At 32.0% G+C, this 230686-nt stretch carries 264 protein-coding genes, 6 tRNA genes and 1 other RNA gene (2 of these 271 only partly in view); 145 read left to right on the plus strand and 126 right to left on the minus strand.

Annotated elements, in window-relative coordinates; translation table 11 throughout:
* Window positions 1-565 carry the 5' portion of an ATP-dependent sacrificial sulfur transferase LarE gene (gene larE, locus JJ847_03165; protein ID MBO6959883.1) on the minus strand. 260 nt of this gene lie to the left of the window's left edge, so 565 of the gene's 825 nt are visible here — the first part of the coding sequence; it begins with the start codon at window positions 563-565; the stop codon falls past the left edge of the window.
* A 108-nt stretch (window positions 566-673) separates the two neighbouring features.
* Between larE and JJ847_03170 the strand changes: the two genes are divergently transcribed.
* Window positions 674-1834, plus strand: a complete 1161-nt coding sequence (locus tag JJ847_03170) for a cob(I)yrinic acid a,c-diamide adenosyltransferase (protein ID MBO6959884.1) — start codon at window positions 674-676, stop codon at window positions 1832-1834.
* Window positions 1835-1854: 20 nt separating this feature from the next.
* Here the strand turns inward: JJ847_03170 and JJ847_03175 are convergent, their stop codons facing one another.
* Window positions 1855-3000, minus strand: coding sequence for a ThiF family adenylyltransferase (locus JJ847_03175; GenBank protein ID MBO6959885.1), 1146 nt, complete (start codon window positions 2998-3000; stop codon window positions 1855-1857).
* Between the two features lie 287 nt (window positions 3001-3287).
* Between JJ847_03175 and JJ847_03180 the strand changes: the two genes are divergently transcribed.
* Complete coding sequence (locus JJ847_03180; protein MBO6959886.1) at window positions 3288-3653, plus strand: CAAD domain-containing protein; 366 nt, start codon at window positions 3288-3290, stop codon at window positions 3651-3653.
* A gap of 7 nt (window positions 3654-3660) precedes the next feature.
* Here the strand turns inward: JJ847_03180 and JJ847_03185 are convergent, their stop codons facing one another.
* Window positions 3661-4539 (minus strand): fructosamine kinase family protein, encoded by an 879-nt coding sequence (locus JJ847_03185; GenBank protein MBO6959887.1) that lies wholly within the window; start codon window positions 4537-4539, stop codon window positions 3661-3663.
* 5 nt (window positions 4540-4544) lie between these two features.
* Between JJ847_03185 and crtD the strand changes: the two genes are divergently transcribed.
* Entirely contained in the window at window positions 4545-6050 is a 1506-nt protein-coding gene (gene crtD, locus JJ847_03190; protein ID MBO6959888.1) for a C-3',4' desaturase CrtD, read from the plus strand.
* Here the strand turns inward: crtD and JJ847_03195 are convergent.
* The gene (locus tag JJ847_03195) at window positions 6040-6879 is read right to left on the minus strand and encodes a prephenate/arogenate dehydrogenase (GenBank protein MBO6959889.1); all 840 of its coding nucleotides are present in this window, start codon (window positions 6877-6879) and stop codon (window positions 6040-6042) included. The genes crtD and JJ847_03195 overlap by 11 nt on opposite strands.
* 95 nt (window positions 6880-6974) lie before the next feature.
* Between JJ847_03195 and JJ847_03200 the strand changes: the two genes are divergently transcribed.
* Together JJ847_03200 and JJ847_03205 are read left to right on the plus strand one after the other, a co-directional pair.
* The gene (locus JJ847_03200) at window positions 6975-8423 is read left to right on the plus strand and encodes a DNA helicase (GenBank protein MBO6959890.1); all 1449 of its coding nucleotides are present in this window, start codon (window positions 6975-6977) and stop codon (window positions 8421-8423) included.
* A gap of 29 nt (window positions 8424-8452) precedes the next feature.
* Window positions 8453-8698: a DUF2839 domain-containing protein gene (locus JJ847_03205; GenBank protein ID MBO6959891.1), complete on the plus strand. Its 246-nt coding sequence runs from the start codon at window positions 8453-8455 to the stop codon at window positions 8696-8698.
* A gap of 2 nt (window positions 8699-8700) precedes the next feature.
* Here the strand turns inward: JJ847_03205 and recA are convergent, their stop codons facing one another.
* From recA to JJ847_03230, 5 genes are all read right to left on the minus strand, one after another.
* Window positions 8701-9798 carry a recombinase RecA gene (recA, locus tag JJ847_03210; protein ID MBO6959892.1) on the minus strand — a complete coding sequence of 366 codons (1098 nt, stop codon included), beginning with the start codon at window positions 9796-9798 and terminating at the stop codon, window positions 8701-8703.
* Between the two features lie 112 nt (window positions 9799-9910).
* Entirely contained in the window at window positions 9911-10687 is a 777-nt protein-coding gene (locus JJ847_03215) for an HAD family hydrolase (protein ID MBO6959893.1), read from the minus strand.
* Between the two features lie 16 nt (window positions 10688-10703).
* Window positions 10704-10775, minus strand: a tRNA-Gln gene (locus JJ847_03220).
* Window positions 10776-10869: 94 nt separating this feature from the next.
* Window positions 10870-11877: a 4Fe-4S binding protein gene (locus tag JJ847_03225; protein ID MBO6959894.1), complete on the minus strand. Its 1008-nt coding sequence runs from the start codon at window positions 11875-11877 to the stop codon at window positions 10870-10872.
* A gap of 11 nt (window positions 11878-11888) precedes the next feature.
* The gene (locus JJ847_03230; protein ID MBO6959895.1) at window positions 11889-12359 is read right to left on the minus strand and encodes an NAD(P)H-quinone oxidoreductase subunit N; all 471 of its coding nucleotides are present in this window, start codon (window positions 12357-12359) and stop codon (window positions 11889-11891) included.
* 280 nt (window positions 12360-12639) lie between these two features.
* Between JJ847_03230 and JJ847_03235 the strand changes: the two genes are divergently transcribed.
* The 30 genes from JJ847_03235 to prfA all read left to right on the plus strand — a co-directional run bounded on the left by JJ847_03235 (window position 12640) and on the right by prfA (window position 28769).
* A complete protein-coding gene (locus tag JJ847_03235; GenBank protein ID MBO6959896.1) occupies window positions 12640-13293 on the plus strand; it encodes a 50S ribosomal protein L3 in 654 nt (217 codons plus the stop codon).
* Window positions 13290-13922 carry a 50S ribosomal protein L4 gene (rplD, locus tag JJ847_03240; GenBank protein MBO6959897.1) on the plus strand — a complete coding sequence of 211 codons (633 nt, stop codon included), beginning with the start codon at window positions 13290-13292 and terminating at the stop codon, window positions 13920-13922. The genes JJ847_03235 and rplD overlap by 4 nt, the downstream gene beginning before the upstream one ends.
* Window positions 13919-14221, plus strand: a complete 303-nt coding sequence (locus JJ847_03245) for a 50S ribosomal protein L23 (GenBank protein MBO6959898.1) — start codon at window positions 13919-13921, stop codon at window positions 14219-14221. Before rplD ends, JJ847_03245 begins: the two co-directional genes overlap by 4 nt.
* A 12-nt stretch (window positions 14222-14233) precedes the next feature.
* Window positions 14234-15097, plus strand: coding sequence for a 50S ribosomal protein L2 (gene rplB, locus JJ847_03250; protein ID MBO6959899.1), 864 nt, complete (start codon window positions 14234-14236; stop codon window positions 15095-15097).
* Window positions 15098-15134: 37 nt separating this feature from the next.
* Window positions 15135-15413, plus strand: a complete 279-nt coding sequence (gene rpsS / locus JJ847_03255) for a 30S ribosomal protein S19 (protein MBO6959900.1) — start codon at window positions 15135-15137, stop codon at window positions 15411-15413.
* Complete coding sequence (rplV, locus tag JJ847_03260) at window positions 15410-15796, plus strand: 50S ribosomal protein L22 (protein MBO6959901.1); 387 nt, start codon at window positions 15410-15412, stop codon at window positions 15794-15796. The genes rpsS and rplV overlap by 4 nt, the downstream gene beginning before the upstream one ends.
* Window positions 15796-16527, plus strand: coding sequence for a 30S ribosomal protein S3 (gene rpsC, locus JJ847_03265; protein ID MBO6959902.1), 732 nt, complete (start codon window positions 15796-15798; stop codon window positions 16525-16527). The genes rplV and rpsC overlap by 1 nt, the downstream gene beginning before the upstream one ends.
* A gap of 11 nt (window positions 16528-16538) precedes the next feature.
* Window positions 16539-17021: a 50S ribosomal protein L16 gene (rplP, locus tag JJ847_03270; GenBank protein ID MBO6959903.1), complete on the plus strand. Its 483-nt coding sequence runs from the start codon at window positions 16539-16541 to the stop codon at window positions 17019-17021.
* Window positions 17018-17236, plus strand: coding sequence for a 50S ribosomal protein L29 (locus JJ847_03275; protein MBO6959904.1), 219 nt, complete (start codon window positions 17018-17020; stop codon window positions 17234-17236). The genes rplP and JJ847_03275 overlap by 4 nt, the downstream gene beginning before the upstream one ends.
* Window positions 17237-17245: 9 nt before the next feature.
* The gene (gene rpsQ, locus JJ847_03280) at window positions 17246-17512 is read left to right on the plus strand and encodes a 30S ribosomal protein S17 (GenBank protein MBO6959905.1); all 267 of its coding nucleotides are present in this window, start codon (window positions 17246-17248) and stop codon (window positions 17510-17512) included.
* Window positions 17509-17874 carry a 50S ribosomal protein L14 gene (gene rplN / locus JJ847_03285; GenBank protein MBO6959906.1) on the plus strand — a complete coding sequence of 122 codons (366 nt, stop codon included), beginning with the start codon at window positions 17509-17511 and terminating at the stop codon, window positions 17872-17874. The genes rpsQ and rplN overlap by 4 nt, the downstream gene beginning before the upstream one ends.
* The gene (locus JJ847_03290; protein ID MBO6959907.1) at window positions 17875-18231 is read left to right on the plus strand and encodes a 50S ribosomal protein L24; all 357 of its coding nucleotides are present in this window, start codon (window positions 17875-17877) and stop codon (window positions 18229-18231) included. It begins immediately after the preceding gene.
* A 74-nt stretch (window positions 18232-18305) separates the two neighbouring features.
* Window positions 18306-18845 (plus strand): 50S ribosomal protein L5, encoded by a 540-nt coding sequence (gene rplE, locus JJ847_03295; GenBank protein ID MBO6959908.1) that lies wholly within the window; start codon window positions 18306-18308, stop codon window positions 18843-18845.
* Window positions 18846-18854: 9 nt separating this feature from the next.
* On the plus strand, window positions 18855-19256 hold the full coding sequence (rpsH, locus tag JJ847_03300; protein MBO6959909.1) for a 30S ribosomal protein S8: 402 nt from the start codon (window positions 18855-18857) through the stop codon (window positions 19254-19256).
* 12 nt (window positions 19257-19268) lie between these two features.
* Entirely contained in the window at window positions 19269-19808 is a 540-nt protein-coding gene (rplF, locus tag JJ847_03305) for a 50S ribosomal protein L6 (protein MBO6959910.1), read from the plus strand.
* Window positions 19809-19822: 14 nt separating this feature from the next.
* Window positions 19823-20191 (plus strand): 50S ribosomal protein L18, encoded by a 369-nt coding sequence (locus JJ847_03310; protein MBO6959911.1) that lies wholly within the window; start codon window positions 19823-19825, stop codon window positions 20189-20191.
* Window positions 20192-20206: 15 nt separating this feature from the next.
* Window positions 20207-20827, plus strand: a complete 621-nt coding sequence (gene rpsE / locus JJ847_03315; protein MBO6959912.1) for a 30S ribosomal protein S5 — start codon at window positions 20207-20209, stop codon at window positions 20825-20827.
* A 5-nt stretch (window positions 20828-20832) separates the two neighbouring features.
* Window positions 20833-21291: a 50S ribosomal protein L15 gene (locus JJ847_03320; GenBank protein MBO6959913.1), complete on the plus strand. Its 459-nt coding sequence runs from the start codon at window positions 20833-20835 to the stop codon at window positions 21289-21291.
* Between the two features lie 30 nt (window positions 21292-21321).
* The gene (gene secY, locus JJ847_03325; GenBank protein ID MBO6959914.1) at window positions 21322-22641 is read left to right on the plus strand and encodes a preprotein translocase subunit SecY; all 1320 of its coding nucleotides are present in this window, start codon (window positions 21322-21324) and stop codon (window positions 22639-22641) included.
* Window positions 22641-23189 (plus strand): adenylate kinase, encoded by a 549-nt coding sequence (locus JJ847_03330; GenBank protein ID MBO6959915.1) that lies wholly within the window; start codon window positions 22641-22643, stop codon window positions 23187-23189. Before secY ends, JJ847_03330 begins: the two co-directional genes overlap by 1 nt.
* Window positions 23190-23234: 45 nt before the next feature.
* A complete protein-coding gene (gene rpmJ, locus JJ847_03335) occupies window positions 23235-23351 on the plus strand; it encodes a 50S ribosomal protein L36 (GenBank protein MBO6959916.1) in 117 nt (38 codons plus the stop codon).
* A 41-nt stretch (window positions 23352-23392) separates the two neighbouring features.
* Window positions 23393-23758 (plus strand): 30S ribosomal protein S13, encoded by a 366-nt coding sequence (gene rpsM / locus JJ847_03340; protein ID MBO6959917.1) that lies wholly within the window; start codon window positions 23393-23395, stop codon window positions 23756-23758.
* Between the two features lie 44 nt (window positions 23759-23802).
* Window positions 23803-24195: a 30S ribosomal protein S11 gene (rpsK, locus tag JJ847_03345; protein MBO6959918.1), complete on the plus strand. Its 393-nt coding sequence runs from the start codon at window positions 23803-23805 to the stop codon at window positions 24193-24195.
* Between the two features lie 63 nt (window positions 24196-24258).
* Window positions 24259-25197, plus strand: a complete 939-nt coding sequence (locus JJ847_03350; protein ID MBO6959919.1) for a DNA-directed RNA polymerase subunit alpha — start codon at window positions 24259-24261, stop codon at window positions 25195-25197.
* 14 nt (window positions 25198-25211) lie between these two features.
* The gene (gene rplQ, locus JJ847_03355; GenBank protein ID MBO6959920.1) at window positions 25212-25562 is read left to right on the plus strand and encodes a 50S ribosomal protein L17; all 351 of its coding nucleotides are present in this window, start codon (window positions 25212-25214) and stop codon (window positions 25560-25562) included.
* Window positions 25563-25598: 36 nt separating this feature from the next.
* Window positions 25599-26405 (plus strand): tRNA pseudouridine(38-40) synthase TruA, encoded by an 807-nt coding sequence (gene truA, locus JJ847_03360; GenBank protein ID MBO6959921.1) that lies wholly within the window; start codon window positions 25599-25601, stop codon window positions 26403-26405.
* Window positions 26406-26520: 115 nt separating this feature from the next.
* A complete protein-coding gene (gene rplM, locus JJ847_03365) occupies window positions 26521-26952 on the plus strand; it encodes a 50S ribosomal protein L13 (GenBank protein ID MBO6959922.1) in 432 nt (143 codons plus the stop codon).
* A gap of 9 nt (window positions 26953-26961) precedes the next feature.
* Entirely contained in the window at window positions 26962-27372 is a 411-nt protein-coding gene (gene rpsI, locus JJ847_03370) for a 30S ribosomal protein S9 (GenBank protein ID MBO6959923.1), read from the plus strand.
* Window positions 27373-27385: 13 nt separating this feature from the next.
* Complete coding sequence (rpmE, locus tag JJ847_03375; protein ID MBO6959924.1) at window positions 27386-27646, plus strand: 50S ribosomal protein L31; 261 nt, start codon at window positions 27386-27388, stop codon at window positions 27644-27646.
* Between the two features lie 28 nt (window positions 27647-27674).
* Complete coding sequence (gene prfA / locus JJ847_03380; GenBank protein ID MBO6959925.1) at window positions 27675-28769, plus strand: peptide chain release factor 1; 1095 nt, start codon at window positions 27675-27677, stop codon at window positions 28767-28769.
* 10 nt (window positions 28770-28779) lie between these two features.
* Here prfA and JJ847_03385 read toward each other — a convergent pair whose 3' ends face one another.
* Complete coding sequence (locus JJ847_03385) at window positions 28780-29337, minus strand: HNH endonuclease (GenBank protein ID MBO6959926.1); 558 nt, start codon at window positions 29335-29337, stop codon at window positions 28780-28782.
* An 18-nt stretch (window positions 29338-29355) separates the two neighbouring features.
* On the opposite strand from JJ847_03385, the gene JJ847_03390 reads away from it, so the two are divergent.
* The gene (locus JJ847_03390; GenBank protein ID MBO6959927.1) at window positions 29356-30555 is read left to right on the plus strand and encodes an alanine racemase; all 1200 of its coding nucleotides are present in this window, start codon (window positions 29356-29358) and stop codon (window positions 30553-30555) included.
* A 61-nt stretch (window positions 30556-30616) separates the two neighbouring features.
* A tRNA-Ser gene (locus tag JJ847_03395) sits at window positions 30617-30705 on the plus strand.
* 32 nt (window positions 30706-30737) lie between these two features.
* Here the strand turns inward: JJ847_03395 and JJ847_03400 are convergent.
* Window positions 30738-31526 carry a TIGR01548 family HAD-type hydrolase gene (locus tag JJ847_03400; GenBank protein MBO6959928.1) on the minus strand — a complete coding sequence of 263 codons (789 nt, stop codon included), beginning with the start codon at window positions 31524-31526 and terminating at the stop codon, window positions 30738-30740.
* Window positions 31527-31613: 87 nt separating this feature from the next.
* The gene (cobJ, locus tag JJ847_03405; protein ID MBO6959929.1) at window positions 31614-33434 is read right to left on the minus strand and encodes a precorrin-3B C(17)-methyltransferase; all 1821 of its coding nucleotides are present in this window, start codon (window positions 33432-33434) and stop codon (window positions 31614-31616) included.
* Between the two features lie 333 nt (window positions 33435-33767).
* Between cobJ and psaA the strand changes: the two genes are divergently transcribed.
* The 3 genes from psaA (at window position 33768) to JJ847_03420 (ending at window position 39395) form a co-directional block, all read left to right on the plus strand.
* Window positions 33768-36071: a photosystem I core protein PsaA gene (gene psaA, locus JJ847_03410; GenBank protein MBO6959930.1), complete on the plus strand. Its 2304-nt coding sequence runs from the start codon at window positions 33768-33770 to the stop codon at window positions 36069-36071.
* A 27-nt stretch (window positions 36072-36098) separates the two neighbouring features.
* Complete coding sequence (gene psaB, locus JJ847_03415) at window positions 36099-38327, plus strand: photosystem I core protein PsaB (protein ID MBO6959931.1); 2229 nt, start codon at window positions 36099-36101, stop codon at window positions 38325-38327.
* Window positions 38328-38432: 105 nt separating this feature from the next.
* On the plus strand, window positions 38433-39395 hold the full coding sequence (locus tag JJ847_03420; protein MBO6959932.1) for a glycosyltransferase family 2 protein: 963 nt from the start codon (window positions 38433-38435) through the stop codon (window positions 39393-39395).
* Window positions 39396-39399: 4 nt separating this feature from the next.
* Here JJ847_03420 and JJ847_03425 read toward each other — a convergent pair whose 3' ends face one another.
* The gene (locus tag JJ847_03425; protein MBO6959933.1) at window positions 39400-39780 is read right to left on the minus strand and encodes an annexin; all 381 of its coding nucleotides are present in this window, start codon (window positions 39778-39780) and stop codon (window positions 39400-39402) included.
* Between the two features lie 92 nt (window positions 39781-39872).
* On the opposite strand from JJ847_03425, the gene JJ847_03430 reads away from it, so the two are divergent.
* Entirely contained in the window at window positions 39873-39986 is a 114-nt protein-coding gene (locus tag JJ847_03430; GenBank protein MBO6959934.1) for a photosystem I reaction center subunit VIII, read from the plus strand.
* A gap of 27 nt (window positions 39987-40013) precedes the next feature.
* Window positions 40014-40613 carry a photosystem I reaction center protein subunit XI gene (locus JJ847_03435; protein MBO6959935.1) on the plus strand — a complete coding sequence of 200 codons (600 nt, stop codon included), beginning with the start codon at window positions 40014-40016 and terminating at the stop codon, window positions 40611-40613.
* A 64-nt stretch (window positions 40614-40677) separates the two neighbouring features.
* Here the strand turns inward: JJ847_03435 and JJ847_03440 are convergent, their stop codons facing one another.
* Window positions 40678-41436, minus strand: a complete 759-nt coding sequence (locus JJ847_03440; GenBank protein MBO6959936.1) for a C40 family peptidase — start codon at window positions 41434-41436, stop codon at window positions 40678-40680.
* A 3-nt stretch (window positions 41437-41439) separates the two neighbouring features.
* On the opposite strand from JJ847_03440, the gene JJ847_03445 reads away from it, so the two are divergent.
* The gene (locus tag JJ847_03445; GenBank protein MBO6959937.1) at window positions 41440-42348 is read left to right on the plus strand and encodes a serine hydrolase; all 909 of its coding nucleotides are present in this window, start codon (window positions 41440-41442) and stop codon (window positions 42346-42348) included.
* Here JJ847_03445 and JJ847_03450 read toward each other — a convergent pair.
* Entirely contained in the window at window positions 42345-42557 is a 213-nt protein-coding gene (locus JJ847_03450) for a hypothetical protein (GenBank protein MBO6959938.1), read from the minus strand. The two genes, JJ847_03445 and JJ847_03450, sit on opposite strands and share 4 nt — an antisense overlap.
* 1 nt (window position 42558) lies before the next feature.
* A complete protein-coding gene (locus JJ847_03455; GenBank protein MBO6959939.1) occupies window positions 42559-43233 on the minus strand; it encodes a recombinase family protein in 675 nt (224 codons plus the stop codon).
* 294 nt (window positions 43234-43527) lie between these two features.
* Here JJ847_03455 and lipA point away from each other — a divergent pair, with 294 nt between their 5' ends.
* Window positions 43528-44421: a lipoyl synthase gene (gene lipA / locus JJ847_03460; protein ID MBO6959940.1), complete on the plus strand. Its 894-nt coding sequence runs from the start codon at window positions 43528-43530 to the stop codon at window positions 44419-44421.
* Here lipA and JJ847_03465 read toward each other — a convergent pair whose 3' ends face one another.
* Both JJ847_03465 and gltB read right to left on the minus strand, forming a co-directional pair.
* Window positions 44422-44721: a hypothetical protein gene (locus tag JJ847_03465; protein MBO6959941.1), complete on the minus strand. Its 300-nt coding sequence runs from the start codon at window positions 44719-44721 to the stop codon at window positions 44422-44424.
* Complete coding sequence (gltB, locus tag JJ847_03470) at window positions 44722-49296, minus strand: glutamate synthase large subunit (GenBank protein ID MBO6959942.1); 4575 nt, start codon at window positions 49294-49296, stop codon at window positions 44722-44724.
* A 194-nt stretch (window positions 49297-49490) separates the two neighbouring features.
* Here gltB and JJ847_03475 point away from each other — a divergent pair, with 194 nt between their 5' ends.
* The 7 genes from JJ847_03475 to JJ847_03505 all read left to right on the plus strand — a co-directional run bounded on the left by JJ847_03475 (window position 49491) and on the right by JJ847_03505 (window position 55851).
* Window positions 49491-49865, plus strand: coding sequence for a 30S ribosomal protein S12 (locus tag JJ847_03475; protein MBO6959943.1), 375 nt, complete (start codon window positions 49491-49493; stop codon window positions 49863-49865).
* Between the two features lie 25 nt (window positions 49866-49890).
* Window positions 49891-50361 carry a 30S ribosomal protein S7 gene (gene rpsG / locus JJ847_03480; protein MBO6959944.1) on the plus strand — a complete coding sequence of 157 codons (471 nt, stop codon included), beginning with the start codon at window positions 49891-49893 and terminating at the stop codon, window positions 50359-50361.
* 97 nt (window positions 50362-50458) lie between these two features.
* Window positions 50459-52534, plus strand: coding sequence for an elongation factor G (gene fusA / locus JJ847_03485; protein MBO6959945.1), 2076 nt, complete (start codon window positions 50459-50461; stop codon window positions 52532-52534).
* 45 nt (window positions 52535-52579) lie between these two features.
* Window positions 52580-53779, plus strand: a complete 1200-nt coding sequence (gene tuf, locus JJ847_03490; protein MBO6959946.1) for an elongation factor Tu — start codon at window positions 52580-52582, stop codon at window positions 53777-53779.
* Window positions 53780-53880: 101 nt separating this feature from the next.
* Window positions 53881-54201, plus strand: coding sequence for a 30S ribosomal protein S10 (gene rpsJ / locus JJ847_03495; GenBank protein MBO6959947.1), 321 nt, complete (start codon window positions 53881-53883; stop codon window positions 54199-54201).
* A 56-nt stretch (window positions 54202-54257) separates the two neighbouring features.
* Window positions 54258-54914 (plus strand): LON peptidase substrate-binding domain-containing protein, encoded by a 657-nt coding sequence (locus JJ847_03500; GenBank protein ID MBO6959948.1) that lies wholly within the window; start codon window positions 54258-54260, stop codon window positions 54912-54914.
* 1 nt (window position 54915) lies between these two features.
* Window positions 54916-55851, plus strand: coding sequence for a methyltransferase domain-containing protein (locus JJ847_03505; GenBank protein ID MBO6959949.1), 936 nt, complete (start codon window positions 54916-54918; stop codon window positions 55849-55851).
* A 1-nt stretch (window position 55852) separates the two neighbouring features.
* On the opposite strand, the gene pheA is transcribed toward JJ847_03505, so the two are convergent.
* Window positions 55853-56698, minus strand: a complete 846-nt coding sequence (gene pheA / locus JJ847_03510) for a prephenate dehydratase (protein ID MBO6959950.1) — start codon at window positions 56696-56698, stop codon at window positions 55853-55855.
* 52 nt (window positions 56699-56750) lie between these two features.
* Here pheA and JJ847_03515 point away from each other — a divergent pair, with 52 nt between their 5' ends.
* Window positions 56751-57269: a DUF1997 domain-containing protein gene (locus tag JJ847_03515; GenBank protein MBO6959951.1), complete on the plus strand. Its 519-nt coding sequence runs from the start codon at window positions 56751-56753 to the stop codon at window positions 57267-57269.
* Here JJ847_03515 and JJ847_03520 read toward each other — a convergent pair.
* Both JJ847_03520 and JJ847_03525 read right to left on the minus strand, forming a co-directional pair.
* The gene (locus JJ847_03520; GenBank protein ID MBO6959952.1) at window positions 57255-57872 is read right to left on the minus strand and encodes a ribonuclease HII; all 618 of its coding nucleotides are present in this window, start codon (window positions 57870-57872) and stop codon (window positions 57255-57257) included. The genes JJ847_03515 and JJ847_03520 overlap by 15 nt on opposite strands.
* Window positions 57829-59649 carry an Rne/Rng family ribonuclease gene (locus tag JJ847_03525; protein ID MBO6959953.1) on the minus strand — a complete coding sequence of 607 codons (1821 nt, stop codon included), beginning with the start codon at window positions 59647-59649 and terminating at the stop codon, window positions 57829-57831. The genes JJ847_03520 and JJ847_03525 overlap by 44 nt, the downstream gene beginning before the upstream one ends.
* A gap of 292 nt (window positions 59650-59941) precedes the next feature.
* On the opposite strand from JJ847_03525, the gene JJ847_03530 reads away from it, so the two are divergent.
* On the plus strand, window positions 59942-61168 hold the full coding sequence (locus tag JJ847_03530) for an LL-diaminopimelate aminotransferase (protein ID MBO6959954.1): 1227 nt from the start codon (window positions 59942-59944) through the stop codon (window positions 61166-61168).
* A 32-nt stretch (window positions 61169-61200) separates the two neighbouring features.
* Window positions 61201-61518: an ATP-dependent Clp protease adapter ClpS gene (gene clpS, locus JJ847_03535; GenBank protein ID MBO6959955.1), complete on the plus strand. Its 318-nt coding sequence runs from the start codon at window positions 61201-61203 to the stop codon at window positions 61516-61518.
* A gap of 15 nt (window positions 61519-61533) precedes the next feature.
* On the opposite strand, the gene JJ847_03540 is transcribed toward clpS, so the two are convergent.
* The 4 genes from JJ847_03540 to JJ847_03555 all read right to left on the minus strand — a co-directional run bounded on the left by JJ847_03540 (window position 61534) and on the right by JJ847_03555 (window position 66046).
* Entirely contained in the window at window positions 61534-63153 is a 1620-nt protein-coding gene (locus JJ847_03540) for a B12-binding domain-containing radical SAM protein (protein ID MBO6959956.1), read from the minus strand.
* Window positions 63154-63260: 107 nt separating this feature from the next.
* Window positions 63261-64352 carry a glycosyltransferase family 2 protein gene (locus JJ847_03545; protein MBO6959957.1) on the minus strand — a complete coding sequence of 364 codons (1092 nt, stop codon included), beginning with the start codon at window positions 64350-64352 and terminating at the stop codon, window positions 63261-63263.
* Window positions 64353-64397: 45 nt separating this feature from the next.
* On the minus strand, window positions 64398-65951 hold the full coding sequence (locus JJ847_03550) for a glycosyltransferase family 39 protein (protein MBO6959958.1): 1554 nt from the start codon (window positions 65949-65951) through the stop codon (window positions 64398-64400).
* Window positions 65952-65974: 23 nt separating this feature from the next.
* Window positions 65975-66046: transfer RNA gene (locus JJ847_03555), tRNA-Thr, on the minus strand.
* Between the two features lie 53 nt (window positions 66047-66099).
* Between JJ847_03555 and JJ847_03560 the strand changes: the two genes are divergently transcribed.
* Complete coding sequence (locus JJ847_03560) at window positions 66100-66336, plus strand: DUF3493 domain-containing protein (protein MBO6959959.1); 237 nt, start codon at window positions 66100-66102, stop codon at window positions 66334-66336.
* Between the two features lie 16 nt (window positions 66337-66352).
* Here JJ847_03560 and infB read toward each other — a convergent pair whose 3' ends face one another.
* The 4 genes from infB to rimP are packed head-to-tail and all read right to left on the minus strand — an operon-like array spanning window position 66353 to window position 71927.
* Complete coding sequence (infB, locus tag JJ847_03565) at window positions 66353-69694, minus strand: translation initiation factor IF-2 (GenBank protein ID MBO6959960.1); 3342 nt, start codon at window positions 69692-69694, stop codon at window positions 66353-66355.
* Window positions 69695-69750: 56 nt separating this feature from the next.
* Entirely contained in the window at window positions 69751-70023 is a 273-nt protein-coding gene (locus JJ847_03570) for a YlxR family protein (protein MBO6959961.1), read from the minus strand.
* Window positions 70020-71423 (minus strand): transcription termination factor NusA, encoded by a 1404-nt coding sequence (gene nusA, locus JJ847_03575; protein MBO6959962.1) that lies wholly within the window; start codon window positions 71421-71423, stop codon window positions 70020-70022. The genes JJ847_03570 and nusA overlap by 4 nt, the downstream gene beginning before the upstream one ends.
* 36 nt (window positions 71424-71459) lie before the next feature.
* Window positions 71460-71927, minus strand: a complete 468-nt coding sequence (gene rimP, locus JJ847_03580) for a ribosome maturation factor RimP (protein ID MBO6959963.1) — start codon at window positions 71925-71927, stop codon at window positions 71460-71462.
* A gap of 157 nt (window positions 71928-72084) precedes the next feature.
* On the opposite strand from rimP, the gene JJ847_03585 reads away from it, so the two are divergent.
* The gene (locus JJ847_03585) at window positions 72085-73215 is read left to right on the plus strand and encodes a trypsin-like peptidase domain-containing protein (protein MBO6959964.1); all 1131 of its coding nucleotides are present in this window, start codon (window positions 72085-72087) and stop codon (window positions 73213-73215) included.
* Window positions 73216-73280: 65 nt separating this feature from the next.
* On the plus strand, window positions 73281-73976 hold the full coding sequence (rpiA, locus tag JJ847_03590; GenBank protein ID MBO6959965.1) for a ribose-5-phosphate isomerase RpiA: 696 nt from the start codon (window positions 73281-73283) through the stop codon (window positions 73974-73976).
* Here the strand turns inward: rpiA and hisD are convergent.
* Window positions 73973-75259 (minus strand): histidinol dehydrogenase, encoded by a 1287-nt coding sequence (gene hisD / locus JJ847_03595; protein MBO6959966.1) that lies wholly within the window; start codon window positions 75257-75259, stop codon window positions 73973-73975. The genes rpiA and hisD overlap by 4 nt on opposite strands.
* 120 nt (window positions 75260-75379) lie before the next feature.
* Between hisD and JJ847_03600 the strand changes: the two genes are divergently transcribed.
* The 12 genes from JJ847_03600 (at window position 75380) to JJ847_03655 (ending at window position 90658) form a co-directional block, all read left to right on the plus strand.
* On the plus strand, window positions 75380-75673 hold the full coding sequence (locus tag JJ847_03600) for a 30S ribosomal protein S20 (GenBank protein MBO6959967.1): 294 nt from the start codon (window positions 75380-75382) through the stop codon (window positions 75671-75673).
* 17 nt (window positions 75674-75690) lie between these two features.
* Window positions 75691-76485: a TatD family hydrolase gene (locus tag JJ847_03605; protein ID MBO6959968.1), complete on the plus strand. Its 795-nt coding sequence runs from the start codon at window positions 75691-75693 to the stop codon at window positions 76483-76485.
* Between the two features lie 230 nt (window positions 76486-76715).
* The gene (rpoB, locus tag JJ847_03610) at window positions 76716-80009 is read left to right on the plus strand and encodes a DNA-directed RNA polymerase subunit beta (protein ID MBO6959969.1); all 3294 of its coding nucleotides are present in this window, start codon (window positions 76716-76718) and stop codon (window positions 80007-80009) included.
* Window positions 80010-80046: 37 nt separating this feature from the next.
* Window positions 80047-81951 carry a DNA-directed RNA polymerase subunit gamma gene (locus JJ847_03615; protein ID MBO6959970.1) on the plus strand — a complete coding sequence of 635 codons (1905 nt, stop codon included), beginning with the start codon at window positions 80047-80049 and terminating at the stop codon, window positions 81949-81951.
* A 34-nt stretch (window positions 81952-81985) separates the two neighbouring features.
* Complete coding sequence (locus tag JJ847_03620; protein MBO6959971.1) at window positions 81986-86086, plus strand: DNA-directed RNA polymerase subunit beta'; 4101 nt, start codon at window positions 81986-81988, stop codon at window positions 86084-86086.
* 54 nt (window positions 86087-86140) lie between these two features.
* Window positions 86141-86293: a high light inducible protein gene (locus tag JJ847_03625; GenBank protein ID MBO6959972.1), complete on the plus strand. Its 153-nt coding sequence runs from the start codon at window positions 86141-86143 to the stop codon at window positions 86291-86293.
* 28 nt (window positions 86294-86321) lie between these two features.
* Complete coding sequence (gene rlmN / locus JJ847_03630; GenBank protein ID MBO6959973.1) at window positions 86322-87368, plus strand: 23S rRNA (adenine(2503)-C(2))-methyltransferase RlmN; 1047 nt, start codon at window positions 86322-86324, stop codon at window positions 87366-87368.
* A gap of 210 nt (window positions 87369-87578) precedes the next feature.
* On the plus strand, window positions 87579-88346 hold the full coding sequence (locus tag JJ847_03635; protein ID MBO6959974.1) for a HEAT repeat domain-containing protein: 768 nt from the start codon (window positions 87579-87581) through the stop codon (window positions 88344-88346).
* 146 nt (window positions 88347-88492) lie between these two features.
* Entirely contained in the window at window positions 88493-88708 is a 216-nt protein-coding gene (locus JJ847_03640; protein MBO6959975.1) for a DUF2997 domain-containing protein, read from the plus strand.
* Window positions 88695-89087 (plus strand): DUF1257 domain-containing protein, encoded by a 393-nt coding sequence (locus JJ847_03645; GenBank protein MBO6959976.1) that lies wholly within the window; start codon window positions 88695-88697, stop codon window positions 89085-89087. The genes JJ847_03640 and JJ847_03645 overlap by 14 nt, the downstream gene beginning before the upstream one ends.
* Window positions 89088-89096: 9 nt before the next feature.
* Window positions 89097-89456 (plus strand): ferredoxin, encoded by a 360-nt coding sequence (locus JJ847_03650; protein ID MBO6959977.1) that lies wholly within the window; start codon window positions 89097-89099, stop codon window positions 89454-89456.
* Window positions 89457-89464: 8 nt separating this feature from the next.
* Complete coding sequence (locus JJ847_03655; protein MBO6959978.1) at window positions 89465-90658, plus strand: aldo/keto reductase; 1194 nt, start codon at window positions 89465-89467, stop codon at window positions 90656-90658.
* A 2-nt stretch (window positions 90659-90660) separates the two neighbouring features.
* Here JJ847_03655 and rsmG read toward each other — a convergent pair whose 3' ends face one another.
* A complete protein-coding gene (gene rsmG, locus JJ847_03660; protein MBO6959979.1) occupies window positions 90661-91374 on the minus strand; it encodes a 16S rRNA (guanine(527)-N(7))-methyltransferase RsmG in 714 nt (237 codons plus the stop codon).
* A 91-nt stretch (window positions 91375-91465) separates the two neighbouring features.
* Here rsmG and JJ847_03665 point away from each other — a divergent pair, with 91 nt between their 5' ends.
* Together JJ847_03665 and JJ847_03670 are read left to right on the plus strand one after the other, a co-directional pair.
* Complete coding sequence (locus JJ847_03665; GenBank protein ID MBO6959980.1) at window positions 91466-91906, plus strand: J domain-containing protein; 441 nt, start codon at window positions 91466-91468, stop codon at window positions 91904-91906.
* Between the two features lie 14 nt (window positions 91907-91920).
* Window positions 91921-92178, plus strand: coding sequence for a DUF3143 domain-containing protein (locus JJ847_03670; protein MBO6959981.1), 258 nt, complete (start codon window positions 91921-91923; stop codon window positions 92176-92178).
* Window positions 92179-92186: 8 nt separating this feature from the next.
* Here JJ847_03670 and bioA read toward each other — a convergent pair whose 3' ends face one another.
* From bioA to JJ847_03695, 5 genes are read right to left on the minus strand one after another with little or no spacing between them, the layout of a single operon-like run.
* Window positions 92187-93488: an adenosylmethionine--8-amino-7-oxononanoate transaminase gene (bioA, locus tag JJ847_03675; GenBank protein ID MBO6959982.1), complete on the minus strand. Its 1302-nt coding sequence runs from the start codon at window positions 93486-93488 to the stop codon at window positions 92187-92189.
* A complete protein-coding gene (bioD, locus tag JJ847_03680; GenBank protein ID MBO6959983.1) occupies window positions 93485-94153 on the minus strand; it encodes a dethiobiotin synthase in 669 nt (222 codons plus the stop codon). The genes bioA and bioD overlap by 4 nt, the downstream gene beginning before the upstream one ends.
* Window positions 94150-94920, minus strand: coding sequence for a methyltransferase domain-containing protein (locus JJ847_03685; protein ID MBO6959984.1), 771 nt, complete (start codon window positions 94918-94920; stop codon window positions 94150-94152). The genes bioD and JJ847_03685 overlap by 4 nt, the downstream gene beginning before the upstream one ends.
* Window positions 94913-95617 (minus strand): hypothetical protein, encoded by a 705-nt coding sequence (locus tag JJ847_03690; protein MBO6959985.1) that lies wholly within the window; start codon window positions 95615-95617, stop codon window positions 94913-94915. The genes JJ847_03685 and JJ847_03690 overlap by 8 nt, the downstream gene beginning before the upstream one ends.
* Complete coding sequence (locus JJ847_03695) at window positions 95614-96753, minus strand: 8-amino-7-oxononanoate synthase (GenBank protein MBO6959986.1); 1140 nt, start codon at window positions 96751-96753, stop codon at window positions 95614-95616. The genes JJ847_03690 and JJ847_03695 overlap by 4 nt, the downstream gene beginning before the upstream one ends.
* 140 nt (window positions 96754-96893) lie before the next feature.
* On the opposite strand from JJ847_03695, the gene JJ847_03700 reads away from it, so the two are divergent.
* The gene (locus JJ847_03700; protein MBO6959987.1) at window positions 96894-99620 is read left to right on the plus strand and encodes a DEAD/DEAH box helicase; all 2727 of its coding nucleotides are present in this window, start codon (window positions 96894-96896) and stop codon (window positions 99618-99620) included.
* A gap of 8 nt (window positions 99621-99628) precedes the next feature.
* Here JJ847_03700 and JJ847_03705 read toward each other — a convergent pair whose 3' ends face one another.
* Window positions 99629-101014 carry a class II fumarate hydratase gene (locus JJ847_03705; protein ID MBO6959988.1) on the minus strand — a complete coding sequence of 462 codons (1386 nt, stop codon included), beginning with the start codon at window positions 101012-101014 and terminating at the stop codon, window positions 99629-99631.
* A gap of 49 nt (window positions 101015-101063) precedes the next feature.
* Window positions 101064-102359, minus strand: a complete 1296-nt coding sequence (locus JJ847_03710) for an adenylosuccinate lyase (protein MBO6959989.1) — start codon at window positions 102357-102359, stop codon at window positions 101064-101066.
* A gap of 282 nt (window positions 102360-102641) precedes the next feature.
* On the opposite strand from JJ847_03710, the gene JJ847_03715 reads away from it, so the two are divergent.
* On the plus strand, window positions 102642-103454 hold the full coding sequence (locus tag JJ847_03715) for a TlyA family RNA methyltransferase (protein MBO6959990.1): 813 nt from the start codon (window positions 102642-102644) through the stop codon (window positions 103452-103454).
* Here the strand turns inward: JJ847_03715 and JJ847_03720 are convergent, their stop codons facing one another.
* Together JJ847_03720 and JJ847_03725 are read right to left on the minus strand one after the other, a co-directional pair.
* Window positions 103455-103793: a P-II family nitrogen regulator gene (locus JJ847_03720; protein ID MBO6959991.1), complete on the minus strand. Its 339-nt coding sequence runs from the start codon at window positions 103791-103793 to the stop codon at window positions 103455-103457.
* 24 nt (window positions 103794-103817) lie between these two features.
* Window positions 103818-104063 (minus strand): hypothetical protein, encoded by a 246-nt coding sequence (locus JJ847_03725; GenBank protein MBO6959992.1) that lies wholly within the window; start codon window positions 104061-104063, stop codon window positions 103818-103820.
* A gap of 178 nt (window positions 104064-104241) precedes the next feature.
* Between JJ847_03725 and queF the strand changes: the two genes are divergently transcribed.
* The gene (queF, locus tag JJ847_03730) at window positions 104242-104652 is read left to right on the plus strand and encodes an NADPH-dependent 7-cyano-7-deazaguanine reductase QueF (protein ID MBO6959993.1); all 411 of its coding nucleotides are present in this window, start codon (window positions 104242-104244) and stop codon (window positions 104650-104652) included.
* Here queF and JJ847_03735 read toward each other — a convergent pair.
* From JJ847_03735 to JJ847_03745, 3 genes are all read right to left on the minus strand, one after another.
* Window positions 104649-105935, minus strand: a complete 1287-nt coding sequence (locus tag JJ847_03735) for a cytochrome c biogenesis protein ResB (protein MBO6959994.1) — start codon at window positions 105933-105935, stop codon at window positions 104649-104651. The genes queF and JJ847_03735 overlap by 4 nt on opposite strands.
* The gene (locus JJ847_03740) at window positions 105936-106592 is read right to left on the minus strand and encodes a sulfite exporter TauE/SafE family protein (GenBank protein ID MBO6959995.1); all 657 of its coding nucleotides are present in this window, start codon (window positions 106590-106592) and stop codon (window positions 105936-105938) included.
* 81 nt (window positions 106593-106673) lie between these two features.
* Window positions 106674-107906 carry an FtsW/RodA/SpoVE family cell cycle protein gene (locus tag JJ847_03745; GenBank protein MBO6959996.1) on the minus strand — a complete coding sequence of 411 codons (1233 nt, stop codon included), beginning with the start codon at window positions 107904-107906 and terminating at the stop codon, window positions 106674-106676.
* 268 nt (window positions 107907-108174) lie between these two features.
* Between JJ847_03745 and JJ847_03750 the strand changes: the two genes are divergently transcribed.
* The 11 genes from JJ847_03750 (at window position 108175) to JJ847_03800 (ending at window position 115549) form a co-directional block, all read left to right on the plus strand.
* Window positions 108175-108651 carry a hypothetical protein gene (locus tag JJ847_03750; protein MBO6959997.1) on the plus strand — a complete coding sequence of 159 codons (477 nt, stop codon included), beginning with the start codon at window positions 108175-108177 and terminating at the stop codon, window positions 108649-108651.
* 44 nt (window positions 108652-108695) lie between these two features.
* Window positions 108696-109421, plus strand: coding sequence for a F0F1 ATP synthase subunit A (locus JJ847_03755; protein ID MBO6959998.1), 726 nt, complete (start codon window positions 108696-108698; stop codon window positions 109419-109421).
* Between the two features lie 166 nt (window positions 109422-109587).
* The gene (atpE, locus tag JJ847_03760) at window positions 109588-109833 is read left to right on the plus strand and encodes an ATP synthase F0 subunit C (protein ID MBO6959999.1); all 246 of its coding nucleotides are present in this window, start codon (window positions 109588-109590) and stop codon (window positions 109831-109833) included.
* Window positions 109834-109901: 68 nt separating this feature from the next.
* Window positions 109902-110363: a F0F1 ATP synthase subunit B' gene (locus tag JJ847_03765; protein MBO6960000.1), complete on the plus strand. Its 462-nt coding sequence runs from the start codon at window positions 109902-109904 to the stop codon at window positions 110361-110363.
* Window positions 110360-110872, plus strand: a complete 513-nt coding sequence (locus JJ847_03770; protein ID MBO6960001.1) for a F0F1 ATP synthase subunit B — start codon at window positions 110360-110362, stop codon at window positions 110870-110872. Before JJ847_03765 ends, JJ847_03770 begins: the two co-directional genes overlap by 4 nt.
* Window positions 110872-111414, plus strand: coding sequence for a F0F1 ATP synthase subunit delta (locus tag JJ847_03775; GenBank protein ID MBO6960002.1), 543 nt, complete (start codon window positions 110872-110874; stop codon window positions 111412-111414). The genes JJ847_03770 and JJ847_03775 overlap by 1 nt, the downstream gene beginning before the upstream one ends.
* 30 nt (window positions 111415-111444) lie before the next feature.
* Window positions 111445-112962 carry a F0F1 ATP synthase subunit alpha gene (gene atpA / locus JJ847_03780; GenBank protein MBO6960003.1) on the plus strand — a complete coding sequence of 506 codons (1518 nt, stop codon included), beginning with the start codon at window positions 111445-111447 and terminating at the stop codon, window positions 112960-112962.
* A 19-nt stretch (window positions 112963-112981) separates the two neighbouring features.
* Complete coding sequence (locus tag JJ847_03785) at window positions 112982-113932, plus strand: F0F1 ATP synthase subunit gamma (protein ID MBO6960004.1); 951 nt, start codon at window positions 112982-112984, stop codon at window positions 113930-113932.
* 16 nt (window positions 113933-113948) lie between these two features.
* Window positions 113949-114275, plus strand: a complete 327-nt coding sequence (locus JJ847_03790) for a 2Fe-2S iron-sulfur cluster binding domain-containing protein (GenBank protein MBO6960005.1) — start codon at window positions 113949-113951, stop codon at window positions 114273-114275.
* Window positions 114272-114463, plus strand: a complete 192-nt coding sequence (locus tag JJ847_03795) for a hypothetical protein (GenBank protein ID MBO6960006.1) — start codon at window positions 114272-114274, stop codon at window positions 114461-114463. The genes JJ847_03790 and JJ847_03795 overlap by 4 nt, the downstream gene beginning before the upstream one ends.
* Before the next feature lie 27 nt (window positions 114464-114490).
* A complete protein-coding gene (locus JJ847_03800) occupies window positions 114491-115549 on the plus strand; it encodes a DUF3326 domain-containing protein (GenBank protein ID MBO6960007.1) in 1059 nt (352 codons plus the stop codon).
* Here the strand turns inward: JJ847_03800 and JJ847_03805 are convergent.
* From JJ847_03805 to JJ847_03820, 4 genes are read right to left on the minus strand one after another with little or no spacing between them, the layout of a single operon-like run.
* On the minus strand, window positions 115546-117243 hold the full coding sequence (locus JJ847_03805) for an NAD+ synthase (protein ID MBO6960008.1): 1698 nt from the start codon (window positions 117241-117243) through the stop codon (window positions 115546-115548). The two genes, JJ847_03800 and JJ847_03805, sit on opposite strands and share 4 nt — an antisense overlap.
* Window positions 117240-117818, minus strand: coding sequence for a nicotinate-nucleotide adenylyltransferase (locus tag JJ847_03810; protein MBO6960009.1), 579 nt, complete (start codon window positions 117816-117818; stop codon window positions 117240-117242). Before JJ847_03810 ends, JJ847_03805 begins: the two co-directional genes overlap by 4 nt.
* Before the next feature lie 8 nt (window positions 117819-117826).
* Entirely contained in the window at window positions 117827-119068 is a 1242-nt protein-coding gene (locus tag JJ847_03815) for a GTP-binding protein (protein ID MBO6960010.1), read from the minus strand.
* 3 nt (window positions 119069-119071) lie between these two features.
* Entirely contained in the window at window positions 119072-120049 is a 978-nt protein-coding gene (locus JJ847_03820; GenBank protein ID MBO6960011.1) for a DUF21 domain-containing protein, read from the minus strand.
* Between the two features lie 74 nt (window positions 120050-120123).
* On the opposite strand from JJ847_03820, the gene JJ847_03825 reads away from it, so the two are divergent.
* The 3 genes from JJ847_03825 to JJ847_03835 all read left to right on the plus strand — a co-directional run bounded on the left by JJ847_03825 (window position 120124) and on the right by JJ847_03835 (window position 122247).
* The gene (locus JJ847_03825) at window positions 120124-121449 is read left to right on the plus strand and encodes an aminopeptidase P N-terminal domain-containing protein (GenBank protein MBO6960012.1); all 1326 of its coding nucleotides are present in this window, start codon (window positions 120124-120126) and stop codon (window positions 121447-121449) included.
* A gap of 55 nt (window positions 121450-121504) precedes the next feature.
* On the plus strand, window positions 121505-121663 hold the full coding sequence (locus tag JJ847_03830) for a hypothetical protein (protein ID MBO6960013.1): 159 nt from the start codon (window positions 121505-121507) through the stop codon (window positions 121661-121663).
* Between the two features lie 107 nt (window positions 121664-121770).
* Window positions 121771-122247 (plus strand): 30S ribosomal protein PSRP-3, encoded by a 477-nt coding sequence (locus JJ847_03835; GenBank protein MBO6960014.1) that lies wholly within the window; start codon window positions 121771-121773, stop codon window positions 122245-122247.
* A 2-nt stretch (window positions 122248-122249) separates the two neighbouring features.
* On the opposite strand, the gene JJ847_03840 is transcribed toward JJ847_03835, so the two are convergent.
* Together JJ847_03840 and atpD are read right to left on the minus strand one after the other, a co-directional pair.
* On the minus strand, window positions 122250-122654 hold the full coding sequence (locus tag JJ847_03840) for a F0F1 ATP synthase subunit epsilon (GenBank protein ID MBO6960015.1): 405 nt from the start codon (window positions 122652-122654) through the stop codon (window positions 122250-122252).
* A 43-nt stretch (window positions 122655-122697) separates the two neighbouring features.
* Window positions 122698-124158, minus strand: coding sequence for a F0F1 ATP synthase subunit beta (gene atpD / locus JJ847_03845; GenBank protein ID MBO6960016.1), 1461 nt, complete (start codon window positions 124156-124158; stop codon window positions 122698-122700).
* Between the two features lie 220 nt (window positions 124159-124378).
* Between atpD and groES the strand changes: the two genes are divergently transcribed.
* Both groES and groL read left to right on the plus strand, forming a co-directional pair.
* Entirely contained in the window at window positions 124379-124690 is a 312-nt protein-coding gene (groES, locus tag JJ847_03850) for a co-chaperone GroES (protein MBO6960017.1), read from the plus strand.
* Between the two features lie 51 nt (window positions 124691-124741).
* Complete coding sequence (gene groL / locus JJ847_03855; GenBank protein MBO6960018.1) at window positions 124742-126379, plus strand: chaperonin GroEL; 1638 nt, start codon at window positions 124742-124744, stop codon at window positions 126377-126379.
* Between the two features lie 75 nt (window positions 126380-126454).
* Here the strand turns inward: groL and secG are convergent, their stop codons facing one another.
* Complete coding sequence (secG, locus tag JJ847_03860; protein ID MBO6960019.1) at window positions 126455-126682, minus strand: preprotein translocase subunit SecG; 228 nt, start codon at window positions 126680-126682, stop codon at window positions 126455-126457.
* A gap of 23 nt (window positions 126683-126705) precedes the next feature.
* On the minus strand, window positions 126706-128328 hold the full coding sequence (locus JJ847_03865) for a 2,3-bisphosphoglycerate-independent phosphoglycerate mutase (protein ID MBO6960020.1): 1623 nt from the start codon (window positions 128326-128328) through the stop codon (window positions 126706-126708).
* A 136-nt stretch (window positions 128329-128464) separates the two neighbouring features.
* Here JJ847_03865 and pyrR point away from each other — a divergent pair, with 136 nt between their 5' ends.
* The gene (gene pyrR / locus JJ847_03870) at window positions 128465-129001 is read left to right on the plus strand and encodes a bifunctional pyr operon transcriptional regulator/uracil phosphoribosyltransferase PyrR (GenBank protein ID MBO6960021.1); all 537 of its coding nucleotides are present in this window, start codon (window positions 128465-128467) and stop codon (window positions 128999-129001) included.
* 7 nt (window positions 129002-129008) lie between these two features.
* On the opposite strand, the gene JJ847_03875 is transcribed toward pyrR, so the two are convergent.
* Window positions 129009-130577, minus strand: a complete 1569-nt coding sequence (locus JJ847_03875) for an Hsp70 family protein (protein ID MBO6960022.1) — start codon at window positions 130575-130577, stop codon at window positions 129009-129011.
* A 98-nt stretch (window positions 130578-130675) separates the two neighbouring features.
* Between JJ847_03875 and JJ847_03880 the strand changes: the two genes are divergently transcribed.
* The 3 genes from JJ847_03880 to JJ847_03890 all read left to right on the plus strand — a co-directional run bounded on the left by JJ847_03880 (window position 130676) and on the right by JJ847_03890 (window position 131851).
* Complete coding sequence (locus tag JJ847_03880) at window positions 130676-130912, plus strand: DNA-directed RNA polymerase subunit omega (protein ID MBO6960023.1); 237 nt, start codon at window positions 130676-130678, stop codon at window positions 130910-130912.
* Window positions 130913-130914: 2 nt separating this feature from the next.
* Complete coding sequence (locus JJ847_03885; GenBank protein MBO6960024.1) at window positions 130915-131286, plus strand: DUF1818 family protein; 372 nt, start codon at window positions 130915-130917, stop codon at window positions 131284-131286.
* Window positions 131287-131599: 313 nt separating this feature from the next.
* Window positions 131600-131851, plus strand: a complete 252-nt coding sequence (locus JJ847_03890) for a DUF2811 domain-containing protein (protein ID MBO6960025.1) — start codon at window positions 131600-131602, stop codon at window positions 131849-131851.
* Between the two features lie 5 nt (window positions 131852-131856).
* Here JJ847_03890 and JJ847_03895 read toward each other — a convergent pair whose 3' ends face one another.
* The 3 genes from JJ847_03895 to JJ847_03905 all read right to left on the minus strand — a co-directional run bounded on the left by JJ847_03895 (window position 131857) and on the right by JJ847_03905 (window position 133217).
* A complete protein-coding gene (locus tag JJ847_03895; GenBank protein ID MBO6960026.1) occupies window positions 131857-132321 on the minus strand; it encodes an EVE domain-containing protein in 465 nt (154 codons plus the stop codon).
* 334 nt (window positions 132322-132655) lie between these two features.
* A complete protein-coding gene (locus JJ847_03900) occupies window positions 132656-132793 on the minus strand; it encodes a hypothetical protein (GenBank protein MBO6960027.1) in 138 nt (45 codons plus the stop codon).
* 259 nt (window positions 132794-133052) lie between these two features.
* The gene (locus JJ847_03905) at window positions 133053-133217 is read right to left on the minus strand and encodes a hypothetical protein (GenBank protein MBO6960028.1); all 165 of its coding nucleotides are present in this window, start codon (window positions 133215-133217) and stop codon (window positions 133053-133055) included.
* Between the two features lie 26 nt (window positions 133218-133243).
* Here JJ847_03905 and JJ847_03910 point away from each other — a divergent pair, with 26 nt between their 5' ends.
* On the plus strand, window positions 133244-133426 hold the full coding sequence (locus tag JJ847_03910; GenBank protein ID MBO6960029.1) for a hypothetical protein: 183 nt from the start codon (window positions 133244-133246) through the stop codon (window positions 133424-133426).
* Window positions 133427-133466: 40 nt separating this feature from the next.
* On the opposite strand, the gene JJ847_03915 is transcribed toward JJ847_03910, so the two are convergent.
* The gene (locus tag JJ847_03915) at window positions 133467-133691 is read right to left on the minus strand and encodes a hypothetical protein (GenBank protein MBO6960030.1); all 225 of its coding nucleotides are present in this window, start codon (window positions 133689-133691) and stop codon (window positions 133467-133469) included.
* A gap of 125 nt (window positions 133692-133816) precedes the next feature.
* Between JJ847_03915 and JJ847_03920 the strand changes: the two genes are divergently transcribed.
* Together JJ847_03920 and JJ847_03925 are read left to right on the plus strand one after the other, a co-directional pair.
* A complete protein-coding gene (locus tag JJ847_03920) occupies window positions 133817-133954 on the plus strand; it encodes a hypothetical protein (GenBank protein ID MBO6960031.1) in 138 nt (45 codons plus the stop codon).
* Window positions 133955-134488: 534 nt separating this feature from the next.
* Window positions 134489-134941 carry a hypothetical protein gene (locus JJ847_03925; GenBank protein ID MBO6960032.1) on the plus strand — a complete coding sequence of 151 codons (453 nt, stop codon included), beginning with the start codon at window positions 134489-134491 and terminating at the stop codon, window positions 134939-134941.
* A gap of 602 nt (window positions 134942-135543) precedes the next feature.
* Here the strand turns inward: JJ847_03925 and JJ847_03930 are convergent.
* The 3 genes from JJ847_03930 to JJ847_03940 form a co-directional block, all read right to left on the minus strand.
* Window positions 135544-135693, minus strand: a complete 150-nt coding sequence (locus JJ847_03930; protein MBO6960033.1) for a hypothetical protein — start codon at window positions 135691-135693, stop codon at window positions 135544-135546.
* Window positions 135694-135879: a hypothetical protein gene (locus JJ847_03935; protein ID MBO6960034.1), complete on the minus strand. Its 186-nt coding sequence runs from the start codon at window positions 135877-135879 to the stop codon at window positions 135694-135696.
* An 80-nt stretch (window positions 135880-135959) separates the two neighbouring features.
* A complete protein-coding gene (locus tag JJ847_03940) occupies window positions 135960-136115 on the minus strand; it encodes a hypothetical protein (GenBank protein ID MBO6960035.1) in 156 nt (51 codons plus the stop codon).
* 525 nt (window positions 136116-136640) lie between these two features.
* Between JJ847_03940 and JJ847_03945 the strand changes: the two genes are divergently transcribed.
* A complete protein-coding gene (locus tag JJ847_03945; protein MBO6960036.1) occupies window positions 136641-136748 on the plus strand; it encodes a high light inducible protein in 108 nt (35 codons plus the stop codon).
* A 76-nt stretch (window positions 136749-136824) separates the two neighbouring features.
* Here the strand turns inward: JJ847_03945 and JJ847_03950 are convergent, their stop codons facing one another.
* The 8 genes from JJ847_03950 to JJ847_03985 form a co-directional block, all read right to left on the minus strand.
* Window positions 136825-137562: a type 1 glutamine amidotransferase gene (locus JJ847_03950; GenBank protein MBO6960037.1), complete on the minus strand. Its 738-nt coding sequence runs from the start codon at window positions 137560-137562 to the stop codon at window positions 136825-136827.
* The gene (locus JJ847_03955; protein MBO6960038.1) at window positions 137559-137855 is read right to left on the minus strand and encodes a heat-labile enterotoxin alpha chain; all 297 of its coding nucleotides are present in this window, start codon (window positions 137853-137855) and stop codon (window positions 137559-137561) included. Before JJ847_03955 ends, JJ847_03950 begins: the two co-directional genes overlap by 4 nt.
* Window positions 137856-137870: 15 nt before the next feature.
* Entirely contained in the window at window positions 137871-138161 is a 291-nt protein-coding gene (locus tag JJ847_03960; GenBank protein MBO6960039.1) for an inward rectifier potassium channel, read from the minus strand.
* A 150-nt stretch (window positions 138162-138311) separates the two neighbouring features.
* On the minus strand, window positions 138312-138467 hold the full coding sequence (locus JJ847_03965) for a hypothetical protein (GenBank protein ID MBO6960040.1): 156 nt from the start codon (window positions 138465-138467) through the stop codon (window positions 138312-138314).
* A 105-nt stretch (window positions 138468-138572) separates the two neighbouring features.
* Window positions 138573-139451, minus strand: coding sequence for an LOG family protein (locus JJ847_03970; protein MBO6960041.1), 879 nt, complete (start codon window positions 139449-139451; stop codon window positions 138573-138575).
* Between the two features lie 20 nt (window positions 139452-139471).
* On the minus strand, window positions 139472-139987 hold the full coding sequence (locus JJ847_03975) for a hemagglutinin (GenBank protein MBO6960042.1): 516 nt from the start codon (window positions 139985-139987) through the stop codon (window positions 139472-139474).
* 74 nt (window positions 139988-140061) lie between these two features.
* Window positions 140062-140208 carry a hypothetical protein gene (locus tag JJ847_03980; GenBank protein MBO6960043.1) on the minus strand — a complete coding sequence of 49 codons (147 nt, stop codon included), beginning with the start codon at window positions 140206-140208 and terminating at the stop codon, window positions 140062-140064.
* A 201-nt stretch (window positions 140209-140409) separates the two neighbouring features.
* Window positions 140410-140574, minus strand: coding sequence for a hypothetical protein (locus JJ847_03985; GenBank protein ID MBO6960044.1), 165 nt, complete (start codon window positions 140572-140574; stop codon window positions 140410-140412).
* 205 nt (window positions 140575-140779) lie between these two features.
* Between JJ847_03985 and JJ847_03990 the strand changes: the two genes are divergently transcribed.
* Window positions 140780-141886, plus strand: coding sequence for an AAA family ATPase (locus JJ847_03990; GenBank protein MBO6960045.1), 1107 nt, complete (start codon window positions 140780-140782; stop codon window positions 141884-141886).
* A gap of 108 nt (window positions 141887-141994) precedes the next feature.
* Window positions 141995-142387: a hypothetical protein gene (locus JJ847_03995; GenBank protein ID MBO6960046.1), complete on the plus strand. Its 393-nt coding sequence runs from the start codon at window positions 141995-141997 to the stop codon at window positions 142385-142387.
* Here the strand turns inward: JJ847_03995 and JJ847_04000 are convergent, their stop codons facing one another.
* From JJ847_04000 to JJ847_04015, 4 genes are read right to left on the minus strand one after another with little or no spacing between them, the layout of a single operon-like run.
* Window positions 142388-143146 (minus strand): neutral zinc metallopeptidase, encoded by a 759-nt coding sequence (locus JJ847_04000; protein ID MBO6960047.1) that lies wholly within the window; start codon window positions 143144-143146, stop codon window positions 142388-142390.
* 42 nt (window positions 143147-143188) lie between these two features.
* Window positions 143189-147016 carry a CHAT domain-containing protein gene (locus JJ847_04005; GenBank protein ID MBO6960048.1) on the minus strand — a complete coding sequence of 1276 codons (3828 nt, stop codon included), beginning with the start codon at window positions 147014-147016 and terminating at the stop codon, window positions 143189-143191.
* Window positions 147017-147074: 58 nt separating this feature from the next.
* Window positions 147075-147407, minus strand: a complete 333-nt coding sequence (locus tag JJ847_04010) for a hypothetical protein (protein ID MBO6960049.1) — start codon at window positions 147405-147407, stop codon at window positions 147075-147077.
* A 20-nt stretch (window positions 147408-147427) separates the two neighbouring features.
* Window positions 147428-147622 carry an immunity 17 family protein gene (locus JJ847_04015; protein MBO6960050.1) on the minus strand — a complete coding sequence of 65 codons (195 nt, stop codon included), beginning with the start codon at window positions 147620-147622 and terminating at the stop codon, window positions 147428-147430.
* A 3296-nt stretch (window positions 147623-150918) separates the two neighbouring features.
* Between JJ847_04015 and JJ847_04020 the strand changes: the two genes are divergently transcribed.
* On the plus strand, window positions 150919-151131 hold the full coding sequence (locus JJ847_04020) for a hypothetical protein (protein ID MBO6960051.1): 213 nt from the start codon (window positions 150919-150921) through the stop codon (window positions 151129-151131).
* Between the two features lie 19 nt (window positions 151132-151150).
* Here the strand turns inward: JJ847_04020 and JJ847_04025 are convergent, their stop codons facing one another.
* Window positions 151151-151531, minus strand: coding sequence for a DoxX family protein (locus tag JJ847_04025; protein MBO6960052.1), 381 nt, complete (start codon window positions 151529-151531; stop codon window positions 151151-151153).
* A 156-nt stretch (window positions 151532-151687) separates the two neighbouring features.
* Between JJ847_04025 and JJ847_04030 the strand changes: the two genes are divergently transcribed.
* From JJ847_04030 to JJ847_04040, 3 genes are all read left to right on the plus strand, one after another.
* Window positions 151688-152164: a carbon storage regulator CsrA gene (locus JJ847_04030; protein ID MBO6960053.1), complete on the plus strand. Its 477-nt coding sequence runs from the start codon at window positions 151688-151690 to the stop codon at window positions 152162-152164.
* Between the two features lie 625 nt (window positions 152165-152789).
* Window positions 152790-152930, plus strand: coding sequence for a hypothetical protein (locus tag JJ847_04035; protein ID MBO6960054.1), 141 nt, complete (start codon window positions 152790-152792; stop codon window positions 152928-152930).
* 379 nt (window positions 152931-153309) lie between these two features.
* Window positions 153310-153987, plus strand: coding sequence for a pectate lyase (locus JJ847_04040; protein MBO6960055.1), 678 nt, complete (start codon window positions 153310-153312; stop codon window positions 153985-153987).
* A 141-nt stretch (window positions 153988-154128) separates the two neighbouring features.
* Here JJ847_04040 and JJ847_04045 read toward each other — a convergent pair whose 3' ends face one another.
* Window positions 154129-155328 (minus strand): LptF/LptG family permease, encoded by a 1200-nt coding sequence (locus JJ847_04045; protein MBO6960056.1) that lies wholly within the window; start codon window positions 155326-155328, stop codon window positions 154129-154131.
* A gap of 958 nt (window positions 155329-156286) precedes the next feature.
* Between JJ847_04045 and JJ847_04050 the strand changes: the two genes are divergently transcribed.
* On the plus strand, window positions 156287-156493 hold the full coding sequence (locus tag JJ847_04050; GenBank protein ID MBO6960057.1) for a high light inducible protein: 207 nt from the start codon (window positions 156287-156289) through the stop codon (window positions 156491-156493).
* 576 nt (window positions 156494-157069) lie between these two features.
* On the opposite strand, the gene JJ847_04055 is transcribed toward JJ847_04050, so the two are convergent.
* Together JJ847_04055 and JJ847_04060 are read right to left on the minus strand one after the other, a co-directional pair.
* Window positions 157070-157210, minus strand: coding sequence for a high light inducible protein (locus JJ847_04055; protein MBO6960058.1), 141 nt, complete (start codon window positions 157208-157210; stop codon window positions 157070-157072).
* Window positions 157210-157317 carry a high light inducible protein gene (locus tag JJ847_04060; GenBank protein ID MBO6960059.1) on the minus strand — a complete coding sequence of 36 codons (108 nt, stop codon included), beginning with the start codon at window positions 157315-157317 and terminating at the stop codon, window positions 157210-157212. Before JJ847_04060 ends, JJ847_04055 begins: the two co-directional genes overlap by 1 nt.
* A 584-nt stretch (window positions 157318-157901) precedes the next feature.
* On the opposite strand from JJ847_04060, the gene JJ847_04065 reads away from it, so the two are divergent.
* Window positions 157902-158525, plus strand: a complete 624-nt coding sequence (locus JJ847_04065) for a DUF938 domain-containing protein (GenBank protein ID MBO6960060.1) — start codon at window positions 157902-157904, stop codon at window positions 158523-158525.
* A gap of 45 nt (window positions 158526-158570) precedes the next feature.
* Here JJ847_04065 and JJ847_04070 read toward each other — a convergent pair whose 3' ends face one another.
* A complete protein-coding gene (locus JJ847_04070) occupies window positions 158571-158732 on the minus strand; it encodes a hypothetical protein (protein ID MBO6960061.1) in 162 nt (53 codons plus the stop codon).
* 115 nt (window positions 158733-158847) lie between these two features.
* Entirely contained in the window at window positions 158848-160014 is a 1167-nt protein-coding gene (locus JJ847_04075; GenBank protein ID MBO6960062.1) for a fatty acid desaturase, read from the minus strand.
* A gap of 570 nt (window positions 160015-160584) precedes the next feature.
* Between JJ847_04075 and JJ847_04080 the strand changes: the two genes are divergently transcribed.
* The gene (locus tag JJ847_04080; GenBank protein MBO6960063.1) at window positions 160585-160725 is read left to right on the plus strand and encodes a hypothetical protein; all 141 of its coding nucleotides are present in this window, start codon (window positions 160585-160587) and stop codon (window positions 160723-160725) included.
* A 132-nt stretch (window positions 160726-160857) separates the two neighbouring features.
* Here the strand turns inward: JJ847_04080 and JJ847_04085 are convergent, their stop codons facing one another.
* Entirely contained in the window at window positions 160858-161010 is a 153-nt protein-coding gene (locus JJ847_04085; GenBank protein MBO6960064.1) for a hypothetical protein, read from the minus strand.
* The gene (locus tag JJ847_04090) at window positions 161003-161161 is read right to left on the minus strand and encodes a hypothetical protein (protein MBO6960065.1); all 159 of its coding nucleotides are present in this window, start codon (window positions 161159-161161) and stop codon (window positions 161003-161005) included. The genes JJ847_04085 and JJ847_04090 overlap by 8 nt, the downstream gene beginning before the upstream one ends.
* A 287-nt stretch (window positions 161162-161448) precedes the next feature.
* Here JJ847_04090 and JJ847_04095 point away from each other — a divergent pair, with 287 nt between their 5' ends.
* Window positions 161449-161601, plus strand: a complete 153-nt coding sequence (locus JJ847_04095) for a hypothetical protein (GenBank protein ID MBO6960066.1) — start codon at window positions 161449-161451, stop codon at window positions 161599-161601.
* Window positions 161602-161604: 3 nt separating this feature from the next.
* Here the strand turns inward: JJ847_04095 and JJ847_04100 are convergent, their stop codons facing one another.
* The 3 genes from JJ847_04100 to JJ847_04110 form a co-directional block, all read right to left on the minus strand.
* The gene (locus tag JJ847_04100; GenBank protein ID MBO6960067.1) at window positions 161605-162711 is read right to left on the minus strand and encodes a fatty acid desaturase; all 1107 of its coding nucleotides are present in this window, start codon (window positions 162709-162711) and stop codon (window positions 161605-161607) included.
* A gap of 83 nt (window positions 162712-162794) precedes the next feature.
* Complete coding sequence (locus tag JJ847_04105) at window positions 162795-162950, minus strand: hypothetical protein (GenBank protein ID MBO6960068.1); 156 nt, start codon at window positions 162948-162950, stop codon at window positions 162795-162797.
* Window positions 162951-163033: 83 nt separating this feature from the next.
* A complete protein-coding gene (locus tag JJ847_04110; protein MBO6960069.1) occupies window positions 163034-163252 on the minus strand; it encodes a M protein in 219 nt (72 codons plus the stop codon).
* Window positions 163253-163459: 207 nt separating this feature from the next.
* On the opposite strand from JJ847_04110, the gene JJ847_04115 reads away from it, so the two are divergent.
* Window positions 163460-163777, plus strand: coding sequence for a restriction endonuclease subunit S (locus tag JJ847_04115; GenBank protein ID MBO6960070.1), 318 nt, complete (start codon window positions 163460-163462; stop codon window positions 163775-163777).
* A 412-nt stretch (window positions 163778-164189) separates the two neighbouring features.
* Here JJ847_04115 and JJ847_04120 read toward each other — a convergent pair whose 3' ends face one another.
* From JJ847_04120 to JJ847_04130, 3 genes are all read right to left on the minus strand, one after another.
* Window positions 164190-164354: a hypothetical protein gene (locus JJ847_04120; protein ID MBO6960071.1), complete on the minus strand. Its 165-nt coding sequence runs from the start codon at window positions 164352-164354 to the stop codon at window positions 164190-164192.
* A 418-nt stretch (window positions 164355-164772) separates the two neighbouring features.
* Window positions 164773-164913: a hypothetical protein gene (locus JJ847_04125; protein MBO6960072.1), complete on the minus strand. Its 141-nt coding sequence runs from the start codon at window positions 164911-164913 to the stop codon at window positions 164773-164775.
* Between the two features lie 47 nt (window positions 164914-164960).
* A complete protein-coding gene (locus tag JJ847_04130) occupies window positions 164961-165143 on the minus strand; it encodes a hypothetical protein (protein ID MBO6960073.1) in 183 nt (60 codons plus the stop codon).
* Window positions 165144-165374: 231 nt separating this feature from the next.
* Here JJ847_04130 and JJ847_04135 point away from each other — a divergent pair, with 231 nt between their 5' ends.
* A complete protein-coding gene (locus tag JJ847_04135; protein ID MBO6960074.1) occupies window positions 165375-165557 on the plus strand; it encodes a hypothetical protein in 183 nt (60 codons plus the stop codon).
* A 66-nt stretch (window positions 165558-165623) separates the two neighbouring features.
* On the opposite strand, the gene JJ847_04140 is transcribed toward JJ847_04135, so the two are convergent.
* The 4 genes from JJ847_04140 to JJ847_04155 all read right to left on the minus strand — a co-directional run bounded on the left by JJ847_04140 (window position 165624) and on the right by JJ847_04155 (window position 167847).
* Window positions 165624-165794 carry a hypothetical protein gene (locus JJ847_04140; GenBank protein ID MBO6960075.1) on the minus strand — a complete coding sequence of 57 codons (171 nt, stop codon included), beginning with the start codon at window positions 165792-165794 and terminating at the stop codon, window positions 165624-165626.
* Between the two features lie 92 nt (window positions 165795-165886).
* Complete coding sequence (locus tag JJ847_04145; GenBank protein ID MBO6960076.1) at window positions 165887-166162, minus strand: cupin domain-containing protein; 276 nt, start codon at window positions 166160-166162, stop codon at window positions 165887-165889.
* Between the two features lie 448 nt (window positions 166163-166610).
* Entirely contained in the window at window positions 166611-167483 is an 873-nt protein-coding gene (locus JJ847_04150) for an EamA family transporter (protein MBO6960077.1), read from the minus strand.
* Between the two features lie 127 nt (window positions 167484-167610).
* Window positions 167611-167847, minus strand: coding sequence for a hypothetical protein (locus JJ847_04155; protein MBO6960078.1), 237 nt, complete (start codon window positions 167845-167847; stop codon window positions 167611-167613).
* Window positions 167848-168031: 184 nt separating this feature from the next.
* On the opposite strand from JJ847_04155, the gene JJ847_04160 reads away from it, so the two are divergent.
* The 5 genes from JJ847_04160 (at window position 168032) to JJ847_04180 (ending at window position 172278) form a co-directional block, all read left to right on the plus strand.
* On the plus strand, window positions 168032-169264 hold the full coding sequence (locus JJ847_04160) for an NAD(P)/FAD-dependent oxidoreductase (protein MBO6960079.1): 1233 nt from the start codon (window positions 168032-168034) through the stop codon (window positions 169262-169264).
* 127 nt (window positions 169265-169391) lie between these two features.
* The gene (locus JJ847_04165; GenBank protein MBO6960080.1) at window positions 169392-170141 is read left to right on the plus strand and encodes a GAF domain-containing protein; all 750 of its coding nucleotides are present in this window, start codon (window positions 169392-169394) and stop codon (window positions 170139-170141) included.
* An 88-nt stretch (window positions 170142-170229) separates the two neighbouring features.
* Window positions 170230-170715 carry a DUF2214 family protein gene (locus JJ847_04170; GenBank protein ID MBO6960081.1) on the plus strand — a complete coding sequence of 162 codons (486 nt, stop codon included), beginning with the start codon at window positions 170230-170232 and terminating at the stop codon, window positions 170713-170715.
* A complete protein-coding gene (locus JJ847_04175) occupies window positions 170712-171248 on the plus strand; it encodes a DUF1643 domain-containing protein (GenBank protein MBO6960082.1) in 537 nt (178 codons plus the stop codon). The genes JJ847_04170 and JJ847_04175 overlap by 4 nt, the downstream gene beginning before the upstream one ends.
* Window positions 171249-171546: 298 nt before the next feature.
* Entirely contained in the window at window positions 171547-172278 is a 732-nt protein-coding gene (locus JJ847_04180; protein MBO6960083.1) for a pirin family protein, read from the plus strand.
* Window positions 172279-172292: 14 nt separating this feature from the next.
* Here JJ847_04180 and JJ847_04185 read toward each other — a convergent pair whose 3' ends face one another.
* Both JJ847_04185 and JJ847_04190 read right to left on the minus strand, forming a co-directional pair.
* Window positions 172293-172607, minus strand: a complete 315-nt coding sequence (locus JJ847_04185) for an MATH domain-containing protein (protein MBO6960084.1) — start codon at window positions 172605-172607, stop codon at window positions 172293-172295.
* An 85-nt stretch (window positions 172608-172692) separates the two neighbouring features.
* Complete coding sequence (locus JJ847_04190) at window positions 172693-174123, minus strand: UDP-N-acetylmuramoyl-L-alanine--D-glutamate ligase (GenBank protein ID MBO6960085.1); 1431 nt, start codon at window positions 174121-174123, stop codon at window positions 172693-172695.
* Window positions 174124-174223: 100 nt separating this feature from the next.
* Between JJ847_04190 and JJ847_04195 the strand changes: the two genes are divergently transcribed.
* Complete coding sequence (locus JJ847_04195; protein MBO6960086.1) at window positions 174224-174490, plus strand: hypothetical protein; 267 nt, start codon at window positions 174224-174226, stop codon at window positions 174488-174490.
* Here JJ847_04195 and JJ847_04200 read toward each other — a convergent pair.
* Entirely contained in the window at window positions 174485-175414 is a 930-nt protein-coding gene (locus tag JJ847_04200; GenBank protein MBO6960087.1) for an SDR family NAD(P)-dependent oxidoreductase, read from the minus strand. The genes JJ847_04195 and JJ847_04200 overlap by 6 nt on opposite strands.
* 108 nt (window positions 175415-175522) lie before the next feature.
* Window positions 175523-176269, minus strand: a complete 747-nt coding sequence (locus JJ847_04205; GenBank protein ID MBO6960088.1) for an NAD-dependent DNA ligase — start codon at window positions 176267-176269, stop codon at window positions 175523-175525.
* Window positions 176270-176546: 277 nt separating this feature from the next.
* Here JJ847_04205 and JJ847_04210 point away from each other — a divergent pair, with 277 nt between their 5' ends.
* Entirely contained in the window at window positions 176547-177701 is a 1155-nt protein-coding gene (locus tag JJ847_04210; protein ID MBO6960089.1) for a DNA photolyase, read from the plus strand.
* 136 nt (window positions 177702-177837) lie between these two features.
* Complete coding sequence (locus JJ847_04215) at window positions 177838-178389, plus strand: DoxX family protein (protein MBO6960090.1); 552 nt, start codon at window positions 177838-177840, stop codon at window positions 178387-178389.
* 239 nt (window positions 178390-178628) lie between these two features.
* On the opposite strand, the gene JJ847_04220 is transcribed toward JJ847_04215, so the two are convergent.
* From JJ847_04220 to JJ847_04240, 5 genes are all read right to left on the minus strand, one after another.
* On the minus strand, window positions 178629-179180 hold the full coding sequence (locus tag JJ847_04220; protein ID MBO6960091.1) for a pyridoxamine 5'-phosphate oxidase family protein: 552 nt from the start codon (window positions 179178-179180) through the stop codon (window positions 178629-178631).
* Complete coding sequence (locus JJ847_04225; GenBank protein MBO6960092.1) at window positions 179173-179790, minus strand: DUF1295 domain-containing protein; 618 nt, start codon at window positions 179788-179790, stop codon at window positions 179173-179175. Before JJ847_04225 ends, JJ847_04220 begins: the two co-directional genes overlap by 8 nt.
* A 67-nt stretch (window positions 179791-179857) precedes the next feature.
* Window positions 179858-179929 (minus strand) — tRNA-Val (locus JJ847_04230).
* Between the two features lie 50 nt (window positions 179930-179979).
* A complete protein-coding gene (locus JJ847_04235; protein MBO6960093.1) occupies window positions 179980-180771 on the minus strand; it encodes a photosystem II S4 domain protein in 792 nt (263 codons plus the stop codon).
* Window positions 180772-181338, minus strand: a complete 567-nt coding sequence (locus tag JJ847_04240; protein MBO6960094.1) for a hypothetical protein — start codon at window positions 181336-181338, stop codon at window positions 180772-180774. It lies immediately after the preceding gene.
* A gap of 99 nt (window positions 181339-181437) precedes the next feature.
* Here JJ847_04240 and JJ847_04245 point away from each other — a divergent pair, with 99 nt between their 5' ends.
* The 4 genes from JJ847_04245 (at window position 181438) to JJ847_04260 (ending at window position 184835) form a co-directional block, all read left to right on the plus strand.
* Window positions 181438-183024: a phosphoglycerate dehydrogenase gene (locus tag JJ847_04245; GenBank protein MBO6960095.1), complete on the plus strand. Its 1587-nt coding sequence runs from the start codon at window positions 181438-181440 to the stop codon at window positions 183022-183024.
* Between the two features lie 17 nt (window positions 183025-183041).
* Window positions 183042-183953, plus strand: coding sequence for a 50S ribosomal protein L11 methyltransferase (locus JJ847_04250; protein MBO6960096.1), 912 nt, complete (start codon window positions 183042-183044; stop codon window positions 183951-183953).
* A gap of 135 nt (window positions 183954-184088) precedes the next feature.
* The gene (locus JJ847_04255; protein MBO6960097.1) at window positions 184089-184388 is read left to right on the plus strand and encodes a 2Fe-2S iron-sulfur cluster binding domain-containing protein; all 300 of its coding nucleotides are present in this window, start codon (window positions 184089-184091) and stop codon (window positions 184386-184388) included.
* Window positions 184389-184466: 78 nt separating this feature from the next.
* Window positions 184467-184835 (plus strand): hypothetical protein, encoded by a 369-nt coding sequence (locus tag JJ847_04260; GenBank protein ID MBO6960098.1) that lies wholly within the window; start codon window positions 184467-184469, stop codon window positions 184833-184835.
* 9 nt (window positions 184836-184844) lie between these two features.
* Here the strand turns inward: JJ847_04260 and JJ847_04265 are convergent, their stop codons facing one another.
* Both JJ847_04265 and rnz read right to left on the minus strand, forming a co-directional pair.
* Window positions 184845-185405, minus strand: a complete 561-nt coding sequence (locus JJ847_04265) for a pentapeptide repeat-containing protein (protein MBO6960099.1) — start codon at window positions 185403-185405, stop codon at window positions 184845-184847.
* A gap of 74 nt (window positions 185406-185479) precedes the next feature.
* On the minus strand, window positions 185480-186418 hold the full coding sequence (gene rnz, locus JJ847_04270; GenBank protein ID MBO6960100.1) for a ribonuclease Z: 939 nt from the start codon (window positions 186416-186418) through the stop codon (window positions 185480-185482).
* Between the two features lie 89 nt (window positions 186419-186507).
* Between rnz and JJ847_04275 the strand changes: the two genes are divergently transcribed.
* Window positions 186508-187893 carry a SpoIID/LytB domain-containing protein gene (locus JJ847_04275; GenBank protein ID MBO6960101.1) on the plus strand — a complete coding sequence of 462 codons (1386 nt, stop codon included), beginning with the start codon at window positions 186508-186510 and terminating at the stop codon, window positions 187891-187893.
* 3 nt (window positions 187894-187896) lie between these two features.
* On the opposite strand, the gene truB is transcribed toward JJ847_04275, so the two are convergent.
* Entirely contained in the window at window positions 187897-188814 is a 918-nt protein-coding gene (truB, locus tag JJ847_04280; GenBank protein ID MBO6960102.1) for a tRNA pseudouridine(55) synthase TruB, read from the minus strand.
* 141 nt (window positions 188815-188955) lie between these two features.
* On the opposite strand from truB, the gene JJ847_04285 reads away from it, so the two are divergent.
* A complete protein-coding gene (locus JJ847_04285; GenBank protein MBO6960103.1) occupies window positions 188956-189630 on the plus strand; it encodes a methyltransferase domain-containing protein in 675 nt (224 codons plus the stop codon).
* On the opposite strand, the gene rpmA is transcribed toward JJ847_04285, so the two are convergent.
* Together rpmA and rplU are read right to left on the minus strand one after the other, a co-directional pair.
* Window positions 189623-189883 carry a 50S ribosomal protein L27 gene (gene rpmA, locus JJ847_04290; GenBank protein ID MBO6960104.1) on the minus strand — a complete coding sequence of 87 codons (261 nt, stop codon included), beginning with the start codon at window positions 189881-189883 and terminating at the stop codon, window positions 189623-189625. The two genes, JJ847_04285 and rpmA, sit on opposite strands and share 8 nt — an antisense overlap.
* 9 nt (window positions 189884-189892) lie before the next feature.
* Complete coding sequence (rplU, locus tag JJ847_04295) at window positions 189893-190333, minus strand: 50S ribosomal protein L21 (GenBank protein MBO6960105.1); 441 nt, start codon at window positions 190331-190333, stop codon at window positions 189893-189895.
* A 145-nt stretch (window positions 190334-190478) separates the two neighbouring features.
* Here rplU and kaiB point away from each other — a divergent pair, with 145 nt between their 5' ends.
* A complete protein-coding gene (gene kaiB, locus JJ847_04300; protein MBO6960106.1) occupies window positions 190479-190796 on the plus strand; it encodes a circadian clock protein KaiB in 318 nt (105 codons plus the stop codon).
* A gap of 62 nt (window positions 190797-190858) precedes the next feature.
* The gene (kaiC, locus tag JJ847_04305; GenBank protein ID MBO6960107.1) at window positions 190859-192388 is read left to right on the plus strand and encodes a circadian clock protein KaiC; all 1530 of its coding nucleotides are present in this window, start codon (window positions 190859-190861) and stop codon (window positions 192386-192388) included.
* Between the two features lie 6 nt (window positions 192389-192394).
* Here the strand turns inward: kaiC and JJ847_04310 are convergent, their stop codons facing one another.
* On the minus strand, window positions 192395-194452 hold the full coding sequence (locus JJ847_04310; GenBank protein MBO6960108.1) for a HAMP domain-containing protein: 2058 nt from the start codon (window positions 194450-194452) through the stop codon (window positions 192395-192397).
* Window positions 194453-194456: 4 nt separating this feature from the next.
* A complete protein-coding gene (purD, locus tag JJ847_04315; protein MBO6960109.1) occupies window positions 194457-195788 on the minus strand; it encodes a phosphoribosylamine--glycine ligase in 1332 nt (443 codons plus the stop codon).
* A 136-nt stretch (window positions 195789-195924) separates the two neighbouring features.
* Here purD and JJ847_04320 point away from each other — a divergent pair, with 136 nt between their 5' ends.
* Genes JJ847_04320 through msrA form a run of 7 tightly spaced genes read left to right on the plus strand, consistent with a single transcriptional unit; the run spans window position 195925 to window position 202785 of the window.
* Window positions 195925-196653, plus strand: coding sequence for a phosphoribosylaminoimidazolesuccinocarboxamide synthase (locus tag JJ847_04320; protein MBO6960110.1), 729 nt, complete (start codon window positions 195925-195927; stop codon window positions 196651-196653).
* Window positions 196654-196689: 36 nt separating this feature from the next.
* Complete coding sequence (locus JJ847_04325; GenBank protein ID MBO6960111.1) at window positions 196690-198831, plus strand: BamA/TamA family outer membrane protein; 2142 nt, start codon at window positions 196690-196692, stop codon at window positions 198829-198831.
* The gene (locus JJ847_04330; protein MBO6960112.1) at window positions 198832-199668 is read left to right on the plus strand and encodes a UDP-3-O-acyl-N-acetylglucosamine deacetylase; all 837 of its coding nucleotides are present in this window, start codon (window positions 198832-198834) and stop codon (window positions 199666-199668) included.
* A gap of 17 nt (window positions 199669-199685) precedes the next feature.
* Complete coding sequence (gene fabZ, locus JJ847_04335) at window positions 199686-200144, plus strand: 3-hydroxyacyl-ACP dehydratase FabZ (protein MBO6960113.1); 459 nt, start codon at window positions 199686-199688, stop codon at window positions 200142-200144.
* 4 nt (window positions 200145-200148) lie between these two features.
* Entirely contained in the window at window positions 200149-200991 is an 843-nt protein-coding gene (gene lpxA, locus JJ847_04340; protein MBO6960114.1) for an acyl-ACP--UDP-N-acetylglucosamine O-acyltransferase, read from the plus strand.
* Complete coding sequence (gene lpxB, locus JJ847_04345; protein MBO6960115.1) at window positions 200988-202166, plus strand: lipid-A-disaccharide synthase; 1179 nt, start codon at window positions 200988-200990, stop codon at window positions 202164-202166. Before lpxA ends, lpxB begins: the two co-directional genes overlap by 4 nt.
* Before the next feature lie 16 nt (window positions 202167-202182).
* A complete protein-coding gene (msrA, locus tag JJ847_04350; GenBank protein MBO6960116.1) occupies window positions 202183-202785 on the plus strand; it encodes a peptide-methionine (S)-S-oxide reductase MsrA in 603 nt (200 codons plus the stop codon).
* Between the two features lie 12 nt (window positions 202786-202797).
* On the opposite strand, the gene JJ847_04355 is transcribed toward msrA, so the two are convergent.
* Together JJ847_04355 and JJ847_04360 are read right to left on the minus strand one after the other, a co-directional pair.
* Window positions 202798-204270, minus strand: coding sequence for a leucyl aminopeptidase (locus tag JJ847_04355; protein MBO6960117.1), 1473 nt, complete (start codon window positions 204268-204270; stop codon window positions 202798-202800).
* 24 nt (window positions 204271-204294) lie between these two features.
* The gene (locus JJ847_04360) at window positions 204295-204906 is read right to left on the minus strand and encodes a hypothetical protein (protein MBO6960118.1); all 612 of its coding nucleotides are present in this window, start codon (window positions 204904-204906) and stop codon (window positions 204295-204297) included.
* A gap of 151 nt (window positions 204907-205057) precedes the next feature.
* Here JJ847_04360 and JJ847_04365 point away from each other — a divergent pair, with 151 nt between their 5' ends.
* The 3 genes from JJ847_04365 to pyrF are packed head-to-tail and all read left to right on the plus strand — an operon-like array spanning window position 205058 to window position 207374.
* Window positions 205058-205381, plus strand: coding sequence for a DUF1825 family protein (locus JJ847_04365; protein MBO6960119.1), 324 nt, complete (start codon window positions 205058-205060; stop codon window positions 205379-205381).
* Window positions 205382-205400: 19 nt separating this feature from the next.
* Window positions 205401-206639: a tyrosine--tRNA ligase gene (locus tag JJ847_04370; GenBank protein ID MBO6960120.1), complete on the plus strand. Its 1239-nt coding sequence runs from the start codon at window positions 205401-205403 to the stop codon at window positions 206637-206639.
* A 6-nt stretch (window positions 206640-206645) separates the two neighbouring features.
* Window positions 206646-207374: an orotidine-5'-phosphate decarboxylase gene (gene pyrF / locus JJ847_04375; protein MBO6960121.1), complete on the plus strand. Its 729-nt coding sequence runs from the start codon at window positions 206646-206648 to the stop codon at window positions 207372-207374.
* On the opposite strand, the gene plsY is transcribed toward pyrF, so the two are convergent.
* The 5 genes from plsY to JJ847_04400 are packed head-to-tail and all read right to left on the minus strand — an operon-like array spanning window position 207358 to window position 211520.
* Entirely contained in the window at window positions 207358-207951 is a 594-nt protein-coding gene (gene plsY, locus JJ847_04380) for a glycerol-3-phosphate 1-O-acyltransferase PlsY (protein ID MBO6960122.1), read from the minus strand. The genes pyrF and plsY overlap by 17 nt on opposite strands.
* A 5-nt stretch (window positions 207952-207956) precedes the next feature.
* Complete coding sequence (locus JJ847_04385; GenBank protein ID MBO6960123.1) at window positions 207957-208964, minus strand: DUF3086 domain-containing protein; 1008 nt, start codon at window positions 208962-208964, stop codon at window positions 207957-207959.
* A 35-nt stretch (window positions 208965-208999) separates the two neighbouring features.
* A complete protein-coding gene (locus JJ847_04390) occupies window positions 209000-209404 on the minus strand; it encodes a DUF3119 family protein (GenBank protein ID MBO6960124.1) in 405 nt (134 codons plus the stop codon).
* Between the two features lie 4 nt (window positions 209405-209408).
* Window positions 209409-210164, minus strand: a complete 756-nt coding sequence (locus JJ847_04395; protein MBO6960125.1) for an ABC transporter permease — start codon at window positions 210162-210164, stop codon at window positions 209409-209411.
* Between the two features lie 9 nt (window positions 210165-210173).
* Window positions 210174-211520, minus strand: a complete 1347-nt coding sequence (locus tag JJ847_04400; GenBank protein MBO6960126.1) for an MFS transporter — start codon at window positions 211518-211520, stop codon at window positions 210174-210176.
* A 112-nt stretch (window positions 211521-211632) separates the two neighbouring features.
* Here JJ847_04400 and JJ847_04405 point away from each other — a divergent pair.
* A tRNA-Gly gene (locus JJ847_04405) sits at window positions 211633-211703 on the plus strand.
* Window position 211704: 1 nt separating this feature from the next.
* Here JJ847_04405 and JJ847_04410 read toward each other — a convergent pair.
* Window positions 211705-213738 carry a glycogen-debranching protein gene (locus JJ847_04410; protein MBO6960127.1) on the minus strand — a complete coding sequence of 678 codons (2034 nt, stop codon included), beginning with the start codon at window positions 213736-213738 and terminating at the stop codon, window positions 211705-211707.
* A 616-nt stretch (window positions 213739-214354) separates the two neighbouring features.
* Between JJ847_04410 and JJ847_04415 the strand changes: the two genes are divergently transcribed.
* The 4 genes from JJ847_04415 (at window position 214355) to JJ847_04430 (ending at window position 215687) form a co-directional block, all read left to right on the plus strand.
* The gene (locus tag JJ847_04415; GenBank protein MBO6960128.1) at window positions 214355-214630 is read left to right on the plus strand and encodes an HU family DNA-binding protein; all 276 of its coding nucleotides are present in this window, start codon (window positions 214355-214357) and stop codon (window positions 214628-214630) included.
* Between the two features lie 131 nt (window positions 214631-214761).
* Window positions 214762-215073, plus strand: a complete 312-nt coding sequence (locus tag JJ847_04420; protein MBO6960129.1) for a hypothetical protein — start codon at window positions 214762-214764, stop codon at window positions 215071-215073.
* A gap of 55 nt (window positions 215074-215128) precedes the next feature.
* Window positions 215129-215374: a hypothetical protein gene (locus JJ847_04425; GenBank protein MBO6960130.1), complete on the plus strand. Its 246-nt coding sequence runs from the start codon at window positions 215129-215131 to the stop codon at window positions 215372-215374.
* Between the two features lie 55 nt (window positions 215375-215429).
* Window positions 215430-215687, plus strand: a complete 258-nt coding sequence (locus JJ847_04430; GenBank protein MBO6960131.1) for a hypothetical protein — start codon at window positions 215430-215432, stop codon at window positions 215685-215687.
* Window positions 215688-215895: 208 nt separating this feature from the next.
* On the opposite strand, the gene JJ847_04435 is transcribed toward JJ847_04430, so the two are convergent.
* The 6 genes from JJ847_04435 to JJ847_04460 form a co-directional block, all read right to left on the minus strand.
* Window positions 215896-216141 (minus strand): high light inducible protein, encoded by a 246-nt coding sequence (locus JJ847_04435; protein ID MBO6960132.1) that lies wholly within the window; start codon window positions 216139-216141, stop codon window positions 215896-215898.
* Between the two features lie 45 nt (window positions 216142-216186).
* Window positions 216187-217212: a cobalamin biosynthesis protein CobD gene (gene cobD / locus JJ847_04440; protein ID MBO6960133.1), complete on the minus strand. Its 1026-nt coding sequence runs from the start codon at window positions 217210-217212 to the stop codon at window positions 216187-216189.
* A complete protein-coding gene (gene ilvC / locus JJ847_04445) occupies window positions 217200-218189 on the minus strand; it encodes a ketol-acid reductoisomerase (protein ID MBO6960134.1) in 990 nt (329 codons plus the stop codon). The genes cobD and ilvC overlap by 13 nt, the downstream gene beginning before the upstream one ends.
* A 116-nt stretch (window positions 218190-218305) precedes the next feature.
* Window positions 218306-218911, minus strand: a complete 606-nt coding sequence (locus JJ847_04450) for an ATP-dependent Clp protease proteolytic subunit (GenBank protein MBO6960135.1) — start codon at window positions 218909-218911, stop codon at window positions 218306-218308.
* Window positions 218912-218937: 26 nt separating this feature from the next.
* Window positions 218938-219600: an ATP-dependent Clp protease proteolytic subunit gene (locus JJ847_04455; GenBank protein MBO6960136.1), complete on the minus strand. Its 663-nt coding sequence runs from the start codon at window positions 219598-219600 to the stop codon at window positions 218938-218940.
* 40 nt (window positions 219601-219640) lie between these two features.
* The gene (locus JJ847_04460; protein ID MBO6960137.1) at window positions 219641-220750 is read right to left on the minus strand and encodes a TRAM domain-containing protein; all 1110 of its coding nucleotides are present in this window, start codon (window positions 220748-220750) and stop codon (window positions 219641-219643) included.
* A gap of 96 nt (window positions 220751-220846) precedes the next feature.
* Between JJ847_04460 and hemW the strand changes: the two genes are divergently transcribed.
* Entirely contained in the window at window positions 220847-222070 is a 1224-nt protein-coding gene (gene hemW / locus JJ847_04465; protein ID MBO6960138.1) for a radical SAM family heme chaperone HemW, read from the plus strand.
* On the opposite strand, the gene panB is transcribed toward hemW, so the two are convergent.
* Window positions 222063-222836: a 3-methyl-2-oxobutanoate hydroxymethyltransferase gene (gene panB / locus JJ847_04470; protein MBO6960139.1), complete on the minus strand. Its 774-nt coding sequence runs from the start codon at window positions 222834-222836 to the stop codon at window positions 222063-222065. The genes hemW and panB overlap by 8 nt on opposite strands.
* A gap of 46 nt (window positions 222837-222882) precedes the next feature.
* Here panB and ffs point away from each other — a divergent pair.
* Window positions 222883-222979, plus strand: an RNA gene (ffs, locus tag JJ847_04475) — signal recognition particle sRNA small type.
* A gap of 12 nt (window positions 222980-222991) precedes the next feature.
* On the opposite strand, the gene ftsZ is transcribed toward ffs, so the two are convergent.
* From ftsZ to JJ847_04505, 6 genes are all read right to left on the minus strand, one after another.
* Window positions 222992-224107, minus strand: a complete 1116-nt coding sequence (ftsZ, locus tag JJ847_04480; protein MBO6960140.1) for a cell division protein FtsZ — start codon at window positions 224105-224107, stop codon at window positions 222992-222994.
* Window positions 224108-224287: 180 nt separating this feature from the next.
* A complete protein-coding gene (locus tag JJ847_04485) occupies window positions 224288-225013 on the minus strand; it encodes an FtsQ-type POTRA domain-containing protein (GenBank protein ID MBO6960141.1) in 726 nt (241 codons plus the stop codon).
* Window positions 225010-225420: a hypothetical protein gene (locus JJ847_04490; GenBank protein MBO6960142.1), complete on the minus strand. Its 411-nt coding sequence runs from the start codon at window positions 225418-225420 to the stop codon at window positions 225010-225012. Before JJ847_04490 ends, JJ847_04485 begins: the two co-directional genes overlap by 4 nt.
* Window positions 225421-225429: 9 nt before the next feature.
* A complete protein-coding gene (locus JJ847_04495; protein ID MBO6960143.1) occupies window positions 225430-226497 on the minus strand; it encodes a D-alanine--D-alanine ligase in 1068 nt (355 codons plus the stop codon).
* Between the two features lie 13 nt (window positions 226498-226510).
* Window positions 226511-227902 (minus strand): tRNA (N6-isopentenyl adenosine(37)-C2)-methylthiotransferase MiaB, encoded by a 1392-nt coding sequence (miaB, locus tag JJ847_04500; GenBank protein MBO6960144.1) that lies wholly within the window; start codon window positions 227900-227902, stop codon window positions 226511-226513.
* 72 nt (window positions 227903-227974) lie between these two features.
* Window positions 227975-228047: transfer RNA gene (locus JJ847_04505), tRNA-His, on the minus strand.
* Between the two features lie 129 nt (window positions 228048-228176).
* Here JJ847_04505 and JJ847_04510 point away from each other — a divergent pair.
* On the plus strand, window positions 228177-229409 hold the full coding sequence (locus JJ847_04510; GenBank protein ID MBO6960145.1) for an amidohydrolase family protein: 1233 nt from the start codon (window positions 228177-228179) through the stop codon (window positions 229407-229409).
* 36 nt (window positions 229410-229445) lie between these two features.
* Window positions 229446-230686 carry the 5' portion of an FAD-binding oxidoreductase gene (locus tag JJ847_04515; GenBank protein ID MBO6960146.1) on the plus strand. The gene runs 115 nt beyond the window's last position, so only the first 1241 of its 1356 coding nucleotides appear in the window; the start codon lies at window positions 229446-229448; its stop codon lies beyond the right edge, outside the window.

Here is a 230686-nt window from a genome sequence, read left to right on the forward strand (position 1 = left end):
ATCTAGATGACAAGCAAGGCTGGGCAGGTTTATCCCACCAAGGAAAACCTAATGCTCTTGATATATCCCTGATATCTTTTTTTGAGAAATTAAATTTTGCAAGGGGTGACACAACACCAGCTTCTTTTGCTGCTTGTATACCTGGCCTGTAGTCTTTAAGATCATCCAGATTTACTCCATCTAAAACAAACTTGAAATTAAGATTATTGGATAAATAGGTTGTATGTTTGTGGAGCTCTTTTTTACATGCAAAGCATCTATCTTTTGGATTTTCACGGTAACTTGATTGTTCTAATTCTGATGTTTTAACTTCCAGATGCTTCACTCCAATCCATTTTGCTTGACTTCTTGCTTCTTCACGTAGCGTACTGGCTAATGCAGGAGAAATTCCAGTAATTGCTATAGCTTTCTCACCTAATTGCTCGAATGCTAATGATGCTACTAATGTACTGTCTACTCCACCTGAATAAGCAATACATACACTATCAAGACTCTTAATGTATCTTCTAATTGTATAAAGCTTTTCACTTTGTTCATCAGAGAGGGTTTCTAGTTGATTGAACATGCTAATTACTTTAAAATTTAAATTACATATGAATAGGTTGAATTTATTATTAAATTTTTAATAATATTCTTAACTATATCCTAGATTAAATTTGTTTACATTATTCAATTGACGAATACAAGTAGAAATAAAGGAATTGGAATTGTCACAGCAAGTGATAGTCAAGAACGATCAATAGGCCAACTACATATTTATGATGGAGAAGGTAAGGGCAAAAGTCAGGCTGCTTTGGGTGTTGTGCTCAGGACAATAGGATTAGGAATATGCGAAAAAAGACAGTCCAGAGTTTTACTTCTTAGATTTTTAAAAGGTCCTGAGAGGTCATATGATGAGGATTCAGCGATAGAAGCATTACAAAGAGGATTCCCTCACTTAATTGACCATGTACGGACAGGAAGATCTGAATTCTTTAATGCTGACCAAGTAACAAGGTTTGACATTGGTGAGGCTGAAAGAGGCTGGAATATTGCTAAAGGAGCAATTGCAAGTTCTCTTTATTCTGTTGTTGTACTAGACGAGTTGAATCCAGTCCTTGATTTGGGAATGCTTGATATTAAGGAGGTAGTTAATTCTCTTCAAAATCGTCCTGATGGACTGGAAATAATTATTACCGGAAGGGCAGCTCCCCCTTCTTTGGTCAGAATTTCGCAACTCCACTCAGAAATGAGACCGCGTTCAATAGGAGACCTATCAAAAATTACTAGACAAAGTAAATTTACAGGTGGAATTGAGATCTATACAGGTGAAGGAAAAGGAAAATCTACAAGTGCTCTTGGTAAAGCTCTTCAAGCTATTGGTAAAGGAATATCCCAAGATAAGAGTCATAGAGTTTTAATATTACAGTGGTTAAAAGGCGGAAATGGTTATACCGAAGATGCAGCAATAGAGGCTTTGAGAGAAAGTTACCCACATTTGGTAGATCATTTGCGCTCAGGGCGAGATGCGATCGTTTGGAGAGGTCAGCAACAACCAATTGATTATGTTGAGGCTGAAAGAGCATGGGAAATTGCTAAGGCCGCTATTTTGAGTGGTCTTTATAAGACGATTATTTTAGATGAATTGAATCCAACTGTTGATTTAGAACTGTTACCTGTCGAGTCAATACATCAAACGCTTTTAAGAAAACCAGCAGAAACAGAAGTTGTTATTACAGGGAGATGTAAGAATGAACCTTCATACTTTGAACTCGCGGATATTTACTCTGAAATGGTCTGTCATAAACATTACGCAAATGTTGGGGTTGACTTGAAAAAAGGCGTGGATTACTAAATACCTTAGAGATTATTAATTTAATAGTATTTTTTTACTTTTTCAATGCCACCTTCAATTGATCTAGATTGGATTTTGAATTTAGACAAAATTTCTGAAGCTTTTTCAGAACGTTTTCCCGATTTACATATTATGAAAATCTCTTTAGTTAAGCTTTCTTTTTGAATAAATTCTAAGTCAAATTTTTGGTCCAGATGACTTAGTGGAATTGATATCGAACCCTCTATTGCTGATGTAGAAAATTCTTCAGTTTCCCTTACATCAATTAAAAGAATTTTGTTGGGTTTTTCTTTATATAAGCTGTAAAAATCATTAGCATTGATTCTGTTGATTTCGTTATTCTTATCAGGACATTTATCTTCGCAATAAAAGTCCACAAACTCAGAAAGATTTTTTATTCGCTTATTTACTGGAGAACTTTTTAGTTGTAATTTTTTCATATTCATATTCAAGAGATCAAAAACCAAAATTTTTCCATCTAAAATATCACCTTTTTTTAAAATAATTTTGATAATCTCATTGACTTGAAGGATTCCTATTAAACCTGTTGAAACACCCACAACCCCATATTCTGCACAACTTGGGACAGCATTTTTTGAAGGTGATTCTGGAAGCAAGTCCCTTAAATTAGGACTTTTCTTATGTAAGTTAAAAACACTAACTTGACCTTCAAAGCCTTGTACACTCCCAAATACTATGGGTTTATTCAGTATTAGGCATGCATCATTTATTAAGTATCTAGTGCCAAAGTTATCCGAGCAATCACAAATAATATCAAATTCCTGAATTATTTCTAGAACATTATTAGGATTAATTCTCTCAGCAAATGTCAATAATTCAGAATTAGGATTAAATTTTTTTATTCTTTCTTGGGCAGAATGTACTTTAAGATTGCCAATAGTATTTGTTTCATGAATTATCTGTCTTTGAAGATTAGATTTTTCTACGTAATCGTTATCTACTATCCCAATCTTTCCAATTCCTGTTGCCGCTAGATAAAGCAAAACGGGAGAACCAAGCCCACCTGCTCCAATACATAATACTGAGCTGTTTTTTAGATTTAGTTGTCCCTCATAGCCAATTTCTTTGAGGGTTAAATGTTTTTGATATCTTTCTTGTTCATCTGTATTTAAAAAATTAAATTTGATATCTTTTGAGACAGTCATTTTTAATTTCGTTAAATAATCCTTTGAAGATATGATAATTAAAATAAAAAAAATTAACCTTTTTCAAGTTTGTTATCAGTGGGATTTATTAATATTTTTGTTATGACAAGATAATATTGGAAGTTAATTATAAATAAAATTTCTTCAATAATATCTTCAAAATTCATTTATACCAATAGAACAAAAAAATACAAAATGTGTCGGTTCGGAATTACACATGAAAAAAAACTAGCAAATATACGTTTTTTCCGTTATTGTCTGGACATTATATTGAGATTACCGATTTCATGAGTGATAATACACCAGAGTCAAATCAAGTCTCCGGCTCCGCTACAAGCTCAGAAACTAAAAGCTTTTCAGAAAAGTACTCCGATACTATGGGAAAAATCAATGAGACCCTTGGTAAAGTTGATTGGACTCAAATGGGGAAATATGGCAAAGCAGCAGGCATAATTGCTGTTGTCGTAATAGCTCAAATAATAATTAAAGTTATTATTGACACAATAAACTTTTTCCCAATTCTCCCAGGATTATTAGAACTTCTTGGAGTAATTGTTGTAGGACAATGGAGTTGGCAGAACCTACGCACCAGTGAAAATCGAGAAGCTGTTATAGATAAAGTTCAAAATCTTAAAAAGACATATTTAGGATAGTAGAAAATTAAAAATTGATTATAGTTTTTACGTAATCTTCAACTTGACAAAAATATGATCCTCCAAACATGTTGGCATGATTCAATATGTGATAAAAGTTGTATATAATAATTCTTTTTTCGAACCCCTCTCTGATAGGAAAAATTTTATGATATTCTTCGTAAAATTCTTTTCTAAACCCTCCAAATAATCTTGTCATCGCTATATCAACTTCATTATCTGCCCACCAAGATGCTGGGTCAAATATAACTCCCTTCCCACTTTTATCAACTCCTATATTCCCTGACCATAAATCACCATGTATAAGAGAATTTATTGGTTTATGCTTAATTAATTCTGTTCTAATTTTCTCTTTAACTTTATTTATTGTCTCTTTATCTATAGTATTTGATTTAAGATTTGATAATTGCGGTATAATCCGTAAGTTTAAAAAACAATCTGTCCAATTATTTCTCCAGCCTTTCTTTTGATCTGTTAATCCTATAAAACCCTCAACCGGATACCCAAAATTCTTTTGATTAGACTCAGTTGAATTTAGGTGCATTTCTCCCAAACCTTTTCCAAGCTTTTTCTGATCAAAATTGTTCATATCTATCCAATCCATTAAAAGAATTTCTGTATTTCTACATTTTTTAAATGCAATAACTTCAGGAACAATTAAGATTTCTTGATTAATATATTCCCTCAAATTTTGAAGACAATATTTTTCAAATTCAAGAAAGTTTCTCTTCCTATCGTTTCTTTTAAGAAATACTTTTTTACTAGTAAATTCAATTTTCCATGCACTATGGATATCCCCCCCATGAACTTGTTCTATACTTTTTGGATAAGGTTCACCTAATTCATCACAAATTTCGCTAATTTCAATAAGGGATAATTTTTGCATTTTTAATGAGCAATTCAGAAGTTATTGTTGTGGGCGCTGGTATAGCAGGACTAACTTCTGCAGCAATTTTATCAAAGCAAGGCTTATCAGTTACTTTAATAGAATCTCATACGCAATCAGGCGGATGTGCAGGCACTTTTAAAAGAAAGAATTATATTTTTGACGTTGGTGCAACCCAGGTTGCGGGTTTAGAGAAAGCAGGAATACATTCAAAAATTTTTGATTTTTTAGATATTCCACCTCCTGAAGCAACTATTTTAGACCCTGCTTGCATTGTTGATTTAAAGGATGGTTTGAAGCCAATATCTATTTGGTATGAAAAAAGTAAATGGATTGCTGAACAAGAAATGCAGTTTCCTGGAACTAGTAGATTTTGGAATCTTTGTGCCCTAATACATCAAAGTAATTGGATATTTGCTAATAATAATCCAGTATTGCCAATTAGTAATTTTTGGGATTTTTCTCAACTTCTTAAAGCAATTGTTCCTTCAAACCTTCTCACAGGAATCTTACTTAAATCTACTATTTATGATTTATTACGTATATGTGGATTATCCAAGAACGAGCGCTTGATTAAATTCTTAAATCTTCAACTTAAACTTTACTCTCAAGAGGATATCTACAATACTGCAGCATTGTATGGATCTACTGTTCTACAGATGTGTCAACAGCCTCATGGTCTTTGGCATCTTAAGAAATCTATGCAGTCTTTAAGTGAAGCATTAGAAATTTCATTAAAAAAAACTGGTGTTAATCTAATTTTTGGCCAAAAAGTGAACTCTATAAATTTTGATGATGTTAATCAGTGTTGGACATTATCTGCTAATTCGAAAAAAAATTCTTTTGTCTATCAAGCAAAAGATTTGGTTTATACCGCGCCACCTCAATCTTTGCTGCAGCAATTGAAGGGACCGTTAATTAGACAACAAACTTATAAAAATCGACTTACTAATTTGCCTGATCCAAGTGGAGCTGTAGTTTTTTATTCGGCTTTAAAAAAGGAACATATAAAAAAAATTTCCTCTAATCATTATCAATTTGTTTCTCATGAATTTGGTTCGTTATTTGTCTCAATTAGCGAAGATGGTGATGGGAGAGCACCAAAAGGTGAAGTTACTTTAATAGCCAGTATTTTTACTAAGACAAAAGATTGGTTTGAACTAGATAAACAAAATTACTTAAATAAAAAAAGGGATTTTATGGAAAAAATATCTCATGAATTGGAAAGCCAATTTAATATTATTCCTGAAAATTGGTTGCATAGGGAATTAGCAACTCCATTAGGGTTTGAAAAATGGACAAATAGACCTAATGGAATAGTTGGCGGGCTTGGTCAAAATCCAGATATTTTCGGTTTATTTGGATTATCAAGTAGGACTCCTTTTGAAGGTTTATGGCTTTGTGGAGATTCTATTTATCCAGGAGAGGGAACTGCAGGTGTTAGTCAATCTGCGTTAATGGTCTCCAGGCAAATTTTAGCTTCTAAAGGCAGAAAAAATTTTAATTTATAAAATCTTTTCTGATTTCTTTTGCCTCAGAAAGTTTTTTAGAAAGTAATTCCCGATTATTTTCTTTTATAAGCAACTCCAATGCATTCAGTTTATTTTTAAAATTATTAATGGCCTTTAAAACATTTATTTGATTATTCATAGCTAAATCTACGCCTAGTTCTTCATTACCTCCCCCAACTCTCGAAGTGTCAGCAAATCCAGTAGCCGCCAATTTTTGTGAGAGATCTAATAAAGATTGGTTATTTTGCGTATGTGCAGTTTCAATTAAGGCAGAAGCTAAAAATATAGGCAAATGAGAAATTAGAGATACTGCTTCATCATGCTCTTTTGGTGAAGCTTGGCAAATTTCACAATCCATCGATTTTATAAGTTCGGAAATAATTCTTAATGCACTTAAATTACTTTTTTGTGTGGGGGTGATAACCCACTTTGCATTTTTAAAAAGACCTTCAAAACCAGAATCAACTCCCTTCTTTTCTGTTCCAGCCATTGGATGTGATCCAATAAAAAGAGGATGTAAATTTTCCCACTTACTTACTATTGCTTCTTTAACAGAGCCTACATCAGTTATTATTGCTTCTCTTGGTATTGATGATATTAATTGTTGAGATGGACTAATCAAATCTTTGATAGGCAAAGCTAAAATTATAAGCTCACATTCTTTTAATAAGTTCAGATCGCGACTGACAAAATTTGCAAGTCCCTTTTCTTTAGCTTTTTTTTCATTAAGTTCATTATTTGCTATTCCATAAGTTGTATGGTTTAGACTTTGGAGTTTTAATCCTAATGATCCGCCAATTAAACCTAATCCTACTATTCCAATTTTCATGGATTTATTTATTAGAGACTTCCTTATATTGATACCAATTTTTTGTATATTAGGTGCATAAATTTTTTATATATTTGGAATTATATCAATTATAAATGCTTGAAATTTTAAGTCATCAATATTTGAAAAACTTTCTGAGAGAAAAAAGTATTAATTGGGAACACATATATTCTTTTGGGAGAATACTTTCTAAGTGTATTGAAAATAATTCTACATATCTAATTAATTCAGAAATTTTTTCAACTCATGATTGGTTACCCCCAGTTTTGATTTCTCTATTTTTAAAAGAAGAAAATTCTACTTTTATTTTATCTGAAAAAAAAATTCAATTTATCAGAGAGTGTCTGATTAATTCATTTAAAAATAAAGGTTTGAATTTTATTTTCAAAAATGATCAAATCATATTCGCTGGTCATAATGTTCGCATAATAACAATCCAAGATTTACTTAAAGATCTCAATTCTTTTAATCTTAGAAATCATCGAATAGTTTATTCTGGAGTTGAGAATATAAAACAAGATTTAGAAAATCATTTTAGGATTTCTTTAGAAAAAAAAGACTGGACAAAAAATCTTAAGGAATTTGAATCCATCAATCAAAAAAATGTTAATGTTTATGACTCTATGAAGAAAAAGTTCTCTATGAGAAGGGGATTAGGAAATTGTTATATCAATCTAGATGAGAAAGAAATAAGTTTTTTTTCAACTTTTTTTCAAGAAAATTCTTCTTTCTCTGATAAATTCTTAAGCATTAACAAAGCTTTATCTCAGGGTTGGGCATGCTGGGTAAAATTAAGTGATGAAAATTTAGATTGGAATTTGTATTTGCAGCCAATAGATGAACTTTCTCAAATAAAGGAATTTTTTTCAAACAATAAATTTGTTTTCTTATCAAGTTTAAGAAAAGACAATTTTTTCCAAATGTATCTCAAAAGGCATAGCTTATATATTGACTTGGTTGTTAATTTTAAAAGTAATTTTAAAGAGAAAAAGATTTTATTATATTTACCTTCTAAACAGGTGCTTCCTAATAACCCACTTTTTACAAATTCAATCTTAGATAAATGTAAAAGGCTAATACTTTTTAGAAAGGGTTTAACTTTAGTTTTGTCTGACGATATTGATTTGAAAACTAACCTGGCTACAGAGTTAGCTTCTAACTACGGTAAGAGGGTCTCTTTGGAAACAATTCCTTCTCGCAGTAATGAAATTCTTTGTTCTAGTTACGATTGGTGGATTACGAATTCTTATTTAACTCAAATTCCAGAACAAATTATTGTTCCTCTACTGCCTATTCCTAATATGTCAGAACCAATTAATGCGATTACAGTATCTCATAATAAAAAACTCTCTCAAGATTGGTTTCGAGACTTTCTTCTCCCTCAAGCAAGATTAAAACTAGAAAGATCAATTTCACCGTTAAGAAGAAATTCTGGTAAATTAATAATATTAGATGGAAGAGCAAATAAAAGAAATTGGGGAAGATTACTTTTGCAAAGCATCCAACCCTCAAAAAAAATTTATTATATGCTACCTTTTGATTAAGGTACGATTTTGTAAATTACCAAATAAATATGGGAGAAGCAAAAAGACGAAAAACACTTGGTTTACCTCCAAAACAAAATAATACTAAAACTAAATTTGATGATTCCCCAAGATTATTTCAATGGCTTCCTTTAACAATTAATCAGCGAGATAAACTTATTAAATTAAGTATCAAAGCTAGTTGGTTTGGAATAGGAGGGTTAGTGATTTTATGGATTATAGTCAGATTTATTGGTCCTTCAGTTGGGTGGTGGACTTTGGCTGATTCTCTATAAAACTAAGCAACTGTTTTTATATCATTAACACCGATCGTATTAGCAGCATTACTATTTAGGGCTTTCATTGAATTAGAGCTTACTTCTGTCCCTTCTGTTAATTTATCCTTAACCATAGATTCAACTTTATTTCTGATGTCTAAATTTTGATCAAGCCAAATAATTGTATTATCTCTTCCTTGACCAATATTTTCTCCTTCATAGCTATACCAAGCCCCTCTCCTTATTATTATATTAGTCTCCTCTGCTAAATCTAATAAGCATCCAGTTGTACTAATACCTTTTCCGAAGAGAATATCAAACTCTGCAATTCTAAATGGTGGCGCAACTTTGTTTTTTGCTACTTTCACTTTCGCTCTTATGCCGTATTCTTCTGTACCTCTTTTAAGTGTTTGAATTCTTCTGATATCAAGCCTCACTGAGGCATAAAATTTTAATGCATTACCTCCTGTGGTTGTTTCGGGATTTCCGTATGTAACGCCAATTTTTAATCGTAATTGATTCAGAAATATTACTGTACATCCTGATTTGCCGATATTTCCGGTTATTTTTCTCATAGCTTGACTCATTAGCCTTGCTTGGCTTCCAATGACGTGATCTCCCATTTCGCCTTCTATTTCCGCTCTAGGAGTTAGTGCTGCTACTGAGTCAACAACGACGAGGTCTACAGCACTTGATCTTATAAGCTGGTCAACGATCTCTAGAGCCATTTCTCCAGTGTCTGGTTGTGAAACTAATAAGTTTTCAACATCAACTCCTAAGGAGGCTGCATAAACTGGATCCAGTGCATGCTCAGCATCTACAAATGCAGCTACTCCTCCATTTTTTTGGACCTCTGCAATTGCGTGAAGCGTTAACGTAGTCTTTCCTGAGCTTTCTGGCCCGTAAACTTCTACTACCCTTCCTTTTGGATATCCTCCTCCTAATGCTAAATCTAAGGTGAGAGCTCCAGTAGATATTGTTTCTACTTTCATTCTTGAAGCGTCACCAAGTCTCATTATTGAACCACGTCCAAAATTTCTTTCTATTTGACCTAAGACGAGACTTAATGCCTTGTCTTTTTCTTTTGATTCAATTTTTTTCTTTTCTTCAAGACTCATTGTTTGACTTATCAATTAAAATTCTTGTAATTATTTTATATTTGGATAAATTTTTTTAAACCCAACTTCATAATTACAAGTTATAGTACATCCGTACTCTAACTGATGATCTTTAAATTGCAACTAATTTCTTTAGATTGCCTAATTTTAATAATTTTATCCCTTTATTAAGATCATATCTATCTGATTCTTTTAGATATCCCCAATCAGCTAGAAAACAAGGAATATAGGAAGTTTCTGAATTCTCCTTGATATCAATTAGAGTTTTTTTTCTATCTTCTATGAAGCCTATGATTTCATAATTTTGACTAAGATCTTCTGCTATTTTTATTTTTGTCCCGGATTCATAACCAAATATAAATTCTGGAAAAATATTTAATTCTTTAAGAATTTTTTCAGCAAATACTTTTCCTTTTGTGGTTATTATTCCGGTTTTTATTTCTTTTTTATTTAATTCTTCCATAAAATTTATAACTTCAAAAAATGGATTGTGTAAATTCACCCACTTCTTAAAATCTTTTTCAATTTGGTACTTCCGAGACTTATCTAAAATTTTCTGTAAATCTTCTGCGATCCAACAATTATCTTTTAATATTCTCTGACAATTTTGATGATATTTATTGACGTAATCAACTTTATTAAAATTGTTTAATGGATTTTCTTTTTTTATAATTTCGTGAACTATTACAACCATTTCCCAACCGTATTTAACCCAAGGTCTAACTTCTATGAAAGTATTTGGTATCTTTTTATAAAGTTTTTGATCAACTTGGATGTTTGGTGAATTTAAATATTTTTCACAGGCTAATAAAGAGCTATGCCAATATTCATTCATTCCATCAACTATGACTCCATCAAAATCAAATAAAAATACTTTTTGATCAGACACTAATTGAATGTTAGGACTGGGCCGCTAGGATTCGAACCTAGGAATGTCGAGACCAAAACCCGATGCCTTACCACTTGGCGACGGCCCATTGATCTTTTAGTTTAATACATGAAAAGATTTTTTTCTATCAAAAAAATACAAAGTTTTTATAAACAATGAGCAGGTATTAAAAAAGAAAAATATTATTTGAATTGGTTAGATTTCCATGGCTCTAGGAATTTATGAGCTTTTTTGATTGCAATAGCCATCCTTTCAGGATCCTCGTAGAGTTTTTTATTATTTTTGTGAGCAAATTCAATAAGGGGCTGCATAATTTTTCTTGCAGAACTTCCAAATGCTATTCCATCTGGAAGATGATTTGATTTCAAAAATTCATGAGTCTTTTCATTTGTTCCCCCTGCTAATTGAATTAATCCTGGTGGAAGATCTGAACCGATTCTTTCAAACAACTTAACTGCATCTCTACTAGTATTTCGAGAGAGATCGCCCGACATTGGCCTTCCATCTAGTTGCCAAATAAGGGGAATATTTAGATCATTAAGAACTTCATATCTTTCCCAAAGAGCTTTCAAAAGATCTTTGGGTCCATGCGATTTTGTTTCCGATTGATTTAATCCGCAGCTGATAGATATCTTTTTTAGTTTTGTTTTAGAATTTTTAAGGATATCTGCAACTTTTACAAAAGCATCTATGCGATTTATTTCTGTATGAATCTCTACTGCATCAGGCTTTATTTTTTTAAGTTTTGATGCTAAATCATGTTTTGACAAATTATATTCATATTCACTAATAAGATTTAACGGACAACTATTGATACATCTTCCACACCCATAACATTTACTCTCTTTGATCCCAAAATTATCTATTGCAAAGGTGGGGCAAACTTTTTCGCACGGTCTAGGACAATGGGGTGGGCAACTCGTTGGATCAAATTTTGCTTTACGAAAGTGGATATCATTACCATCACTAATGCTTATCATTAATCCGGGAGAGTTTTGAAATAATTCTTTTGCCCACTCGATTCCTTTTTTTGCAGCATGAACTATAGATTCTTCAGCTGCAACATCTATGTAATCGACTCCAGCTGCAGTATAAATTGCACATAAGTCTTCAATAGCAACAATATCTTCATTACTGGCGCCACAAATTAATTTAATCCATTTATTTTTTTTATTTTTAGTTTTAATCAAAAAATTTAACTTTAAAATTCATCCAAAATATAATTATTTAATGACTTCCATTCAAGTTTCCTTGCCCCCCCCATTTCAACAACAATTTTTAGTTTATTGTCTTTAGTACAAATTTCTATTAGGCTCTCTAATTCAGATTGAGACAATACTTGCCCCTCTAACAACCAAAGTAGTTTATGTTTATCATTTTCATTAAATAATTCTGAAGCCTGTGGGATAACTTGTTGAACTTCTCCGAGAGCTCCGTTTCTTCCTACACTTTGGTGCCCAAGGTGAGGTGGCCTAATTCCATGCAATTTTAGTAGAAAGACTTCAGGATCTCCAAGCCCTCTGGCGGAGGTTATAAACGTTTTAAAACCCTTAGCCCTCATTCTTCTCAAAAGACGAGTTTCATAACCACCCTCAAGAGGTGCAAAAATTGCGAGACATTTGTTCGTTTTTAAATCGCTATGAAATTTCTTTCCTGTGAGCAGTAATGGCATAAAAACTTTTTTTATTTGTATTGTATTTATTTTATGGTACTTGATGATGTACAATTGTGATTCAGTGAATTTTTTTAAGCTCTTAAGCTAGCCGAGCCTCTACAAAATTTCACATTTTTAGCGTTTCGTTAAAAAAATTCAGGTGGGTTTGACCCAAGGGAAACTATCTTAATTTTAGAAAAGTCTCAACCTAATTAATAGTTTTTTTGTTAACTTAACCTCTCAAACTAAAAAGGCCCAGTTAATTGAAAAATCATTACAAGCTAGCAAATTTAGTTTTATGTCTATTGGAATTTTAGGAAAGAAATTGGGCATGTCCCAACTTTTCGACGATAAAGGTAACGCAGTACCAGTTACTCTCATCGAGGCAGGACCATGCCGCGTCACTCAATTGAAAACAGTAGCTTTGGATGGTTATACTGCCGTCCAGATAGGTTATGGTTCGTCAAAAGATAAGCATATTAGTAAGCCTGAGAAAGGCCATTTATTAAAGTCAGGGGTAGAACTCCTTAAGCATCTAAAAGAATACAGAGTTGAAGAAAGTTCATCCTATGAAATTGGAAATCAAATAACCGTAAAAAACTTTGAAGTTGGCCAAAAAGTTGATATCAGTGGGAAATCAATGGGCAGAGGTTTTGCTGGTTACCAGAAAAGACATGGTTTTAGCAGAGGTCCTATGAGTCATGGTTCAAAAAATCATAGAGCACCTGGATCTACAGGGGCAGGTACAACTCCAGGCAGAATTTATCCTGGAAAAAGAATGGCAGGAAGATATGGAGGAAAACAGATTACTACTAAAGGTTTATTAGTTCTAAAAATTGATGATCAGAAAAACTTGCTTGTAGTAAAGGGTTCTGTCCCAGGTAAGCCTGGCTCAATTGTCAATATTAAGCCAAACAATGTTGTAGGCAAAAAAGGAGGTGAAAAATCATGACAACACTTGAAACTCTTAAGTGGGATGGTAAAAAATCCGGCAAAGTTACTATTGATTTAGCAGTTGCTAAAGAAACTTCTTCGGCAGATTTAATCCATAGAGCGGTTCTTAGGCAACTAGCTAATAAAAGACAGGGTACTGCATCAACTTTGACAAGATCTGAAGTGCGTGGGGGAGGTAGAAAGCCATACAAACAGAAAGGTACAGGAAGAGCTCGTCAAGGATCAATAAGGACACCTTTAAGACCTGGTGGCGGTATTATTTTTGGACCGAAGCCGCGTTCTTACAATCTTGATATGAATCGTAAGGAACGTAGATTAGCTCTAAGAACGGCACTTATGTCCAGAGTATCTGATATAAAGGCTGTTGAAGATTTTGGATCTACTCTAAAGAAGCCTAAAACAAGTGATATCATCAATGGCCTTGCTCGATTAGGTATACAAAAAACTGAAAAAGTTTTGGTTATTCTTGATAGTCCATCCGATGTTATAAAAAAATCCATTAATAATATTGAAAAAGTTAAATTAATCGCCGCCGATCAATTAAATGTATTTGATATTCTTAATGCTAATAAATTGGTAATAGGTCAATCAGCAATAGATAAAATTCAGGAGGTTTATGCATCATGAGTAAATTATTTGATTCTCGTTTAGCTGATGTAATACGGAAGCCAGTTATTACTGAGAAAGCTACAAATGCACTGGATCTTAATCAATATACTTTTGAAGTAGATCATAGAGCTGCAAAACCACAAATCAAGGCAGCTATTGAAGCCTTGTTCAGTGTTAAAGTCATAGGAGTTAACACTATGAATCCTCCTAGGAGAACAAGAAGAGTCGGGAAATTTTCCGGTAAACGTTCTCAGGTCAAGAAAGCAATTGTACGTCTTGCTGAAGGAGACAAAATCCAACTATTTCCAGAATCTTAAGGAGTTTTAATCATGGCAATTCGTAAATTTAAACCTTATACACCTGGCACTAGGCAGAGAGTAGTTACTGACTTTAGTGAAATAACAAGTGCAAAACCTGAAAGATCACTAATAGTTTCAAAACATAGAGTTAAAGGTAGGAATAATCGTGGAGTTATTACTTGTCGTCATCGTGGTGGTGGTCACAAAAGGCAATATAGATTAGTCGACTTTAGAAGAGATAAAAGAAACATTAACGCTAAAATTGCAGCTATACACTACGATCCTCACAGAAATGCAAGGTTGGCACTTTTATTCTATGAAGATGGGGAAAAAAGATATATTATCGCGCCAGCAGGAGTAAAAGTCGGACAAAATGTTATTTCCGGAGAAAATGTTCCAATTGAAGACGGAAATGCAATGCCACTTTCTGTTATGCCATTGGGATCTAGTGTTCATTGTGTAGAGTTATATGCAGGTAGGGGTGCTCAGATGGTTAGATCCGCAGGAGCTAGTGCTCAAGTTATGGCAAAAGAGGGAGATTATGTTGCTTTAAAACTCCCATCTACTGAGGTAAGACTTGTAAGAAAAGAATGCTATGCAACTCTTGGAGAAGTTGGTAATTCTGAAATAAGAAATACTAGCTTAGGTAAAGCAGGAAGAAGAAGATGGCTTGGAAGAAGGCCTCAAGTAAGAGGTAGTGTCATGAACCCATGTGATCATCCACATGGAGGAGGAGAGGGAAAAGCGCCAATTGGTAGAGCAGGTCCAGTTACTCCCTGGGGTAAACCCGCTCTTGGATTAAAGACACGTAAAAAGAACAAACCAAGTAATAAATTAGTAGTTCGAAGACGTCGTCGAGTTTCTAAGAGGAGTAGAGGAGGAAGAGACTCTTGATTACTTCATCTATTATTTCAATTTCTATTACATAATCATGGGACGTTCACTAAAAAAAGGACCTTTTATAGCAGATAGCTTGCTCAAGAAGGTAGAAAAACAAAATACTGATAATGACAAGTCTGTTATCAAAACTTGGTCGAGATCTTCTACGATTTTACCTTTAATGATCGGTCACACAATCGCTGTACATAATGGCAAGACTCACATTCCAGTATTTATTACTGAACAAATGATTGGTCATAAACTCGGTGAATTTGCTCCTACGCGCACTTACCGAGGTCATATAAGAGATAAGAAAGGAGCAAAATCATGACAAAAACACCTGAAACACAAAAAAAAGCCGTTGCACATGGGAATTATGTTCGCGGATCAGCCTCTAAAGTAAGAAGAGTTTTGGATCAGATAAGGGGTAGGTCTTATAGAGATGCATTGATTATGTTGGAATTTATGCCTTACAGATCTACAGACCCTATTACTAAAGTTCTAAGATCAGCGGTCGCCAATGCAGAACACAACCTTGGAATGGATCCATCTACTTTAGTGATTTCTTCTGCATGGGCTAATAATGGTCCTGTAATGAAAAGGTATAGGCCCAGAGCTCAAGGTCGAGCTTTTTCAATTAAAAAACAGACTTGCCACATAAGTATTTCTGTAGAATCTGCTCCTATTCAAACTAATGCGGAGGTACAAAACTAATGGGACACAAAATACATCCTTCTGGACTGAGATTAGGAATTACACAAGAGCATCGCTCTAAGTGGTTTGCTACTTCTAAAACATATCCAATTCTTCTCCAAGAGGATTTCAAAATTCGTACTTTCATACAAAAAAAATATGGAGCAGCGGGTATTAGCGATGTTTTAATAGCTAGAAAAGCTGACCAACTTGAACTTGAATTAAAAACAGCAAGACCAGGAGTTATAGTTGGTAGACAAGGGAGTGGTATTGAAGAGTTAAGATCTGGCATTCAAAAAACTATAGGGGATAGGACAAGACAAGTCAGAATAAACGTTGTTGAAGTTGAACGCGTAGATGCCGATGCTTTTTTACTAGCTGAATATATCGCGCAACAACTAGAAAAAAGGGTTGCCTTTAGAAGAACTATAAGGATGGCCTTACAAAGGGCTCAAAGGGCTGGGGTCTTAGGTCTTAAAATTCAAGTAGGGGGAAGGTTGAATGGTGCTGAAATAGCTAGAACTGAATGGACGAGAGAAGGTAGAGTACCATTACATACTTTGAGAGCTGAAATTGACTATGCAACACGTGAAGCTAATACAACTTACGGTGTCCTCGGCATTAAAGTTTGGGTTTTTAAGGGTGAAGTTCTCCCTAAAGAAGAACAAACTATCCCTGTGGGTGCGAGCCCTAAAAGGAAAGCTAGTAGAAGACCTCAGCAATTTGAGGATCGTTCAAATGAGAATTCATAGGAGGTATAAAAATGCTTAGTCCAAAACGTACTAAATTCCGCAAACAACATAGAGGCAGAATGAGAGGGGTAGCCTCAAAAGGTAATACTATCGCATTTGGTCAATTTGCTCTCCAAGCTCAAGACTGTGGATGGGTAACTGCACGTCAGATTGAAGCAAGTAGAAGAGCTATGACAAGATATATCAAACGTGGTGGTCAAATCTGGATAAGAATATTTCCTGATAAACCTGTAACCATGAGACCTGCTGAAACTCGAATGGGTTCAGGTAAAGGTAATCCAGAGTTCTGGGTCGCAGTTGTAAAACCTGGAAGAATACTATTTGAAATGGGTGGTGAGGATATCACTGAGGAAATTGCAAAGGAAGCTATGCGTCTTGCTCAGTACAAACTGCCAGTAAAAACTAAATTTATCTCCATTCAAAAAAATCTAGAAGATTCCTCCCAAGAAAATACAAAAAATAGTAAAAAATCTCAAGAGGAGGTTAAACAATGAAAAACTCAGAGTCTCTTAAAGAATTTAAAAAATTAAATTCTGATCAAATTACCGAAAAGATTGACCAATTACGAAAAGATCTTTTTGATTTGAGATTCAAGCAAGCTACTAGACAGCTCAATGAAACTCATAAATTTAAAATCATCAAGAAACAAGTTGCGCAATTACTAACTCTCAGTAAGAGTCAATCTGCTTCTAAAACTACTTCTGATTAATTATTAGTTATGGCACTTAAAGAAAGAATTGGTACTGTTGTCAGCGACAAAATGGATAAAACAGTTGTTGTTGCTGTTATTAACAGATTTCCACATCCCACTTATAAAAAAATTGTAAGTAGAACTACACGGTACAAGGCTCATGACCCTGAAAATACATGTGTCTTAGGTGATCGAGTTAAAATTAGAGAAACTAGACCGCTAAGCGCTCACAAAAGATGGGCAATAGAAGAGATTCTCAATAAAACAAGTCAGGCTAAGGAGGTTAAAAAATGATTCAACAAGAAACTTATTTAACAGTTGCTGATAATAGCGGAGCTAAAAGACTTCAATGTATAAGAGTTTTAGGCTCTAATAGAAGGTATGCACATGTTGGGGATGTAATCGTAGCAACTGTAAAAGATGCTCTTCCTAATATGGGAGTTAAGAAATCTGAAGTTGTTAAAGCTGTTATCGTCAGAACTAAAGCAACATTAAGAAGAAATACTGGTAATTCAATCAGATTTGATGACAATGCTGCAGTATTAATTAATGAAGATAAGAATCCAAAAGGTACTAGAGTCTTTGGTCCTGTAGCCAGAGAACTGCGGGATAAAAATTATACAAAGATTGTTTCTCTTGCTCCGGAGGTGATTTAAATGTTGGATTCATTAAAACAAAAGAAAAATTTTCATAGAATAAAAATGAGAATCAAAACTGGAGATTTAGTAAAAGTAATTAATGGCAAGGACAAAGGGAAAACTGGTGAGGTTTTAAAAACTATCCCTCTTGAAAATAGAGTAGTAGTTAAGGGAATTAATCTTAGGACTAAACACGTAAAACCAACTCAGGAAGGAGAAACTGGAAGAATACTTACTGAAGAAGCCTCTTTACATGCATCAAATGTAATGTTCTTTTCAAAAGATAAAAATCTTATAAGTAAGATTGAATACTTTATTGATAAAGAGGGGGTTAAGAAGAGAAGATTGAAGAAAACTGGTGAAGTAATTGATTAATTTTTCATCAGAAACTAGATTTCAACTTTTTCTAATTTATCAATTCTGACAAAGACCAGAATTAACAAAAAATTATGACTCTAAAAAATCGCTACAAAGAATCAATTAGACCAAAACTTTTAAAAGACCTTGGTCTTAAAAATATTCATCAAGTACCTAAAGTTGTCAAAGTCAACGTTAACAGAGGTCTTGGTGAGGCAGCTTCAAATTCGAAAGCTCTAGAAGCCTCTTTAAATGAAATGGCAACAATTACAGGACAAAAGGCCTTAGTAACTAGGGCCAAAAAAGCTATCGCGGGTTTTAAAATTCGTGAAGGCATGCCGATTGGTTGTACTGTAACTTTAAGAGGAGACAGGATGTATTCCTTTTTGGAGAGATTTATAAATCTAGCTTTACCAAGAATAAGAGACTTTAGAGGAGTGAATCCAAAAAGTTTTGATGGGAGAGGGAATTACACCGTTGGTGTGAAAGAGCAATTGATTTTTCCTGAAATCTCTTTTGACAAAATAGATTCAATAAGAGGTATGGATATAACTATTGTCACTAGTGCAAAATCAGATCAAGAAGGTAAAGCTCTTTTGCAGGAGTTAGGAATGCCTTTTAGTAAGAATTAAATTAAAACTATGTCAAATCACGATCCTATTTCAGATATGCTAACTCGAATTAGAAATGCGAGTCAGAAAAAGCATACAACCACAACAATTCCAGGTTCAAAAATGTCCTTAAGTATCGCTAAAGTGCTTCAAAAAGAGGGGTTCATTTCTGATATTAATGAGGAAGGTGAAGGTTATAAATCACAAATAATACTTGGCCTCAAATATAGTGGTAAAAACAAATTTCCTACTATCCGATCTATGCAAAGAGTAAGTAAACCTGGTTTGAGAATTTATAAAAATACTAGAGGTTTACCAAAAGTTCTTGGAGGTCTCGGAGTTGCCATAATTTCAACTTCTAAAGGCGTCATGAGTGATCGCGATGCTAGGAAGCAAGGTATTGGCGGTGAAGTCCTCTGCTATGTTTACTAAGGAGATTTAATCATGTCAAGAATTGGAAAAACACCAGTACTTATTCCAGATAAAGTTACAGTTGATTTTGATGGATTAACAGTGACTGTGAAAGGCCCTAAGGGTGAGTTAAAACGTCACATGCCTGAGGGAGTTAGTTTTGATAAGAAAGATAATACTATTATCGTAAGTCCTAGTACAACCAAACTATACTCAAGACAGAGACATGGTTTATGTAGAGCCTTAATTGCAAATATGGTTGAAGGGGTTACTCAAGGTTTTTCAAAGAAACTAGAAATTGTTGGCGTTGGATCAAGAGCACAAGTAAAAGGTAAAAATCTAGTTGTAAGTGCAGGATATAGTCATCCTGTAGAAATGATCCCCCCTGATGGTATAACATACAAAGTTGAGAGTAATACAAACGTTACCGTATCTGGAATTGATAAAGAAATTGTTGGCAATGAAGCGGCAAAAATCAGATCAATTAGACCCCCAGAACCATATAAAGGTAAAGGAATTAAATACCATGATGAGAGAATTCTCAGAAAAGCTGGTAAATCTGGCAAAAAATAATTCCAATTAAAAAAATGACCAAACTTTCCAGGAAATTACAAACCCAAAAAAGACATAGAAGATTAAGGAGATTCTTAATTGGAGATGCAACGCGTCCAAGATTGTCTGTTTTTCGATCTAATAACCATATTTATGCCCAGGTTATAGACGATAGCGCTCAAAAAACTATTTGCTCAGCTTCAACTGTTGATAAGGAACTAAGAGAAAAATCTGAAAAATTACCTTCTGATTGTAATTCTTCTTCAATTGTTGGCAAATTACTTGCAAAGAGAGCGATAAAAAAAGGTATTAAGCAAGTGATTTTTGACCGTGGAGGTAATTTATATCACGGTAGAGTAAAGGCACTTGCAGACGCTGCTCGTGAAGCCGGCCTAGAATTTTAACCCTTAATTTTTACTATGACTGACACTCCAACAAAACAAGAAATTGAGTCCAAGAACGATAATGTTCCTGCAGCTATGCCTGTAGAACAAAAAAAGAATAATCGTAATGATCGAAAAAAAAATAGAAGAGGTGATTCAAAAAATCTAGATAGAGATTCTGATTGGCAAGAAAGAGTTGTTCAAATAAGACGCGTATCTAAAACTGTTAAAGGTGGAAAAAAAATGAGTTTTAGAGCAATTGTTGTTGTTGGTAATGAGAAAGGACAAGTTGGAGTTGGAGTTGGTAAAGCTGGAGATGTCATTGGTGCTGTTAGAAAAGGAGTTTCAGATGGTAAAAAAAATCTTGTTAGGGTTCCGTTAACTCCAAACAATTCAATACCAACCTTATCTAAAGGTAGAGATGGTGCAGCTAATGTACTTATTAGACCAGCAGCTCCAGGTACAGGCGTAATAGCTGGCGGTTCAATTAGAACAGTTTTAGAATTAGCAGGAATTAAAAATGTTTTAGCAAAAAGATTAGGTAGTAAAACACCTTTAAATAATGCAAGAGCTGCCATGGTAGCTCTCTCTCAATTAAGAACACACAAATCTGCCTCAAGAGAGAGAGGAATCTCACTCGAACAACTCTATTCTTAAAAATTATGACCTCAACATTAAATACACTTAAACCAAACTCTGGCTCTAGGAAGAAAAAATTAAGAAAGGGTAGAGGTATTGCTGCTGGGCAGGGTGCTTCTTGCGGATTTGGAATGAGAGGCCAAAAGTCGCGTTCTGGTAGACCTACAAGACCAGGTTTTGAAGGTGGACAAATGCCCTTATATAGAAGAGTTCCAAAATTAAAGCACTTTGAAATAATTAATCAAAAAAACTTTTCAATCATTAATTTAGATAAATTAAATAATTTTAAAGATAACGATACTGTTAACCTTGATTCACTAGTGAAAAAAGGACTTATTTTTAAGCCAAAGTTTCCTTTGAAAATTCTTGGTAATGGTGAAGTTAATGCAAAGCTAACAGTCCAAGCTCATGCATTCACAAAAGTTGCAAAACAAAAAATTGAAGATGCAGGTGGAACTTGCGAGCTTTTAAATAAAAAATAAATTTATTCAAAAATTTAGTTAAGCTTTAAAATGTTTGTTAACAAAAGTCGAAATCCTAGCGCTTCTGAAATACTTTCTCAATTATTTTTAAATAAAGAGCTAAGGAGTAGAGTTTTAACAACTCTAGGTCTCCTTCTTTTAGTAAGACTTGGCATCTATATTCCTATGCCTGGTATTGATAGGGTTGCTTTTAAGAGTTTCATAGATCAAGGCGGTCAATTAATTGGCTTTTTAGACATTTTTACTGGTGGGGGAATTTCGACACTTGGAATTTTTGCTTTAGGTATCCTTCCTTTTATAAACGCATCAATTATTATTCAGCTTCTTACAGCTTCATTACCTGTTCTTGAAGATTTGCAAAAAAATGAGGGAGAAGCGGGTAGAAGGAAAATAGCGCAAATAACTAGATATGTTTCTTTAGGATGGGGGCTTCTACAGAGTATTATTTTTTCTTTAATCCTTCGTCAATATGCAATTCAAGGTATTAGCGAAACCACATTTGTTTTGCAAACTTCCATCGCCTTAGTTACTGGCTCAATGTTAGTGATGTGGTTTAGTGAAATTATTACAGAGAAAGGGATAGGACAAGGAGCCTCATTGGTTATTTTTTTGAATATTGTCTCAACTTTGCCAAAGGCTTTAAGTTCAACCATTGAAAAAGCTCAAACTGGGGATAGAGGAGATGTTTTGGGCATCGCAGTTTTGCTTGGAGTGTTTTTACTTACAATTGTCGGGATAATATTTGTCCAGGAGGGGGCTAGACGTATTCCTATTGTTAGTGCAAAAAGGCAAATAGGAAATGCAACATTACTTCCTACAAGGCAAAGTTATTTACCTTTAAAGTTAAATGCAGGTGGAGTCATGCCGATTATATTCGCTTCTGCCTTAATTTTCTTACCCATAACAATTGCAAATGTTACTGGTAATCCAGTCCTAATCAAGTTAGCTAGTAGTTTAAATCCAGGATCCTCAAATCCATGGCCATATGCTCTTACTTTCTTCTCATTGATTTTGGGATTCTCTTATTTTTATGCATCCCTTACGATTAATCCAGTCGATGTGGCTTCAAATTTAAAAAAAGGGGGAGTAGCAATTCCAGGAGTTAGACCAGGAACTAATACAGCTAACTACTTATCAGGGATACAAAATAGGTTGACTTTATTAGGTGGATTATTTCTTGGTTCAGTAGCTATTATTCCTGCTGCAGTAGAGAGAGCGACAAATGTCCAAACTTTCCAAGGTTTAGGAGCAACTTCATTACTTATTCTTGTGGGTGTTGCTATTGATACTGCAAAGCAAATTCAAACTTATGTTATTTCTCAAAGATATGAGGGATTAATTAACAATTAATGAAAAAACATTTACTATTTTTAGGCGCTCCTGGTGCTGGAAAAGGGACTCAGGCAGAATTACTTAGTAAAACCAACTCTTATTTGCATCTTTCCACAGGAGAATTATTAAGAAAAGAAATTGAAATGAATACTATTCTTGGTAGACAGGTAAAGGATGTAATTAATCGGGGCGAACTTGTCAGTGACGATCTCGTATTAAAAATAGTAAGGCAAAATTTAGATAAGGATAATAAAGGTTGGATTTTAGATGGCTACCCAAGAAATTTATCTCAAGCTAATTCATTGAATGAGGTTTTAATTGAAATAAATCAACCTTTAGAAGTAGTTTTTTACTTAGATATTCCAGAAGAAGTTCTTATTAAGCGTTTGCTTTTGAGAGGGAGAAAAGATGATACTGAAGAGACTATCAGAACAAGAGTTAACATTTATAAAAAAACAACAGAACCGTTGATTCAATATTTTAAGGATCTTGCTTTGCTGGAATATATTAATGCCGATAGAGATTTAAAAACCATTTCCTCTGATATCAAACAAAAAATGGCTTGACGATGATGTAGAATATAGTATCAATGTTTTATTTGTAAAACCCTTATGAAGGTCAGATCTTCAGTTAAAAAAATTAGCCCTGACGATCAGATCGTGAGGAGAAGAGGTAAAATCTATGTTATAAACAAGAAAAGACCTCGAAATAAACAGCGTCAGGGTTAAATTTCTACCCTTTAATTCAAACTTTTACTTACTCAAAACACGTGGCCAGGATTGCAGGAATTGACATACCTCGCGAAAAGCGAGTTGAAATTGCACTTACATACGTCTATGGAATTGGTTTGACAAGATCAAAGCAAATTCTTGCTAATACAGGTGTAAACCCAGATATTCGTGTCAAAGATCTTTCAGATTCTGATGTACAAAAACTTAGAGGTGCTTCAGAGGAATTTACATTAGAAGGAGATCTTAGAAGAAAAGAGGGAATGGCATTAAAACGTCTACAAGATATAGGTTGTGTGAGAGGAAGAAGACATAGAATGAGTCTTCCTGTAAGGGGCCAAAGAACTAGAACAAATGCAAGAACAAGAAGAGGTTCTAGAAAAACAGTTGCTGGTAGAAAAAAATAATTAACTAAATCTATTCACAAATTCTAGTATTTAATCAAAACAAAATGGCAGCTACAGTAAAAAAAACAGGTTCAAAGAAATCTAAACGAAATGTGCCTAATGGTGTGGTACATATTCAAAGCACATTTAATAACACTATTGTCTCAATTACTGATACTTCTGGTCATGTAATTTCTTGGTCTTCTGCAGGAGCCAGTGGATTTAAAGGTGCTCGTAAAGGTACACCATTTGCTGCTCAAACGGCTGCTGAAGCGGCGGCTAGGAGAGCGCTTGATCAAGGCATGAGACAAATAGAAGTCTTGGTTAGAGGACCAGGTTCAGGTAGGGAAACGGCCATAAGGGCTTTACAAGTGGCCGGTTTGGAAATAACTCTAATAAGAGATGTAACTCCATTACCTCATAATGGATGTAGAAGACCTAAACGGAGACGCGTTTAGGTTTTAAACTTCTCCATCAAAAAACCCCCCCCCCAAAAAAAACTTTTAACCTTATTTTTTTCCGTGTTGCAATACCAGATTGACAGAATCGACCATCAAATAGCAGATGATCGCTCCCAAACAGGAACTTTTTTAATTGGCCCTTTAGAAAGGGGACAAGCTACAACTTTGGGTAATTCGCTTCGAAGAGTCCTAATGGGAGGACTTGAAGGAAGTGCAGTGACTGCAGTTAGAATAGCAGGAATTAACCATGAATATGCAACTATTCCTGGTGTTAGAGAGGACGTTTTAGATATTCTTCTCAATTGTAAGCAACTATCAATTAATAGTTCTAATCCAGAGCTCGAAATTGGAAGGCTAGTTGCAAGTGGTCCAATGGAGGTGAAGGCTAATGATATTCAATTCTCATCTCAAGTTGAAATTGTTGATGGTGAAAAACCGATTGCAACTATTCAGGAGGGTCATAACTTAGAGTTAGAAATTCATGTTGAAAGAGGTGTGGGATATAGACCTGTCGACCGTAAAAATGAAGAGACAACTGCTATTGATTTACTTCAAATAGATGCTGTATTCATGCCAGTAAAGAGGGTTAATTTTACGATTGATGAAACTGCTGTAGCTGAGGGTGGAACTGGAAGAGAAAGATTAAAAATGGAAGTTGTAACAGATGGTTCAACAAGTCCTGATGATGCTATCGCTGAAGCAGCAAACCAGTTAATAGAACTCTTTCAACCACTTGCTACTGTAACAATGGTCGAGGAAATCCCTGAAGAACCTGAACCATCTCCTGAAGCTCAAATTCCTCTTGAGGAACTAAACTTGTCCGTTAGAGCATATAATTGTCTAAAAAGAGCACAAGTTAACTCAGTCTCAGATTTAATGGGTTTTAGCTATGAAGATCTGCTTGAGATTAAGAACTTTGGCTCTAAATCTGCAGATGAGGTTATTGAAGCCCTTGAGCGGATAGGAATTTCTATTCCACAAAGCCGAACTTCTGTTTAACATTTTTTAAGATTATGAGACACCAACTAAGAATTCCATTATTAAGTAAACCTGCTGACCAGAGGAAAGCACTTTTAAGAGGTTTAACTACACAACTAATTCGGGAAGGTCGAGTAACAACAACAAAAGCTAGAGCAAAAGCCTTAAGAAACGAAGCCGAAAGGATGATTTCTCTTGCAAAAGATGGTAGTTTGGCCTCTAGAAGAAGGGCTATCGGTTATATTTATGATAAGAAACTAGTTCATTCATTATTTGAAAAAGCAAAAGAAAGATACGGAGATAGAAAAGGAGGTTATACACGCATAGTCAGAACAGTCTCAAGAAAAGGTGATAACGCCCAGATGGCTATTATTGAACTTGTTTAAGTTAATTATAAGATTAGCCTTCATTATAAATAACTTTTGAAAAGAGTAGCTTTACTTGTCCAATATATTGGGTCTAATTATTCTGGTTGGCAAAGACAAAAAAATGCAATTACAGTTCAAGAAATCATAGAAAAAGCTCTATTTAAGATTACAAATCATCTTGTAAAGACTTTTGCCGCAGGTAGAACTGATGCTGGTGTTCATGCATCAGGACAAGTAGTACATTTTGATATTGATTGTGTCATTCCAGGTAGTCGTTTTTCAGTTTTACTAAATAGTCTTTTACCATCAACAATTAGAATCTTGGAGTCTGTCGAAGTGAAAGATTGTTGGCATGCGTGCTATTCAGCAAAATATAGACATTATCGATATGTTATTAATAACAGTAAATTTACGAATGTTTTTATAAATAATTGGTCATGGCATAGGTACCAAAAAGTACTAGATGTGACTCTAATGTCAAATGCATCAAAGAGTATGGAAGGAGAACATGATTTTTTTGCTTTTCAGAAAAGTGGAAGCAATAGAGCAACTTCCATCACAAAAATAAAAAAAATAGATATTAAAAGATTAGAGGACTTGATCTTTATTGATATCAAAGCCACTGGTTTTCTCTATGGAATGGTTCGTTTAATTGTTGGTCAACTAGTGTTAGTTGGAGAAAAAAAAATATCGCCTGAAATTTTTAAAGATAGATGGGTAAAGAAAAAGAAAAATGATGTTAAAGAATCAGCTCCAGCAAAGGGTTTATGTTTTGTAAATGCTATTTATGAAGAAAATGTATTTAACAAGATTAATAAAAACGATTTTTTCCCATTATTTCTAATTAAGGGTTTTTCTTAACTAGACATAATTGCATTGAGTTATTTGTGAAATTTATCAAAATTATTGTTTAATACTCCTCCAATAAGGTAGAATTTAATACTAAATTTAAATTTATTTTAGATAAATTTGGTAAATGAATAGAACTATCACTCCGTCAGAAGAAACTATTGTAAGAAATTGGTTTTTAGTTGACGCAAAAGATAAGACACTTGGGAGACTTGCTACAGAAATTGCAACTGTTTTAAGAGGAAAAAATAAGCCAACATTTACACCTCATTTAGATACAGGCGATTTTGTAATTGTTGTGAATGCTGAAAAAGTTGAGGTAACGGGTAAAAAAGCTTCACAAAAGTTATATAGGAGACATTCTGGAAGACCAGGAGGTATGAAAGTTGAAAAATTTGAATCTCTCAAAGAGAGAATTCCTGAAAGAATCATTGAGCAAGCTGTTAAGGGGATGTTGCCACATAACTCTCTAGGAAGACAGCAATTTAAAAAGCTAAAAGTTTATAAGGGTGCTGATCATCCTCATGCTGCTCAAAATCCTGTATTATTAAATTGTTAATTTATTAAAATGAATAGTCAAATAAAAAACAAAGCTGTCTATTGGGGAACTGGAAGGAGAAAAACTTCAGTAGCAAGAGTTCGCTTAATTCCTGGAAATGGGCAAATTACAATTAATGGTCGATCAGGAGATAATTACTTAAACTTCAATCCTCTCCACTTAAATTCAATAAAAGCTCCTTTGCAAACACTAGGCTTAGAAAATTCTTATGACGTTTTAGTAAATGTTCATGGAGGTGGTTTGACGGGGCAGGCTGATGCTATTAAGCAAGGGGCAGCAAGGGCACTATGCGAATTATCTCCTGATAACAGGAAACCGCTTAAAACAGAAGGTCATCTAAGTAGAGACCCTAGAGCTAAGGAAAGAAGAAAATATGGTCTTAAAAAAGCCAGAAAAGCTCCACAATTCTCTAAACGTTAAAGAAATTATTATCATGCCAAAATCAGAAATTCACCCAAAATGGTATCCAGATGCAAAAGTTATTTGTAATGGAGAAGTTGTAATGACAACAGGTTCAACTCAGCCCGAGCTACACGTTGATGTATGGAGCGGTAATCATCCTTTCTTCACTGGAACGCAAAAAATTCTTGATACGGAGGGTAGAGTTGATAGATTTATGAAAAAGTATGGCATGGGTTCAACCAATCCAGCTTCATCAAAAGAGCAAAAAGAAGAAAAAGTCTCTAAAAAATAGAATTTTCAAAAATTAAGCACAATTTCAATTGGAATACTCAACACTAATTGCAAGGTTGAAAACTGCTTCAGATAGTTTTGAAAATTTGGAAGTGCAGCTTGCAGATCCCGACATAGCTAATGATCCTAAAAAATTAGAATCAATTGCAAAAGAAAGGTCAAAATTGGAACCTTTGGTGATTGATTTTAATAAATTGCTTGATACTGTTAGGGAAATTGAAGAATCGAAAAATTTACTAAAAGAAAATAGAAATGATAAAGAGATGGAATCATTAATTCATGAAGAGTTAACCAACTTGGAGGAATGTAAAAATAAACTTATTCAAAAAACTACTTTTGCTTTATTACCTAAAGATCCAAGAGATGAAAGAAGTGTAATGTTAGAAATCAGAGCCGGTGCTGGAGGCAATGAGGCTTGTATATGGGCAGGGGATCTAGCACGAATGTATGAAAGATATGGACAAAAAATTGGATGGTCTGTAAAACCTGTGAGTTCATCTGAGTCAGATATGGGCGGTTTCAAGGAGTTAGTTATCTCTGTTAAGGGAGATTCTGTATATAGTCAACTTAAATTCGAGGCCGGTGTCCATAGAGTTCAAAGAGTTCCAGCTACTGAATCTCAAGGTAGAGTTCATACTTCTACTGCTACAGTAGCTGTAATGCCTGAGGCTGATCCAGTTGAGGTTAAGATTGATCCCACCGATTTAGAGGTCGGTACAGCAAGATCAGGAGGTGCAGGAGGACAAAATGTAAATAAGGTTGAAACTGCTATTGATCTTCTCCACAAACCCACAGGAATAAGAGTTTTTTGTACTCAAGAGAGATCACAATTGCAAAACCGTGAACGAGCAATGGAAATTTTAAGGGCTAAATTATATGAGATTCAATTAAAAGAAGCTAATGCTAAAGAGAGATCTCAAAGGCTTTTACAGGTTGGAACAGGGGATCGCAGTGAAAAAATTAGAACTTATAATTTTAAAGATAATAGAACAACTGATCATAGATTAGGTTCTAATTTCTCACTCGAACCAATTCTTGCGGGACAATTAGACGAAGTGATTGATGCATGCATAGCTCAAGAACAAAAGAGAATGATGGAAGATTTTAATAACGAAGTGAATTAAAATTTTTTTATTAGATTGCAACTCCTATTACATATTTACTCCATTCTTTATGTTTGCCAGAATCAATTTGTCTTGTGGCTTCAAAATTAAGATTACTTAGTGGTCGGTAAGGTTTACGTTTTAAAGGCATATTTGCCTCTTCTGGCGTGCGATTACCTTTTTGTACATTACATCTAAGACACGCTGTTGTAACATTCTCCCAGTTATCAGTTCCACCTCTGCTTCTTGGTAAAACATGATCGATTGATAAGTTACTTCCCCTGTAGTTGCAGTATTGACACGCATTATTATCTCTGAGCAGAATATTTTTTCTCGTTAAAGAAACTTCTCTAAAAGGAACCTTGACATAGTAACGCAGTCTGATAACAGTGGGCAATTTTTTACCGCAATGAATTGAGAGAGATTTATCCTCCTCTAAGCTTTCTGCTTTACCTTTAATCATTAAGATAACAGCTCTTCTCCAAGAAGTGATGTTTAAAGGTTCATATGATGCATTTAAAACTAGAGTCTGGCTCATGCCAAAATACAATTTACATGTCATGCTAACTGTATATTTCAATAAGCGCATAAAAATTGTGCAAGGTTAATGCAAATTAGACGAACTAATCAAGGATTTAATTTTGATAAGCATCCAGCTTTAGAGAAAGATATAGATCCAAAACAAAGAGCATGGATTGAAGTGAGTGGTAAAGCAATTGAGAAAAATGTAAGGCAGTTAAGATCAAAATTAAGTAAGAGTTGTCAATTTATGGCAGTTGTTAAAGCCGATGGATATGGACATGATGCAAAATTAGTATCCGAATATGCTATCAAAGGTGGAGCTTCTCAATTTGGAGTTGCCACCTTAAAAGAGGGTATTAAGCTTCGTTCTTCTGGAGTAAAAAAACCAATTCTCATACTTGGAAATCTTTATACAAAAAAGGATTTAATCATCGCTTTTAAAAATGATCTTATGCCAACTATTAGTAGTATAAGAGAATGTTTAATTTGCAATAATATTGGAAAGCATTATGGGTTGAAATTTTCCTTACACATCAAAGTTGATACTGGAATGTCAAGATTAGGATTTGAATGTAATAAATTTTTGCAGCAATTTGAAAAAATAAAATCTTTTGAAAATATTACTATTGAGGGAATATATAGTCATTTATCATCTGCTGATGAAGACAACTCATTAGATTCAAAAAGTATTACACAATTGCAAAGACTCAAGTTTGAGGAATTATTAAACCAAATTAATATTGATAGAAATCAAGATATCAAGGTTCATTTAGCTAATTCTGCGGGAATGCTCATTAATAAGGATTTTCATTTTCATATGGTACGTGTTGGACTTGCTATGTATGGGTGTAGCCCTTTTGCAAAAATAGATAAAAATATATCGCTTAAACCAGCATTATTTTTGAAGGTCAAAGTTGCTTTTATAAGAAGTATTGATAAAGGTGTAAGTGTAAGTTATGGAGGAAAATTTGTAAGTAGAAGAAAAACTAAATTGGCAATATTAAGTATTGGTTACGCAGATGGAGTATCGAGGAATCTTTCAGGCAAAATAAAAGTTATCCATAATAATAAACTTTTTAACCAAGTTGGAGCTATAACTATGGATCAGATGATGGTTGACATAACAGGTTCTAATGACATTAAAATTGGAAGTACTATGTTATTACTTGGATCTGATGGAGATAAAACAATTTCTCCATGTGAATGGGCCAAAGAATCTAATACTATACCTTGGGAAATTATTTGTTCTTTTAAAAATAGGTTACCAAGAGTTCAAGTTGATTAGACGTTTCGATTAAATAAAAAATTTTGAATGTTTGCAAGAAAATTGATAATGTATAAGAATTGGAGAGGTGGCTGAGTGGTTGAAAGCGGCTCCCTGCTAAGGAGTTACAGGAGGTAACTTTTGTCGAGGGTTCGAATCCCTCCCTCTCCGTAATTAATTTAGAGATTTTTTATTTTTGAATCTTAAAATTTGGCAAGATTAATGGAAATTAGGTCATAAATAGAATTTAGAATTACTTCAGCGCCTGCATTTTTTAAATTTGTTTCGTATAAATTACGTTCTTTTAATCTAGACTTTAAATGTAAATGAGGAGGGGCTATTCCGATACTTATGAATTTCTGAGACGGTATTTCTTTTCTAGCGTTGATAACTGTATTTATATCTGCAATAGTATCACCTACATATGCAATAGGAATATTAGATGGGCCAAGTTTATCTCCAACAAGTTTTCTTGATAACTTTATAAATCCATTTGGATCAGGCTTGTCAGGAGCATCCCCCATAGCTATTAATGGAGGTGATTTGAGTCCAAGTCTTTTTTCTAAAACAAATCTAGCAGAGGCAGGCTCTGCACCACTCACAAAACCCCAAATTATTCCATTGCTTCTTAATAAATCAAAAAACTCTTTATCAACTAATAAATCCTCATAGGTTATGAATCCAGACCAATTTTTACTATCTTTATTTGGATCGCCTCCAAAGTAAAATTCTTTAAAACACTTAACTATTAACTCTCTTGAAGGTATTTCAAGAGACAAATTTTCCTTTTTTATATATCTTTTAATAAGCTCTAGACTTAAATCCCAGTCATTATTCCATATCCCTTCATTTTTTGCATTATCAATATCTATAAAACTAGGCTCCCATCCTGAAAATTTGTAAACTGTTTTTTTTAATGCAAGCCTATAACTATTTTCTACGCTACGTATTACACCATCGATGTCAAATAAAACTAGACCAGTATTTTTCAATGAGTTTTCCTAATTCTTGCCTATAAAAGATTAGTATTCTTATTAAAAAAAAGCAAAGAAAAACATCCCATGATTTATTAATTAAACTTAATTTTGTAAATATCCTCTAGGTGTAAGAAATATCTCATCTATTAACGTGGTTTGAGAATTCCCGATTATTATTATTGATAACATATCTATTTCTTTAAAAGGAATGGTATTTAAAGTGCAAAATCTTTTGGATTGATTTTCTCTTCCTACTTGCCTAGCTATTAGAACGGGAGTATCCCCTTGCCTAGATTTTAAACACAGATCAATTGCACATTTTAGCTGCCAATTTCTTTCAACTGATTGAGGATTAAAAAAAGCTATTACAAAGTCACCTATTAGAGCTCCTTCAATTCTTTTTTCTATGAGAGACCAAGGCGTTAATTTATCACTTAAACTTATTGAACAAAAGTCATTCATTAGTGGGGCTCCACTTAACGCCGCCGCTAATTGAATACTACTTATACCAGGATGAACTTCAAAGTAAGGTCTAAATTCTTTTTTGATTTTTTGGACCAATTCTAAAAGTAAACCAGCCATGCCATAAAATCCAGATTCACCTGAAGAAATTAAGGCCACCTTTATTCCTTCCTCGGCTAGCTTGATTGCTTGACTGCATCTTTTTTTTTCTTCAGTAAGTTTACTTTCAATTAAAACCTGGTCACTTCTTTGTAAAGGTTTAATTAAATCTAAATACATTTTGTATCCAATCCAAACAGTAGATCTTGCAAGTGCCTTTCTTGAATCATTGGTTATAAAAGAGGTATCGCCAGGACCACTTCCGATAATGTGAATTTCGCCATTGGTTGGGTAATATTGATTTTTTGATTCGGCTATGGCAAAAGTTACTGCGCCAGATTTATTTGTTGGAAAATCTCTATTTTTAAAAATTATTTTTTCTTTTAATAATTTTGATTCTTTACCTGCTGCGAGTAAGCATGAAGCTTCTGCTACAGAAGGTGTACCAATTTCTTCTTGCACTATATTTGATGGATTAGGAACAATTATTTTTGAAAGATCATCTTTAGTAAAAAACTTGATAGGCAAGTTTTTTTCTTCAGCAAGTTTTAAAATTCCTTTCTCATTTTTTTTTATATCAATAGTTGCAAATCCTGCAATTGAATGATGTGATAGATTTCCCGACTCCAAAAAATTATTTAAAGAATTGGCTATCAATTCTTTGCTTGTATTTCTTTCACAACCAATGCCAATCCATAATACTGGAGGATGCCAAGTTGTTTTGTGATTCGCGAATATACTCACATGAAATGTTGATCCTGTTGTTTCAGATTCCTTTTCATTAATTTCAATAATATTCTCAGCTGATTCTGATGTTTTCCATAAATTACTACCAGATAGTTGTTTGCAAAATATCTTTTCGTTCTTCGATTGTTTTATCACCAGTTTTGACCAGTTTTTTATTGCACCAGATCTTTTCCACCCCCATTGATTACCGAATGAATCTAGATTTAGGTAGCTTTGATCATTTGAATTATTAGTTTCTATTATTTGACCTCCAAATAAATTAGAAATTTGAATTGCGATATTATGAGTTTCTGACTGATGTAGGCCAATTAAAGGCACTATTTTGGAACACTTTTTATCTATTACAATAACCCCTGGATCTTGATCTTTATGCGTTAAAAAAGGACTAATTAGTCTTACTGACGCACCAATTGATCCGATAAAAATTATTAAATCCAGTTCGGCCCATTTTTGAAGTAAAATTTCTCTAGGCTTTCTTATTTCCACCATCTGATTTTCTCTTACGTCATTTTTTGAGGAACTTGAAATATAAATCTCTTTAACAAATTCGGCTTTTTTAAGCCTTTTTAAAAGTTCACTTGAATTACTAGATAGACCTATTGCGATTCCTTTCAAATCAGATAATACTATTCTTTATGATGAAATTATATACCGTCATAGCATTTAAAAATTTTCTGTGAAATATAAAAAAAAATTTAAGATATTTGTTTAAAATTTAAGCAAAAATACTCATAACTTAGTTATGGGCAAGAATTTAACAAAATATTCATATAGTAACAATCATTAGAACATTTGTTACGTTAATGCATAACGAAAGAATCTTTGCCTTATTATTTTTGAAACGAATATCTAAAGTTACGGTAGATTCGTTTTCTTGAACATTATTATCAAAGATAAGTCCAAGATTCGATCAATCGGCTTTAATGTCAATTATTTTCGAGGTGCTAGATGACCATCAGCCCACCAGAAAGTGGAGAAAAAAACAAGAAAGTTTTGGAAGATCCTGTCAAGGCAGATCCAAGACCTATTGATTTTGCCAAATTAGATAAACCAGGTTTCTGGTCAAGTAAATTATCTAAGGGTCCAAAAACTACAACTTGGATCTGGAATTTGCATGCCGATGCACACGATTTTGATGTGCATACTGGCGATGCCGAAGAAGCAACAAGAAAAATCTTTTCAGCTCACTTTGGACATCTGGCAGTCATTTTCATATGGATGAGTGCTGCATTTTTCCATGGAGCTAGATTTTCTAATTACTCAGGTTGGTTAGCTGATCCAACCCATGTTAAACCCGGAGCTCAGCAAGTTTGGGCAATCGTAGGCCAAGAAATGCTCAATGCTGATCTAGGTGCTAACTATAACGGCATACAAATCAGTTCAGGAATATTCCACATGTGGCGAGCATGGGGAATAACTAATGAAAGTGAACTTATGGCTTTGGCAATAGGTGCTGTAGTAATGGCTGCACTGATGCTTCATGCTGGAATTTTTCATTATCACAAAGCAGCTCCAAAAATGGAATGGTTCCAAGATATTGAGTCAATGCTTAACCACCACATAGCAGGTTTAGTTGGACTAGGATCATTAGCATGGGCTGGCCATTGTATTCATATCGGAGCTCCTACAGCGGCACTCTTAGATGCAATCGATGCAGGGACTCCGTTAGTAATTAATGGTAAAGAAATAGCAACTATTGCGGATATGCCTATGCCGCATCAATTATGTGATCCACAAATTATCGGACAAATTTTTCCAGGATTAGCAAGTGGTACAGGTAACTTCTTTAGTTTAAACTGGTTAGCTTTCTCAGACTTCCTTACTTTTAAAGGTGGACTTAACCCTGTGACAGGAAGCTTATGGATGACTGATGTATCACATCATCATTTAGCTTTTGGTGTAATTGCAATTATTGGTGGTCATATGTATAGAACCAATTATGGTATTGGTCATAGTATGAAAGAAATATTAGATTCACAACAAGGAGACCCAATATTATTCCCTGCTCCAAAAGGTCATCAAGGTCTTTTTGAGTTCATGGCAGAAAGTAGACATGCCCAGCTTGCTGTAAACCTAGCAATGCTTGGATCAATAAGCATACTTGTATCTCATCACATGTATGCAATGCCTCCATACCCATATATAGCTACGGACTATATGACAGTACTTGGATTATTTACACATCACATGTGGATAGGTGGATTATTCATAGTAGGTGCAGGTGCTCATGCAGGTATTGCAATGGTTAGAGATTACGATCCAGCAAAGCATATCGATAACGTATTAGACAGAATTCTTAAAGCAAGAGATGCCTTAATCAGTCACTTGAACTGGGTATGTATGTGGTTAGGATTCCATAGTTTTGGACTCTATATTCACAACGATACTATGAGGGCTTTGGGTAGACCTCAAGACATGTTTAGTGATTCTGCAATCCAACTTCAGCCAATTTTTGCTCAATGGGTACAGAGTATTCAAGCATCTGCTGTTGGAACTTCTCTATTAGCAGGTACTGCTGAAGCTTTACCTCACAAAGCTTTAAGTGAAGTTTTTAATGGAAGTCTAGTAGAGGTTGGTGGAAAGGTTGCTATAGCTCCAATTCAATTAGGTACAGCTGATTTAATGATTCATCATATTCATGCTTTCCAAATTCACGTAACTGTTTTGATACTTCTAAAAGGAGTACTTTACGCAAGAAGTTCAAGGTTGATTCCTGATAAAGCTTCTTTAGGATTTAGATTCCCTTGTGATGGTCCAGGAAGAGGTGGTACATGTCAAGTTTCATCATGGGATCACGTGTTCTTGGCTCTTTTCTGGATGTATAACTGTTTATCAATAGTTATTTTCCACTTCTCTTGGAAAATGCAGAGTGATGTTTGGGGACTTACTGGTGGTAATTTCGCACAAAGCTCCATTACTATTAATGGTTGGTTAAGAGATTTTCTTTGGGCGCAAGCTTCTCAAGTATTAACAAGTTATGGCCAATCTATAAGCATGTACGGTTTGATGTTCTTAGGAGCTCACTTCATATGGGCATTTAGCTTAATGTTCCTCTTTAGTGGACGCGGGTATTGGCAAGAATTGTTCGAATCAATTGTTTGGGCACATAACAAACTTAAAGTTGCTCCAACCATTCAACCAAGAGCTTTATCTATTACTCAGGGTAGAGCAGTAGGTGTAACACACTTCCTTGTCGGTGGTATTGCTACCACATGGGCTTTCTTCCATGCTCGCCTTTTCGGCTTGGGCTAATTACCTGAACTTCACCTTTTTAATTCAATGGCAACAAAATTTCCATCATTTAACCAGGGTCTAGCTCAGGACCCTACAACTCGACGAATATGGTACGGAATAGCTACCGCTCACGACTTTGAAAGTCATGATGGTATGACCGAAGAAAAGCTTTATCAGAAGCTTTTCTCCACACATTTTGGTCATCTAGCAATAATCGCCCTTTGGGTAGCCGGTAACCTATTTCATATTGCTTGGCAAGGTAACTTCGAGCAATTTGTACTTGATCCAACTCACGTTCGTCCTATTGCTCATGCTATTTGGGATCCTCATTTTGGATCTGGTATCACAGAAGCAATGACACAAGCTGGAGCAAATGGACCAGTAAACATAGCTTACTCAGGTCTCTACCATTGGTGGTACACAATTGGAATGAGAACTAATGAGCAACTCTTCCAAGCTTCAATATTCATGAGTATTTTGGCTTGTTGGACTCTATTTGCTGGTTGGTTACACTTACAGCCAAAATTCAGACCTTCTCTAGCTTGGTTCAAAAATGCAGAGTCAAGATTGAATCATCATTTAGCTGTTTTATTTGGTTTTAGTAGTATCGCTTGGACAGGTCATTTGGTTCATGTTGCTATACCTGAATCAAGAGGACAACATGTAGGTTGGGATAACTGGTTAACTGTTCTTCCACACCCTGCAGGATTAGCTCCTTTCTTTACTTTAAACTGGGGAGCTTATGCCCAAAATCCTGATTCTTTAGATCAAGTATTCGGAACAGCTGAGGGAGCTGGAACAGCGATATTTACTTTCTTGGGTGGTCTTCATCCTCAAAGTGAAGCATTATGGCTTACCGATATTGCACACCATCATATTGCGATTGGAACAGTTTTTGTAATTGCTGGTCATATGTATAGAAATACTTTTGGTATTGGTCATAGCCTCAAAGAAATTACAGAAGCTCATAATACAAGACATCCTAATGATCCTCATAAAGGTAGTTTTGGAATTAACCATGACGGAATATATGAAACTGTAAATAATTCATTACATTTCCAACTTGGACTAGCATTAGCATCACTTGGTGTAGCAACTTCTCTTGTAGCGCAACATATGGGTGCACTTCCCTCGTACGCTTTTATTGCCAGGGATTACACTACACAATCTGCTTTATATAGTCATCATCAGTACATAGCAATGTTCTTGATGGTTGGTGCCTTTGCACACGGAGCCATTTTCTTTGTAAGAGATTATGATCCAGAATTAAATAAAGATAATGTATTGGCAAGAGTTCTTGGGACAAAGGAAGCTTTGATCAGTCACCTAAGTTGGGTAACAATGTTGCTAGGATTCCACACCTTGGGAATTTATGTTCATAACGATGTTGTTGTAGCTTTTGGTAATCCTGAAAAGCAAATTCTAATTGAGCCAGTATTTGCTCAATTTGTACAGGCTGCTCAAGGTAAGATGATGTACGGCTTTAATGCTTTATTATCTGATCCTACAAGTTCAGCAAGCCTCGCTGCTAATTCATTACCAGGTAATCATTACTGGATGGATCTGATCAATAGACAAGATGCATTAAGTGCTTTCTTACCTATCGGTCCTGCAGATTTCTTAGTTCACCATGCTATCGCTTTAGGTCTTCATACAACAGCTTTAATTCTTATTAAAGGTGCACTTGATGCTAGAGGAACAAAATTAATTCCTGATAAGAAAGATTTAGGTTATGCATTCCCTTGCGATGGACCTGGACGTGGAGGTACGTGTGATAGTTCATCTTGGGATGCTATGTATTTAGCTATGTTCTGGGCATTAAATTTACTAGCATGGGTAACTTTCTACTGGCATTGGAAGCACCTGGCAATATGGCAGGGTAATGTAGCACAATTTAATGAATCAGGAACTTATCTAATGGGTTGGTTCAGAGATTATCTCTGGTTGAACTCTGCTCAACTTATTAACGGATATAATCCATTCGGAGTAAATTCTTTATCTCCTTGGGCTTGGATGTTCCTATTCGGTCATTTAGTTTGGGCTACTGGTTTCATGTTCCTAATATCATGGAGAGGTTACTGGCAAGAATTAATTGAAACATTAGTTTGGGCACATCAGCGTACTCCAATAGCTAATCTTGTTGGTTGGAGAGATAAGCCAGTTGCACTTTCAATTGTTCAGGCTAGATTAGTTGGACTCGCACATTTCACGATTGGAAACATTCTTACATTCGGTGCATTTGTTATTGCATCAACTTCAGGTAAGTTTGGTTAAATTTTTTCTTAAATAACTTTAATCACCACATTTGTGGTGATTTTTTTTTGTTTAATTTTAATGTTCTAAATTAAGTTAAAATTATATAAATATTATCAAATATAAATGTCAGATATAAAACAATTAGTTTCTATTATTATCCCTGTTTTCAATGAAAGTGAGAGTATTGGTTTTTTATTAGATGAAGTTATAAATGTAATGTCATTTCATGAATTTAATTTTGAATTGATTGTTGTCAATGATGGTTCTAAGGATAAAACTTATCAAGTATTGAAAGAACTAACTCCCAAAATTAAAGAATTGTCAGTAATTTCCCTTCGCAAAAATTACGGGCAAACTGCAGCCATGTCAGCTGGCTTTGATAATTCTAAAGGTGATATTATCATTACTTTGGACGGTGATTTACAGAATGATCCAAATGATATTCCTACATTAATTTCTGAAATTAATGATGGGTATGATTTAATTTGTGGGTGGAGGTTTGATAGAAAAGATAAACTAATTAATAGAAAGATTCCATCAAAAATAGCAAACAAATTAATAGCTCATGTTACAGGTTTAAAGTTGCATGACTATGGATGCTCATTAAAAGCTTTTAAGAAAGAAATAATAGATGATATTAAGTTGTATGGTGAACTTCACAGGTTTTTGCCCGTTTTAGCAAATATTGAAGGTGCAAGAATCAAAGAAATTAAAGTAAATCATAGAAGCAGGCAATATGGATCTAGTAAATATGGAATTGATAGAACTTTTAGAGTTTTAATGGATTTACTAACTGTTTGGTTTATGACTAAATTTTTAACAAGACCTATGTATGGATTTGGTTTTGTTGGAATTATAAGTATTTTCATTAGCCTTGCGATGAGTTCTTATTTGATGGTCTTAAAAATAATGGGTGAGGATATTGGAAATCGTCCTTTGCTAATTTTTGCATTAATATTAGGTGTTGCTGGTGTTCAATTATTTAGCTTTGGATTATTGAGCGAACTTTTAATTAGGACATATCATGAAAGTCAAGGTCGTCCAATTTATAGAATTAGATCAATAAGTAGTACTAATCAAAATTGATTGTTTACTTGAACTTTCTTATTAATAGAGCCGAAATTTCAACGACTTCAGGAGAAATATCTCTTAGCCCTTTTCGTAAAATTGGTAATGTTGATTTATCAGCCAATTCTTCCGCAATTTTTAGTGCCTTTAATTTATTTTCTGTATTACCATTAAAAAGACTAAACATTTTATTTCTTTTAGAATTTTTATAAAATACTGAGTACTTTTTTTCTTCGTGATAATATAAAAAACTATTTTTATTAGATGAAAATTCATTATTTTTGTTTGATTTAACAGAATAAAAATTTCTTTTATTTATTAATTTTTTAAAGCTTCTTTTTTTAAAAACTATAAGTAATATTCCTATTAAAATAATAAGTACAATTGCGAAAAAATTTATCATGTAAAAAGTTAATAATTTTTATATCATCCAGTAATAAAATTAACACTATTTCGCAGTTAAATACTAAAGTGTTTAAAGATGTTTAAAGAACTATGCCATCTGATTTACCAAGTCTTTTACCTTCCATTTTTGTTCCATTAATTGGTATAGCAATGCCTGCTGTTTTTATCGTATTGATTGGAAGATTAATTACAGCAACTGAATAAATTATCAACTACTAAATTATTAAAAAAATGAGCGACTTTCAAAAATCATTCTCAGAATCAACAAGTTCCATTAAGTTTGATGAGAAATATATAGATACTTCTGTACAACCAAATGATATTGGCGTAGCAGAACAATGGGCAGTAAAAACAGTTGCTGATCCCTGTGTTGGTAATTTAGCTACTCCAGTTAATAGTGGTTATTTTACAAAAGCCTTTATAAATAATTTACCTTTTTATAGAGAAGGTATTTCCCCTAATTTTAGAGGTTTAGAAACTGGAGCAGCTTTTGGATATCTTCTATACGGACCTTTCACTATGACTGGCCCATTAAGAAATTCTGAATTTGCTTTAACTGCTGGACTTCTAGCTACTATTGGAGCTGTTCATATCTTGACAGCTCTTTTTGTTCTATACAATGCACCTGGTAAAGCACCTAATGTTCAACCTCCAGATGCGACTGTTAATAATCCGCCAAAGGACTTATTTACAAGAGCTGGTTGGGCTGATTTTACAAGTGGATTTTGGTTAGGGGGCTGTGGAGGAGCTGTTTTTGCTTGGTTACTTGTTGGGACATTACACTTAGATACCATAATGCCAATCATTAAAAATATTTGGACTGCTGGTTAATTCCTAAATAAAAGAATAAGTAATATTTAAATTTAATTTAAAATTAAAAGGTGCGCATTATTAATTAACGTATGGTTCTGTCCCATCTATAATTTCTAACTACTCTTCCTGCCGAAATTAGTTTAGATTTATAATGAAGTGAGATTTTGTCATTTGACTTTTTTAGGGTATCTAATCCTATTCCATTTCTGCCAAAATCCTTTCCAGAGCTATGGTAATACAATCCGTCTCCATTGTAGATTCCAATATGATCACATTTTTTTTCATTTCCAAAAAATAAAAGATCGCCAGGTTGTAGAGCTGCATAGGATTTTTTGTAATAAAAAAGGTGTTTACAAAAACTTTTTATTTGAAAAGAGTCTCGAGGTATATGAATTTTATGCTTTAAAAAAGCAGTCTGAATTAATCCAGAACAATCAAAATTGGGTCCTAATGTACCTCCCCAAAGGTATTCATTATTTAACTCAGATTGATCCTTGATCCATTTTAAAATTGAGTTAACTTTATCTTTTATAAAGAAGTATTCTTTTTTTGAATTCTCAGTTTTTCCTAATTCGTATTTTTCAATAATTAATCCATCTAAGTTTATCCAACAGACGTAACCATCTTCATATAGTTGAACTAGTATTCTTGAAAATTTGTGGTTTTTTAGATAAATATTGGGATAAATAAGCCTAAAAATTCTATTTTTAAAAATTTCTGTAACTAATTTATCTTCTGTTTCATTTTGATATCCAGAAATATTAACTTTTAATTTCCACCAAATAGTTTTTGAAAAATTAGTTTGTTTAAATAGTGAGATAGGATTTCTATAACTTTCCATACAATGTCCTTTTACTACTTAAGCGAAGAGATGGATCTAGCCTTAAATGATATTTTAAGCAGAGCATGCTCTTATAATAAAGATTTTTCAAGAGAAGATATTTCGATAACTTGGATTAATTATAAAAGCAAAAATCAAAGTGTATTAAAAGGTTTTGGAACTGGTATTAATAATAAAAAAATGGTTTATCCTGCCAGCATAGTCAAGTTGGTGTATGCCCTTGCTGCATTTTATTGGATTAAAAAAGGAAGTTTATTATTATCAGATGAAATTATTGATGCTGTGAAGAAAATGTTGTCTTTATCCAGTAATAATGCAACAAGCTTTTTAATTGATTTACTTAGTGGAACAACAAGTGGACCTTGTATAGAAGGCGAACTATGGGAAAATTGGAAATACCAAAGAAGTATAATAAATGATTGGATACATGATTTAAATTGGGAAGAATTGGTTGGTATAAATTGCTGTCAGAAGACCTGGGATGATGGACCATTTGGTCGTGAGAAAGAATTTTATGGACATGATAATAAAAATAGAAACGCTATGAATTCTGATTCGGCTGCAAGGGTTTTGGAGGAAATTATGATACATATTGATTATCAAAAAAATGATTTAAATTTACGAAGTTTTTTGAAAAGAAATTTGAATAAACTTGTTCTTAAAAACGATTCCCTTAATCAAATAGATGGTTTTTTGGGAGCAGGATTACCAGAAAGCATGAATCTTTGGAGTAAAGCAGGCTTAATGTCTGAAGTTAGACATGATTCTGCTTGGTGGACTAATAGTCAATCTCTACATACTTTATTAGTTGTTTTTTGTGACGGAGAAAAATATTCCAAAGATACTTCCTTTTTACCATCAATAGCAAAAGAAGTGTATGAATTTAATAAGACACTTATTATTAACGACTAAAGTGTATCGTCTATGAAATTAGAGTCTAATTTGTTGGTATAGGCTTCATAAGGTAACATCATTACCTCTACACAATCTAAATCATTCATAATCCATTCTCTATATTCTGCTAACAAACTTTTTCTATCTTCATCATCTAATTCATAAATACGCAATGCAGTGTCTTTTATATTTTCTTTAATTAAATTTTCAATTTCTGTCTTCCTCATTTTATGTTAATTCTCCTTCCAAAATAACCCTTCTTATTGTTGATAATGCAATGCCTGTTTGTGATCTGATTGATCTATATGAATATCCCTCATTACGCAATCTGATTACTAAAGATTCTTTTAAAGGACTGATTTTGGGCCTTCCTCCCAGATTATTTCCAGATAATTTTCTGCGTAAAAGTTGTTCTCTTTTTCTTTCACATAAACTTTTGTCTTCTAGATTTTCTAATTCATATAAAATCCTAAAAATTGAGGAATTATCTTTGATAGATTCATTAGCCACAAAAAAACCAGTCAAAGTTCGCAATTTAATATCCTTATTAATAAGTTTATTTATTGTCATCAAACATTCTTTTTTATTTTTAAATGCTCGATCAAGCTGAGTTATTATTAATTGATCACCCTTAGTTAAGTAATTTATAGCTTTATTGAGTTGGGGTTTGACCTCAGCATCTAAACTAATAAATTCAGAGAAAACTATACTGCAACCTTTTTCCTTTAAATTTTTTATTTGCTCTCCTAAATTTTCAAATTCATTATGAGTAGCTCTAGCATAACCTATTGATTTAGAGCTTTTATTTTTTTCAGATAGTAAAATACGCTTTCTTTTAAATTTAAAAGTCAATGTTTTATTACATATATTTTTTACTGTATCAATAAATAGAATAAAAAACACTTTTTAGTACATAATATTAAAATTATTAAACTAGATAATTATAAGCTAGTGTGTAATTTAAGCGTACTAATTACTGTATTAAAAATTACATTCTATATACTGTTCTAGTTTTAGTTGTTGTAACATAAATATAGTGTAACTATTAATTTGAATTAGGATCTTTCAATTTGTCGATGGATTTATGAAATGATTTATTTCTTGATCTCTATTGAGTAGTCTTCATTTTTCGAATTATTAATAGTTAATTCAAAATGTTTTTAGTAAAATAAGAATTATGGGTTAGAAAAAATTAATTTGACTAATAATTCCAATAGTTTAATTTCCAAACCTGATTGGTTAAGAGTAAAAGCTCCGCAAGTTGAGAGAATTGGAAATACTGCAAATTTGTTAAATGATTTAAATCTCAATACTGTATGTCAAGAGGCAAGTTGTCCAAATATTGGTGAATGTTTTGCAAGTGGAACTGCAACTTTCCTCATAATGGGTCCTGGCTGTACTAGGGCATGTCCATACTGCGATATTGATTTTGATAGATCTAAAAGAGAATTAGATCCAACAGAACCATATCGTCTAGCCGAAGCTGTTTATAGAATGCAACTCAGACATGTTGTAATTACATCAGTTAACAGAGACGATCTTGAGGATGGTGGCGCATCTCAATTTTTTGAATGTGTTTATCAAGTAAGAAAAAAATCTCCTGAAACTACCATTGAGCTTTTAATCCCTGATCTTTGTGGTAACTGGAAAGCGCTTGAAAAAGTTCTTGATTCAAATCCAAATGTTTTAAACCATAATATCGAGACTGTGTCTTCGTTATATAAAAAAGTAAGACCTCAAGGTAAATATGAGAGAACTCTTGAGTTGCTTAAAAGGACTAGAGAATATTCCCCCAAAGTTTATACAAAGTCAGGCTTTATGCTTGGTTTAGGGGAAGAAGATGAGGAGGTCTTAAGTCTTCTTAAGGATTTAAAAAGTAATTTTGTTGATATTGTTACTATTGGCCAATACTTATCTCCTGGCCCTAATCATTTACCTGTTCAAAGATTTGTTAGTCCCTCAAAATTTAATTATTTTAAAGTTTTTGGGGAAAAAGATTTGGACTTTATGCAAGTAGTTAGTTCTCCTTTAACTCGTAGCAGTTACCATGCTGAAGAAATTCAAAAACTTATGAAAAAGTATCCAAGATAATCATCTACATTTATTTGAATCTACCCACTCATTTAATTTCCATTCAACTAGATCATTTTTAATCATTGGATCATTCTTAATGATTTTTAGTGCATTTTTATAATTATTCATCTCAAGAATTAGTAATCCCCCCGCACCTGGCGTATTTAACTCATCTACCAGAAAACCGCTTTTTATATTAATTCCTTCTTTTTTTAATTTTTTTATCCAATCAATATGTTCACTAATTATTTTTCGTTTTAAATCATTCTTGATTAAGTATTCTTTTTTTATAATTTCGGTTTTAACAAAGAAAGGCATTTACATTTTCGTTATGCCAAGCATCTCCTCTTCGCTTGGGGGAACAATTAATTTAAACTTACTCTTGAAATGAGACCAATTTTCAATTATTTTGGCAGCTTTTAAGCTATTTGTTTTTGCTCGATATTCTCTAATAATTTCTAATAAAGTATCTTCCTGCTTTGATGAAGTTATTTGATGAATGCTAACTATTTCTTTGTTAACTTTATTACTTAAATCATTATTCTCATCGATTATAAAAGCTATACCACCGGTCATGCCCGCACCAATATTCCTTCCTATGGAACCTAGAATTACTACTTTTCCACCAGTCATATATTCACAGCAATGATCACCTGCTCCCTCTGTTACTGCTGTAGCACCACTATTTCTTACTGCAAATCTTTCTCCCGATTTTCCTAATGCAAATAATTTCCCACCTGTTGCTCCATAAAGGCACGTATTTCCTAGTATGACTTGTTCAGAGGAGTTTTTATCTATTTTTGGTGGAATTATTGTAAGTATTCCTCCATTCATTCCTTTACAAACATAATCATTAGCTTCTCCGATTAATTGAACATTCATTCCCTTCAATAAAAAGGCACCAAAGCTTTGTCCTGCATAGCCTTTGAAATTTAAGTTGAGTTCGCCGTTGAAGCCAGTGTTGCCATAAAGTTCTGCGATTTCGCCGGATATTTTTGCACAAACACTTCTATCTGTATTTTTTATCTCGATTTCTTTGGTTAATTTTTTGTGGTTTTTAATTGAATCTATAAATTCAGTATCAGACAAAAACTCGTCTTCTAATACACAACCATTACTATGAGCATTTTTTGAATGTTCTAACCATGATCTATCAGTGGTTGAATGCTCATTATTTACTAAAGAAGAAAGATCGATATTAGAAGTTTTTGGAAGATGGATATTTCTTGCAGAAAGAAATTCCTGATTACCAATCAGTTCTCGCATATTAGAAACACCGATACTACTCATTATCTGTCTAACTTCTTCAGCAATATACAAGAAAAAATTGACAACATTTTCTGGAATACCTTTAAATCTTTTTCTTAATTCTTCTTTTTGAGTGGCAACTCCAACAGGACACTTGTTTGTATGACAAACCCGAGCCATTATGCATCCTTCAGCTATCATCGCCACAGAACCAAAACCGTATTCTTCAGCACCAAGTAAAGCTGCAATCACTACATCCCAGCCTGTTTTAAGACCTCCATCAGTTCTCAAAATTACTCTTTCACGCAAGTTATTCTCTAAGAGCGATTTATGAACCTCAGCAACACCTAGTTCCCATGGTAAACCTGCATGTTTAATAGAACTTAGGGGTGAAGCACCTGTGCCTCCGTCATGGCCTGAAATTTGAATTACATCTGCATTAGCTTTGCTTACTCCAGCAGCAATAGTACCTATACCAATTTCAGAAACGAGTTTAACGCTCACCTTCGCTTTTGGATGAACTTGATGTAAGTCATGGATAAGTTGAGCTAAATCTTCAATTGAATAAATATCATGATGCGGGGGAGGAGATATTAGAGCTACTCCAGGTTTACTATTTCTTAGTTTTGCGATGTAAGAATCAACTTTTGGACCAGGCAATTGCCCCCCTTCTCCAGGTTTTGCACCTTGAGCCATTTTAATCTCGAGTTGTTTGCCACTTCTTAGATATTCAGGCGTAACTCCAAATCTACCTGATGCTATTTGTTTAATAGCTGAGCATGCAGTGTCTCCATTTTCGAGACCTCTAATAAATGGCAACGTCGCTGATTGAGTGTTTTCATCGATATCATTTAAAACATTAAAACGAGCTGGATCTTCTCCCCCTTCTCCACTATTACTTTTTCCACCAATTCTATTCATCGCAACTGCTAACACTTCATGCGCTTCTCTTGATAAGGCACCTAAACTCATTCCTCCAGTGCAGAACCTTTTGCAAATTGATTCAACACTTTCAACTTCTTCTAATGGAATACTTTTTCTGTTTGAATTAATTGTTAGTAAATCTCTTAGAGATGTTGTGGGTCTATTACTAATGAGTTTTTTGTAAGTTTCAAAATGATCATATCCTGGACCTTGTTTGACAGCTGAATGTAATACTTTGGACATCTCAGGGTTATTGGAATGATATTCTCCATTATTTCTAAATTGTACAAATCCTAAAAATTCTAATTTCTTTAAATCGATCTCTGGATAGGCTTTAGTGTGTATTGAAAGTGTTTCATTAGTCAATTCTTTCAATGTTATGCCAGCTATACGGCTTGTTGTACCATCAAAAGCAATTTTTATTAAGTCAGATCCAAGGCCTACAGCTTCAAAAATTTGTGCTCCATGGTAACTAGATAAAAGTGAGATGCCTATTTTCGAAAGAATTTTTCTTAGACCGTCTTCTAAAGCTTTTTTAATATTTTCTTGAACATCAATTATTGATAATGAATTAATTTTATTGCTATCAATAAGTTTCTGTGTTTTTGGATGTTTTAACCAGTGTCTTCCTGCTTCGAAAGTTAACCAAGGGCAAACCGCGCTTGCACCATAGCCAATTAAACAAGCTAGGTGATGTGTGCTCCAACATTGACCTGTTTCAATAATTAGAGAAGCTTTTAGCCTAATTTCTTTTTTTAGAAGATAATGATGAATTGCCCCAACAGCAAGTAAAGGAGGGATAAAAGTCTTTTTAGGACTAATTCCCTTATCAGAAATAATAATTAAAGAGCAACCTTCTTTTATAGAGAGCTCACTCTGTTTACAAATTGCTTTTAATTGGTTCTCTAACCCTTGAACACCTTCCTCAATATCAAACAAACTTGAAATTGTTTGAGATTTAATTTTTGAATTTTTAATAGAAATGAGTTCTTCCTCATTGAGAATTGGACTTTTTAAATGAACAAAAGGTTTAGGGTCTTTAATCTCAAATGTTGTACATCTTTCTCCAAGATGCATTTCTAAACTCATTACCAGTTTTTCTCTCAGAGGGTCAATGGGAGGATTTGTAACTTGCGCAAATCTTTGCTTGAAATAGTCGTATAAAATATGTGGTTTTGAAGAAAGCACTGCTAAAGGAATATCGTCGCCCATACAATAAGTAGGCTCTTTGGCTAATGAAGCCATTGAATCCAAAATAAGATCATTATCTTCTGCTGAAAAACCGTACGCAGTTTGTTGTTGTAACAACTCAAGATCTTTTAGTTTGCAGTCTTTAAACCATTCACTATTTTCAATTTTTATAGTTCTATTACTTAGGAGGTTTTTATAATCATGCCTTTGAGCTGCTTCAGATTTAACCTCCCAATTTCTTAGGATTTCATTCTTATGAAAATCAACTGCCAACATTTGTCCTGGTCCTAAGCGACCTTTTTCTACTACTCTTTCCTCTTCAATATCTACTACTCCTGTTTCAGAACCCATGATTACAAAGCCATCTTTTGTTATTGAATATCTTGCTGGTCTTAAACCATTTCTATCAAGCGTTGCTCCTACAAAATTTCCATCTGCAAAGACAAGAAGAGCAGGCCCATCCCAAGCTTCTTGTAGGCTCGCTGAATACTCATAAAATGCTTTAATGTCTTCCCTGTGTTTAAGTTCTGGTTGATCTCTAAATGCTTCAGGAACAAGTTTTAATAATGAATCAGTTATGGGTTGGCCTGAGCGAATATTAATTTCTAGGGTTGCATCTAGATTTGATGAATCACTTTTATTTACATCTACAATAGGCTTGATGTCATTAGATAACTCTCCCCAAAAATCATCTATATGTGTTTCTGAAGCTTTAGCCCAATTGATATTGCCTAAGAGTGTATTAATTTCGCCATTATGACCTAAAAATCTCATGGGCTGAGCTAGCGGCCATTTTGGAAGAGTATTGGTACTAAACCTACGATGATAAACAGAAAATGAGACCTTAAAACTCTCTTCTTTTAGATCCTGATAAAATTCAGATAATACTTCAGAACGTACCATACCTTTATAAACAATTGTTTGAGAACTTAGTGAAGCAAAATAAAATTCACAATCCCCAACATTGTTTTTAAAAGTTTCTCTTATTTTTTTTTCAATTCTTTTTCTTAATTGGAATAAAAGTCTCTCAATATCCTGATGATCTTTTTTATCAAGATCTAAAATCCACTGACATATAAATGGAGCATTTGCCTTGGCTAAAGGGCCTAAAATTTCATTATTAACTGGTACTGTTCTCCAAAATGTATTGTTTACTCTTAATTTATCTGCTTCTTGATCACAAATTGCTTTACATTCTTCAATTTTCTCTTTTCTGTTAGGCATAAAAACCATGCCTAAACCTCTATCTATATCTGGATTATTTTTCAGATCCATTTTTTCTGCTAGATACTCCCATGGAATTGAACATAAAATTCCTGCTCCATCTCCTGAGTCACTATCTCCTCCACAACCTCCTCTATGCTCCATGCAATTAAGGCCTTTTAGGGATTGTTTAAGAATCCAGTTGCTTTCTATGCCTTTTACATTTGCTATAAACCCAACTCCGCACGCATCTTTCTCACCAATTATTCCATTTGGGGAATAACTATCTTGATATGGCTCAACGATTCTTTTGATACTCTCTGCCATAGATTATTTAATTCTATTTTGTTATTTGTGTATTTCTATTATAAAAATAAATATCAAAATAAATCTAAAAATAATTAATATTTACTAAACAATTTTAATTTCACTAATTTTTAAAAAAATTTGATCAAAAACTTTAGTTGGTGCTCGTAAAAGGTTATGATGGTTAAATGTTTATTTTTATTTAAAAATAATAGATGCCCACCATTTCACAATTAATAGGTTCAGAAAGAAAACGTCTGACTAGGAAAACAAAATCTCCTGCGCTTAAAGCTTGTCCTGAGAGAAGAGGAGTATGTACAAGGGTTTATACATCTACACCAAAAAAACCTAATTCAGCCTTGAGAAAAGTTGCAAGAGTAAGATTAACTTCAGGTTTCGAAGTCACGGCTTATATTCCTGGAATTGGACATAATTTGCAAGAACACTCAGTAGTATTACTTAGGGGTGGAAGAGTTAAGGATTTACCAGGAGTCAGATATCATATAATAAGAGGAACTTTAGATACGGCTGGAGTCAAAGATAGACGTCAATCCAGATCTAAATATGGAGCAAAAGCTCCAAAAGATTAATTTGTAAACAGTACTTTTTTTAAAAATGTCACGTCGTAATGCAGCAGTAAAAAGACCAGTTCTCCCTGATCCTCAATTTAATAGTCGTCTAGCTTCAATGATGATATCTAGATTGATGAAACATGGCAAAAAATCTACAGCTCAAAGAATATTGTCTGATGCTTTTTCTCTAATTAGTGAAAGAACTGGAGGTAATGCAGTCGAGTTGTTTGAAACAGCTGTAAAAAATGCAACTCCTTTAGTCGAAGTAAGAGCTAGGAGAGTTGGTGGTGCTACTTATCAAGTCCCAATGGAAGTGCGCCAAGAAAGGGGTACCGCTATGGCATTGAGATGGCTTGTAACATTCTCTCGAGCTAGAAATGGCAAAAGCATGTCCCAAAAACTTGCGGGTGAGTTGATGGATGCAGCAAATGAAACTGGTAGCTCAGTTAAAAAAAGAGAAGATACTCATAAAATGGCTGAAGCAAATAAAGCTTTTGCACATTACAGATATTAATTTCATCAAAAAGGTACTTAAGTAGTTTATCATTATAAAAGTTTGCTTATCAGGTGAACTATAATTATTTTCAATTATTTTATTTGGAGTTTTAAAATTGGCACGCGACTTTCCCCTAGAACGAGTAAGGAACATAGGTATAGCCGCTCATATTGACGCAGGGAAGACAACAACTACTGAAAGAATCTTGTTCTACTCAGGTGTAGTTCACAAGATAGGTGAGGTACATGATGGTGCTGCTGTAACAGATTGGATGGATCAAGAAAGAGAAAGAGGGATAACTATCACTGCTGCTGCAATTTCTACTAGTTGGCAAGATCACAGAATTAATATTATTGATACACCTGGACACGTTGACTTTACTATTGAAGTGGAAAGATCAATGAGAGTTTTGGATGGTGTAATAGCTGTATTTTGCGCAGTTGGTGGAGTTCAGCCTCAATCTGAAACAGTTTGGCGTCAAGCAGATAGATATTCCGTCCCTAGGATGGTTTTTGTTAACAAAATGGATAGAACTGGAGCAGATTTCTTGAAGGTTAATAAGCAAATTAAAGATCGACTTAAAGCAAATGCTCTCCCAATTCAGTTACCTATTGGAGCTGAAGGAGATCTCACAGGAATTATTGATTTAGTTGCCAACAAAGCATATCTCTATAAAAATGACTTAGGTACAGACATTGAAGAAGCATCAATCCCTCCTGAAATGAAGGAACAAGCAGATGAATGGAGACTCAAGTTAATGGAGAGTGTTGCAGAAAATGATGAAGAGTTGATAGAAATATTCTTAGAAACAGGCGAATTATCCGAAGAACAACTTAAAAAAGGAATCAGAGAAGGAGTTTTAAAACATGGAATGGTTCCAGTATTGTGTGGCTCAGCTTTCAAGAATAAAGGAGTACAACTTGTTTTAGACGCAGTAGTTGACTACTTGCCAGCTCCAGTTGATGTAAAACCAATACAAGGTGTTTTGCCAAGCGGAAAAGAAGATGTCAGGCCTTCGGATGATAATGCTCCTTTCAGTGCATTAGCTTTCAAAGTAATGTCTGATCCTTATGGAAAATTAACTTTTGTAAGAATGTATTCAGGTGTCCTCTCAAAGGGTAGCTACGTTATGAATTCTACTAAAGATGCAAAAGAGAGAATTTCGAGATTAGTAATTTTAAAAGCTGATGAAAGAGAGGAAGTTGATGAATTGAGGGCTGGAGATTTAGGTGCTGTATTAGGTCTTAAAAATACTACTACTGGTGATACTTTATGTAATACAGAAGATCCCATAGTATTAGAGACTTTATTTATTCCAGAACCAGTTATTTCTGTAGCAGTTGAGCCCAAAACTAAGGGGGATATGGAAAAATTGTCAAAAGCTTTAACGGCTTTGTCTGAGGAAGATCCAACTTTCAGGGTAAGTACTGATCCGGAAACTAATCAAACTGTAATTGCGGGTATGGGTGAGTTGCATCTAGAGATTCTTGTTGACAGAATGTTAAGAGAATTTAAAGTTGAAGCCAATATTGGCGCTCCTCAGGTTTCTTATAGAGAGACCATCAGGTCTAGTTCTACTGGTGAAGGTAAATATGCAAGACAAACTGGAGGAAAAGGTCAATATGGGCATGTAATAATTGAAATGGAACCTGCTGAAGTTGGTAAAGGTTTTGAATTTGTCAACAAAATTGTTGGCGGTGCTGTACCTAAAGAGTATATAGGTCCTGCGTCAAATGGTATGAAAGAAACCTGTGAATCTGGTGTTCTTGCCGGTTATCCCCTCATTGATGTAAAAGTAACACTAGTCGATGGTTCATTCCACGATGTAGACTCATCTGAAATGGCCTTTAAAATTGCAGGTTCCATGGCTTTTAAAGATGGGGTTAAAAAATGCAATCCTGTCCTGTTAGAGCCTATGATGAAAGTTGAGGTCGAAAGTCCTGACGATTTTCTTGGATCTGTAATTGGTGATCTCTCCTCTAGAAGAGGTCAAGTTGAAGGGCAATCTGTTGACGATGGATTGTCTAAGGTACAGGCCAAAGTGCCCTTAGCCGAAATGTTCGGTTATGCAACACAACTCCGATCAATGACACAAGGTCGGGGTATATTTTCAATGGAGTTCGCAAATTATGAGGAAGTTCCACGTAATGTTGCTGAAGCTATCATTTCCAAGAATCAGGGCAACTCCTGATCTCTAAACCAAAACACTCTTAAACCCTCGATTCTTTAATTCAAAATGGCTCGCGAGAAGTTCGAAAGGAACAAACCACATGTCAACATTGGTACTATTGGCCACGTTGATCATGGAAAAACAACACTAACTGCTGCTATTACAAATGTATTAGCAAAAAAAGGTCAAGCTCAAGCTCAAGACTATGGAGACATTGATGGTGCTCCTGAAGAAAGAGAGCGTGGCATCACTATTAATACTGCTCACGTCGAATATGAAACTGAAGGCAGACATTACGCTCATGTCGATTGCCCTGGTCATGCTGATTATGTAAAAAACATGATTACAGGAGCTGCCCAAATGGACGGAGCTATTTTAGTTTGTGCCGCGACAGATGGTCCGATGGCGCAAACTAAAGAGCATATTCTTCTGGCTAAACAGGTTGGAGTTCCTGCTCTAGTAGTTGCTCTCAACAAGTGCGATATGGTCGACGATGAAGAAATTATTGAACTCGTCGAAATGGAAATAAGAGAACTTTTAGATAGTTACGACTTCCCTGGAGACGATATACCTATTGTTCAAGTTTCAGGTTTAAAAGCTCTTGAAGGTGATTCTACTTGGGAATCAAAAATCGAAGAATTAATGAAAGCAGTTGATGCTAGCATTCCTGAACCAGAGAGAGAAGTTGACAAACCATTCTTGATGGCTGTTGAAGACGTTTTCTCAATCACTGGTAGAGGAACAGTAGCTACAGGAAGAATTGAGAGAGGTAAAGTTAAGGTTGGAGAAGAAGTTGAAATTGTTGGAATAAGAGATACCAGATTAACTACTGTTACTGGAGTTGAAATGTTCCGCAAACTTCTTGATGAAGGAATGGCTGGTGATAATGTTGGACTACTGTTACGTGGTGTTCAGAAAGAAGATATCGAGAGAGGAATGGTGCTTGTTAAGAAAGGGTCTATTACACCTCATACTCAGTTTGAAGGAGAAGTTTATGTCCTCAAAAAAGAAGAGGGAGGTAGACATACGCCTTTCTTCGCTGGTTATAGACCTCAATTTTATATCAGAACAACTGATGTGACTGGTCAAATTACAGCTTTCACCTCGGATGATGGCTCTAATGTTGAAATGGTTATGCCTGGCGACAGAATCAAAATGACTGGAGAATTAATTTGTCCAGTAGCTATCGAACAAGGTATGCGATTCGCAATCCGCGAAGGTGGACGAACTATTGGTGCTGGAGTTGTATCTAAGATTCTCAAATAATATTTTGAATTTTAAGAATTTAACCCCAGTCGCTTAATATAAATATATTGATCAGGGTCATTGCTGTTCAATGACCCTCCATCAGTAATTAATTTGAAATTATGACTGCATCAATCGCACAACAAAAAATAAGAATAAGACTAAAAGCTTTCGATAGAAGAATGCTGGATTTGTCTTGTGATAAAATAATCCAGACTGCTGATACCACAGCTGCCTCTGCAATTGGACCAATACCTTTACCCACAAAAAGGAAAATTTATTGTGTTCTAAGATCACCACATGTTGATAAAGATTCCAGAGAACATTTTGAAACAAGAACTCACAGGAGAATTATAGATATCTATAGCCCCTCTGCAAAGACTATTGATGCATTAATGAAGTTGGATCTTCCTAGTGGTGTAGATATAGAAGTTAAACTTTAAGAAATCCCGAAAATAACTTAAATTGATTAATATAAATAGATATAGATGAGGTTTAAATGGGAGAGCTCTCAGTAAGGGAATTGCCTTTATTTCCTTTGCCAGAGGTAGTTCTTTTTCCTCAAGAAGTATTGCCTTTACATATTTTTGAATCAAGATATAGAATCATGCTTCAATCTGTTTTGGAAACTGATTCTATGTTTGGAGTTATAAAGTGGGATCCAACTTCTAAAACTATGGCTAACGTAGGATGCTGTGCCCAAATAATAAAACATCAAACTGCTGAAGACGGAAGAAGTAATATTATCACTCTCGGACAACAAAGATTTCAAGTTTTAGAAATCATTCGTTCAACTCCATTTTGTTCAGCTATGGTAAGTTGGATTAATGATGAAAATATTGAAAATCTTCAAAAATTAGATTCTCTAAAAGATTTAGTTACAGAGGCACTCAACGATGTAATTAATCTAACAAGTAAATTAACAAATACCAAGAAAAGTCTTCCAGATAAATTACCTGACAACCCTATGGAATTATCTTTTTGGATAGGAGCTCATTTGGGAGGCCCCGTTGCTGAGGAACAACAAAGACTTCTAGAAGAAAGAAATACTCATACTCGTTTGCAAAGAGAGTATGAAATGCTTGATCACACAAGGAAACAACTTGCGGCAAGAACAGCCTTGAAAGAAAGTTTTCCTGATACAAAAGAAAATTAAAATGATTGAGTTCGTATTACCTCTTTTTATAATTTTTTCTTTTTTATTATCTTTATTTACTATTTGGAGGCTTAATGCCAGAAAATATATTTCTTCTGGCACTGTAGCATCAGCATATGATTCTTGGACACAGGATAAATTACTTGAGAGATTGTGGGGAGAGCATATACATTTAGGCTTTTATACCTCAGGAAAAAAAAATATTGATTTTAGAGAGGCTAAAGTTCAATTTGTTCATAAATTAGTTGAGTGGAGTGGTTTAGATAAATTACCTAAAGGGTCAAGAATACTTGATGTTGGTTGTGGAATTGGGGGGAGTTCTAGGATTCTTGCTAAATATTATGGGTTTAATGTAACTGGGGTTACAATTAGTCCTGCTCAAGTAAAAAGAGCCAGAGAGCTTACTCCATCTGGACTAAATTGCAATTTTCAAGTAATGGATGCATTGGATTTAAAATTTGAGGATGGTTCATTTGATGGAGTGTGGAGTGTTGAGGCTGGTGCACATATGAATGATAAGAACAAGTTTGCGGATGAACTGTTGAGAACTTTGAGGCCAGGAGGATATTTGGCATTGGCTGATTGGAACTCAAGAGATCTCAGGAAACACCCGCCATCTTTTTTTGAAAAATTGGTTCTTAAACAATTACTTGAACAATGGGTACATCCTCAATTTATTAGTATTAATGAATTCAGTTATATTCTTAGAACTAATAAAAATAGTGCAGGAAAAGTTATTGATGGCAATTGGAATATTTATACAAATCCCTCTTGGTACGACTCTATTATTGAAGGTTTTCGAAGACCTTTTGTGATTTTGTCTCTTGGCCCTTTAGCGATAGTAAAGTCAATTAGAGAGATCCCAACAATACTTCTAATGAATTGGGCATTTAGAAAAGGCTTAATGGAATTTGGAGTTTACAAATGCAGGGGATAAATTAATCTAACGCAATATTTTCAGATGAATAATGTCCAAAATCTACAAAGTTGTTACATAAGGGTTTAAGTTGATTTTTTAGTTCAATAAAATTTTCAATATTGTTTTGATTATTTATTTCTAAATCAATATAAATGATATATTCTCCTAATTCTCTTTTTGAAGGTCTAGACTCAATTTTACTCATATTAAATCCATAATCTGCAATAGATTTTATGGCTTTAAGTAAAGCACCTGGTTTATTTGAAATTAATGAGAAAGCAAAACTGACAATATTAGCTGAATTATAATTAGACTCTTTGCTCAATAACACAAATCTAGTACAATTGCCTGGAACATCATTAATAGGAAATGCTAATTCTTTAAGTCCTTCAATTTGAATTAATGATTTTGAACCAATAGCCGCCCTAAACTTACTCCCCTTTACCATATTGACTGCTTCTGATGTTGAATTCGTTGGAAGAGGGATTGCAGCTGGAAGATTTACAGATAGCCATTCTGAACATTGAGCTAATGCTTGAGGATGAGATAATACTTCAGATATGCTTGAAAGTTCTCCTTCACTAATTAATGCATGTTTTATGGGTAAAACAATTGCTTTATTGATAAATATTTCAGGAAATTTCCAAAGAGCATCTAAAGTGGATGTCACTCCGCCCTCTACAGAATTTTCAATGGGGACGACAGCAGCATCACAATTTTTGTAGGCTATCGATTTAATGACCGAATGTAACCCATTACATGGTACAAATATAGGTGTCTGAAAATTGGCAAGCTTTGATAATATATGAGCTGCTTTTTCTGCGTATGTCCCTTTAGGACCTAAATATGCAACTTGTTTGCGCATGATTAATCGTAAGAAAAAAAGAGATCAAATAAGCATTGGAGAGGTATAGAAAATGTTATTGTCTTTTGATGCTAAACAGAAATTAAAGCTTTCTGTAACGCGAAATAAAGAATATCTTTCTAAATATCTTTTGGAAGAAGAAAGAGTAGTTGGAGCAATGCTGGACTCCAAAAAATTAGTGCCCGAAGGAAAAGGTAGATATAAGTATACAGTAACAAGTTTTAAGGTCTTTCAACTAGATATTAATCCAGTTGTCTCAATTGCGGTAGAGAATAATGATGGAATTTTAAGAATGAGTGCTCTTGAAAGTACATTGGATGGTTTGGGGATAGTAGATGATTTTAATCTTGTTTTGAAAGCAAATTTGGAAGCAACTGATATTGGATTAGAAGGAGAGGCGCTTCTAGGGGTATCTGTAAGTCAACCCCCTTTATTGAAACTGATACCCAAGAAAATTTTGGAATCTACCGGCCATTCTGTATTAAATGGGATTTTGTTAGGTATAAAGTCAAGAGTACAACAACAATTAGTTAAAGATTTTTTAGAATGGTGCGAATCAAATAAGATTTGATTTTTCTAGAAAACTTTTTCTATGTAGATTAGTTATTCCATTTTTTTTGATAAGTGAAAGATGCTGGAGAGTACCATAACCTTTATTTTTAAATATCAAGTAACCTGGGTATTTTTTTTCTAACCTTTCCATTAGATTGTCTCTAAATACTTTCGCAACTATGCTTGCTGAGGCGATTGATGTAAATTTGGAGTCTCCCGAAACTATATTTTTCTGAATGCCATTCCAGGGTCTTAACAATAAAGGACCATCAATTATCAGTTCAGATGGTTTTTCTTTTAATTTCTTTAAAGCTCTTATCATTGAAATTTCCGTTGCCATTCTAATCCCAAGCTTTTCAATCTCTCTGACTGATGATTGCCCAATTCCATAATCTGAAGCAAGCAATAAAATCTTTGGCAAAAGTAAGTGTCTTTTTTTTGGAGTTAATTTTTTACTATCTATTACTCCAAATTCTTTTAAGGTGACTTTATTTACTTGATTTAATACTACAACTGCTGAAAATACTGGACCAAAAACTGCTCCTTTTCCAACTTCATCTACTCCAGCTTCGTATGCTCTATTCAATATTTGCGGAAGATCTTCTTCTTTTTTTTCTGGCATTGTTTATCTCATCTGCAAATTCAATTTCGCCCTCTTTTTCTAAAAACTCAACTTGTTTGTTTTCATCGGAATTTTTTGTTGATTTATCCTGGTAATTAGCATCTACTTCAATATTAACCTTCAACACTTCTGCGTCTTTAGATCCTGTAATTTTTTTAGTTTTTTTAGTGGTTTTTTTATTACTTAAAGTTTTTTCTTTTTCAATATCGCTATTCTTTAAAGTTACAAAATTATTGCTAGTAAGATATTCCTTACCTAATTTTATTAATGGATTAATACCTAATTGACTGAAAACAATTTTTTCGTCATTAGTAAGATCAACAGTTATTATATTTTTTTCATTAGATTTTAATGTATTCGAATCATCATTATTAATTTCTTTTTTGTAAGAGGAATCTTCCCTATTGAGGTTCTTGGGGTTTACTAATTCCTTTTCAGTTATTTTTTCTTCTTTTTCAGTTGATTGAGTAGTATCTATATCTGCAGTTTTTTTAATGTTTGATTTATTTGTTTTATCTTCAACATTTTTAATTTGTGGATTAGAAATTTCAAAGTTCAATTTATTTTCTACATGCCCTGTACCATTGCATGAAGAACATTTTTTACCAAATAATTCATATATATTTTGCCCTTGTCTTTTTCTGGTTAACTCAACTAAACCTAGTTCAGTGAGCTGAGCTATCTGAGGTCTAGCAGAGTCATCTTTTATTGCTGAGGTAAAATGTTCAAGTAACTGGAATTGATCTCTTCTAGATTCCATATCAATAAAATCTACTACTATTACCCCACCAATATTTCTTAATTTTATTTGTCTTGAGATTTCAACCGCTGCTTCGCAATTCGTCCACAAAACTGTTTGTCGTGAGTTGGCTGATCTGGTAAATGATCCAGAGTTAACATCAATTACTGTTAGAGCTTCAGTTGGTTCAATAATTATATAACCTCCTGAAGGAAGATCTACTCTCGGTTGAAGAGCTTTCTGAATTGTTTTCTTTATGTCGTATTTTTCTAAAATATGTTGGCTTAAATCGTTATCGTGAAATTCAATATTTAAATTAGATTCATAATCAATTAGGAAATCTTTTGCTTTTTCTACTGAAATTCTACTATCAATAATTACGTTTTTAGTTGATGATTTAATATGATCTCTCAAAATTTTGAGAGAGAAATCATCATCTCTTTTTATTAAATAAGGTGGATTATGAGTCTCAGAAACTTTTAAAATATCCTCCCATTGTTGAATTAAATTTTCTAAATCTTCAATAAGTAGTTCTTCTTTTATTTGTTCTGCCTCAGTTCTAAATAGTAAACCCGTACAAGGTGGTTTTATTAAAACCCCAAGCGCTTTTAAACGGTTTCTTTCCGTTTCGGTATTTATTTTTCTGGAAATATTTACTCCTTGACCATATGGCTGAAGTATCATGTATTTCCCAGGTATTGATATACTCCCTGTGAGTCTAGGTCCTTTAGATCCTGTGGGCTCCTTTATTACCTGTACTAAAACTTTTTGTTTTGGATCGAGTAATTCAGTTATTCCTAATATTCCTTTTTTGAGTCTTAATGGACCAAGATCTGATACATGAATAAATCCATTTTTATCACTTTCACCAATATCAATAAAAGCCGCATCAATCCCAGGTAGAACATTTTCTACTGTTCCTAAAAATATATCACCAATTTGGTACTGACCTTGTGCGACAATTAATTCATCAACTCGATCATCTGTGAGTAGTGCTGCAATTCGAGCCTGCTCAGCTATGATAATTTGCTGAGACATATGTTTGTTTATGAATGGTTTGAATTTTGAAAAATCATCTAAAGAAAAAAGTTAAATTCTTATATTTTAAGAAAGCAATTGTTTAAAATTGATATTATTCACTTTTAGAATTAAAGTTAATAGCAATTAGATTCTGCTATATATAAAGCTTTAGACGACTCTTAAACTATTTGAAATTGAATTCATAGCCATGATTATCTCTTGGAAATCATAACTACAATAATATTAACATCTAATCACCACTAAAGCACGTTGATACATTATCCTAATAATGGTGAAATTCTTTTCTAAAGTGGTTCAAGTAAACGAAAATTATTTAAAACTCAAAGCTGGTTATTTATTTCCTGAGATTGCCAAAAGGGTAAAGTTATATTCTCAATCAAATAAGAGTTCTAACATAATCAAGCTTGGTATAGGAGACGTCACAGAGCCTTTACCTAAAGCATGTAGAGATGCAATGGCTAAAGCTTTAAATGAAATGGGAACTACTGAAGGTTTCAAAGGCTATGGACCAGAACAAGGTTATTCCTGGCTGAGAGAAAAAATATCTGAGCATGATTTTATTTCTCGAGGCTGTCAAATTTCACCTGAAGAAATCTTTGTTTCAGATGGTTCTAAATGCGATAGTAGTAATATTTTAGATATTCTTGGCAAAGATAATTCAATTGCTGTAACAGATCCTGTTTATCCTGTTTATGTAGATAGTAACGTCATGACAGGTAGAACTGGAGAAGCTCTCGAAAATGGTACTTATCAAGGGTTAACATATTTAGCAATAAACGAGGGAAACAACTTTTTGCCAAAACTACCTGAAAAAAAAGTTGATATTTTATATCTTTGTTTTCCAAATAATCCGACTGGAGCAACTATCACAAAAAAAGAATTGAAAAAGTGGGTTGACTATGCGCTCCAAAACAAATCTCTGATACTTTTTGATGCAGCTTATGAAGCATTTATCCAAGATAATGATATTCCACATTCAATATATGAGATTGAGGGGGCAAAGGATTGTGCTATTGAATTTAGATCTTTTTCAAAGAATGCAGGATTCACTGGAGTTAGATGTGCTTTTACAGTAATACCTAAAGGGCTCAAAGGTTTGAGTTCAACAAATAAGGAAATAGAGTTATGGCCTCTTTGGAATAGGCGACAATCTACAAAGTTCAATGGAGTAAGTTACGTGGTTCAGAAAGGTGCAGAGGCTGTTTATTCTCCTGAAGGGAAAAAACAAGTGAGAGGTTTAATTGATTTTTATATGGAAAATGCAAAAATTATGAAAAATAAACTTCAGAATTCAGGGTATAAAGTTTACGGTGGGGACAATGCTCCTTATATTTGGATTAAAGTTCCAGATCAAATGACATCTTGGGACTTTTTTGATTTCCTTCTCCAAAAAGTTAGTGTAGTGGGAACACCTGGGAGCGGATTTGGATTAGCAGGAGAGGGTTATTTTCGCTTGTCAGCATTTAACTCACGATCAAACGTCCTTGATGCAATGGAAAGAATAATTAATATATAATTATTAGTACAACTTAAACTCTAATAAATGTAATGCTATCTATAAAATTAGAACAAAGTGCAAATAATAATTCAGCAGTGATTGAAAAGAAACCTGCAGAATTAAAAAATAAATCTCCAAAATATAAGGTTTTACTTCATAATGACCCAGTTAATTCTATGGAGTATGTCACTATTACACTGCGAGAAGTTGTTCCGCAATTAAGTGAACAAGATGCTGTTGCAATAATGCTTGAAGCACACAATACGGGTGTGGGTTTAGTAATTGTTTGTGATTTAGAGCCAGCAGAATTCTACTCAGAATCATTAAAGTCTAAAGGAATTTCTAGTTCAATTGAGAAAGAGGATTAATAAAAGTTGAATTTATTATTTAGAGTGAGCTAATTTCCTTTCTGATAAAGGACGGACTTTTAGAGATTCTTTTAAGGAAGACTTTCCATATTCCCTCTCAAGAATGTCAATTACTGTTTTACCAAATTCGTCTTCTGGATTATCAAAAGCTTCTAAGCAAACCTGACCTAGTTTCTTTCCTAGTGACCCTGGATTCCATAGAAGTTTTCTCGCTGTCCATGGCATCATGCTCATTGGATTGTAATTTGGCTTCAAAATTTTATGCTCCAAAGCGTACTTCTCAAGAAGAGTATGAGGTTGCAAACCTATAAAGAATATAGCTGGATCAACTAAGCCTTTACCAAAAATATTTTCTAATTCTCTATGGTAAGCAATTGTTTGTCTTATGGTGCTGGGCGTTTCATCAAAAACATTAAATGAATAATTGACTGAAACATGATTCTTGAAACCTGATTTGACTAGCATTCTGCAATTATTTAATACAGTTTCCAGGTCATATGCTAATCTCATTTTTCTAACAAGTTCTTGAGATCCAGAGGTGATACCTATTTCAAAATAGCTCATACCTGTATCAACCATAAGCTGAGCTAGCTCAGAATCAATATTATCTGCTCTAATGTATGCAGCCCAATTAATATCGTCCCAACCTTGGTCCTTAATTGCTTGCAAAAGTGTTTTTGCATCTTCAATATGTTTTTTGGCTGGAATAAACTGTGCATCTGTAAACCAAAATCCCCTTACTCCAAGATCATATAATTGTTTCATTTCTTTGATTACTTCGTTAACAGGATTAACGCGAACCTGCTTCCCTTCCACAACTGTGTAAACACAGAAACAACAATTATGAGGACAACCTCTTTTTGTTTGTACCCCTACGTAATAATCGCCACCTTCTATATACCAATCGAATTCAGGCCATATTGATTTAATATATTTATAGTTGCAAGCAGTTTTAACAGTGCCTGAAGGTTGTTCATGTATTAATTTGTTCCGAGGTTTTTGTCCAGCAACGTAACATCTTTCTTCTTCTATTGAATCTCCCTTAATGATTTTTTCTATGAGATTTTCTCCCTCTCCAACTGAAATAACAGTTCCTTTTGGGAGTAGATTTCCTAATTGTTCATAGAAGACACTAACAGCCCCACCTCCTAAAATTACTTTTACATTTTTATTGTATTTTTTTGCTCTTTTTAGTCCCATCTTGACTAAAGAAGTATTTCTATATATTTCTCCATAATGAGATGCAATCAATTTTAATCCTCCCCAGGAACCTCTAATTTTTTTAAGGATATTTTTTGAGTAGAAAACTTCAAAAGAGTTTTGTAGGGGATTTCCACTTCTACCATCAACAGGTGCATAAATTTGTATATCTCTCCATGAAAAAATGATTATATGGGGTCTAAATTGATCAATTTTTCTTATTAAATATTTGGAAACTTTATTAGAGGGAATTATTGCTAGATCGATAAATTGCTGCTCGATACTTGGGAAACATTTATGAATATGGTCTGCTATGTAAATCGGACCTATTGGAAATATTGGGTTACATGGAAGTCTTACAGTAAGAATTTTTCCATAGTTCTTTCTGTGAATATCTTTTTTATTTAATTTTTTGAACTCGAAATTAAAATTCATGACATAAAATTCTAATGAATTTATCTTCATTTAGAATCTAACTACTTTATTACTAATTTGGCGAAATTAAAAATCTGTAGAAAATGTAACTGAAAATTTTCTTAAATTCAAAGATCAGAAATCATATAAATCCAGCAAACTCTAAGAAGTTTTAATCCATCGATCCATCTAGATATATTTGGTGCACCACTTTTCCTTGCATAATATCTAACTGGATAATTAAGTATTTTGATATTATTGTTTGCAGCTTCAAATATTATTGTGAAGTCTCCAAATGGATCAGACTTTGAATCCCAACTTCCATTTTGTTTCATGAGTTTAAAGAATTTTCTCGAAAAAACTTTTGTTCCACAAAGTGAATCCGATACTGGCTTATTTATGAGAATTGATAAAAATATTGCGAAAAGTCTGTTTCCTATATAGTTAGCCCACCTCATTGCATCTTTTTCCATCGGGAAGGTTGTACGGGAACAATTAATTAAGATATTCTCATTTTTGGTTGATTCCATAATAGCTGCAATACTGTCATCAATATCTACAGTAAAATCACTATCAATTATGGCGAGAGTTTCACCTGAAGAAATATTAAATCCTTCAACTACAGCATTTTTCTTGCCTTTGGAAGTTTGTTTTAAAAGAGATATTTTGAAGAAATTTGAGAAATTTTCTTTTAATTCTTGAAGTATTTGATAAGTATTATCCTTACTATTTCCCTCTACAAATATAATTTCTAATTTGTTGGGTATACTTTTAAACTTGTTTAATGCATTTATTAAAAGTTCTTTATTTCCTGCTTCGTTTCTTGCAGGAATTACTATAGAAATTAAGTGGTTGGAATTATTTTCATTATATTTATAAAATACTATTTCAAGTTCATAAGCAAGTTGTTTAACAATTGGAAGTTTGCGAAAAATATTTTTTAACGATTGTGGAATTATTTTGGTTGGCAAAGGTGTTAATTTTTTTGCTTTCCATCTAATGGATCTGTAGTTATAAATTTCTGCAAGAGATTCAATATCGCATAATGTTATTCTTGCTTTACTAGTAGTTTCTTTGAAGATTCTTGAATCTAATTTTAGCCATCTAGTAATTGGCTCCCAAGTATTACCCCTAACTTTAATCGCAATAAATTCTTTATTATTTTTGAATAATTGATGAAGTTTATTATTCGTTAAATTCCATGAATTTACTGATTCCATTACTGCATAAAGTTTATAAAAGACAATTTAATTGATCTAGATTATTTACTTTTTTAATATTAATTTCCAGGGTTTTAAAATATCATTTTCATATATGACTTCGTAAGAATTATTATTGTTTTTTATTCTTTTAGATTCAGTTGACCAAGCTAATTCAGATTCTTTTAAAAGATCTATGCTTTCTAAACCTTTACCTAGTTTAGGGGTTAATAACGAAATTTGTATAATTTTTGATTGAGATAGAGAGTCGTCTATGCCTGTTTTATCAACCTCTATAAGTTGATCTTTTACTATATCAATAGTGGATACATATTCCATTGTTTCTCTAAGCTCTCTTGATCTATCAGTAAATAATCCCGATTGCAATAGAAATGAAGTGAACAAGTAAGGTCCTATTAAAAGAGTTATTAATATTTCTTTAAATGAGAATTTATGTTTTATGAATGACCAAGAGAATCCGAAAAATAATAATCCAAGAATCAGAAATGTATTTTCCTTTAAGTTTAAGTTACTTATATTTTTAAAGAAAAAATAATATATGAAAGTTATTGAGAGTATAAGTAATGGAATTATTTTTGAAGTAATAAATATAAAAATTGGTTTGTATCTTTTAGAGTTAAATAAATATTTTATCCCTATGTAAGAATTGAGTGTCAAAATAGATGAGATTTGTAGATTATAGTAAGGCGTCTTCGTAGAAAAAAAACTTTGAATAGTTATTAATATTAAGGGAAAAAAGGTTAGTAAATATTTATTCTCTTTACCTTTATAAAGGTTGCATACCGTACCAATAATTGCAAAAAAACTCCATGGAAGGAATGTTACTGGAATATTCCAAAAATAATAATAGAAAGGATTTGTAAAAGTATTGTTATTAGAGAGAATGTAAAACTTTTCAGTTAAGTAAAAAAGAATATTTTTATCTAAGTAAGGGTTAATAGAGAATGACCATAATAAAAATGGAATAAATCCAATGAATAATCCAAACCAAAAAAATTTACTGAATATAAGATTTCTTTTAATATATAAAAAAGGCAAGAGTGATAATAAAGGGACAAATACAAGAAAAGTTTTCATCATAAAAGATAAGCCAATCCAAATACCAAAAAGCAAAATATAGAATTTGTTATCTTTTCTTTTTATTTTGACTAAAGAAAATACCCCAATAGTTACTAAACATGAATAAATGATATCTTGAGTGGCTAAGTGTGAGTAGTCAAACCATAAATATGTTGTAGATAGAATTAGTGGAGATATAATTGCATATTGTTTATTAAAAAATTCTTCATGTAGTTTGTAAGTTATGAAAAGCATTAATATTGCAGCAGCTGTTGTAGGCAGGTATGCAGAAAACATATTTCTTCCAAAGATTTCTTGAGATTTTGCAATTAAAAACTGTATACCTATAGTTCTGTCTAAGACATATTCATCCCACCAAAGAGGAATTGACCAGTTACCTTTATCTAATATCCATCTAGCTTGTAATGCATAAAATCCTTCATCAAAAGCGATATAACTTCTTTTGCCAAAATAAAATACAAGAGGGATAAAAATAAATAGTTTATAAAGAGATTTTAATTTCAAAATTCTGCTAATCATACTTCTTTAAATTTGCTTTTAAATGCCGATAATTGGAATTGAACCAATGACCTACTGTTTACGAAACAGTTGCTCTACCGCTAAGCTATACCGGCAATATAAAAATTAATATTTTTGTATAGACTTAATTTTATAATTGAAAGAATTTATGTCAAAAATAGATCCTGAATTAAAAAAGAAATTATTAAAGGAATCCCAGTCCCCTTTCAAGGGATTAAGGAGAATACTTTGGATTGCTTTTAGTGGCTCTGCATTTTTGGGACTTCTAATAATGCTTTCTAAAATTGCGAGTGGGAGTGAATTTCAGCTAAATAACCTTCTCATACAAATTTGTGCTTGTATACTATTTCCTACTTTATTATTTTTTGATAGGAATAAAGATTAACAGGCTCAATATTTATTTATTGCGTTAATGTTCTTTTCTTAGTAACAAATTTAAATGCTTCGATTATGTCTCCTTCTTTCCACGAAGAGAATTTATCACAGCCAACTCCACATTCAAATCCAGTATTTACCTCTTTTACATCATCTTTAGATCTTTTAAGAGAATTTAAATCCCCTTCAAAAATTACTTTCTCTGATCTTAAAACTCTTAGAGAGCAATTCCTTTGTAATTTACCAGTTTGTATATAACAGCCAGCTATGGCTCCCTTACCAACTGCGAAAATTGCTCTAACTTCGGCTTTGCCTAACGACTCTTCTACGAGATCAGGTTCCAGCAGGCCTTCCATAGCTAATTGAATATCCTCTAGGAGTTTATAGATTACTTCATATTCTCTTATGTCAACATCATTTGCATCAGCTGCTTTCTTGGCTCCAGATGCCAATGAGGTGTTAAATCCAATAATTACTGACCCTGATGCAGCGGCGAGATCTATATCTGTTTCTGTTATTTCTCCAGGAGCAGAGAGTAAAACTCTAACTTGAACTTCATTTTTAGGTAATTGTTCCAGTGATCCCAATATGGCTTCAACGCTACCTTGAACATCAGCTTTGAGAATTAAGTTTAACTCTTTTAGTTCCCCATCATTTGCTTGAGTCGATACAGATGATAAACTGACTCTCCTCGAGGCCATTTGCTGAGCTAATTTTGTTGCACGAGCATCCGTAGCTCTATCTCCGACAATAGTTCTAGCAATTTTTTCATCAGGGTAGACTTCAAATTCATCACCTGCCGTTGGCACTTCACTGAATCCTAGAGCTTCTACTGGGTATGACGGCCCTGCTTCTTTGATTCTATTTCCATGTTCATCAACCATTGCTCTAATTTTTCCGAGAACTGACCCTGCAGCCAAAACATCTCCTGATTTTAAGGTACCGTTTTGCACTAATAAAGTAGCTACAGGACCTTTTGCTTTATCTAGGTGGGCTTCAATTACAGTTCCTTTAGCAGCTCTATTGGGGTTAGCTTGCAAATCTTCAACTTCTGAAACTAATAAAATCATTTCGAGCAGTTTATCAATATTTTGTTTTTTAATTGCACTTACAGGAACCATTACAGTATCACCTCCCCAATCTTCAGCAATCAAATCTTTTTCCGATAGTTCCTGCTTGACTTTGTCCGGAGATGCACCTTCTTTATCAATTTTATTTATTGCAACCACAATTGGTACTTTTGCAGCTCTTGCATGACTAATTGCTTCAAGTGTTTGGGGTCTGCAACCATCATCTGCAGCTACGACTAAAACAGCCACGTCTGTGACTTTTGTACCCCTTGCTCTCATAGCTGTAAAGGCTTCATGCCCAGGGGTATCTAGAAAAGTCAATTTTTTATTTTTAGATTCATGTTCAAATTCAACTTGATAAGCCCCAATATGTTGTGTAATACCTCCTGCCTCCCCGGAAGCTACTCTTGATTGTCTTATAGCATCTAAAAGACTTGTTTTGCCATGATCTACATGACCCATTACTGTAATAACAGGTGGCCTTTTTATTAAATTATCAATATCCTCAGATTCAATCATATTAACTGTTTTCTCAGCAGCCTCTTGGATATCATCTTGCAAAACAGGTACTCCAAATTCTTCAGCTACTGTTTCGATAGTTGCCAAGTCAAGTGATTGAGTTACTGTTGCCGTTATTCCTTTAAAGAAGAGAGATTTGATTATTTCAGAACTTTCAAGACTTAATTTATCAGCTAATTCTTGAACTGTTAAATTATCTTCAGGAACGATTATCATTTCCGGCCTCACTTGTTTAGCTTCTTTAGCAGCCTTTAATTCCATCGCCCTTCTTTTTTGCCTTTGTCTTGTAGTTTCTTTTTTCTTCTTCTTAAATTGTTTTATGGATTTTTGAGATTTAGTATCTTCAGAATTTTCTCTCTTAGGGCGAGCTAGACTAGCCGAAAGTATTGAAATTTTTTCTCCTGAGTATCCACTAGTCTCAGATGTTAATGAATCATCGTTCTCACCAATAATATGAACTTTTTGTCTTTGTTTTTGGGGATTTTTATTTCTTAAAGCATCTAATTTTGCGCTATCATCCCAATCTCGATTTCCTGGTTTTTTTGAATTATTTGAAAATGTCCTATGTTGTGGTTTTTTGGAACCCAAGCCAGTATTTGGTCTAGTATTCGGAGCTTTGACCTTCTGCTTAGGTGACTCAACATTTTGTTTTTCGTTGTTATTTAAACTTGGTTTATCCTTCTCAAATTTATTAGTTTTTTGAAGTTGTAAAAGCTCATTAGGTGATACTGGTTTCCTTATCATGTTGGGCTTTTGGCCATTGAATTTAGTATTTGGTCTGTTAGGAGTACCAGCTCTATTTGTATTGGCTTGTCTATTAAATGTGCCAGGTCTACCTTGATCAGATGGTTTGTTTCTTAATCCAGGTCTATTAAAACCTTGCCTGTTAGGAGTACCAGCTCTATTTGTATTGGCTTGTCTATTAAATGTGCCAGGTCTACCTTGATCAGATGATTTGTTTTTTAATCCAGGTCTATTAGGTAAACCTGGTCTATTGGGAGATCCAGGTTTATTAGTGAGGGTTTGTTTAAAAGAATTGTTTGGTTTATTATTATTTTGCTTATTAAGAACTTCTCTCCTTATCGGAGCTCCTACGAGCTCAGGGGTATTTTTTTTATTAATAAAGTTTGTTTTATTTGGTTTAGTGGGATTTTGATTAGGTTCATCAGATAATTGTCTTTTCCCTCCTGAATTTTGAATGTTCCTAGGAGATTCATTAGATTTAAGATTATTATTTATATTTTTAGGCCTTGCAATTAGTTGAATAGGCGGTTTTGCTGGGCTTTTGATAGGTGGTGGAGTTATATTATCTTTGGACTGTTTTTTATCTTGGTTAAAGTTTTGTGAGGATTTTCCCTTAGTATTTTGATTTGTAAGATTTATTTGAGATTGTGAGCTGTTTATAATATTTGGTTTATTCGGGTTTTTAGCTTGATTTGAGTTTGTTTTAAGACTATCAGTCTGATTAAGAGGTTTTATTAATAATGGCTTTTTGTTTGAATTATCTTTTAGGGGTTTGACTTCGAAAGGAGATTCTTCCTTTTTGCTTGGTTTGTAGTTATTTTTTTCAAATGATGGTTTATTAATAGAAAGAATTTTTTTATCGGAATTTTTTTTATTAATTAGATTTCTTATTTTTTTTGCATCCTCTGCACTAATAGAACTGCTATGACTTTTTACTGAAATTGAAAGTTTTTGAGCGGCATTCAATATATCCTTATTTTCCAGATTTAAGTCTCTGGAAAGTTCGTAAATTCTGATTTTATCGCTGATAGTCATTTAATCTGATTTGTACTCTTTTGAAATTAAAGAGGATGTAGTTTAATTATATTCCCTTATTGGGATAGTCCATTGAAGCTTATAATTTCTTCTTCAAGAATATCAATAAATTCAGGTTCTAAAGATGTTTTTAAAGCTTTTTGAAGCTTTTTTTTTATCTTGGAATCTAAGTAACATTTTTTTGACTTACAAATGTAAGCTGATCGTCCCATTCCCTTTTGAAACATGATGCCTTGCTTATGATCTTTTGTAATCTTTAAAAGATGATTCCTATCATACGTTTTCCTACATGAAATGCATATCCGCATAACAGGTGATTGTCTTGTCACCGTTTTCTCTCCTCAGTTGTCGATATTTCACTTTCTTGGGCAGTCTCTAATTGATCATTCTTTAAATATTCTTCTCTTTGGTATTGCTCTTCTTCAAACTCTTGTTCATCTTCAGGCAATGGGTAAAGCTCTCTTAATCTTGCATCCTCAGCAGCACGCTCAGCTTGTTCTGCTTCTAATCTTAGCTCAGCTTCTCGCTGGAGTTTCTCTTCATCTTCCCTCTGAATGATTAATTCAGAGACTGCGGCATCTTCTGTTTCCTGATCATATTCATGTGAGTTTTTAACGTCAATCTTCCAACCAGTTAACCTCGCGGCAAGTCTTACATTTTGACCTTCTCTGCCAATCGCAAGACTTAATTGATCAGGAGGAACTAGTACATGAGCATGTTGCCCTTCTGGGTCAACTAACCTTACAAGATCTACTTTCGCAGGACTTAAAGAATTTAAAATATACTGTATGGGATCTGATGACCATTTGATAACATCAATTTTTTCCCCTCTTAATTCATTAACGACTTGTTGAATTCTTGCTCCTCTAGCTCCAATACAGGCACCCACGGGGTCAACTTCTTGTTCCACACTATCAACGGCTACTTTTGTTCTTGGCCCAACTGCTCTTGAAGGAGGGTTAGCCTCTCTTGAAACTGCAACAATTTTAACTGTCCCTTCTTGGATTTCTGGCACTTCATTTTCAAATAGATAAACAACCAAACCAGCATTGGCTCTACTTACAAAAAGTTGGGGACCTTTTCTGGCTACTTCGCTAACTTCTTTCAAAAAAACTTTGAAGGTTGCATTTGCTCTGTAATTATCATTTGGTAATTGATCTCTCTTGGGAAGTTCGGCTTCTACTTCAGGCCTACCAATGCCTGAACTAACTCCCATAATCACTGATTGTCTTTCAAATCTTATAACTCTTGCAGTTAAAACAGGATCTTCTAAATCTGCAAATTCTTCCTGGATCATTTTTCGTTGTTGATCTCTTAATTTTTGAGCTAACACTTGCTTTGTTGTTGAAGCAGCCATTCGCCCAAAATCCTCTTTTTCAGGAGTAACGTCTAAAACTACTGTGTCACCTATTTGTGCATCATCTGCGACTTGTTTGACCTCAACTAGAGATATTTGATGATCTTCACTCTCGACTTCTTCAACAATGATTTTACTTGATAAGATCCTATACCCCTCTTCATCTAAATCTAGTCCAACATCAAAATTACTAAAATATTCTTCATCGAATGGATCTTCGCTAACTCCAATGTAAAAAGTCCTTCTATATTTTTCGTATCCTTTTAATAAAGCTTCGCGTAAGGCTGCTTCCACGATATTAGGAGGTAACTTTTTTTCCTCACTAATATCTTCAATGAGATTGTTTAAACCTGGGAGAATAACTAATGCCATCTATGATGGGAAATTTGAATAATGGTTGAAAAATAATTAATCTTTTAATGTACAAAGACTAATCTTTAGTACTTCATCAAAAGGGATTTTTTTTATTTTACCTTTTATGTTAATGGCTAAATAATCTTTAGACTTTTCATAAAGTAAACCATGCAGAAATTTTATTTTTGATTTCTTCTGGTTTAACTCAACATTAACTGGAAAACCCTTAAAAGTTTTGAAGTCTCTTTCTGAGGTTAATTCATCACTGACCCCTTGACTACTAATTTCTAGAACATATGAACAATTTAAAAGATTTGAATTTTCTATTTCTTTAGATGCAGGGGTATTAAATGTTGCACAATCATTAAGTGAAATATCATCACCATTAAGTTTTTTAATAATGATTTTGATAACAATTGGACTTTGATTTGTTTGTATTTTGATACTGCAGATTTCCAAACCACTTAAATTGGCAACTTTTCGTAATAAATTTTCCAGTTTACTTGCGTTTTCTTTATCCAAATTTATTTACATAAATTAATTTAAGGTAATTTTCACATATAGAAAAAGTTTTTTCTACGGGAATGAAAAAATTTGTATTTTATGGATGTAAACAAATAAACAACGAATACATATTTCTTCAATTAGATTTACCGAATATATAAAAAATATTAAATAAATGAAGTTTCTTAAGATTAAATTCATTAATTTAATCCAAATTTTCATTACTATTTGTTTTTGTTTAATTAATCTTTCTTATAAAGCTGAAGTCCTAGCTTTGACTCCTAATGAAAGCCACAATTTTGTATCTTCAGCTGCGAAAAACGTTGGACCCGCAGTAGTAAAAATTGATACTGAACGATTGCTAGAGAGACAACAATTTGATCCCACTCTATTAGATCCTTTATTGAGAGATTTACTTGGTGAGCAAGGAATTACTCCTGAGAGGGAAAGAGGCCAAGGTTCTGGGGTAATTATTAATGAAGATGGTTTGATTCTTACAAATGCTCATGTTGTAGAGAGAGTGGACGATGTTTCAGTAACTTTGGCAGATGGGACCATTTGCGATGGTCGAGTTCTGGGAACAGATTCAGTTACTGACCTAGCTCTAGTGAAAATTGAGGAGCCTACGTACTCTAGTTTCGCCCCACTTGGAAATTCTGAAGATCTTGAGGTTGGAGACTGGGCAATTGCTCTTGGTACACCATATGGTTTAGAAAAAACGGTTACTCTTGGTATAGTAAGTAGCCTGCATAGGGATATTAATAGTTTAGGTTTTTCAGACAAAAGGCTTGATCTTATACAGACTGATGCGGCAATAAATCCAGGAAATTCGGGAGGACCACTTATAAACTCAAATGGTGAGGTAATAGGAATTAATACATTGGTTAGAAGTGGCCCTGGTGCAGGTTTAGGTTTCGCAATACCTATTAATTTAGCTAAAAATGTTTCAGATCAACTTCTTAAAAATGGAGAAGTTATCCATCCATATTTAGGGGTCCAATTGATTTCGTTGAACCCTAGAATAGCTAAAGAACATAATCTAGACCCTAACTCTTTAGTGCAATTACCTGAAAGAAATGGAGCTTTAATTCAATCAGTCATACCAAATAGTCCGGCCGAAAAAGCTGGTTTAAGACGAGGTGATTTAGTAATAGCCGCGGAAAATATTTCTATAGAGGAACCTAAAGCACTGTTAGACGAAGTTGAAAAAGCTCAGATTGGGAAAGTATTTCTATTAATTGTCTTAAGAGATAATAAAGAGATACAGATAAATATCAAACCAGAACCTTTGCCTGGTTTGACATAAATCACCCATTGAAATTTAATAATCTATTAAGTTAGGAAAAAAAGATTTTGGATTCACAAACTCAGATGAAACAAATAGTTGCTGATGCAGCAATTAAAGAAGTAGAAAGTGACATGATTCTTGGCTTAGGATCTGGATCTACAGCCGCTCTTATGATAAAGAGTCTCGGTGATGAAATTCGTTCTGGAAAACTGCAAAATATAAGAGGTGTTGCCACTTCCTTTCAGTCGGAAGTTTTAGCGCTAGAACTCGATATCCCGCTTATTGACTTAGCATCTGTTTCTGAAATAGATTTAGCTATAGATGGAGCAGATGAAGTTGATCCTGGATTTCAATTAATAAAGGGAGGGGGAGCATGCCATGTAAGAGAAAAGTTAGTTGCATCTAAAGCTAATAAATTGCTGATAGTTGTTGACGAAACTAAACTTGTACAAAATTTAAATAAATCATTTCCTTTACCTGTAGAGGTGCTTCCAAATGCTTGGAAGCAGGTTCAAGACGTAATTACAGAAATGAATGGTACTTCTACTTTAAGAATGGCTAGTAAAAAAGCTGGCCCAGTTGTTACGGACCAAGGCAATTTAATAATAGATGTATTGTTTAATGACGGTATTAAGAATCCAAAAGATATTGAAAAGAATATAAATAATATTCCGGGTGTATTAGAAAACGGATTATTCGTTGATCTTACTGATAAAGTATTGGTTGGTAAAATTGAAAACAATATTCCAATTGTTTACTCTCTCTCAAAAATTGATTAATCTTCAAATCTTATTTGTACTGAGTTAGCGTGACTATATAAACCCTCACTCTCTGCAAGATTTATAATATCAGTACTGTTAGCTTTTAAACTTTCTTCGTTAAATTCAATTACAGAGGTGTTTTTCATGAAAGTTTCAACTCCAAGAGAACCGCTAAATCTAGAATTACCTGATGTGGGTAAAGTATGATTTGGCCCAGCCAGATAATCTCCTACAGCTTCTGGGGTCCATTTCCCTAAAAATATAGCTCCTGCATTCTCTATGTTTTTGAGAATCTTTCTTGAATCAAAAGTTAAAATTTCCAAGTGTTCTGGTGCAAAGTTATTGCTAAGTTCTATGCATGATTCGTAATTCTCGCATATAACAATTAATCCCCAATTAGTTATTGATTGCAAGCAAATTTCTTTTCTTGGATGATTATCTATTTTTTTGTAAATTTCTTCTAAAACTTCTTTTGCCTGGTTCTTAGACGTAGTTAGAAGTATTGAAGAAGCCAAAGGATCATGTTCTGCCTGTGCTAGTAGATCAGACGCTATGTGTGAACTTTGAGCTGTTTCATCAGCAATAATTAATATTTCGCTTGGTCCAGCTAAAGAGTCAATTCCTGTTGAGCCATAAATGAGTTTCTTAGCAGTAGTTACAAAGATATTCCCTGGGCCAGTAATAACATCGACTTTATTGATTTGATTCGTGCCAAATGCTAAAGCACCAATTGCTTGGGCTCCTCCAATTCTAAAAACTTTATGTATCCCTGATAAGTAGGCTGCAGCTAAAACAGTTTTGTTTATGTTCCCCTCTTTATTTCCAGGGGATACCATTATTATTTCTTCTACTCCTGCTACTTTGGCGGGTATTGCATTCATTAATACAGTGCTTGGATAAGCGGCTCTGCCTCCTGGAATATAAATTCCTGCATTTTTTACTGGTCTCCATTTCCTTTGGACTGTATCACCATACTCACCTTTTATAGTGAAAGATACAGGAATTTCTTTTTCGTGGAATTTTTTAATTCTTTTGTGGGCCACTTCAAGTGAGTGCTTTAAGTTGCTATCAATTTCATCCCATGCATCTTTTAAGTCTTTCGCAGAAACTTGCATAGGATCTGGGTTGAAACCATCAAATTTCTTTGTATATTTTTTTACAGCTATGTCTCCAAAAATTTTCACCTCTTGAAGAATTTCTTCTACAATTGAATTTATTTTATTATTGTTTTCTGAATTAGTTCGTGTAGAAATCCTTTTTAATTCTGCAATAGCATCCTTTTTATTATTTATAATCTTCATATTTTTAATTTTATAAATTGAAAGGTTTGAGACTCAATTTAATACTTTTTTAAATTATATATGATTGATTAGTAGTCGATCTATTTGTTATGATGATTAACTTCTATATATATATCCTCTGTGGCCAATAACAAATCAGCAAAAAAGAGAATACAAATTGCCGAAAGAAATCGATTAATTAATAAGTCCTATAAATCTACAGTAAGAACTTTGATTAAAAAGACTTTAGAGAATTGTGAAAAATACAAAAAGGAACCTAATGATGAAAATAAGAATTTAGTGACAACAAGCCTTAATAATGCTTTTAGTCTAATTGATAAAGCAGTTAAGAAAAATGTTCTCCACAAGAATAATGGGGCTAATAGAAAATCAAAAATTAATAAATTTGTAAAAGATACCATCACCACAAAGTAAAAAGGCAGATCATCATTATGAGCGATATTGAACTCATAGACTCTCACTGTCATTTGATATTTGAAAATTTTGAAAAAGATCTTGCAGATGTTGTTTTAAGATTGCGTTCGAGAGGTGTAAAAAAGTTAGTCCATGCTTGTTGTGAGTTATCAGAAATTCCTAAGTTAAAAAAAATATCCCATGAATTTGATGAAATTTATTATTCAGTTGGTTTGCATCCGCTAGAAGCAAAAAAATGGGAATTAAGTTCCAAATATCTTTTAAAAAAATCAGCTAAAGAAGATAGAAAAGTCGTAGCTATTGGGGAATTAGGTTTGGATTTTTTCAAAAATGAAAATAAAAATCAGCAAATCGATGCTCTTATTCCTCAAATGGAGCTAGCGCACGAACTTGAATTGCCTGTAATTATTCATTGCAGAGATGCCGCGAATGAAATGATAGAGATATGTAATGATCTTTCTAAAAAAGGGAAATGCCCTAAAGGGGTACTTCACTGTTGGACAGGAACCCCAAGAGAAATGAAAAAATTCTTGGATTTTGGTTTTTATATTAGTTTTAGTGGAATAGTAACTTTTCCAAAAGCGCATGAAATTCATGAGTGTGCCAAAATAGTTCCTAATGATAAATACCTTATTGAAACTGACGCACCTTTCTTAGCCCCTGTCCCTCACAGAGGAAAAAGAAATGAGCCGGCTTTTGTTGAAAATGTAGCAAAATTTTTGGCAGATTTAAGATCTACTGATTTATTTACAATTGCTAAAGAGTCGTCCAATAATGCTGAAGATTTGTTTAAATTTGACTTGATAAGTTGACACTACAGCTGTTATTATTAGGAATTACTTGAAATTTTTTCTTAATTTTTTAGTTTTAGCTTTTAATTAATGGTTTTATGGCTGTTAAACTAAATTTTAGTTTTTGTTAAATCAATTTTTTTGAAATTCAGATTTAATGTTTGAATTTAACTAAAAAGAGGAGTTAAACAACTAATTATTAAGTAGATTATAAGTAAATAGTAATCTCACATAATCGCAGGTTTTCTTGCATGAGCAGTAGCGCTTTACAGGTAGCAAAAACAGCTACTTATCTACCAGATTTAGTTGAAGTACAAAGAGCAAGCTTTAAATGGTTTTTGGAAAAAGGTCTAATAGAGGAACTGCAAAACTTTTCTCCCATTTCTGATTACACAGGTAAATTAGAATTGCATTTTATAGGTGAAGAGTACAGATTAAAAAGACCTAGGCATGATGTTGAAGAGGCAAAAAGGAGAGATGCAACATTTGCTTCTCAAATGTATGTGACTTGCAGGTTAATAAATAAGGAAACAGGAGAAATTAAAGAACAAGAAGTATTTATTGGAGAATTACCACTAATGACTGAAAGAGGAACTTTCATCATTAATGGAGCTGAAAGAGTAATTGTTAATCAAATTGTTCGAAGCCCTGGTGTATATTTCAAAGATGAACAGGATAAAAACGGCCGAAGAACTTACAATGCTAGTGTTATACCAAATAGAGGCGCATGGCTAAAATTTGAGACTGATAAAAATAACTTACTCTATGTAAGAGTCGATAAAACAAGAAAAATTAATGCTCATGTTCTCATGAGAGCAATGGGCCTCAGCGATAATGACGTCGTGGATAAGCTTAGGCATCCCGAATTTTATCAAAGTTCAATCGATTCAGCCAATGAAGAGGGTATAAATTCAGAAGATCAAGCTTTACTAGAGCTTTACAAGAAGCTACGTCCTGGTGAACCCCCTTCTGTTTCTGGGGGGCAACAACTATTACATAGTAGATTTTTTGATCCCAAAAGATATGATTTAGGCCGAGTTGGTAGATATAAAATAAACAATAAATTGAGGCTTACTGTACCAGATGAAATTAGAACACTTACCCATGAAGATGTTCTTTCCACTATTGATTATTTAATCAACCTTGAATTGGATGTTGGCGGTGCTAGTTTAGATGACATTGACCACCTTGGTAACAGAAGAGTTAGATCTGTGGGGGAACTTCTTCAAAATCAAGTAAGGGTTGGCCTTAACCGTTTAGAGAGAATTATTAAAGAGAGAATGACTGTTGGAGAAACAGATTCTCTTACTCCTGCTCAACTAGTTAATCCTAAACCTTTGGTGGCGGCAATAAAAGAGTTTTTTGGCTCCAGTCAATTAAGTCAATTTATGGATCAAACTAATCCTTTGGCTGAATTGACACATAAGAGAAGGATTTCGGCCCTTGGTCCTGGTGGTCTAACACGAGAAAGAGCAGGCTTTGCAGTAAGAGACATTCATCCATCACATTACGGTAGATTATGTCCTATTGAGACTCCTGAAGGTCCTAATGCAGGACTTATAAATTCTTTAGCTACCCATGCAAGAGTCAATGAATATGGTTTCATTGAAACTCCTTTTTGGGAAGTTAAAAATGGTAGAGTTAATAAAGAAGGAGATCCTGTCTACCTTTCTGCCGATTTAGAAGATGAGTGCAGGGTAGCTCCAGGAGATGTGGCCACCGATAAAGATGGAAATATACTCGCAAATCTAATACCGGTACGATATAGACAAGATTTTGAAAAAGTACCTCCTTATCAAGTTGATTATGTTCAGCTGTCACCCGTACAAGTAATTTCAGTTGCCACTTCACTAATTCCTTTTTTAGAACATGATGATGCGAATAGAGCCCTGATGGGATCTAATATGCAGCGACAGGCAGTTCCATTGCTTAGGCCAGAACGCCCTTTGGTTGGGACAGGTTTAGAGTCTCAAGTAGCCAGAGATTCTGGGATGGTACCCATAACAAAAGTTAGTGGCACTGTCTCTTATGTAGACGCTAATGAGATTGTAGTTAAAGATGATGATGGTAATGAACATTTTCATTATCTTCAAAAATACCAAAGATCAAATCAAGATACTTGTCTAAACCAAAGACCTATAGTAAAGATCGGCGATCATGTTATATCTGGGCAAGTTTTAGCAGATGGTTCGGCATGTGAAGGAGGAGAAATCGCCTTAGGTCAGAATGTCTTAATTGCTTATATGCCATGGGAAGGCTACAACTACGAGGATGCAATTCTTGTAAGCGAGAGGATGGTTACTGATGATTTATACACATCAGTACATATTGAAAAATATGAAATTGAGGCAAGACAAACAAAATTAGGGCCTGAAGAAATCACAAGAGAAATACCTAATATTTCTGAAGAAAGTTTAAATAATCTCGATGAAATGGGCATAATTAGAATTGGTGCTTTTGTCGAGAGTGGGGATATTCTTGTAGGTAAAGTTACTCCAAAAGGGGAATCTGACCAGCCACCTGAAGAGAAACTTTTGAGGGCCATATTTGGCGAAAAAGCTAGAGATGTTAGAGACAACTCTCTCAGGGTTCCAAAGACTGAAAAGGGAAGAGTTTTGGATGTTCGTATTTACACAAGAGAACAAGGTGATGAACTACCTCCCGGGGCTAACATGGTTGTTAGGGTTTATGTGGCTCAAAGAAGAAAGATTCAAGTAGGGGATAAAATGGCTGGAAGGCATGGTAACAAAGGTATTATTAGTAGAATCTTGCCCAGAGAAGATATGCCATATCTACCTGATGGAACCCCTGTAGATATAGTTCTTAACCCGCTAGGTGTTCCAAGTAGGATGAATGTTGGCCAAGTTTTTGAATTATTAATGGGCTGGGCAGCATCTAACTTAAATTGCAGGGTTAAAGTTGTTCCATTTGATGAAATGTATGGTGCTGAAAAATCACATCAGACTGTTCAAGCATTTTTAGAGGAAGCCTCAAAACAGCCAGGGAAAGCATGGGTTTACAATCCTGATGATCCTGGAAAATTATTGCTTAAAGATGGCAGAACAGGCGAACCCTTTGACCAGCCAGTTGCAGTTGGCTACTCCCACTTCCTTAAGTTAGTACATTTGGTGGATGATAAAATTCATGCCAGATCTACAGGCCCTTACTCTTTGGTTACACAGCAACCATTGGGTGGTAAAGCTCAACAAGGTGGCCAAAGACTTGGGGAAATGGAAGTATGGGCTCTTGAGGCATATGGAGCGGCTTATACTCTTCAAGAACTATTAACCGTTAAATCTGATGATATGCAAGGAAGGAACGAAGCCTTAAATGCAATCGTTAAAGGTAAACCTATTCCAAGGCCAGGCACTCCTGAGTCATTCAAAGTTCTTATGAGAGAATTACAATCTCTCGGATTAGATATTGGAGTTTACACAGATGAAGGTAAGGAGGTAGATCTCATGCAAGATGTAAATCCAAGAAGGAATACTCCGTCAAGACCGACTTACGAATCACTAGGAACCTCTGAATATGAGGAAGATTAAATACCCAACTAAAAAACTTCTAATTTAATTTCCCAAAATGACAAATAGCAACTTAAGAACTGAAAACCACTTTGATTACGTCAAAATTTCAATAGCTTCTCCACAAAGAATAATGGATTGGGGACAGAGGACGTTGCCGAATGGACAAGTGGTAGGTGAAGTTACTAAACCTGAAACTATTAATTACAGGACACTTAAACCAGAAATGGATGGATTGTTTTGTGAGAAGATTTTTGGTCCCTCAAAAGATTGGGAATGCCATTGTGGTAAGTATAAAAGGGTTAGACATCGAGGCATTGTTTGTGAGAGGTGTGGGGTTGAAGTAACTGAAAGCAGAGTTAGAAGACATAGGATGGGGTACATCAAACTTGCTGCTCCAGTTTCTCATGTTTGGTATTTAAAAGGAATTCCTAGTTATGTCGCGATTCTTTTGGATATACCACTTCGAGATGTAGAACAGATTGTTTACTTTAATTGTTATGTTGTTTTAGATCCTGGTGATCATAAAGAACTCAAATATAAGCAATTACTTACTGAAGATGAATGGTTGGAAATTGAAGATGAAATTTACGCTGAAGATTCAACAATTGAAAATGAACCTTTTGTTGGTATTGGCGCTGAGGCCCTTAAGCAGTTACTTGAGGACCTTGATTTGAATCAGGTTGCTGAGGAACTTAGGGAAGAAATTACACAAAGTAAAGGGCAAAAAAGGGCAAAACTTATAAAAAGAATAAGAGTTATTGATAATTTTATTGCGACTAACGCCAAGCCAGAGTGGATGGTATTAGACGCTATTCCAGTAATACCTCCAGATCTTAGACCTATGGTTCAGCTTGATGGAGGAAGATTTGCTACTTCTGATTTAAATGATCTTTATAGAAGAGTAATTAATAGAAATAATCGACTAGCGAGGCTGCAAGAAATTTTAGCTCCTGAAATTATCGTAAGAAATGAAAAAAGGATGCTTCAAGAAGCAGTTGATGCCCTTATAGATAATGGTAGGAGAGGTAGAACTGTTGTTGGTGCGAACAATAGAGCACTTAAGTCCCTTAGTGACATTATTGAAGGAAAACAAGGAAGATTTAGACAGAATCTTTTAGGTAAGCGTGTTGACTATTCAGGAAGATCTGTAATAGTTGTGGGACCTAAATTAAAAATGCATGAGTGTGGATTACCAAAGGAAATGGCGATTGAGCTCTTTCAACCTTTTGTAATACATAGGTTAATACGTCAAAATATTGTTAACAATATTAAAGCTGCTAAGAAATTAATACAAAAAGCTGACGATGAAGTTATGCAGGTACTTCAAGAAGTGATTGAAGGCCATCCAATTCTTTTAAATAGAGCACCTACACTTCATAGATTAGGAATTCAAGCTTTTGAACCAAAATTAGTTGGAGGTAGAGCGATACAACTTCATCCTTTAGTTTGTCCTGCATTTAATGCTGATTTTGATGGAGATCAAATGGCAGTTCATGTTCCGCTAGCTTTGGAAGCACAAACTGAAGCACGCATGCTTATGCTAGCCAGTAATAATATTCTTTCTCCTGCTACTGGGGAACCGATTGTTACTCCATCTCAAGATATGGTTTTAGGATCTTATTATCTGACAGCTTTGCAACCAAATTATCAAAAACCTGATTTTGGAGATAATAATTCTACTTTTGCTTCATTAGAAGATGTCATTTCTGCCTTTGAAGATAAAAGACTTAGCTTACACGAATGGGTATGGGTTAGATTTAATGGAGAGGTTGAAGATGATGACGAAATGAGTACACCTAAAAAGACTCAAGAGCTTGAAGATGGCTCAAAGTTAGAATTGTGGAATTTAAGAAGAGATAGATTTGATTCTCAGAATAACTTAATTAGCAGATTTGTTTTGACAACTGTCGGAAGAGTAGTGATGAACTATACCATCATTGATTCTGTATCTAAAACGTAATCTTTAAAAACTTTTTTTCATTCATTTAAAAATCATGACATCATCTAAACCTAAAAAAACTTCTAGAGTTCGTAAAACTACTAAAACCTCAAAAAAGAATAATCCAGTTGTAATGCCTGCTTTAGCTAAAACTCCGCCTTCATTCAAAAATAAAGTAGTTGATAAGAGAGCTTTAAAAAATTTAGTCTCTTGGGCATACAAAACTCATGGTACCGCTATAACTGCTGCCATGGCTGATAATTTAAAGGACTTAGGTTTTAAATATGCTACCCAGGCTGCTGTCTCTATTTCCGTAGATGACTTAAAAGTTCCTGAAGCTAAACAAGATTTAATAGGACAAGCTGAAGAGCAAATATCTGCCACAGAGGAATGTTATAGACTTGGCGAAATTACTGAAGTTGAAAGACATACAAAAGTTATTGATACCTGGACTGAAACTAATGAGAGATTAGTAGACGCTGTAAAAAATAATTTTAACCAAAATGATCCTCTAAATTCAGTTTGGATGATGGCTAATTCAGGGGCAAGGGGTAATATGTCTCAGGTGAGACAACTTGTTGGTATGAGGGGTTTAATGGCTAATCCTCAAGGAGAAATTATTGACCTGCCAATAAGAACAAACTTTAGAGAGGGACTTACTGTTACTGAATATGTCATATCTTCTTATGGAGCAAGGAAAGGGTTGGTAGACACTGCTTTAAGAACTGCTGATTCTGGTTATTTAACCCGGAGATTGGTTGATGTAGCCCAAGATGTAATTGTTAGAGAAGAAGATTGTGGAACAGAAAGATCAATAGTTGTTGAAGCTGAAGATGGTAAGTTCCAAACAAGACTCCTTGGAAGACTTACAGCTGAGGATATTTTAGATTCTGAGGGCAACTTAATTATTCCTCAAAATACTGCAATAGACCCTTCATTTTCACAAAAAATTGAGACAGCATCTATTTCAAAAGTAAAAATAAGATCACCATTAACATGTGAAGCTAATAGGTCTGTTTGTAGGAGATGTTATGGATGGGCTTTAGCTCATAATCATCTTGTTGACTTGGGCGAAGCGGTAGGAATCATCGCTGCTCAGTCTATTGGAGAGCCAGGAACTCAGTTGACAATGAGAACTTTCCATACTGGGGGGGTATCAACTGCTGAAAGTGGAGTAGTAAGATCAAAGATTTCCGGTAAAGTTGAATTCAGCTCGAAAGCAAAAGTAAGAGGTTATAGAACACCACATGGGGTGGAAGCTAAACAAGCAGAAGTTGACTTTATTTTAAAAATAGTTCCTCAAGGAAATAATTCTAACAAAGTTCAAAAAATTGAAGTTTCGAGTGGATCGCTTTTATTCGTTGAAGATGGTGAAGAAATTAATTCTGATATAACTGTTGCTCAGATTACTGTTGGAGCTGTAAAGAAAAGCGTTGAAAAAGCAACGAAGGATGTTATCTGTGATTTAGCTGGTCAAGTCAAGTTTGATAAGGTTATTCAGCCAAAAGAGTCTACAGATAGACAGGGAAATATCACTTTAAAAGCCCAAAGATTAGGCAGATTGTGGGTACTAGCGGGTGATGTATATAATTTACCTCCTAATGCAGTACCAGTCATCTCATCAGGAAAGTCTGTAGATGAAGGAACTGTATTGGCAGAAGCAAGTCAATCAAGTGAGTTTGGTGGACAAGTTCGATTAAGAGATTCTATAGGAGATGCAAGAGAAGTTCAGATTGTTACTACTTCTATGTCTTTAAGCAATTTTAAATTACATGAAGAATCTACACATTCAGGTCAAATATATAACTTGGAATCTAAAGATGGAATAACTTATCGTTTGAACATTTCACCCGGTAGTAAAATTAGTAATGGTGAGGTAATAGCAGATTTAACGGATGAAAGGTTCCGTACAAAAACGGGCGGGTTAGTGAAATATTCCCCTGGATTAAGTGTCAAAAAAGCCAGATCATCTAAAAATGGTTTTGAAGTTAGTCAAGGAGGAACATTGCTTTGGATTCCTCAAGAGACACATGAAATTAATAAGGATATATCTCTTTTAATGATTGAAGATATGAAATGGATTGAAGCAGGAACAGAAGTAGTAAAAGATATATTTAGTCAAACATCAGGTATTGTTACGGTTACTCAGAAAAATGATATTCTCCGTGAAATAACAGTTAGAAATGGAACTTTTCATGAGTGCGACGATGAAGATGTTTTGAATAGATTTACTGAAGAAGGTAGTCTAGTAAATCCAGGTGAAAAGATTTTAGATGGTATTGAAAATAAAGAAATTCTTTTTGTTCAGAAAATAGAAACTTCAAAATCTAGAGGCTTATTGCTAAGAACTGTTGAGGAATTTACCATACCTGATCAAGCAGAATTACCTGAATTATCCCATGTTAAACAGGAAAAAGGACCGCATTTAGGCTTAAAAGCCATCCAAAGGCTTACTTATAAAGATGGTGAATTAATAAAATCAGTTGAAGGAGTTGAATTACTTAAAACCCATTTGAAAGTTGAAAGTTTTGATGCTACTCCTCAAATGACCATTGATGTTGAGTCGGTTGAAGATAAAAATGATGCTTCAATAAATAGGCTGAATTTGGTGATATTGGAATCTATTCTTGTAAGAAGAGATACGATATCTGATTCCAGTCATGGCTCAACTCATACTGAATTGCAAGTCAAAAATAATCAAATAGTTAAAGCAGGAGATGTAATTGCTACAACTCAAATTCTTTGCAAAGAACCTGGAATTGTTCAGTTGCCAAATGCTGTTGATGACGAGCCTATAAGAAGATTAATTGTTGAGAGAGAAGAAGATAAAATTAAAATTAAGATAAGTGGTAAAGCAGTCGTTAAAGTCGGTGATCGGGTAGTTGATGGTGATCCTGTTAGTGAGTCTGAGGAATCTAGTTCTTGTGGAGAAATTGAAGAGGTTTCTAGTAGTGCAGTAACCTTAAGACTTGGGAGGCCTTATATGGTTTCTCCTGATTCAGTCTTACATGTTAGGGACGGAGACTTAGTCCTAAGGGGTGATGGTTTAGCGTTACTTGTTTTTGAGAGGCAGAAAACTGGAGATATTGTTCAAGGATTGCCTCGAATCGAAGAGTTGTTAGAAGCTAGGAGACCTAGAGATTCTGCAATTTTATGTAAAAAATCAGGTATTGTTCAGATTAAAAAAGGTAATGATGAAGAATCAGTTTCTTTATCGGTTATTGAAAAAGATGATTTAGTCAATGAATATCAACTATTAATTGGGAAAAATATCATGGTTAGTGATGGACAACAAGTATCAGGTGGAGAAGCTTTAACTGACGGTCCAGTTAATCCTCATGAATTATTAGATTGTTACTTCAACGATTTAAAAAATGATAAACCTTTAATAGATGCAGCCAGAGAATCCATTTCAAAATTACAAAGAAGTATGGTAAATGAAGTCCAAAACGTATATAAGTCCCAAGGTGTTGCAATTGATGATAAACATATTGAAGTTATTGTTAGACAAATGACGAGTAAAGTCCGAGTAGAAGACGCTGGTGATACTACCCTCTTACCTGGTGAACTTATAGAGTTGAGGCAAGTTGAGGATACTAATCAAGCAATGGCAATTACCGGAGGAGCTCCAGCAGAGTTTACGCCTGTATTGTTAGGTATAACTAAAGCTTCCCTAAATACAGATAGCTTTATATCCGCAGCTTCATTCCAGGAAACAACGAGGGTCCTAACAGAAGCTGCAATTGAAGGTAAATCTGATTGGCTGAGAGGTCTAAAAGAAAATGTTATCATCGGTAGACTAATACCTGCAGGGACTGGTTTTAGCGGATTTGTAGAGGAGTTAGCATCAGAAGCTGGTCCTCATCCTGATATCCTCGCGGAAGAATCTGGTGGATATAGAAGAGCACAGAACCTAAGACCAGACTATACAGTTGATATGCCACAATCACCTGCAGTAAGCTCTAGTGCAATACTAGATGATCCCAGCGATGAAGATTTGGAGACTACTCGCAACCGACATGGAATAGATCCTTCCTCCAGTAATTTTGCTGCGTTTGCAAGGCCAAGTGCTGAAAATCAATTTTCTGAAGATCAATTACCAGATCCTGCTGCCTTAGAGGGGTTACAAGAGGAGGGACTTCTTTCTGATGAATAGATATTTTCTATTTTCATTTTTAGTGACTAGAATGAAATCTTTAATTTATAGTTGATGATTAAACCAGAGATTATCCCCAAAAGAAAATTACCTCGTTATGGTTTCCATTTTTATAATGAAAGATTGAATGGGAGGATGGCCATGATTGGATTTATTGCATTAATTCTCACAGAATTCTTCTTAAAACATGGTTTGCTGTTATGGTGAGTATAGTTTGAAATAAAGAATCGATAATTTGAAAAATCTTGTTGGAAGTAGTATTAAAGATTTAGAAAATGTAGCTTTAAATTATGGTCAAGCTGCATTCAGAGGCAGGCAGATATATAACTGGATTTATAATTATAGAAATAAGAATAAAAATATTGATCAAATAGATGTTTTACCCTCGGATTTTAGAAAAAAGTTAAAGGATGATGGTTTTAGAGTAAGCGAACTTAGTTTTCATGAAAAGTACTTAGCTAGTGATGGCACTCTAAAGTTGTTACTGTCAACAGTGGACAAAGAAAGTATTGAGTGCGTTGGAATACCAACTGAAAAAAGACTAACTGCATGTCTCTCTAGTCAAGTTGGATGTCCTATGGACTGCAAATTTTGCGCCACAGGTAAGGAGGGCTTAAAGAGATCTTTAAAAGCGAGTGAAATATTAGATCAGATTCTATTTATTGAAAATGAAATGAATAGAAAAGTAACTAATGTTGTTTTCATGGGTATGGGTGAGCCATTATTGAATATTGATGACTTGCTTTTGTCAATAAGGTCTATTAATGAGGATTTTCGAATCAGTCAGAGAAAGATAACTGTAAGCACTGTTGCAATACCAAAAATGATAGAAAAATTATCAGAAAAGTCTTTTCAAATTTTAGGTAAGTGTCAATTTACATTAGCGATAAGTCTACATGCTTCAAATCAAAAAATAAGAGAAATGATAATACCAAGTGCTAAAACCTATCATATTAAAAACATAATTAAAGACTGTAGGCAATTTGTAAGAGATACTGGTCGCAGGGTAAGTTTTGAATATTTAATGCTAAGCGGTGTTAATGATAAATTAGAACATGCTGAAGAATTGGGTAATTTGCTAAGAGGATTTCAATGCCATGTAAATTTAATACAGTACAACCAAATTGATGAGGTTGAATTTAAACGTGCCTCTTTAAAAAATCTTCAATTATTTCAATCTAGGCTTTTCGATAATGGTATCGCTGTCAGCTTTCGAAAAAGTAGAGGTCTAGATAAAAATGCTGCATGTGGTCAGTTAAGACAAAATTCAATAAATAAATAATATTATCCAAAAATAATTTTTTAAAAATCTCTTAAACAGGTTATTATTGTCTTAATTCATATTGTATCTTTGAGTTTTATTAAGACAAAAATTTTACCTTTTGCTATAGTTACGCTTTTTGGAATTGCTTTTCTTGCAGTTAGCGCAAGAATTTGGTTGCCAGGGGATATGATGTCCCCTGCTCCCTTAAATTAAATTTTAATTTGTGAAATGACAAATAATAAGGATCCTAAGAAAGATAGCCTAGCCGAAATAGCTGTTGACCCTGATGTTTTGGCAAAAGAATTAGCTTTAGAGCTTGAAATAGATCCTTTAGAACAAATTGATGAGGATGCTTTTTCAAAAGGTTTAAATATAACTCAAGAATGCAATCAAGCTTTGAAAATGCTTAAAGGTAACAGAGAAGAAAGAATACAGGGATTAAGAATATTTTGTGAATATAGAGATCAAAGATCATTCCCTTTTTTATTGCCATTACTTGATCAATCTTGTCCTGTTGAAAGAATGAGTGCGGTATATGCTCTAGGCCGTAATCCATGTCCTAGTGCAGTAAAAAAACTTGTTAGTCTTTTGGAGACTGATGATAATGCCTATGTAAGGAGAGCGACTGCATGGAGTCTAGCTAACTATGATGATCAGATTGTTTTAAAGCCATTAATAAATGCTTTGAAGAATGATGTTGCTGCAGTAAGGTTATGGTCATCAAGTTCGTTAGCCGAAATTGGTAATGTTTCTTTGGAAAACGCTCAATTAGCAGCAGAACAACTTTTAGTAAGCTTAAAGATAGATAACGAATCGGGCGTGAGGAGTAATTGTATTTGGTCATTATGTAGATTGTATGAAAAATTGGACAACTCATTTCAAGAAAATTTTATTGATGAATGTACAAAGATAGCCCTTTTTGATAAAGAACCCTCTGTTATGGAAGAAGCAAAAACTGCTTTAGATTCCATGGGAATGCAAGGTTTTTATAATTAAGTACATAATTTTTAACTTCAATTCAATAGAACAAAATGAATTTATTTGATATTCCAAATAAAATTAAAATTAATTAACCTGTACCAACTGAAACAAAAAATTTTCGTTATCCTATATAAAGTTAAAGTACTCAATACCTGAATTTAATGCCTCAAAAAACTTTGAGATTCAAAATTCATCAAGACGGAAGAGTTGAAGAGACTGTTGAGGGGTTTAATGGAGATTCATGTAATGAAGCTACAAAAAATCTCGAAGAAGCACTTGGTAAAGTAACAGTTAAAAATAAAACATCTGATGCTTTCATCTCTATTCAAAACGAAAATTTAAAACAATTAAACAACGAATCTAATGTCACATTTTAGTACCATTAAAACCCATCTTAAAGAAGCTGAGCCTTTAATTAAAGCTTTAAGCTCGCTTGGCTATAACGTTAACCAAGAAGAAAAGTTTATCAGAGGTTATAGAGGCATACTTACCGATGTTGATATAAGTATGAATTTGCCTGGGGATACTAAAGTAGGATTTAAATGGAACAATAATTCTAGCTCATATGAATTAGTAGCTGATCTAGATCTATGGAAATTTGAACTACCGGTAGAAAGATTTATTTCTAAAGTTACTCAAATGTATGCTTATCAAACTATTATTTCCACAACAAAAAATGATGGTTATCAACTCGTAGAACAAAAAAATAAAAATGATGGCTCTATAGAGTTGGTTTTAACTAAGTGGGATAATTAATGAAAGAATATGGATTTCACCGATCCATTTAATAATGCTGAAGAAAATATAGAAATTACAGGTTGGGAACCAGTTCTTGGTGGTCAGTTAGCCGACAAAGCTGTATGGGTTGATGAAGCTAAATGTATTGGGTGTAAATACTGTGTACACGTTGCTTCGAATACTTTCATAGTTGATGAATTTCATGGCAGAAGTCGAGCAATTAGACAAGATGGAGATAGTGTTGATGTTATACAAGAAGCAATAGATACCTGCCCTGTTGATTGCATTCACTGGGTCAAGTTTGAAGAATTGGATAATTTAGAAAATAGCCTCAATAGGGATATGTTTCAAACATTTGGAAAACCGCCAAGAATGAATAAATATTGATTTCAAATATGCAATATCGTAGATTTGGCCGAACCAATATAAAGATTCCTATTTTATCTTTGGGTGGAATGAGATTTCAAAAAAGTTGGGATCAACTAGATTTTTCTGAGATTTCATATCAAGAACAAAATAAGGTAGAAACTATATTAAATCTGGCAAGTAAATATGGCTTAAGTCATATAGAAACTGCTAAATACTATGGAACCTCAGAAGTGCAATTAGGAGTGGCCTTCAAAAATAATAATAAAATCCCAAATATTATTCAAACTAAGATTCCTCCAAGTAGTGATCCAAAAATCTTTGAGAGAGATGTTATGACGAGCATTGAAAAATTGAATGTTAAAAAAATTGATTTACTAGCAATACATGGTATTAATACAGCTGAACATTTACATCAGGCTATTAGAAGTGGAGGTTGCATTGACATTCTGAGAAATTTACAAAAAAAAAATTTAATTGGATCTATTGGATTCTCTACTCATGGAAAATCTTCCCTCATTAGGAAGGCCATATCAACAAACTTTTTTGATTATGTAAATTTGCACTGGTATTTTATCAATCAAGAAAATACAAAGGTTATTAATTTAGCCAAAAAGTATGACCTTGGAGTTTTCATTATAAGTCCAACCGATAAAGGGGGACATCTTCATACTCCCTCAACAAAAATGATTGAACTTTGTAGTCCATTGCATCCAATAGTTTTTAATGATCTTTTTTGCTTAAGTAATAAAAACGTTCATACTCTTAGTGTGGGCATTGCAAAAGAGACGGATTTTGATTTACATTTAAAAGCTGTCTCTTTATTATCAGAATCTGAGCAATATCTTCCAAAGATAATAAACAGATTAATGCAGGAATCTATTAATACTTTAGGTTTAGAGTGGTATCAAAATTGGAATAGAAATCTACCGAGCTGGGAACATACACCAGGAAATATTAATATTCCAATTCTGCTTTGGCTTTCAAATTTAATAGATTGGTTGGACATGGAAGGGTTTGCAAAAGCTAGATATCAATTACTTGGTAATGGAAGTCACTGGTTTCCTGGATGTAACGCTAATTTATTAGATGTAGAAGTTTCTGAAAGGCAATTAATGAAAGTTTTAGAAGGTCACATAAATCCAAATAAAGTTATAAATAAATTGAGAACTTTAAAAGAAAAGTTTGGAGATAATGTTGTTACAAGATTATCAAATAAATAATTTTATAATGGATTTTTCTCTGCCTTGCCAACTTTTCTTGGATAAATTGTTGGGCAAACATTTTTTGGTTGAATAAGAATAATATTTCGGGTACCTTTACTTCTCGGTAACAGAATCTTCTTTTTTTCTTTAAATTTTCCTCCTAATATTTCTAAAGTTTTTTCTAGATTTTTACTTTCTTCATCAGTCCATTTGCCACAGTATAAAACTCCTAAACCTTCTTTCTTTAGCATTGGTAATATATATTCTGAAACTGTTGATGGATTACTCACTGCTCTTGTGGTAGCTATATTGAAGCTATTTCTCATTGATGATTGATGTGCCACGTTTTCAATGCGATCATTAATTACATGAATATTGTTTTGGAAATTGATCTCTTTAATAAGACTTCTTAACGCATCTGTTTTCTTTTTGGAAGAATCAATCAGATATATTTCTGAATTAGGATGAATTATGGCATAAGCTATACCAGGGAAGCCACAGCCAGATCCAATATCTAAAAATTTCTGATTATCAAAATTAATATTCGGAAAAGCTTTAAATGGCCAAATACTGTCAAAAACTTGAGATACCCAATAATCATCTCCATTAATTAATCTCGTTAAATTGGTTTTTTTATTTAATTCTTCAATTTTCATTTGCAATTCTTGAAACATAATTATTTCTTCTTTAGTTAGTAAGGTTGAAATCTCTTTGGGAATGTTTTGTTTTTTCATTTCGTTATAAATATAAAATTCTTTACTAATTATTAAATACATTCTATTTAGTAAAAATTTATTAGAATTGCATTATTAATAAAAGATTATTTTGAAACGGAAAATTTCTTATTACAAAATTTTAGGTGTAAATGAAAATGCATCAAATCATGAATTAAGAAAGGCATTTTGTAAACTCTCTATTGAGTTGCATCCTGATACAACTTCACTAGATATTGAAGACGCGAAGGGTAAATTCCAAGAAGTTTTAGAAGCTTATGAAAATCTAAATAATAGTAATTTGAGGAAGAAATATGATAATAAAATGAAGGAAAAGTCCAGAAGTAAAAATAATTCTAATTTTTTGAATAATTTAATAATCGATTCTAATAATCAAAATATTGTGGGTAATAGAAGACCTTTTTCAAATGGAGAATTGTTTTCATTATTTCTTTTAATTATTATCATATCTATATGTTTGATCTGTTCAATTTTAATCGCATCATTTACAGGTAAAGAATTAGATACAATTCCAATCTGGCTAATCAAATGATTACTTAAAAATCTGTGAGTCTATCAAAAAAACCTATCAATCAAAATTCACTTCAATCTCTGGAATTATGGCTAACAGATTTGGGTGCTGTGAAGGATATTAATGATCCATCAAAATGGTATCTACTATTGTCTAATTGGAATGCCACTATTCTTTTTGAACAAGAAGATTTAAGTGTTATCTGGGAAAGCGAGGGAAAAGAAACCAAAAGACTATTTTCATATTGCATTAACAGAGAAGATGTAGAAAATGCAATTCTCCAGGGACCTTAAATATGAATTTAAATATTATCTAAGATTTGCCTTATTACCCAGTAACTTTTTTCTAATTGATCATCGGTTATACAAAGAGGCGGCAAAAGATAAATAACATTTCCAAGGGGCCTAATAAATAAACCTTTTTCCATTGCAAGATTCTTTATTTCTTTTCCAATCTTATTAAGATAACCTTTATTATTACCAATTTCTATATCGAAGGCAGCAATGGTACCTGTGACTCTAATCTTTTTTATGTAGGGTGATTTTCTAAATTTTATTAAATGAGATAAATGTTTTTCTTCGAGTGAAAGGTATTTTTGAGGTTCTTTTTCTAATAAATCAAGGCTAGCGTTAGCCGCGGCACAACCTAAAGGATTGGCCGTAAAACTATGTCCATGCCAAAAAGTTTTTCTTGGGGAATCATCAATAAAAGATTGAAAAATATTTTCTTGACATAAGGTAATTCCCATCGGCAAAAACCCACCAGTTAAGCCTTTTGAAATACTTATTAAATCAGGAATGATTTCTGCTTTTTGAAACGCAAAAAGTGTTCCACATCTCCCAAAACCAGTTAATACTTCATCGACAATTAATAAAGAATTATTATTTTTTATAGTTTCAGAAACTTTTTTAATAAACTGGGGTCTAACCATATTCATCCCGCCTGCGCCTTGAACAAGAGGCTCAAGGATAACTGCAACTGTAGGAGTTTTAAGTAGATTTTCTAACTTTTGAATTGCCTCTTTTTCTTTGTTTTCTACTTTTTCATCATTCATCCAAGTAGATGGCCATGAGACTCTCCTAACTGGGAACATAAGATCATCGAAATTCTCATTAAAAATGTTTCTCTCACCTAAAGCCATTGCTCCGAACGTATCACCATGATATGCACCATCAAAGGCCACGATTTGAGATCTTGTTTCACCTCTATTTTGCCATGATTGGAAGGCAATTTTTAACGCCACTTCGACTGCAGTAGAACCGTTGTCAGAAAAGAATAATCTTTCTAGTTTAGTTAATTTACTAAGCCTTTCTGCCAATTTTTTTGCCTGCGGATGTAAGAAATCGGCAAAGATAACTTGTTCAAGATTTTTTGCTTGATTGAAAATGGCATCCGCAATATATTCGTTACTATGACCATGAAGAGTTACCCACCAACTACTTATTCCGTCTATAAGTTCTTTTTTAGGATCTTTAGTGAATAAAAGGGCATCTTTACCATGAGTTACTTCTATTTGCGGTTTGCTGGTATTGATTTGTGTAAAAGGTGGCCAAATATTTGGGTGCCAATCTTGATTTGGAGCTTTTGAATCCAAAGATTTCATTTAACTATTTTTGAATTTATGAGTGAGATCAACTTATTTTTAATGTCAAGTTCTTTCCATAATATATCTAAATTATTTGAGTCCATTTTTTTGATGTAAGGAAATTCAGTAATTAACGGAATACCACTAAATTCAACTAGAGTTTTTGGATTATCCAAGTGTTTTTCGCCGTTGACTACTAAACCTAAAATCTCAATATTTCTTCGTTTTAAGGCCTCAATACTAAGAAGGGTATGATTAAGAGTACCAAGTGAGCTCTTACATACAAGTATTACCGGAAGATTCCATTGTTTTATTTGATCTATTTGCAAAAAATTGCGTGTTATTGGAACCATTAATCCACCTGCAGTTTCTACAATTAATGAGCCTTTTACTTTTGGCAATCGCAACTTGTCAAAGTTAATAGTTTTTTGATCTATTTCAGCAGCCCAATGAGGAGATAGAGGTTTTGTAAAAACATAAGCTTCTTTAACTATTTTCTCTTTGCTCACTTGTGTAAGTTTTTGAACAGTTTGACTATCGGTTTGCGATTCAATACCACTTTGAATAGGCTTCCAATAAAAGGAATTTAACCCTTTAACGAAAAAAGAGCTTATTAAAGTTTTCCCAATATCAGTATCTGTTCCACAAATTATAAATTTGAAAATACTATCCTGAATACTCATAATTTCTTCATAATTTGAATCTCAATTTGCCATGAAAGGTTCACTGTATTATTGTAATTCTTTGGCCAAGACTTTTGAATTGCTTTTAACTCTCTCACTGTTTTTCGTTTACAGTTTGTTGATTGTGCCCCTACATTTTTAATGCTTCTAAAAAGCTTATATACATCTTCAAAATTTTCAAGATAATTAAACTTTTCTGAATAATGTATTTCAGTTGATTTGAAATCTTTTAATAATTCTTTAGAGCAAAGGAAATTAAGACCACTATATTCAATATCAATTTTTCTGCAAGTATCTTTCCATTCAGGAAAACAATCTTTTGTTGGATATGAAATGATTAAAAAACCTCCAGGTGTTAATTTACTAAACCAATTTTTTATTATCTTTTCTGGGTTGTTTAACCAATGTACGCAAAAGTTGGATGTTAATAGAGAACAGTTATTGATTTCAGGAGGTAAATCATTATTCAAATCCCATAGAATCTTTTTACTAGATAATTTATTCTCCAGAAGCATTTTTTTGCTGAAATCAATTCTGCATACTTTTTGGGAAGAAAATTTTTTTTCTATTTCATCAGCTAATAGTCCAGGACCTGATCCTAGATCTATCCATTCACCTTTTTTGGGAAGATTTAATTCATTTATAAATTGAACAATCTTTTCTGCAAAACACTTCTGAATATTTGAATACTCTAAATACCGATATGCAGCATCATTGAAATTATTTTTTATTTTCTCATTCCACTTTTTTTTATCCATTTCAATCATTAAATTTATTAAGTAAAATCTCGTATAAATTTATATTATTCAAGCAATGACCTTGCTGAGCTAATTTAATTAAAATTGGTTTCTTATCAAATGTTTTATTTAAATAATCTAAAAAGTTATTATTTGATTCGTTGTCAAGAATCAAATCATTTTCTGATTTTATAAAAATAAATTTGCAATCTTTTTTTAAAAATACTGGAAAATCTCTATTGATGTAAAGTTGTTTTAAATCACTTAAAAGAATAGTTTTATTTATACTATCTAAACTTTTATAAAACATATTTTTAAAACTATTATTTATATCATTTGGCAAAAATGATCTACATATAAATTCTCTCAACATATCCTTAGGTTCATCTTTTATGATTTTTTTTTCCATTCTTTTTAGAGATCTCAAAATAAATTTTCTCTTATTACTTTTAGGAAGAAAATTATTAAAAGAATTGATAAGAACAATATGAGTCGCTTCTTTTAAAATTTTTTTTGGCATTAAATGAAAACCATAAGAATGGCATAAAGTCATTCTGATTTGTTTTATAGAGTCGCTTTTAATCCATTTTGCTTGATAATTATTTGCCGAAAAATAGCCTCTTTCATTATCTTGCCAATGCCAATTATTTTTTAAAAAATCAACTTTATAATCATCCCAGAAATGTTTATTTAGTCCCCATCCATGTTGAGTAATAATTTGTTTCATTTAAACTCTTTTAATACTGCAATGAAATTTTTTAGCAGATTAAAATCTAAATTTCTTCTTATTGTTATTCTGATTCTAGATTGTCCCACTGGCACAGTTGGAGGTCTTATAGCAATTGCTAAAAACCCATTTTCTTCAAGATATTTTTGTAGATAAATCGCCTTCTCTTCTTGGCCAACAATAATTGATAAAATGTGAGAATCTCCTTGAACTGGAAAACTAAAATTTTTAATAATTTCATCTTTCCATACCTTCGTAGAAGATAACAATTCACTGCCCCATTCTTTATTTTCTAAAATTTTTTTCAAACCTTCTAGAGCCCCAGCAGCTAAAGATGGAGCAAGCGCGGTTGTGTACCTAAATGCCCCACTTGTTTGGATAATATATTCACCAACTTCTGAATTTGAAGCAATGAAAGCTCCCCCGCTGCCAAATGCTTTTCCAAAAGTTCCAGTAATCATAGTTATATCCGAACGGCAATTAAAACTTAAACCCCTGCCTTCAGGCCCTAAGATTCCAATAGCATGAGCTTCGTCAACTAATAATTGAACACTATATTTTTTGCAAATTTCTGATATCTCTTTGAGCGGAGCAATCGAGCCCTCCATGCTATAAAGAGATTCAACAACAACTAAAATGGAATTTTTTGTAGTGTGAGATTTAATAATTTTATCTTCTAAATCTTTTAAATTATTGTGTGAAAATCGGACCAGTTTTGCTTGAGCAGCTTTGACTCCAACTAATAAAGAGTTATGGATCAATTTATCTGCTATTACGATACTATTTCTGTTCGCTAAAGCCTGGATAGCGGCTATGTTTGCTTGAAATCCGCTTGGGAAAAGTAGTACTTTTTGTTGATCAAGCCATTTTGCAAGTTCATTCTCTAACAATTTATGTATTGGTCTTGAACCGGTAATAAACCTAGAACTTCCTGAACCAATACCTTCTAAAAGGCTTATTTCGTAAGCAGCTTTTATTAAATCCTTGTCTCTACTTAATCCAAAATAGTCATTGCTGCATAAGTCTATAAGTTTTTTATTATGTGAATTTGAACTTAGAAGTTCGAATGGTTTTTTACCTAAAGAAAATGTTTTTAATTTACGGATTCTATTTTTTGGAATTTTTATTTTTTTCATTTTGGCAAAATAAAATATAATGGATTTAATTAAAAAGATTTAGATTTACTATTAAAGTTTGCAAGGTATTTTTTGTTTATTTAATATCTATATAGATCATATATTAAGAAGTTAACTCATCCTCTCTTCAATCACAATTATTGCTTAATTTAGAGGAATATTTCCCCTTTCCGCTAGATGATTTCCAATTAGAGGCAATACGAGCTATTAATAGCGGAAATTCTGTTGTTTTAACGGCACCAACTGGTTCGGGTAAAACATTGATAGGTGAATTTGCTATATATAGAGGTTTAGCTCATGAAAGCAGAGTTTTTTATACAACACCTTTAAAGGCCTTATCAAATCAAAAGTTTAGAGATTTTGCTAATCAATATGGTGAGAATAAAGTTGGTCTTTTAACTGGAGATATAAGTATTAATAGAGAAGCACCAATCTTAGTCATGACGACTGAGATTTTTAGGAACATGCTTTATGGCGAATTTGATGAATTTGATGATCCCTTAGGAAATCTAGAATCTGTAATTCTTGATGAATGTCATTACATGAATGACCCCCAAAGAGGCACAGTTTGGGAGGAAACTATAATCCATTGCCCTACTAGAACTCAAATAATAGCTTTATCAGCAACAATATCTAATGCAGATCAACTACAAAATTGGATAGAAAAAGTTCATGGACCCACAATATTAATTAATAGTGATAAGAGACCAGTCCCACTTGATTTTATTTTTTGTAGTGTTAAAGGCCTCCATCCACTTTTAAATAATAAGGGTAATGGAATTCATCCAAACTGTAAGATTTGGAGAGCTCCTAAAGGGCAGAAAAGGAGAGGAAAAGTAGGTAGGATAATGCAACCAAAGTCCCCCTCAATTGGCTTTGTGATCTCGAAACTAGCTGAACGAAATATGTTGCCTGCTATTTATTTTATTTTTAGTAGAAGAGGATGTGACAAGGCTATTGAAAATATAAAAGATTTAACTTTAGTAAGTTATGTAGAAGCTAATATGATATCCCAAAAATTAGATGTTTATCTTAAAAATAATCAAGAGGCAATTAAAGATAAATCACAATGCGAGGCATTAAAGCGCGGTATTGCATCTCATCATGCTGGATTATTGCCTGCATGGAAAGAATTGGTTGAGGAATTATTTCAGCAAGGTTTGATAAAAGTTGTTTTTGCAACTGAAACTCTAGCTGCAGGAATTAATATGCCCGCAAGAACAACCGTTATTTCCTCTTTATCAAAAAGGACAGAAGATGGGCATAGATTATTATTTAGTAGTGAATTTTTGCAAATGTCAGGAAGAGCTGGAAGAAGAGGAAAAGATACCCAAGGATATGTTGTTACATTACAAACAAGATTTGAAGGCGCTAAAGAAGCAAGTGCACTAGCTATTAGTAAACCAAATTCTTTAGAGAGTCAATTTACTCCAAGCTATGGAATGGTACTTAATCTTTTACAAAGTTATACTTTAGAAAAGTCTAAAGAATTAATTAAAAGGAGTTTTGGTAGTTTTTTGTATTTAGGTCAATCCTCAGGCGAGAATATAATTCTTGAAAATTTAGATAAAGATTTAACTAAATTAAAAAAAATTACATCTGACGTCTCATGGAAAGATTTTGATGACTACGAAAAATTAAAAAATCGTCTTAAAGAAGAGAGAAGGCTCTTGAAAATTTTAGAAAAACAAGCAGCAGAAAAATTATCAGAAGAGATCACTCATGCGCTCCCATATATTAAAGATGGAAGCCTAATTTTAATCAAAGCTCCTCAAATTAAAAGAAAAATTGTTCCAGGTTTAATTTGTAGGAAAATATATGAATCCCGAAAAATTAAGAGTATATTGTGTTTGACAATGGATAATTTATTTATTCTTATAAAACCATCATGCATAGTAAGTATTTTTAATGATTTGGATGTAATTGATGTCTTAGGACTTGAAGCACCAAATATGTATTTTTCTGGAGAGGTTGTTAGGGGAGATGAGATGTCGCAGTGTTTCGCGGATCAAATTTTAGAAGTTTCTAGAAAAAATGATTTACAAACTCCACAATATGATCTGACAACGGAAGTTTTGGCACAACAGCAACAAATTAATAATCTAGAAGAAGAAGTCACTGATCATCGCGCACATAGATTCGGAGACTCCAGGAAATTAAAGAAATATAGAAAAAGAATTGTTGATGTTGAACAAGAAATAAATATGAGAAAAAAACTTCTTGAAGATAAAGAAAATCATAACTGGAGAACTTTTACCGATTTGATTAAAATTTTGATTCATTTTGGTTGTTTAAATGATTTGGAATTGACAGAAGTTGGACAAACAGTAGGTGCAATCAGAAGTGAAAATGAATTATGGATTGGTCTTGTTTTAGTTAGTGGTTATTTGGACGATTTAGATCCTCCTGAGTTGGCTGCAATTGTTCAAGCTATATGCGTTGATGTAAGGAGGCCTAATCTTTGGTGTAATTTCAAGCCTTCTTTAAAGGTAATAGATGTTTTTAATGAATTAGATGGTTTAAGAAAATTAGTCGCTTCTCAACAAAATAAGTTTCATATTGAAATTCCTATCTATTTAGAAACAGATTTGACTGGAATTATTTCTGAATGGGCAAGGGGAAAAAAATGGAAAGATTTGGTTTTTAATACTTCATTAGACGAAGGTGATGTAGTAAGGATTATTAGAAGAACTATTGATGTCCTTTCACAAGTGCAATATTGTATTGGTGTTAGTAATAAATTAAAAAGCAAAGCAAAGCTAGCATTAAAAGCTATTAATCGTTTTCCTGTTTCTGAATCTAATGATCTTATAAAAGTCTCTGAAGATATTAATCCTGCAACTAAAAGAATTGACAATAATTCTTAAATTTTTATTCAAATCATTGAATTAATATTCATTGCTTTATCAAATTCATCTTCGTTTAAATAACCTAACTTAAGTGTGGCCTCTTTTAAATTTAATGACTCTTTGAAGGCAAGGTTTGCAATTTCAGCTGCTTTTTCATAACCAACTTTTGGCACTATGGCTGTAACTAACATTAGTGAATTTTCTAAATTTAACTTCATTTTCTTTTGATTAGGTTCCATCCCATCAACTAATTTTATTCTGAAGTTTTCTATTGCATTTTTAAGTAATTTTAAACTTGTAAGAATATTAAATCCAATAAGAGGCTTATATTCATTCATCTGTAAAGTGCCGCTAGAATTTGCTATTGAAACTGCATATTCAAGACCCATTATCTGAGTGCAAACCATTGATAAGGCTTCGCATTGAGTCGGATTCACTTTGCCCGGCATGATAGAACTTCCAGGTTCATTTTGAGGGATTATTAATTCATATATTCCTGATCTTGGACCAGATGATAAAATTTTTATATCATTTGAAATTTTAAATAATGCGCCTGCTAATATTTTTATCTGACTCATTACTTGAGCTAGACGATCATGCGATGCCATTATAGAAAAATTATTTTTTGATTTATAGAACATTAGATTAGTATCATCGGAAATTGATTTTATAGACTCTTCACAAAATCCTTTTGGACAATTTATCCCTGTACCAACTGCAGTTCCTCCCAGAGGTAAGAAATATAATTCATTAAGACTCATAATAATTGCATTCTCAGCGTCTTTAAGTTGAGCAGACCATCCTGATATTTCTTGCCCAAAAGTAAGGGGTACTGCATCTTGAAAATGGGTTCTTCCTATCTTTATAAGGTCTTTCCATTCTTCACTTTTTTTATCAAGGATCTTCGTGATTTCTCTTATAGTTGGAACCAAATTTTTGATTATTTCATTAACAACAGATATTTGAATGGCAGCAGGAAAAGTATCATTAGTTGACTGAGATTTATTTACATCATCATTCGGATGAATTGGTTGATGACTACCAAGCACTGAATTTGTTTTTAATGCTGCAATATTTGAAATTACCTCATTAACATTCATATTTGTTTGAGTACCACTACCTGTTTGCCAAACCTTTAAGGGGAACTGTGAATCATGAAGCCCATCAAGAATCTCTGTACATGCCTCTACAATCAAATCTTTTTTTCTTTTATCTATTAAACCCAAATTGAAATTCGCAATTGAAGCAGCTTTTTTTATAAGGGTGAGTGAATAAATTAACTCAATTGGAATTAATTCCTCTCCAATAGAAAAATTTATTATCGATCTTTGTGTTTGAGCACCCCACAAAGCTTCAATGGGAACCTCTATTGTTCCCATACTATCTTTTTCGATCCTAAAGTTTTTTGTCATTATTCCTCTGAAAACACTGGTTTAACTTAGATAAGGTTTTCAGTAAATCCTAGATACCTAACTTCTCCCATATTACACTTAAATTATTGAGATGAATTGAAGGATTAAAACATTCTTCTAATTCACTTTGATCAATAAAATTCATTATTTCATTATCTCTCTCTATGTTTTGTTTGAAATTCCCATTCTGAGTATTCCAGGCCTGATGCGCATTTTTTTGTACTAGGCTATAAGCCTTTTCTCTAGACAAGCCCTTCTCTACAAGCAAAAGTAAAACTTTCTGACTAAAGATTACACCACCATATATATTTAAATTTTTAAGCATATTTTTTGGATAAACTTCCAAATTGCTAACTATATCTTTCATCTCCCTGAGCATAAAATGCAAACAGATTGATACATCAGGCAACATGATTCGTTCATTTGAACTATGGCTTATATCTCTTTCGTGCCAAAGTGGAACATTTTCCAGTGCTGTTAAGACGTAACTCCTCAAAATTCTTGCTAAACCGCTTACTCTTTCACTTCGAATAGGATTTCTTTTATGAGGCATGGCAGAACTTCCTTTTTGCCCTTTTGTAAAGCCCTCCTCAACTTCTAAAACATCAGTTCTTTGTAAATTCCTTATTTCAGTAGCGAATCGATCTAGAGAAGCTCCAACTAGTGCAATAGTTTGCACATATTCTGCATGTCTGTCTCTTGATATAACCTGCGTACTTGCTGTATCTGGTTTTAAGCCGAGTAAATCACAAGTGATTTGTTCTACTTTGGGATTCGTATTAGCGTAAGTTCCCATTGCACCACTTATTTGTCCAATAGCTACAGATTCTTTAAGTGCTAACAATCTTTTTTTGTTCCTTATAATTTCTGCTAACCATCCAGCAAGTTTAAAACCGAAGGAAATTGGCTCACCATGAATTGCATGAGATCTGCCAATCATTAATGTATTTTTATGCTTCCTTGCTAATAATCTGACTTCATTTTCTAGGCTCTCAATTTCCCCTAATAATAATTCGCAAGAATCTTTTAACTGAAGAGATAAGCCAGTATCAAGAACATCACTACTGGTCATACCAACATGTATGTATCTTCCAGAATCTCCTACAAATTCATTAACGTTTGTAAGAAATGCTATTACATCATGTTTAACTTCTTTCTCAATTTCTGTAATTCTAGATTCTTCAAATTTTGCATTTGAACGTATCTCTTTCATAGCACTCTCAGGAATTTTCCCAAGGGAAAAATTTGCTTCACATGCAGCTATTTCAACCTTAAGCCAACTCTGGAATTTTGCGCTTTCAGTCCAGATTTTCCCCATTTCGGGTAATGTGTAACGCTCGATCACAATTTTTATTAATTATCAATTTAAACTTTATAACCAAAATCACATTATTGCCTTATACCCTAAAGATGTACTTGCCATTGAACATATTTGCCTGATTATTATTTTCTTATGTAACATTTTTATGGCTAAAAAAGAAAGCTTTAATACAAAAATGTTTGCATTTATTCCTTTCATTAAAAATGGGTAATTTTTTAGTTCTAATTTAAAATTGGAATGTATTAAGGAATTTGGATCTTAATCTTGTAGGAGTTCATTATTAAGTCTTTTTTTATTGATTTATAGATGATTAAAAAAATTAGATTAGACCTTTATCTTCTAAATAAAGGCTTATGTGAAACACGTCAAAAAGCCCAAGCTTTAATTCTTGCCGGCAAGGTTAGAGATGTCAATGGAAAAGTATTTGATAAACCCGGTCAGCAAATATTAATTGAATCTGAATTTTTTATAGATTCCGAACCTATTTTCGTATCAAGGGGCGGCGAAAAATTATTGGAGGCATTTAAAAAACTTGAAATTAAAGTAAAAGATAAAATATGTATTGACGCAGGAATCTCAACTGGAGGATTTACTGATTGCTTATTACAACAAGGAGCAAAGTTAGTTTATGGGATAGATGTTGGTTATGGACAGACTGCATGGAAGATTAGAAATAACCCAAAAGTCATACTTTTTGAAAGAACAAATATTCGAAATTTGAAACTAAATGATCTTTTATCTAGAAATGGTGAATTACCAAATTTTGTGGTCGCGGATTTGTCTTTTATTTCATTAAGGTTAGTTTTCGAATCTATTAGTAATTTACTAGTAGGTGATTATATAGAGGGTATATTTTTAATTAAACCTCAATTTGAGGTCGGTAAAGATAAAGTCAGTAAAGGTGGCGTGGTGCGTAATCCTAAATTCCACACCGAGGCGATAGAGTCTGTTATTTGTACTGCCAAAAATTTTCAATGGAATATAAAGGATTTAATAGCTTCTCCCTTAGTAGGACCTGCAGGTAATCATGAATATCTTGCATGGATGTGTCTAAATGGGGAATCAAATCCAATTATTGATGGTAAATATATACAAAATTTAGTAAGTGAAACTCTTTAATTAGAGAGCGTCTTCATCTTTATCTCCAGTCCTAATTCTCACAACAGAATCGATTGATGTAATAAATATTTTCCCATCACCTATCTCTCCAGTTTTTGCTGCTTCAGCTATTGCATCTATAACTGAATTAACTTTTTCATCTTCTACAACAACTTCTACTTTGAGTTTCTGAAGGAATTCAACTGTAAATTCGGATCCTCTATATCTTTCCACTTGTCCTTTTTGTCTTCCAAAACCTCTTACTTCACTAACTGTCATTCCAACAATACCAGAGTTGACTAATGCAATTTTCACATCCTCTAGTTTAAATGGGCGTATGATTGCCTCAATTTTCTTCATGATTAAAGATTTAATATTATTATTTTAATTGTTTTTTGGGAAAACATCCAACATTGAAATATCAGAAAAACATTTAATATTGAGGCCTGCATCCGTCGCGTCTTCAATTAATAATTCGGAATTTTCCTTAGAAATAATTACTGAACTATTTGATAATGCTTCCCACTGATGATTTTCAAAGTGTGTCTGAAGCCATAACATTCCAATTGCACTTTTTGGTTGAAGGGATTTATTTAAGTTGTTATCGATAGTTATCAAACAAATGTCCATTAATTTTCCTTTGAACTAAACACATATAAACCTTTAGAATGACATTATGAATGTTACTGTTGATACATTAATAGGATTTTATTGTCTTTGACTTAGTCAATTGTAATACTTAGGCTTGTTTAGATTTTTGCGAATTTTTATCATTTTATATACGTTTAGTAAATAAGTTCTACTAAAAATGAATACAGCTAGATTAGATGATTCAACTCAAAGACCACTATATGGAGAGAGAATTATTGAAGAATCAAAAATAATTTGTTTCGAGAATCCAAATAAGAAAAGAATTTATGAAATTTCTATCCAATTGCCTGAATTCACATGTAAATGCCCCTTTTCTGGTTATCCAGATTTTGCAAAGCTAAATATTATATATCAACCTAATTTGAGAGTCTATGAATTGAAGTCTTTAAAGCTCTATATCAATAATTTTAGAGATATGAAAATATCACATGAGGAAGTTGTGAATAGGATTATGGATGATTTGGTGCATGCAGGCTTACCCCATTGGATACATTTAAATGCTGCATTCAACCCCAGAGGGAATGTTTCTATGCAGTTAGATATTTTTAATGGAGAGAAAAAAAATTAAAAATTTTTAATTTCTTCTGATAATTTTAAAAATTCTTTTTTAAAACCAACCAAATTTTTATTGCTTAAACCTCCAATGGATAATTTTTTTGATTCTTGATTTACGAGAATCCATAATTGCTTTGTTGGTATAAGACTTATTATTGTTCCAAAAATTATTAAAATGAAAGAGAAGTAAATAAACGGTATAGAGGGATCATTTTTAATTATTAATCCACTACTGGGTATTATTTTTTTCAAAGATAATTTTGAAGAGTTAATTTCTTGGGGGTCTCCATTGGTATAGAGAATGTTTTCGGAGAAATTTTCTACATCAGTAATCTTGAGTGGACCATTTTCGTTATTTATGGTTAAAAGGAAATTTTTTTTTGTCTCTGAACCTAATTCAACTAAAACCCCCCAAGTTTGATTAGCGATCTCTGGAATCTCCTTTAATTTTAATTGATAAAGGATATCATCTATTTCTAAAACTATATTTGATATTGCCCAATCAGCTTGATATATAGTTAATCCTTTAAACCTTATTGGGTGATTAACTTTGGCAGTTTTTAATGTATTTGATTTTAAATCTTTTGAAGAAAAATCTAATTTTGAAATGAACTGTTTTGGTATTCCATCACTTTCTCTTTCTATAGAAAAATCGACTAATCTTACTTGAGCTTTTGAGTTTGTGACCTCATTTATAAGATCTAGACTTTCTCCAGTCAGCAAATATTGTTCTTTTGATTGACTTGTAAAGCTCCCATATGCTGAACCTATAAGTAAGGTTATTAATCCAATATGTACAACTAAAGGACCGACTTTTCCAATTAAACCCCTTCTTGCGGAAATATGACTTCTAAATTTGAACGTTTTCCATCCTCTTTTCTCAAGTAACAAATTAACTTTTGATATAAGGTCTTTATCTTTATTAATTGTGTGACTTGAGGTTAATTGCAGTTTTTTAAATTTTTTTTCGTTCTTATATTCAATCCATTTTAATGAAGCGTTTAAGGAGGGAATTTGCCTTCTTAAACTACAAGCTGCGAGAGAAATGCAAAGAAGAATTAATGTAAATAAAAACCAAAAGCTTGTGTATATATGATCTAATTGAAGTTTTAAAACTTTTTCTCCATTTAAAAATCCTAAAATTGGAGCATCATCAAATATATCAATATAGAATTTTTTACTATTACCTTGAGGTATGAATGTTCCAATGCCACTTGAAACGGCTATGAAAATTATGAGTGATATAGCGAATCTTAAACTTGATATTTTTAAAATTAAATTCCTAAAAATAATCATTTAAATCCAATTTGAAAATAAATTTAATAACCCCAGGGAAATTAAAAAAATCCCACTTAATGTAGGAATGAGTTGACTAAATTTTCTAAGCTCCAAAAATTTTTTTAAGTTTTCTGCAGTAGCTCCTGCAACAATTAATGGAATTACTTGACCTATTCCAAAGAAAAATAAAAAAATAATAGAGATTGCGGGGTTTTTAGCTTGTGATACCCAAGCCAGAAGAGTTGCCAAAACTGGAGTAATGCAAGGTGAAGAGGCTAGTCCAAAAGTAGTTCCTATTGCAAAAGGTCCCAGAAATGATGGTATTTTATCTTCAATTATTCTTAAATCAGGTCCATTTGGGAACTGAAACTTAAGAATTCCTAGTAAATTTAAACCCATTATTATTGCTATCAAGGCAACAAACGAGGAGTAATAAGATGGAATTTGTCCGTATATTTTACCTAATAATCCACTGACAGCACCAAGTGTAACTAGTGAAAAAACGATACCTCCTGAAAAACTAATGAGTTTAAATTTATTGTTCTCGGTTCCTCCTATATAAGCAATTGTGACTGGAAGTAATGACAATGAACATGGTCCAAGACTGGTTAAAAGTCCTGCGCTAAAAACCAAAAATATAGTAAATGGACCTGGATTAATAAGACCATTTTGCATAATCAAATTACCTCTTTGAGATAATTCTGAAATAACTAAATTTAATGATTCGATAGCTTGATTTAATTTTTTAAATTCTAACTAATTAAGAGTCTTTCGTGTACTAATCATCCCTATGAATCCCGTAGACTCAAGTGAACATCTTAGCAACATACCTGCAATAAAAAAGGAAGCGATCAATGAATTTCCACCATAACTAATAAAAGGTAATGGTAAGCCTGTGGTAGGCATTGAACCTGTTGCTACAGCAATATGCATTATTGATTGGCCTATTAACAATACACCACATCCGATAGCAACTAATTTTGTATAGTTATTTCTGCATTTAAGAGCAATTCTTAAGGTGATATAAGAGAAAACCACTAAAAATCCTAAATACAAAGTACATCCTAATAAGCCAAATTCCTCTGCAAAAATAGCGAAAATAAAATCTGTATACATGAATGGAAGGTATTGTAATTTCTGTATAGAGAGCCCAAATCCTTGTCCGAATAAACCACCTGAACCTATAGCTAATAAACTCTGAACTAATTGAAAACCATTGCCTTGCTGATCTTTCCAGGGATCAATAAAGGAGGTAACTCTTAGTTTTTGATATTCGTTTGTTAATATACTCATACACCCAGTCATGAAGCCCAATGAGGCAAATGTAAATAGAGAACTAAGTCTTACGCCCCCACATAAACCCATTATCCAAAAGAGAACCCCTGTTAATGATGCGGTACTTAAATTAGGTTGCTTAAGTATTAGTAAAATTAAAAAACAATAGGAAAATAATGAAATTAATTTTTTATCATTTTTAATTAAATTCCAATGAGCAAAAAGGTTTGAAGCCTCAAGAATCAGAAAAGGCTTTATTAATTCAGATGGTTGGAGACGAAGATTTCCTATTAGTAGCCATCTTGAAGATCCATTTACTGTGATGCCTATAATATTCGTGAGGAAAATCAAAAGGAATAAAAAATAAAAAATAATCCTTGAAAATTTTAAAAGATTTCTAATTTTGGTATTTATAACAAAATAAAATAGACCAATTCCTGGAATTGTCCAAATAATTTGTTTTTTTAAAAAGTAAGCCCAATTTCCCATTTCCCTACTAGCGACCCACCAGCTTGATGATCCTAAGATGAATATTCCTAAAATTGACCAAATCCCAACTAACATAATCAGTATTTTCGCCTCATAAGGCCATATAGCCCAAGGTAAAGGAAATATAGATTCTTTTAAAAAGTTTTGATTATCTAAATTAGAACTAAGATTTTTTTTTCTTTTATGATTTTTTTTAAATTTAATTTTTTCTTGACTTATCTCCACTTTTTTTACTGTACATATACTATTGAGACGTTAAATCGAGACTTTGCAAGTTTTTATGAAAGATTTAAGGTATAAACCAATAAAAAAAGATGTCTAATCATAAATTCTCAACGTGAAGAATAAAGTAAATAATGGTCTTTAGATTTATCACAAATCTTAAGAATTAATTTTTTATAGAAAAAAACTAGCTAAAAGTCACCTCTCCGTGATAGATTCCGTGAGTTTATATACTTACTTCAAACCATTATTTTAGAGGGGGTTTTAAACCATGTTCACATCAGTGGACTCAAATACAAAAAAAGTTGAGCATCCTTCTTCCAAGAATGTTCAATTTTCTGAATCCCTCGACAATTCGATCATCAAAGAGAGTAAATCAGTCATTGCCACTAAATTAGATACTTTTCTCTCTAAAAACGATGAATACACAAAATTGCAATTAACAATTTTTGGAATTACTTTTATTGTTTCTATTTTCGTAGCATCAATAACTGGAATTTTTCTCGGATTTACTTTTGGTTTTAGTATTTTAATAGGTGCAATTTCCGGCATTTTTTACTTACGTTTGCTCGCTAAAAGTGTAGGGAAACTAGGTAAAGAATCAACAGGTGTATCAAAATTGCAACTATTAGTTCCAGTTTGCCTCTTTATTTTTTCTAGCAAGCTAGGATCTCTGGATATTTTTCCTGCAATGATAGGGTTTTTCATTTACAAGCCTTCACTCATTTTTTATTTTTCACGTTCTTAAGTAAATTTTGTTTTCAAAATTTATTAATCCTTTATTCAAATCAAATGTTCTTTAATTCCTTGCTAACAAATTTTGCAGCATTAGAAGTTGGTCAACATCTTTATTGGCAAATTGGAAATATCAGACTTCACGGGCAGGTATTTTTGACATCTTGGATTTTATTGGGTGCGTTATTAATTTTCATTTCTTTAGGAACTAAAAAAATGGAAAATGATCCCAAAGGCCTTCAAAACTTGCTTGAGTTTCTCTGGGATTATATAAGAGATCTAGCTAGGACTCAAATAGGTGAAAAAGTTTATAGAGATTGGATGCCATTTATAGGTACTTTATTTTTATTTGTATTTGTTAGTAATTGGGGAGGAGCTTTAATTCCTTGGAGATTGATTAAGTTACCTAGTGGCGAATTGGGTGCACCTACTGCAGATATAAACACAACAATAGCCTTGGCTTTATTGGTTTCACTTTCTTATTTCTATGCTGGTTTAAGCAATAAGGGTTGGAGATACTTTGAATATTATGTTCACCCAACTCCGATTATGCTTCCTTTTAAAATTTTAGAGGACTTTACTAAACCTCTATCCCTCTCTTTTAGGCTATTTGGAAATATATTGGCTGATGAACTTGTTGTTGGTGTTTTAGTATTCTTAGTTCCACTAATTCTGCCAATACCAGTTATGTTTCTGGGATTATTTACTAGTGCAATTCAGGCATTGATTTTCGCAACTTTGGCTGCCTATTACATAGGAGAAGCTGTTGAAGAACATCATTAGCTTTCTTCTAATATGTTCAGACGCTTTTACAAAGTGTCTGTAATCTGGCAAAATATCTAATCGCGTAGGTCTGAAACTATCAGACCCATTCTTAAATTTAAAGGATGTCCAAGCGTGAATGACAAAAAAGATTTATCACAAGCATTAAGCTCTTTATTTCAAAATTATGGATTCGATTACTTCCGCTGCATCAGTTGTAGCTGCTGGTTTAGCAGTTGGTCTTGGTGCTATTGGCCCAGGTCTTGGACAAGGTAACGCAGCTCAAGGTGCTGTTGAGGGTATAGCCCGTCAACCAGAAGCTGAAGGTAAAATCAGAGGAACTCTTCTTTTATCATTCGCTTTCATGGAGTCATTAACAATTTACGGATTAGTTGTGGCTTTGGTACTACTTTTTGCGAATCCTTTTTCCTAAAAGTTAATATTGCTTCTATTCCTTATTAGCAATATTTCAATTTAATTTTTTAACTTCAACTGAATCATATGTTGGCCTTTAATTTTTTTGGTGCTGCAGAAGGTGGATTATTTGATATAAATGCCACTTTGCCACTAATGGCAATACAAGTAGTTGCTCTTACTTACATATTAAATTCTCTTTTTTTTAAGCCTGTAGGCAATATTGTTGAAAAAAGAGAAAAGTTTGTAAGTAATAATATTATTGAGGCTAAAAATAAACTTTCAGAGGTCAAAAAGTTAGAAGCTGATTTATTAACTCAGCTTCAAAGTGCTCGTACAGAAGCTCAAAGGATTGTGAGCGAAGCTGAGAATGAGTCTGATAAGCTTTATAAAGAAGCATTAGAACTTGCTAACAATGAGGCAAATGCTTCTAAAGAAAAAGCAAGGCTAGAAATTGAAAGTCAGACATCTGTTGCTCGTGATCAACTTTCTAAACAGGCTGATGACTTGAGCGAACTTATTGTTAATAGATTGATTCTAGAAAAATGAATTTAACTCTTTTAGCTACAGAAGGTTTTGGATTGAATTTCAATTTATTTGAAACTAATATCCTTAATTGGGCTGTAGTGGTTTTCGGCCTTTATAAATTTTTGCCTGGTTTTCTAGGCAAGATGCTTCAAAAAAGGAGAGAAGGAATCCTTCTTGAATTAAAAGATGCTGAAGATCGACTACTCAAAGCTACACAAGCTTTAGAGAAGGCAAAGAAAGACTTATCTTCAGCAGAAGAAAAAGCTTCTCAAATAAAAGCAGATTCTCTTAAAAGATCTGAATCAATCAGAATGGAAAGTGAGAAAAAAGCTATAGAAGAGATGGCACGAATTAAACAAAGTGCAATCTCCGATGAGAGCTCTGAAGCATCCAGAGCAATTTCTCAACTTCGAAAAGAAGCTGTTGAACTAGCTATTAAAAAAGCTTTAGATTCTCTCCCAAATAGACTTGATAAGACAACACAAGAAAATTTGGTAACTCAATCAATTAACAATATTGAGGTGAACTAATGCCACTTTTAAATTCAATTACTACTCCATACGCAGAGGCATTACTTCAAGTTGTGAATGAAAATTCACAAACTGAAGAGATAGTTTCTGAGGTTAAACAACTCTTGGAATTAATGAATGATTCCCCTGAATTGGAGAAGGCACTATCCTCTCCAATTTTAGAGACAGATGCTAAAAAGAAAATCATTATTGAAATTTTCTCAAACAAGGTTAATTCCTCTTTACTGAATTTCTTAAAATTATTGGCCGATAGGCAAAGAATTGGAATTCTTTCTTCAATTCTTGGTAGGTTTTTAGAGATTTATCGAGAAAATAGTAATATTGCTTTGGCAACCGTTACTTCTGCCGTCGAGCTTACTGATGAACAGAAAGGTTTAATAACCAAAAAGATCATCAACATTGCTGGAACAGAAAAATTAGAACTTGTAACTAAAATCGATCCATCTCTTATTGGTGGTTTCGTCGCCAGTGTAGGATCAAAAGTAATTGATGCTTCCCTTGCTTCACAAATAAGAAAACTTGGCTTATCCCTCTCCAAGTAACTTTTAAATCAACCTTAATTTCTTAAATCCATGGTATCTATACGCCCTGATGAAATCAGTTCAATCTTAAAACAACAAATAACTGATTATGACCAATCTGTAAGTGTTAGCAATGTAGGAACTGTTCTGCAAATCGGTGATGGCATTGCAAGAATATATGGCTTAGATCAGGTCATGGCGGGTGAGTTATTGGAATTTGAGGATGGTACCGAAGGTATAGCGTTAAATCTTGAAGATGATAATGTTGGAGCCGTTCTAATGGGCGAGGCACTTGGTGTCCAAGAAGGTAGTAATGTTAAGTCTACAGGCAAAATCGCATCTGTTCCAGTTGGTGAAGCAATGCAGGGGAGAGTTGTTAACCCTCTCGGACAACCAATAGATGGGAAGGGGGAAATTCCAACTAGTGATACTAGATTGATTGAAGAAATGGCTCCTGGAATAATTAAGAGGAGATCAGTGCATGAACCAATGCAAACAGGAATTACATCTATTGATGCAATGATTCCTGTTGGAAGAGGTCAAAGAGAATTAATTATTGGTGATAGACAAACTGGAAAATCTGCAATTGCCATCGATACAATAATTAACCAAAAAGGTCAAGATGTTGTTTGTGTTTACGTAGCTATTGGTCAGAAGTCAGCATCAGTAGCAAATATCGTAGAGGTCTTAAGAGAGAGAGGAGCTTTAGATTATACAGTCGTAGTTAGTGCAGGTGCTTCAGAACCAGCTGCTTTACAATACTTAGCGCCTTATACCGGTGCAGCAATTGCTGAACATTTTATGTATCAGGGTAAAGCAACACTTGTTATTTACGATGATTTAACAAAACAAGCTCAGGCTTATAGGCAAATGTCTCTTCTTTTAAAAAGACCACCAGGAAGAGAGGCTTATCCTGGAGACGTGTTCTATTTACACAGTAGATTACTAGAGAGAGCAGCAAAACTATCTGATGCAATGGGAGGGGGCTCTATGACAGCTCTTCCAATTATTGAAACTCAGGCAGGGGATGTCTCGGCTTACATCCCAACTAATGTTATTTCAATTACCGATGGACAAATATTCTTGAGTGCGGATTTATTTAACTCGGGATTAAGACCGGCTATTAACGTTGGTATTTCTGTTAGCCGTGTTGGAGGAGCAGCTCAGACAAAAGCAATTAAAAAAATTGCAGGAACTTTAAAGTTAGAACTCGCACAGTTTGATGAACTAGCAGCGTTTTCTCAATTTGCATCTGATCTTGATGAAGCAACTCAGCAACAACTTGAAAGAGGCAAAAGACTCAGAGAGTTATTAAAGCAACCTCAATTCTCTCCGCTGAACCTTGCAGAACAAGTTGCTGTTGTTTATGCAGGAGTTAAAGGTCTTATTGACGAGGTTCCTGTTGAAGATGTTACTAAATTTGCAATTGAACTTAGGGAATACCTAAAGTTAAATAAAGCAGATTTTATAGAAGAAATTCTTAAAGAAAAGAAATTAAATGATGGATTAGAAGCAACACTGAAAGAGGTGATAAACGAAGTAAAATCATCAATGCTTGCCACAGTTTAAATTTATTTAAGGAGATACCATGGCAAATCTTAAAGAGATCAGAGATCGAATCGTTTCCGTTAAAAATACAAGAAAAATAACGGAGGCAATGAGACTCGTTGCAGCTGCAAAAGTAAGGAGAGCTCAAGATCAAGTTCTTAAGAGTAGACCTTTTGCAGATAAACTTGCACGTGTTTTAGAAAATATTCAATCAAAAGTACAATTTGAGGCTGTCGACTCTCCTCTATTATCCAAGAGAGAAGTAAAAAGCATCACCTTGGTTTGCATAACTGCAGATAGAGGTTTATGCGGTGGTTACAACACAAATATAATAAAAAAGGTAGAAATAAGATATGCAGAATTAGTCAAACAAGGGTATCAACCAAATTTGATTTTAGTAGGTAAAAAAGCTATTGGATATTTTCAAAATAGAAAGGATAGATATGTAATTAAAAGTACTTTCAAAGAACTAGAACAGGTACCCACAGTTCAGGACTCTGAAGGAGTTACCAATGAGATTTTAGCTGAATTTCTTTCAGAAAATTCTGATAGGGTAGAAATTATTTACACTAAATTTATAACTCTTGTTAGCTGCGCCCCTGTCGTTCAAACACTATTGCCACTTGATCCTCAAGGAATTGCTGAGGAAAATGATGAAATTTTTAGGTTGACTACAAAAGATAGTAAGTTACTTGTTGAAAAATCAAACATTGAAAAAAGTGATTCAGAGAAGTTGCCATCAGATATCGTTTTTGAACAAAGCCCTGATCAACTATTAGATTCGTTATTACCCTTATATTTACAGAATCAGGTGCTAAGAGCTCTTCAAGAGTCGGCAGCTTCAGAACTAGCTTGCAGAATGACTGCTATGAATAATGCGAGTGATAATGCTAAAGAATTAGCAAGTACTTTGAATCTAACCTATAACAAAGCCAGACAAGCAGCTATTACTCAAGAAATATTAGAAGTTGTAGGAGGTTCAGCAGTTTAGGAATGAGATTTAGAATATGCCTGATTACAATATAAAAGTTCAATTTGAGCAAAAGACATTCAGTTTTTTATGTTCTGAAGATCAAGATATTATTTCAGCGGCAAAAATGAATGGAATAGATTTACCAAGTAGTTGTTGTTCAGGAGTTTGTACAGACTGTGCATCCATGATATTGGAAGGATCTTTAGATCAAGAAGATGCTATGGGATTAAATGATGATTTAAGGGGAAAAGGCTTTGCACTTTTGTGTGTGGCATATCCTAAGTCGGATTTGAATATTGTTATTGGTAAAGAAGTCGAAGATGATTTATATAATGATCAATTTGGTAAATATCAAAAATGAAATTAACATCAGTTGATTTTTATTTAGACTGGCCAGTTTCAATAAAATTAAAAAATTTAAGGAAATTTATCATTTCAAATTTAGAAAAAAAAGGTGATGTAATTAGATGGTCAATTGTTGATATTCAAAATTCTATTGACCCTTTTGGAACAAAAAAACTTAAAATTAAAGTTGTGTTAGCTAACTAAAGAATATAACTTTAATTAATTTTACTAATGGAAATTTCACCAACAATATTCATTGTTCCAACCGGTATTGGTTGTGAAGTAGGTGGTTTTGCTGGGGATGCGCTTCCTACCGCTAAATTATTAGCATCGGCAAGTGGATGTTTAATTACGCATCCAAATGTTATGAATGGTGGTAATCTTTCTGAAAAAGATAAAAATATTCTTTATGTTGAGGGTTATAGTTTAGACCGACTAGCTAAAGGAGAAATCGCTTTAAAAAAGGTAAAGCAACAGAAAATTGGGATAATTTTTGATTCAGCTATTGCAAGTGAAATATTAGTAAGACATTTACAAGTCGCTGATGCATGTGTTTCCACTTTAGGGATTAATGTAAATTCTTATGTGGTTACAAAAAAACCATTAAACATAGTTATTGATTCTGATCCGTCAAAAATGAGTGGTGGCACAATTGAAAATCCTGATACTCTAATTGATGCAGGAAAATGTTTAATAGAAAAAGGAGTTACGGCAATAGCAATTGTGGCAAAATTTCCAGATGATTCTGATTCGCAAGAAACAAATAGCTATAGAGAGGGGAAAGGGGTTGATCCTATTTCTGGAGTCGAAGCAGTTATAAGTCATGTAATAAGCAAATTCTTAAAAGTTCCCTGTGCTCATGCCCCAGCTTTAAATCCAATTGAGTTGAATGAAAATTTAGATCCTCGTGCAGCCGCAGAAGAAATAGGATACACCTTTTTACCATCAGTGTTGGTTGGTTTAAGCAATGCACCCGACATTGTTGAATTGCCTACTAAACATGAATTAATCACACTACACCCTGATCAGATTGAATCTATTGTTGTTCCTGATGGTGCACTAGGAGGAGAAGCAGTACTAGCATCTATTGAAAAAGGTTTGAATATAATCTCTGTAAGAAATCAAAATATATTAAAAGTGACCAATGAGTATTTTGATTATCCTAATCTTTTTGAAGTAAACAATTATTTTGAAGCTGCAGGAATAATTCTTGCTATCAGAAAAGGTATCAACCTTAAGTCAATTAAACGACCTTTGAAAAACATTCAAAAAATTCCTAATAATTATTAATAAGATATTGCTATGGGAACTCTCCAGTCACTTCCTAATGATTGACTGCTTAATTTTAGAATTGGAGGAGCCTGTTTCCTTTTGAATTCCGCTTTTTTTATGAGTGAGATTACTTTGAAAATTAACTCTTTTTTATAACCATCTGCTTCAAGTTGCTTAAAATCTTTTTTTTCTTCAATAATTCCTTTAAGAATTTTATCTAGAATGGAATAAGGTGGGAGAGAATCAGTATCTAATTGATTGGGACCCAATTCGGCACTTGGTGGTTTTTTACGTATATTTTCTCCAATTATATCTGCATTCATATCTAACATATATAATTTTCTATGGTTAATTGAATCTTTACTATCAAGCCAATTGCATAATTTAAAAACATTACTCTTATATAAATCCCCTATTACAGATAATCCTCCATTCATATCACCATAAAGTGTGCAATATCCTACGGCTAGCTCCGATTTATTACCTGTTGAAAGTAATAAATGCTTTTCTTGATTTGCTAAAGCCATGAGAAGCGTTCCTCTTATTCTTGACTGAATATTTTGATTTGTTATTTCAGCCATTTCGAAATTTATTGTTTTTATAAAAGATTCTTCAAAAGAGGTCATCAAGTTTTCAATTGGAATACTTTTGAAATTTATATTTAACCTTCTAGCTAAATCTTCTGCATCACTCTTTGAATGAGATGTGCTCCATTTAGACGGCATTGAGACGCAATAAATATTATCGCTTCCAAGAGCAGCCGTCGCAATTGCTGAAACTAGTGCTGAATCAATACCACCGCTTAATCCAATTAGAGCTGTTTTAAATCCGCATTTTTTTGCATAATCTTTAACCCCAAGGACTAATGCATCAAAAATTGATGACATCTCAGAGCTTTTGAATTTATTTTTTACAGGCTTTGTTTGGTCAATTTCCCAACTGTAGAGTTCTTCTGAAAAAGATTTTAATTGCTTAATTGTAGATCCATTTTTATCAAGAATAAAACTATTTCCATCAAAAATTAAATTATCATTTGCTCCAATCTGGTTTACATAAATCAGTGGCACTTGAAGATATTGAGCAGCAAAACTAGAAACTTTGGATCTTAATTCTAACTTTTTGAAAGTATATGGGGAGGCTGATAAATTTACTAAAATATCAACGTTTTTTTTCTTTAAATCAAAAATAGGATTTTTTCTATGAATTCCTCTACCGTCTATATCTTTGTTGACCCATAAATCTTCACATATAGTAAGGCCAAGTCGCCAAGTTTTGTTTTTAATTTTTTTTACCAATACGGAAACTTTTTTTTCTGATCTAAAGTATCTTTTCTCATCAAATACTTCATAAGTGGGAAGAATAATTTTACGAGCAATTATCTTCCATTCTCCGCCCTCAAGCAAAGCAATAGAATTATAAAGGTTTGGGAAAAAAGAATCATTTATTATCTCAGCTATCCCTACTGCGATTCTTAAGTTTCCATATTTTTTATTTATATCTAAGGCTAATTGATCAAGAATTTTATATTGATTTCTGATTAAATTACTATTTAAAAGTAAGTCATTTGGAGGATATCCCCATAATGACAATTCTGGAGTAAGAACGAAATCAGCAGAAATTGAGCTTGCTTTTGAAGCTATATCATGTATTTTTTTTGCATTGCCCTCTAAATCTCCAACGACTGGATTTATTTGAGCAAGTAAAAACTTCATTCAACTAATTTGGAGGATTCATACAAATTATTCTCCTTAACTATATCTATTAATGACGTTGGTAAATTAGAATAATTAAAATTTAATCTAAAATTAGAACTTGAAGTGTCTGGGATTTTGATGGTTGAAATTTTAAATTTGACTCTGTAAGTTTCTAACATTTTAAGAGTATTTGATTCGACAGGATATCCCTCTCGTAAAATTATAAAAAAACTTACATCCAAAATAATTTTGTCAAAATTTTTCCAGTAGAAAATATCTTTAATTAAATCACTACCAATAACAAAATCTAAATTATTAAATTCATAAATTTCTTTACATTTTTCAATTGAATCTACTGCCCATTGGCTACTAACACTTTGATTAAATAAAATTTTAGGATTATCTAAATCTTCAATAAGAGTTTTTAATAAATGGCTACGCATTGATATATCTTCTATATGCTTTTTTTTGGGGTTATTGCTCACATAGCTAATAGTAAAGCCATAAATTCTTGATAATTCCTCAAGAATTTTTTCATGACCGATAGTGGGTGGATCTGCACTAGTACCAAATAAAGCAATATTTTTTTCCATTTTTATATTTAAGGCAGAAAACTCAATAAATTATTATTTAAATTCCTGTCTGATAAATAAATATTAATGTGGCTAAAAATCTCTGGCTCTTTAAATTTTATATTTTGAATAATCATAAAAGGTTCTATATTAGAAACTTTGCTTCTTATGAATATTTCTTTGGCTGCTAATTTACCAAGTATTTTTGTAGACTGAACAGCGATTGCCGCTTGCATTATTGCTACAGGTCCATATGGTAAGAGTGATAGTCCATTAGTAAAAGGTGCGGTTATTAAAATTACTTTTTTAATAAGATTGAAAGATGTATTAATACCAACTTGAGTTACTCCCAAAAATAAATTATTTATTGATATATTTTTGAATATTTTTCTTGTAGATTCTTTTTTCAAATTTAACCCATAAATCTTACTTAATTCGCCAATTAAAGCAGTATCTAGCGCAAAACTTCCAGCAACATCAAAAAAAATAAAAGGATTAAGAGCTACTGCCGATGCCTTAATAGTTGAAAATTTACCAATAGTTGTCTGTGCTAGTTTCTGCCTCCTTTTTAATCTTTGCTCTTTTATTTTTATGAATAATTTGTCAGCTAATTGAAGAGTATTTAGCGTCAATAATATCTCCCCATATTGATTTATTGTTTTTATTATGAGTTCTTCAAGGTTGTTTTCATTATTAATAATTATTGGAATATTAAGATCTTTTGGAATCTTAAACCTTATATTTTCAATAATTTCTGTTAATTCGTTTTTTTTAAAAAGATCGATTTTATTCAAAATTATAAATATTTTTTTCCCATTTTTTATGAAGGAATTGATTTCGCTTGCTTCATTTCGATTTATATCTCCTGCAACTACAAATAAAATAAGATCTGAATTATTTATGTGAGAGTATGTTTTATTTGGAGAGTCAATATTGCAGAAATCAAATCCTGGCGAATCTAATAATTTTACACTTTTAATTGTTTGGACTTTAAGATTCCATTCTTCAGCTTGTAATTCTCTTGTAGAACCGTTAATAATATCCGTTTTAAATATGTTTTTTCTTAATAAGGAATTTAAAACAGAGGATTTACCAACTCCTGATTTACCATATACGCCAATTCTGATTTCTTTTTCTTTGAGCCTAAAAAGTTGTTGATTAAAAGAAACTATTTCTTTATTAAAGAAACTTTTTTCATAGTTGGTAAGGACCATAGTCTCCCACCAATTTTTTAAAAGTAAATAATTTTTATTTAGTTTCAGTTTTTTCATAATTTATTTTTTCCACCAACCAGCTAATACAGATAACACAGCTTCTGCACCAATGATTCCCACGAAGCCACCAAATTCATCTACTACTACTTTCACTCCTTTATGATCCTTGTCAAATCTTGTTAATAGTTGATCTGCCTTAATCATTTCAGGAATATAGTCCACAGGCTCGCAAATTTCAGATAATAATTTTTTATTTTCCCCGTTAATTAATTTAGCTAACATATTTTCACGTTTAACTACCCCTTGTATTTTGTCAACTTTATCTCCCAAAATTACCCACCATGGTGAGTTATTTGTCATTATTAGCTTTGAAATCGCACCAAGATTCGAAGACCCATCGAGACATGGTGCTGCTACCCTAGGGATCATCAAATCTTTAGCTTTTAAATCATTTAATTGAAAAACTTTAAATATCATTGCTGCTTCATCAGCTTCAATCAAACCTTTCTGACTTCCAATTTTCGCCATTTGTCTTATTTCTTCTTCATCAGTTGAAATTTCGTTTTCTGCAGTAATAACTGGAAATATTTGCTCTATTAGTATTAAGAATGGTCTCATTAAGGTATTTAATATTCTCAGGATTGGAACGGATAATAATGCTATTTGTAATGAAAATCTTGTACCAAGAGCTTTGGGTAATACTTCTCCAACTAAAACTACCAGTACATAAAAAACAATTGAAAAGATGGTTAAGCCATAATTACTATTAATAACCAAAGTGACGTATACCCCTAAAATAAGACTTCCAATTATATTAAATCCATTATTAGTAATAGTAATTACAGTTAACGTTCTTCCAAGATGTTTCCTAAGCTTTAGGAGTTGATTCGCAGAACTTTTAGGCCTTTGTTTTGAGGCTAATTCTATTATCCTAATCGAATTGACAGCTAAAAAAGCCGCTTCTACTCCCGAACAACAAGCCGATCCAACTAATATTATGAGAATAAGTAAAATTAATCCGTAAACACTTGGTTCCATTAAAATAAACAAAACACGTAATCTGTTTTAATTTATTCTTCCATTTTTTTTAAAAACACGCCAATAAACAATTTATGTCCAAATCAAACAATAAAATTTTTGAAGAAAGAAGAGAAATTTTCTTAGAAAAATTGGGAGGTAAAGCCGCTATTATTCCTGGGGCTAAGCTTGTAAAACATCATGCCGATTGCGAATATCCCTTCAGGCAAGATAGTAACTTTTGGTATTTAACCGGTTTTGATGAGCCTGATGCGATCGCTCTTTTTTTATCTCATAAGCCAAAGGGGGAGAGATTTATTTTATTTGTTGCTCCTAAAAATGTTATTAGTGAAGTCTGGCATGGTTTTAGATGGGGTATAGAAGGGGCTGAAAAAGAGTTTAAAGCTGATAAGGCTCACTCAATAAATGAACTAAAAGATTTACTTCCAGGTTATATAAGTGGTTCAGATGAACTTGTTTTTTCAATTGGAAAGGATCCATCAATCGAAAAAATTATATTAGAGATATTTTCACAGCAACTTGAAAATCGCTCAAGATTGGGTGTTGGCGCAAATTCTATAAAATCTCCAGAAATTTATTTAAATGAGATGAGATTAATAAAAAGTGAGTTTGAAATCCAGAGAATGAGAGAGGCTATAAAAATTTCAGCTGAAGCTCATGAACTAGTTAGACAATCTGTTTCATTAAAGAAAAATGAAAGACAAATTCAAGGCCTTTTAGAAGGATTTTTTTTAGAAAAAGGGGCAAGAGGGCCAGCATATAATTCAATTGTTGCATCAGGAGATAATGCTTGTATTTTACATTACACTTGTAATGACTCTCCACTGAAAAAGGGGGATTTATTATTGGTGGATGCTGGCTGTTCATTAACTGATTATTATAATGGTGACATAACAAGAACTTTCCCAATAGGAGGGAAATTTTCTAAAGAGCAAAAAATTATTTACGAAATAGTACTTAATGCACAGAAAGCAGCAATTAAAAGCGCCGTAACTGGTTCCAATTCTAGTACTGTTCATCATGTTGCTTTAATAAATCTTATAGAAGGATTAAAAGAAATTTCTTTATTGAAAGGTAGTACTGAAGAAATAATTCAGAATCAATCATATAAACATCTTTACATGCATCGAACTGGACATTGGCTAGGTTTAGATGTTCATGATGTTGGAGCTTACAGAATGGGAGATTATGAAGTTTCTCTCCGACATGGAATGATTCTTACTGTAGAACCAGGTATATACATAAGTGATAGGATTCCCGTCCCAGATGGCCAGCCTAGCATTGATGAGAAATGGAAAGGCATTGGTATAAGGATTGAAGATGATATTCTTGTAAAAGATACAAACCCAGAAGTTTTAAGTATTGCTGCACTTAAAGAAATTTCTGATTTAGAATTTTAAATTTGACTTATTCGGTTAATAGATTTATTTTTTATAAAAAGTTAAAAGATCACAAATGAATGAGCCAGATCTATATGATTCAAAACTATCTCAGGCAAGAGGCTTAGCTAGTCAGCTTGGAATGTTTGCAGAAGAAAACGATATTCCCAAAGATCTTTGGGATTCATTGGAAGCTACAATTTATGATTTTTATAAAGTTTCTCATGATAGATAAAAAGTATTTTTAGAAAGCATCAATAACTAAAATCAAGAAATTTTGAATAAATCAATCAAAATGTGACCATTAACTGATAAATTATTTATTAAATATTTATTAAGTGAATGACTTCATCGGATAAGTTAAATCAAAATTCAACAGAAAAAAAAGAAAAGAATAGCGACCAACCGAAAGCTAAAAATTCTTCTCCTAATTCGGGGATGATGGGTGCTTCAGCAGTATTAGCAGCAGCGACAATCGATGAAGATGGAGTACCCAGCGGATATACTCCCAAACCTGACGAGGGCAGGTTCATTATTAAAGTTTTATGGTTGCCTGATAATGTTGCTTTAGCTGTTGACCAAATAGTAGGAGGAGGCCCAAGCCCACTGACTGCTTATTATTTTTGGCCAAGAGATGATGCTTGGGAAAAATTAAAAAGTGAACTAGAAAATAAAGGTTGGATTACAGATAACGAAAGAGTCGAAATATTGAATAAAGCTACTGAAGTTATAAATTATTGGCAAGAAGAAGGTAAAACAAAAAAATTAGAAGAAGCTAAGTTAAAGTTCCCTGAAGTGACTTTTTGTGGAACTGCTTAAAATTAATTTTTTGCAGCTTGAATTCTAGCTTCGGCTTTTGAAATCTCTTTCAAGGCTTTGATTTTTTCTGGATTTTTTTCATTTTCAGAGAATTTACTCATTGTCAATTTTGCTTCTTGAAGATCTTTCTCAGCATTTTGAACATTAATTTCAGATCCAACTTCTGCATTGTTAACTAAAACTATTACTTCATCTGATTCAATTTCAGCGAAGCCACCCATTAAAGCTATAGATTTCCACTTAGAATTTGTTCTAAGCCTTAAAACACCAATATCAATAGCCGTAACTAAAGAAATATGTCCGGGAAGTACTCCAAGTTGACCAGTGGTACTGGGGAGGATCACTTCTTCAGCTTCGCCTTGATAAACATTTTTGTTAGGAGCTAAAACCTTAAGAGAAATTGCCATTAATTTAAAATTATTTTGGGTTAATTTAAATAAATTTAGATATTTATTTTTCTGCTTTTATTTTTTCGGCCTTTGCTTTTACTTCGTCAATATTACCAACCAAGTAAAATGCCTGTTCAGGTAAATCATCTAATTCTCCTGATAAAATCATGTTGAAACCAGCTATGGTATCTTCTAATTTTACATATTTACCAGACATTCCTGTAAATATTTCTGCAACGAAGAAGGGTTGAGAAAGGAATTTTTCAATTTTTCTAGCCCTGTCTACTGTTAATCGATCTTCTTCGGAAAGCTCATCCAATCCAAGAATAGCAATAATATCTTGTAATTCTTTGTATCTTTGCAAAGTTGATTGAACAGCTCTAGCTGTTTTGTAATGCTCATCTCCAACAACTGATGGTTGAAGCATAGTACTTGTCGAGTCTAATGGGTCAACTGCTGGATAGATCCCCTTGGCTGCAAGAGCTCTCGCTAGTACCGTTGTAGCATCTAGATGAGCGAATGTTGTTGCTGGGGCGGGGTCTGTTAGGTCATCAGCAGGAACATAAACAGCCTGGATAGATGTTATTGATCCTTCAAGTGTTGATGTAATTCTCTCTTGCAATTCACCCACATCTGTTCCAAGAGTTGGTTGATATCCAACTGCTGATGGCATTCTTCCAAGTAAAGCTGATACTTCAGAGCCGGCTTGAACAAATCTAAAAATATTATCAACAAAAAGTAGAACGTCTTGTTTGTTGACATCTCTAAAATGTTCAGCCATTGTAAGCGCCGATAAGCCTACTCTCATTCTTGCACCAGGTGGCTCATTCATCTGTCCAAAACATAAGGCGACTTTTGATTGAGTTAAATCATCTGCATTTATAACGCCTGATTCTTTAAATTCTTCATATAAATCGTTTCCTTCTCTGGTTCTTTCTCCAACTCCTCCAAAGACAGATACTCCACCATGTTCCTTCGCAATATTATTAATTAACTCTTGTATAAGAACAGTTTTCCCAACACCGGCGCCTCCAAATAATCCGACTTTTCCTCCTTGTCTGTAAGGAGCCAAAAGGTCAATAACTTTAATTCCTGTTTCAAAAACTTTTGGCTTAGTTTCTAGGTCAGTTAATTTTGGAGCAGCTCTATGAATTGGTGCAGTATCATCAGTTTTAACTGGACCTTGTTCATCTACTGGTTCTCCTAAAACATTAAAGATTCTTCCTAAAGTTGCTTCTCCCACTGGTACGGATATTGGTGCACCTGTATCGATTGCCTCCATGCCTCTTACAAGCCCATCTGTGCCACTCATTGCCACTGCTCTTACTCTGTGGTCCCCAAGAAGCTGTTGAACCTCTGCAGTGAGCGCTATTTCCTGTCCAGCGGGATTTTTTGCTTCAATTCTTAAAGCATTTAATATTTTAGGCAATTTACCGGCAGGGAATTCTACATCTAGAACGGGTCCAATTACCTGACGAACTACGCCTTTTGTTTGTGAAGAAGTTGATGGAGTTGCTACCATTTTTTATTGATTGGTGATGAATAGCTGATTTAATTCAGCTCATAATCCGAAAATACTACCACCTCATGGGTAGATTCGTTAAATGGGTTCGGCCACCCGCACAGTTAAAGTATGGTTTAATTGCTGCTTCGCGGATTATGTTGTTGAAGATACGGATAAAGAATTTATCTTTTCCTTTTTTACGACGCAAAGCGTCTCAATCATGATCCTCCATTAATCTATGGCAGCTGTTTCACTTACAGTCTCTACAGTAAAACCACTGGGAGATAGAATATTTATTAAAGTTTCCGCATCTGAGGAAAAAACTGCTGGGGGCATTCTTTTGCCTGATACAGCCAAAGAAAAACCACAGGTGGGAGAAGTTGCTCAGGTAGGTCCTGGGAAACTTAATGACGATGGTTCTCGACAAACTCCAGAAGTGAGTATTGGCGATAAAGTCTTATACAGCAAATATGCTGGAACAGACATTAAATTGGGAGGAGATGAATATGTCTTGCTCTCAGAAAAAGATATTTTAGCTGTAGTTGGCTAAAATATTTGTTTCAAAAATTATTAAAACTTATTACTAAATTACCGCCTAAACATGGCTAAAAGAATTATTTACAATGAGCAAGCTCGTAGAGCGCTCGAGAGAGGAATCGATATCCTTGCTGAGTCTGTAGCTGTTACGCTTGGACCAAAAGGAAGAAATGTTGTACTAGAGAAAAAATTTGGTGCTCCACAAATCATTAATGATGGTGTAACAATCGCTAAAGAGATTGAATTAGAAGACCACATTGAAAACACAGGTGTTGCATTAATTAGACAAGCCGCCTCAAAAACAAATGATGCAGCTGGTGATGGCACCACAACCGCTACTGTTTTAGCTCATGCAATGGTTAAAGCAGGGTTAAGAAACGTAGCCGCAGGAGCTAATGCAATTACCCTGAAAAAAGGAATTGATAAAGCTACTGAATTTCTTGTCGGAAAAATTCAGGATAATTCCAAACCTATTAGCGATAGTAATGCTATCGCTCAATGCGGAACTATTGCTGCTGGTAATGACGAGGAGGTAGGCCAAATGATTGCAAATGCAATGGATAAAGTTGGTAAAGAAGGTGTAATTTCCTTAGAAGAGGGTAAATCAATGACCACTGAATTGGAAGTTACTGAGGGGATGCGGTTTGATAAAGGTTACATTTCCCCTTATTTCGCTACAGATACAGAGAGAATGGAGGCTGTTTTAGATGAACCATATATTCTTCTGACTGATAAGAAAATTGCTTTAGTACAAGATTTAGTCCCTGTTTTGGAACAAATAGCCAAGACTGGTAAGCCGCTAGTTATTATCGCAGAAGATATAGAAAAGGAGGCTTTAGCAACTCTTGTTGTAAATAGACTTAGAGGGGTCTTAAATGTTGCTGCAGTCAAGGCTCCTGGATTTGGCGATAGAAGAAAGGCCATGCTAGAAGATATGGCTGTTCTGACTAATGGTCAACTCATTACTGAGGATGCAGGCTTGAAATTAGAGAATGCTACCTTGGATATGCTTGGAACTGGTAGAAGAATAACTATCAATAAAGAGACTACAACCATAGTTGCGGAAGGTAATGAGAAAGCAGTTAATGCTAGATGTGATCAAATCAAGAAGCAAATGGATGAAACAGATTCCTCATACGATAAAGAAAAGCTTCAAGAACGTTTGGCAAAATTAGCTGGGGGAGTAGCGGTAATTAAGGTAGGAGCCGCAACTGAAACTGAGATGAAGGATAAAAAACTTCGTCTTGAAGATGCAATAAATGCTACTAAAGCTGCTGTTGAAGAGGGAATTGTACCTGGAGGAGGAACTACTCTTGCTCATTTATCACCAATCCTAAAAAATTGGGCTGATAAAAATTTAGAGGGAGAAGAATTAATTGGGGCAAATATTGTTGAAGCCTCACTAACTGCGCCTCTTATGAGAATTGCAGAAAATGCAGGCTCTAATGGTGCTGTGATTGCTGAAAATGTAAAATCTAAGCCATTTAATGATGGATTTAATGCTGCTACTGGAGAATATGTTGATATGTCCTCTGCTGGTATAGTAGATCCTGCCAAGGTAACTCGTTCAGGATTACAAAATGCGGCTTCAATAGCAGGAATGGTTCTTACTACTGAATGTATAGTTGCAGATTTACCTGACAAAAAAGATTCATCTGCTCCAGCAGGTGCTCCTGGTATGGGCGGTGACTTTGACTATTAACTAAGCAAAAGTCATAAGCTCACTTTCATAGGTTAAGGGATCATTTAAAAATGATCCCTTTTTCTTGTTCAAATTTTATGAAATCCATCCAGCACTAAGAATAATTGCAAGAGACAAAAATATAACTAGAAAAGTCCAAGTTATTTTGTTGAGAGACGCCTCTGCGCTACTAGCACTGTTGAACATTGAGCTCCCACTAGCGGCTATACCTCCCATTCCATCACCTTTGGGACTATGAAGTAACACTAAAAGTATGAGAAGAATTCCAGAAAATACCCATATCCAACTAAAAATTTGAATCATTTTTTGTAAAGGTTTTAAAAACTTTAGACATGTTGTACTACCTTATTATAACCTTTTAACTCAATCTCTTTAATTAGCGATTTTCCTGTCATTTCTTTAGGGATTGGTAGGTTTAATAATTGCAATAATGTAGGTGCAATATCTGCTAAGCCAGCATTATCTCTTAAGTAAATCTCATTTCCCATATTTGGAATTTTTCTTTTTTCACCCTCAATAAAAATTAAAGGAACCTTATTAATGGTATGTGCCGTCCATGGTTCTCCAGATGGCCCTTTCATTACCTCTGCGTTACCATGATCTGCAGTTATTAGTATGCTTCCTCCCATTTCTCCGGTAGCATTAACAATTTGACCTATACATTTATCTACTGTTTCTATAGCTTTAATTGTTGCGTTCATATTACCTGTATGACCGACCATATCAGGATTAGCAAAATTGATCACAACAAAAGCATATCTTCCACTTTTAATCGCTTTAGAGCAACTAATAGTTAATTGTTCTGCAGACATCTCAGGTTGCATATCATAAGTTGCGACTCTAGGTGATGGTATTAAATGTCTTTCTTCTCCAGGTAAAGGAATTTCTACTCCTCCATTAAAAAAATATGTTACGTGAGGATATTTTTCTGTTTCTGCGGTTCTGTATTGTTTGAGGCCGTTTTCTGAAACTATTTGGCCGATAAAATTATTAAGAGATTCAGGAGGAAAAGCAACTTTAACTGGTAAATTTACGTCATATTGGGTAAAAGTAACTATATCTAAATTTGGAAAATTTTTTCTTTCAAATTCTGAGAATTTTTTCTCTGAAAGAGATCTAGTTATTTGCCGAGCTCGGTCTGGACGGAAATTAAAGCAAATTAAACTATCACCATCCTTAAAATAGTTTTCAGACATTCGAATAGGCTCTATAAATTCATCAGTTATATTTTTTTCATAACTTTTTTTAATGTAATCTTCAGGAGAAATTTTTGTCACTTTAATATCTGGATCAGTCAAATTAACATATGCTTTTTCTGTTCTTTCCCATAGAAGATTTCTATCCATTATCCAGTATCTGCCACATATAGAGGCTATCTCACCAGTATTATATTTTTTGATGCATGACTCTATTTGGTTGATATATTTAGATGCACTTTTTGAAGGAGTATCTCTTCCATCAGTAATAATATGAATTGCTACCTTTTTGATTTCATTATCTGACGCCCACTTTATTAATCCTAATAAATGATCAATATGACTATGTACCCCTCCATCAGAACATAATCCTGTGATATGCAGAGTAGAATTACTATTCTTTAATGAATTAGCCATCTTCTTTAACTCATCAACTATGGCTAATTGATTATTTTTTACAACATTTGAAATTCTCACAAGTTCTTGTTGAATTATTCTTCCAGAACCAATAGTAAGGTGACCTACCTCTGAATTACCCATTTGACCATTTGGGAGCCCCACATCAGATCCACTAGCGCTTATAAGAGTATGAGGATATGCATGCCAAAGTGAATCCATGATTGGTGTACTAGCATTTTTAATAGCATTATCTGATAAATCTTCTCGATAACCCCATCCGTCTAGTATCGCAAGAACTACAGGACTCTGAGGTACGCTTAACCTATTTATATTTTTACTGCTAATCTTTGACATATTTAGATCAAATTTATTGTTATGTGATCCAATATTAAATTTAGCTTTAAAAGTAACTCTTTAACAATTTATATTTAACATAGTTAGCTTTTGCAGATTTATTAAAATATTGTATAGAGTGGTTTATCGATGAATCATGGCCAATAAAACAAAAAGGGTCATAATACTAAATGCAATTGAGCTTAGAAAAACAATTTCACGTTTAAGTTCTGAAATTATTGAAAGAGTAAAAAATCTCGATAACCTTGTTTTGGTAGGCATACCCACCAGGGGAATTGATTTGGCCGAAGTTCTTGAAAAAGAATTATTAAATAAGTCAGGTGTAAAAATAAGAAAAGGAATAATTGATCCAACTTTTTATAGAGATGATCAAAATAGGGTAGGAACACGCCTAATAAAAGCAACTAATATTCCAACTCCTATCGAGGAACAAGAAATTCTTTTAATAGATGATGTTATCTATACGGGGAGAACAATTAGGGCTGCAATGGATGCTTTATATTCATGGGGCAGACCACAAAAAGTGATGTTACTAGTAATGGTAGATAGAGGACATAGAGAATTACCTATTCAACCAGATTTTTGTGGTAAAAAAGTTGCAACTAGTAAAAATGAGAGTATTAGCTTACGACTACATAATGTTGACGATGAAGAGGGAGTGTTTCTTGAATAACTTTGGATCAGAATATATTTCCTAAATTATAATCTCCAAGAAATTCATCCTTAATATCAAAACACTCAACTAATAGATCAGCTTTCTTAGTGATTTTGAAAAAAAGTGTTAATTTGTCTTCCCCAATTTTTGATGTATTTTTCAGTTCGATTCTCAGTGGATTCTTATCCCAAATTATAATTTCTTCTTCTCTTTGAACTTCTGATAGTTGCGGTAATCCATTTTCAAAAATCACATCATATGTTCTTTCTTTTTTCGTTTCTCCAATAATTATTTCAAATATTTTCTGGTTATTTTTACTGGGTTGAAGAATTAGTTTTAAAGGGTTTTCGGTTGGCCATGTTTGACCTTTGCAAAAAATAGGGTGCCAGAAGTGTTTTTGTTCTCTTTTATTGAATAATCTTATAGATAGCCCTTTGGTTAAGATGTCTTTAATTTTAACCCCTGGGGTCATTGCCAAAGCTCCCAAAGCTACAGATTCGATAGGAGCTGGAGTCTTTATTTGAATATCTGGAATCTTTTTTGTTATCCATTCTTTAATTAAGGGAATCTGAGATCCCCCTCCAACTAAAATTATTGCGCTTAAATCCTCAGTAGTACAAAATTTTCCTCTTGCTTCGTTTAATAAATCTTTGAGTAAAGAGTTAAGGTGGTTTAGAAGATTATTCTCAATAATAATTTTTTCAAATAATTCTTTACTCATGAAAAATTCTTCTTCTTTATTATCTTCAATCAAAAAATTTATTGGGTATTGATTTTCATATTTTATTTCTGATGCGCTGAGCTTACATTTTATCTCTTCTGCCTTTAAAAGATTAGTAGCATATTTATTATCTGAAAGAAAATAATCAACAATCCATCTGTCAAAATCTTTTCCCCCAATTTTTGAGCCTGTTTTACTAATTATTTCAGCACACCTAGTTTTTTGTTTTGAAATTGAGCTTACATCATTTCCTCTGAATTTTAATAATTCAGCTATCGGACCAGATTTTCCTTCTCCGCCTTCTATTTTGACTATATTCATATCTATTGTGCTCCCTCCAATATCGAGTGTCATTATTTTGGAGCCAAATGCTACATCAATACCTAAACTTGCGGCAGTAGGTTCATCAACTAGCGCAATTTCATCTACTGATATTTCTCTGCACAGATTAACCAACCATTCTCTGTAGCCTTTGTATGTGTCAATTGGAGCAGTTAAAACGAGTCTCTTTACCTCATAATTTTTAGGAATGTTTTCCCACAAAAATTTAAAAAATTTTTCACCACATTCTGTAGGCTTTAAAATATTTTTTTGATTATTTTTTTCAATAGGATTTCCAATTAATCTTTTAAAATTCGAATGAAAAAACAAATCTGTTTTTGAACTTTCCCTCATCTCTAGAGCACTAATGCCAATTTTCAAAATTTTTGAAGGTTCCTCAAACCAAAGTGCTGTAGGGATGACCCCTGGAGATGATGTAATATTAGGTATTTCAACTAGAACAGAATTTATATGATTTTGATCTTGAAAAGCTATTACAGTATTTGTATTCCCCAAATCAATAGCAAGCGTTCCAGATAAATTTATATCCATATGAAGTTTTTTTTGAATTAATTAAGTTCTTTTTGTAATTTATGCTTTGAATCTGTCCGATAAACTGTAAAATACATTTTATAATAAAAAATTTTTTTATGAATATATCAAATAGCATGGGAATCGATTCTAATGATCTTGCAAAAAGAGGAGAGAGCTTAGTAAGAAAATCAACGAATAGATACTTAACTACAGTTAAAATTGCTTTCAGAGCTAAACAAAGACGCTTTGATGACTTTGATGGACTACTAGAGGAGTCGACTATTAAGCCTGTTCAAAGGTCAATTATTGAATTAAGCGATGAACAAGATCAACCTGATTTACTGCCAGGCTAATTTTGGCAAAAGACCAAAAAAGATGGAGATTACTTAGAGATCTCAACAAAGGAAAATATTGTTTTTTGATAGGAGTTGATAATTGGTCAATTGAATTACAAAAAAGTGAATTTCATTCACTTTATCTTTTACTTTTAAAAATTAATGAACAAATATTAGTTATTAAAAATGAATTAATGGATGAGGAGTCTATTTCTTTAGAGTTAGAACAACTGCCTTGGTATATCGAGTTAGAAGGGAAAAAAAATGAGTGGAGTTTAAGGTTAGTTTTTGAAAGTCAAGACAACACTAGATCTTTCGAAATGTATTGGCCGATACCAATAGCACAAAATTTATTTTATGAAATAAAAAAAATGTGGGAATCAATGGATTAAAAAATAAATTAAATTGGAAATTTTGAAAAAAAATTCCCCGTGTTAAAAATAATTTTTCACAACTTTTCCACAACTTATTTTTACAAAATAAATAGTGAACTAAAGTATGTGGAAAACTTTTAATTTAATATAATTCTTCATATTTCAGCTGGATTTATATCATTGAAATTTATTTTCATGATCCCCCTTATAATGACTGAATTCTCATTATTCTATTAACTGAGACTGATTCTTTTTAATACTTGTTGACGATTAATTAATTTTGAAGAAAACTGGAACTTGTAAATTAAATCTTAGAAAAATCTTTTTTAATATGAATGAATTAAATTACGATCCTAATCAAAAAGTCTTAAATAACCAAGATGAAATAATTAGTTTCAAATGTGAACTTCAAGAAAATCTTCTAAAGGCTATGAAAGAATTTGTTGACAAACATCCTAACTGGGATCAATACAGGATAATTCAAGCTGCTATCGCAGGATTTCTGATGCAAAAAGGATTTCAAAATAGAGACTTAACGAGACTTTATGTTGGCAATATGTTTTCAATGAATTTTAAGGATTAAAGTTTTTATATTTTTTCTAGTAGTATTCTCGCGACATCATTTCGTACAGGCACTATTGACAACCTATTTCCTTTTTTGACGACTAATAACTCATCCTCATTAAATAAAATCTTTAATTCTGGTAAACTAAGAATCTTTTGAGACTTTGATAAAAATTTTACTTTTACACAATCCCATCTAGGATTATTTGGTTTTGATTTTGGATCAAAATACTTTGATTCTTTATCAAATTGAGTGGGATCAACTATATTTAGATCAATAACTTCCATAAGACCAACTATCCCTGGGGGCTTACAGTTTGAATGATAGAAAAAGACTTTATCTCCTTTATTCATATTTCTCATGAAATTCCTAGCTTGATAATTTCTTATCCCATCCCATAGTGTAACTTCATCATTTTTTAAAGTATCAATACTATACGCATCAGGCTCACTTTTCATTAGCCAGTAGCTAGGTTCCTGTTGTACCATAGGATCTCGGCGAATATATAGGGTTTGAGTAAAGTTTGGGTAACTTCTTTGAATATGAATTTATTATCCATCAAAGTTTCTATTTAGGAAAGTGTACCCCTTTCCTCTATATATCATGACGGTACCCCTTTATAAATTACGCTTATCTGTTGGAAATATTGAAGGAAAAATCTTTAATCGAGAATTTATTAAATAATGACTTACCTATTTGTGAACCCACGCCGTTGTTCTTGAGTTCCTTTTGATATGCCTCTTTGCTTGAGAGAATGATATCTTTAATCGAGAATTTATTAAATAATGACATTCTTATTTGGGAAAATTGCTTTGTAGATGATCACATCATCTCGTAATTATCAAATTTAGTTTTTAACTTTGCTGCTTTATGTATTAGTCCAACTGCTTCTTTTCTTCCAGTAGCTTGTTGCGCCTGATGCATTAATTCAGCATATTTTTTTACGATTTTCTTTTGCATGGTTTAGATTAAATAAAGACCGTTTTTTAATCTAAAGCTGCAAGGAACAACTTTCAGAAGATAAGGAATCAACGGTAAAACCTCAGAGTCAACAAATTGGAACGGGTTAACTCGTGTGTTAAATATATAATCAATTAGCTAATTACCTGTTGGTATCTATGATTACATTGTTTTCAAATCCTGATTTATTTTAGTTTTATCTAAAGTGGAGAAGATTTCTTTTTAAATAATGAGTGTGTTTTAAATCTTGAATTGATCTCTAATAATTTATGGTTGGCTTCAGTTGTATCCCTGCAACTGCCTCATGACAACCATGTATTAATTTTAGGACTGCTTTAGTATTTTTTGATTCAAAATATATACCTCTTCCCGTACCTAATAGTTCCTCAAACCGACCTATAAATTTAAGGCTATAGGAGGACAATATAAGTATAGATCTAGGAGGTCTAAATGAAACTATTCAATCAATTCACAATCCTTCCAAGATACCTAAAAGCATTTAATTATGCTGGAAACAGAATGGAAGAAATAACAAGAAATCTTGATAGAGATAACCATTTATTTGAAGACTATTGGAAGAGGGAATGTAGAGAACATCCAACTAATCAGCATTGTTTAGTCTATTGCGACTGAGAATTTTAATCTTAAGGGTTGACAACTGAGTATAAATACTCTATAAATAAAGTGTAGTAAATGCTACCAAATCGTCCGATCTACTATTAGATAGACCGCAGTACGAATCAAGCCATAGGACGGGGACTTGATCAAGACCAGGAGCTGCATAATGGTAAACATGTATTTTAACGGCAAATCTTTCGTATATTGCAAGAGCCAAGAAGAGAAAACAATAAAGCTTACTTATAGAGGATCTAGTTACTTGAGATAAATAAAATCTCATATCTATTAAATATTCAATAAACTATTTTTTTTAGAGGTGTTATGCCATGAAATTTACTAATTCTCCTTTTGCCATACTCGATAAGAACATGAACGCATTAGATTATCAAAAAAGAAATTTAAAATATGAGGACTATTGGAGAAGGGAAGGAATTAGCAAAAGTAAAGGTCTATCTTAATACTGGAATAATTGCTGGATTAGTTGGTGTTGGATTTGTTGCCTCTACTTTAATTTTTAGAGTATTAATTCTAGTTTTAAAATAAAAAAGGTAGTTTAACTAAGCTTTTGATTAAAGTATTTAATACCTGCCATTAGAAATTAAGAAAAAGGTTTGGTTGAATTAGATGGAACTTCTACTGGAACCAATGACTCACCATAATGTGATATAGCTGATTTTATTAGTAACCAGTAAAAGAAGTTAACTAAAGCTTTCTCCACGAGGATTTAGTAACTAATCTAGATAACCTTATTAGTTTTGTAATAGCAATATACAAAAAATATTTATCAAGTAATCAATATATTTATCAAAACTAGAAGAAAGTTACTTTAATTAGGATAGATTCACCTTTCGGCAGCGGACTAAATCCTCGTGGAGCATTGGACTTTAGCCCGCTCTATCTTTTTAGCAAATCAAAAATTGAACTGCAATTCAGCTCTTAGATGTGACATCCAAGATAATTTCAAAAATATTTTTTTCTAAAAAAAGAATTAAGTATTTTTTCGGAATGCTTTGAAAAGAAATATGTGTTTAATTTTGTTTAAGTTTTATCTCGTAAAACTAATAGGGAATTTTATTTATGAAAAACATTCTGTATAAAATTTTTGAATTCCTAAAGGATCTTTTCCAAAAAATTTCTGAATTTTTAAAAAGAAGATTTTCTGAAGAAGAAGAGAAGCCAGTTGAAGAAGAGAAGCCAGTTGAAGGAGAGAAGCCAGTTGAAGAAGAGAAGCCAGTTGAAGAAGAGAAACCAGTTGAAGAAGAGATGCCAGTTGAAGAAGAGAAGCCAGTTGAAGAAGAGAAACCAGTTGAAGAAGAGATGCCAGTTGAAGAAGAGAAGCCAGTTGAAGAAGAGAAGCTAGTTGAAGGAGAGAAGCTAGTTGAAGAAGAGAAGCCAGTTGAAGAAGAGAAGCCAGTTGAAGGAGAGAAGCCAGTTGAAGAAGAGAAGCCAGTTGAAGGAGAGAAGCTAGTTGAAGGAGAGAAGCTAGTTGAAGAAGAGAAGCCAGTTGAAGGAGAGAAGCCAGAATTATAAGCAGAAATTTATTAAATAATTTACCTTCCTTTTCATTAGTTTTTGGCTAGTGAATCAAGTTACCTAAACTTGTTATGAATATATTTTATCGGTATAAGTGGTCTAAGGACTTGAGCCTAGCAGTTTCAAGGTTAACCCCGCACTCCTACACACGAGTACAAAAACCTTTTTAATTAATGCAGATTACTTCCAAGACACTTAGCTTGCTACTTAATGTAGTTTTTGTGCTTTGTGTCTTTGTCATTTGAAGACTATTCATCAAAAGAGATTAATAGTTTCAGGGTTTTCTTACTTCGAACCGAACTCAATATCGGTTAGTTTTTTAGTCTTTAAAAGTTTGAGTAAAGTTTGAGTAAAAAATTACGATTCCCTGAAATCCCAGTAATAGCTAGACGCGCTCACTTTTCATTAGCCAAAACTTTTTTTCAGTCATATCAAGGGATCTCAGCGAATTTTAAAGCTTGAAATAAGGCTTACTCAAACTTTTTTGGGTATAAATTCATTATCCATCAAAGTCTCTAATTAGGAAAGTGATGGGTGGTACGGGGTCAATGTGACCGTGCTACATCGTATATATGATCTGATAAATTTCTGTTAAAAGTTTATGGGTACAACCTTTCAATAGCTTCTTTCTGTTCTTGCTTTTTTATGTCTTCAGCATCTAAAACAGGGCACGAGTTTTGATTTAGTGATGAGAGGAAAGTGCTTTTGTTGAATAGTTTGAAAAGTGGTGCAAGTAATAAGTTTTTCATTTATTCCCAAGTTTTCATATCAGAGAAGTCGCTTGCTATTGCATGAAGCATCCCTCCTACAAATGATCTAGGACAACCAAGTTTGTTAACTAATACTTCTGATTGTTTTTTGATATCTTCCCATGTAGGTCTGATATCCTCATTTATTTGTTTAAGGCTAGGTTTAAATTCTTCTGAATCATTCATAATAAAAAAGGTATTAACTTAGTAAAATTCAAATGATCGTAAAGATAATCTCATTTATTTAAATCAATATTCAATTAAAATTACAAAATAAATTCTTTAGAAATTATTCTAAGCTGATTTAAATTCAGATTATTTAAATAATTATTTGCAATAAATTTTTTCTCATTAATTTCGAGATCTTTAATCTCAGAAATAATGCTATTAGATATTAAATCAATTAAATGTTCTTTATCCATTACTTATATATAAACCTAAAACAAACATTAATTATTTAAAGTCTTCAACTCAACATATAAGTAAAAATACTTAGATAAATAAAAAACTTTTTTAAATTACTTTTTATAAATAAATTTATGTATGTCTTCGAATAGGTTAGATTTTGATTTGAAAAATCCATTATTTCTTAAATAAGATTTTCCTTTCTCTATATTTTTAATTCTTTTTTGATAAGAATTTTCATCTAAATCTTTTTGCATAAAAAAATAGTTGGAACCTTATTCTGATTAGTGCTCACAAAAAAGTGGTTACCTTAAATACAAAATTTAAGTTCTTTCTTGAACTACTTCTCATTCAAACTAAAGATCTTTAGAAATAGTTTCTTTCTTAAATTTCGTGAATTAATAATGAAAAATAAATTAAAAATAAAATTCTTAGAAAAAATGTGATTTAGGTATGGAACACTACATCAATTACCTATTAGGAATAATTAATTTATAAATATAAATCTACTTCGAATAATTATGGAATTCGCAAAAAAATTCATGACTGAAAAAGCTGAAAAGCTTAACGGTAAAGCTGCAATGCTTGGAATGTTTGCTCTAGTAGGGGCTTACTATTTTACAGGTCAAATAGTTCCAGGTATTTTCTAAACAAAATAATTTTTAGAATTTTTAAGAGGGCTTTATTAAGCCCTTTTTTATTTGATTAGAAATTTTCTTTTTTTTTTTAATTTTCTAATAATCCAAACAATTTGTTTATGAGAAGCTTTCTTTTTAAAAAAGTCCTATCACTATATTTTTTGTTTTCTTCTCTTAAAATTTCCTCACCATTTGATCCCAATCCTTTAAAGACAAATTCTTTATCTTCTTTAATCCAGTTATTTACCATTGCCCCCGTTGTCTCTATATGAAATTGTAATCCGTAAGCAAAATCACCAATCCTAAAAAACTGTTCCTTACAAACTGCACTGCTAGCAATGAGTACTGCTTTATTAGGTAATAAAATCCTATCTCCATGCCAATGCAGTACATAAAAAGGGTCTTCAAATAGTGATTTAAAGTCACTATTTGATTTATCAATAAAAATTTGAGACCATCCAATTTCTGGTAATTCTTTTGGAGGGTATCCATATTTTAAAATTTCAACATCTCCTCCAGCAGCACTCGCAAGCAACTGAGCACCTAAGCAAACACCGATTATAGGTCTCTTATTCTCTAATTCTCTTCTTATAAAATCTCTCTCCAACTTAAGCCATGAGTATTTGTCGCTCCCAATATCTTTGACTCCCATCGGTCCACCCATAATTAAAATTAGATCACCTTCTTTTGTTTTAGGAAGATTATCTTTTTTATCCAAACGAATAATTTCAATTTTTAAATTTCTTTCTTCAGCAAATTGTTTAAAAAGACCAGGTCCTTCTATTTCTAAATGCTGCAAAACTAATAGTCGTTTTATTCCCTTCATTCACTTTCCATTATTTCAGCAGAATCAGAACAGACATTAACGCTAAACCACTCCATTGAGGACCAATTACTTTCTTGGTATGTACCAGCAGCAACACTTACAAAACAATCATTCTCAAACCAACTTCGATAATTGGGATTTAATTCAGTTCCTTTTAATCTGTTTTCTAAGCCTTTTCCATATTTTTTAATAACAAGATTTATAGCTTCGTACTCAATTTGTCTTTGCCTTTCATCAGCAAAAGCTCCTAAAGGGATAAAAAAAAGGATTGATGCAATAAGCAAATGTTTCATCGATTCTTCTATTTTTTATATGAAGTTAATTTCATATTGTTTAATTAATTTTTTAAAATCTTCAACTCTTTTTTGTCCGTTCTTTAAAGGTCTTGAGGAGTCAAGTACAGCTGCACAACATAATTGCCAACAAGATTTTTCATCTAGGTCTAATTGCTCGCATATTTTTTTTGGGGCTTTAAAAAATGTATTTATTTCAGCAATATGTTGAGTAGTTTCCCATAACTCTCCTTCAAGAAAATCAAGTTCAATACTTGATAATAATTCTGTGGCTACGTAATCTTTGATTAGCTCAGTTAATTCCACAATATTTTATTAAAGCAGGAAAAGTTAAATCATCTCTTAGTATTTATATAGCAAGATAAAAAAAAAGGAGCTAATTGCCCCTTAAGTTTAGATATAATTTAAATCCGTAATATTCATGATTCTATTCATCTCTTGTTAAAAAGTATTTTTTTAGCCAGAACAAGAGAAAGCACCTGCAAGAAAATTTTTAAAAATTGGTGCTTGACCTAATGTGTATAAGAAGAAAGTTGATGATGCAAGAGTAATGGCTATTTTAGAAAACCTATTAACTTTCAAATTTGAGACTTTTGTAAATGCAGAATTCATTTTTTTATTAATGTACTGAAGTCATATTAGCTGCATAAATAAAATATTCAGCATCAAAATTTACCAAAGATTAATATTATCTCTGCTGTTGTTACTCCTGCATTTTTATATGTTGGAATTCTTTATTAAGTCCCAAGCCTCATTTGCTGTATCAGCATATTGAAAAATAGATAAATCATTCTCTCCAATTAAACCCATTTCAGAAAGAAATTGAAAATTAATTACCTTATTCCAGTAGCTTCTACCAAATAAAATTATCGGAATATTCTTTTTCATCCCGGTCTGTCTTAATGTTAATAATTCAAATAATTCATCTAAAGTTCCAAATCCTCCAGGGAAAAAAACTGCGGCAGCAGATCTCATAACAAAATGAAATTTCCTCATGGCAAAATAATTAAATTTAAAACATAATCCTGGAGTAATAAAAGAATTAGGGTGTTGTTCATTAGGCAGACTTATATTTAATCCAATCGATTTACATCCAGCATCAAATGCTCCTCTATTAGCTGCTTCCATTATTCCGGGACCGCCGCCAGTAACTATTACATGTGAATGGGGATTTTTTGTTTTGCTATCTAGCGAGATTATTTTAGATAATTCTCTTGCGGCAGAATAATAATGCGAAAGTGAGTACAAATTTTTTAATCTCTCGAAATTTATCTTTGAAGATTTAGATTTAGGATTAGTTGAAAGAATTTTTTCTGCATTATCTAACCTTTTTTTGGATGTAATTTCTTCTGTTATATGGACTCCTCCAAACACAATAACAGTTGAAATAATATTTTCCTTTTCAATAACCTGTTCAGGCTTTGTAATTTCAAGAAGCATCCTAACTCCTCTCATCTCATCAGTATTCAATAAGTCAATATCTTCGTGAGCTAGTGAATAAGTACTAGATTTTAAAATTGCTTCTAAATTACTAGCAACTAGTTCCAAATCATTACTCCTTTCTTGAGCTAAATTGAATTTAAAATTTTCATCCATATGCATATCTTTTTTATTAATTAATTTATTGCAGTTTTTTGAATTAAAGGATCAAACATTAATCTTTTGATTTGATCATTTTCCCAAATCCAATAAACGGGTGGACTTTTTCTGGCATTAATTAGGCTTAATTTGTTTAGTTTTTGAGGAACAAATTCTTTTTTTGGATCAAAAAATTTATCTCTTATAGGTTGATTTAAAACTATGCTCCCGTCTTTCCCAGAAATTGATCTGTGATAAGTTCCAATAGGAATTTCAATTGCTCCCATAGGTCTTTTTAGATAAATCACATGATGTGGCTCGTCCCAAGTTGGATTTATCAAAATAAATTTCCGCTCACCAGTAATAACTAAATTGTGATCAATTTGGTGATTGTGCACGTAGTACTGTTCATACTCAAATTCATCTGGCGGGGATATAGCCTCTCCAGAATGCATAACCACATCACAACCATTAGTTGACTCTATGCCTGCATCAAAAAAAGTTACTTTGGGAGTTTCTCTAAAAATAGTAATGGGGCAGAATTTTAATTTCATAATTCAACCTCCCTGCTAGTGGATTAACAAATACGATTAGAAGTTATTTGAAAAAAATAATTATTTATTGATACTTAGTTGCAACAAACTAAACAATCTTCCTCAGATGGATAATCTATACAACTTTGTTTTAGAGTTTTTTCTAAAGTTTGCATTTTCTTTACGTAATCAAGATCTCTCAAATCTTTTTTAGGAACAGTGAATTGCGTTTGTAGTCTCATTTTGTCCTCCTATTAATATTGTTGTTTGTAGCCATTCCAAGTTTGATTCAACCTTAATCCAAGATATGTAATTAAGATTGTCCAAAAAAGAATCTCTAAACTTAAATTAGTCATCTACTTTTCCTCCTTTTTTAATAACTAAGCTTTACTACGGATTAAATATAAAAATCAAGGGTAAGAATACTTAAGATAGATCGGATATTAATCACAATAAATTTTACAATGACTATTAGTAGGATGCGCTATGCATTCTTGATCCCAATATTTTTTTAATTCTTTTTTGGGTAATTGATAATTGAAATCATGCATTTTCCACATATCTGAAGTTGCATTTCTGAGAGCTATGTACGGAGTAGTGAGTTTCATAAAACCTCCTTTATCTCTTCTACTTCTTAATTATCCTTCTTTTAAATTGAAATTGATAGAGTATTATTACCCGAGTATTAGTGTTTTAAATAAATTTCTTTTTACTCTGTATGTGTCAACTTGTCCGGATTTAAGATATTTTTTCATTGTTGCTATTGTTTTTTTTTATTAGTCATTTATAAAAGTAAAACAGATTTTAATAATAATGGACAAAAAAGATTTTGCTAGTTGGTTTGAAAATTTATCTAAAAAAGAAAAAGAAGTAGTGAAATTGAGGTTTGGAATTGATGGGGAAGAACCTGTTACTCTTAACGAGATATCATTAAAACTAGGAATTGAAATTAGTAAGGCGAAATTAATTGAAGAAAAATATATTCAAAAGCTAAGAGTCTTATCTGATAAACCCCAATCGAAACAAACTGAGGAATTTATTGAAAATTCAAAAGAGATTTGTGATTTTACTAGTTTAAAATATCTTCTCAAAAGAAACTTTACTGAAATTGAGAATATTTCATTAGGAAATGCTTCAGCAGGTATACCTACCTCTTTCTACGATTTGGATGCGATGACTCAAGGCTTAAGAAGAGGAGATTTGATTGCTTTTGCAGGACGCCCATCAATGGGTAAAACTTCCTTAGCTTTGCAGTTGGCTAGAAATATTGCAGGTCAAAATCTTCCAGTATGTTTCTTCGGATTTGATTTGAGTAAAGAAGAATTGGCTTTCAGGTTATTAGGTATGGAGGTTGGTATAGAAATTGGTCGAATAAGAACAGGAAGATTTACTTCAGAGGAGTGGGAACTAGTTAATGAAAAGAATAAAAAACTTGAATCTCTCCCAATATTTTTAGAAGATAAAAAAGCTATCTCAATTGATGAAATAAAAAATAGATGTAGAAATATATCTAAGACCAATGATGAAAAAAGTTTAGGGCTAATAGTAATCGATTCTTATCACATGATGGAGCATTCAACCTTAAATGATTTTCAAGCCCAATTAGAGAGAAATACCAAAGAGTTGAAGAGTTTAGCAAAAGAGCTCAATGTACCTGTTTTAATTACCGCACCTATATCGCGAGGAGTTGAAGAAAGAGAAAATTGCAGACCGATGTTATCTGATCTAAGAGATTCTGATGCACTTGAAGATTACGGAGATATTATCGTAATGCTCTATAGAGATGAATATTATGACCCAGATACAGAAGATAGAGGTATAGCTGAGTTAATAGTTACTACTCACAGAAATGGTCCAGTTGGAACTGTTAAAATGTTATTTGAACCACAATTTGGGCGTTTCAGAAATTTAGTTGCATAAATTTATTAAGTTAGCCATTACTAAAAATTTTATTTTTAGTAAAGTGTAAATTTTAATTGAAAATGAAAAAAAATAATTTATTATATTTTTAAATTAATTTTATATGTGATGAAAAAATATTTGAAATTATCCTTTACAGCTATTGGTATATTTACCAGCCTATTAATCCAAAAAGTTGATGCTTATACCAGTCCTTACAATAGTGCAAAGGTAGCATATGCGATAAATTTTTGTGCCAATGAATATGGAATTTTCAATGACGCAGAATCTTTTAATAATATAAATCGCTATATGAAAAACAATCACAATATGGAACCTTGGCAGGTTTATAACCTTACTCAAAGGAAGGGATTTTGGAAAGAGACTTATGCCATAGTTACTAAAATGGGTGGTTGCAAAAAAATTGCTCAGGATTTACAAGATAGGATTAATGCGCAAGCAAGAGGTTTTTCTGGATTAAAAGATTCTCTAAATAATGATTATTTATATAAATTAGACTAATTATTTAAATGATCCTGTAATTGTTTTTGGGTAGGGAGTAATCTTCAGATTTAATTTTGAGTCAATAGATCTTTTCGCATCAACAATTGAAACATCTATTTTACCATCGCCTAAATCTTGCATTTCTTTGTTTGTACAACCATAGTTAATAATTCCCATTCCTGCTGAAAGAGCATATTTTCTTTGAGCACCAGTACCGTGAGTAGGATCTCCGATTGCATATGCTAAATTCGCCATATCAAGGGTATCTTGCCTTGTTATTCCTATTTCTGAGCTTCCTTCTTTTATAAATGCTCCTGCTATGCAGTCTGCTTGGAGTTCTAATGCTGGATCTTTTAAGTTTCCTAAAATACCAAAAGCTAATTGAACTGCATGAGCATATTCATGAGCTACAACAAAAGCAACTGCAGAGGGACCGAATTCATCTGCAAAATATTGAAGCTGCTCTGGAACTAAAAAAATAGTATGTGTCCTTGGGCAATAGGCACTCCCCCCCACTTCTGCACCAATTGAATAATCACCGCATCCTCCATAAACTTTGGAATCAGCAGCTATCGGTAAAATTTGTGGTGGTCTTAATACATCTTTTAAATCCTCATCGTTGTCCCATCGAGTATTTAAAAATCTAGTTGTTTTGTCTATATAAGTATATATGTCAGTTTTTTTTAGTCCTTGATTTTTTAAATTGTCAAATATATTTGCTTTACCTTCCTGCGATAAAAAAATAAAAAATATAGATAGAAAAAATAGTTTTTTCAAAATTTGTTTTTTTTATATATTAACAAAAAATATTATTTGGGTTTATTTATTTAACGATTTCCAATCACCACTTAATTGAAATGCTGCCCAATAGTAAGGATGACGTAAGCCAGGAATAGGGTGATTTAAGAAATCTTTTTGTGTATTTTTTAAAGCCTCTGCTTTACTTTGTCCTTCAATTAATTTTTTATAAAAACTCTCCATAAATCTTGCTGTTCCTGCATCATCAACCTTCCATAGTGATAATAAGCTTGATGAGGCTCCAGCAACAGAAATTGACCTTTTTAAACCAAATACTCCTTCACCAGATTGGCTTTCGCCTTTACCGGATTCGCAACCGGAAATAACAACCAATTCAGTCCCCTCCCAATTTAATCTAGTAATTTCAAGTGCTGTAAGATAACCATCATCAGAACTATTAAGATTAGGATTATTAGCTCCAGCAAGTACAATTCCACTGCGGAGTAAAGGATTTTTTTCTTCTTCATTGGGAATAAAATAAGAATGACTTGCTATATGTAAAATTTTTGGAGAATTAACTTTTTCTATCTCTAGAGAAGTAGCGTTTTCCTGTAAAAGAAGATCTGCATTAAGAAATTTTGATATTACTCTTCCTTCCTTTTCGGTACCTAATAACTCATTCCATTTTTGATTAGATAAAACACCTGATCTTTGTTGCCCAAAATTAATTTTCTTTGAAATTTCGCTAACAACTTTGTTAGTTAAATCAAATTTTGGATTAGCAACTACTAATGATCTCTCTAAGTTCTTTGATTTAATATTTTTAATTTTTATTAATTCTCTACCAGTAGTTAGTAATCGTATATTTTTATTTTCAAATAACAACTTTTGATCTGAGGAACCAATTGCTGCAAAGGGAATTCTATTTAATTCTGAATCTGGTGAAATAAATAATGTATTTACAGAACCTATCCTATTTTCTATGGGCTTAATAATAAGTTCACCTATTTCTTTCCATAAAGAAATTGCATTTGGTTTTTGATTTTCAGTACTTAAAATTGCATTATTTATTTTTTCTTCTAAAGGTTTAGCCAATCCAAGATCTATTTTAAAAATTTCTCCATTAGGTTTTAATACAAGAGCTAAATAACTATATTCACCAAAATTATCAGAATAAAAATCATAATTTAATACAGGACGAAATTTTTGAAATTCAATAAGAACAGAATTAGCCGGAATGTTCTTTTTTATTTGTTCAATTTCGATTATCTTTGGCTCAAGTGCAGGTATTTCTGAGTAAAGTTTTTCTTCTAGCTTTTCCTTTTGATTATTTAATTTATCAAAAATATTTTTATCAACACTCACATCAGAGATTTGTGTGTTGATATTTTTTATTTCTTCTAAAAGCATTTTCTGCTTATTATTTAAGTCAGACAAATTTGATTGATATTTTTCAATGTCTTCTAATAATCCTTGTCTATTTAGCCTTGCTTTAAGAGCTAGTTTTTTCCCGTTAGGAAGTTTATCAATTAAGGAAAACAAAATTTCATAGGAATTTAAAACTATTGCTGAGAACTTTTCTCTATCTTTTTCAGGTAAATATTGGGATTGCTCCTTGGCTAATAAAATTCCTGAATCGATTGTTTTTTCAATATATTTTTCAGCATCAATAGAATCTTTTTTTTCAATATATAATCTTGCTAAGCTTTGATAAAGTTGAATAATATCTAGGGATAATCTAGATTTATTTAAATATAAACTATGTATTTTTAAACTTTCTTTTAGATACTCTTCTGATTTTTTTAAATCCCCTTTATATAGATAAACTTCTCCAATAGACTTCAAAGTTGTAAATGATTGATAATTATTTATACCTCTTTTACTTTTTATAATGAAAAGTGCTTTTTTGTAGACATCTAGTGATTGATCGTATGATTTACTTAAAGCTAAAGTTGCTCCATCAATAATTAACTTAGTTACAATTTCTGGATCATTTTCATCGGCATTTTTAGATAGTAAAAAGTTATTACTAAGTTTTCCTTTACCGCCCTCTAATACCAGTAATATACTTTTCAATTTTTCTAAATAATTTACTTCAAATTTATATTTACGTTTTTTTATTTTGTAGATTTTTAAAGCATTATTAAGCATCTTTTTAGATTCCTTAAAGTCTCCAAGATAAAAATAGACTCCTGCTAAATCAGAATAACTTTTTGCTAGTGATAGATCATTTTTATCAAATATTTTGGTTCTTATTTCAAAAGCTATTATTGCATTTTTTTTTGCATTTCTATAATCTCCAATCTGATTATAGTCATGATGTATTTGCGAATATAAAAATGCTTTGTAATCAGGTATTGAGGTATAAAAATCATTTTGCTCTTTAGAAATATTTGCTATCTGAATTGCTTTTTTCCTGAGACTTATTGCTTTTTCGTAGTTACCGATCTCTGAGTAAAGTCCAGCTAAATTTTGATAGCTAGCTGCAGTTTGTATATTTTCTAAGCCAAAAACATTTTCTTTTATTTTAAGTACTCTTTCTTTAATACTTACCACTTCCTTAAAATACAATTTATCAACAAAATATTGTCCTCGATAATATAAAAATGATAAACCATCTAATAAATTAGCAACTTCTAAAGAATCTTTGCTAGTTAGTTTTTCTTCAACTTTTATACCTTTTATTTGGTATTCAATAGCTTTATCATAATTGCCGATTTTTTCAAAATTAAAAGCTATTGCAGAATATGGGAAAGAAGATACTCTGTTATCCTTTTTCTCAAGCTCAATTATTTTTTTGTAATTTTTAATTATATTTTTATAATCTTTTTTCTCTTCTAATTTTTTTATTTCTTCTGATAATTTAATGATTGTGTTAGATATTAAAAATTTTTTTTCTGTAATCTGTCTTTCTTCGTAAAATATTTTATTCTCAATTGCTAATTTGTTTTTTGGATTAATTAAAATCGCTTTATCAAAATCATCTATTGCATTTTGAAATTTATTAAGTGCTCCTTTTGATAAACCCCTTGCATTTAAAGCATCATCATTATTCGGATCATTTTTAATAACCACATCAAAATCTTTAATCGCTTCTTTGTATTCTTGAACCATATTTCTTGATAAACCTCTCAAAAAATATGCATCAATCTGATTTGGATCTAGCTTAATTAAATTTGAAAAATCATCTATAGATGCTTCATATTCCCCTAATTCTGATTTTGAAATTCCTCGGTTAAGTAGAGCTTCTTTATATTTTGGATTAATTTTGAGGGCTTTACTGTAGTCTTCTATAGAGCCAATAAAATCTTTCAGAGAATATTTTGATAATCCCCTTAAAAATAGAATATTTGTATCATCGCCATTTAAATTTAAGTATTTTGTAAAATCATCTATTGATTCTTTGAAATCTCCTAGTTTTTGTTTAGCGATACCCCTGAATAAAAAACCTTTATAATAATTAGGGTTTAGTTTTAGTGACTTGGAGAAATCAATAATAGATTCCTTAAAATCTCTAATTTCTGTTTTTGCAAGTCCTCTATTAAGAAATGATTGCCAAGATGGATTTATATTGATTGCTTTTGAATAGTCATCTATAGCCCCTTTAAAATCACCAAGAATATCTTTTACAAATGCTTTATAAAAATATGCATTACTATTAGTTTGATCAATTTTAGATGCTTTATCAAAAAAAAATATTGCATTTTCGTAGTCTTTTTTTTCTAAACTTTCTAGTCCTTTTTTAACCAATTCATCACTTCTTATAGCTTTTTTATAGATTTTATTATCTTGAATATCACTTCTAAAAATTTCTTGTGATTTTAAATATTCATAAGGTGAAAGAATATTTAAAAATATAAAAAAAATAATTGATATTTGCTTTTTATTTTTTAGTGCAAAAAAAAACATTTATGATTTCCATTCGAATTGATATTCATATTCTTTATATATACTTCCATATCCTTTCTTAATTTTTAGTCTTTTTTTTAATTTCAATATTGAGGGTTTTATTTTTATGCTTAAGTGCTTCTTCCTTCATTTTTTTTGTTAAATCAAAAGAATAGTATCCACCTATAAGTTGCAATGGAATCTTTATTTCTGGTTTAAATGAATTTATTCTTGCTAAAGAAAGAATTATGTATCCAGCTACAAATACAAATAAATAAGGTAATATCGCAAGTTTCAATGATCTTTGCCTTATACCCCAAATTAAAGATGAAAGAGGAGAAACAAGGCCAACAAATATCCCTATTAGAGTCGGGTTACATTTCTCTCTTCTTTCGGTTGGTGTTTGTCTCATTTTATAATTTACGATTAAAGTTAAAACCCTTTGATTCCCAATGCTATTAAAAAAATTCCCAAAGTTGAATAAAAAATTCTTGCTCCTTTTTTACCTCTACACAAAGATAAAACACCCTTAGCTTTAGGATGATTCCAGAACCAATTCCAATTACTTCTAGCTGCTAATAAAGCAAAAAAGCCTCCAAAAATGCAAAATAATTGATCTATATTCATTGCTAATTATTTTGGAAATCTTCACTAAAAATAAGAAAATAAATATTTCTGGGCAATTATATGTATATAAATTTAAATACTTTCAATCAAAAGCTCTAAGATTATCTATTCATTTTTTTAATTTGTAAAATACTATTTTTTCTATTCATCAAATAAATTAATTGTTTCTGGATTACCTTTCTTTGAACAATTCTTTTTATGCTCATAAATAATATTCATGTAGAACGCTCCAACATCAAATATTTTAAGTTTTTTCTTTAACCAATGGTCCATAGCTATAACAATAGTTATTTTTGGACAGCCTTTTGTCTGCTCAGCTCTAGATAGTTTATCTTTATTGTAACTAGGAAGTTAAAACCTTTTCTTAAAGTAATAAATTCGCTATAAGTGGTGTAAGGACTTGTCCTTTTCGTAAGGACTTGAACCTAGCGGTTTCAAGGTTAAATCCGCGCTCCTACACGCGAGTACAAAAACCTTTTTCTTAATGAAGATCTTCTCCAAGACACTTAGCTTGATTCATAATATAGTTTTGTTATTTCTTTCTTTATTACCTTTATTTTGACTTGAAATTTATAGAGTATTTGTAACCATTAAAAAGCGCTTTATTGTTTTCAAGGTAACCTTTTTCATTTTATGGGAGTACATATAATTTAGGATTCAAAAGTACTTAATCTACTTTGTAGATAGCGAAGTGCATGCTATTGCGCTGGAAATTATGGCGGTTATTCTGTAAAAATCCTTTTTAAGCTATTTCTTGATAAATTCCTGTTTTAGTAATCATTTAATCTATTTTTCTTTTTTGGCAGTATTTCCTTTAGCTCTTAAAAGTAAGGTTATTGTGAGAGCAGTACTAAGTATTACTGCATCAATTATTAAATGGGGTGTAATATCCATTAGCTAATCAAAGAAATAAGAAGGGTTATTATTTTTTCAGCTAAAAATCTTTTACCCATAAAAAAGGTCTGTTTAAATCAATCTTACAAAGAATTTCACTCAAATAAACAATTTTGGTAAGAAGGGGCAAATTTTGCCCCCTCTTGGTGAAACTCTTCCAAAGAAACACCATCAAAATTTTACTCTGATTAATACAAAGATGAATAAATTAATAATAATATGACTTTAAAATTTCATTAACTTTTCTAATGCATTTAATTAAACAACTAATTTATATGCAGTAATTTTTCTTAAAAAGTCATAAACTTTTTTATATCAATATCTATATAAAATTACACTTTCAAAGTGGCAAATTATTCTGTCATTTTTTTAATAGTTGCCGAATGGACACTTATATAAAAATTTAAGAAAAACTTTTAATCGAATTAGATGGAACTTGGAATGATATTAGTGATTCGCCATAGTGTGATGCGGCTAATTTCATTATTACCCAATAAAAAAAGTTCATTAAATTTTTTCCCACGAGTATTTAGTTGCTAGTTCAGATAACCTTATAATTTTTGTATTAGCAATATACAAAACAAATTTATCAAGCTATCAAGATACTTGTATAAAAAATAAATTTATCTTAAATAAGACAGATTATTACCTATGGGCAACGGATTAAATCTTTATGGGGCTTTGGACTCTAATCCGCTTTTTCTATTCGTAAATCATAATTATCCTCTAATTGAGCGCGATTGCTCATAGCATTAGTGGTTCTACATGAGTCTTTATAAGTTGATTAGAAAAATACTAATTAAGCATTTTTTAGTTTATTTATTGTATTAGGATGTTACAGAACTTTAGTCATATCAATAGATTCAGTATTTTTGCTCATTGATATAATCATTCTCACAATAATAGTATTGTCAATGACTAAAATGTTTTGATTTTGAAAAAGATAATTAAGTTTTTGAAACTATTTAAAAGGAGAATTGATATATTTAGCGCAGAAACTCAATTAAAATTTATATTGGAAAATTAATAATGGGATTCCTCATTTACCTATTTGTCTTGTTCTAGCGCTTATTTCTGTATTTATATAAGAGTTACGAGTAGTTATATGATCTTTATCCTTTTAGGGAGTTTATAAAAGAAGTATTTATTTTTAACTTTAAGTTTGGCTTTTTTTAAGGGTTGACACCTAAGCATAAATACTTTAAAAGTAGGATGTAGTAAATGCTACACAATCGTCCGATCTACCTTCTGATAGACCGCAGTACGACTCAAGCCATAGGACGGGGACTTGAGCAGATTTAGGAGCTGCATTATGGTAAAAATGTATTTCAATGGTAAGTCGTTCGTATATTGTAGAAAGCAAGAAGATAGGGCAATAAAGCTTATTTATAGAGGATCTAGTTACTTAAAAAAAGATTTCTAATCTTTTTGAGATATGGAATAAAAGTTTATTAAAGAGTCACTATTGAATTTATTAATTATCTTTTTGCAATACTAGAGATCAGAATTAACTTATTTCTTTGCTAAAAAAGTAATCCTTATAAATGATGATTTTTGGACAAGATAAAGACAAAATAAATGCGACTTTATTATCCCAATCTAATAAGTCTTTGAAAATAAATGTTTTTAATAAATTTGTAAGCTAATTTTTACTCTAAATTAGTAGAGATCTTTGCAAATGATGCCGTTATACTTATTTTTTATGAGTGTAGTATGCATATTATTGTTATTACTCTATTGAGTAATAGAGCAATTAAGATGAAAAAAACTAGATAATTTTTATTATTCATCACAAAAATATTTAAAAAGTTTTTAGACTTTTTTGATATGAATTTCAACTCGGTATTTTTTGATACTTTATAAGAAAAACTTATTGTGGATATATTTTTTGCCTATTAAAAAAATAATTTATTCGTATATTTGGTTACGAGAAATATTTGTATAAATTACTAATTTACAATCAGTTTTTATAATGGTTATGCAACCAATTTCTGAAGAACTTTACAAAAAAATACTTGAGAGTTCCAAAAAATGAGTAAGTTTTTAATTGCTTTATTAGCTTTAGATATAGGGGTTAGTCTGTCTAAAGTATTTATTTTTACCTGACTTAGAAAAAATGACTTTGTAAGATAGAGGCAAATCTTTAGTTTTAGATCTATTATTTCAAATGTACAATCTTGCTTCTTAAATATTTCTAAATAAAATTTGTTAATATGGAAAAAAACTAAAGTTAAATGCAAAATATAGATATTTCGTTAAATAAATTTTTAATTTTTGGTAAAAAGGTAAAAAAATATTTACCTTTCTTTATTGGATTTAAATTACTCACATTTACTGGCTTTCTAACTTATATGATGAATCGTTAATTAATTTTACATTCATAATTATTTAATTAAAATTTAGTGAATAAAGAAGAACGAACAAAAAGATTTAAGTCTTTGTCTAGTAGTGAGAGAAAGGCATTGATTTTAAAGAAGATGAAAATCATGGGAATAGAAGCTGGAAGCGGAGTACCTTATAAAAAATATGATAGTAAAGAGGTTTATGAATTAATTTACATTGCAAAACGTTTTCCAGAATTAATAGAAAATAAAAATAATAAAAATAATATTTAGTTTTATCTAATTACGTTATTTATATTTTTTCCCTTAATGCAGTAATAATTAATCCACCTATCAATCCTAGATTCATAAGGACCGGTCTCAGGTTGAAAGGAAATACATGAAAAATTATTGTTGTTGGAATAAGGAAAATTAATAAGAAGACTGAGCCAATTTTTTGATTTTCTCCAAATATAAAAAATCCCGATCCCAAGATAAGACATATAATGGCTCCCACTAATAGAATAGATGCAATTGGATCAGGAATACCTTTTGAAGAGATATATTCAACTGTTCTTTCAAACCCATTTATTTTGCTTGGTATGGCAGAGATAAAAATGGCAGAAATTGATACTCTTGAAAGAAAATCTAAAAAAGATTTTATACTTTTACTTTTGAAAATAAAAATCTTCATAATTTTAATACCAGAAACATCTTTGAATTTTCTTTAGAAATGCTAACGTAACCATAAGAATTTTATAGAGTTAGATAAATCTTTAAATAAGAATTAAGGCACTTTTTGAATTATCATTTTATTTTTATGCAATAATTTATCTTACTTGATTTGATAATGATTAAGACTTTACCTTTAACTTTATTTTTATTTCTTAGTTCTTTCATAGCTATTTATCCTTTAAGAAAAGAAAATATTGGCTTAATAAATTATTGTTATTCTCTAGAAAAGATACTTTCTAAAAATTCCTTAGAAAAAAACAAAAATATTTCTAAGAAATATAAAACCTTTGCAAACGATATTACTTCGTTTGGGACTAAAAAAACAAAAGGGGCATTAGTAAATAAGATGATTGATCAATATAAAGCTTCCAAAAAATTTTTTATTATAAATATTGTGCCTAATCAAATTTTTTGTTTGGCAGGATATTGGATCGAGGAGCTAAACCCAGGCACATTCCACTCTTTCTTCTATGAGATAAGCAAAGAAAAAATTAATCAATACAAAAATGTTAAAAAAGAATTTGATGAATTTCTGAATGACATTAATGACGAATATAAATATATAAAAAAAGAAATTAACAATTTCTTCTAGTAAATTAAAACCTTTTTCTAGTAGAAATACTTCATTTGCATTATTTATAAAAAATTATAAATAATGCCTTAATTAATGCACTATTATGAAACTCAAATTTACTAATTATTTTATTAATTTGTTCAATTTAGTTGACTTGATAGTTTGTCATTTTGCCTTTCTTGTCCCACCATAGACATAATTATTATGTTTTGAAATAATATTCCAACATTTTTTACAACAAAAAATCCAGTTTTTATGAATTATAGATTTAACCCTATATTGTACTAAATCTGGCTTTTTACATAAATCACATTTTTTCATTTACTTGAACTTTTGATTAATAAGTTTTAAAAATAAAATCGAGTATAAATTTTTAATATTCAGGAAAGGGATTTTAAATTTGCATTATATAAATGCTTTCTTCTTCAGCAAAGCGGTGGTTACGTAGAGTGCGAATCTTTCTTATAGAACTTTAAAGTATAGTAATTCAAAAATTTAAGTTTTAAAAATCCTCATAAACTTAATCCCCTTTACTACATCAAAAATTTTCAAAAATTTATTATACTATTGCATTAGAAATTTAAAAAGAAATTCACGATTATTATTTAATCAACTTTATTATTAATAAATATATTTTTTTACTATGAACATTTACTTATTTTGGATATTATTTTTAGCTTTATGGGCAATTGTTCCATTAATGATTATTAAGGGCAGAGTTGATGAATCACCCAAGATTAAAACCTCTCCAGATGTTAAGGTTAAGAAAAAAGGTTGGTTTTAAGGTAAAGTGTTTTTAATTTAATTTTTAAATTAGTTACAAGAAATAACTTGTTTATTTAAATTATTTATTAATACTGATGTAATGTTTCACTATTTAAGATTTGACAAAAGTTTTATAAAATTAGCTTAATTATTAAAATTTCTTCCTATTTTTTTCTAGGATAAATGTAAAGGGAGTTAAGTAAGAATTAAATAAGGATTCTTTATTGTTTTTAAAATAGTAGATCTATAAAATTATCTGAGAATTAATAACTATGAATAATTTAATTTAAATTCAAACTCTTCTAAACAGAGCTAGAATTCAATAGTTTAAATATAAAAATCTTTACTTAATTTATCCTTAGGTTTAAACTTAGGCTGAAAGTTAATCTTGTATATAAATGTCTGATATAAAAACACCTTGGGGTTCAATATCCTCAAAAGTTAGTTTATTCCCAATATACTATTTGCTATTTATTTATGGTTTCGTATACATATTACCTTTTGGCAAGAATTTTATGGGAACAACTTGGTTTGACTTATTAAAAAAAGAAGATGGACCTTTGGAGTGGTTGCAGTTTGCTCAGTTTTTTATTTCTTCTCTGATGGGCTTTTTTATTTTTTATAAGTCTAAAAAAAAGAAGTCAATAAATTCGTTGATTTGGTTATTTTTTAGTATGTTTTGCTTTTTGATTTCTGCTGAAGAAATAAGTTGGGGGGAGAGGATTACAGGTTTTACATTGAATTCTATATCTGATTTAAGTATTCAAGGTGAGACAAATTTTCATAATCTTCCTTTTTTTCATAATGTTCTCCTTGATCCACTATTACATGCCATATGCCTATTTTTAGGATGGGTGGGATGGAAGAAATGGCCTAATTTAACTTCTTTACCAAGTAGGAAATATAGCTTGTATTTTTTATTGGTGTCTTTATTTTTTGCTTACTATGATCTCTCGTGGGCTTCAACAGTTCAACATATAAGAAATGATCAAGAGATTTTTGAATTTCTCTTATCTACTGGAATCTTTTTGCATTTTTTTGAAGAATTTAAATTTCTAAAAAACCTAAAAAAATAATTTTTATATTTTCAAGAAATAATTAATAAATATTTTTTTCGGGTAAATCATTTTTACATTTAAAAATTATTTATTAAACGAAATTGAAATAATTGATATTTATTGAATAAATTTATATTTTATATTTTAATTTTTGAAAAACTATAGAGAGGTTTTTTTTAAGAAATAAAATCCACCAGATATAGATACTATTACTGGAAACCAAGCTGCAATTATTGGCGGAAGTAATCCCTTAACGCCAAACGAACTAAATATAAATGACATTACATAATAAACTAATATTAAGATTACACTTAATCCAAATCCCTGACTTTTTGAAGACCTTAAATTAGATTTACATCCTAAAATACTGCCTATCAATCCAAAAACCAAGCATGCACAAGGTAAGGTAAACTTTTCCTGTATTCTTACTTGAATCTTTCTAATTTGTTTTAGATCACCTATCTTTTTATAAATTCTTTCAGCCTCTAATGCTTCTTTTAATGACATATCGCTCGCATCCTTTGGGACTCTCGCAAGATCTAGTGGGCCTTCAACGAAAGGATATAGATATTCTTTGAATTTTATATTTGTTGTTTGGCCAAGAGAGTCAGTTGAAATAATGCTTCCATCTGTGAATACCCAAGAAGAATTATCTCTATCAAAGATTGCACTTCTCGCAGTAAGAATCTGTTTTATATTTACTCTAGAAAAGTCTAAAACTGTAACTTCTTTCAATATATTATTTTCATACCGAGAAGCATAAAAAATGTGAGTTAGGTATGTATTGATCTTGGTTGGCTTATTTGTGGGATCTATTCTTGATCCTTTTCTAGAGAAAATAATATTATTTTTACTTTTCCCTTGATTGAAAGAACTACCCATTCCTGATCTTAAAGTAGATTCGGCAAGTTTATTACTATTAGGAACTAAATTATCATTAAAATAAAAAGTTAATCCTGTCATGAAAATTGAAATTGCAATAGCGGGAGCTATGATTCTTGAAGTCTTAATCCCCAATGATCTTAAAGCTAATAATTCAGAATTAGCTGAAAGTTTTCCATAAGATAATAGCGTCGACAATAAAACAGCCATTGGAAATGATAAAACTAAAAAACTAGGAAGACTATAAATTAAAGCTTGTAATGCCTGTAATAGAGGTAAGCCATACTCAACTATTTTTCTTATTAAATCAAACATCACACCTACTGATAGAGAAATTACAGTAAAAGCTGAAATGGCAAATATCATGGGGGGTATTATTTGCCCTAGTAACCATCTATCTATTAAAGCTATGGAATACCAAGGAGTAATTATTTTGTGAAAAACTTTTTTAATTAGTGATTGGTTTGAAATTTTCAAAAGGATTTTATTTAATTTGTACTAACTTTTCTTGAATTATAAAATATCAATGATTTAGATACCAAAATTACATTTCTAATGAAAAAGAAATTTTTTATTGATCTCCAAAAAAAATATAAATAATTGAGAAACACTTGCGTTAAAGCAAAAAATTTGTTTTTTTAAAATAAACATTACATTAATGAAAAATAAAACTTTATTAGAAGAATGTAAGTGTTTACATTGCCAACAAAAATTAGAGCAAATTAATAATGCAAGATTATATTGGCACAAATTAAGTTTGAATAAGAGTTGAGCTTACTATTTCTAGCAAACTGTTCAAATATTTTTCATTATAAAATTGATTGATCTTCGATCTTTTTAGAAAAAAATAAAGTTTACCTTATCTTTTTATCTTATTGAAAAAGTTAAGAAATTACTTTTACTATTGATCTCTTTTGTAAATTATATTTTCCTTAAAAAAAGAATAATAAAAAAACATACGGGAATAAGTATGAAAACCATAGATATTTTTCTTATGAAATCTTTTTTATTTTAGAAATAAAATAGTATTAAGACACCTATTTCATCTCTTATATCGATGATTTTCTGCATAATCTATATCTACTAATTATTATATTGGAATGCGTTTAAAATTAAAAGAGCTTGCTAGTATCCCACCGGCAAGCTCATGACGACATAGTTAAATTCAGATTTTCTGATTTTAACCAGCTAAGCACTTCCTAAATGCTATAAACATTCTACTAAGTAAAATTACTTAGTGTGAGTATAAATGCTTATGATTTAGTGATTTTATATGAATTAAAAAATAATTTATTAATTTTTTTTCTGGCAATTAATTTTTAGGCAAAACTGTCACTATATTGACTCTTGAGTAATTACCAAAAAAGAATTTTATAGATTTTAATTTACATTTGTTAATATTTATGTTACTTTAGTTAACAATTATATTTAGGAAATGTCAAACTCAGGCGTTACAAATGAATCAGGCGGAAGACAAAATATGTTCCCTTCTGAAACCAGGCCTTACATAGATAAATCGGTATCATACGATGGATATCCTCAAAATGCAGAAAAAGTTAATGGCAGATGGGCTATGGTTGGCTTTATTGCATTATTAGGTGCTTACATAACTACAGGACAAATTATTCCAGGAATTTTCTAATTTATTTTTGAGAAACAAAAAAACCAAATAAATGTAATTGCATTAAGGCTAAATATTACCCCAAGAAATATGTAAGCAAATTTTTTGCCTATAAATGCGGTATCAGGTTCAAGCTTAACTCTCATGAAAACCTCAAATTGTCTTAAATACGATAACACTATCCATAAAATAAATTTTCTTATTACAGAAGAAAAAGAATTAATCTAAACTTTTTTTAAATTATCTTAATCAAATGATCCTCTGATAAAAAAGATTTTAACTTTTAATCTAATATTCTCTTCTAAAACCATTTCTAGTTTGAGTTATTCTTGCACTGATGTATGTTAGTAGAATTACCCAAAAAACAATTTCTAATCCCAAATTAGACATGAACTTTATACCTTATTAATAGAATATTTTAATTTTATTATTTTTATTGCGAAAGAGTTTTTATACTGATTTTCTGGAATATTAATTGCATTAATTATATGAATTTGATTTAGTTCAAAATTCAAAAATTTATTAGAATCTAATATTCATTTTTAAAAATAAAAAAACCGAATTCAAATAGAATCCGGTTTTTCGTTAGAGCTTTACCTAGATAAAACCTGGAATGATTTGACCTGTAGTTAGATATGCTCCCACAAGTGCTACGAAACCTAACATTGCAAATCTGCCATTAAGCTTTTCGGCAACAATTTTTTCTTTTTCTACAGCCTTGGATTCTGTTTTTTTCATTAGAACCAACCTGGTATGATCTGTCCAGTTGTTACATATGCACCAACTGCTGCAACAAAGCCTAACATTGCTGCCCAACCATTAAAACGTTCTGCTTCTGGAGTCATTTTTTTAAAGAATAATTTGTAAACAAATATAACATATATATTTACTTATGTAAAGAAAATCATGTAATTATTTCGGAATTGCTCTCTAAATAACATATTTGCGACAAATATGTATCAGTTTATACTTTGTTTTTAGATAAGAGTTTTGCTACTTTAATTTATTAATTTGAAAAGGAAATAAAATTTTAAAGTTTTTCTTTTAAAGAAGAAATCCTCATTTAGAAGTAATTTAAATTATTATATATCTAAGAGTCAGCTAGTAGGGATACAGGCTGACTCTTTTTCATGGGACTTTTTTGGGTTTAAAAATAAAAGTTTTTAGGAGTCAAATAATTGCTATTAATTAATTAGCTATACATAATTTAATGTCATTTGAAACTTTTTACATGCATTTTATTTTTGCTAGAGTACCCTCTCTATTAAGTTCTGATTTAATACTTTATATTGTTCCCGCACTTACAATCTCAATATTATTCTTTAGCTTTAAAATAATGTTCTTTAATACGCCAAAATTGAGAAAAGTTAAATAAAAAAGGATCTCAAAATATTTATTAATTTCATTGTATTTCCTAATTCTTTAAATTTTGGATAGAAGACTTTTTTTTCTGGCTACTAAAAGAAATACAAATTGCATTGGAGATGTACTTTCTAGCATTATAAAAAAAGGTGCATCAATACTGGAAATTGGAAGCGGAAGTGGAGAGCATGGAGTAGCCTTTCAAAAACGGTTTCCTGAAATAATTTGGCAAACAAGTGATCCAGAGTTATTGCATAGAAAAAGTATAATTTCTTGGATTGAGTATGAAAAATTAAATAAGAATATGCCTCAACCTATTGAGCTTGATGTAAGAGATATTCCTTGGAAAATTCCAATGAAGTTTGCCAACTCTTTGCAAGTTATAGTTTCTATAAATATGATTCATGTGGCACCTTGGTCGTGTACTAAAGCCCTCTTTAAGGGTTCAGGGAAAATACTTGATGTAGGGAAATTTTTGATATTATATGGGCCATTTAAAATTGGTAATAAGCATACAAATCAAAGCAATTATTTGTTCGATAATTCATTAAAATTACGAAATGATCTTTGGGGTATTAGAAATCTCGAGGAAGTTACTGAGGAAGCCAATAAAAATGGTTTTTTAAAAGAGGATGTTATTAGTATGCCGGCAAATAATTTTTTAATAATTTATAGAAAATTTTCTTGTTAAATCAAATCTAATATCAACTTGTATGAAAGATTATTTAATAACTCTTCAATCTGAAAGAATTCTACTCCACTCTTTATGTTTTTCATCTAAATCTGAAATTTCTTCACCTAAACGCAAGTATCTTTCTAATAATTCAACTTTTGTAAGTGTAATTTTCTCTGAATAAAATTTAATAGGTTGCTTACCATGTAAGTTGTCACCGCTCATAAGGACAATAATAATCAAATTACTTTTAAGATGAAATTTTGAATATTATTAATTCTTTTATATTCTTTACAGATTTGCGTAAAATATCGTGATAATTATCGTATTTATTATTTTTTTATTTTCTTTTACTATATGAAGATTGCCATATGTATTTTTCTGTATTGATGTCGGACTTCACTGCAATGCAATTGCAAGCAACATTCCATAAGGCTTTGTGGATTGGATCAGGATTGAAAAGATATACTTTTTTAAAAGCTTCTTTAATCAAAATAGTAGCCTTTTTGGCATGATAATGGGGGATTGTTGGACATACATGATGAACGACATGACTAGTACCAATATTATGATGCAGAAAATTAAGGATTTCACCGTAAGGTCTGTCAATAGATAAAAATGCTCCTCTCATAAACGAAAAGCCTTTATTTGAGAGATGGGGTACATCTGAATCAGTATGATGAAGCCATGTATAGACTACTAACCAACAGTTAACTACTAATAAAGGACAAAAATACAAAGCAATTACTGGGAATAATCCATATACTGAAATACAATAAAAAATGCTTAATAATGTTAAGGCTATACCAATATCTGATAACCAAACTTTTTTAGTCCATACTGATGGCCATAATACTTTTGAAAATGGTTTGATTGGCCAAAAATGATTTGAATTTCCATATTTAATACCCCCTGTACTTCCTGTAAGTAAATAAGCAGGCCAGCCAAATATTAGATGTAAAAAAAGCTGGAGAATTCCGTAATTTTTCTTGCCTAAGGAATTTGAAAAATTTAATTCTTTTTCTCCTCCAACCTTTTCTGTAACTCCATTCCCCTCGATGACTAATGGTACATGAGTTTCTCCATTTGTTACATTATTTGTGAATCGATGATGAACAGCATGAGATCGTTGCCAAGAAAAATAAGGAACTAGTAGTAATGAATGTATTAAATAACCAGTTATGGTTTCCAAAGTCTTGTTTTCAGAAAACGCTCCATGTCCACATTCATGCGCAATTACCCAGAATCCCATAGCAGTGGTGCCAGATAGTAATGCGTATATGATCCAAATTGGGATCATTTTTGGAGTAAATGGGATATGTAACCCTATTATTATTACTATCAATTGAATTAAAGATGATTGCAAAAGATACATAAAAGACGTTTTGGTATTGCTTTTAAAGTAGTGATTTGGGATCACATCCTTAAATTCTTTTATACTTGGAATATCACTATTCTCTATTGAGAGGGCTTGGCCTTTAAGACCTGAAAATTTTATTTTACTCAAATTTTTGTTAGATAAGAATTGTGTTAGATAAAAATTATTCTTCATAATATATTATCCATCAAAGGATCTTATAATGAAAAGTATTTTTATTTTTTTTTCAATAAAATTTTTTATGATTTTAATTTAATTTCAAATAAAGTAATTTGTGAGGAATTTTTTTATATTATTTCATCCCAATCTCTTTTTTTATCTATTTATTAATTATTTTTTCATGGTGGTCCTTGACTCTTCCTGATTGCTTAATTAATCTAAAGACCGCGTATATACCTTTTAGGTAAACCAGCTTGTTTACGTGGTTTTACTAAAATAGGTAAAACTATAACCCCTACAGTAAAAAGACAAATTGGAGCAACTACCATCAATATAGATTCTAGAGACATTTAAAATTTTGAATTTATTAATAAATAGCAAGATTTCTTTTAAAAGTCATGCGTATTTATATCTATTTTTTAGAGAGGATTTAAAATTTTTATAAAATATTAAGTAAAAAAGAAAAAAAGATTAAAAAATATCAGTTTTTTCATAATTCGTCCTAAAAAATTAACTGTAATTTAGGTATAAAGATTATTTATGGATAAAGAAAAAAAGTGGATGCTTATGACTTATTATTGTCCAACCCATGGTGATTCAAGTTTAGTACAGCCAATTCAACTAACAAAAAAAGAAATTAGTAAAACATTATTCAAAAAAGGTAGGAGTTCCAAAAATTAATTTTTTAAAATAAAACCTAAGATATTGTGAAAATGTTTATAAATTGGTAGATATTCTTGATTTTTTAAGTAGTTACATTAAGGTATTTAAATTTTGATACTAGTTTAAATTTATTCTTGTAATTAATAATTTTTAAATTTGATCAGAATCGCATGTTAATTCACATTGATTAAGTTCATTAGATGATAACTTCTCTAAAATTCTTAACATATCAACTTCCGAAAGCTCTCCATTAGAGTTCCATTTTAAAGTGGTTTTCCTTTGTGGTGAATTTTTTTTATTCATTTTCATCACCCCCCTTTAAATGAATTTCTAAACAACGAGTAATACATTCTTGATGACCATCCACAATACTGCATTCAGTAATACACTCAAAATATGAATTAATAGAATCTATTTCTGTATTTTGGTTGGATGAAACGAATGAATCATTCATGATATTGATATATTTATTTGGATTAGAGATATAGCACGAATTTATGTTCAATAATTTAATTTATTAAGTGAATTAGAAAAAATAAGTATTATTTACTAAACCTATATTTTAGGTTGTTTAACTTTCAAAAGATAGTTATAGAATTCTTTTACGTGAAAAAAGGAAACAACACTTTTTATTACTTAATATTATTTTATAAGGCAATCTTTCAAAAAATCAGCATAAAGACTGATTTACTTTTCAGTAATTTAATTAGATGATAAAAAAGTAAACTTTTTGCTTTTCAAATGAAATCAGTAATTAATTGGCTTTCGAAAATGTTAGAAAGTATGGCAAATGCTTTTATGCATCCTTTAAAGAATGACTTGCCTCCATCTATTGGTACTCATGCTTATAGCAGTATTCCTCTGAAAAGGAAATTGAGAAGAAGATTAAATTAGATATTAACTTATTGGAATTAATTTTTCATTTTTATTATCCCAAATAATATATCTAAAGCAGTTTGGAAAATCTCTTAATTTTAAGAACTTGGATTTTTGGAGCAAATGAATGTTTGCTTTATGACAAGCTCTTAAATTGTAATTTGGTATTCTCTCAGAGAGATGATGAATACTATGGAAGGATATATCTGCTAAAAACCAATTTAGCCAATTAGGAATATCTAAATTGCTACTTCCTAAAATCGCTGCATCGAAGACGTCCCAATTTTTTGTATTTTTAGCATATGCATCTTCATAGTTATGTTGTACGAAAAAAACACATATTAAGATTGCAGCTGATAATGTTAATACCACGGAATAAAACGATAAGAAAAAAATTAACCCCAACCATTTGCACATTAAAATCCAGCCAACTATTACGATTATGTTATTGATTATTAATTCAAATAGTTCATTAAAATTATCTCCATAATCAGAAAAAGGTGGTTTAACTCTTGAATTTATAGTTAAAAGGTTAGAAATTTCTTTGTTTTTTATTTTAATAAAAGTCTCTTCCAATATATCTTTAATTAAATTAAAAATAATAATAATCAATCCTAATCTAGGTTTTAAAACTAAGTAAAAAAAACCGCCAGGGAAAAGCATCATCCAGTTTCGACTTGCTTTATAAAATATTTGCTCTCTTTGTGTAAGAGAATTATAATCTTCAAGACTTAAAACATCGATCGGACCTTTGTAAATCTCCCAATTCCCATTATTTCTATGATGAAATGAGTGATCAATTGACCATGATTGTTGGGGAATTCCATTAACCAAGCCAAGTATAAATCCAAAAAAGCGGTTTAATTTCCTTTTTGTGAAAAGAGAATTATGGCCACAGTCATGCATTAATGAGAATGTTCTTGAAGAGAATAGAGTTAGAAGAAAAATAATAGGTATTAGTAAAAATCCCTTTATCAATAGTGAAAAAGGTTGATTTATTATTTGGTAGACGATTAACCAAATAGAAATTATTGGTAAAAGGGTAGAAATAATTTGAAATAGAGCTCTAAAGTTATTTCTTTCAAGATATGGTTTGATTAAAAAACTGCTTCTATTAACTTTGGACATATTTCTATGATTTATCTTATTAAAATAACATTTCTACATAGTATTGTTAATTTAGTAGATAATAAAAAATTTTGTTAATTATACTAAAGAATAAATTCTTTAGACATAGTCCTCAATTGATCTAAATTTAATCTTTCTAAGTAATTTATAAAATCGCTATGATTCGTAGTTGATTCTGGGTCTTTACTATCGTAAAGAAGGCTACTAGAAATTAATTCAATAAGATGATCTTTATCCATAATTCTTTATAGACCATAATTCCTTATTAAAAAATTAAGGTCTTGAATTCGAGATCATTAAGTCATTTCTGTAAAAGTAATTTTTATAGATTTTTTAATTCTTGTTCTATTTTTTCTAATCTTTCATTTAATTCTTTTCGTTCCTTAATTAAGGCTTTTTTCTTTTCTGCAAGCTCTTTATTTAAAGGCGAATTAAAATATTTTTGATACGAAACAAAAAAAACTGCTATTGCTACAGCAATACCGAGAGCACCAATTATTAAAATTGGAGATGAAGGAAAGTCATAAAATGGAATAGACAATGTTATTTAGTAAAAATAAATTCTAACTATCTCAAAAACAAAAGAATGAGTAATAAATACTTATTATCTAAAAGTTTTTTAGGTACTTAATTTATTTGTGTTACTAAAAATAAATAAAATTTATATTTAATTAATTCCTAAATAAGTAATTTTACAGCTGTCAAAAAAAGAATTAGTAATAATGATTAACCTAGTAAAGGTTTTTTCATGAGTAACTTCATAAATAAAAAACATCATAAAAATGAACCATGGTTTCAATGGTTAATCAGAGAACTTGATTCTATTGAAGCTTTTCAGGATTTCGACTCAGGAAAGAATCCAAGAGATGTTGCAGAGGAATTTATTTCTAGTAATAGTGATGCTATTGCAGAAGTTTTTGAGAATTTTGATGAAGGAGATAAAGATACGCTCGATCAATTTCTCAAATTAACCGAATGCGAGATGCATGTGTTTAGAAATCTTGAAAAACAAATAGAGTTAAGAAATAAGGTAAGATTTGTAGATTTTAAAAAAAAGAAAAAATAAAAAAGTTAATTTCTTTAAAAGCTTATTTTCCCATTACCAGTCTTTCTAAAGCCTAACCAGATGAACTACAAGATCCATCCGAAGATAGGTATTAAATTAATAAGGATCCATTTCCAATCTTTTCCAAAGTTACTGATTCTTCTTATATCTAGCTATTTGTGGAATGATACAAACTACTCCATAAGCGTTGAAAACGAACGTCTTCAAAAATATTGGCAAAGTTAATAAAGAAATTATTAGATTCGCTAATTGAACGAACCACCAGTCCTATTGTGATGTTAATCCTTTGAAGTCTGTAGCTTTAATCCAAAACTCTTAATATGCATTTCTAAAGTCATTAATCATTAACTAAAATTCAAAGAATTCAACACTACCAATTTAATTATCAGTTTATCAGAATGATATTTATTTACTAAATAGGATCAAATAAATTCATGTCATTTGAATCTTGTTTTGGGCTCTCATCTTGATTTGGTAAGGAACAGAATCCGTTTTTACAAATCATATTTTCTTTTGCAATACTTGTATTCTCTGAGAATATATTTTTATCATTTTTATTTGAAGATTCTTTCAGCATTTATATAAAATAAATCCAATATTAAATTGATAACTCAATTTAATTTGAAAAGCAACAAAATTAATATTATTTATTTACTTTTTTTGATTTGGTAAGTCTCTCCAAAATAGTGCCATTATGTAAATGAATAAAGATATAGAACAAATATAAAGTAAAGAATTTAGATGCATGTTTATTTATTAAAGTAATTACAAAGAGAAGGTCTTTCAGAAAAGTGATATCTATAGATTGTTAATTGTTTAACTTAGCAATCTCATAAATTCTAGTATTTATTTAAGTTTTTTATGCTTTTCCCAAAGGTTCGTAAGGAAAAGTTTTTGAAATTTAGGAATATATCTTTTTAGTTAGTAAAACTTATAAAACTAAGAGTTCTGTAAAACAAATTACAATTTTATATTTTCAATGTTTTTTGTAATATTCAAGATTTATCGTTCTTTATTTCTGTTAAAGCTTTTCTACCTTCTTTAATTGTTCTTAAGACAAGCCAGGATAGAGAAGAAATGATGAAAATGGTAAGTGTTATTAAGGAAATAAAAGTTGTATCAATAATTTTAGTCAATTTGCTGAAATTTTTTCTAAGCTTGAAATTTAAAATTCAAAAAATTTTTAAATGTTCGATCTAGAGTAAGCAGGTATAAGCATTCCACCATCTTGGTCGTCATTATTATCATCATCAAACCCACCACCAAGAAGTAATTCAATGATTACTAGTACAGCAATTGGGTAAAAACACCATAATATTGCTGTTAGGGGACTTATTGAGGAATAAGCTGAGTACATTTCTGACATATGTTGATATTAATCTAAAGAAACAACAATTGTGGATCTTTTGGGTGGTGTTATTAACTATTTCTATAAATATTTTTAAAAACATTTCTCTTTCCCACTAATAGATCTTTGGAATGTATTGATATTTTTATTCTTCAATATGATTTTAAATAACAATTTTCTTGAACTTATTGAGAAACTAATAATGACATAATGAATCGCATAACTGTTATTTTTTATACTTAACAATAATTGTACAATTTTGATTCAAAAACTATTATTTATCTTGATTTTATAAATTCTATGTTTTCTTTCACTTTTGATCCTTTGGCTGCGATATTTGGCATATCAGGAATAGTAGGCTTCTTTTTCTTCGTTTCTGCTGCTAAGGGAACTTCCAGTATCAATACAAAACCAAAAAAAGAATTAGATTAAAGGTGTTACTTTCAGAAGACTAAGTTGAGATTTTAAACCTAGTATTTTTAAAAGCCTTGTTAATTATTACTTATTCCATTGTCTAGAAATAAACTCAAGAAAATCTTTTAGGTCCTCTTCTGGACAATTTGTTTGTTGTTGTAAGTCAATGCAAATTTGCTTAATATTTGCATAGGCTTTATTTACTATTTCGTTTTTTTTGATAACCTCAAAATATTCTTGATCAGTAAAAGGCATAATATTAGGTCCCCTTTTGAAAATTATTTATTAAATATATTTTATCTGCATTGACTTAACAATAAAAAAGTAAAAATCCTTTTTTTTGATATTTAGCTACCCAACCGATAATGTTTTTTAATACTCTTGGTTATCTCCCACTCGCAGGAAAGTCCCGCTGGAAATTCAACAAGATCTCCAGCTTTAATCAAATAAATATCACCTTTTTGGGTATTTATTCTCGCTTGGCCTTCAATAATTAAGCAAATTTCCTTATTATCATAATTCCATTGAAATTTGCTTGGTTCACATTCCCAAATAGGCCAACTTTTGATTCCATACTGAATTATTACGCTTGCGCTACAAGGGGAAGTGATTAGGACTTTCACGAAATAGTTTGAATATTTTTTTTATTTTACAAATAAAGTAAATTTATATTTTCAAGAATTTGTATTTGTTTACTGTCTTTTATTTTTTTTGGTTTATCATAAAAAAAATTTAAATTTATGGATGAACTTTCTGTATTGTCAATTTCGTTATCTATAGCTTCTCTAGGGATATTTTTTTTATTTTTTGCGTCCAATGATGATGATGACCAAGATGGAGGTAAGTTGATTAAATCATTCGAAAGAATTAATTAATTTTAAGTAAATAGAAAATTTAATAAAGATTTATAACCTATAACGCCTGCATAAATGCAACTTAGAAAAATAACATAAACCTCAAATGTACCAAGTCTTTTTTTCTTTAAAATTTTCATAATTCTGAGTGTTTATAGGATAATTTTATTTAATCTAATTTCTATTAACATGAGTATTTTTTACATTAAATCTGAGATTAAAGAATTATTAATGTCAAGCCAAACAATAAAAAACAAGTAAAAAATATTATTTTTTTGGTAATTTCTCTTTCCTCATTCTTTGCAAAGAATAAGGCAATTACTGGTGATGTACTTAATAAAGCCCACCCTATTCCTATGGGAAGGGTTTTAAAAACAACTTGTTGTAGCAATATTCCTATATTGGTTCCAAAAAGTATTGAAAGCAAAAATCTTTTTTGTTGTTTTTTTTCAATGTTATTTAAGAAAAAATTAATATTAAATCTTTTTAGACTAATCAAAAAAATTATTGCACCCAATAATCTTATCTCAGTTGTAAGGAAAGGAGATAAATTGCTTTGAAGGAAAACCATCCTTGAAAAAAGACCTCCAAGAACTGCACATAAAACTGACAAAAAAGGAAAAGCAAAAATCTTAATGTTATTTTTTTCTGAGAAAGGTGCGTTTTCCTCTTTCAAATTATTACTTTTTTTGAGAATTATGAATAGCGAAATCGATACTATGATTATTCCAACCCATGATTTAGTTGTTAAATTTTCATTAATAAAAATTTCTCCTGACAAAGCAGCTATTAAGGGAGAGAGCGTTTCTATAGATAAAGTTTTTCTTGTGCCAATTGTTTGTAGTGACTTTAAATAGAAAGTATCACCTAAACCAATACCTATTATTCCACTTATTAGTAAGATAAATATGTGTTTTAATTCTGATACAGAACCTAGATTAATAAAAGCAGGTATAAAAACTAAAAAAGCTATTATATTTTTTATTAAATTTATATCTATTGATTTATATATTTGAGTTTGCGAGCGCCAAATAAAGCACGCATAAGTCCAAGATGTAGCAGCTCCTAAAGCAGAAAGGATTCCAATCAAAACGAATAATTTTTTGAAATTTTATTTTATAAATTGAGTAAATACTAAAAAGGATACATAAACAAGAATTAAAATCCCAGGTAAGTACTGAATTAATGATTTGAAATTATTTTTTTTCATATTTACTTTAAATAGTTTTTTTATTACTAGGGTACAAACTCTCTAACTTCTTTCTTCTTTGAACTTTCGCATTAATTCTTTCTTCTTTTTCCTTTTTCTTGATCTCATCATTTATCTTATTTTGTCGATATCCAAACCAAAGTAGAACCCAAATAACAGAAGTTATTAAAAGAAGAGCAGTATATTGACCAGTCATCGGAAAACTGGCCTCAGAATATTTAACGTAAGAAAATATTAAACTCATTTAATCAAGTTAAAGCATAAAAATAGCGACTGCGTTGATTTTTTAGAAATTTAAAAATTAGTGAATTGCAACTATTTATTATGTAGTTTTAAAGTTTTTTATTTATTTTTTTATGGTTTTTGCAGTAATTTTTCTTTGTTACTCCTTGCTATTATCAAATTGAAGCATATTAAATAATAAGTTTTTGGAACCTTTTGATTTAGCAGTTGTTGGAGGCGGTGCAGCCGGTTTTATGACAGCAATAACTGCTGCTGAAAATGGAGTAAAAAGAATAATAATTCTTGAAGGCACTTCAAAACTTATGGAGAAAGTAAGGATTAGTGGAGGGGGAAGATGTAACGTCACTAATGCGACATGGATACCAAATGAACTAGTTGAGAATTACCCCAGAGGTGGAATTCAGCTCTTAGAATCATTTAATCGTTTTGCTCCTGGCGATGTTTATGATTGGTTTGAGAAAAAAGGGTTAAAATTAAAAATTGAGGAAGATTTAAGAGTATTCCCAGTGTCTAATTCTTCTTCAGATGTTATTGATTGTTTGAGAAAAAGTGCTTTATCAAAAAACGTAGAGATATTAACAAAATTTTTTGTAAAAGAAATTTCAAAAACTCCAGATAATATATTCAATATTTTTAGTATTAAAAAAGCAAAGGTAACTGCAAAAAATATTATTCTTTCAACTGGAGGTAATCCAAGCGGATATAAATTAGCTCAAAATCTTGGACACAACATTGTTAAACCTGTACCATCGCTTTTTACTTTTTCTACAAAGGAAACTAATTTGGATGAATGTAGTGGGGTATCGATAAAGGGCATAGATATAGAAATTAAATTAAATAATAAGAATTTTCAAAATAGAGGCGATTTACTAATAACGCATTGGGGTTTTAGTGGGCCAGCAGTATTAAAACTTTCGTCAATTGCAGCAAGGGAACTTTATAACCAAAAATATAAATTTAATCTAATCATTAAATGGTCTGCTTTAAGTTATGAGGAGTTAAAAGAAAGAGTTAACTATTTAAGATTAAACAAAGGCAAGGTTAATCTAGTTAACAGCAGACCTGTTCCATTATTAACAAAAAGATTATGGATTTTTTTATTAAATAAAATAGGTATTGATAAAGAGAAAAAGTGGTCTGACTTATTGGCGGATGAAAGAGAGAAAATGATAAATATTCTAATGAGGGACAAATATATAATTTCAGGGAAAGGACCATTTGGAGAGGAATTTGTTACTTCCGGAGGCGTAAAAATTAATGAGGTTAATTTTAAAAGTATGGAGAGCTTAATTTGTCCAGGTTTATTTTTTTCTGGAGAGGTTTTGGATGTTGATGGGATCACTGGTGGATTTAATTTTCAACATTGTTGGACAAGTGGATGGATCGCTGGGATGGCAGTTTCAAAGTTAAATCAATAATAAATTAATAAGTAATAAATCAGTAAGTAACAATTCAATAAGTTTATCTTTTTTTTATTAAGTATTAGACGGAAAAAGTTTTTTGGAGAAACTTTAATTTTAAAGTTTTAATTATTGGTGAAGATTAATGCAGAATCTTGTATCAAAAAAAGAAGAAGAGGAAAGAAGATTAAAAGCTTTAGCAGAATATAGGATTTTGGGAACCAAGCCAGAATCATGTTATGACGATATTACAAAAATTGCTGCTACAACCTGTAATGTGCCTATTTCTTTAATGACTTTGGTAGACAAAGATAAACAATGGTTTAAATCCAAAATAGGACTTCAAATATCAGAAACTAGAAGAGATTGGTCTTTTTGTACACATGCAATAAAAGAAAATAGTCCATTAATTATTCATGATGCTTTCCAAGATGAAAGATTTATAAATAATCCATTGGTAACAGGAGATCCAAAGATTCGTTTTTATGCAGGTTTTCCCCTTAGAAATAGTGATGGCAATAAGCTTGGAACTCTGTGTGTAATAGACAGAAAGCCAGGAAATCTAAGTACACAACAATTTAATATTATGGAGTTATTATCCAAGCAAATAGTTTCATTTTTAGAGCTTAGAAAAAAGTCATTAAATTTGCTAGATGCGTTATCTAATTTGCATAAACAGGAAGGGATTTTATCTGTATGTTCATATTGCAGAGAAGTGAAGAATAAGGAGGGCGATTGGATGCATTTAGAAAAATATCTTTCGAAAATTAGTGATATTAGATTCAGTCATGGGGTTTGTGATAATTGTATGGAAAAACATTTCCCAGATGTAATCGAAGTGTGGAATAAAAAGGATTTTTTTGAAGATGGTCAAAAAAAGTTTTTAGAGTCCTAGAATAAATAAGTTGCTTTTTATTGTTTAATCTATTTTCTAAACAAATTCTTTATTTGGTGGTTAGTATTGTATAAATTTTGACTAAAAAATGTTATTAGGAACTTTATTAACAGGTGAGATTGCCAAAAGTGCAATAGTAGCATATGTTCATTATTTAGGAATTATATTGTGTTTTGGTTCTCTTTTATTTGAAAGATTAACTCTCAAAGTAGGTCTTAATAGAAATGAGACGATTTCAATGATAATTGCGGATGTGATCTATGGTTTGGCAGGAGTTGCAATATTAGTTACTGGGATTTTGCGTGTTAAGTATTTTGGTCAAGGAGGTGATTTTTATACAGGTAATCCTGTTTTTTGGATAAAGGTTTCTCTTTACATTCTGGTGGGATTACTTTCTTTATATCCAACAACAACCTATATTTTATGGGCCATTCCATTGAGTAAGAATAAGTTACCTGAAATATCTGAAAATCTAGTTAAGAGGTTCAGACTCATTATTACTACTGAGTTAGTGGGTTTCGCAACAATACCTTTGTTTGCCACTCTTATGGCTAGAGGTGTAGGTTTAGGTTGAAAAATTTATTTCTAGAAAGAAATTGTTTAATAAGTGCTAACAAACTATATAGATGGAGTTTAAGTTATAAGATTTCTAAATCTACAAAGGAAATTATTTTTATTGGTTTAAATCCATCATTATCTGATGAGGTTTTCTTAGATAATACAACAAAAAAGATTATCAAAATTTCTAAAAATAATAATTATGGCAAAGTAAAATTAATAAATTTATTTGCTCTTATTTCAAGCAAACCAGAAAAACTTTTTAATCATAAAAATCCTGTGGGTTATCGAAACAATAATCATATTTTTAAAAACTTAAAACACTGGTCTGAAAATAAAAATTGTGATTTATGGTTAGGTTGGGGTAATAAAGGAAAATTTCTGAATAGAAATAAAAGAATATCAAAAAAAATAATGCAATATAACTCAATTAGGAAAAATAATTTTGATAATCCTCTGGGACCGCTTTTAATTAAGAAAACGATCAAAAATAATCCAATACATCCTCTATACTGTTCTGATAATTCCATCCTCGTATCTTATTTTTAGGTATTAAGGCTAAAACGCAAACCAGTATTTTTAGCTATTCCATTAAATATGTGTTAATTTCTATTTGATAAGCTAACCTAATATGAAAATTTCAAAGCAATTAAATAAACTAAAAAACTTGAATGTTGAAGCTGAAAAATGTTCCACAAGAGAAGAAGCAAAAAAAATAATTAGTAAAGCAAATAAAGCACAAAGTAAAATTAACAAATAAATAAAAAGTAATTTCACTTATTCATAATTTATAATCGTCAAAAATATTTAATTTATAGAATCACACCATATTTATTTCATAGTATTAATGTCTTTGAGAATAATTAAAATAAGGAAATCTCACGAAAGATTTAGATCTACTAGAGAATGGCTTAATTCGATGCATTCATTTTCTTTCGCAGAGCATAAAGATTCAAAATGGGATAATTTTGGGAAAATTAGAGTTATAAACGAAGATATTATTTCTCCTAATGCAGGATTTAATACACATTCTCATGCAAATATGGAAATTATTACTGTCGTAATAAAAGGAGCAATAACTCATAGAGACTCGTTAAACAATCTTGGAAAAATTCACAAAGATGAAGTACAAGTTATGTCTGCAGGTACTGGAATCTCTCATAGCGAGAAAAATGAAGAAAATGAGACCTGTAAGTTGTTCCAGATTTGGATATACCCTCAAAAAGAAAATATCAAACCTCGATATGATCAAATTTCATTAAATGAAAAGTTGTGGGACAATCTTATTTTTAATTACAAAGAGGGTAAAAATAATAAGCTTTCTCTGAATCAAAATATCTCTTTATGGCGTTGTAAATACAAGCCAATTAAAGAGAAAAAATTGCCATTAAAAATCGATAAATATAATTGGATACAAATAATAGAGGGTAATCTTTTATTAAAAAGTAAAGACTCAAATTATAACATAACTCTCGAATCTGGAGATGGCTTGGGTTTTGAAGTTAATTATTATGATGAAATCTCTATAGATACTGAAAAAGACCTAGATTTTCTCTTATTTTCGATGCCTTCCTTATAAAATACCTGTTACTTTTACCCATCAACTCCTTTATTAAATGCATTTAAGGCTTGCAAAGCCATATTAAGGTGAACTTCCATAGCACCAAGTGCAATTAAAGAATTTGGTGATTTATCTTTTAGTAAATTCTCTTTTCTTTTTGATAATTCATTAACTACCTCCTTAGTTGAAGCTTCCCAATTGTTTATTAACTCTTCAAATTCTTTTTTTTCGGGGCTCTCTATTTCTGCTAATTCATCAGAAAAATGAGAATCCTTTTGAGCCTTTAGCATCAAGTAACTTAATTTTTTATGACTTATTGCGTGAGGTAAATTGTTAGATTCACTCATTGCTGATAGTTAATTTATAATCAAATCTAACTAATTAAGTGAATATTTGCTAGAGGGAAGACGGTTGTGATGACCGACCTGAAAATTACAAAATGATACTTGAACAAAAAATGGATTTATTAACCTTTAATTTTTCACGTATTAGTTTCTTGAAATAATCTCCACGCTCTTCATAATTTTTAAATTGATCAAAGCTAGAGCATGAAGGTGAGAATAATAATGTTCCAACCCTATTATTTTGTAAATAATGAAAAACAAAATTTAAAAGCTCTTTTAGTTCTGAAAATATAAAAATATTTTTTTTAAATCCTTCATTAATAAGAGCCATTTTTAGGACTTTTGAGCTTTCTCCAAAAAGGAAAACACATTTAACTTTTTTCTTTAGAACTTTTATCCACTCACTATATTCATTGCCTTTTAATCTACCACCAGCAATGATTATTATTTGCCCTTCAATTGAACTTATTCCTGCAATAGATGAGTCAAAATTTGTAGCTTTACTATCATTAATTATTTCCAGATCATTATTTTTATAAATTGTTTCCATCCTATGGGGTAATTGTTTGTAATTAGTCAAAGAATCTTTAATCTTCTTTCCAGATAATCCAACTTTTCTTGCTGCTGCAATTACCAATAAAAGATTTTGAAGATTATGTATTCCTTTTAAAGAAAAATGTTCAAGTTTGAATAATTTTTTTCCTTTCTCAAAAATGTATCCTTGATCATCTATCCAATAATCGCATTTAATAAAATTTGATTTATCGAAACTAGTTGTTATCCAAACCCCACTTGATAGCGAACTGTAGTGATTTCTTAGGTTTTTATCGTCATAATTATAAATTCTAAAATCAGATTTTTCTAGCAAGCTTTTTTTTATGTTGAAATAGTTTTCAAGTGTTTTATGTCTTTCAAGATGATCTTCTGTGAATGTTGTCCATATCCCAATATTAGGTTTTACTTCTGGAGATATTTCTATTTGATAACTGCTTAATTCAGCTACAACCCAATCAATTTTCTCATTTTTATTGGAGTGAGCATATTTACATAAAGGTGTACCAATGTTCCCTGCAAAAGGAGCATATAATCCATTATCGCAGAGTATATGGCTTAGTAGATGAGTAACAGTAGTCTTGCCATTAGTGCCAGTAATACCTATCCAATTTGTGTCTTTTAAAATTTCCCATGCAACATTTATTTCTCCAATTACTTTAATTCCCTTTTTTTTTAATTCAATAATAGTTACATGGTCATAAGGTATTGATGGACTTACAACAACAGATTCGATCTCTTTCACAAAAGGTTGAATTTCTTCAAATACAAATTCTTTATTCAGAGAAACTAGTATATTAAGCTCTTCTAATTCTGTTTTTCTTTCTAAGAATTCTATCCCATCTTTACTTTCCCAAACAATTACTCTCTTCTTGATGCTTCTCAAATACTTGGCAGCCCAAAATCCAGATTTGCCTAATCCAATTACAAGATTAATATTTCTTTTACTTGAATGATTATCTATCATTAAATTTATAATTACATCTATATTAATTGTGTTTAAGGGGTAATTCAATCATGAGATCTTTCTTAAGTTTTTATAGTATTCGACAAAGAAAAGTTAATTAATGGAAGATAATACTGCAAAATATTGGTTCTCTTGGTTCTATGAAAAGTGGGAGAAAAATGCTCCAGGTGAATTAATTGAACAGGGTTTAAGTCCTTCTCAGATTGCTGAGCGCTTTGTTAATGAAAACCATGATAGTTTGATTAAATTGTCAAAAAAAATTGATGAAAAAAATTATGATGCCCTAACAGAATTTATGAAACTCTCAGAGAGTGAATTACATATCTTGAAGTATTTTCTAAAGTTAGTAAAAATGAAAAATTTATAAGAAGTTATTAAGTATTTCAAGGCTTTTCTCCCATAAATTTTTTCTTTCTTTTTTATTCAGGGCGAAAGTAGAAGTAGGGGATAGTTTTGGATGACCTCTGAAATTAAATCTAGGACCATAATGATCACCGCCTCTTGCGTCTGGTGAAGTAGCTGCAAAAAGTTGAGGTAAAGCACCCATCTCAGCAGTTTGAAAAATAGGGCTAAATAATTCCAAGGAGAATGTTTCTAATGGACTTGGGTTAGGTTTTTGAGCAGTAAAGAGATTTGTTTTTGCAATTCCTGGGTGAGCAGCTAAAGAAAGTATATTTTTGTGCTTTAAATTCTCATTTAGTTCCAAAGCAAACATTACATTTGCCAATTTGCTATTTGAGTAAGATTCCCATTTATTGTAATAGTTCTCGGCTTTCAGATTTTTCCAACCAACTTTTCCAAAAAATTGTGCACCGGAAGTAACCGTTACTATTCTAGATTCTTCTTTTTTTTCAATAATTGGAAGTAGCTTTAGGGTCAAAAGCATGTGAGCTAAATGATTAACTGCAAATTGTATTTCATATCCCTGGGCACTAAAAGTTTTAGGCGGATGCATAATGCCTGCATTATTTATTAATAAATCCAAATTTTCAAAATTATCAAATATTTTGGATTGAACTTCAACAATATTTCTTAAATCTGACAGATCTAATTCTAAGGGTGTAAATATTCCTACAGGATTAAGCCCTTTAAGTTTTTTGATAGTTTGATTAGCTTTTTCAAGCGATCTACAAGCTATAACAACATGAGCATTTTTTTCAGCTAAGGCCTTTGCAGTGTAGTATCCAAGACCACTATTTGCCCCAGTAATTAGTGCAGTTTTGCCCTTAAGGTTTGGAATATTAGATGTTCCCCAGTTAGAGATTTTAGGTCTTGAAATAGTGGCAGTCATTTAGTAATCCTGCAAATTGCTTTGGAATTTAACCAAAATTTATTTATTGTTCCACTGTAAATACTGGAAGTCAGTATCGTGAGCTCTTTTTGAAGGTACTATTTAATATTATTTTTCAATTGCATATTGCCATTCGTTATTTTGAGATAGACTTTTCTCTCTGAGTAACTGTAATTTCCTACTATTTATTTTAATAACTATCCCATTAGTTGGATACTTCGCGAATATTTTTCTCTCTAACCAATTTTTTTTATATATTTGGATTTCGCTTGTATGATTTGTGAAGTAACTCTCAGGGGTGCTGAAGCCACATTTTTTAAGATAGTTAAGGGTTTCGTATTGATTAAGTCTTCCATTAAGTATTTGGAAACAGCAAAAGCTGAGACTTTTTCCAATGCCTTGATTATTGAGGTATTTTCTTGTAATTCTTTGGGAAATGCCGGCAACTTGGTTTGTAGCGAATAGTTCACCTCTAATTTGAAAATCTCGTTTGATAGGAATACAATCTGGGACATTTTTAATTTGTTTAATTTTGCTTGAGACATCAAATCCTTTTTTTGTAATAGCTTTATCAAAATTTCCATCTATATATCTAATTGCAATAGCACAGCCATCAATTTTTGGTTGAATGCTTAATCTTGTTTTTGTGAATAAACTTTCCAAAAATACTTTGTAGTTTTCTTTAGCTAATTTTGGCAAAGGTTTATTATTTTTTTGATTAAAATAGTTAGGTTCTGGATCAACAGGGATAAAGAGCTTTTCAAGTTGCTTAAATGCATTATCCGAAATTATGCCTTCACCTATTCTGTATTGTGCATCTAGATACTTAACATCTCTCACTAATAAATTATTCATAATAATTTTGATAAATACTTAAAAATCTTTTAAAAAAAATCATTTAAATAAAGATTTGAAAATTAAAACTAAATTTAAAGAGTAATTAATAACTAAATATCTTCCTACGCTGAGAGCGATATGAGAGTATAAAATGTACAGATTATGAGTTTAAATTAAATACTTTTATCAAACATATTTACGTAAACGTGAAATAGTAAATATTAAGGATTAATTTGCAGGCTAATTTTTGAAATTTTTATCAATATAAAAAAAAATTTTTTAGAGTTATCAGAAAATGTCATTTTTATTAGAAGCTCAAAGTATCTGGGACAATTTTGCGAAATATAAGATTAATGATTATGCAAAATTAAGAAATTTTGATTTTGGACCAAATAACGAAAGTTCAGTTTCAAAATTATCACCTTTCATTACGCATAGAATATTATCGGAATATGATCTGATTCATGATATTAAATGTAAGTATAAAATCAAAAATTCAACTAAATTTGTTGAAGAAATATTTTGGAGAGTTTACTGGAAAGGTTGGATGGAAAATAGACCTCAAGTCTGGCGAAATTTTATTTCAGGAAAACATTTTGATTTTGATTATGAGCTTTATAAAAGTGCAATTAATGGAAATACAGATATAGATTTTTTTAATTCTTGGGTACTTGAATTAAAGCAGCACAACTATTTGCATAACCATACAAGAATGTGGTTTGCGAGTACATGGATATTTAATTTAGGTCTCCCATGGCAATTGGGAGCAAAGTTTTTCTTTGAATATCTTTTTGATGGTGATGCCGCATCTAATCTTCTTAGCTGGAGATGGGTCGGAGGATTGCAGACTAAGGGAAAGCAATATCTTTTTTCTTCTTCAAACCTTAGAAAGTTTTCAAACAATAGATTTAATCCAGAAAAAATTATTAATAAACAAATTTTTCTTGAGGAATCGAATCAAATACCTTTAGAAGATGAGATTTTTAAAAATGATATGGATCCTAAATCTGATTATCTGATTATGTTTGAAAATGATCTACACCTTGCAACCCTTAAAAATTTGCTTCCAAGCTATAAAAAAGTATTTATTATCCTTCTAAAGAATGAACAAAGACAAATTAAACTGTCTGAATCTGTTCTGAAATTTAAACAAGATTTGGTCTCTGAAATTGTAGAGCTTTTTAATAATGTTGAACAGATTGATCCTTATTCAATGGAAATTATTTTTAAAAATACTAAAGAAATTGACATAATTTATCCCGGAGTGGGAGAAAATTATGATTTTATAACTGAGTTCAAAAATTTATATAGTAAAAAAATCTTTAATCTTGTGAGAGAAGAAGATTTATTTGCATGGAAATTTGCTAAAAAGGGCTTTTTTAAATTTAAAGAAAATATTCCCAAAATCAATCAGCAAATATTCGAAAACTATTCAAAAAATAATTTATAACTTTTTTGGATATTTGATAAGAAAAAGAATCCTATAGGTAGGTAAGTATAAATACTTAATTACTCGCGACTTTTGCTGTTTAATCCACGATGGATAATGTGACTAGTTATTTTTACTTAAGGATAATTTTTTTATAGTGCTTTCAACAATTCTTACTAAATCGTTTAGCAAAGATACTGCTTTATTAATTCTTAGAGTTATAACTGGAACTGTTCTTATTCATCATGGTTATGAAAAATTAGCAAATATAGAAAATTTTGCTGATGCTTTTGTCAGACCATTACATCTCCCATTTCCAATATTTTTATCATACATAGCGGCATTTTCGGAAATAGGGGGTAGTTGGTTATTAATTATAGGCTTAGCTACAAGATTCGGTGCTTTAGCAATTGTTGGAACAATTTCTGTCGCCATATACCACGCACTTGTTACTTCAGGTTTTAATATTTTTTTACTAGAGCTTTTACTTTTATATTTCGCTTCAGCAACTTCAATTGCTTTAACAGGGCCTGGCAATTTTTCATTAGATGAAGTGATTATCAGAATCTTGAAATCAGAAGAAGAAGACGAAAGTATTTCTTCAGCAACATCCAAAATTTCTAAGAAAGTTGAATTGAAAGAAGAAACAAGCAAAGGTGGCTTATTTCAATTTCTTCAAGCGAACATACTTTCAGATACCTCAAGCTAATTTTTTAGGATAAAGACTATTGATCAGCGCTAACCTTTTACGATAGCTGTTTCTTTTCTCGAGTTTTATCTTAATAGTTGCTTCAGAAAGACTGATAAACAGTCCTATTGCAGTCACCCAAGATAAAAAAATAAAAGGGTTTTCTGGAATTTCTGAGAAATTCATATCAATTTTACTTCTTTTTTAAAACTGACTGATCAGTAAATGTTTTTCAACCTAAATATACAAATTAGAAATATTTAAGGATTGATTTCAACTTTTTCCCATTTCATAAACTTTTCCCAAAGATATCTTTTATGAATAGGCTTTTCTAATTTAAGAAGATCTACTGAATCAATTTCAAAATTTAGAACTACAAAATTTTCTGACTTGGGTAGATTGTGTAATATTTCAAAATTAGATTGAATTTTTGGGTTTAGTTTCTCTCCAGGGGATCCCCAAAACCAAGAAGATTTTGATTTTTCTGATAATGAATCCCAATAGTTTTTATTATCGTACAATTCACGAATTTTTCCTTTGAATCTATATTGTGATTTGGTTTTCAAAAAGAGCCATAATATTTCTGCATTAGGGTTAGATTTTAAATGCCCAATTTTTTCACTTCTTCTATCTGTAAAAATAATCATAGAACTATCTTTATGCCATCCTCTGAAAACAACTGTTCTTAATCTCGGCTCATTTTCTTTGCTAACTGTTGCAAGCTGTATCCACTTATTAGAGGGTGATTTGCCTTCTTTCTTTCTAGAAAATTTTAAATCTTGTCTCCAGCTTGGTAAGTTATTTTCAAGCATTTAATTTAGGTAAAATAAGGCCACTTTTCTTTTTGTATTCTTCGAATGCACCATATTTTGAGAGCGATTTATCTTTTTTTATCATTCTTGGCAGAAAAACTATAAAGAAAAATATTACAAGAACTACAAATGGAATGATACTCAATGAAAGGATTGCGAATGATAGATAAATAAGTATTTCTCCTAGGTAATTTGTATTCCTTACATTTTTGAAAAAACCTTCTTTAATTAAATCTTTTTTTAATTTAAGAGAAAAATATTTTTGGGCATCACTAGCAAAGTGTAAAAACACACCAATTATGTTAATAGATACAGATGCAGCTATTATGATATTTGGAACAGATTTCTGAGATGAGATAAGAATGAAGGGAGCTACCCAGTAACTTCCAAGGAAAATAAAGCCAGTAATTGAAGTTAAAAAATTGATTTTTTCTTTAAAATAAGGATCTGGGAATATTTTTTCTTTTAGAAGCCAAAGGAATCCATAAGTACCATGAAGAGCTAAATAAATGTAGGGAGCGATAGTAAAGTTATCGAAAAAAATCATAAGCCCTATTACTACAAATGCTGTGAGCCCCTTATGAAGATTAATTATTTGATTAAGTTTCATCTTTTTTAATAATCTAAAAAATGAAATTATTTTCTGTGGATATAAGCTAGGCCGTCAATAGTTGTGATGGGCGATACTGGATTCGAACCAGTGGCCACTACCGTGTCGAGGTAGTGCTCTACCACTGAGCTAATCGCCCAAATTGAAGAATTATAAATCCCCCTTATAAGAAAATAGCAGGTTAAAGTTTCATTTTCTAAGTAATTTAACTTTCCATCTTTCTCTTTTAGTGATTTCTAAATTTAGAATTTCGATAAATCCTTTTTTTTCTAGTTCTAGTTTGTCGCCAATTTTTAAATTAATAGTTGGCTTATTAACTTTGCCTCCATTTAATTTGAGCATTCCATTTTCAATTCTTTCAATAATTTTGGTTCGCGATATTCTAAAACCTGCTGAAGCTATAGCGTCTAATCTTGTTGAGGCTTCTACTGTATTAATAAATTTTTTTGTTCTTCCTGAGGGTATTTGTAGTTCATCTATATCAACTAAATTAAGTTTTACTTTTACGTCTCTCAAATAAAAAATCTTTTCATCTAGATGCTCAGTATCTGAATTATCAATTATCCCTTGTGCCCCCCTATCGCCAATAGTCCATATATCTCCTACTTTTACTTCATTTAACCCATTTTCAATTAAGAGAGATCTAAAGTCTTCTTGTGTAGCATTATCAAATAAAAAATTGCCATAAATTTTTATCCCTTGCGCAGGAAAATTACTTTTAAGCACGTCCTCTTCAGGAATATTATCCCCTCTAAAGCAAGCTATTCTAGATCTTTGAGCAGAGGAGAAGCCTCCATAAATAAAAAATTTGAAATCATTTAAATTTTCAAAATCTTTTAAGATCTCTTCGCAAACATAAGTTGAATTAAATCCAGTCCAATAAGTTTCCCAGTGTTTGTAAGCTAAGTTAGCAATATTTATTAATTCCTCAGCTTCTTTTTTGTAGTTTGAATTTATTAAGATTCCTTTTAAATCAATCATTTAGCCTTCTAAAAAAAATATATCTTTTGCCTCTGATTGCTTTATCAAAGCCCAAGGTAATTCAGTTCCAATTTGATTTTCAAGTAGAACAAGCCATTTACCCTCTTTATTCAAATTAATAATTGATCTCAACTCTTTATTTCTATTTAAGTTGATACTTGAAGAAGAAACAATGCTTCCTAAATAACCTGAACCCATTCCTAAGAGACCACCAATTAATGATTCCCCGATGTTATTTAAACCAAGAAAGCTGAAGGTAGTTAAATTTGTCATATTAGAAAAAGCTATTCCAGCTATAAAACCAAATGGCATTAGCCATCTACTCATATCTTTTTGTCTAATCTTTCTATCAAGTTTAGGATTTAAAATTCTAATATCTTCAAAATTTTGAGATTTGAATAGGATATTTGTTTTCGCATCTAGCAATTTGGTTTCTTCTGATGTTATTTTTTCACTTATTGGTGGGATCAAAATAGCTTCAGAGAGCATCACTGATTTTTCTTTGAAAACATCAAATAGTTGGACACATTTATCGATGTCTTCAAATATCACAATACTTTTTGTCAAATTTCAATCCTCAACTGTTTGTGTGTTATTCAAATTAATAAAATAAGATACATACACTATAGATTAAGTTAAAGTAAAAGATTAAAGAACCAATCTTAAATGACAAAAGTTCTCATTACAGATCCAATTGATCAAACAGGAATCGATATTCTCTCACAAGTTGCTCAGGTTGATCAAAAGATAGGAATCTCAGAAACTGAATTGGCTTCCATTATTGGAGATTATGATGCTTTAATGATTCGCTCTGGTACTCAAGTGACTCAAGAAATTATTAATTCTTCAAATAAACTGAGAATTATTGGAAGAGCGGGAGTTGGAGTCGACAATGTAGATGTTAAGGCTGCTACGCAAAAAGGAGTACTTGTAGTTAATTCTCCAGGAGGTAATACTATAGCGGCTGCTGAGCACACTATAGCAATGATGTTGGCCTTATCTAGACATATTCCAGTTGCTAATAGCAGTACGTTATTGGGTAAATGGGAAAGAAAGAAATTTGTTGGGAATGAGCTTTATAAGAAAAAATTAGGTGTGGTAGGTTTAGGGAAAATTGGTGCTCATGTAGCGAAAGTTGCTAATGCATTGGGAATGGAAGTTTACGGATATGATCCCTTTGTTTCAAATGAAAGAGCTCAACAAATACAAGTTAAACTATCTGAACTAGAGGATTTATTTCAACAATCTGATTACGTAACTTTGCATTTACCTCGCACACCAGAGACAGAGAATTTAGTAAATATGGATGTGCTTAAAAGTATGAAAAGTAGCGCAAAATTAATTAATTGTGCTCGAGGAGGCTTGATTGACGAAGAAGCATTGTCAGAAGCTTTAAATAAATCATTGATTGGAGGCGCTGCAATAGATGTCTTTTCTAAAGAACCTTTGGAATCTAATTCGCCACTTTTGAAGGTTGAAAAGAATCTTATTCTTACCCCTCACTTAGGAGCATCTACTCGGGAAGCTCAAGAAAATGTAGCTGTTGATGTAGCAGAACAAATAAGAGATGTCTTGCTTGGCTTATCTGCTAGAACTGCAGTAAACATACCAGGTTTGAGCCCTGATATTATGGATAGTCTGAAACCTCATTTACAGTTGGCTGAAACAATGGGTCTGCTTATAAGCCAGCTTTCAGGTGGACAGATTCAAAAACTAGAGGTGAAGCTTCAAGGCGAATTTGTGCAACATCCTTCCCAACCATTAATAATTGCCAGTCTAAAAGGACTTCTAAGTAAAGCTTTGGGAGATAGGATAAATTATGTGAACGCCTCTCTAGAAGCAGATTCGAGGGGCATTACAGTTGTCGAAAGTAAAGATGAGGCAAGACCTGAATTTGCTAGCGGGTCGCTTCAGTTAACTACTTATGGAGATAATGGGGACCATAGCGTAGCAGGAAGCATTTTTGCTGATGGAGAATTAAGAATTATTAGTATTGATCAATACCCAGTCAACGTATCGCCAAGCAGATATATGTTGGTTACGAGGCACAGGGATATGCCTGGCATTATTGGCAAGCTGGGGTCCTTATTAGGTAGCAACAACGTAAATATTGCCTCAATGCAAGTTGGGCGCAAAATTGTTAGAGGTGAAGCTGTTATGGTTCTAAGTATTGATGATCCAATACCTAATAAGTTGCTTGATACCATAATTGAAGTTGAGGGAATTACCAATGCTAATCCAGTTACTCTATAAAAAGGCTTGCTTTGTTCATGGCAATTAAAAATTGGTATAAACTAACTTTTCTTATAGAAAGTGATTCAGAAGAAATTATTATTTGGAAATTAAATGAGCTGGGAATAATTAGTTTTTCATTTGAGTATTTAATTAAAAATAAAAATAATAAAAAGGTGAACATATGGCTTCCAATTGATGATTGGGGAGAGAGTTCTAGAAGTGGTTTGGAAAAAATAATTAGCAAACTTCTAAACATTAATGCCCCTAACAATCAATTTTTTGACTGGATTATTATTAAAGAGGAGGATTGGTTGACAAGCTGGAAGAAATATTGGGCGCCTGAATTAGTAGGAAATCATTTTTTAATATTGCCTTGTTGGATGAATATAAATGAAAAATTTAAAGATAAAAAAATCATAAAAATTGATCCTGGAGCAGCCTTTGGTACGGGAAGTCATCCTTCGACTTATCTTTGCTTGGAAAAAATGGAGAATATTTTATTTTCTGATAAAAAGGTGTTAGATATTGGGAGTGGTAGCGGGATTTTGAGTGTCGCCGCAAGATTGCTTGGCGCTAAAGAGGTTTGTGCAGTAGATAATGATTATTTAGCTATAAATTCAACTAACTCTAATTTTCAACTAAATTTCGGTAATTTAAAAAACTTCAATACATATTTGGGATCTTTTAATGAGTTAATTTTAAAAAATCAACTCAAACAATTTGATGTTGTTTTATGCAATATTCTTGCTGAAGTAATAAAAGAAATGATTCCAAATATTTATAAGTGCTTGAGAAACAATGGGGAAGTCATTTTAAGTGGAATTCTGAATTCGCAAAAAGATGAAATTATAAAAATATTAATTCAGAATGACTTGAAATTATTGGATGTATCAACTAGAAAAGATTGGGCATGTATTTCTGCGCAAAAAGCCAGCGATCAAACCTAAGTATAAGTTTTTCTTATAAATTCTCATTAATACATTTTATTGTGTCATTTTTTACTTCAAAATCTCACATATCGACCCAATCGATGTTAAAAATGTAGTTATTAGGTATTAACTACCAACAATTTTTTTTTTTAAATGGCTTCTTTCAAAGTTACACTCATCAACGAAGGTGAAGGTCTTAATTCAACTATCGAAGTACCTGATGACCAGTACATCCTTGATGCTGCTGAAGAGCAAGGTATAGACCTTCCTTATTCCTGCAGAGCTGGAGCATGTTCAACATGTGCTGGAAAAGTTACTTCAGGTAGTGTTGATCAATCAGATCAAAGTTTCTTGGATGATGACCAACTAGAAGCTGGTTTTGTACTTACATGTGTTGCTTATCCAACATCTGACGTAACAATTACAACTCATGCTGAGGAAGAATTGTATTAATTATAAAAAATTAACTTTTCTAAGTTGATTATTTATTATTTCTCTGCCACCCTCTGTAAAGGTGGCTTTTTTTTATGGATGAATAAATTTGAATTTTTCAAGACTGGTAGTGTTCAATCAAGTTATGGAGGTCAGTACAGTTATAGGGTAATTGGACCATGTTGCAGACTATATGATAGGGAAGAGTTACCCTGGCCCTGTTCAAGACTCGCTTGGAGAAGTAAGGAGCCTAGTTGGAGAAGAATAGGCTCTAGGTTCGTTGCTGATATGGCTTCACGAAAATGCCCATCTTACTCAGTTCAGATTTTGGAGCCTGGATCAAAACCTGTTGAAACAGTTATAACTTTTTTTTCGAAGAAATTTTCTTCTGATATACAAGAATGGTGGTATAGCAAAAAACCAGACTCAAAAGAGCCTGGTAATATCTTCCCATCTGAAGTTAGTTAGCTTTAAATTTTATGCTTTTGGCTTTGGTGGCATGTAACCTTTTAAGCCAGTGCATTCAAGACTATCAATTGTATTAACTCCAGTTTGTGGGTTAGTTCCACTAGCTCTTTCACATAATGATTTTCTCTGAGATAGATCAAGATTTGCATCTGTAAAGTCTGCTCCATCTATAATTGCTCCATCAAAAACACTTTTCATTAGCTCACCATTTGTAAGATTCGCATCAGATAAATCAGCATTATCAAAACGTACAGCATATGCAATGAGATCTTTCATGTTGGCGCTTTTGAAACTAGAATTCTTTGCAGTTGTTACGCTCATATAGGCGCCTTGTAGATTAGCCTCTCCTAAATCTTGATAAGATAAATCATATTTTACAAATTCATTATTTTGAAGATCTGCTCCATGAAGATCTTCTTTCAATCCATCTACTGATGAAGGATCACTAGGATAAAGTGCATTAGCAGAAATTGGATTAATAAGTAAACAAACAATTAAAGGAAGAAAAATAAATAGTCTTTTGAAAGACTTATGTAGTGATGAAAAAATAGAGACCATTTCGATCGACATCAAATAGAAAAACCTAAGACTATTATTTCATGGGTTGGTCATTTACAACGCTCCTGCTAACGAACTGTTGCAGTTTATTTAATTTCTGCAGTTAGAAAATCTTTTGCAAGCTGAGTATTTGGAAAAACTTTTTGCGCCTCTTTAAGCAAATCGCTTGGTGTGATTGAATTTTTATTAGTGTATCTTGGACTTAAATGAGTAATAATTAATTTTTTTGTATTAGATAATAATGCTGTTTTGGCAGCCATGATTGTTGTGGAATGTAATTTTTCGTAGGCCATGCTTTCATCCTCCTCTGAAAAAGTCGATTCATGTACGAGTAAATCGGCATTTTTTGATAATGAAACAGCTGATTCGCTAAACACTGTATCAGTGCAATAAACAAAACTTTCACCTTTTCTAGGAGGTCCACAGAATTCTTTCCCATCGAATGTCCTACCATCAGCTAATACGACTTTTTTACCTTGTTGCAGTTCTGAATAAATTGGTCCAGGGGCTATTTTTAGAGACTCTGCTTTTTTGATATCAAATATACCTGGCTTATCTTTTTCACTTACCCTATAACCATAAGCAGGTATTTTATGTTTAAGGCAGGCGCAATTTACCTTTATACTATTGTTTTCAAATAAAATTTCATTTTTTGATGCAAAACTTTCAACTTCCACAAAATGCAATGGAAACGACAATTTGCAAAAACTACTTCTAAGTGCAGAATTTATAAAACTTCGAAGTTCGGATGGACCATAAATTTCAATACCCTTATTATTTCCTGATAAACCTAAGGTGGCCAATAGTCCAGGTAAACCATAAATATGGTCTCCATGCATATGAGTAATAAAGATCTTCTTAATTTGTGAAGATTTAATATTACTTTTTATGATTTGATGCTGTGTTCCCTCTCCACAGTCAAAAAGCCAAACTTCTGAAGATTGTGTTAATTTAAGAGCTATTGAAGAAACATTTCTATTTGAAGTAGGGACTCCAGAACTTGTTCCTAAGAAGGTAATATTCACTTAATATAGTATTTTTATTTTTGATATCTGGATTTAATCTAGACTTCTAGCCAAACTTAGGCAAATTAAGAATTCGTTTTTTAAACAAAGTGATACTTAAATCAAAAAAAATATATAGTAAATTTTGTTTAATAAGCATAATAATTTTTTGTTTTTTTCATACTCGCACTGCATCAGCTTCAGTTGAACCTATAATAAATGTACTTATTCTAAAAGATAAAAATATTAGAATTAGGTCAGATAGATCAATTCCATTAACAATTAAAGGTCGAAGATTTTCTAGCAAAAAAATTAAAGGTTTAACTTTAAAAAACCAAAATAATAGAACTACTTTATTTTTTGATAAGAAAAAACAAAAAATCTATGACTTAAAAAAAGAAGAAAAATTTCTAGTGAGCTCCTCTGATAGAAGAGGTATTTGGGTTGGTCAGAAAAGATACGCAGGTAAATTGAAGATTTTTATACTTAATAATGAAATATTGGTAGTTAATGTGCTTGGGATGGAGAAGTATCTTACTAGTGTGGTGGGTTCAGAAATGCCTGCTAAGTGGCCTTTGGAAGCATTAAAAGCTCAAGCTATTGCATCAAGAACTTATGCCTTAAAGCAAAAAGGAAATTCTCTATACGATATTGACTCTACAAATAAGAATCAGGTTTATATTGGACTCGAGGCAGGCACATATAAAACTAAAAGGGCAGTAAATAGTACTAGATCATTAGTTTTGACATATAAAAATAAGTTAATTAATTCTTTATTTCATAGCAGTTCTGCAGGTATGACTGAAAATAGTCAAGATGTATGGACGACAAAATATCCATATTTATCTAGTGTTAAAGACTTTGATAAAAATAACCCAAAACTACGATGGAATAAAAAGTTCTCAAATTCCCAATTGCAAAAACTATTTCCAAGGATTGGAGGAATAAGACAAATAGAAATTTTAAATATTACAAGTACGGGTAGGGTAAGAAATGTAAGAATTCAAGGTGATTATGGAACTGATGTAATTTCGGGAGTTGATATTAGAAAAAGATTGAACCTTAAAAGTACTCTAGCAAGATTTAAATTTATTGAAGACAATAATACTGAATCTGGAGGTGAGAGCCCTAAATTATTATCAACTAAAAGATTAGAAGATAAATTCTTAACATATATTGTGAGAGAAGGTGATAACTTGTCTGATATTGCTTATCAGAATAACGCAAATTTATACGAAATTATTACTTTAAATAATATTAAAGATCCATCATTAATAAACATAAATCAAACATTATTAATTCCAAGAAAATTCCATAATAATGCCCCTCCAAGAGATATGATTTTATTAGTTTCAGGATATGGTTCTGGCCATGGCGTAGGAATGAGTCAATGGGGAGCTAAATATTTAGCATCTAAGGGCCAAAAAGCTGAAAAAATATTAAAACATTTTTATAAGGGTGTTGAAATAAAGCCGTTTAAAAAATATTTTCTATAAAAATTATCTTGCATTAAGGACCAATTTGGGATTTATATTAGTTCGTTCATGATTAAAAAAGCCTATACCAAGAAGATTGGTTCTGGAATCTATTAACTTTATAGGTTCTTTATAGTCAAAAGTTTTGCTTTTATTTAAGTAGTTAAAATTAACTGTAATTGCTCTGCCAGTTTGCCAAAAATTGATTTCTTCTTCTTTATTCAAGATTAATGTTGAAATATGATTAAGAGCAGAAATTGTGGGAACAATAAGATTTGTAGTTTTATTTTTATCTTTACCCATATCCGATAGCTTAATGGAATTTTGTTCGTGAAAGCCACAAGCTGATATTCTTTTTAATTGTAAAAGGCAACCCTCTGAATTAAGAGCTTTCCCTAAATCTCTTGCGATTGCCCTTATATATGTACCTGCGGAACATTTGACTTTTATTTCTACGATTCCGTTTATTTGGTCCCAATTCATTAATATTAGATCATCTATTTTTACTTCCCTTGAGGCTAATTCAAAATTTTGATTCTTGAAAAATTTTTTATAAGCTCTCTCACCATTAACGTGAACACTAGATACTTTTGGTGGGATCTGTTTAAAGATTCCTCTGAAATTATTTAAATATTGATCTAATTCCTTATTAGAAATTGTGGGCCAATCTTTCTGATTAATTATGTTACCGTGAATGTCGTCAGTATCTGTTCTAATCCCTAATTTAATTTGTCCTATGTAAGTTTTTCCTTGAGGAAGATATTGAATAAATCTTGTTGCATTACCAATTGCTATTGGTAATGTTCCAGTAACCTCTGGATCAAGCGTCCCTGTATGTCCAACTTTTTTTGTATCTAGCAACTTTCTTATTTGTTTAACACAATCATGGGAAGTACAGCCTTTATCTTTATTTATTACTAAAAATCCATCTTTAGTTTGCATTTTTAATATTAAGAATACTTTGAGAAAGATTTATATTCATCCTATGATTTTTACTTGAAAATTAATAGTAGGAAATTGAAAAACAATAGTTTTATTTTAAAAGAGTTTCTAGATAATGCTTTTAATTTGAAATCACATTTAATGGAATTCTTTTCAATGAAAGAATCTGACTTAGATGGGTTTCTTGCAAATGCAAAAATGAATTTAGCAAATTTACATCCTGGTGATGCTCTAAGTGATGTTTCAGATTTTTATAGTGAGATTGTTGGAGATCGTCATGTGGCAGATTTGGCTGCTTGGCATATTACAAGTAAAGAATATATTACTGATACGTTGAAGTTGCAGCAGAGATTTTCTCGAGGTTTGGTTTTGGATTTTGGAGGAGGTATTGGAACGCATGCTATAGCTAATGCTATGTCTTCAAAAGTTGAGCAAGTTTTTTTTGTAGATATTAATCAAACAAATAGAAATTTTGTTGAATATAGAGCTAAGGAATTAGGAATCGAAAAAAAACTTACTTTTTGTACGACAATTAAAGATACACAAATACAGAAATTTGATACGATAATTTGCCTTGATGTTTTGGAACATCTTGCTGATCCATCTTCCCAAATTGAAATATTTAATGAAATTATGCATTCTAATTCTATTGCTGTATTCAATTGGTATTTTTATAAAGGAGAAAAAAAAGAATACCCTTTCCACCTCGACGATAGTCAAGTTATAGAGGCCTTTTTTAGGACACTTCAGTCAAATTTTTTAGAAGTTTTTCATCCTATTCTTATAACTACAAGGGCTTATAAAAAAATCAGATAACTATATTTACTCTTTTTCTATTTCTTAAATTTCTTTTTATACTTTCAAAACTTACGGTTCCTTCTTTGAGAGCGAATAGGGTGTCATCTTTACCCTTCCCAACGTTAATTCCAGGCAAAAAGGAGGTACCCCTTTGGCGAATCAAAATTGATCCAGCAGTAACTTTTTCACCACCATAAGCTTTTACACCCAATCTTTTTGAGTTTGAATCCCGACCGTTTCTTGTTGAACCTGTTCCCTTTTTGTGTGCCATTAGAAATGATTAATTTGTGGTTTTTTCAGATTTTGGTTTAGTTTCCTTTTTGACAGCCTCTTTTTTAGTAGAAGACTTAGTGGAATTTTTACCTACCGATATAGATCTTACCATAACTCTTGTGAGTTCTTGTCTGTGACCCATTTTTCTTCTTGTCTTTTTTTTTGGACGCATTTTGTACACTAAAATTTTCTTATCTCTTTTGTGAGAAACTACTTCTAATTCAATCTTTGCATCCTTTACATAAGGGTTACCAATAGCAATAGAGTTTTTATCTTTAAGAAGTAAAACTTTCTCAAGTATTATTTTTTCTTTTTCTTTAGCGTTAACTCTATCGATATCATAATATCTATCAACTTCAAACCAAAATTGTTGTCCTGATGTTTCTGCTATTGCGTACAATTCATTACTTTTGGAAGAATTGTTTGATGATTTTTTTGAATTTGTCATGTTTTAGGGACGCTATCAGGCTCAAATATAAAATTTGATTAAGCCTAGTAAGCAATCATAATAATTTGTTTATTTTCTTATTTTGTAGTGTAATAAGTCAAGGGCTGATCTAAATCTTTTATATCAATTTGAGGAACCATAAACAATGGCAGCAAGAAAAACATACATTTTAAAACTCTATGTTGCTGGGAATACTCCTAATTCAATGAGAGCTTTGAACACTTTAAGAGAAATTTTAGAAAATGAGTTTAAAGGAGTTTATGCTTTAAAGGTTATTGATGTACTTAAACAACCGCAACTTGCGGAGGAAGATAAAATTTTAGCTACCCCAACTTTAGCTAAAATTTTACCTCCACCAGTTAGAAGAATAATTGGCGACCTTTCAGATAGAGAAAAAGTTTTGATCGGTTTGGATCTACTTTTTGATGAATTAACTGAAACTGAATATAGTGGAGATAAATAACACATAGAAAACCTTCTTAGAAAAATGAATTTCATTTTTATTTAAGTTTTTTTTACAAAAATATGAAAGATAAGAAATTTGCCAAATCAAACAAAATGCAAGTCCAAAAATTGCCAACCGGCATAGAGGGGTTTGATGATGTTTGTAGAGGTGGACTCCCTGTATCCAGAAGTACACTGGTTAGTGGTACATCAGGGACTGGTAAAACTGTTTTTTCTCTTCAATACTTACATCACGGGATTTGCAATTTTGATGAGCCTGGAATCTTTGTTACTTTTGAAGAATCGCCTTTAGACATAATTAGAAACGCGGCTAGCTTCGGATGGGATTTACAAAAATTAATCGATCAAAATAAGTTATTTATATTAGATGCTTCTCCTGATCCTGATGGTCAAGATGTCGCGGGTAGTTTTGACTTATCTGGTCTTATTGAAAGAATTAGTTACGCAATAAGGAAATATAAAGCTAAAAGAGTTGCAATAGATTCAATAACTGCTGTTTTCCAACAATATGATGCAATTTATGTTGTTAGAAGGGAAATATTTAGACTAATTGCGAGATTAAAAGAAATAGGAGTAACTACAGTTATGACTACAGAACGGGTTGATGATTACGGACCTATTGCTAGATATGGAGTAGAAGAATTTGTATCTGATAATGTTGTCTTATTAAGGAATGTTTTAGAGTCAGAGAAGAGAAGAAGAACTTTAGAAGTTTTAAAGTTAAGAGGTACTGTTCATATGAAAGGTGAATACCCATTCACTATGGGTATTGATGGTATAAGTGTGTTTGCTCTTGGCGCAATGAGACTAACCCAAAGATCATCGAATATTAGAATTAGTTCAGGAGTTAAAGATCTCGACGATATGTGTGGTGGCGGTTATTTCCAAGATTCCATAATTCTCGCTACAGGAGCTACTGGTACAGGGAAGACAATGTTAGTATCAAAATTTGTAGAAGATGCATATAACAATAGTGAAAGAGCAATACTATTCGCTTACGAAGAATCAAGAGCGCAATTGCTTAGGAATGCCACTAGTTGGGGAATAGACTTTGAAAAGATGGAAAGTGATGGATTATTAAAAATTATTTGTGCATATCCTGAATCAACTGGCCTTGAGGATCACTTGCAAATAATAAAAACGCAAATTAACCAATTTAAACCAAAGAGAATGGCGATAGATTCCCTTTCAGCATTAGCAAGAGGTGTAAGTTTAAATGCATTTAGACAGTTTGTAATTGCAGTGACAGGTTATACAAAACAGGAAGAGATAGCAGGCTTTTTTACCAATACTGCAGAAGAATTCATGGGAAGTCATTCTATTACTGATTCTCACATCTCCACAATTACAGATACCATTTTATTGCTCCAATATGTTGAAATAAAAGGAGAGATGGCAAGGGCTTTAAATGTCTTTAAAATGAGAGGATCATGGCACGACAAAAGAATAAGAGAATTTATTATCACTAATAAAGGACCTGAAATAAAAGATTCTTTTTCAAACTTTGAGCAGATATTTAGTGGAGCCCCTCACAGAGTTGTACCTGATCAAAGTGTTCAAAATGTTTTTAAAGGTTTAGAAAATAATTAGGTAAACTTAGCTGATTTCTGGGTTTGAAAAAGTACCTACGTTGTTTATGGTTTGAGTCAATAATTCATCTCTGTCAGACTGTGACAAGGCTAAATCAAACCAAAAGGTTGTTCCAACGCCTAATTCACTAGCCATCCGAATTTCTCCACCATGTTTTTCAATTATCCCTCTCACTATAGATAAACCTAAACCTGTTCCTTGTTCAGTGTGAACAGCATTCTCTACTCTATAAAAACGGTCAAATATCTTTTCTTGATCTGCTTGTGATATTCCCGAACCAGTATCAGAGATCTCAATTCTTACTTTTGGTAAGGGTGAAACTAACTCACATTGAGGAGCTCCATGATCTTTTTTACTAGGAGGAAAGGCAGGGCATGAATCTGGCCAAGTGTAAGCTCTTATCATTAAGTTGCTGTTTTTGGGACTAAATTTCAAACCATTACCGAGCAAATTATCAAAAACTTGTAAAAGTAAATCAAAGTTTCCCAGAATTGAAGGGATAGTTTCTTCGATGTCATGAGCTAAAGAAACATTTTTTTCTATTGCATTGAGCTTATAATTTCTTAGAGTTTGTTCAATTGCTTGCTTAATATCCATTTCTTCTAATTGAACTATTTTACCTGATTCTAATCTTGATAAATCCAATACATCATTTACTAGTCTTGTCAGCCTATCTGTTTCTGAATTTGCTATTCCAAGAAATTCGAGTTGTTCCTCATTAGATAGCTGATCTTTTAAATCATGTAAGGTCTCTACGTAACTTTTAATGTTAAAAAGTGGTGTCCTTAATTCATGGGAAACGTTACTAATAAATCTGTTTTGTGCCGCATTTAATTCTACCTCTCTTGTAAGATCCTGAATTGTGACAGCAATACCTTTTAATTCAACTTTGTTTGTATCTAATACTGACTGTAAGACAATTCTTAAAGTTCTAGCGGGTTCTCCTAAGCTAAACCTTAAATCATCTTTCTCCTTTTCTCTATTAAGTATGGATTCTATATTTGTATGTAAGTCATTAGATAAAATTTCGGGTATCTCATTTAAAAAAAATTTTCCTTCAAGAAATCTTCCTTCCCAACGAAATAATCGTTTTGCTGTTGGATTAGTAAGTACAATTTTCCCTTGAGAATCTAAAAGTATTGCACCATCAGCCATAGTAGCTATTAGTGATTGCTGCTTTATTTGAGCGGCTTTTAGCTCTTCAATATTTGCTTCGTCATAATTTTCTAATTGAGTAGCCATTCGATTAAATCCGTTTAAAAGCTCTCCCAGATCTCCTGTCATAGGCAAAGAAATTCTAGATTTAAAGTTTCCTTTTGAAATTTCTCTAACACCTCTTACTAACTCCCTTACTGGCCTTGTAATTGTAAGTGCATTGAATACAGCTCCAAGTATGACTAAAACCCAAATTGAGATAAAAACTGCAATAGTCACTTCTCTTGTTAAAGCCGCACTGGCTAAAGCTTTCTTATTTGGGGTAACTCCTAAAGCTAGAGTTCCAAGATATTTACCTTTCCATAGCATCGGTACAAAAACATCTGTAACTTGACCCTGAGGTGTAACGTGCTGCCTGACTAGTGGAAATTGTGGTCTTTTCTTTAATTCTGATGGTAATTTTAATCTTCTGGTGAGCTGAAACTGACTATCTGAACTTGTAGGAGTTGCACTTATTGGTATTCCAAGTTGCACTATATCTTCGGCGTCCGTAAAAAATATGTAGCGTAAATTTCGACTTGATCTCCAGAATTTTTCAGCTACATTCGAGATTTCTTTTTTTTGATTATTAGCAACTAATTCTGTGACGTTTCCCGATAGCAATAATCCAAGATCTCGAGCATATCTTGTATCATTCATTCCAGCATCTCGTTGAATGCTATTTAATGCAAAAAAAGTTATTCCTGTCATTAAGAGACTTACAACAAGGGTGGCTATTGCTAATAATTTTGTTCTTAAACTAAATCCACTCCACCAAGTAAGTAGTCTATTAATCCAATAATTATTGTTGATATTTTCAATATTAATAATTTTATAATCTCTATTTTCTTGATTATTTGTATCGGCCATGGACTTAATTCTCCTTTAAAAAGTTTTTTCTCACTTGATGACCAATATCATTTCTAAAGTAAATACCATCAAAATTTATTTCTTTTAAATTTTTGTATGCTTTTTCGAAAGCTATATCAAAATCTTTGTCTTGACAGACAATGCTTAATACTCTTCCTCCATTAGTCAATAATTCTCCACTTTTACTAAGAGAAGTACCAGAGTCGAAAATTTGACAATCACTTGAGTCAATGTTTCCTATTTTTATTGGAAAGCCAGTTTTATATTCGTTAGGGTAACCTTCTGAAGTCGCTATTACACAACCACTAACTTTATCGAAAGTATCAATTTTTTCATCACCTGTTAAATTTCCCATAGAGCATTTTTCTAGAAGAAATACAAAATTTTTATCCATCAAAGGCATTATTGTTTGGCATTCTGGATCGCCAAATCTACAATTATATTCTATAACTTTGGGCCCAGATTCTGTGATCATTAATCCAAAATAAATTACACCTTTATAATCAATATTTTTTCTATTTAGTTCAACTATTGTAGGTTCTATTATTTCTTTGATAATTCTATCAAGGTAATCTTTTGTTATTAGTGGGGCGGGAGAATAAGCCCCCATGCCCCCAGTATTTGGACCTTTATCATTCTCTTCGAGACGTTTGTGATCTTGGGCGGTTGGAAGTAATAGATATCTCTCTCCATCACATAGAGCAAAAACCGAAACTTCTGGACCTTGAATTTTTTCTTCTAAAACAACCACATTTCCGGAATCACCAAACTTACCATTAAAGATTGATTCTGCTGCTTTACAACATTCATCTTTAGAGTTGGGTATAAAAACACCTTTACCTGAAGCCAAGCCATCTGCTTTTACTACAAGTGGACTCGGTGATGAATGGATAATTTGTTTGGCCTCTTGTAAAGAATTTACTTTCCAAAATTTTGCAGTTGGAATATTCGCGTCTTTCATAAATTCTTTTGCCCAAGACTTGCTGTATTCCAATTTTGCTCCATTTTTCCCAGGACCAAAAACTTTGAAGTCTTTTTTGCGGAGAAAATCGGCTAATCCATTCGCTAACGGGATTTCTGGTCCTATTATTATTAAATCTATCTTTAAAAATTCAAGCTTTTGAACTAATTCATCTTTATTGTTTATATCAAATTTTATTCTTTCACATTTGTTAATTCTTTCTGATCCAGCATTGCCGGGAATTAAATAAACTTTATTGACTAATTCATTTTTTTGAATAGCCCAAGCTAAAGAATTTTCTCTCCCGCCATTACCAATAATTAAAATATTTTCTAATCTAATTAAGTTCTTAGAGCTTGTTGTATTGATACTCATAAAATTTGTTTTTTAGGGGTTATGAGGTTTCGATGAATAATCAGGTAAGATGAAATTAACTATTTAGAAAAGTCGATCTCTATCTAATATGTTAATTACAAATTTTACTTTTAGTTATCAATTGAGGTCTTAAATAATGAATAAAAAATATGAGTTAATTTATGAAGGTAAAGCAAAAAAAGTTTTTTCTTATGATCATGCAGATAAAGTAATAATTGAATTTAAAGATGATGCTACAGCTTTTAATTCATTAAAAAAAGCAAAATTCGAAGGTAAGGGAAAACTTAATTGCCTAATAAGTGCAAGAATTTTTGAACTTCTTATGAAGAATAATATTCCTACTCATTTTATTGAGCTCAAAAATGAAAATACTATGATTGCTAAAAAAATTAAGGTGATCCCCTTAGAAATTGTTCTGAGAAATATTGCTTATGGTTCCTTATGTAAACAAACGAATATAAAACCTGCAACTATCTTAGAAAAACCATTAATTGATATTTATCTTAAAAATGATGAACTTAATGATCCGCTTATTACAAAAGATAGAATTGAATTAATGAAGATAATAAGTTCTAAAGATTTGGAATCAATAATAGATTTAACCATAAAAATTAATGGAATCCTGAAAAGTTTTTTTAAAAATATTAAGCTTCAACTTGTAGATTTTAAATTGGAATTTGGCTTTGATCTTAAGAATAATTTACTTCTAGGGGATGAAATAAGTCCTGACAATTGTAGATTATGGGATCTTAATCAGAAAAATGATACAATTGTAAGTCTAGACAAGGACAGATTTAGAAATGATTTAGGTGGCCTAATTGATGCTTATAGTGAAATTAACAGAAGAATAAACGAATTCATTTAATTCAATGAATATTTTTTTACCATGATTAAAAATACTATGCAAAAACATTTTTTAAAATTTAGAAAAGTTTTTACAAATATTGCTTTCCCCCCTTTGATTTTGATATCAAATAATTCAGTACTTAGTTCTGATTTTTTACCAAATGACTTAGATCAATCAATTTCAACCCTAGAAATTAATCAAATTAATGATGATTTATTTGAAAGGTTTGATTTTAAAAAAGAGCAAAATTTCTTGATTGCAGAAAATGAGAACAATATTAGGGAGGAGGGTGCTCTTATTTCAGAAATAATTATTAAAGGTTGGGAAAATCATCCTGAGGGGAGAAAACTTGAATTAGCTGCATATGATTCCATGAGTATTAAACCAGGAAGTGTTGTTGATAATCGAACTCTAAATCAAAACCTTAATGCAATATATGCTAGCGGTTGGTTTTCCGGAGTTAAAATAAATTCTCAAGATGGGCCTCTAGGATTGAGGTTAATTATAAATGTAGTGCCCAATCCAATTTTGAAAAAAGTTGAACTGAAACCAGAAAATTCAGTAATTTCTAATTCATATGTAGATGACCTTTTTAAAAATTTTTATGGCACAACTCTTAACCTAAATGAGTTGCAAAATAAAATAGAAATAATAAAAAAGCGTTATGAAAGTGAAGGTTATTCTTTAGCTAGAATAAATGGCCCAGATCGAATATATGAAAACGGTATAGTAACATTAAATGTTTCAGAAGGGATCATATCTGATTTAAAGTTAAGATTCCCTGGATCTGATGGTGAATCTATTATTGATGGGAAACCTCGAAAAGGAAAAACAAAAGACTGGGTTATAAAAAGACAGTTAAAAACTCAGCCCGGCACAATATTTAATAGAAAAATTTTAGAAGCTGATATCAACCGCTTATACTCAACATCCCTATTTGATGATGTTAAGGTATCTCTTGGTCCTGACAATTTAAATCCTGGACAAGTCATAATTTTTCTAGATTTGACCGAGCAAAGAACAGGATCATTGACAGGTGGTCTTGGCTATAGCACGGGCGCAGGAATTTTTGCAACAATTGGTTTGCAGGAAACTAATACACTTGGAAGAGCTTGGTCTACAAAATTCAACCTGAATTTTGGAGAATATTCAACCACTTATAATTTTTCTTTATCTGATCCCTGGATTAAAGGAGATAAATATAAAACTGCTTTTAGAACGAATATTTTTCTAAGTAGGGATTATCCACAAGAATTTAAAAGTGAAGAGAATGGTCGTATATACGCCGTAAATGATACAACAACTTCAACAGCTGATACTTTTTCATCAGTAGTTTTAGAAAAAACAGGAGGTGGATTTTCTTTCTCAAGGCCTCTTAATGGAGGGGATCCATTTAAGGTCGCTAAATGGAGAGTTCTTGCAGGTATGAATTTTAAGAAAGTTGAGATGATTGATGGTGATGGGAACAAAAAACCCTATGGTGATATGACACCAACAACAGGCAATGTAAGCGATATTATCTGTCTTGGATTCAATCCAAATGATGGGTCATGCCCTGAAGAAAATACATTAGTGAGTGTTATTGCAAGTACATCTAGAAATAATTTGAATAATACTGTAAATCCAACTTCAGGAAATAAATTAACCTTTGGTACTGAACAGTTTGTCTCAGTCGGCGACAAATCTCCAACATTTAATAGAATGAGAGCCTCATATTCGTTTTTTATACCAACAAGACTGATTAATTTTACTAAAGCATGTAGGTCTAGTAATACTTCTAGTGGAAATAGTGAAGATTGTCCTCAAACTATTGGTATTCAATTGACAACCGGAACTATTGTAGGGGATTTGCCTCCTTATGAAGCATTTTGTTTGGGAGGAACTTCATCTGTTAGAGGATGGGGATCCTGTGACTTAGCGGTAAGTAAAAGTTATGTTGAAGGTACGGCAGAATATAGATTCCCTGTTTGGAGAATGATAACAGGAGCTTTATTCGTTGATGCCGGAAGTGATTTAGGCTCTCAAAAGGATGTTCCAGGAAAACCGGGTAAATTATTGCAAAAATCAGGTTCTGGTTTTTCACTGGGAGGGTCAGTTGGAGTGAAAACCCCAATTGGTCCATTAAGGTTAGATGTTGCTAGTAAGGATCTAAGTGGAGATTGGAGATATACTCTTGGAGTGGGATGGAAGTTTTAAGTGTTTTCTTGGCCTACTAATTACGATTATTGTTATACCTTGGCTGGTGTTATATCCAGAGAAGGAATAGGTCTTCATAGTGGAGAAACAACAAGATTAACAATTTCTCCTTACGAAAAAGAAGGATTTTATGTTTCTTTCAGGGATAAACCCAACCAAATCTTTAAGCTAACTCAAGATTTAATAGGTAGTACGATGCTTTGTACTGCAGTTAAATTAGGAGGTCGAAATTTGTATACTATTGAGCATTTATTATCTTCAATGGCTGGTTGTGGCCTAAGTTATATACATATTGAGGTTGATGGAAAAGAGATCCCGCTTTTGGATGGTTCTGCAATTCAGTGGGTTAAAGAGTTTGAAGAAGTAGGGATAAAAAAGGCGCCCAAACCAGATAATTTTTTTAGAGAGATTAATAAATCAATAATCATAAATAAAGAAACCTCAGTGATTTCTGCAACTCCCTCTAATAAGACTACAATTATATCCACAATAAATTTCACCTATAAAGCAATTGGAACTCAAACTTTTGTAATTGATTTAAATCCAAAAAGTTTTGTTGAAATGATTGCTCCAGCAAGAACATTCGGTTTTAAGGATAAGTTTCAAGAGTTAAGTGAACTGGGCTTAATAAAGGGGGGAAGTTTGGAAAATGCTATTGTTTGTGACGGTGATGGATGGGTTAATCCTCCATTAAGATTTGATAATGAACCAATAAGACATAAAATTTTGGACCTTATTGGGGACTTGGCTTTGGTAGGGTTACCAAAGGCTCAAATTTTAGTTTACAAAGGATCGCATTCTTTAAATTCTTTATTGGCCTCATCGCTTAAAAATTAACTTTATCTTTAATCGTTTTGGAAAAGCAATTTACCAGTGATAATAATCAACTCTCCTCCGAGAAAATACTAGGTTTATTACCTCACAGATACCCCTTTGCTCTTGTGGATAAAGTTATTGAGCATATTCCTGGGGAGCGGGCGATTGCAATAAAAAATGTGACTATAAATGAACCGCAATTTCAGGGACACTTTCCTGAGAGGCCATTAATGCCCGGAGTTCTCATTGTTGAATCAATGGCCCAGGTTGGGGGACTAATAGTAACTCAAATGCCAGATCTCCCTAAAGGTCTATTTGTCTTTGCGGGAATCAATAACGTTAAATTCAGAAAACCTGTTGTTCCTGGGGATCAATTAATAATTACTTGTGAATTATTAAGCATTAAAAGAAAAAGATTTGGCAAGGTGAAAGGAGAGGCACACGTCGATGGGAAGTTGGCTTGTGCCGGAGAATTAATGTTTTCGTTGGTTGATTAGCAATATGAAGAATAAAAAAAATGAATTTGGCTCAGCTTATGAAGGTGTAAATGTACACCCAACAGCTTTTGTTGATGCAAATGCCGAATTGCATGAAGGAGTCATTATTTCTCAAGGAGCTATTGTCGGCCCTGATGTGACTATTGGGGAAGGAACCGAAATAGGGCCTAATGCTGTAATTACCGGAAGAACCAAAATTGGCAAAAATAATAAAGTTTTCCCAAACGTTTTCATAGGCCTTGATCCCCAAGATCTTAAATATAAAGGTGCCGCAACAGAAGTAATTATTGGAGATAATAATACTTTTAGAGAATGTGTAACCATTAATAAGGCAACTAATGAAGGAGAAAAAACTATTATTGGCAATAATAATTTATTAATGGCTTACTCCCATATTGGCCATAATTGTGAACTTGGTGACGGGATAGTTTTATCAAATAGTGTTCAAGTTGCAGGTCATGTAAAAGTTGAAGATAAAGCTATTATTGGAGGCTGCTTAGGTATACATCAATTTGTGCATGTTGGATATTTAGCGATGATCGGAGGAATGACTAGAGTAGATAGAGACGTTCCTCCTTTTTGCATAGCTGAAGGACATCCCGGAAGATTGAGAGGTTTGAATAGGATCGGAATTAAGAGAAGTGGTTTGATGGAAAATAAGGACTTTGATTTGAAACTTTTGCAAAGTACTTGGAATCTTATATTTAAATCTGATGATTCTATTTCGAATTCATTAGAAAAAGCGTTCAAAGGAGAATTAGATCTTTCATCTTCAAAATTATGCAGTTTTTTAAAAAAATCTATATCTAAGGAAAGGCGAGGACCAATGCCTCATGTTAATTTATGAGAAAAAAGATATTTATAAGTACTGGAGAAGTATCTGGAGATTTGCACGGGAGTTTTTTAACAAAAGCATTATTTGATGAAGCGAAAAAAAAGTCAATAGATTTAGAAATTTGCGGATTAGGTGGTGAAAGGATGAGGAAAGAAGGTGTGAAAATTCTTCAAGATACTACATCAATTAGTGCAATAGGAATTTGGGAGGCTTTACCTCTTATTCTTCCAACAATAAGAATTCAAAGAAGATTTTATAAATTACTAAAAAAATACCCTCCAGATTGCTTAATTCTGATTGACTATATGGGTCCCAATATTAATATTGGGACTAAATTAAAAAGATCGAGAAATAATATTCCAATTTACTACTATATAGCTCCTCAGGAATGGGCTTGGAGAGTTGGTAATAATAGCACTACAAATTTAATTAATTTTTCTGATAAAATTTTTGCGATTTTTAAGCAGGAAGCAAACTTTTATAAAAGGAGAGGTGGAAATGTTTCTTGGGTTGGACACCCAATGATTGATTTAACGAAAAAATTGCCTTCGAAGAAGGACTCTAGAACAATTCTAAAACTTAGAGAAAATCAGAATATCTTACTTTTAATGCCCGCATCAAGACCACAAGAGTTGAAATATGTATTACCCACCTTCTTGAAAACTGCAAAAAAATTACAATTAAGATATCCAAGTCTTATTGTCTATATTCCATCATGTAGGAGGAATTTTGATGAGCAATTTAGAAAGGGTTTAGAAAAGTATGAAATTAAAGGGAAGGTTATTTCTCAACAAGATGATGCTGAATTAATTCCTTATATTTATTCATTAGCAAAACTAGCTTTATGTAAATCAGGCACAGTTAATATGGAATTGGCTTTATATGGGATACCACAGATTATTGGATATAAAGTAAGTAGAGTTACTGCTTTTATTGCAAAAAGAATTCTCAATTTTAAAGTAAGATTTATTTCTCCTGTAAATCTTTTGATGAAAAAATTTATCATACCTGAGTTTGTTCAGAAGAATTTTATTGAAGAAAAAATTTTTTATAAAGCTTGTAGGCTTCTGGATCTGACATCAGAAAAAGCAAAAATTAAAAAAGGTTATACCCTTCTTAAAAAAGAATTAGGAGAGGAAGGAGTAGTTGATAGAGCCGCGAAAGAAATCATTAATTCCATTATTTGAACTTTATAATAAAAAAATGAAATATTTTTTACCCCTTATAATTGTATTTTCAATATTCATTAACCCTTTAAATACTATTGCAGAAGAATTGATTCTTGCAGGAGGTTGTTTTTGGTGTTTAGAACATGACTTAGAGTCATTAAAGGGGATAAATTTTGTACAAAGTGGTTATTCAGGTGGTGATTTACAAAATCCAACCTACGAAAATCATGAAGGGCATCAGGAAGTTGTTTTGGTAGACTATGATTCCCAATTGGTCACTTTACCTGAGATACTTAGACTCTATTTCAGAAATATTGATCCTTTGGACGCTAAGGGTCAATTTTGTGATCGTGGAGATTCTTATAGGCCTGTGATCTTTTTTAAAGATGAAACTGATAAAAGTTATGAAACAAATGCAATTGTTTCGGCCTCTAATGAATTACGAGTGCCCTTAGAAAAGATATCAGTAGAACTAAAACCGAAAGGTCAATTTTGGTTGGCTGAAGAATATCATCAGGATTTTGCTGAGAAAAATGAATTGAAATACAAGTTCTATAGATTCTCTTGTGGGAGAGATCAGAGGTTGGATAAATTATGGGGGAATAACGCTAGATCAAAAAATCTCTGGACTGAATGATTTTAAATATGGTTATTTATTTTTAATCCATTGAACAAGAGTTTTAACTCCAAAACCAGTTGCACCTGATGGATTAATCCCCTTATTCTTATCAGTCCAACATGTCCCAGCTATATCGATATGAGCCCATTTAATCTCTTTATCAAAGAATTCCTCTAAAAATAAAGCAGCAGTTATTGACCCTCCTGCTCTAGGGCCTGTATTTTTCATATCAGCTATATGCGACTTTAACCCTTCTTTATAAGATTTTTGTAAAGGCATTTGCCATAGGTCTTCTCCAGCTTGGGCTGATGCAACTTTTAGCTCATTTGCTAGATCATTATTATTGCTCCAGAAACCAGCTACATCATTCCCTAATGCAACAACAATAGCTCCTGTTAGAGTGGCAAGATCTATTATTGAATCCGGTTTCAAATTGGATGCATAAGTTAAAGCATCAGCTAATGTGAGCCTACCCTCTGCATCAGTGTTATTTATTTCAATTGTTTTACCATTAGATGCCTTAACTACATCTCCAGGATGCACTGCAGATCCATTTATCATGTTTTCGCAAGCTGCCACAATAAAATGTATTTCTAGTCCCTTGGGTTTTATTGCTCCAAGTGCTTTTGCCGCTCCTAACACTGCAGCGCTTCCGCCCATGTCATATTTCATCATTTCAATTTGAGAGGCTCCGACTTTCAGGTTGTATCCTCCAGAATCAAAGGTTAGACCCTTCCCAACAAGCGCAATCTTTTCTTTTATAGGACCTTCTGACTTCAAAGTAAGATGTATAAATTTAGGATCTAGATCAGAACCTTTTGCTACAGCTAAATATGCTCCCATTCCTAAATCTTCGCATTCTTTTGCCTCTAAGATTTTTACTTCCAAGCCATGATCTTTTGCTATTCGAGAGGCTTGTATAGACATTTCCTGAGGTGTAAGACTATTTGGAGGAGCGGCTACAAGTCTTCTAGCTAGTTCTACACCTTCACATATTTTATCTGTATCTTCAAAGCTAATATTCTCAAATTTTTTTAAATTCAAAAACTCTATTTCTTTAAGAACTTTCTCTTCATCTTTTTTCTTGTTGAATCTATTGTCCTTGTAAGCAGATAATCTGACTGACTCTGCTAATTGATTAATTTCTAGCTGTGAATTTATTAATTCCCAAGGAAGCAAGATGCTGATTTTTTCATTTTTATCAACAGTTTTCCTAATTAGATTTCCTATGGAGTTTTCTATATCACTTTTATTGAGATCTTTCGATTTGCCAAGTCCAACTATTATTAAAGTTTCTAATTTTTGATCTAAAAATTCAAAGCATAGAGTTTTTTCTTTTTCTCCTTTGAATTTTTTTTGAGTAACTTTTTTTAGTAATAATTTCGGGTCAACAACAAATTTTATTTTTTCCAGTTGGCTTGAAATTTCTTCCTCTAAAACCCCAAAAATTAATGAAGCGCCTTGCCAGTTATCTAGATTTTTTTGGAATGTGGAAAATTGCATTTGTAAAATAGATTTAATTAACTTTTAGTTGTTTGTGAAAGTAGTTGCCCACCTATGCCGGGTTTCTTTATTAAAAGGTGGTAACCATAAATATATCAGTTGCTGTTCTAATTTACGCCTTAATTTTACTTCTTTAGGTACATCTAAGAAGAAACGAATATCTTGGTGACTTGAGAGGTTGTTATTAGCTAAGGCTTCCTTATAGTTCATAAGGTAATTTTTACAGTCATGTTCTCCCTTCCATCTTTTATTTGCTGAATTTGTTTCTCCTATATATAGGATTATTTTAGAACTCTCCATCGAGTCAATCACAAAATACATTGCTGGACCATTATGTATATATTGATTAGTTCTCCAGAAGTTCAATGATAATGGCTGAAGGGAAAACGGATCAATTTTTCTTTCATCAAAAATTTTATTTATAGGAAGGCTTGTTTGACACAAAGTTTTATTTTGAGCATCTTTTGAAATTTTAAATTGGTGATTATGGATTCTATTTCTCCATTCAGTTAGGATTTCGCCCTTGATTTTTAGATTATTTGAGTGTTGAAAATTAATTGATGTATTTACATTTGAACCAAATAATTCAAATTGTCTCTCTTGATTTGAATTATTATTTACTTTGAATTTTTCCAATATTTTTGAAACATGTCTACTAAATTTAATTCTGAATAAATATAAATCAAAGAATTATTTATAAACTAAAATTTATTAATGTTCTAATCAATTTAAAAGATTCTTGTTATCTTGTAATTGAGCCTTAATCTTGCGAAGTAAAAAAATAGAAATGGGATTTTTTGAATCTGACATCGTTCAAGAAGAAGCTAAAAAGCTTTTTACAGATTACCAAGAACTTATGAAACTTGGCTCTGATTATGGAAAATTTGATAGAGAAGGGAAAAAAATGTTTATCAAAAAAATGGAATCTCTTATGGATCGTTATAAGGTTTTTATGAAGAGATTTGAATTGTCTGAAGATTTTCAAGCCAAAATGACAGTAGAACAATTAAAGACACAGTTAAGTCAATTTGGGATTACTCCTGATCAAATGTTCGATCAGATGAATAAAACCTTAATAAGAATGAAGGATGAACTTGATAAAACTTCTTAAATTTAACGTTTAAATCTTCATGTTAGATAATTTAATAGTGCCATCATGGTTGTCAAGAGGAATAGAAGAATATTTCCCAATTAAGGGAACAGATCAAACTTTCTCGGAGATAATTGATCATGCGAAAAAAAATAATAAAAAATTAAGGGTTAAACTTGGAATCGATCCAACTGGAACTGATATTCATCTTGGGCACAGCATATTGTTCAAAAAACTTAGGGCATTCCAAGATAATGGACATGTTGCAGTTTTAATTATTGGAGATTTTACTGCTCAAATTGGAGACCCAACTGGAAAAAATAAAACAAGAGTACAGTTATCGGAAAAACAAGTTAGGGATAATGCAAAAACATACTTAACCCAACTAGGAATGGGTAAACCAGCTAATGAATCTATTTTAGATTTTGATTCAAAAGATAGAATAGAAATCAGATATAACAGCGAATGGTTAAAAGGATTAGACCTTAATTCGATAATTAAATTAATGGGGAGTGCAACAGTCAGCCAAATGCTAGCTAAGGAGGAATTTAATAAAAGGTACACTTCACAAGTTCCAATTGCTTTGCATGAATTTTTATATCCACTATTACAAGGTTATGATTCCGTGGTTGTTCAATCAGATATTGAGCTTGGAGGTACTGATCAGAAATTTAATATCGCAATAGGAAGAGATCTTCAAAGGCATTTTAAACAAGAACCTCAATTTGGAGTTCTTTTACCAATTTTGACAGGTTTAGATGGAATTAAGAAGATGAGTAAATCTGAATTTAACACCGTCGGTTTAACCGAAGATCCACTTTCAATGTATTCAAAATTAGAAAAAGTACCCGATAATATAATACCTACCTATTTTGAATTACTTACTGAATTAGATTTAAGTTTGCTTGATAACTCAAATCCTCGTGAATTACAGAGAAGAATGGCTTTAGAAGTTACTACTTTGTTCCACGGAGCTGAAGAAGCATTAAAGGCGCAATCAAACTGCGAAAAATTATTTCTTGGACATAAAGAAAAAGTTGGAGAAATTCCAGAGATTTCATTAAAAGAAATAGCTTTTCCAGTTAAGTTTTTTTACTTGCTAAGTGCGCTAAAACTTTTCAAATCTAGCAGCGAATCCAAAAGATCTATTAAAGGTGGGGGTGTAAAAATTGATAGTCAGAAAGTAATAAATCCTGATTTAGTTTTTAATTCAAAAAATGATTTGGAAGGTAAAATTTTGCAAATTGGAAAAAAAATAATTAAGAGGTTTGAAAACTGAAAATTGATGAATAATAGATTTAATTCAGAAGATAAAATAATATTGGCAATTGATGGATTAGATGTAAATCAAGCAAAATTACTTTTGGAAAAATGTCCTAATATCAAGTGGGTGAAAGTTGGTTTAGAGCTTTTTGTTAGGGAAGGTCCAAGAGTTATTGAAATATTAAAAGGTTTAAATAAAAAAATTTTTTTAGATTTAAAATTTCATGATATTCCAAATACAATGCGTGCATCATGTTTCGAAGTTTCAAAATTAGGAGTTGATATAATTTCTATACACGCTTCAGCGGGTTTAAAAGCACTTAAGGATTCGAAGAAAGCATCTTTAGAGGGAGCCACCTCAGTAAGTGTTAAACCTCCATTTGTTGTTGGAATAACTGTTTTAACAAGCTTTTCTCTTAAAGATTTTCAAACTGATCTTGATAGAAATAATTCAATTGAAGAAAATGTATTGAGACTTGCAAAATTATCTTTTGATGCTGGATTAGATGGATGTGTTTGTTCCCCTTGGGAGGTAAAAATGTTGAGATCTATTTATAAGAATAATTTTGAACTTATTACACCAGGTATCAGATTAAATATTGATAGTAAAGATGATCAAAATAGAATTATGACTCCCTATGAAGCTATAGAGAATGGAGCTTCTAAGCTAGTCATTGGTAGATCAATATCAAAAGCTATAGATCCTAATAAAGCTCTAATAGAAATATTTAAATCTATTGATTCTGATTAATTTTGGACTCTTCTCCTTTAAGTAATCTTTTTATGTTTGTTCTATGTTTCCAAATTACTAATAAAGCCACAATTAAACTTATAAAAAAATAAGGGTGCATAAATTTACCTAAGTAAAAAAACATAAAAATAGGAAGTAAGATTGCTGCTGAAATACTGGATAAAGAAACAAATTTAGTTTTTGTTAGGACTATTAAAAAAATACCAAGAGATGCGAGTCCAACTTTCCAAGAAAGAGCTAAAAACATACCTAATCCAGTTGCAACCGCTTTCCCTCCTTTACATCTAAGCCATATTGGCCAAATGTGTCCTGAGATAGCGGATATCCCTGCTAAAACTTCTATTAATCCTTGATCTGTATAATATTGAGCAATTTTTACTGCAAGAAGGCCTTTCCCAACGTCAATTATAAATACAAAAAGTGCTGGCCATTTCCCAACATTTCTTAAAACATTTGTGGCACCTGTAGATCCAGAACCTATAGTTCTTAGATCTATATTTTTGAGATATTTCCCAATTAAAAAACCTGTCGGAAGTGATCCTAAAAGATAACTTGTAAAAATTATTAAGATATTCATAAAGCTTAGTTTAGTTCAAGATCATCGTAAATTTCATTATCTGAACCAGCAAATGCAACCCATAATGGGAATTGAAGTATTGGGATTTCAACAGAGGTCTCTGATGCATCAATGATAATAAATGGCAATTCTTCATTGGCTTCTAATCTGTCAGCTCTTTCGATGACACCTTCAGGTCTTTCAAAAAGAACAATCCCGCTATTAGGTCCAAAGTCATCCCTAGTGAGACCTAGTGAATCTTGCAGAATTCTTCTCCATTCACCTAATCTTTCAGGCTGTGAAGCTAAAATTAGGGTCTGAAACTGATCTCCATATAATTCGCCAAGAATAGATATAAAACCCGCTGATAGTAAGGCATTTTTTTGCCGAGATCCTCTACTTTCAAGAGAACCTCTTCCGCCCATGTTAAAGAACCAATCATCCATAATTTCTATATCCGACGAATCAAGACTCCTCCTTAATTTCCAAGGTTCAGCATAAAAATCAGGTTGCTCTGTGAAACTTGAAAAGCAACTTTTTATAATCTCTTCATCTGGTTTAAATGTTTCAGAAAGAGCTGGAACTTTTACCACATTATTTGTGATATTGTTTTGCTTTTTCTCATCAAGGGGAGATGGCTTTACGATTATTGGTTGAGAAACTAATTCTAGTTTCTCTACGTTTTGTGAAAGATTCTGCAAAGCTCCAGTTAAATACTCTTGAAAGCCTTTAACTCTTTTAGCTATATTATCTGACTGCCCTTTAAAATTTGACTCAATATCTTTTTCAATTTCATTTTTTTTTGTTTCTAACTCTTTTATTTCTTTAACTAAAGAGTCTTTTTTTGAGACGAGATCTCTAAAAATCTCATTAGAGATTTCATCAAAAGATTTATTTGGGTTGCTGTTTTTTGAGGTAATATTTTTTGGCGTTGCATTTCTCTTACTAATTTGTTTGGTTTTATTATCTGAAATTGACTTATCTAGTATTGGCTCCTTCTCAGGATTATTGTTTGAAATTTCTTTATTGGTCATTTAAGGAATTTTGATGATTAGGCAAAGTCTGAATTTTAGGAATTTTTAATTTCCAAGGAGTCAACTTTTTTTATGAGCTCATCTTTTAATTGCTTTGGATTAAATAATATTGGTAATAAATGAGGGCTGGACTTTTCTCTAAAATAAAAAATACCTGGAATTATAGGGAAAAAGAATTTCCATGATATCCAGTTCTTGAATGGAAAAATTCTAATCTCTTTCCCTAATTGTAGAACGATAAAATCATCATTTGTTATTTTTATTCTTAAGGTAAATGATTGAAGCAATAAAAAAAAGCTAAAAGAAGCAAAAACTATTGTTGGTAAAGAACCAATATTCAAAAATAAAAGCATAAAACTTAGAACTATTAGAATGATTGGTAGCTGAAATGATGGTGATATTATTACTGGGTCTTCTTTTTTTGGTTTAGTGTTAAACATCGAATCATCCAAATAAAATTTGCGTTAGCAATACATCCATTAAAGATACAGTAACAAGAGTCATCACAACAGCTCCTGTAGTACTTGTCCCAACTTCTTTTGGACCTCCTTTAGTTGTGAGTCCATATCCACAAGCAATGATTGAAATAAGTAATCCGAACACGATAGATTTTATTAACATTGAAGTTAAGTCCGAACTGGTTAAACTCACATTGCCTGATCTTACAGATGTCCAAAAAACTATTGGAGGAACTTTATAAAAAATAGTACTCCAAATTTGTCCACTCCACAAAGCTACAGATAAAAACAAAAGACATTGTATAGGAGACATTATTATCATAGATAGCAACCTTGGAACTACTAAATATTGAATAGGTTCAGTTCTTAACATTGTAATAGCCTCAATTTGTTCTGTAACTTTCATAGTGCCCAGTTGCGCAGCATAGGCAGTGGCAACTTTCCCAGTCATTAAAGTCGCTGTTAGAAGAGGAGCCATTTCTCTGGCCATCCCAACTGCTAATAAACCTCCTATTTCACTTGAAATCCCCATGCTTGTAAGTTGAGATGCGACTTGAATATTAAAAACAGTACCTGCTGCAATTCCTGTAATTAATACAATTAACAAACTTCCAGGTCCTGATTCCATGAGTTGGTCAAAGAGATCATTTTTAGAAACTTTACCTCTAAAGATAAAATTAATTGCTTGCCCGCCAATGATTAAGCTGCTTAGAAGTCTTTTAAAAAAATTAGGGTAAAACATATCTTTATATTAGTTTGTAATTGATTTTCGATCCCATTTTCTCATGATTAAAAGACCAATTACTACCAATATTGAGGGTATAAAACCAATACATAATCTAATAGTTAATTGTGCTGAGTAGCATTGTTCAATAATATTTAGACCACCTTTATTAACAAAGCATGATTGATAACCAGATAAATACAACAAAAATCCTAATAATTGGACACTAAAAGCGATACCAATCTTCTGAATAAGTACCATCCAAGCAGTATATAATCCTGCGGGTTTCTCTGGATCTTCGTCTATGGCATCAGGAAGTAGTGACCATGGGATAAGAAAAGCAGTTGAAGCTCCAATGCCAATAAGACATATTATGAAAATTAAAAGAATGAACAGAAATATGTTGCCGGCATTTAGAAATAAACTATCTCCAACTCCTGAAATTTTTGACAATGAAGGTAAAAATAAAGCTGCCGTACATGAAATGATCCACATAATGGCTCCATAATTTAAAGCTGAAATCCTATTTAATTTATTTGATACTCTGGTCCATATTTGTAGACCCATCAAAGCACTAATTTGGAAAGGTATTGGGACCCACTTTGCAATATATGTTGGTACATTTAGTACATCTTCTACATAAATTAACGCTACTGTTTGCATCAATTGTAAGGCGCACCAGAGGAGAATATAAAGCGTAATAACTTTTAGAAATTTTTTATTTCTGAAGATCCTTTTGAATTGAAGTGTTATATCTTCAAATTTTCCCGAAGGCCTTCTTGCTTTTTTTGCGAATGGAGCCAATCCCCAGCAAGAAACTAATGTTGCAAAAACTGCAATACATCCACTTATTTTACCCATTAAAAAATATTCATTTTTTGCTGATCCTTCAGAACCTAATACAGCTCCAGCAATTATTAAACCAGTTAGTCCTGCAATTATTGAGCCAGTAAATCTAGATGCGTTTAGTCTTGTTCTTATTGCTGTTTTTTCAGAAATTTCAGTAGATAGAGCTGCAAAAGGAAGATTAATACTTGTATAAGCAGTCATTACGACTATAGAAATTATTGCATAGTAAATAGTCTTGGTTAGAACGGAACCAGTGGGTGTCCACCATATCGCGGCTAAAGAAAACCCAAGAGGAACAGATGCTACTACCATCCAAGGGATTCTAGGCCCCCATCTTGATTTGGTACGATCACTTAACCATCCAATTAAAGGATCGTTTACTGCATCCCATATCTTTATTAACATTAATAATGAACCTGCAATTATTACTGGTAAACCTGCAGAAATAAAGAATTTGAACAGAAAAAAACCAAATTGCGTCGCGACTAAACCTGTGCCTGCATCTCCTAGCCCATAAGAGAGCATTAATCTTGTTGTTGATCTCGTAATATTTTTTTTCGAGTGTGAATTTTCCAATCTTTTTACTTTGTGGATTGTTTGATAATGTATTATTGCAATGGTAATTCTATTACTATATGCGGGCGTGGTTTAGTGGTAAAACCTCAGCCTTCCAAGCTGAAGATGCGGGTTCGATTCCCGCCGCCCGCTTTTAGGATATATTATTTTTTGTCCCAAGTACTTCTTCTGAAATGATTAATAAAGAGCTTCTACTCTTTATTGAAACAGATTTCTCATTAATAGTTAAGGGTTCAAAAATCTCAGGCATGCTAGTGTCGATAACTTTTAACCAATTATATTTACATTTCGGTAAGGGGAAATCGATACTTTTTGAATATGCATTTAAACCTGTCCAGACCAGAGGATTACTATTACCTCTATTAATACTAAAGGCGACTGTGTGAGACCAACTACTCCAATCGGGACTATCTAACTTTGTACCATGCCAATGATATGTTGGGATATTTTCATTGGCTTGATTGTTAGGGGGAAATGATGGATTAAAAATGTTTATTAGTTTTTTTCGGATTTTTATAACGTATTTAAAATATTCTAATAATTCCAAATCTTGTTGACCATGTTCCCAATTCATCCAGCCCAATAAGTTATTTTGGCACCAAGAATTATTATTACCGCCTTGTGACCTTCCTATCTCATCACCCATAAGTATCATTGGAACACCTTTAGAAATAAGTAGACTAAGAATAAGATTTTTTTGTTGTCTTTTTCTTAAATCATTGATTAATAAGTTTGTAGTTGGTCCCTCTATACCATGATTCCAAGAATTGTTATGGTTATCACCATCTCTATTTTGTTCTCTATTGGCAAAATTATGTTTTCTATTGAAAGTTACTAAATCTTTAAGAGTGAATCCATCATGTGAAGTAATGAAATTTATTGATTTTGGGAAGATATTATCTTCTTTATAAATAGATGGACTACCCTTGATTTTATCGCTCATATTCCAAGCTGTATCTTTATCCCCCTTCCAAAATCTTCGCAAGTCGTCTCTAAAATGTCCATTCCAAGTGAAAGTATTCTTAGATGGGAAATTACCTAATTTATATAAACCCCCACAATCCCAGGGCTCACTTATGAACTTTATATCAACAAGTTCTGGTTCACACTCTATATCTTCAAAAATCGGAGGATTATCGAGTGGTGAAAGATTTTCTCCTCTTGATAAGGCAATACCTAAATCAAATCTGAAGCCATCTACTCCAAATTCACTTGCCCAACACTTTAATGACTCAATTATTAGTTTTCTAACTAATCCTCTGTTTGCTGCAATAGTATTCCCACAACCTGATACGTCTTGATAATTTTTATCTTTCCCAATGAAGTAATAAAGATTTTCATCTATACCTTTCCAGGATATCGCGGGTCCTTTTGAATCTCCTTCAGAGGTATGATTGTATACAACATCTAGAATAACTTCAATGTCTGCCTTGTGACATTCCTCTACTAATTTTCTAAATTCCTCTTGGTTTTTTTCAGCTGATTCATTTGAAAGATATTCAAAATGTGGTGTAAACCAATTTATTGGACTATAACCCCAAAAATTTTCTAAACCATTTGGTGCATCAGTTGGATCAAAACAAAAAGTTGGAAGTAATTCAATTGTTGTAATACCAAGATCTTTGAGATAAGGAATTTTTTCTAAAAATTTCTTAAAACAACTTTCATTTTTATTTGTTGATTCAGTGAAGGCTTTTATATGGAGTTCGTAAATAATTGTTGCTTCCCAAGAATGTTTCGGTCTTGGAAAATCTTTGAAATTAAATAATTTTCTATTGCAAACAACACTTTTAAGACAAGAATTGGTATTTTCATATGACTTTAATGCATTTTCTCTTTTGTAACTCCCCCAACCTGTAATTCCTCTAGAACATGGATCGAGTAAAACTTTTTTTTCGTAGCTATTATTAACTCCATTATTTTTTTGCTTTACTCTAAAGGCATAAATGCATCCTTCCTCTAGATTGCTTATTTCAGCATGCCAGTAGGGACCTGTATTATTTTTGTGATCTAATCTCAATATGGTTTTTGGGGAAACTGAAGCCTCGGACTCAAATAATAAGATTTCAACATATTCTGCACTTGTAGCTATTAAAGAAAAATTAACTCCTGTTGATGTTAGAGAACTTCCTAAGGGAAAGGGTTTCCCTTTATAAATATGATTCACTGTCTCATCGATTAGTTAAATAATTGGATAATTTATTAAAATTCCTGATATTTGAATAATAGATGCAAATTAAAAAAAAAACTCAAATTTAAGATTTTACTGATCAATTTTATTAATTCTAGGAAATATTATTTTTGAATACATAGAAATTCCGTGATTCATTCGCTGTATCATTAAAACGATCTGGAGAAAGTGTTTAATCTTAAAAACCAGGTTTTTCTTGATTTCAAAATACAAAACACACCGTTTCATGTGATGAGAAGGAAATATATCTGAAAATTAATAAAACATAATAAATTATTTTAATTCTTGAATTTATCACCTTTTGAGATTTCCACTGATAGGAATTAAACTAAGTTTTTTAAAATTAAATCTAGTGATACCAGTCATTTTGACTGCTATCAGAATTTAGAGTTTATTTTCTCTAAAAGGAAATATTCAGCTATTAATATAAAACTTATGGTTAAAAATGCCCTCAAATTTTGTATAAAGCTTTGCGCCGCTATTATTTTCGGTTGCCGTATTCGTATTTGCTCCATATGATATGCAAGTTCGGGGTTTTTAGACTTGATTAAAAAATCATTTCTATTTAATCTCTGTTTTACTTTAAATTTCAATGAACAAAGCCGATTTAGTAAACCTGGTTTCCGCAGCAACAGGAGAAACAAAAACTGTCGTGTCTTCAATAGTTGATACGACTATTGAAACTATTGTTGATTCAGTCGTGGAAGGCAAAAAAGTCTCCATTCTAGGATTTGGTTCTTTCGAACCAAGAGATCGTTCTGCAAGACAGGGATTAAACCCTAAAACAGGCGAAAAAATTGCAATACCTGCTAAAAGAGTTCCTACATTCTCAGCAGGTAAACTTTTTAAGGATAGAGTTCAAGGGTAATCTTTTATCTAATTCTTCCTTTAATAGTAGGTGCTCTTATAGAGCATCTTTTTTTATGAATCGTAATAAAACACGATGAAGGTTACACTATAATTTTGAAACTTATCTTAAATTTTATATTTAAAAAAGTAATGAGATTCTTAACTATTTTATTTCTCAAATTTTTATTTTTAACTAATTTTCTTGTTGCAGAAACAATACCAACAAAGTCAAAAATCTTACTACATTCTAGTGAATGTATTAAAAATCCTCAAAACCAAATATGTAAGGAATTAGTTTCACAAATAGAAAGACTCCAATTAGCAATGTTTGATCAAAATAGATTCAAGTGTCAATCAAGTTTGTTGGGTTTGCAGTCGCAACTTGTTGAAGCTTATTTTTTAAAAAAATTCTCAACTAATAGAGCGCTATTTATGAGTCCTTATGTGATTAAAAATTGTTAACTATTTTAAAAATTTATTTTTTTAGAATATTATGAATTTTATTAAATAACTTCAAATGGTAAAAGGTTTCTCTGATAATGAAGTTAAGGATGATAATCAAATTAAAGATCCAATAAAAGAAAAAAAAGGTTTAGCCTCTTTTCTTAAAGGCAAAAAATTCACATATACTTTACCTGGTAAAAAACAAATAAATATTTTTGGATCGATAGTATTAGGCTTGAATCTGATATTAATATTGCTAGTCATCTTGTATCTAAATAATCAAGACTTTCATGACTTTGTTTTTAATGTTGGTAGATGACTTTTTTACTGACTGGATTTTTTTTAAATGATATATTTAAATTTTATTAATTCTTATGAAGGCGGTTAATTTGGTTTTTCAAGTATTTTTTTTGTTAGTAATTCTTCTTGTCTTGGTATATTTTTTAACAGGTTATGACTCGGCATTTGAGGCGGATCAGTTTTGTCACTCAACTTTATCAAGTTACGATAACCAATCTGGAAAATATGGTTGTGATCATGATACTGAAACACATCAGTGGATACTTTACGAGTCAAATGAAAACAATCAACCAGCTAAAATTATTAAGAAATTTAGATACAAATTCTTATAATTGAAATTTTTTATAAAAAAACTTCGCACCTATGATGGAAATAATCGCTGTAATAGTGAAGGTAAGATACTGATATATGCTTCCTTCTAGATATATCTTATTTTTATAAAGAGGATAGTCTATAAATGAACCTAATGTCCCCCAAATTATTACCCACACAGATATATATAGGAATACTTTTATTGGATTAGAATTTCTTTCTTCCATTTTAATTTATACCAAAAATTGAGGAAGTTACAGGTCTGCCGCTAAAAACTAATTCGGTTAATATTAGCATTACGAATCCGATCATGGCTGCTCTACCATTTACAAGCTCAGCACTGCTATTAAATCCAAAAACATTCTTTACTTCTTCCCCCTGATTGTCTACCCATTTTGAGTATTCATTATCAGTTGATGAAATATTGGTAAAATCATCATTTTGATTTTCAATTTTAGAGTCTTTTTCTTGCATAGAGTCTTTTTTGTTTATATTAATGATTTTTAAGCTAATTTATTATTAATTTAAACTAGAAACTATAAAAAATATCAAGATAAAAATTATTATCCAAAATAATTGTAATCTCAAAATTAATTGACAAATTAACTTAATTTTTTCACCAGTGCAATTATCTCCATCGGAATTTATTATTGGCTTTTGAATAATTTCATTTTTATATTTACTTGTTCCTCCCAATTTGATACCGGAAATATAAGCAAATATAGCTTCTGAAATCCCTGCATTAGGAGATTCATATTTTTTACCGTCAAGATAACTTCTTTTTATGATTGATATAGACTCATTAACTTTGGAACTAACTAAAGGTAATGTGATTAAAACTAATCTTGAAGGAACGAATGTAAAAATATCTTCGATTTTTGCACTAAAAAAACCTAGATATCTAAAGTAATCATATTTGTAACCTATCATAGAATCTAAGGTACTTATGGCTTTATAAGAAAAACCAAGTGATAAAGGCCCTGGTAAAAAAATTGAAAACTTTATAAAAACAATTCCAATGAATATCCAAAATAATGGACCAAATATTCCATCAACAGAATTTTCGGTAAGACTCTCGGTGCTCGATCTCAAAAGATGTTCTATAGAAGATGAACTTACATCCCTACTTACTATTCTTTGTACTTTCTCTTTGATTATTCTCTTCATTTGATCATTAATTTCATTGCATTCTATTAGCTCTGCAATTTCCTTCACACTTGAAATAAGTCCCTTAGTCGCAATACAACTTGAAATTCCAAAAAAAATTAATAATCCACTAAAAAAGTGGTTTTTTGATTGCACATAACTTAGTTCTATCAATTTTCCTAAACTAAAACTAAATCCAATAGTTGATATGGCGACAATGCAACCTCCCCAAAATAATATCTTTTTATTTTCTCCAAAATTATTTATAAAGTAATCAGATATTTTTTTGATGTAAAATCCAATTATTTGAACCGGGTGGATTAAGAATTTTGGATCGCCGATCAACAAATCAAAGCCAATTGATCCAAGAAATATTAAAAATAAATTTATTTCAGCCAACTGAACATAGAGCGCAGACCTTTACCTACTTTCTCAATTTCATGTTTTGAGTTCTCTTCCCTTAATTTTGTCATTAATGGTTTGTTTTTATCGCATTCTTCAACAAAATTCTTAGCGAAAGTTCCATCTTGAATATCTTTTAGAATTTTCTGCATTTCTTTCTTTGTATCATTATTGATAAGTCTTTTGCCACTTACATAATCTCCATATTCTGCTGTGTTGGAGATAGAATCTCTCATTTGAGATAAGCCACCCTTTACCATTAGATCAACAATTAGTTTAACTTCATGTAAGCATTCGAAGTATGCAAGTTCTGGTTGATATCCTGCCTCTACAAGAGTTTCGAATCCTGATTTAACTAGTTCTGATAAGCCTCCACATAAAACCGCTTGTTCGCCAAATAAATCAGTTTCTGTTTCTTCCTTGAAATTTGTTTCAAGTATCCCTGCTCGGGTTCCTCCAATCCCTTTAGCATAAGCCATCGCCAATGATCTCGCATTCCCAGAAGAATCCTGTTCAACGGCAAACAATGCAGGAACGCCTTGGCCATTCTGATATTCCCAACGAACAGTATGTCCAGGCCCTTTTGGGGCGATCATAACAACATCCACAAAACTAGGAGGTTTGATAAGCCCGAATCTAATATTAAAGCCATGAGCAAAACTTAATATCTTTCCTTCTTTTAAGTTTGGTTCTATTTCTTTAAGGTAAACATCTTTCTGAAACTCATCTGGTAAGAGAATCATAATCCAATCTGCTCTTTCGCAAGCTTCAGCAACACTAAAAACTTGTAAACCATCGCTTATAGCTTTGCTTTCAGACTTACTTCCTTTATATAAGCCTACAATTACATCTAAACCGCTATCTTTAAGGTTTAGTGCATGGGCATGACCTTGAGAACCATATCCAATTATCGCTATAGTTTTATTATTTAAAAGACTTAGATCAGCATCTGTGTCGTAAAAGAGTTGGGTCATTAGTTGTAGCTTCTTTACATTTGATAATTATTATTTTAGACATTAAACGTGTAAATAAACCAATAAATAATATATTTGAAAATTAAAATTAAAATATTTTTTTTGAAAATTTAAGACTAATTTGCTTCGCTTGGATGTGTGATTACTCTATCAATTAAGCCATAATTTTTTGCCTCTTCTGCACTTAGGAAATAATCTCTGTCTGTATCCTTTTCAATTTTCTCAAAAGATTGACCAGTCATATCTGCCATAGACATGTTTAGCATATCTTTAATTCTTAAAATTTCCTTAGCTTCTATTTCAATATCACTTGCTTGTCGTTGAGATGTTCCCCCAAGAGGTTGATGAATCATTATTCTACTGTGGGGTAAAGCAACTCTTTTGCCTTTCGTACCGGCGGCCAATAAGAACGCACCCATCGAGGCTGCGAGCCCTACGCATATGGTTACTACATCACTTTTTACGTATTTGATGGTGTCATAAATAGCTAAGCCAGCAGTTACTGATCCTCCAGGACTATTGATGTATAAATAGATAGGTTTGGAATTGTCATCAGAATCAAGATAAAGCATTTGTGCAACAAGGCTGTTAGCAATGCCATCGTTAACTTCCTGTCCAAGAAAAAGAATTCTTTCAACACCTAGTCTTGTATATATATCAACCCATCTTTCGTATTGACTTCCTGGAAGTCTGTAAGGCACGCTTGGAGTTCCTATTGGCATAATTTTAAAATAATTGTTTGTAGGTGTTAATTTTTATTAGGTAAATCTTTTTGACTCGTCAGTATTCTATCAATGACTCCATAATTTAGAGCTTCTTGAGGATTGAGATAACTCATCCTATCTGAGTCTTTAGAAAGTTCTTCAATAGTCTTACCAGTATTACGAGATAAAATCTCCAGCATTGATTTTTTATTTTTTAAAACTTCTTCAGCTCTTATTTGGATATCAGTTGCTTGACCTCTTGCTCCACTTATAGGTTGATGTAAAACAATAGAAGCGTGAGGAAGAGCCGCTCTTTGCCCTTTGGTGCCAGATGAAAGGATAACTGCAGCCGTTCCCATTGCTTGTCCAATACAGATTGTATGGACTGGAGGCTTAATGTAGCTTATTGTATCGCAGATAGCGAAAGCTTCTGTTTCAAAACCAACTGCGTCACCAGTGTACCAACTTGTTCCTGTTGAGTTTATATAGAAATAAATTGGTTTTTCTGGATCCTCAAACTCTAGATAAAGAAGTTGAGCAATTATTAGCTCAGTAACATCCATTCCTAGTTGTCTCTTCGCATCATCATCTGAAAATAATGGTAAGCCAAGGTAGACAATTCTCTCTTTCAGTAACAGAGAAGGTAGATCAGGGGGAGGAGTCCTCATGACGGTATTTTCGCCGTAATAAGGAGCTGATACGGTCATTGGTATAGCAAAAATATTATAATTATGATTCTAGCTTGATTTACCCCTGTGTCGCTGGTGATTTAAAAGATTTGTTTGACTCAGGATTATTTATAAGTTTCCCAAAGACCATTCTTCCTGTGGGAGTTTGTAATGCTCCTGTTATGACAATATCTAATCTGCTTCCCACAAAATTCTTTGCTTCATCAATAACTACCATTGTTCCGTCATCTAAATATCCAATACCTTGCATTTTCTCTTTACCCTCTCTTACGATTTTTATATTAAGTGATTCCCCTGGTTGTACTTCAGGTCTTAAAGCAATCACTAAATCACTCAAATTCATGACTTTTAATTCTTTAACTTCAGCAATCTGAGAGAGATTATAATCAGCAGTAATTAAAGTTCCTGACATATCTTCAGTAATTTTCAGGAGTTTTTCATCAACACCATTACCTTCATATTTTGTTGGGTTGATTACAAGTCTTCTCCCATATAAATCTCTTAGTTCCTTTAACAATTTAAGGCCTCTTCTACCTTTTGACCTCTTTTCATTACTGCTTGAGTCAGCTAAAGTTTGCAATTCATCAATTACACTTTGAGCAACAATCAATTGACCTTCTAGCAAGCCACAACTTAACAGGCCATTTATTCTTCCGTCAATAATAACACTTGTATCAAGAATCTTTGGACTTGCAGCAGGTAGTATTCCTTCATTGACAAGATAAGCCTCGGTATTATTTGGATTAAATAACCTCAATAATGTCCTCCCATGAGTATCCGCCAGCTTGTAACCAAGTACACCAAAGAAAATATTACTTAATATGGCGGATAAGGGTTTTGCAAAAAAGACCTCTCTAGGGAAAGGAATTAACAGTATTGGAGCGAGTAGGAGATTCGCAACAAGTAATCCTAAAATTAAGCCGACTGACCTACTTATTAATAAATCCGTAGGCATGGTCTTTATTTGATCAAGAAACGTCTTTCTAAGTTGAAGGAAGACAAAACCAGCTGCTAATCCTATAAAAAAACCTATTATTGCTAATACAATCCTAAAACCTTCTACATTAGATACTTGTTTAAGTATGTCTACTGGCAATAAATCAACCCCAAGCCATCCTGAAGCAGCCCCAGACAATACAAATAAAAATAATACTAAGATATCAGTCATATCTATAATCTACTAGGATTTATTAATTGAGTAAATAAGGATTTTATTTTTTTCAATCCTTAATGTTGTTTTGAAACTTAAAAATGTATTTAGATTATGAATAAGATTCCAAAAAGTGCTTATGTACATATCCCTTTTTGTCACAGAAGGTGCTTTTATTGTGATTTTGCAGTTATTCCACTAGGAAACAAAGTTGAAACTACTCTGGGTTATGGAAGTAAAACTGTTAAGGAATATTTGCACTATTTATACAAAGAAATATTGTCAATTAAGCACAAATCATCTCTTTCGACAATTTATATAGGTGGTGGTACTCCATCAATTTTGGATCCTAAACAAATCAAAGAATTAATTGACCTTTTTAAAGAAAATTTTGGAATTGACTATGGTGCTGAAATCACGATGGAGGTTGACCCAGCTAGTTTTAATCAAGATGATCTTTATGGATTCATAAATGCTGGTATAAATAGACTTAGTCTTGGAGTACAAAGTTTTAATAATCAGATACTTCAAAATTCAGGAAGGCGGCATTTGACAGAAGATGCTGAAAAGTCTTGTTTATGGTTGAAGAGTGTATTTGATTCTGGGTTAATTAAAAGCTGGAGCTTAGATTTAATTCAAAACTTACCACTATGTGGATTTCAAGAGTGGCAAGATGATTTAAAAAAAGCAATAGCGTTTTCACCACCACATTTATCCATTTATGATTTAAATATCGAAGATGGCACTGTTTTTAAAAAATTATTTAATTTAGGAAAATTAGAAATTCCTAGTGATGAAGAAGCTTTTAGAAATAGTCAATCAACTCATATAATCTTAAAAGAATCAGGGTATGCAAGATATGAAATTTCAAACTATTGTCTCCCTAGGCATCAATCAAGACATAACAGAGTGTATTGGAGTGGTTCAGGTTGGTGGGGTTTTGGGCAAGGCTCTACTAGTTCACCTTGGGGGGTAAAGTTTACTAGACCAAGAATTAGTAAAGAATATAAAGAATGGGTAATTGGACAATACGAACTTAATCTAGATGCTTCTCTAATAAATAAAAAATTTGTCTATAAAGAGCTTGATGAGAAAATAATGTTGGGATTGAGACTTAAAGAGGGTGTAGATATATATGAAGTTTTTAAAAAACAAAACTGGGAAAACAAAAAATTTGAAAGTAATTTAAGTAAATTGCTTAAAAAATGGGAAAGGTTTCTTGAAAGTGGACTATTGGTGAGAAAGGGGAATAGATTCTTTTTAAGTGATCCAAAAGGAATGGAGCTTAGTAATCAAATTCTTATTGCCATGTTTAAGTGGTGGGATGAGATCAACTAAGTCTTTCAGAGGATACCCATTCTTCTAATTTTTCCTTAAATAATTCTTTCCCTTGAATAATCGGTTGGCAAAATGGTGGTTGCTCCTCATTAAGACCCAATAAATCTGCAGTAACTCTTACTTGCCCATCGCAATAATTACCTGCACCGATTCCTATTGTGGGAATTTTTAAGTTATTTTGTATCTCTTTTGCAAGTAACTCAGGGATATGTTCAAGAACTATTGAAAAACAGCCTAATTTTTCAAGAATTGCTGCCTCTTTCTTGATTCTTTCTTGGCTTTCTAAACTTTTTCCTTGTTTCTTTAATCCTAGATTTAAATAGCTTTGTGGAGTAAGTCCTATGTGACCCATAACAGGGATTCCCATCCTTATCAATCTAGAAATAACTTTTTGTATTTCTGGTTCAGCACCTTCAACCTTTACAGCTTTCGCATTAGTGTTTTGAATTATTTTCCCTGCATACTCCACTGCTTTGTCCTCCCCACATTGGTAAGTCAGAAAAGGCATGTCGGTAACAATTAAAGGCTGTTCTTCAATTTTCTTTTTAAACCCTCTCGAAACAGCATTTGTATGATAAATTATGTTTTCTAAAGTTAATGGTAAGGTGGATTTGAATCCTAAACATACCATTGCAAGGGAATCTCCTACCAAGACTAGATCAACATTGGCTTGTTCTAAAATAGATCCTGATATAGAGTCCCAAGCAGTTAACGCAATAATTTTCTGAGATTTTTCTTTGTACTTGACGAGTTCTGAAGGTAACATAATTATCTATGTATCTTTTTTAATCAAGAATTGCTAATATATCACTGACTCGGCCTTTCGCGGTTTTAACGCCTAAACCTGGTCAGGACCGGAAGGTAGCAGCCACAAGGGATGCTTGAGGCAGGCGAGATATCCGAGTCACCTTATTTTACCTACTAATCTATTTCTTTTTTGTTTTGCCTTAATCTCAAAAAATCAGGAATATTCGCACCTTTATCTTTGTTATCGGAAATATTATAAAAAGCTTGATTAGATAATCTATTTTTAATTCTTTGTTGATTCATTTGTTGGTTTGTTTCAAAACCTGTTGCAATGACTGTAACTTCTATCTCGCCCTCCATCGCTTCGTTAACCGCCTGACCAACTATTATATTTGCATCAGGATCTACAACACCACTAATAACTTCTCCAACTGAATTCACATCATCAAGGGTTAAATCTTCACCTCCAGTGATATTTACAAGGCAACCCTTTGCTCCATCAATTCTTCCTGCTTCTAGTAATGGACTATTAATTGCAGCTTGTGCCGCTTCTACAGCTCTAGATCGACCAGATCCTTTACCCATTCCAAGAAGCGCTGTACCTGCTTCAGTCATGACTGATCTTACATCAGCAAAGTCAAGATTTACCTCACCTGGACGGGTAATGACTTCACTAATACCTTTAACTCCCATTCTTAAAACATCATCAGCGTTGCGAAACGCTTCCTGAATAGAAGCACCCGCAGAAACTTCTTTTAACCGATCATTTGGGATGACAATAAGAGTATCGACATTTTCTGCCAATCTTGCAATTCCTTCTTCAGCTTGGCGCATTCTCCTTTTACCTTCAAAAGAAAAAGGTTTAGTTACTATACCAATTGTTAATGCACCGCTTTGCTTTGCAACTTCAGCAACAACTGGAGCTGCTCCTGTGCCAGTACCTCCACCCATTCCTGCCGCTATAAAAACCAAATCGGAACCCTCTAATGATTGTTGTAATTCCTCTCTAGATTCTTCTGCAGCCTTTTGTCCAATACTTGGATTACCTCCCGCTCCCAGCCCTCTTGTTAGGTTCTGACCTAATTGAATCCTTCTCTGTGCAGAAGACTGAAGTAAAGCTTGTGCATCAGTATTAAGAACTCTGAAGGAAACACCTTCAAGATCACTATTAATCATCCTGTTTACGGCATTACTTCCACCACCTCCAACGCCAATAACTTCAATTTTGGCATTCTGACTTGGAAGGATGTCTTTTGATTGATCAAAGTTTGGATTGTTACCGAAGCTCATCTCTTGAAATAGGGATCTAATACTAATATTGGGTGCATTATGAACTCACTAAGCACATCTGTAGGAAATTGTTGAGGAAATTCCTTAAATATTTATTTGATAAATATTTGAAAGTAAATGCTAAACCCCTATCAACACTACATTAATTAAAAAAAATTATTATGAATTGATTCTTAAATATTAGGGTTTGAACACTTTTATTTTTGGTTTATTTGGATCAGTAAGGTCAATACTATCTATTTTTTCAGACAATTTATTTTTTTTAAATTCGATTTTTAGTTTATTGATTATCTTTAATTGATAGTCGATTAGTTTTGGATTAAATCCTAAATATATAGTTTTTAAATCCCTCTCTTCAATAGTTAAAAATCCATTTGGAGAAAAAGTTATTTTAACTATCTCAAATGCATAATTTTCTTGGGCAATTAATATATCGGATAATGTTTTTTTAAATTTTTCTTTCCACCCAAAAACTTGTATGGTTGATTTGCTCAAATTTATATTGCCTGCATTTTGTTCATTGATGAAAATTCCATCTTTATCAATGAAGCCTACTATTTTTTTCTCGTTTAATATCCTTTCACCGTATGCTATTGGAGTTCTTGCATCAAGATGAATCATCAAACCAAAGGGTAAAATTTGTCTACTTACTGAAACATTCTTGAGCGACAAATTTTGTTTTAATTCCCTTTCTAAATAAATAGGGTTAATAGAAATTAACCGAATTGGAAGTTTTAAAGATGAATTATTTATAACATCATTCTGGGAGTATAATTCACTTCCTGAAATTCTAATGTCCTGAATGTTGACTGTTTTAAGGGTTTTTAGAACAATTGAGCTTGTTGAAAATAAAAATAAAATTAGAAATAAAAATCTTGTATTGTTAATTTTCTTTTGGTTTTTCACAAATCACATCGAGCTTTTTCCATCAATTGGTCCATCCATTTTCTTGCTTGTTCTGCATCCGAAAATGGTACATCCATCTCTTTCCCATTGCCTACCAACCTCAACCTACACTTTCCCTGAGATTCATTAGTTAGAGGTGCTTCTCCTGATGTTAGCGCCATTAACTCTACTAATTCTAGTTTCTTGATCGTGAAACTATCTTTTTCTTCAAATTTACCAGCCTCAAATGCGCTCCATCTTAATTTCCCGTCTTTTAATGATGCTGCACCTGAACTATCTAACTTACATAATTCAGAACCATTCGCCCAGCTCCTAAAAAGATTTTGCCTTCTTCTTTCTAACCATCCTAGGGCAGTTAGTAAAACAAAAATTATGAGTAAGGGTAACCAAAGAAGACCATGCAACATTTATTTGAATTATAAATCAAGAGATATATCTACCAGTTTAGCCACAAGTTGCTCAATATTTAAACCTGAAGCTTTCCAAAGCATTGGAAACATACTGTTTTTTGTAAAACCAGGAATTGTATTTATTTCATTTAAAAAAATTTTATTTGATGACTTTTCTAAAAAGAAATCGACCCTTGCAAAACCAAAAATATTTAGTGCTCTACAACTTTGAATAGTAATTTCTTTAATTTGTTTGGTGATTTTATGATCTACTTCAGCTGGGATAGTTATTTTATTTTTTTGTTTATATTTTGAATCGTAATCATACCAATCGCTTTGGTACTTTACTTCACCTATCTCAGAGGTTAAAAGTTTTGAATTTCCAATTATTCCGCATTCAACTTCTCTTACCTCTAAACCTTCCTCTACTAAAATTCTTGGATCTATTTCCAATGCCTTTTCTAATGCTTGTAATATTTCTGATTCATTAATGACTTTAGAAATGCCAAGAGATGATCCAGAATTAGATGGTTTAACAAAAACAGGAAGATTTAATTTACTTAAAATCTCATTAATTAACTTATTTCTTATTCCTTTATCTTTGAAATCTTCATTTTGAAAAACTAGATAATTAACTTGTGGAAGTTTAAGATGTGAGAAAATCCTTTTCATCAATATTTTGTCCATTCCAAGCGCAGAGCCTAGAATTCCACATCCAACTATGGGTTTCTTAGTAAACTTTAGTAATCCATGAATTGATCCATCTTCACCATTGAATCCATGCAGAAGAGGAAACCAAATATCAACATCTTGGAATGCAATTCCTTCTAGGAAGTTTATTCTTGTAGGATTAATAATTACTCGTTTTTTTCTGGGATTTTTTTCAATTTCACTAATTAAGATCTCTTCTGAGAGATCATTATCAAGCCAATCTCCATTTTTGTTTATATAAAAAGCCTTAACCGTAAAGCGATGATTATTTATTTTTGAATTGAAGGCTTGATACACTGTCTTGGCAGATGATATCGATACTTCATGTTCATTGGAATAACCACCAAATATTAATCCAATACATTTTTTCTTTTCACCAATCATTTAGAAAAAAAATTTAGCAAAGTTCACCTGATAAAGAAAAAGATCTTGCTTCATTTATGAGAACTTCTATCTCATCTCCCAATGAAAAATTAAATTTACTTTTTTGGGGAATCTCTACGAAAGTTAATCTATTCGTCCTTGTTCTGCCCATAATTTGTGAAGAATTTTTTGGATTTATACCCTCAATTAAAATACTTTCAATATTATTAATGTATCTTTGGTTTCTGGTCTTAGCAGTTTTCTCGACCAATGCATTAATTTCCTGCAATCTAACTTTTTTTACTTCTTCAGGAATTTGATTAGTCCATATTGCCGCCGGCGTATTTGGTCTAGGAGAGTATGCAGCTGTATTTACTTGATCAAAGCCAATTTCTGATATAAGCCTTAATGTATCTTGAAATTGCTGTTCTGTTTCTCCAGGGAAAGCAACTATCGCGTCAGCTGTAATTGACGCATCTGGCATTAATGATCTTATATTTTCAATAATATTTTTATATTTTTTTATGGTGTATCCTCTAGACATCTTCTTTAAAATTTCATCATTTCCACTTTGAAAAGGAATGTGGAAATGTTCGCAGATCTTATCTAGTTCATAACAAGCTTGAATCAATCTCTTTGAAAAATATCTCGGATGACTGGTAGCAAATCTTATCCTACGTATCCCACTAATATCATGAATATAATACAAAAGATCAGTTAGTGTATTTTCCTTTCTCCCCTCTTTTGTTGTTCCAGGAAGATCTCTCCCATAAGCATCAATGTTCTGCCCCAAAAGAGTAATTTCTTTGAAATTATTTTCAGCTAATTTTTGTATTTCACTTTTTATGGCACTTGGATATCTTGATTGCTCTTTTCCTCTAACGGAGGGAACAACACAATAAGAACATCTTTCATTACACCCATAAATTATATTGACCCAACCACAGATTGAGCTTTCTCTTCTCGCACTTGTGATATCTTCAGAAATGAAGGTATCCTCAGTTGCGACAACTTGATTGCCTAAATCAACTTTTTCTAGAAGATTCTCTAGGTTATTAACGTGTTGAGGCCCCATGACTAAATCAAGTTCAGGAACTCTTCTAAGTAAGGACTCCCCCTCTTGCTGAGCAAGGCAACCTGCAACAACTAGTTTAAGGCTTGGTGTTTTATGCTTTCTTTTTGCTTGTTTTCCTAAAAAACTATAAACTTTTTGTTCGGCATTATCTCTTATTGTGCACGTATTGTATAAGACCAAATCAGCGTTTAGTTCATCCTCTGCTTTGACGTAACCCATTTTTTCTAACGTTCCAGCCATTCTTTCTGAATCGGCTTTATTCATTTGGCATCCAAATGTGGTAATCCAATAACTGGCAATAGTAGAATCCTTTTGAAAGTTTTTTTCTTCTTTTTTTGTTTTTGTTAGCACTTTGCTAGGAATTTTTTATGATTCTTTAATTCAAAATTACAAGTTAAATGATTTTTATGTAATTTTTTTGAGGGCGAGCGAGGGGATTCGAACCCCCGAATAGCGGCGCCACAAGCCGCTGCCTTAACCACTTGGCGACGCCCGCCTCATATTTATAAATTTAACAACTTAAGGGCAATTTTTCATAGTTATTTTTATCTTTTAGCGAAATTTGAATTATTTTCCCCATTTAGTAAAGTTTTCTAATGTTTTAAAATAAAAGAAAATTAAAAATTTGAGTAATTCTGGCACAGCTGACGTTCTTATTCCTAGAAGTCTTTGTTCAATTGAAGATTTTGATAACCTCAATATTGATGTAGAAGATCTGTGCTCACTTTCTATAACTTGGGATAATGGATTTGTTTCTGAATTAAAGCCATTAGAAATTAAAGATAAAAAACCAAAAAATATTTTATTCCCAAGATTTGTTGAGGCGCATTCGCATTTTGATAAATCCTTTACATGGGCAGATTTTCCTAATATGGAATCAAACTATGAAGGGGCATTATCAGTAAATCTTAAAGAACATAAGACAAGAACTACTGATAAGGTCTTAGAAAGAGTTGAGAAATCATTGGAACTTGCCATAAAAAACGGATACCGAGCTATTCGGAGCCATATTGATACATATCAAAGTCAATCGATTGAAATTTGGATTGAACTTTTTAAATTACAAAAAAGATTTTTATCTAAATTGACATTACAATTCGTCGCTTTAGCTCCATTGGAATTTTGGGATACTTCAAATGGAGAAAAGTTGGCAAATCTATTATCCGCCAATGGAGGGATCTTAGGAGGTGTTGTTGTTCCCCCTTTCAATAAAAAATATATAGACAAACTTCTTACGAAGATGCTACTTCTCGCGAGTAAATATAATTTAGAAATTGATTTGCACATAGATGAATCAATTATTGAGCCTGGAGCAGGAATAAAAGTTTTATTAGAAACAATCGAACATTCAAAAATTAGTGTTCCTATTACTTGTAGCCATTTGAGTAGTCTTATTTCTCTCAAAAATAGCGAAATTTTATGTTTAGGAAAAAAAATGGCTGAGAGAAATATAAAAGTTATTGCTTTACCATTAACAAATTTTTGGCTGCTAAATCAAAATAAAAAAAATACCCCTTTTAAAAGACCAGTTGCACCAATTAAGCAATTACAAAAATCACATGTGGATGTATCTATAGGTAGTGATAATGTTCAAGATCCTTGGTATCCGTTTGGTAATTTTGATCCCTTTTACATGATGTCTTGCTCAATACCTATGCTACAACTTAATCCGTGGGAGAGAATGACTATATCTTCTATTTTTTTAGCCCCAAGCAGATTATTGAAATTAAAGTGGGATGGTTTAATAAAAGAGGGATGCCCTGCTGATTTCGTAATTCTGGATGCAGAAAGGTGGGCAGACATTTTTTCGAGTACTTTAAATAGAAAAGTATTTATTAAAGGCAAATTACATCAATAATAGATTAAGTTAGATACAAGATAAAAAAATTTATTAATGTTATCAAATAATCAAAAATTTAAAGATAAATTTAGGGATATAAATAACCTAGAAATAATTGAAAGTGAAGCTGAAATTAAAAAACTATCAAAAGATTTTTATAACTACTCTCCAATTCTTACTAAAAAATTAGATGGATGCATTGCTGATTTAGTTGTAAGACCTAGTGATCATAATGCTGTAAAAAATGTGGCAGAAATTTGTTGGGAATTTTCTATACCTCTTACTTTAAGGGGTTCAGGTACTGGTAATTATGGACAAGCGGTCCCTTTGTTTAGGGGAGTTGTAATGCAGATGAATCACTTTAATAAGTTAGAAGAATTTGATCCTGATACAGGTTTTGTGAAAGTACAGTCTGGATGTTTAATGGGAGAATTGAATAAAGCATTAGAGAAATATGGGAGGGAATTAAGGTTACTTCCTAGTACTTGGAAAAGCGCTACGATTGGAGGATTTGTTGCAGGAGGATCAGGAGGTATTGGATCGATTAGGTGGGGATTTTTAAGAGATCCTGGTAATCTGATAGGCTTAGAGGCAGTAACTATGAATGAAAAACCTGAATTGTTAATTTTTGATGCTGAAGAATCTGAACCTTTGAATCATGCTTATGGGACTAATGGAATAATTACTTCTTTATTACTTGCTACTGATATCAAACGTAAGTGGTATTCTATGGTTATCCACTGTATTGAATTTGAAAAAACAATAGAAATATTAAAAACTCTTACTAGTGCAGCACTTGATCTGAAATTAGGAGCAATTTTGGAAGAAGAAATTGTAGAACAAATGCCTACATGGTTTAGAAGTAATTTTAGAGGTCATAAATTATTGATTCAATCTACTCTTGGAGGAATAAAAACCATAGAGCTGATTTGTAAAAAATTTAAAGTTGAATCTTCCGTTCTTGGAGAAGAAGAAAAACTCATTAATGGAATTTCTGAAGTTGTTTGGAATCATACAACCCTGCATATGAGGTCGAAAGATAAAAATTGGACATATCTTCAGATGCTTTTGCCCATGAATAATGAACTAGAATTGATTTACTTTTTGAAAAAAAAATGGGGTAAAAAAGTTCTTTGGCATATAGAAGCAGTCTCTCAGCAAGGATTACCACGATTAGCTGCTTTGCCTGTACTTAAGTGGAACGGGGAAGAAGAATTAAATGAAATAATAGAAGATTGTAAGAAACTTGGAGCTTTTATTTTTAATCCCCATGTTTTAACTGTCGAAGGCGGTGG

The organism is Prochlorococcus marinus CUG1438, from assembly GCA_017644325.1.
GTDB lineage: Bacteria > Cyanobacteriota > Cyanobacteriia > PCC-6307 > Cyanobiaceae > Prochlorococcus_A > Prochlorococcus_A marinus_AA.

Coding starts and splice junctions, on each gene's coding strand:
- JJ847_03175 (MBO6959885.1), bottom strand. CDS start 3,000: ATGACTGTCTCAAAAGATATCAAATTTAATTTTTTAAATACAGATGAA.
- JJ847_03180 (MBO6959886.1), top strand. CDS start 3,288: ATGAGTGATAATACACCAGAGTCAAATCAAGTCTCCGGCTCCGCTACA.
- JJ847_03185 (MBO6959887.1), bottom strand. CDS start 4,539: ATGCAAAAATTATCCCTTATTGAAATTAGCGAAATTTGTGATGAATTA.
- crtD (MBO6959888.1), top strand. CDS start 4,545: ATGAGCAATTCAGAAGTTATTGTTGTGGGCGCTGGTATAGCAGGACTA.
- JJ847_03195 (MBO6959889.1), bottom strand. CDS start 6,879: ATGAAAATTGGAATAGTAGGATTAGGTTTAATTGGCGGATCATTAGGA.
- JJ847_03200 (MBO6959890.1), top strand. CDS start 6,975: ATGCTTGAAATTTTAAGTCATCAATATTTGAAAAACTTTCTGAGAGAA.
- JJ847_03205 (MBO6959891.1), top strand. CDS start 8,453: ATGGGAGAAGCAAAAAGACGAAAAACACTTGGTTTACCTCCAAAACAA.
- recA (MBO6959892.1), bottom strand. CDS start 9,798: ATGAGTCTTGAAGAAAAGAAAAAAATTGAATCAAAAGAAAAAGACAAG.
- JJ847_03230 (MBO6959895.1), bottom strand. CDS start 12,359: ATGCCATTACTGCTCACAGGAAAGAAATTTCATAGCGATTTAAAAACG.
- JJ847_03235 (MBO6959896.1), top strand. CDS start 12,640: ATGTCTATTGGAATTTTAGGAAAGAAATTGGGCATGTCCCAACTTTTC.
- rplD (MBO6959897.1), top strand. CDS start 13,290: ATGACAACACTTGAAACTCTTAAGTGGGATGGTAAAAAATCCGGCAAA.
- JJ847_03245 (MBO6959898.1), top strand. CDS start 13,919: ATGAGTAAATTATTTGATTCTCGTTTAGCTGATGTAATACGGAAGCCA.
- rplB (MBO6959899.1), top strand. CDS start 14,234: ATGGCAATTCGTAAATTTAAACCTTATACACCTGGCACTAGGCAGAGA.
- rpsS (MBO6959900.1), top strand. CDS start 15,135: ATGGGACGTTCACTAAAAAAAGGACCTTTTATAGCAGATAGCTTGCTC.
- rplV (MBO6959901.1), top strand. CDS start 15,410: ATGACAAAAACACCTGAAACACAAAAAAAAGCCGTTGCACATGGGAAT.
- rpsC (MBO6959902.1), top strand. CDS start 15,796: ATGGGACACAAAATACATCCTTCTGGACTGAGATTAGGAATTACACAA.
- rplP (MBO6959903.1), top strand. CDS start 16,539: ATGCTTAGTCCAAAACGTACTAAATTCCGCAAACAACATAGAGGCAGA.
- JJ847_03275 (MBO6959904.1), top strand. CDS start 17,018: ATGAAAAACTCAGAGTCTCTTAAAGAATTTAAAAAATTAAATTCTGAT.
- rpsQ (MBO6959905.1), top strand. CDS start 17,246: ATGGCACTTAAAGAAAGAATTGGTACTGTTGTCAGCGACAAAATGGAT.
- rplN (MBO6959906.1), top strand. CDS start 17,509: ATGATTCAACAAGAAACTTATTTAACAGTTGCTGATAATAGCGGAGCT.
- JJ847_03290 (MBO6959907.1), top strand. CDS start 17,875: ATGTTGGATTCATTAAAACAAAAGAAAAATTTTCATAGAATAAAAATG.
- rplE (MBO6959908.1), top strand. CDS start 18,306: ATGACTCTAAAAAATCGCTACAAAGAATCAATTAGACCAAAACTTTTA.
- rpsH (MBO6959909.1), top strand. CDS start 18,855: ATGTCAAATCACGATCCTATTTCAGATATGCTAACTCGAATTAGAAAT.
- rplF (MBO6959910.1), top strand. CDS start 19,269: ATGTCAAGAATTGGAAAAACACCAGTACTTATTCCAGATAAAGTTACA.
- JJ847_03310 (MBO6959911.1), top strand. CDS start 19,823: ATGACCAAACTTTCCAGGAAATTACAAACCCAAAAAAGACATAGAAGA.
- rpsE (MBO6959912.1), top strand. CDS start 20,207: ATGACTGACACTCCAACAAAACAAGAAATTGAGTCCAAGAACGATAAT.
- JJ847_03320 (MBO6959913.1), top strand. CDS start 20,833: ATGACCTCAACATTAAATACACTTAAACCAAACTCTGGCTCTAGGAAG.
- secY (MBO6959914.1), top strand. CDS start 21,322: ATGTTTGTTAACAAAAGTCGAAATCCTAGCGCTTCTGAAATACTTTCT.
- JJ847_03330 (MBO6959915.1), top strand. CDS start 22,641: ATGAAAAAACATTTACTATTTTTAGGCGCTCCTGGTGCTGGAAAAGGG.
- rpmJ (MBO6959916.1), top strand. CDS start 23,235: ATGAAGGTCAGATCTTCAGTTAAAAAAATTAGCCCTGACGATCAGATC.
- rpsK (MBO6959918.1), top strand. CDS start 23,803: ATGGCAGCTACAGTAAAAAAAACAGGTTCAAAGAAATCTAAACGAAAT.
- rplQ (MBO6959920.1), top strand. CDS start 25,212: ATGAGACACCAACTAAGAATTCCATTATTAAGTAAACCTGCTGACCAG.
- rplM (MBO6959922.1), top strand. CDS start 26,521: ATGAATAGAACTATCACTCCGTCAGAAGAAACTATTGTAAGAAATTGG.
- rpsI (MBO6959923.1), top strand. CDS start 26,962: ATGAATAGTCAAATAAAAAACAAAGCTGTCTATTGGGGAACTGGAAGG.
- rpmE (MBO6959924.1), top strand. CDS start 27,386: ATGCCAAAATCAGAAATTCACCCAAAATGGTATCCAGATGCAAAAGTT.
- JJ847_03385 (MBO6959926.1), bottom strand. CDS start 29,337: ATGCGCTTATTGAAATATACAGTTAGCATGACATGTAAATTGTATTTT.
- JJ847_03390 (MBO6959927.1), top strand. CDS start 29,356: ATGCAAATTAGACGAACTAATCAAGGATTTAATTTTGATAAGCATCCA.
- psaA (MBO6959930.1), top strand. CDS start 33,768: ATGACCATCAGCCCACCAGAAAGTGGAGAAAAAAACAAGAAAGTTTTG.
- psaB (MBO6959931.1), top strand. CDS start 36,099: ATGGCAACAAAATTTCCATCATTTAACCAGGGTCTAGCTCAGGACCCT.
- JJ847_03420 (MBO6959932.1), top strand. CDS start 38,433: ATGTCAGATATAAAACAATTAGTTTCTATTATTATCCCTGTTTTCAAT.
- JJ847_03425 (MBO6959933.1), bottom strand. CDS start 39,780: ATGATAAATTTTTTCGCAATTGTACTTATTATTTTAATAGGAATATTA.
- JJ847_03430 (MBO6959934.1), top strand. CDS start 39,873: ATGCCATCTGATTTACCAAGTCTTTTACCTTCCATTTTTGTTCCATTA.
- JJ847_03435 (MBO6959935.1), top strand. CDS start 40,014: ATGAGCGACTTTCAAAAATCATTCTCAGAATCAACAAGTTCCATTAAG.
- JJ847_03440 (MBO6959936.1), bottom strand. CDS start 41,436: ATGGAAAGTTATAGAAATCCTATCTCACTATTTAAACAAACTAATTTT.
- JJ847_03445 (MBO6959937.1), top strand. CDS start 41,440: ATGTCCTTTTACTACTTAAGCGAAGAGATGGATCTAGCCTTAAATGAT.
- JJ847_03450 (MBO6959938.1), bottom strand. CDS start 42,557: ATGAGGAAGACAGAAATTGAAAATTTAATTAAAGAAAATATAAAAGAC.
- JJ847_03465 (MBO6959941.1), bottom strand. CDS start 44,721: ATGCCTTTCTTTGTTAAAACCGAAATTATAAAAAAAGAATACTTAATC.
- gltB (MBO6959942.1), bottom strand. CDS start 49,296: ATGGCAGAGAGTATCAAAAGAATCGTTGAGCCATATCAAGATAGTTAT.
- JJ847_03475 (MBO6959943.1), top strand. CDS start 49,491: ATGCCCACCATTTCACAATTAATAGGTTCAGAAAGAAAACGTCTGACT.
- rpsG (MBO6959944.1), top strand. CDS start 49,891: ATGTCACGTCGTAATGCAGCAGTAAAAAGACCAGTTCTCCCTGATCCT.
- tuf (MBO6959946.1), top strand. CDS start 52,580: ATGGCTCGCGAGAAGTTCGAAAGGAACAAACCACATGTCAACATTGGT.
- rpsJ (MBO6959947.1), top strand. CDS start 53,881: ATGACTGCATCAATCGCACAACAAAAAATAAGAATAAGACTAAAAGCT.
- JJ847_03500 (MBO6959948.1), top strand. CDS start 54,258: ATGGGAGAGCTCTCAGTAAGGGAATTGCCTTTATTTCCTTTGCCAGAG.
- JJ847_03505 (MBO6959949.1), top strand. CDS start 54,916: ATGATTGAGTTCGTATTACCTCTTTTTATAATTTTTTCTTTTTTATTA.
- pheA (MBO6959950.1), bottom strand. CDS start 56,698: ATGCGCAAACAAGTTGCATATTTAGGTCCTAAAGGGACATACGCAGAA.
- JJ847_03515 (MBO6959951.1), top strand. CDS start 56,751: ATGTTATTGTCTTTTGATGCTAAACAGAAATTAAAGCTTTCTGTAACG.
- JJ847_03520 (MBO6959952.1), bottom strand. CDS start 57,872: ATGCCAGAAAAAAAAGAAGAAGATCTTCCGCAAATATTGAATAGAGCA.
- JJ847_03525 (MBO6959953.1), bottom strand. CDS start 59,649: ATGTCTCAGCAAATTATCATAGCTGAGCAGGCTCGAATTGCAGCACTA.
- clpS (MBO6959955.1), top strand. CDS start 61,201: ATGCTATCTATAAAATTAGAACAAAGTGCAAATAATAATTCAGCAGTG.
- JJ847_03540 (MBO6959956.1), bottom strand. CDS start 63,153: ATGAATTTTAATTTCGAGTTCAAAAAATTAAATAAAAAAGATATTCAC.
- JJ847_03545 (MBO6959957.1), bottom strand. CDS start 64,352: ATGGAATCAGTAAATTCATGGAATTTAACGAATAATAAACTTCATCAA.
- JJ847_03550 (MBO6959958.1), bottom strand. CDS start 65,951: ATGATTAGCAGAATTTTGAAATTAAAATCTCTTTATAAACTATTTATT.
- JJ847_03560 (MBO6959959.1), top strand. CDS start 66,100: ATGTCAAAAATAGATCCTGAATTAAAAAAGAAATTATTAAAGGAATCC.
- infB (MBO6959960.1), bottom strand. CDS start 69,694: ATGACTATCAGCGATAAAATCAGAATTTACGAACTTTCCAGAGACTTA.
- nusA (MBO6959962.1), bottom strand. CDS start 71,423: ATGGCATTAGTTATTCTCCCAGGTTTAAACAATCTCATTGAAGATATT.
- JJ847_03585 (MBO6959964.1), top strand. CDS start 72,085: ATGAAGTTTCTTAAGATTAAATTCATTAATTTAATCCAAATTTTCATT.
- rpiA (MBO6959965.1), top strand. CDS start 73,281: ATGAAACAAATAGTTGCTGATGCAGCAATTAAAGAAGTAGAAAGTGAC.
- hisD (MBO6959966.1), bottom strand. CDS start 75,259: ATGAAGATTATAAATAATAAAAAGGATGCTATTGCAGAATTAAAAAGG.
- JJ847_03605 (MBO6959968.1), top strand. CDS start 75,691: ATGAGCGATATTGAACTCATAGACTCTCACTGTCATTTGATATTTGAA.
- rpoB (MBO6959969.1), top strand. CDS start 76,716: ATGAGCAGTAGCGCTTTACAGGTAGCAAAAACAGCTACTTATCTACCA.
- JJ847_03615 (MBO6959970.1), top strand. CDS start 80,047: ATGACAAATAGCAACTTAAGAACTGAAAACCACTTTGATTACGTCAAA.
- JJ847_03620 (MBO6959971.1), top strand. CDS start 81,986: ATGACATCATCTAAACCTAAAAAAACTTCTAGAGTTCGTAAAACTACT.
- JJ847_03625 (MBO6959972.1), top strand. CDS start 86,141: ATGATTAAACCAGAGATTATCCCCAAAAGAAAATTACCTCGTTATGGT.
- JJ847_03635 (MBO6959974.1), top strand. CDS start 87,579: ATGACAAATAATAAGGATCCTAAGAAAGATAGCCTAGCCGAAATAGCT.
- JJ847_03640 (MBO6959975.1), top strand. CDS start 88,493: ATGCCTCAAAAAACTTTGAGATTCAAAATTCATCAAGACGGAAGAGTT.
- JJ847_03645 (MBO6959976.1), top strand. CDS start 88,695: ATGTCACATTTTAGTACCATTAAAACCCATCTTAAAGAAGCTGAGCCT.
- JJ847_03650 (MBO6959977.1), top strand. CDS start 89,097: ATGGATTTCACCGATCCATTTAATAATGCTGAAGAAAATATAGAAATT.
- JJ847_03655 (MBO6959978.1), top strand. CDS start 89,465: ATGCAATATCGTAGATTTGGCCGAACCAATATAAAGATTCCTATTTTA.
- rsmG (MBO6959979.1), bottom strand. CDS start 91,374: ATGAAAAAACAAAACATTCCCAAAGAGATTTCAACCTTACTAACTAAA.
- bioA (MBO6959982.1), bottom strand. CDS start 93,488: ATGAAATCTTTGGATTCAAAAGCTCCAAATCAAGATTGGCACCCAAAT.
- bioD (MBO6959983.1), bottom strand. CDS start 94,153: ATGAGTATTCAGGATAGTATTTTCAAATTTATAATTTGTGGAACAGAT.
- JJ847_03685 (MBO6959984.1), bottom strand. CDS start 94,920: ATGATTGAAATGGATAAAAAAAAGTGGAATGAGAAAATAAAAAATAAT.
- JJ847_03690 (MBO6959985.1), bottom strand. CDS start 95,617: ATGAAACAAATTATTACTCAACATGGATGGGGACTAAATAAACATTTC.
- JJ847_03695 (MBO6959986.1), bottom strand. CDS start 96,753: ATGAAAAAAATAAAAATTCCAAAAAATAGAATCCGTAAATTAAAAACA.
- JJ847_03705 (MBO6959988.1), bottom strand. CDS start 101,014: ATGACAAAAAACTTTAGGATCGAAAAAGATAGTATGGGAACAATAGAG.
- JJ847_03715 (MBO6959990.1), top strand. CDS start 102,642: ATGATTAAAAAAATTAGATTAGACCTTTATCTTCTAAATAAAGGCTTA.
- JJ847_03720 (MBO6959991.1), bottom strand. CDS start 103,793: ATGAAGAAAATTGAGGCAATCATACGCCCATTTAAACTAGAGGATGTG.
- JJ847_03725 (MBO6959992.1), bottom strand. CDS start 104,063: ATGGACATTTGTTTGATAACTATCGATAACAACTTAAATAAATCCCTT.
- queF (MBO6959993.1), top strand. CDS start 104,242: ATGAATACAGCTAGATTAGATGATTCAACTCAAAGACCACTATATGGA.
- JJ847_03735 (MBO6959994.1), bottom strand. CDS start 105,935: ATGATTATTTTTAGGAATTTAATTTTAAAAATATCAAGTTTAAGATTC.
- JJ847_03740 (MBO6959995.1), bottom strand. CDS start 106,592: ATGCAAAATGGTCTTATTAATCCAGGTCCATTTACTATATTTTTGGTT.
- JJ847_03750 (MBO6959997.1), top strand. CDS start 108,175: ATGTTCACATCAGTGGACTCAAATACAAAAAAAGTTGAGCATCCTTCT.
- JJ847_03755 (MBO6959998.1), top strand. CDS start 108,696: ATGTTCTTTAATTCCTTGCTAACAAATTTTGCAGCATTAGAAGTTGGT.
- atpE (MBO6959999.1), top strand. CDS start 109,588: ATGGATTCGATTACTTCCGCTGCATCAGTTGTAGCTGCTGGTTTAGCA.
- JJ847_03765 (MBO6960000.1), top strand. CDS start 109,902: ATGTTGGCCTTTAATTTTTTTGGTGCTGCAGAAGGTGGATTATTTGAT.
- JJ847_03770 (MBO6960001.1), top strand. CDS start 110,360: ATGAATTTAACTCTTTTAGCTACAGAAGGTTTTGGATTGAATTTCAAT.
- JJ847_03775 (MBO6960002.1), top strand. CDS start 110,872: ATGCCACTTTTAAATTCAATTACTACTCCATACGCAGAGGCATTACTT.
- atpA (MBO6960003.1), top strand. CDS start 111,445: ATGGTATCTATACGCCCTGATGAAATCAGTTCAATCTTAAAACAACAA.
- JJ847_03785 (MBO6960004.1), top strand. CDS start 112,982: ATGGCAAATCTTAAAGAGATCAGAGATCGAATCGTTTCCGTTAAAAAT.
- JJ847_03790 (MBO6960005.1), top strand. CDS start 113,949: ATGCCTGATTACAATATAAAAGTTCAATTTGAGCAAAAGACATTCAGT.
- JJ847_03795 (MBO6960006.1), top strand. CDS start 114,272: ATGAAATTAACATCAGTTGATTTTTATTTAGACTGGCCAGTTTCAATA.
- JJ847_03800 (MBO6960007.1), top strand. CDS start 114,491: ATGGAAATTTCACCAACAATATTCATTGTTCCAACCGGTATTGGTTGT.
- JJ847_03805 (MBO6960008.1), bottom strand. CDS start 117,243: ATGAAGTTTTTACTTGCTCAAATAAATCCAGTCGTTGGAGATTTAGAG.
- JJ847_03810 (MBO6960009.1), bottom strand. CDS start 117,818: ATGGAAAAAAATATTGCTTTATTTGGTACTAGTGCAGATCCACCCACT.
- JJ847_03815 (MBO6960010.1), bottom strand. CDS start 119,068: ATGAAAAAACTGAAACTAAATAAAAATTATTTACTTTTAAAAAATTGG.
- JJ847_03820 (MBO6960011.1), bottom strand. CDS start 120,049: ATGGAACCAAGTGTTTACGGATTAATTTTACTTATTCTCATAATATTA.
- JJ847_03825 (MBO6960012.1), top strand. CDS start 120,124: ATGTCCAAATCAAACAATAAAATTTTTGAAGAAAGAAGAGAAATTTTC.
- JJ847_03830 (MBO6960013.1), top strand. CDS start 121,505: ATGAATGAGCCAGATCTATATGATTCAAAACTATCTCAGGCAAGAGGC.
- JJ847_03835 (MBO6960014.1), top strand. CDS start 121,771: ATGACTTCATCGGATAAGTTAAATCAAAATTCAACAGAAAAAAAAGAA.
- JJ847_03840 (MBO6960015.1), bottom strand. CDS start 122,654: ATGGCAATTTCTCTTAAGGTTTTAGCTCCTAACAAAAATGTTTATCAA.
- atpD (MBO6960016.1), bottom strand. CDS start 124,158: ATGGTAGCAACTCCATCAACTTCTTCACAAACAAAAGGCGTAGTTCGT.
- groES (MBO6960017.1), top strand. CDS start 124,379: ATGGCAGCTGTTTCACTTACAGTCTCTACAGTAAAACCACTGGGAGAT.
- groL (MBO6960018.1), top strand. CDS start 124,742: ATGGCTAAAAGAATTATTTACAATGAGCAAGCTCGTAGAGCGCTCGAG.
- secG (MBO6960019.1), bottom strand. CDS start 126,682: ATGATTCAAATTTTTAGTTGGATATGGGTATTTTCTGGAATTCTTCTC.
- JJ847_03865 (MBO6960020.1), bottom strand. CDS start 128,328: ATGTCAAAGATTAGCAGTAAAAATATAAATAGGTTAAGCGTACCTCAG.
- pyrR (MBO6960021.1), top strand. CDS start 128,465: ATGGCCAATAAAACAAAAAGGGTCATAATACTAAATGCAATTGAGCTT.
- JJ847_03875 (MBO6960022.1), bottom strand. CDS start 130,577: ATGGATATAAATTTATCTGGAACGCTTGCTATTGATTTGGGGAATACA.
- JJ847_03880 (MBO6960023.1), top strand. CDS start 130,676: ATGAATATATCAAATAGCATGGGAATCGATTCTAATGATCTTGCAAAA.
- JJ847_03890 (MBO6960025.1), top strand. CDS start 131,600: ATGAATGAATTAAATTACGATCCTAATCAAAAAGTCTTAAATAACCAA.
- JJ847_03895 (MBO6960026.1), bottom strand. CDS start 132,321: ATGGTACAACAGGAACCTAGCTACTGGCTAATGAAAAGTGAGCCTGAT.
- JJ847_03900 (MBO6960027.1), bottom strand. CDS start 132,793: ATGCAAAAGAAAATCGTAAAAAAATATGCTGAATTAATGCATCAGGCG.
- JJ847_03910 (MBO6960029.1), top strand. CDS start 133,244: ATGAAACTATTCAATCAATTCACAATCCTTCCAAGATACCTAAAAGCA.
- JJ847_03915 (MBO6960030.1), bottom strand. CDS start 133,691: ATGAGATTTTATTTATCTCAAGTAACTAGATCCTCTATAAGTAAGCTT.
- JJ847_03920 (MBO6960031.1), top strand. CDS start 133,817: ATGAGGACTATTGGAGAAGGGAAGGAATTAGCAAAAGTAAAGGTCTAT.
- JJ847_03925 (MBO6960032.1), top strand. CDS start 134,489: ATGAAAAACATTCTGTATAAAATTTTTGAATTCCTAAAGGATCTTTTC.
- JJ847_03930 (MBO6960033.1), bottom strand. CDS start 135,693: ATGAAAAACTTATTACTTGCACCACTTTTCAAACTATTCAACAAAAGC.
- JJ847_03935 (MBO6960034.1), bottom strand. CDS start 135,879: ATGAATGATTCAGAAGAATTTAAACCTAGCCTTAAACAAATAAATGAG.
- JJ847_03940 (MBO6960035.1), bottom strand. CDS start 136,115: ATGGATAAAGAACATTTAATTGATTTAATATCTAATAGCATTATTTCT.
- JJ847_03945 (MBO6960036.1), top strand. CDS start 136,641: ATGACTGAAAAAGCTGAAAAGCTTAACGGTAAAGCTGCAATGCTTGGA.
- JJ847_03950 (MBO6960037.1), bottom strand. CDS start 137,562: ATGAAGGGAATAAAACGACTATTAGTTTTGCAGCATTTAGAAATAGAA.
- JJ847_03955 (MBO6960038.1), bottom strand. CDS start 137,855: ATGAAACATTTGCTTATTGCATCAATCCTTTTTTTTATCCCTTTAGGA.
- JJ847_03965 (MBO6960040.1), bottom strand. CDS start 138,467: ATGAATTCTGCATTTACAAAAGTCTCAAATTTGAAAGTTAATAGGTTT.
- JJ847_03970 (MBO6960041.1), bottom strand. CDS start 139,451: ATGGATGAAAATTTTAAATTCAATTTAGCTCAAGAAAGGAGTAATGAT.
- JJ847_03975 (MBO6960042.1), bottom strand. CDS start 139,987: ATGAAATTAAAATTCTGCCCCATTACTATTTTTAGAGAAACTCCCAAA.
- JJ847_03980 (MBO6960043.1), bottom strand. CDS start 140,208: ATGAGACTACAAACGCAATTCACTGTTCCTAAAAAAGATTTGAGAGAT.
- JJ847_03985 (MBO6960044.1), bottom strand. CDS start 140,574: ATGAAACTCACTACTCCGTACATAGCTCTCAGAAATGCAACTTCAGAT.
- JJ847_03990 (MBO6960045.1), top strand. CDS start 140,780: ATGGACAAAAAAGATTTTGCTAGTTGGTTTGAAAATTTATCTAAAAAA.
- JJ847_03995 (MBO6960046.1), top strand. CDS start 141,995: ATGAAAAAATATTTGAAATTATCCTTTACAGCTATTGGTATATTTACC.
- JJ847_04005 (MBO6960048.1), bottom strand. CDS start 147,016: ATGTTTTTTTTTGCACTAAAAAATAAAAAGCAAATATCAATTATTTTT.
- JJ847_04010 (MBO6960049.1), bottom strand. CDS start 147,407: ATGAGACAAACACCAACCGAAAGAAGAGAGAAATGTAACCCGACTCTA.
- JJ847_04015 (MBO6960050.1), bottom strand. CDS start 147,622: ATGAATATAGATCAATTATTTTGCATTTTTGGAGGCTTTTTTGCTTTA.
- JJ847_04025 (MBO6960052.1), bottom strand. CDS start 151,531: ATGAAGATTTTTATTTTCAAAAGTAAAAGTATAAAATCTTTTTTAGAT.
- JJ847_04030 (MBO6960053.1), top strand. CDS start 151,688: ATGATTAAGACTTTACCTTTAACTTTATTTTTATTTCTTAGTTCTTTC.
- JJ847_04035 (MBO6960054.1), top strand. CDS start 152,790: ATGAACATTTACTTATTTTGGATATTATTTTTAGCTTTATGGGCAATT.
- JJ847_04040 (MBO6960055.1), top strand. CDS start 153,310: ATGTCTGATATAAAAACACCTTGGGGTTCAATATCCTCAAAAGTTAGT.
- JJ847_04050 (MBO6960057.1), top strand. CDS start 156,287: ATGTCAAACTCAGGCGTTACAAATGAATCAGGCGGAAGACAAAATATG.
- JJ847_04055 (MBO6960058.1), bottom strand. CDS start 157,210: ATGAAAAAAACAGAATCCAAGGCTGTAGAAAAAGAAAAAATTGTTGCC.
- JJ847_04060 (MBO6960059.1), bottom strand. CDS start 157,317: ATGACTCCAGAAGCAGAACGTTTTAATGGTTGGGCAGCAATGTTAGGC.
- JJ847_04070 (MBO6960061.1), bottom strand. CDS start 158,732: ATGAGCGGTGACAACTTACATGGTAAGCAACCTATTAAATTTTATTCA.
- JJ847_04080 (MBO6960063.1), top strand. CDS start 160,585: ATGGATAAAGAAAAAAAGTGGATGCTTATGACTTATTATTGTCCAACC.
- JJ847_04085 (MBO6960064.1), bottom strand. CDS start 161,010: ATGAATAAAAAAAATTCACCACAAAGGAAAACCACTTTAAAATGGAAC.
- JJ847_04090 (MBO6960065.1), bottom strand. CDS start 161,161: ATGAATGATTCATTCGTTTCATCCAACCAAAATACAGAAATAGATTCT.
- JJ847_04095 (MBO6960066.1), top strand. CDS start 161,449: ATGAAATCAGTAATTAATTGGCTTTCGAAAATGTTAGAAAGTATGGCA.
- JJ847_04100 (MBO6960067.1), bottom strand. CDS start 162,711: ATGTCCAAAGTTAATAGAAGCAGTTTTTTAATCAAACCATATCTTGAA.
- JJ847_04105 (MBO6960068.1), bottom strand. CDS start 162,950: ATGGATAAAGATCATCTTATTGAATTAATTTCTAGTAGCCTTCTTTAC.
- JJ847_04115 (MBO6960070.1), top strand. CDS start 163,460: ATGAGTAACTTCATAAATAAAAAACATCATAAAAATGAACCATGGTTT.
- JJ847_04120 (MBO6960071.1), bottom strand. CDS start 164,354: ATGCTGAAAGAATCTTCAAATAAAAATGATAAAAATATATTCTCAGAG.
- JJ847_04130 (MBO6960073.1), bottom strand. CDS start 165,143: ATGTCAGAAATGTACTCAGCTTATTCCTCAATAAGTCCCCTAACAGCA.
- JJ847_04140 (MBO6960075.1), bottom strand. CDS start 165,794: ATGCCTTTTACTGATCAAGAATATTTTGAGGTTATCAAAAAAAACGAA.
- JJ847_04155 (MBO6960078.1), bottom strand. CDS start 167,847: ATGAGTTTAATATTTTCTTACGTTAAATATTCTGAGGCCAGTTTTCCG.
- JJ847_04165 (MBO6960080.1), top strand. CDS start 169,392: ATGCAGAATCTTGTATCAAAAAAAGAAGAAGAGGAAAGAAGATTAAAA.
- JJ847_04170 (MBO6960081.1), top strand. CDS start 170,230: ATGTTATTAGGAACTTTATTAACAGGTGAGATTGCCAAAAGTGCAATA.
- JJ847_04180 (MBO6960083.1), top strand. CDS start 171,547: ATGTCTTTGAGAATAATTAAAATAAGGAAATCTCACGAAAGATTTAGA.
- JJ847_04185 (MBO6960084.1), bottom strand. CDS start 172,607: ATGAGTGAATCTAACAATTTACCTCACGCAATAAGTCATAAAAAATTA.
- JJ847_04190 (MBO6960085.1), bottom strand. CDS start 174,123: ATGATAGATAATCATTCAAGTAAAAGAAATATTAATCTTGTAATTGGA.
- JJ847_04195 (MBO6960086.1), top strand. CDS start 174,224: ATGGAAGATAATACTGCAAAATATTGGTTCTCTTGGTTCTATGAAAAG.
- JJ847_04200 (MBO6960087.1), bottom strand. CDS start 175,414: ATGACTGCCACTATTTCAAGACCTAAAATCTCTAACTGGGGAACATCT.
- JJ847_04205 (MBO6960088.1), bottom strand. CDS start 176,269: ATGAATAATTTATTAGTGAGAGATGTTAAGTATCTAGATGCACAATAC.
- JJ847_04210 (MBO6960089.1), top strand. CDS start 176,547: ATGTCATTTTTATTAGAAGCTCAAAGTATCTGGGACAATTTTGCGAAA.
- JJ847_04220 (MBO6960091.1), bottom strand. CDS start 179,180: ATGCTTGAAAATAACTTACCAAGCTGGAGACAAGATTTAAAATTTTCT.
- JJ847_04225 (MBO6960092.1), bottom strand. CDS start 179,790: ATGAAACTTAATCAAATAATTAATCTTCATAAGGGGCTCACAGCATTT.
- JJ847_04235 (MBO6960093.1), bottom strand. CDS start 180,771: ATGATTGATTTAAAAGGAATCTTAATAAATTCAAACTACAAAAAAGAA.
- JJ847_04245 (MBO6960095.1), top strand. CDS start 181,438: ATGACAAAAGTTCTCATTACAGATCCAATTGATCAAACAGGAATCGAT.
- JJ847_04250 (MBO6960096.1), top strand. CDS start 183,042: ATGGCAATTAAAAATTGGTATAAACTAACTTTTCTTATAGAAAGTGAT.
- JJ847_04255 (MBO6960097.1), top strand. CDS start 184,089: ATGGCTTCTTTCAAAGTTACACTCATCAACGAAGGTGAAGGTCTTAAT.
- JJ847_04260 (MBO6960098.1), top strand. CDS start 184,467: ATGAATAAATTTGAATTTTTCAAGACTGGTAGTGTTCAATCAAGTTAT.
- JJ847_04265 (MBO6960099.1), bottom strand. CDS start 185,405: ATGTCGATCGAAATGGTCTCTATTTTTTCATCACTACATAAGTCTTTC.
- truB (MBO6960102.1), bottom strand. CDS start 188,814: ATGCAAACTAAAGATGGATTTTTAGTAATAAATAAAGATAAAGGCTGT.
- JJ847_04285 (MBO6960103.1), top strand. CDS start 188,956: ATGGAATTCTTTTCAATGAAAGAATCTGACTTAGATGGGTTTCTTGCA.
- rpmA (MBO6960104.1), bottom strand. CDS start 189,883: ATGGCACACAAAAAGGGAACAGGTTCAACAAGAAACGGTCGGGATTCA.
- rplU (MBO6960105.1), bottom strand. CDS start 190,333: ATGACAAATTCAAAAAAATCATCAAACAATTCTTCCAAAAGTAATGAA.
- kaiB (MBO6960106.1), top strand. CDS start 190,479: ATGGCAGCAAGAAAAACATACATTTTAAAACTCTATGTTGCTGGGAAT.
- kaiC (MBO6960107.1), top strand. CDS start 190,859: ATGAAAGATAAGAAATTTGCCAAATCAAACAAAATGCAAGTCCAAAAA.
- JJ847_04310 (MBO6960108.1), bottom strand. CDS start 194,452: ATGGCCGATACAAATAATCAAGAAAATAGAGATTATAAAATTATTAAT.
- purD (MBO6960109.1), bottom strand. CDS start 195,788: ATGAGTATCAATACAACAAGCTCTAAGAACTTAATTAGATTAGAAAAT.
- JJ847_04320 (MBO6960110.1), top strand. CDS start 195,925: ATGAATAAAAAATATGAGTTAATTTATGAAGGTAAAGCAAAAAAAGTT.
- JJ847_04325 (MBO6960111.1), top strand. CDS start 196,690: ATGCAAAAACATTTTTTAAAATTTAGAAAAGTTTTTACAAATATTGCT.
- lpxA (MBO6960114.1), top strand. CDS start 200,149: ATGAAGAATAAAAAAAATGAATTTGGCTCAGCTTATGAAGGTGTAAAT.
- lpxB (MBO6960115.1), top strand. CDS start 200,988: ATGAGAAAAAAGATATTTATAAGTACTGGAGAAGTATCTGGAGATTTG.
- msrA (MBO6960116.1), top strand. CDS start 202,183: ATGAAATATTTTTTACCCCTTATAATTGTATTTTCAATATTCATTAAC.
- JJ847_04355 (MBO6960117.1), bottom strand. CDS start 204,270: ATGCAATTTTCCACATTCCAAAAAAATCTAGATAACTGGCAAGGCGCT.
- JJ847_04365 (MBO6960119.1), top strand. CDS start 205,058: ATGGGATTTTTTGAATCTGACATCGTTCAAGAAGAAGCTAAAAAGCTT.
- JJ847_04370 (MBO6960120.1), top strand. CDS start 205,401: ATGTTAGATAATTTAATAGTGCCATCATGGTTGTCAAGAGGAATAGAA.
- pyrF (MBO6960121.1), top strand. CDS start 206,646: ATGAATAATAGATTTAATTCAGAAGATAAAATAATATTGGCAATTGAT.
- plsY (MBO6960122.1), bottom strand. CDS start 207,951: ATGAATATCTTAATAATTTTTACAAGTTATCTTTTAGGATCACTTCCG.
- JJ847_04385 (MBO6960123.1), bottom strand. CDS start 208,964: ATGACCAATAAAGAAATTTCAAACAATAATCCTGAGAAGGAGCCAATA.
- JJ847_04390 (MBO6960124.1), bottom strand. CDS start 209,404: ATGTTTAACACTAAACCAAAAAAAGAAGACCCAGTAATAATATCACCA.
- JJ847_04395 (MBO6960125.1), bottom strand. CDS start 210,164: ATGTTTTACCCTAATTTTTTTAAAAGACTTCTAAGCAGCTTAATCATT.
- JJ847_04400 (MBO6960126.1), bottom strand. CDS start 211,520: ATGCTCTCTTATGGGCTAGGAGATGCAGGCACAGGTTTAGTCGCGACG.
- JJ847_04415 (MBO6960128.1), top strand. CDS start 214,355: ATGAACAAAGCCGATTTAGTAAACCTGGTTTCCGCAGCAACAGGAGAA.
- JJ847_04420 (MBO6960129.1), top strand. CDS start 214,762: ATGAGATTCTTAACTATTTTATTTCTCAAATTTTTATTTTTAACTAAT.
- JJ847_04425 (MBO6960130.1), top strand. CDS start 215,129: ATGGTAAAAGGTTTCTCTGATAATGAAGTTAAGGATGATAATCAAATT.
- JJ847_04430 (MBO6960131.1), top strand. CDS start 215,430: ATGAAGGCGGTTAATTTGGTTTTTCAAGTATTTTTTTTGTTAGTAATT.
- JJ847_04435 (MBO6960132.1), bottom strand. CDS start 216,141: ATGCAAGAAAAAGACTCTAAAATTGAAAATCAAAATGATGATTTTACC.
- ilvC (MBO6960134.1), bottom strand. CDS start 218,189: ATGACCCAACTCTTTTACGACACAGATGCTGATCTAAGTCTTTTAAAT.
- JJ847_04450 (MBO6960135.1), bottom strand. CDS start 218,911: ATGCCAATAGGAACTCCAAGCGTGCCTTACAGACTTCCAGGAAGTCAA.
- JJ847_04455 (MBO6960136.1), bottom strand. CDS start 219,600: ATGACCGTATCAGCTCCTTATTACGGCGAAAATACCGTCATGAGGACT.
- JJ847_04460 (MBO6960137.1), bottom strand. CDS start 220,750: ATGACTGATATCTTAGTATTATTTTTATTTGTATTGTCTGGGGCTGCT.
- hemW (MBO6960138.1), top strand. CDS start 220,847: ATGAATAAGATTCCAAAAAGTGCTTATGTACATATCCCTTTTTGTCAC.
- panB (MBO6960139.1), bottom strand. CDS start 222,836: ATGTTACCTTCAGAACTCGTCAAGTACAAAGAAAAATCTCAGAAAATT.
- ftsZ (MBO6960140.1), bottom strand. CDS start 224,107: ATGAGCTTCGGTAACAATCCAAACTTTGATCAATCAAAAGACATCCTT.
- JJ847_04490 (MBO6960142.1), bottom strand. CDS start 225,420: ATGTTGCATGGTCTTCTTTGGTTACCCTTACTCATAATTTTTGTTTTA.
- JJ847_04495 (MBO6960143.1), bottom strand. CDS start 226,497: ATGATTGGTGAAAAGAAAAAATGTATTGGATTAATATTTGGTGGTTAT.